General features: G+C 66.7%; 218 protein-coding genes, 2 tRNA genes and 4 pseudogenes (2 of these 224 only partly in view). 121 read left to right on the forward strand and 103 right to left on the reverse strand.

Annotated elements, in window-relative coordinates; genetic code table 11:
• The 7 genes from pdxH to ACZY0X_RS07885 all read left to right on the forward strand — a co-directional run.
• A protein-coding gene (gene pdxH, locus ACZY0X_RS07855; RefSeq protein WP_463769164.1) for a pyridoxamine 5'-phosphate oxidase crosses the window boundary here: on the forward strand, positions 1-141 show its 3' portion. The gene continues 522 nt to the left of window position 1, outside the view; 141 of the gene's 663 nt are visible here — the last part of the coding sequence; the start codon falls outside the window, past its left edge; the stop codon is at positions 139-141.
• Positions 142-192: 51 nt separating this feature from the next.
• Entirely contained in the window at positions 193-1,467 is a 1,275-nt protein-coding gene (locus ACZY0X_RS07860) for an MFS transporter (protein ID WP_463769166.1), read from the forward strand.
• Between the two features lie 34 nt (positions 1,468-1,501).
• Positions 1,502-2,173 carry a TetR/AcrR family transcriptional regulator gene (locus ACZY0X_RS07865; protein WP_463769168.1) on the forward strand — a complete coding sequence of 224 codons (672 nt, stop codon included), beginning with the start codon at positions 1,502-1,504 and terminating at the stop codon, positions 2,171-2,173.
• Complete coding sequence (locus ACZY0X_RS07870; protein ID WP_463769170.1) at positions 2,157-2,837, forward strand: TetR/AcrR family transcriptional regulator; 681 nt, start codon at positions 2,157-2,159, stop codon at positions 2,835-2,837. The genes ACZY0X_RS07865 and ACZY0X_RS07870 overlap by 17 nt, the downstream gene beginning before the upstream one ends.
• A gap of 62 nt (positions 2,838-2,899) precedes the next feature.
• Positions 2,900-4,201: a citrate synthase gene (locus tag ACZY0X_RS07875; protein ID WP_241403229.1), complete on the forward strand. Its 1,302-nt coding sequence runs from the start codon at positions 2,900-2,902 to the stop codon at positions 4,199-4,201.
• A gap of 154 nt (positions 4,202-4,355) precedes the next feature.
• On the forward strand, positions 4,356-5,792 hold the full coding sequence (locus ACZY0X_RS07880) for a DHA2 family efflux MFS transporter permease subunit (RefSeq protein WP_463770552.1): 1,437 nt from the start codon (positions 4,356-4,358) through the stop codon (positions 5,790-5,792).
• A complete protein-coding gene (locus ACZY0X_RS07885) occupies positions 5,782-6,201 on the forward strand; it encodes a MarR family winged helix-turn-helix transcriptional regulator (RefSeq protein ID WP_463769172.1) in 420 nt (139 codons plus the stop codon). The genes ACZY0X_RS07880 and ACZY0X_RS07885 overlap by 11 nt, the downstream gene beginning before the upstream one ends.
• On the opposite strand, the gene ACZY0X_RS07890 is transcribed toward ACZY0X_RS07885, so the two are convergent.
• On the reverse strand, positions 6,198-7,763 hold the full coding sequence (locus tag ACZY0X_RS07890; protein WP_463769174.1) for a phytoene desaturase family protein: 1,566 nt from the start codon (positions 7,761-7,763) through the stop codon (positions 6,198-6,200). The two genes, ACZY0X_RS07885 and ACZY0X_RS07890, sit on opposite strands and share 4 nt — an antisense overlap.
• 5 nt (positions 7,764-7,768) lie before the next feature.
• Positions 7,769-8,017, reverse strand: coding sequence for a DUF2630 family protein (locus ACZY0X_RS07895; protein WP_463769176.1), 249 nt, complete (start codon positions 8,015-8,017; stop codon positions 7,769-7,771).
• A 31-nt stretch (positions 8,018-8,048) separates the two neighbouring features.
• On the opposite strand from ACZY0X_RS07895, the gene ACZY0X_RS07900 reads away from it, so the two are divergent.
• From ACZY0X_RS07900 to arfC, 4 genes are read left to right on the forward strand one after another with little or no spacing between them, the layout of a single operon-like run.
• Positions 8,049-8,411 carry an FKBP-type peptidyl-prolyl cis-trans isomerase gene (locus ACZY0X_RS07900; RefSeq protein ID WP_463769178.1) on the forward strand — a complete coding sequence of 121 codons (363 nt, stop codon included), beginning with the start codon at positions 8,049-8,051 and terminating at the stop codon, positions 8,409-8,411.
• A gap of 35 nt (positions 8,412-8,446) precedes the next feature.
• Positions 8,447-9,490 (forward strand): channel-forming protein ArfA/OmpATb, encoded by a 1,044-nt coding sequence (gene arfA, locus ACZY0X_RS07905; protein WP_463769180.1) that lies wholly within the window; start codon positions 8,447-8,449, stop codon positions 9,488-9,490.
• 11 nt (positions 9,491-9,501) lie between these two features.
• A complete protein-coding gene (gene arfB, locus ACZY0X_RS07910) occupies positions 9,502-9,654 on the forward strand; it encodes a channel accessory protein ArfB (RefSeq protein ID WP_241403236.1) in 153 nt (50 codons plus the stop codon).
• Positions 9,654-10,034: a channel accessory protein ArfC, sunset domain variant gene (gene arfC / locus ACZY0X_RS07915; RefSeq protein ID WP_463769182.1), complete on the forward strand. Its 381-nt coding sequence runs from the start codon at positions 9,654-9,656 to the stop codon at positions 10,032-10,034. Before arfB ends, arfC begins: the two co-directional genes overlap by 1 nt.
• Here arfC and ACZY0X_RS07920 read toward each other — a convergent pair whose 3' ends face one another.
• Positions 10,035-11,387: a HAMP domain-containing sensor histidine kinase gene (locus ACZY0X_RS07920; protein ID WP_463769184.1), complete on the reverse strand. Its 1,353-nt coding sequence runs from the start codon at positions 11,385-11,387 to the stop codon at positions 10,035-10,037.
• Positions 11,388-11,426: 39 nt separating this feature from the next.
• Positions 11,427-12,128 (reverse strand): two-component system response regulator PrrA, encoded by a 702-nt coding sequence (gene prrA, locus ACZY0X_RS07925; protein WP_241403239.1) that lies wholly within the window; start codon positions 12,126-12,128, stop codon positions 11,427-11,429.
• A 122-nt stretch (positions 12,129-12,250) separates the two neighbouring features.
• On the opposite strand from prrA, the gene ACZY0X_RS07930 reads away from it, so the two are divergent.
• The 6 genes from ACZY0X_RS07930 (at position 12,251) to ACZY0X_RS07955 (ending at position 20,198) form a co-directional block, all read left to right on the forward strand.
• Positions 12,251-13,240, forward strand: coding sequence for a phospholipase D-like domain-containing protein (locus ACZY0X_RS07930; RefSeq protein ID WP_463769186.1), 990 nt, complete (start codon positions 12,251-12,253; stop codon positions 13,238-13,240).
• On the forward strand, positions 13,233-13,799 hold the full coding sequence (locus tag ACZY0X_RS07935) for a chromate transporter (RefSeq protein WP_463769188.1): 567 nt from the start codon (positions 13,233-13,235) through the stop codon (positions 13,797-13,799). The genes ACZY0X_RS07930 and ACZY0X_RS07935 overlap by 8 nt, the downstream gene beginning before the upstream one ends.
• On the forward strand, positions 13,796-14,341 hold the full coding sequence (locus tag ACZY0X_RS07940; RefSeq protein WP_463769190.1) for a chromate transporter: 546 nt from the start codon (positions 13,796-13,798) through the stop codon (positions 14,339-14,341). Before ACZY0X_RS07935 ends, ACZY0X_RS07940 begins: the two co-directional genes overlap by 4 nt.
• Before the next feature lie 116 nt (positions 14,342-14,457).
• A complete protein-coding gene (locus ACZY0X_RS07945; RefSeq protein ID WP_463769192.1) occupies positions 14,458-16,338 on the forward strand; it encodes an ABC transporter ATP-binding protein in 1,881 nt (626 codons plus the stop codon).
• Positions 16,339-16,455: 117 nt separating this feature from the next.
• A complete protein-coding gene (locus ACZY0X_RS07950) occupies positions 16,456-18,381 on the forward strand; it encodes an ABC transporter ATP-binding protein (protein ID WP_463769194.1) in 1,926 nt (641 codons plus the stop codon).
• Positions 18,378-20,198, forward strand: a complete 1,821-nt coding sequence (locus ACZY0X_RS07955; protein ID WP_463769196.1) for an ABC transporter ATP-binding protein — start codon at positions 18,378-18,380, stop codon at positions 20,196-20,198. Before ACZY0X_RS07950 ends, ACZY0X_RS07955 begins: the two co-directional genes overlap by 4 nt.
• A 7-nt stretch (positions 20,199-20,205) precedes the next feature.
• On the opposite strand, the gene ACZY0X_RS07960 is transcribed toward ACZY0X_RS07955, so the two are convergent.
• Complete coding sequence (locus tag ACZY0X_RS07960) at positions 20,206-21,063, reverse strand: LuxR C-terminal-related transcriptional regulator (RefSeq protein ID WP_463770554.1); 858 nt, start codon at positions 21,061-21,063, stop codon at positions 20,206-20,208.
• 68 nt (positions 21,064-21,131) lie between these two features.
• Between ACZY0X_RS07960 and ACZY0X_RS07965 the strand changes: the two genes are divergently transcribed.
• Together ACZY0X_RS07965 and ACZY0X_RS07970 are read left to right on the forward strand one after the other, a co-directional pair.
• Entirely contained in the window at positions 21,132-22,823 is a 1,692-nt protein-coding gene (locus ACZY0X_RS07965) for an AMP-binding protein (RefSeq protein WP_463769198.1), read from the forward strand.
• Positions 22,820-24,445, forward strand: coding sequence for an AMP-binding protein (locus ACZY0X_RS07970; protein ID WP_463769200.1), 1,626 nt, complete (start codon positions 22,820-22,822; stop codon positions 24,443-24,445). The genes ACZY0X_RS07965 and ACZY0X_RS07970 overlap by 4 nt, the downstream gene beginning before the upstream one ends.
• Before the next feature lie 5 nt (positions 24,446-24,450).
• On the opposite strand, the gene ACZY0X_RS07975 is transcribed toward ACZY0X_RS07970, so the two are convergent.
• The 3 genes from ACZY0X_RS07975 to ACZY0X_RS07985 are packed head-to-tail and all read right to left on the reverse strand — an operon-like array spanning position 24,451 to position 27,948.
• Positions 24,451-25,851: an NAD(P)-binding protein gene (locus ACZY0X_RS07975; RefSeq protein ID WP_463770556.1), complete on the reverse strand. Its 1,401-nt coding sequence runs from the start codon at positions 25,849-25,851 to the stop codon at positions 24,451-24,453.
• A 20-nt stretch (positions 25,852-25,871) separates the two neighbouring features.
• Positions 25,872-26,732, reverse strand: a complete 861-nt coding sequence (locus ACZY0X_RS07980) for a VOC family protein (protein ID WP_463769202.1) — start codon at positions 26,730-26,732, stop codon at positions 25,872-25,874.
• 55 nt (positions 26,733-26,787) lie between these two features.
• Positions 26,788-27,948 carry an FAD-dependent oxidoreductase gene (locus ACZY0X_RS07985; protein WP_463769204.1) on the reverse strand — a complete coding sequence of 387 codons (1,161 nt, stop codon included), beginning with the start codon at positions 27,946-27,948 and terminating at the stop codon, positions 26,788-26,790.
• 116 nt (positions 27,949-28,064) lie between these two features.
• Between ACZY0X_RS07985 and ACZY0X_RS07990 the strand changes: the two genes are divergently transcribed.
• The gene (locus ACZY0X_RS07990) at positions 28,065-28,604 is read left to right on the forward strand and encodes a TetR/AcrR family transcriptional regulator (protein WP_463769206.1); all 540 of its coding nucleotides are present in this window, start codon (positions 28,065-28,067) and stop codon (positions 28,602-28,604) included.
• 199 nt (positions 28,605-28,803) lie between these two features.
• Complete coding sequence (locus ACZY0X_RS07995; protein WP_463769208.1) at positions 28,804-30,666, forward strand: fatty acyl-AMP ligase; 1,863 nt, start codon at positions 28,804-28,806, stop codon at positions 30,664-30,666.
• Between the two features lie 117 nt (positions 30,667-30,783).
• On the opposite strand, the gene ACZY0X_RS08000 is transcribed toward ACZY0X_RS07995, so the two are convergent.
• The 3 genes from ACZY0X_RS08000 to ACZY0X_RS08010 all read right to left on the reverse strand — a co-directional run bounded on the left by ACZY0X_RS08000 (position 30,784) and on the right by ACZY0X_RS08010 (position 34,370).
• Complete coding sequence (locus ACZY0X_RS08000) at positions 30,784-31,833, reverse strand: alpha/beta fold hydrolase (RefSeq protein WP_463769210.1); 1,050 nt, start codon at positions 31,831-31,833, stop codon at positions 30,784-30,786.
• A 155-nt stretch (positions 31,834-31,988) separates the two neighbouring features.
• Positions 31,989-33,539 (reverse strand): HNH endonuclease signature motif containing protein, encoded by a 1,551-nt coding sequence (locus ACZY0X_RS08005; RefSeq protein ID WP_463769212.1) that lies wholly within the window; start codon positions 33,537-33,539, stop codon positions 31,989-31,991.
• Between the two features lie 144 nt (positions 33,540-33,683).
• Positions 33,684-34,370, reverse strand: coding sequence for a hypothetical protein (locus ACZY0X_RS08010; RefSeq protein ID WP_463769213.1), 687 nt, complete (start codon positions 34,368-34,370; stop codon positions 33,684-33,686).
• Positions 34,371-34,565: 195 nt separating this feature from the next.
• On the opposite strand from ACZY0X_RS08010, the gene ACZY0X_RS08015 reads away from it, so the two are divergent.
• Both ACZY0X_RS08015 and ACZY0X_RS08020 read left to right on the forward strand, forming a co-directional pair.
• The gene (locus ACZY0X_RS08015; RefSeq protein WP_463770558.1) at positions 34,566-35,219 is read left to right on the forward strand and encodes a P-loop NTPase family protein; all 654 of its coding nucleotides are present in this window, start codon (positions 34,566-34,568) and stop codon (positions 35,217-35,219) included.
• Between the two features lie 14 nt (positions 35,220-35,233).
• On the forward strand, positions 35,234-37,228 hold the full coding sequence (locus tag ACZY0X_RS08020) for a YhgE/Pip family protein (protein WP_463769215.1): 1,995 nt from the start codon (positions 35,234-35,236) through the stop codon (positions 37,226-37,228).
• An 11-nt stretch (positions 37,229-37,239) separates the two neighbouring features.
• Here the strand turns inward: ACZY0X_RS08020 and ACZY0X_RS08025 are convergent, their stop codons facing one another.
• A complete protein-coding gene (locus tag ACZY0X_RS08025; protein ID WP_463769217.1) occupies positions 37,240-38,712 on the reverse strand; it encodes a carboxyl transferase domain-containing protein in 1,473 nt (490 codons plus the stop codon).
• Between the two features lie 39 nt (positions 38,713-38,751).
• Here ACZY0X_RS08025 and ACZY0X_RS08030 point away from each other — a divergent pair, with 39 nt between their 5' ends.
• The 9 genes from ACZY0X_RS08030 (at position 38,752) to ACZY0X_RS08070 (ending at position 48,571) form a co-directional block, all read left to right on the forward strand.
• Entirely contained in the window at positions 38,752-39,486 is a 735-nt protein-coding gene (locus ACZY0X_RS08030) for an enoyl-CoA hydratase (protein ID WP_463769219.1), read from the forward strand.
• Positions 39,486-40,595 carry an MBL fold metallo-hydrolase gene (locus ACZY0X_RS08035; RefSeq protein ID WP_463769221.1) on the forward strand — a complete coding sequence of 370 codons (1,110 nt, stop codon included), beginning with the start codon at positions 39,486-39,488 and terminating at the stop codon, positions 40,593-40,595. Before ACZY0X_RS08030 ends, ACZY0X_RS08035 begins: the two co-directional genes overlap by 1 nt.
• A gap of 18 nt (positions 40,596-40,613) precedes the next feature.
• Positions 40,614-42,233: a serine hydrolase domain-containing protein gene (locus ACZY0X_RS08040; protein WP_463769223.1), complete on the forward strand. Its 1,620-nt coding sequence runs from the start codon at positions 40,614-40,616 to the stop codon at positions 42,231-42,233.
• Positions 42,230-44,656 carry a cation-translocating P-type ATPase gene (locus ACZY0X_RS08045; RefSeq protein WP_463769225.1) on the forward strand — a complete coding sequence of 809 codons (2,427 nt, stop codon included), beginning with the start codon at positions 42,230-42,232 and terminating at the stop codon, positions 44,654-44,656. The genes ACZY0X_RS08040 and ACZY0X_RS08045 overlap by 4 nt, the downstream gene beginning before the upstream one ends.
• A gap of 36 nt (positions 44,657-44,692) precedes the next feature.
• Entirely contained in the window at positions 44,693-44,908 is a 216-nt protein-coding gene (locus ACZY0X_RS08050; protein WP_463769227.1) for an antitoxin, read from the forward strand.
• Between the two features lie 4 nt (positions 44,909-44,912).
• The gene (locus tag ACZY0X_RS08055) at positions 44,913-45,341 is read left to right on the forward strand and encodes a type II toxin-antitoxin system Rv0910 family toxin (RefSeq protein ID WP_463769229.1); all 429 of its coding nucleotides are present in this window, start codon (positions 44,913-44,915) and stop codon (positions 45,339-45,341) included.
• Between the two features lie 55 nt (positions 45,342-45,396).
• Positions 45,397-46,794, forward strand: a complete 1,398-nt coding sequence (locus ACZY0X_RS08060) for an NAD-dependent succinate-semialdehyde dehydrogenase (RefSeq protein WP_463769231.1) — start codon at positions 45,397-45,399, stop codon at positions 46,792-46,794.
• A 15-nt stretch (positions 46,795-46,809) separates the two neighbouring features.
• The gene (locus ACZY0X_RS08065; protein WP_463769233.1) at positions 46,810-47,703 is read left to right on the forward strand and encodes an amidohydrolase family protein; all 894 of its coding nucleotides are present in this window, start codon (positions 46,810-46,812) and stop codon (positions 47,701-47,703) included.
• Between the two features lie 79 nt (positions 47,704-47,782).
• Positions 47,783-48,571 carry a VOC family protein gene (locus ACZY0X_RS08070; RefSeq protein ID WP_463769235.1) on the forward strand — a complete coding sequence of 263 codons (789 nt, stop codon included), beginning with the start codon at positions 47,783-47,785 and terminating at the stop codon, positions 48,569-48,571.
• Positions 48,572-48,574: 3 nt separating this feature from the next.
• Here the strand turns inward: ACZY0X_RS08070 and ACZY0X_RS08075 are convergent, their stop codons facing one another.
• A complete protein-coding gene (locus tag ACZY0X_RS08075; RefSeq protein ID WP_463769237.1) occupies positions 48,575-49,021 on the reverse strand; it encodes a cupin domain-containing protein in 447 nt (148 codons plus the stop codon).
• Between the two features lie 48 nt (positions 49,022-49,069).
• On the opposite strand from ACZY0X_RS08075, the gene ACZY0X_RS08080 reads away from it, so the two are divergent.
• Both ACZY0X_RS08080 and ACZY0X_RS08085 read left to right on the forward strand, forming a co-directional pair.
• On the forward strand, positions 49,070-49,504 hold the full coding sequence (locus ACZY0X_RS08080) for a hypothetical protein (protein ID WP_463769239.1): 435 nt from the start codon (positions 49,070-49,072) through the stop codon (positions 49,502-49,504).
• On the forward strand, positions 49,501-50,121 hold the full coding sequence (locus ACZY0X_RS08085; RefSeq protein ID WP_463769241.1) for a GNAT family N-acetyltransferase: 621 nt from the start codon (positions 49,501-49,503) through the stop codon (positions 50,119-50,121). Before ACZY0X_RS08080 ends, ACZY0X_RS08085 begins: the two co-directional genes overlap by 4 nt.
• Before the next feature lie 67 nt (positions 50,122-50,188).
• Here ACZY0X_RS08085 and ACZY0X_RS08090 read toward each other — a convergent pair whose 3' ends face one another.
• The 4 genes from ACZY0X_RS08090 to ACZY0X_RS08105 all read right to left on the reverse strand — a co-directional run bounded on the left by ACZY0X_RS08090 (position 50,189) and on the right by ACZY0X_RS08105 (position 54,350).
• Entirely contained in the window at positions 50,189-50,635 is a 447-nt protein-coding gene (locus tag ACZY0X_RS08090) for an Hsp20/alpha crystallin family protein (protein WP_463769243.1), read from the reverse strand.
• Between the two features lie 96 nt (positions 50,636-50,731).
• Positions 50,732-51,613: a winged helix-turn-helix transcriptional regulator gene (locus tag ACZY0X_RS08095; RefSeq protein ID WP_463770560.1), complete on the reverse strand. Its 882-nt coding sequence runs from the start codon at positions 51,611-51,613 to the stop codon at positions 50,732-50,734.
• Between the two features lie 44 nt (positions 51,614-51,657).
• Complete coding sequence (locus ACZY0X_RS08100; protein ID WP_463769245.1) at positions 51,658-53,136, reverse strand: carotenoid oxygenase family protein; 1,479 nt, start codon at positions 53,134-53,136, stop codon at positions 51,658-51,660.
• On the reverse strand, positions 53,133-54,350 hold the full coding sequence (locus ACZY0X_RS08105) for an acetyl-CoA acetyltransferase (protein ID WP_463769246.1): 1,218 nt from the start codon (positions 54,348-54,350) through the stop codon (positions 53,133-53,135). Before ACZY0X_RS08105 ends, ACZY0X_RS08100 begins: the two co-directional genes overlap by 4 nt.
• 75 nt (positions 54,351-54,425) lie before the next feature.
• On the opposite strand from ACZY0X_RS08105, the gene ACZY0X_RS08110 reads away from it, so the two are divergent.
• Positions 54,426-55,109: a GAF and ANTAR domain-containing protein gene (locus tag ACZY0X_RS08110; RefSeq protein WP_463769248.1), complete on the forward strand. Its 684-nt coding sequence runs from the start codon at positions 54,426-54,428 to the stop codon at positions 55,107-55,109.
• Between the two features lie 9 nt (positions 55,110-55,118).
• Here the strand turns inward: ACZY0X_RS08110 and ACZY0X_RS08115 are convergent, their stop codons facing one another.
• Positions 55,119-56,000 (reverse strand): dihydrodipicolinate synthase family protein, encoded by an 882-nt coding sequence (locus ACZY0X_RS08115; protein ID WP_463769250.1) that lies wholly within the window; start codon positions 55,998-56,000, stop codon positions 55,119-55,121.
• A gap of 14 nt (positions 56,001-56,014) precedes the next feature.
• Positions 56,015-56,800, reverse strand: a complete 786-nt coding sequence (locus ACZY0X_RS08120; RefSeq protein WP_463769252.1) for an aldolase — start codon at positions 56,798-56,800, stop codon at positions 56,015-56,017.
• Positions 56,801-56,967: 167 nt separating this feature from the next.
• Here ACZY0X_RS08120 and ACZY0X_RS08125 point away from each other — a divergent pair, with 167 nt between their 5' ends.
• A complete protein-coding gene (locus tag ACZY0X_RS08125) occupies positions 56,968-57,411 on the forward strand; it encodes a hypothetical protein (RefSeq protein ID WP_463769254.1) in 444 nt (147 codons plus the stop codon).
• 3 nt (positions 57,412-57,414) lie between these two features.
• Here the strand turns inward: ACZY0X_RS08125 and ACZY0X_RS08130 are convergent, their stop codons facing one another.
• The gene (locus tag ACZY0X_RS08130; protein WP_463769256.1) at positions 57,415-57,942 is read right to left on the reverse strand and encodes a helix-turn-helix domain-containing protein; all 528 of its coding nucleotides are present in this window, start codon (positions 57,940-57,942) and stop codon (positions 57,415-57,417) included.
• Positions 57,943-58,076: 134 nt separating this feature from the next.
• Here ACZY0X_RS08130 and ACZY0X_RS08135 point away from each other — a divergent pair, with 134 nt between their 5' ends.
• Both ACZY0X_RS08135 and ACZY0X_RS08140 read left to right on the forward strand, forming a co-directional pair.
• On the forward strand, positions 58,077-58,475 hold the full coding sequence (locus ACZY0X_RS08135; protein ID WP_463769258.1) for a hypothetical protein: 399 nt from the start codon (positions 58,077-58,079) through the stop codon (positions 58,473-58,475).
• 128 nt (positions 58,476-58,603) lie between these two features.
• On the forward strand, positions 58,604-60,151 hold the full coding sequence (locus ACZY0X_RS08140) for a hypothetical protein (protein ID WP_463769260.1): 1,548 nt from the start codon (positions 58,604-58,606) through the stop codon (positions 60,149-60,151).
• An 18-nt stretch (positions 60,152-60,169) separates the two neighbouring features.
• Here ACZY0X_RS08140 and ACZY0X_RS08145 read toward each other — a convergent pair whose 3' ends face one another.
• Complete coding sequence (locus ACZY0X_RS08145; protein WP_463769262.1) at positions 60,170-60,715, reverse strand: TetR/AcrR family transcriptional regulator; 546 nt, start codon at positions 60,713-60,715, stop codon at positions 60,170-60,172.
• A gap of 133 nt (positions 60,716-60,848) precedes the next feature.
• Between ACZY0X_RS08145 and ACZY0X_RS08150 the strand changes: the two genes are divergently transcribed.
• A complete protein-coding gene (locus ACZY0X_RS08150; protein ID WP_463769264.1) occupies positions 60,849-61,148 on the forward strand; it encodes a hypothetical protein in 300 nt (99 codons plus the stop codon).
• Between the two features lie 70 nt (positions 61,149-61,218).
• On the opposite strand, the gene ACZY0X_RS08155 is transcribed toward ACZY0X_RS08150, so the two are convergent.
• The 8 genes from ACZY0X_RS08155 to ACZY0X_RS08190 form a co-directional block, all read right to left on the reverse strand.
• A complete protein-coding gene (locus tag ACZY0X_RS08155; RefSeq protein ID WP_463769266.1) occupies positions 61,219-62,247 on the reverse strand; it encodes an NAD(P)H-dependent flavin oxidoreductase in 1,029 nt (342 codons plus the stop codon).
• Between the two features lie 105 nt (positions 62,248-62,352).
• Positions 62,353-63,177 (reverse strand): MBL fold metallo-hydrolase, encoded by an 825-nt coding sequence (locus tag ACZY0X_RS08160; RefSeq protein WP_463769268.1) that lies wholly within the window; start codon positions 63,175-63,177, stop codon positions 62,353-62,355.
• On the reverse strand, positions 63,177-64,100 hold the full coding sequence (locus tag ACZY0X_RS08165) for a 2-hydroxyacid dehydrogenase (protein WP_463769270.1): 924 nt from the start codon (positions 64,098-64,100) through the stop codon (positions 63,177-63,179). Before ACZY0X_RS08165 ends, ACZY0X_RS08160 begins: the two co-directional genes overlap by 1 nt.
• Complete coding sequence (locus ACZY0X_RS08170) at positions 64,097-64,393, reverse strand: nitroreductase family protein (protein ID WP_463769272.1); 297 nt, start codon at positions 64,391-64,393, stop codon at positions 64,097-64,099. Before ACZY0X_RS08170 ends, ACZY0X_RS08165 begins: the two co-directional genes overlap by 4 nt.
• 117 nt (positions 64,394-64,510) lie before the next feature.
• Entirely contained in the window at positions 64,511-65,191 is a 681-nt protein-coding gene (locus ACZY0X_RS08175; protein WP_463769274.1) for an SDR family oxidoreductase, read from the reverse strand.
• 106 nt (positions 65,192-65,297) lie between these two features.
• Positions 65,298-66,515 carry an SfnB family sulfur acquisition oxidoreductase gene (locus tag ACZY0X_RS08180; protein ID WP_463769276.1) on the reverse strand — a complete coding sequence of 406 codons (1,218 nt, stop codon included), beginning with the start codon at positions 66,513-66,515 and terminating at the stop codon, positions 65,298-65,300.
• Entirely contained in the window at positions 66,512-67,699 is a 1,188-nt protein-coding gene (locus ACZY0X_RS08185; protein ID WP_463769278.1) for an LLM class flavin-dependent oxidoreductase, read from the reverse strand. Before ACZY0X_RS08185 ends, ACZY0X_RS08180 begins: the two co-directional genes overlap by 4 nt.
• Before the next feature lie 9 nt (positions 67,700-67,708).
• Positions 67,709-69,160: an LLM class flavin-dependent oxidoreductase gene (locus tag ACZY0X_RS08190; RefSeq protein ID WP_463769280.1), complete on the reverse strand. Its 1,452-nt coding sequence runs from the start codon at positions 69,158-69,160 to the stop codon at positions 67,709-67,711.
• A 157-nt stretch (positions 69,161-69,317) separates the two neighbouring features.
• On the opposite strand from ACZY0X_RS08190, the gene ACZY0X_RS08195 reads away from it, so the two are divergent.
• A complete protein-coding gene (locus ACZY0X_RS08195; RefSeq protein WP_241403292.1) occupies positions 69,318-69,533 on the forward strand; it encodes a dodecin in 216 nt (71 codons plus the stop codon).
• Between the two features lie 3 nt (positions 69,534-69,536).
• Here the strand turns inward: ACZY0X_RS08195 and ACZY0X_RS08200 are convergent, their stop codons facing one another.
• From ACZY0X_RS08200 to ACZY0X_RS08215, 4 genes are all read right to left on the reverse strand, one after another.
• A complete protein-coding gene (locus tag ACZY0X_RS08200) occupies positions 69,537-70,607 on the reverse strand; it encodes an aldo/keto reductase (protein WP_463769282.1) in 1,071 nt (356 codons plus the stop codon).
• Positions 70,608-70,664: 57 nt separating this feature from the next.
• Entirely contained in the window at positions 70,665-71,471 is an 807-nt protein-coding gene (locus ACZY0X_RS08205) for a glycoside hydrolase family 16 protein (RefSeq protein ID WP_463769284.1), read from the reverse strand.
• Positions 71,472-71,536: 65 nt separating this feature from the next.
• On the reverse strand, positions 71,537-73,555 hold the full coding sequence (locus ACZY0X_RS08210) for an MFS transporter (RefSeq protein ID WP_463769286.1): 2,019 nt from the start codon (positions 73,553-73,555) through the stop codon (positions 71,537-71,539).
• Positions 73,556-74,033: 478 nt separating this feature from the next.
• Entirely contained in the window at positions 74,034-75,098 is a 1,065-nt protein-coding gene (locus tag ACZY0X_RS08215) for an aldo/keto reductase (protein WP_463769288.1), read from the reverse strand.
• A 140-nt stretch (positions 75,099-75,238) separates the two neighbouring features.
• On the opposite strand from ACZY0X_RS08215, the gene ACZY0X_RS08220 reads away from it, so the two are divergent.
• Positions 75,239-76,621 carry an MFS transporter gene (locus ACZY0X_RS08220; protein WP_463769290.1) on the forward strand — a complete coding sequence of 461 codons (1,383 nt, stop codon included), beginning with the start codon at positions 75,239-75,241 and terminating at the stop codon, positions 76,619-76,621.
• A 29-nt stretch (positions 76,622-76,650) separates the two neighbouring features.
• Here the strand turns inward: ACZY0X_RS08220 and ACZY0X_RS08225 are convergent, their stop codons facing one another.
• The 3 genes from ACZY0X_RS08225 to ACZY0X_RS08235 are packed head-to-tail and all read right to left on the reverse strand — an operon-like array spanning position 76,651 to position 79,916.
• The gene (locus ACZY0X_RS08225) at positions 76,651-77,946 is read right to left on the reverse strand and encodes an amidase family protein (RefSeq protein ID WP_463769292.1); all 1,296 of its coding nucleotides are present in this window, start codon (positions 77,944-77,946) and stop codon (positions 76,651-76,653) included.
• The gene (locus ACZY0X_RS08230; RefSeq protein ID WP_463769294.1) at positions 77,943-79,292 is read right to left on the reverse strand and encodes an MFS transporter; all 1,350 of its coding nucleotides are present in this window, start codon (positions 79,290-79,292) and stop codon (positions 77,943-77,945) included. Before ACZY0X_RS08230 ends, ACZY0X_RS08225 begins: the two co-directional genes overlap by 4 nt.
• A 24-nt stretch (positions 79,293-79,316) precedes the next feature.
• The gene (locus ACZY0X_RS08235) at positions 79,317-79,916 is read right to left on the reverse strand and encodes a flavin reductase family protein (protein ID WP_463769296.1); all 600 of its coding nucleotides are present in this window, start codon (positions 79,914-79,916) and stop codon (positions 79,317-79,319) included.
• 181 nt (positions 79,917-80,097) lie between these two features.
• Between ACZY0X_RS08235 and ACZY0X_RS08240 the strand changes: the two genes are divergently transcribed.
• The 3 genes from ACZY0X_RS08240 to ACZY0X_RS08250 are packed head-to-tail and all read left to right on the forward strand — an operon-like array spanning position 80,098 to position 82,719.
• Complete coding sequence (locus tag ACZY0X_RS08240) at positions 80,098-80,712, forward strand: DUF1989 domain-containing protein (RefSeq protein ID WP_463769298.1); 615 nt, start codon at positions 80,098-80,100, stop codon at positions 80,710-80,712.
• A gap of 4 nt (positions 80,713-80,716) precedes the next feature.
• A complete protein-coding gene (locus ACZY0X_RS08245; protein WP_463769300.1) occupies positions 80,717-81,853 on the forward strand; it encodes an oxidoreductase in 1,137 nt (378 codons plus the stop codon).
• On the forward strand, positions 81,850-82,719 hold the full coding sequence (locus ACZY0X_RS08250; protein ID WP_463769302.1) for a polysaccharide deacetylase family protein: 870 nt from the start codon (positions 81,850-81,852) through the stop codon (positions 82,717-82,719). Before ACZY0X_RS08245 ends, ACZY0X_RS08250 begins: the two co-directional genes overlap by 4 nt.
• A gap of 6 nt (positions 82,720-82,725) precedes the next feature.
• Here the strand turns inward: ACZY0X_RS08250 and ACZY0X_RS08255 are convergent, their stop codons facing one another.
• Positions 82,726-84,288, reverse strand: coding sequence for a helix-turn-helix domain-containing protein (locus ACZY0X_RS08255; RefSeq protein WP_463769304.1), 1,563 nt, complete (start codon positions 84,286-84,288; stop codon positions 82,726-82,728).
• Between the two features lie 107 nt (positions 84,289-84,395).
• Between ACZY0X_RS08255 and ACZY0X_RS08260 the strand changes: the two genes are divergently transcribed.
• Entirely contained in the window at positions 84,396-85,832 is a 1,437-nt protein-coding gene (locus tag ACZY0X_RS08260; protein ID WP_463769306.1) for a cytosine permease, read from the forward strand.
• 100 nt (positions 85,833-85,932) lie between these two features.
• Positions 85,933-86,286, forward strand: a complete 354-nt coding sequence (locus ACZY0X_RS08265; protein WP_463769308.1) for a nuclear transport factor 2 family protein — start codon at positions 85,933-85,935, stop codon at positions 86,284-86,286.
• Positions 86,287-86,301: 15 nt separating this feature from the next.
• Here ACZY0X_RS08265 and ACZY0X_RS08270 read toward each other — a convergent pair whose 3' ends face one another.
• The 4 genes from ACZY0X_RS08270 to ACZY0X_RS08285 are packed head-to-tail and all read right to left on the reverse strand — an operon-like array spanning position 86,302 to position 91,612.
• On the reverse strand, positions 86,302-87,162 hold the full coding sequence (locus tag ACZY0X_RS08270; protein ID WP_463769310.1) for a cyclopropane mycolic acid synthase family methyltransferase: 861 nt from the start codon (positions 87,160-87,162) through the stop codon (positions 86,302-86,304).
• A gap of 33 nt (positions 87,163-87,195) precedes the next feature.
• A complete protein-coding gene (locus ACZY0X_RS08275) occupies positions 87,196-89,766 on the reverse strand; it encodes a DEAD/DEAH box helicase (RefSeq protein WP_463769312.1) in 2,571 nt (856 codons plus the stop codon).
• A 53-nt stretch (positions 89,767-89,819) separates the two neighbouring features.
• Complete coding sequence (locus ACZY0X_RS08280) at positions 89,820-90,467, reverse strand: response regulator (protein WP_463769314.1); 648 nt, start codon at positions 90,465-90,467, stop codon at positions 89,820-89,822.
• On the reverse strand, positions 90,464-91,612 hold the full coding sequence (locus tag ACZY0X_RS08285) for a sensor histidine kinase (RefSeq protein WP_463770562.1): 1,149 nt from the start codon (positions 91,610-91,612) through the stop codon (positions 90,464-90,466). The genes ACZY0X_RS08280 and ACZY0X_RS08285 overlap by 4 nt, the downstream gene beginning before the upstream one ends.
• Positions 91,613-91,826: 214 nt before the next feature.
• Here ACZY0X_RS08285 and ACZY0X_RS08290 point away from each other — a divergent pair, with 214 nt between their 5' ends.
• Together ACZY0X_RS08290 and ACZY0X_RS08295 are read left to right on the forward strand one after the other, a co-directional pair.
• Entirely contained in the window at positions 91,827-93,278 is a 1,452-nt protein-coding gene (locus ACZY0X_RS08290) for a multicopper oxidase family protein (RefSeq protein ID WP_463770564.1), read from the forward strand.
• On the forward strand, positions 93,275-95,083 hold the full coding sequence (locus ACZY0X_RS08295; protein ID WP_463769316.1) for an LVIVD repeat-containing protein: 1,809 nt from the start codon (positions 93,275-93,277) through the stop codon (positions 95,081-95,083). The genes ACZY0X_RS08290 and ACZY0X_RS08295 overlap by 4 nt, the downstream gene beginning before the upstream one ends.
• A gap of 48 nt (positions 95,084-95,131) precedes the next feature.
• On the opposite strand, the gene ACZY0X_RS08300 is transcribed toward ACZY0X_RS08295, so the two are convergent.
• Together ACZY0X_RS08300 and ACZY0X_RS08305 are read right to left on the reverse strand one after the other, a co-directional pair.
• On the reverse strand, positions 95,132-95,560 hold the full coding sequence (locus tag ACZY0X_RS08300; RefSeq protein WP_463769318.1) for a hypothetical protein: 429 nt from the start codon (positions 95,558-95,560) through the stop codon (positions 95,132-95,134).
• Between the two features lie 13 nt (positions 95,561-95,573).
• Entirely contained in the window at positions 95,574-97,022 is a 1,449-nt protein-coding gene (locus tag ACZY0X_RS08305) for a DUF4185 domain-containing protein (protein ID WP_463769320.1), read from the reverse strand.
• 178 nt (positions 97,023-97,200) lie between these two features.
• Between ACZY0X_RS08305 and ACZY0X_RS08310 the strand changes: the two genes are divergently transcribed.
• Positions 97,201-97,917 carry an NUDIX hydrolase gene (locus ACZY0X_RS08310; RefSeq protein ID WP_463769322.1) on the forward strand — a complete coding sequence of 239 codons (717 nt, stop codon included), beginning with the start codon at positions 97,201-97,203 and terminating at the stop codon, positions 97,915-97,917.
• A gap of 113 nt (positions 97,918-98,030) precedes the next feature.
• On the opposite strand, the gene ACZY0X_RS08315 is transcribed toward ACZY0X_RS08310, so the two are convergent.
• Positions 98,031-98,106, reverse strand: a tRNA-Arg gene (locus ACZY0X_RS08315).
• Between the two features lie 56 nt (positions 98,107-98,162).
• Positions 98,163-98,984 carry a TIGR03621 family F420-dependent LLM class oxidoreductase gene (locus ACZY0X_RS08320; protein WP_463769324.1) on the reverse strand — a complete coding sequence of 274 codons (822 nt, stop codon included), beginning with the start codon at positions 98,982-98,984 and terminating at the stop codon, positions 98,163-98,165.
• A gap of 157 nt (positions 98,985-99,141) precedes the next feature.
• Here ACZY0X_RS08320 and ACZY0X_RS08325 point away from each other — a divergent pair, with 157 nt between their 5' ends.
• The gene (locus tag ACZY0X_RS08325) at positions 99,142-100,242 is read left to right on the forward strand and encodes a glutamate--cysteine ligase 2 (RefSeq protein WP_463769326.1); all 1,101 of its coding nucleotides are present in this window, start codon (positions 99,142-99,144) and stop codon (positions 100,240-100,242) included.
• A gap of 5 nt (positions 100,243-100,247) precedes the next feature.
• Here the strand turns inward: ACZY0X_RS08325 and ACZY0X_RS08330 are convergent, their stop codons facing one another.
• The 12 genes from ACZY0X_RS08330 to ACZY0X_RS08385 form a co-directional block, all read right to left on the reverse strand.
• Positions 100,248-100,967: an anti-sigma factor gene (locus ACZY0X_RS08330; protein ID WP_463769328.1), complete on the reverse strand. Its 720-nt coding sequence runs from the start codon at positions 100,965-100,967 to the stop codon at positions 100,248-100,250.
• Positions 100,964-101,545 (reverse strand): sigma-70 family RNA polymerase sigma factor, encoded by a 582-nt coding sequence (locus ACZY0X_RS08335; RefSeq protein WP_463769330.1) that lies wholly within the window; start codon positions 101,543-101,545, stop codon positions 100,964-100,966. The genes ACZY0X_RS08330 and ACZY0X_RS08335 overlap by 4 nt, the downstream gene beginning before the upstream one ends.
• A gap of 2 nt (positions 101,546-101,547) precedes the next feature.
• A complete protein-coding gene (locus tag ACZY0X_RS08340) occupies positions 101,548-102,330 on the reverse strand; it encodes a DUF1295 domain-containing protein (protein ID WP_463769332.1) in 783 nt (260 codons plus the stop codon).
• The gene (locus ACZY0X_RS08345; protein ID WP_463769334.1) at positions 102,327-103,610 is read right to left on the reverse strand and encodes a class I SAM-dependent methyltransferase; all 1,284 of its coding nucleotides are present in this window, start codon (positions 103,608-103,610) and stop codon (positions 102,327-102,329) included. The genes ACZY0X_RS08340 and ACZY0X_RS08345 overlap by 4 nt, the downstream gene beginning before the upstream one ends.
• On the reverse strand, positions 103,607-104,356 hold the full coding sequence (locus ACZY0X_RS08350) for a DUF1365 domain-containing protein (protein ID WP_463769336.1): 750 nt from the start codon (positions 104,354-104,356) through the stop codon (positions 103,607-103,609). Before ACZY0X_RS08350 ends, ACZY0X_RS08345 begins: the two co-directional genes overlap by 4 nt.
• The gene (locus ACZY0X_RS08355) at positions 104,350-105,654 is read right to left on the reverse strand and encodes an NAD(P)/FAD-dependent oxidoreductase (RefSeq protein ID WP_463769338.1); all 1,305 of its coding nucleotides are present in this window, start codon (positions 105,652-105,654) and stop codon (positions 104,350-104,352) included. The genes ACZY0X_RS08350 and ACZY0X_RS08355 overlap by 7 nt, the downstream gene beginning before the upstream one ends.
• A 36-nt stretch (positions 105,655-105,690) precedes the next feature.
• The gene (locus tag ACZY0X_RS08360; protein ID WP_463769340.1) at positions 105,691-106,746 is read right to left on the reverse strand and encodes a poly-gamma-glutamate hydrolase family protein; all 1,056 of its coding nucleotides are present in this window, start codon (positions 106,744-106,746) and stop codon (positions 105,691-105,693) included.
• Complete coding sequence (locus tag ACZY0X_RS08365; protein ID WP_463769342.1) at positions 106,747-107,973, reverse strand: Nramp family divalent metal transporter; 1,227 nt, start codon at positions 107,971-107,973, stop codon at positions 106,747-106,749.
• Between the two features lie 98 nt (positions 107,974-108,071).
• Positions 108,072-108,305, reverse strand: a complete 234-nt coding sequence (locus ACZY0X_RS08370; protein ID WP_463769344.1) for a hypothetical protein — start codon at positions 108,303-108,305, stop codon at positions 108,072-108,074.
• Positions 108,306-108,388: 83 nt separating this feature from the next.
• Positions 108,389-108,634, reverse strand: coding sequence for a hypothetical protein (locus ACZY0X_RS08375; RefSeq protein WP_463769346.1), 246 nt, complete (start codon positions 108,632-108,634; stop codon positions 108,389-108,391).
• 29 nt (positions 108,635-108,663) lie between these two features.
• Entirely contained in the window at positions 108,664-109,740 is a 1,077-nt protein-coding gene (locus ACZY0X_RS08380) for an NAD(P)H-dependent amine dehydrogenase family protein (protein WP_463769348.1), read from the reverse strand.
• Between the two features lie 11 nt (positions 109,741-109,751).
• Positions 109,752-110,543: an SDR family oxidoreductase gene (locus tag ACZY0X_RS08385; RefSeq protein WP_463769350.1), complete on the reverse strand. Its 792-nt coding sequence runs from the start codon at positions 110,541-110,543 to the stop codon at positions 109,752-109,754.
• 251 nt (positions 110,544-110,794) lie between these two features.
• On the opposite strand from ACZY0X_RS08385, the gene ACZY0X_RS08390 reads away from it, so the two are divergent.
• Complete coding sequence (locus ACZY0X_RS08390) at positions 110,795-111,667, forward strand: hypothetical protein (protein ID WP_463769352.1); 873 nt, start codon at positions 110,795-110,797, stop codon at positions 111,665-111,667.
• Between the two features lie 52 nt (positions 111,668-111,719).
• Here ACZY0X_RS08390 and ACZY0X_RS08395 read toward each other — a convergent pair whose 3' ends face one another.
• The 6 genes from ACZY0X_RS08395 to ACZY0X_RS08420 are packed head-to-tail and all read right to left on the reverse strand — an operon-like array spanning position 111,720 to position 116,922.
• Entirely contained in the window at positions 111,720-112,178 is a 459-nt protein-coding gene (locus tag ACZY0X_RS08395; protein ID WP_463769354.1) for an RDD family protein, read from the reverse strand.
• Entirely contained in the window at positions 112,175-112,642 is a 468-nt protein-coding gene (locus ACZY0X_RS08400; RefSeq protein ID WP_463769356.1) for a hypothetical protein, read from the reverse strand. The genes ACZY0X_RS08395 and ACZY0X_RS08400 overlap by 4 nt, the downstream gene beginning before the upstream one ends.
• On the reverse strand, positions 112,635-113,570 hold the full coding sequence (ku, locus tag ACZY0X_RS08405) for a non-homologous end joining protein Ku (protein ID WP_463769358.1): 936 nt from the start codon (positions 113,568-113,570) through the stop codon (positions 112,635-112,637). The genes ACZY0X_RS08400 and ku overlap by 8 nt, the downstream gene beginning before the upstream one ends.
• 9 nt (positions 113,571-113,579) lie before the next feature.
• Entirely contained in the window at positions 113,580-114,509 is a 930-nt protein-coding gene (locus tag ACZY0X_RS08410) for a carbohydrate kinase family protein (RefSeq protein ID WP_463769360.1), read from the reverse strand.
• On the reverse strand, positions 114,506-115,924 hold the full coding sequence (locus tag ACZY0X_RS08415; RefSeq protein ID WP_463769362.1) for a mannitol dehydrogenase family protein: 1,419 nt from the start codon (positions 115,922-115,924) through the stop codon (positions 114,506-114,508). Before ACZY0X_RS08415 ends, ACZY0X_RS08410 begins: the two co-directional genes overlap by 4 nt.
• Positions 115,921-116,922 (reverse strand): NAD(P)-dependent alcohol dehydrogenase, encoded by a 1,002-nt coding sequence (locus ACZY0X_RS08420; RefSeq protein WP_463770565.1) that lies wholly within the window; start codon positions 116,920-116,922, stop codon positions 115,921-115,923. Before ACZY0X_RS08420 ends, ACZY0X_RS08415 begins: the two co-directional genes overlap by 4 nt.
• Positions 116,923-117,032: 110 nt before the next feature.
• Between ACZY0X_RS08420 and ACZY0X_RS08425 the strand changes: the two genes are divergently transcribed.
• From ACZY0X_RS08425 to ACZY0X_RS08450, 6 genes are read left to right on the forward strand one after another with little or no spacing between them, the layout of a single operon-like run.
• The gene (locus tag ACZY0X_RS08425) at positions 117,033-117,980 is read left to right on the forward strand and encodes a sugar-binding transcriptional regulator (protein ID WP_241403330.1); all 948 of its coding nucleotides are present in this window, start codon (positions 117,033-117,035) and stop codon (positions 117,978-117,980) included.
• Between the two features lie 13 nt (positions 117,981-117,993).
• Complete coding sequence (locus ACZY0X_RS08430; RefSeq protein WP_463769364.1) at positions 117,994-119,349, forward strand: ABC transporter substrate-binding protein; 1,356 nt, start codon at positions 117,994-117,996, stop codon at positions 119,347-119,349.
• Positions 119,346-120,317 carry a carbohydrate ABC transporter permease gene (locus tag ACZY0X_RS08435; RefSeq protein WP_463769366.1) on the forward strand — a complete coding sequence of 324 codons (972 nt, stop codon included), beginning with the start codon at positions 119,346-119,348 and terminating at the stop codon, positions 120,315-120,317. Before ACZY0X_RS08430 ends, ACZY0X_RS08435 begins: the two co-directional genes overlap by 4 nt.
• Before the next feature lie 26 nt (positions 120,318-120,343).
• A complete protein-coding gene (locus ACZY0X_RS08440; protein WP_463769368.1) occupies positions 120,344-121,216 on the forward strand; it encodes a carbohydrate ABC transporter permease in 873 nt (290 codons plus the stop codon).
• Between the two features lie 45 nt (positions 121,217-121,261).
• On the forward strand, positions 121,262-122,344 hold the full coding sequence (locus ACZY0X_RS08445) for an ABC transporter ATP-binding protein (RefSeq protein ID WP_463769370.1): 1,083 nt from the start codon (positions 121,262-121,264) through the stop codon (positions 122,342-122,344).
• A gap of 46 nt (positions 122,345-122,390) precedes the next feature.
• A complete protein-coding gene (locus ACZY0X_RS08450) occupies positions 122,391-123,659 on the forward strand; it encodes a DUF4032 domain-containing protein (RefSeq protein WP_463769372.1) in 1,269 nt (422 codons plus the stop codon).
• Between the two features lie 88 nt (positions 123,660-123,747).
• On the opposite strand, the gene ACZY0X_RS08455 is transcribed toward ACZY0X_RS08450, so the two are convergent.
• On the reverse strand, positions 123,748-123,975 hold the full coding sequence (locus tag ACZY0X_RS08455) for a hypothetical protein (protein WP_463769374.1): 228 nt from the start codon (positions 123,973-123,975) through the stop codon (positions 123,748-123,750).
• A gap of 32 nt (positions 123,976-124,007) precedes the next feature.
• On the opposite strand from ACZY0X_RS08455, the gene ACZY0X_RS08460 reads away from it, so the two are divergent.
• Positions 124,008-126,284 carry an ATP-dependent DNA ligase gene (locus ACZY0X_RS08460; RefSeq protein ID WP_463769376.1) on the forward strand — a complete coding sequence of 759 codons (2,277 nt, stop codon included), beginning with the start codon at positions 124,008-124,010 and terminating at the stop codon, positions 126,282-126,284.
• A 3-nt stretch (positions 126,285-126,287) separates the two neighbouring features.
• Here the strand turns inward: ACZY0X_RS08460 and ACZY0X_RS08465 are convergent, their stop codons facing one another.
• Positions 126,288-126,917 (reverse strand): TetR/AcrR family transcriptional regulator, encoded by a 630-nt coding sequence (locus ACZY0X_RS08465; RefSeq protein ID WP_463769378.1) that lies wholly within the window; start codon positions 126,915-126,917, stop codon positions 126,288-126,290.
• A gap of 116 nt (positions 126,918-127,033) precedes the next feature.
• Here ACZY0X_RS08465 and ACZY0X_RS08470 point away from each other — a divergent pair, with 116 nt between their 5' ends.
• From ACZY0X_RS08470 to ACZY0X_RS08485, 4 genes are read left to right on the forward strand one after another with little or no spacing between them, the layout of a single operon-like run.
• Positions 127,034-127,864, forward strand: a complete 831-nt coding sequence (locus tag ACZY0X_RS08470) for a mycofactocin-coupled SDR family oxidoreductase (protein ID WP_463769380.1) — start codon at positions 127,034-127,036, stop codon at positions 127,862-127,864.
• Positions 127,861-128,673, forward strand: coding sequence for a mycofactocin-coupled SDR family oxidoreductase (locus ACZY0X_RS08475; RefSeq protein ID WP_463769382.1), 813 nt, complete (start codon positions 127,861-127,863; stop codon positions 128,671-128,673). Before ACZY0X_RS08470 ends, ACZY0X_RS08475 begins: the two co-directional genes overlap by 4 nt.
• 27 nt (positions 128,674-128,700) lie before the next feature.
• A complete protein-coding gene (locus ACZY0X_RS08480) occupies positions 128,701-129,513 on the forward strand; it encodes a carboxymuconolactone decarboxylase family protein (RefSeq protein ID WP_463769384.1) in 813 nt (270 codons plus the stop codon).
• Entirely contained in the window at positions 129,510-130,964 is a 1,455-nt protein-coding gene (locus ACZY0X_RS08485) for an aldehyde dehydrogenase family protein (RefSeq protein WP_463769386.1), read from the forward strand. The genes ACZY0X_RS08480 and ACZY0X_RS08485 overlap by 4 nt, the downstream gene beginning before the upstream one ends.
• 31 nt (positions 130,965-130,995) lie before the next feature.
• Here ACZY0X_RS08485 and ACZY0X_RS08490 read toward each other — a convergent pair whose 3' ends face one another.
• The gene (locus ACZY0X_RS08490; RefSeq protein ID WP_463769388.1) at positions 130,996-132,276 is read right to left on the reverse strand and encodes a cytochrome P450; all 1,281 of its coding nucleotides are present in this window, start codon (positions 132,274-132,276) and stop codon (positions 130,996-130,998) included.
• On the reverse strand, positions 132,273-132,509 hold the full coding sequence (locus tag ACZY0X_RS08495; RefSeq protein ID WP_463769390.1) for a ferredoxin: 237 nt from the start codon (positions 132,507-132,509) through the stop codon (positions 132,273-132,275). Before ACZY0X_RS08495 ends, ACZY0X_RS08490 begins: the two co-directional genes overlap by 4 nt.
• 120 nt (positions 132,510-132,629) lie before the next feature.
• On the opposite strand from ACZY0X_RS08495, the gene ACZY0X_RS08500 reads away from it, so the two are divergent.
• Both ACZY0X_RS08500 and ACZY0X_RS08505 read left to right on the forward strand, forming a co-directional pair.
• On the forward strand, positions 132,630-133,229 hold the full coding sequence (locus tag ACZY0X_RS08500; protein ID WP_463769392.1) for a TetR/AcrR family transcriptional regulator: 600 nt from the start codon (positions 132,630-132,632) through the stop codon (positions 133,227-133,229).
• 162 nt (positions 133,230-133,391) lie between these two features.
• The gene (locus ACZY0X_RS08505) at positions 133,392-134,231 is read left to right on the forward strand and encodes a mycofactocin-coupled SDR family oxidoreductase (protein ID WP_463769394.1); all 840 of its coding nucleotides are present in this window, start codon (positions 133,392-133,394) and stop codon (positions 134,229-134,231) included.
• Between the two features lie 3 nt (positions 134,232-134,234).
• Here the strand turns inward: ACZY0X_RS08505 and ACZY0X_RS08510 are convergent, their stop codons facing one another.
• Positions 134,235-135,110, reverse strand: a complete 876-nt coding sequence (locus tag ACZY0X_RS08510; RefSeq protein ID WP_463769396.1) for a DUF732 domain-containing protein — start codon at positions 135,108-135,110, stop codon at positions 134,235-134,237.
• 499 nt (positions 135,111-135,609) lie between these two features.
• Here ACZY0X_RS08510 and ACZY0X_RS08515 point away from each other — a divergent pair, with 499 nt between their 5' ends.
• Positions 135,610-136,395, forward strand: a complete 786-nt coding sequence (locus tag ACZY0X_RS08515; protein ID WP_463769398.1) for a TMEM165/GDT1 family protein — start codon at positions 135,610-135,612, stop codon at positions 136,393-136,395.
• Positions 136,396-136,402: 7 nt separating this feature from the next.
• Here the strand turns inward: ACZY0X_RS08515 and ACZY0X_RS08520 are convergent, their stop codons facing one another.
• A complete protein-coding gene (locus ACZY0X_RS08520; RefSeq protein ID WP_463769400.1) occupies positions 136,403-136,600 on the reverse strand; it encodes a hypothetical protein in 198 nt (65 codons plus the stop codon).
• A 57-nt stretch (positions 136,601-136,657) separates the two neighbouring features.
• Positions 136,658-136,767: pseudogene (locus ACZY0X_RS08525) on the reverse strand (class I SAM-dependent methyltransferase); the annotation flags it as partial.
• Between the two features lie 170 nt (positions 136,768-136,937).
• Between ACZY0X_RS08525 and ACZY0X_RS08530 the strand changes: the two are divergent.
• The 4 genes from ACZY0X_RS08530 to ACZY0X_RS08545 all read left to right on the forward strand — a co-directional run bounded on the left by ACZY0X_RS08530 (position 136,938) and on the right by ACZY0X_RS08545 (position 139,443).
• A complete protein-coding gene (locus tag ACZY0X_RS08530) occupies positions 136,938-137,627 on the forward strand; it encodes a TetR/AcrR family transcriptional regulator (RefSeq protein WP_463769402.1) in 690 nt (229 codons plus the stop codon).
• A 106-nt stretch (positions 137,628-137,733) separates the two neighbouring features.
• The gene (locus ACZY0X_RS08535; protein ID WP_463769404.1) at positions 137,734-138,795 is read left to right on the forward strand and encodes an NAD(P)H-dependent amine dehydrogenase family protein; all 1,062 of its coding nucleotides are present in this window, start codon (positions 137,734-137,736) and stop codon (positions 138,793-138,795) included.
• 58 nt (positions 138,796-138,853) lie between these two features.
• Positions 138,854-139,060 (forward strand): CopG family transcriptional regulator, encoded by a 207-nt coding sequence (locus ACZY0X_RS08540; protein WP_463769406.1) that lies wholly within the window; start codon positions 138,854-138,856, stop codon positions 139,058-139,060.
• The gene (locus tag ACZY0X_RS08545) at positions 139,057-139,443 is read left to right on the forward strand and encodes a type II toxin-antitoxin system death-on-curing family toxin (RefSeq protein ID WP_463769408.1); all 387 of its coding nucleotides are present in this window, start codon (positions 139,057-139,059) and stop codon (positions 139,441-139,443) included. The genes ACZY0X_RS08540 and ACZY0X_RS08545 overlap by 4 nt, the downstream gene beginning before the upstream one ends.
• A gap of 7 nt (positions 139,444-139,450) precedes the next feature.
• Here the strand turns inward: ACZY0X_RS08545 and ACZY0X_RS08550 are convergent, their stop codons facing one another.
• Positions 139,451-140,671 carry an MFS transporter gene (locus tag ACZY0X_RS08550; protein ID WP_463769410.1) on the reverse strand — a complete coding sequence of 407 codons (1,221 nt, stop codon included), beginning with the start codon at positions 140,669-140,671 and terminating at the stop codon, positions 139,451-139,453.
• 100 nt (positions 140,672-140,771) lie between these two features.
• Here ACZY0X_RS08550 and ACZY0X_RS08555 point away from each other — a divergent pair, with 100 nt between their 5' ends.
• On the forward strand, positions 140,772-141,926 hold the full coding sequence (locus ACZY0X_RS08555; RefSeq protein WP_463769412.1) for an ROK family protein: 1,155 nt from the start codon (positions 140,772-140,774) through the stop codon (positions 141,924-141,926).
• Here ACZY0X_RS08555 and ACZY0X_RS08560 read toward each other — a convergent pair.
• On the reverse strand, positions 141,916-142,581 hold the full coding sequence (locus ACZY0X_RS08560) for a TetR/AcrR family transcriptional regulator (RefSeq protein WP_463770567.1): 666 nt from the start codon (positions 142,579-142,581) through the stop codon (positions 141,916-141,918). The two genes, ACZY0X_RS08555 and ACZY0X_RS08560, sit on opposite strands and share 11 nt — an antisense overlap.
• Positions 142,582-142,695: 114 nt before the next feature.
• On the opposite strand from ACZY0X_RS08560, the gene ACZY0X_RS08565 reads away from it, so the two are divergent.
• Positions 142,696-143,631 carry an SDR family oxidoreductase gene (locus ACZY0X_RS08565; protein ID WP_463769414.1) on the forward strand — a complete coding sequence of 312 codons (936 nt, stop codon included), beginning with the start codon at positions 142,696-142,698 and terminating at the stop codon, positions 143,629-143,631.
• Here ACZY0X_RS08565 and ACZY0X_RS08570 read toward each other — a convergent pair.
• The gene (locus ACZY0X_RS08570; RefSeq protein WP_463769416.1) at positions 143,615-144,490 is read right to left on the reverse strand and encodes an LLM class flavin-dependent oxidoreductase; all 876 of its coding nucleotides are present in this window, start codon (positions 144,488-144,490) and stop codon (positions 143,615-143,617) included. The two genes, ACZY0X_RS08565 and ACZY0X_RS08570, sit on opposite strands and share 17 nt — an antisense overlap.
• 143 nt (positions 144,491-144,633) lie before the next feature.
• Between ACZY0X_RS08570 and ACZY0X_RS08575 the strand changes: the two genes are divergently transcribed.
• Positions 144,634-145,827 (forward strand): MFS transporter, encoded by a 1,194-nt coding sequence (locus tag ACZY0X_RS08575; RefSeq protein ID WP_463770569.1) that lies wholly within the window; start codon positions 144,634-144,636, stop codon positions 145,825-145,827.
• Here ACZY0X_RS08575 and ACZY0X_RS08580 read toward each other — a convergent pair.
• On the reverse strand, positions 145,788-147,011 hold the full coding sequence (locus tag ACZY0X_RS08580) for a diiron oxygenase (protein ID WP_463769418.1): 1,224 nt from the start codon (positions 147,009-147,011) through the stop codon (positions 145,788-145,790). The two genes, ACZY0X_RS08575 and ACZY0X_RS08580, sit on opposite strands and share 40 nt — an antisense overlap.
• A gap of 144 nt (positions 147,012-147,155) precedes the next feature.
• On the opposite strand from ACZY0X_RS08580, the gene cobF reads away from it, so the two are divergent.
• The 4 genes and pseudogenes from cobF (at position 147,156) to ACZY0X_RS08600 (ending at position 149,224) form a co-directional block, all read left to right on the forward strand.
• Positions 147,156-147,896 carry a precorrin-6A synthase (deacetylating) gene (cobF, locus tag ACZY0X_RS08585; RefSeq protein ID WP_463769420.1) on the forward strand — a complete coding sequence of 247 codons (741 nt, stop codon included), beginning with the start codon at positions 147,156-147,158 and terminating at the stop codon, positions 147,894-147,896.
• Between the two features lie 41 nt (positions 147,897-147,937).
• Positions 147,938-148,339, forward strand: coding sequence for a phage holin family protein (locus tag ACZY0X_RS08590; protein ID WP_241403360.1), 402 nt, complete (start codon positions 147,938-147,940; stop codon positions 148,337-148,339).
• A 21-nt stretch (positions 148,340-148,360) separates the two neighbouring features.
• Positions 148,361-148,603 (forward strand): annotated as a pseudogene (locus ACZY0X_RS08595) (DNA-formamidopyrimidine glycosylase family protein); the annotation flags it as partial.
• Positions 148,604-148,750: 147 nt separating this feature from the next.
• Positions 148,751-149,224 carry a zinc finger domain-containing protein gene (locus tag ACZY0X_RS08600; protein WP_463770571.1) on the forward strand — a complete coding sequence of 158 codons (474 nt, stop codon included), beginning with the start codon at positions 148,751-148,753 and terminating at the stop codon, positions 149,222-149,224.
• A gap of 28 nt (positions 149,225-149,252) precedes the next feature.
• Here ACZY0X_RS08600 and ACZY0X_RS08605 read toward each other — a convergent pair whose 3' ends face one another.
• A complete protein-coding gene (locus tag ACZY0X_RS08605; protein ID WP_463769421.1) occupies positions 149,253-149,810 on the reverse strand; it encodes a chorismate mutase in 558 nt (185 codons plus the stop codon).
• 37 nt (positions 149,811-149,847) lie between these two features.
• Between ACZY0X_RS08605 and ACZY0X_RS08610 the strand changes: the two genes are divergently transcribed.
• The 3 genes from ACZY0X_RS08610 (at position 149,848) to ACZY0X_RS08620 (ending at position 151,547) form a co-directional block, all read left to right on the forward strand.
• Positions 149,848-150,597, forward strand: coding sequence for an SDR family oxidoreductase (locus ACZY0X_RS08610; protein WP_463769423.1), 750 nt, complete (start codon positions 149,848-149,850; stop codon positions 150,595-150,597).
• Positions 150,598-150,703: 106 nt separating this feature from the next.
• Positions 150,704-151,024 carry a helix-turn-helix transcriptional regulator gene (locus ACZY0X_RS08615; protein ID WP_463769424.1) on the forward strand — a complete coding sequence of 107 codons (321 nt, stop codon included), beginning with the start codon at positions 150,704-150,706 and terminating at the stop codon, positions 151,022-151,024.
• Complete coding sequence (locus tag ACZY0X_RS08620) at positions 150,990-151,547, forward strand: hypothetical protein (RefSeq protein ID WP_463769425.1); 558 nt, start codon at positions 150,990-150,992, stop codon at positions 151,545-151,547. The genes ACZY0X_RS08615 and ACZY0X_RS08620 overlap by 35 nt, the downstream gene beginning before the upstream one ends.
• Before the next feature lie 65 nt (positions 151,548-151,612).
• Here ACZY0X_RS08620 and pgi read toward each other — a convergent pair whose 3' ends face one another.
• The gene (gene pgi, locus ACZY0X_RS08625; RefSeq protein ID WP_463769427.1) at positions 151,613-153,280 is read right to left on the reverse strand and encodes a glucose-6-phosphate isomerase; all 1,668 of its coding nucleotides are present in this window, start codon (positions 153,278-153,280) and stop codon (positions 151,613-151,615) included.
• A gap of 50 nt (positions 153,281-153,330) precedes the next feature.
• Here pgi and ACZY0X_RS08630 point away from each other — a divergent pair, with 50 nt between their 5' ends.
• The 3 genes from ACZY0X_RS08630 to modA all read left to right on the forward strand — a co-directional run bounded on the left by ACZY0X_RS08630 (position 153,331) and on the right by modA (position 156,029).
• The gene (locus ACZY0X_RS08630; RefSeq protein WP_463769429.1) at positions 153,331-154,779 is read left to right on the forward strand and encodes an NAD-dependent succinate-semialdehyde dehydrogenase; all 1,449 of its coding nucleotides are present in this window, start codon (positions 153,331-153,333) and stop codon (positions 154,777-154,779) included.
• A gap of 87 nt (positions 154,780-154,866) precedes the next feature.
• Complete coding sequence (locus tag ACZY0X_RS08635) at positions 154,867-155,274, forward strand: TOBE domain-containing protein (protein WP_241403367.1); 408 nt, start codon at positions 154,867-154,869, stop codon at positions 155,272-155,274.
• Positions 155,271-156,029 carry a molybdate ABC transporter substrate-binding protein gene (gene modA / locus ACZY0X_RS08640; protein WP_463769430.1) on the forward strand — a complete coding sequence of 253 codons (759 nt, stop codon included), beginning with the start codon at positions 155,271-155,273 and terminating at the stop codon, positions 156,027-156,029. Before ACZY0X_RS08635 ends, modA begins: the two co-directional genes overlap by 4 nt.
• A gap of 13 nt (positions 156,030-156,042) precedes the next feature.
• On the opposite strand, the gene ACZY0X_RS08645 is transcribed toward modA, so the two are convergent.
• A complete protein-coding gene (locus ACZY0X_RS08645) occupies positions 156,043-156,351 on the reverse strand; it encodes a chorismate mutase (protein WP_463769432.1) in 309 nt (102 codons plus the stop codon).
• Positions 156,352-156,639: 288 nt separating this feature from the next.
• Between ACZY0X_RS08645 and pcrA the strand changes: the two genes are divergently transcribed.
• Positions 156,640-158,964, forward strand: a complete 2,325-nt coding sequence (gene pcrA, locus ACZY0X_RS08650; protein WP_463769434.1) for a DNA helicase PcrA — start codon at positions 156,640-156,642, stop codon at positions 158,962-158,964.
• Here the strand turns inward: pcrA and ACZY0X_RS08655 are convergent.
• The 7 genes from ACZY0X_RS08655 to ACZY0X_RS08685 all read right to left on the reverse strand — a co-directional run bounded on the left by ACZY0X_RS08655 (position 158,961) and on the right by ACZY0X_RS08685 (position 165,246).
• Positions 158,961-159,365 (reverse strand): 4Fe-4S dicluster domain-containing protein, encoded by a 405-nt coding sequence (locus tag ACZY0X_RS08655; RefSeq protein ID WP_463769436.1) that lies wholly within the window; start codon positions 159,363-159,365, stop codon positions 158,961-158,963. The two genes, pcrA and ACZY0X_RS08655, sit on opposite strands and share 4 nt — an antisense overlap.
• Positions 159,362-160,966, reverse strand: coding sequence for an FAD-binding protein (locus tag ACZY0X_RS08660; protein ID WP_463769438.1), 1,605 nt, complete (start codon positions 160,964-160,966; stop codon positions 159,362-159,364). The genes ACZY0X_RS08655 and ACZY0X_RS08660 overlap by 4 nt, the downstream gene beginning before the upstream one ends.
• Complete coding sequence (locus tag ACZY0X_RS08665) at positions 160,950-161,684, reverse strand: ABC transporter ATP-binding protein (RefSeq protein WP_463769439.1); 735 nt, start codon at positions 161,682-161,684, stop codon at positions 160,950-160,952. Before ACZY0X_RS08665 ends, ACZY0X_RS08660 begins: the two co-directional genes overlap by 17 nt.
• Positions 161,681-162,544, reverse strand: a complete 864-nt coding sequence (locus ACZY0X_RS08670; RefSeq protein ID WP_463769441.1) for an ABC transporter permease — start codon at positions 162,542-162,544, stop codon at positions 161,681-161,683. The genes ACZY0X_RS08665 and ACZY0X_RS08670 overlap by 4 nt, the downstream gene beginning before the upstream one ends.
• The gene (locus tag ACZY0X_RS08675) at positions 162,541-163,500 is read right to left on the reverse strand and encodes an ABC transporter substrate-binding protein (RefSeq protein WP_463769443.1); all 960 of its coding nucleotides are present in this window, start codon (positions 163,498-163,500) and stop codon (positions 162,541-162,543) included. Before ACZY0X_RS08675 ends, ACZY0X_RS08670 begins: the two co-directional genes overlap by 4 nt.
• A gap of 77 nt (positions 163,501-163,577) precedes the next feature.
• On the reverse strand, positions 163,578-164,180 hold the full coding sequence (locus tag ACZY0X_RS08680) for a hypothetical protein (protein WP_463769444.1): 603 nt from the start codon (positions 164,178-164,180) through the stop codon (positions 163,578-163,580).
• 4 nt (positions 164,181-164,184) lie between these two features.
• Positions 164,185-165,246: a M23 family metallopeptidase gene (locus ACZY0X_RS08685; protein ID WP_463769446.1), complete on the reverse strand. Its 1,062-nt coding sequence runs from the start codon at positions 165,244-165,246 to the stop codon at positions 164,185-164,187.
• A 261-nt stretch (positions 165,247-165,507) separates the two neighbouring features.
• Here ACZY0X_RS08685 and sucC point away from each other — a divergent pair, with 261 nt between their 5' ends.
• Entirely contained in the window at positions 165,508-166,671 is a 1,164-nt protein-coding gene (gene sucC, locus ACZY0X_RS08690; protein ID WP_463769448.1) for an ADP-forming succinate--CoA ligase subunit beta, read from the forward strand.
• A 16-nt stretch (positions 166,672-166,687) separates the two neighbouring features.
• Positions 166,688-167,590 (forward strand): succinate--CoA ligase subunit alpha, encoded by a 903-nt coding sequence (gene sucD / locus ACZY0X_RS08695; RefSeq protein ID WP_463769450.1) that lies wholly within the window; start codon positions 166,688-166,690, stop codon positions 167,588-167,590.
• An 84-nt stretch (positions 167,591-167,674) separates the two neighbouring features.
• Here sucD and ACZY0X_RS08700 read toward each other — a convergent pair whose 3' ends face one another.
• Complete coding sequence (locus tag ACZY0X_RS08700) at positions 167,675-169,543, reverse strand: S9 family peptidase (RefSeq protein WP_463769451.1); 1,869 nt, start codon at positions 169,541-169,543, stop codon at positions 167,675-167,677.
• A gap of 94 nt (positions 169,544-169,637) precedes the next feature.
• Positions 169,638-170,273: a TetR/AcrR family transcriptional regulator gene (locus ACZY0X_RS08705; RefSeq protein ID WP_463769453.1), complete on the reverse strand. Its 636-nt coding sequence runs from the start codon at positions 170,271-170,273 to the stop codon at positions 169,638-169,640.
• A 176-nt stretch (positions 170,274-170,449) separates the two neighbouring features.
• Here ACZY0X_RS08705 and ACZY0X_RS08710 point away from each other — a divergent pair, with 176 nt between their 5' ends.
• Positions 170,450-171,979 carry an acetyl-CoA acetyltransferase gene (locus ACZY0X_RS08710; protein ID WP_463769455.1) on the forward strand — a complete coding sequence of 510 codons (1,530 nt, stop codon included), beginning with the start codon at positions 170,450-170,452 and terminating at the stop codon, positions 171,977-171,979.
• A gap of 131 nt (positions 171,980-172,110) precedes the next feature.
• Here the strand turns inward: ACZY0X_RS08710 and ACZY0X_RS08715 are convergent, their stop codons facing one another.
• Positions 172,111-172,959, reverse strand: coding sequence for an LLM class F420-dependent oxidoreductase (locus ACZY0X_RS08715; RefSeq protein WP_463769457.1), 849 nt, complete (start codon positions 172,957-172,959; stop codon positions 172,111-172,113).
• 175 nt (positions 172,960-173,134) lie between these two features.
• On the opposite strand from ACZY0X_RS08715, the gene sfnG reads away from it, so the two are divergent.
• The 5 genes from sfnG (at position 173,135) to purH (ending at position 179,114) form a co-directional block, all read left to right on the forward strand.
• Positions 173,135-174,265, forward strand: coding sequence for a dimethylsulfone monooxygenase SfnG (gene sfnG / locus ACZY0X_RS08720; RefSeq protein WP_241403389.1), 1,131 nt, complete (start codon positions 173,135-173,137; stop codon positions 174,263-174,265).
• A 111-nt stretch (positions 174,266-174,376) separates the two neighbouring features.
• On the forward strand, positions 174,377-175,303 hold the full coding sequence (locus ACZY0X_RS08725) for a DUF5336 domain-containing protein (RefSeq protein WP_463769459.1): 927 nt from the start codon (positions 174,377-174,379) through the stop codon (positions 175,301-175,303).
• Between the two features lie 61 nt (positions 175,304-175,364).
• On the forward strand, positions 175,365-176,897 hold the full coding sequence (locus ACZY0X_RS08730) for a cell division protein PerM (protein ID WP_463769461.1): 1,533 nt from the start codon (positions 175,365-175,367) through the stop codon (positions 176,895-176,897).
• Between the two features lie 10 nt (positions 176,898-176,907).
• Complete coding sequence (purN, locus tag ACZY0X_RS08735; RefSeq protein ID WP_463769463.1) at positions 176,908-177,537, forward strand: phosphoribosylglycinamide formyltransferase; 630 nt, start codon at positions 176,908-176,910, stop codon at positions 177,535-177,537.
• Complete coding sequence (gene purH / locus ACZY0X_RS08740) at positions 177,534-179,114, forward strand: bifunctional phosphoribosylaminoimidazolecarboxamide formyltransferase/IMP cyclohydrolase (protein ID WP_463769465.1); 1,581 nt, start codon at positions 177,534-177,536, stop codon at positions 179,112-179,114. Before purN ends, purH begins: the two co-directional genes overlap by 4 nt.
• 43 nt (positions 179,115-179,157) lie before the next feature.
• On the opposite strand, the gene ACZY0X_RS08745 is transcribed toward purH, so the two are convergent.
• On the reverse strand, positions 179,158-179,520 hold the full coding sequence (locus ACZY0X_RS08745; RefSeq protein ID WP_463769466.1) for a hypothetical protein: 363 nt from the start codon (positions 179,518-179,520) through the stop codon (positions 179,158-179,160).
• A 431-nt stretch (positions 179,521-179,951) separates the two neighbouring features.
• Between ACZY0X_RS08745 and ACZY0X_RS08750 the strand changes: the two genes are divergently transcribed.
• From ACZY0X_RS08750 to ACZY0X_RS08770, 5 genes and pseudogenes are all read left to right on the forward strand, one after another.
• Complete coding sequence (locus ACZY0X_RS08750) at positions 179,952-181,334, forward strand: sigma 54-interacting transcriptional regulator (protein WP_463769468.1); 1,383 nt, start codon at positions 179,952-179,954, stop codon at positions 181,332-181,334.
• Entirely contained in the window at positions 181,327-183,300 is a 1,974-nt protein-coding gene (locus ACZY0X_RS08755) for a vWA domain-containing protein (RefSeq protein ID WP_463769470.1), read from the forward strand. Before ACZY0X_RS08750 ends, ACZY0X_RS08755 begins: the two co-directional genes overlap by 8 nt.
• Before the next feature lie 323 nt (positions 183,301-183,623).
• Positions 183,624-185,210 carry a hypothetical protein gene (locus ACZY0X_RS08760; RefSeq protein WP_463769472.1) on the forward strand — a complete coding sequence of 529 codons (1,587 nt, stop codon included), beginning with the start codon at positions 183,624-183,626 and terminating at the stop codon, positions 185,208-185,210.
• A 41-nt stretch (positions 185,211-185,251) separates the two neighbouring features.
• Positions 185,252-185,434: pseudogene (locus ACZY0X_RS08765) on the forward strand (hypothetical protein); the annotation flags it as partial.
• Positions 185,435-185,803: 369 nt separating this feature from the next.
• Positions 185,804-187,513 carry a hypothetical protein gene (locus tag ACZY0X_RS08770; RefSeq protein WP_463769474.1) on the forward strand — a complete coding sequence of 570 codons (1,710 nt, stop codon included), beginning with the start codon at positions 185,804-185,806 and terminating at the stop codon, positions 187,511-187,513.
• Positions 187,514-187,647: 134 nt separating this feature from the next.
• Here the strand turns inward: ACZY0X_RS08770 and ACZY0X_RS08775 are convergent, their stop codons facing one another.
• The 7 genes from ACZY0X_RS08775 to ACZY0X_RS08805 all read right to left on the reverse strand — a co-directional run bounded on the left by ACZY0X_RS08775 (position 187,648) and on the right by ACZY0X_RS08805 (position 196,786).
• Entirely contained in the window at positions 187,648-188,229 is a 582-nt protein-coding gene (locus ACZY0X_RS08775) for a DUF1707 SHOCT-like domain-containing protein (protein WP_463769476.1), read from the reverse strand.
• Between the two features lie 132 nt (positions 188,230-188,361).
• Positions 188,362-189,132, reverse strand: a complete 771-nt coding sequence (locus ACZY0X_RS08780) for an enoyl-CoA hydratase family protein (RefSeq protein ID WP_463769477.1) — start codon at positions 189,130-189,132, stop codon at positions 188,362-188,364.
• Entirely contained in the window at positions 189,132-190,289 is a 1,158-nt protein-coding gene (locus ACZY0X_RS08785) for an acyl-CoA dehydrogenase family protein (RefSeq protein WP_463769479.1), read from the reverse strand. The genes ACZY0X_RS08780 and ACZY0X_RS08785 overlap by 1 nt, the downstream gene beginning before the upstream one ends.
• A gap of 24 nt (positions 190,290-190,313) precedes the next feature.
• On the reverse strand, positions 190,314-192,269 hold the full coding sequence (locus ACZY0X_RS08790; protein ID WP_463769481.1) for an acetyl/propionyl/methylcrotonyl-CoA carboxylase subunit alpha: 1,956 nt from the start codon (positions 192,267-192,269) through the stop codon (positions 190,314-190,316).
• A gap of 82 nt (positions 192,270-192,351) precedes the next feature.
• Complete coding sequence (locus ACZY0X_RS08795) at positions 192,352-193,947, reverse strand: acyl-CoA carboxylase subunit beta (RefSeq protein ID WP_463769483.1); 1,596 nt, start codon at positions 193,945-193,947, stop codon at positions 192,352-192,354.
• Positions 193,944-195,092 carry an acyl-CoA dehydrogenase family protein gene (locus ACZY0X_RS08800; RefSeq protein WP_463769485.1) on the reverse strand — a complete coding sequence of 383 codons (1,149 nt, stop codon included), beginning with the start codon at positions 195,090-195,092 and terminating at the stop codon, positions 193,944-193,946. The genes ACZY0X_RS08795 and ACZY0X_RS08800 overlap by 4 nt, the downstream gene beginning before the upstream one ends.
• A complete protein-coding gene (locus tag ACZY0X_RS08805) occupies positions 195,089-196,786 on the reverse strand; it encodes an acyclic terpene utilization AtuA family protein (RefSeq protein ID WP_463770573.1) in 1,698 nt (565 codons plus the stop codon). Before ACZY0X_RS08805 ends, ACZY0X_RS08800 begins: the two co-directional genes overlap by 4 nt.
• Positions 196,787-196,973: 187 nt before the next feature.
• Between ACZY0X_RS08805 and ACZY0X_RS08810 the strand changes: the two genes are divergently transcribed.
• The 9 genes from ACZY0X_RS08810 (at position 196,974) to ACZY0X_RS08850 (ending at position 203,961) form a co-directional block, all read left to right on the forward strand.
• Positions 196,974-197,288, forward strand: coding sequence for a hypothetical protein (locus ACZY0X_RS08810; protein ID WP_463769486.1), 315 nt, complete (start codon positions 196,974-196,976; stop codon positions 197,286-197,288).
• A 115-nt stretch (positions 197,289-197,403) separates the two neighbouring features.
• Complete coding sequence (gene rpmF / locus ACZY0X_RS08815; RefSeq protein WP_241403409.1) at positions 197,404-197,577, forward strand: 50S ribosomal protein L32; 174 nt, start codon at positions 197,404-197,406, stop codon at positions 197,575-197,577.
• 70 nt (positions 197,578-197,647) lie between these two features.
• On the forward strand, positions 197,648-198,334 hold the full coding sequence (locus ACZY0X_RS08820; RefSeq protein ID WP_241403410.1) for a response regulator transcription factor: 687 nt from the start codon (positions 197,648-197,650) through the stop codon (positions 198,332-198,334).
• 8 nt (positions 198,335-198,342) lie between these two features.
• Positions 198,343-199,806: a HAMP domain-containing sensor histidine kinase gene (locus ACZY0X_RS08825; RefSeq protein ID WP_463770575.1), complete on the forward strand. Its 1,464-nt coding sequence runs from the start codon at positions 198,343-198,345 to the stop codon at positions 199,804-199,806.
• A gap of 151 nt (positions 199,807-199,957) precedes the next feature.
• The gene (locus ACZY0X_RS08830) at positions 199,958-201,292 is read left to right on the forward strand and encodes a S1C family serine protease (protein WP_463769488.1); all 1,335 of its coding nucleotides are present in this window, start codon (positions 199,958-199,960) and stop codon (positions 201,290-201,292) included.
• Positions 201,293-201,321: 29 nt separating this feature from the next.
• On the forward strand, positions 201,322-201,861 hold the full coding sequence (locus ACZY0X_RS08835; protein WP_241405491.1) for a MogA/MoaB family molybdenum cofactor biosynthesis protein: 540 nt from the start codon (positions 201,322-201,324) through the stop codon (positions 201,859-201,861).
• Between the two features lie 166 nt (positions 201,862-202,027).
• Complete coding sequence (locus tag ACZY0X_RS08840; RefSeq protein WP_463769490.1) at positions 202,028-202,186, forward strand: hypothetical protein; 159 nt, start codon at positions 202,028-202,030, stop codon at positions 202,184-202,186.
• A 380-nt stretch (positions 202,187-202,566) separates the two neighbouring features.
• Positions 202,567-203,202: an MspA family porin gene (locus tag ACZY0X_RS08845; protein WP_241403414.1), complete on the forward strand. Its 636-nt coding sequence runs from the start codon at positions 202,567-202,569 to the stop codon at positions 203,200-203,202.
• A gap of 123 nt (positions 203,203-203,325) precedes the next feature.
• Positions 203,326-203,961 (forward strand): MspA family porin, encoded by a 636-nt coding sequence (locus tag ACZY0X_RS08850; protein ID WP_463769492.1) that lies wholly within the window; start codon positions 203,326-203,328, stop codon positions 203,959-203,961.
• Positions 203,962-204,093: 132 nt separating this feature from the next.
• Here ACZY0X_RS08850 and mscL read toward each other — a convergent pair whose 3' ends face one another.
• Complete coding sequence (gene mscL / locus ACZY0X_RS08855; RefSeq protein WP_463769494.1) at positions 204,094-204,546, reverse strand: large-conductance mechanosensitive channel protein MscL; 453 nt, start codon at positions 204,544-204,546, stop codon at positions 204,094-204,096.
• A 92-nt stretch (positions 204,547-204,638) separates the two neighbouring features.
• Here mscL and ACZY0X_RS08860 point away from each other — a divergent pair, with 92 nt between their 5' ends.
• Positions 204,639-204,863: a hypothetical protein gene (locus tag ACZY0X_RS08860; RefSeq protein ID WP_463769496.1), complete on the forward strand. Its 225-nt coding sequence runs from the start codon at positions 204,639-204,641 to the stop codon at positions 204,861-204,863.
• A gap of 2 nt (positions 204,864-204,865) precedes the next feature.
• On the opposite strand, the gene ACZY0X_RS08865 is transcribed toward ACZY0X_RS08860, so the two are convergent.
• Together ACZY0X_RS08865 and ACZY0X_RS08870 are read right to left on the reverse strand one after the other, a co-directional pair.
• Positions 204,866-205,531, reverse strand: coding sequence for an SAF domain-containing protein (locus ACZY0X_RS08865; protein WP_463769497.1), 666 nt, complete (start codon positions 205,529-205,531; stop codon positions 204,866-204,868).
• A gap of 75 nt (positions 205,532-205,606) precedes the next feature.
• Positions 205,607-205,990, reverse strand: coding sequence for an FmdB family zinc ribbon protein (locus tag ACZY0X_RS08870; protein ID WP_463769499.1), 384 nt, complete (start codon positions 205,988-205,990; stop codon positions 205,607-205,609).
• A 64-nt stretch (positions 205,991-206,054) separates the two neighbouring features.
• Between ACZY0X_RS08870 and ACZY0X_RS08875 the strand changes: the two genes are divergently transcribed.
• Positions 206,055-206,750: an HNH endonuclease family protein gene (locus ACZY0X_RS08875; RefSeq protein ID WP_463769501.1), complete on the forward strand. Its 696-nt coding sequence runs from the start codon at positions 206,055-206,057 to the stop codon at positions 206,748-206,750.
• 10 nt (positions 206,751-206,760) lie between these two features.
• Here ACZY0X_RS08875 and ACZY0X_RS08880 read toward each other — a convergent pair whose 3' ends face one another.
• On the reverse strand, positions 206,761-207,342 hold the full coding sequence (locus ACZY0X_RS08880) for a 5-formyltetrahydrofolate cyclo-ligase (RefSeq protein ID WP_463770576.1): 582 nt from the start codon (positions 207,340-207,342) through the stop codon (positions 206,761-206,763).
• A 106-nt stretch (positions 207,343-207,448) separates the two neighbouring features.
• On the opposite strand from ACZY0X_RS08880, the gene ACZY0X_RS08885 reads away from it, so the two are divergent.
• The 5 genes from ACZY0X_RS08885 (at position 207,449) to ACZY0X_RS08905 (ending at position 211,850) form a co-directional block, all read left to right on the forward strand.
• A complete protein-coding gene (locus tag ACZY0X_RS08885) occupies positions 207,449-208,363 on the forward strand; it encodes a UTP--glucose-1-phosphate uridylyltransferase (protein WP_241403421.1) in 915 nt (304 codons plus the stop codon).
• 64 nt (positions 208,364-208,427) lie between these two features.
• Complete coding sequence (glp, locus tag ACZY0X_RS08890; protein WP_463769503.1) at positions 208,428-209,699, forward strand: molybdotransferase-like divisome protein Glp; 1,272 nt, start codon at positions 208,428-208,430, stop codon at positions 209,697-209,699.
• A 17-nt stretch (positions 209,700-209,716) separates the two neighbouring features.
• Entirely contained in the window at positions 209,717-210,370 is a 654-nt protein-coding gene (locus ACZY0X_RS08895; RefSeq protein ID WP_463769505.1) for a GNAT family N-acetyltransferase, read from the forward strand.
• Positions 210,371-210,505: 135 nt separating this feature from the next.
• Positions 210,506-211,735, forward strand: a complete 1,230-nt coding sequence (gene sepX, locus ACZY0X_RS08900; protein WP_463769507.1) for a divisome protein SepX/GlpR — start codon at positions 210,506-210,508, stop codon at positions 211,733-211,735.
• A 42-nt stretch (positions 211,736-211,777) separates the two neighbouring features.
• Positions 211,778-211,850: transfer RNA gene (locus tag ACZY0X_RS08905), tRNA-Ala, on the forward strand.
• A gap of 44 nt (positions 211,851-211,894) precedes the next feature.
• Here the strand turns inward: ACZY0X_RS08905 and ACZY0X_RS08910 are convergent.
• Both ACZY0X_RS08910 and ACZY0X_RS08915 read right to left on the reverse strand, forming a co-directional pair.
• Positions 211,895-212,323, reverse strand: coding sequence for a PPOX class F420-dependent oxidoreductase (locus tag ACZY0X_RS08910; protein WP_463769508.1), 429 nt, complete (start codon positions 212,321-212,323; stop codon positions 211,895-211,897).
• A gap of 7 nt (positions 212,324-212,330) precedes the next feature.
• Positions 212,331-213,473: an amidohydrolase family protein gene (locus ACZY0X_RS08915; protein ID WP_463769510.1), complete on the reverse strand. Its 1,143-nt coding sequence runs from the start codon at positions 213,471-213,473 to the stop codon at positions 212,331-212,333.
• Between the two features lie 185 nt (positions 213,474-213,658).
• Between ACZY0X_RS08915 and ACZY0X_RS08920 the strand changes: the two are divergent.
• The 4 genes and pseudogenes from ACZY0X_RS08920 to ACZY0X_RS08935 all read left to right on the forward strand — a co-directional run bounded on the left by ACZY0X_RS08920 (position 213,659) and on the right by ACZY0X_RS08935 (position 217,427).
• Positions 213,659-214,260: pseudogene (locus ACZY0X_RS08920) on the forward strand (DUF1254 domain-containing protein).
• A gap of 185 nt (positions 214,261-214,445) precedes the next feature.
• A complete protein-coding gene (locus tag ACZY0X_RS08925) occupies positions 214,446-215,450 on the forward strand; it encodes a glycosyltransferase family 4 protein (RefSeq protein ID WP_463769512.1) in 1,005 nt (334 codons plus the stop codon).
• The gene (locus ACZY0X_RS08930; RefSeq protein ID WP_463769514.1) at positions 215,447-217,141 is read left to right on the forward strand and encodes a glycoside hydrolase family 13 protein; all 1,695 of its coding nucleotides are present in this window, start codon (positions 215,447-215,449) and stop codon (positions 217,139-217,141) included. The genes ACZY0X_RS08925 and ACZY0X_RS08930 overlap by 4 nt, the downstream gene beginning before the upstream one ends.
• Before the next feature lie 19 nt (positions 217,142-217,160).
• Positions 217,161-217,427, forward strand: coding sequence for a YdeI/OmpD-associated family protein (locus ACZY0X_RS08935; protein ID WP_463769516.1), 267 nt, complete (start codon positions 217,161-217,163; stop codon positions 217,425-217,427).
• A gap of 30 nt (positions 217,428-217,457) precedes the next feature.
• On the opposite strand, the gene ACZY0X_RS08940 is transcribed toward ACZY0X_RS08935, so the two are convergent.
• The gene (locus ACZY0X_RS08940) at positions 217,458-218,003 is read right to left on the reverse strand and encodes a nuclear transport factor 2 family protein (RefSeq protein WP_463769518.1); all 546 of its coding nucleotides are present in this window, start codon (positions 218,001-218,003) and stop codon (positions 217,458-217,460) included.
• A gap of 238 nt (positions 218,004-218,241) precedes the next feature.
• Between ACZY0X_RS08940 and ACZY0X_RS08945 the strand changes: the two genes are divergently transcribed.
• From ACZY0X_RS08945 to ACZY0X_RS08960, 4 genes are read left to right on the forward strand one after another with little or no spacing between them, the layout of a single operon-like run.
• Positions 218,242-218,457 (forward strand): ferredoxin, encoded by a 216-nt coding sequence (locus ACZY0X_RS08945; RefSeq protein WP_463769520.1) that lies wholly within the window; start codon positions 218,242-218,244, stop codon positions 218,455-218,457.
• A complete protein-coding gene (locus ACZY0X_RS08950; protein ID WP_463769522.1) occupies positions 218,454-219,860 on the forward strand; it encodes an NAD(P)/FAD-dependent oxidoreductase in 1,407 nt (468 codons plus the stop codon). The genes ACZY0X_RS08945 and ACZY0X_RS08950 overlap by 4 nt, the downstream gene beginning before the upstream one ends.
• 12 nt (positions 219,861-219,872) lie before the next feature.
• Positions 219,873-221,147: a cytochrome P450 gene (locus ACZY0X_RS08955; protein WP_463769524.1), complete on the forward strand. Its 1,275-nt coding sequence runs from the start codon at positions 219,873-219,875 to the stop codon at positions 221,145-221,147.
• Between the two features lies 1 nt (position 221,148).
• Entirely contained in the window at positions 221,149-222,189 is a 1,041-nt protein-coding gene (locus ACZY0X_RS08960) for an NAD(P)-dependent alcohol dehydrogenase (RefSeq protein ID WP_463769525.1), read from the forward strand.
• 33 nt (positions 222,190-222,222) lie between these two features.
• Here ACZY0X_RS08960 and ACZY0X_RS08965 read toward each other — a convergent pair whose 3' ends face one another.
• Positions 222,223-222,792 (reverse strand): TetR/AcrR family transcriptional regulator, encoded by a 570-nt coding sequence (locus ACZY0X_RS08965; protein ID WP_463769527.1) that lies wholly within the window; start codon positions 222,790-222,792, stop codon positions 222,223-222,225.
• Positions 222,793-222,899: 107 nt separating this feature from the next.
• Between ACZY0X_RS08965 and ACZY0X_RS08970 the strand changes: the two genes are divergently transcribed.
• Positions 222,900-225,119 carry the 5' portion of an acyl-CoA dehydrogenase gene (locus ACZY0X_RS08970; protein WP_463769529.1) on the forward strand. 9 nt of this gene lie beyond the right edge of the window, so the window shows 2,220 of its 2,229 coding nt (coding positions 1-2,220); it begins with the start codon at positions 222,900-222,902; its stop codon lies beyond the right edge, outside the window.

Raw genomic sequence — 225,119 nt, forward strand, 5'->3', positions numbered from 1 at the left:
CTCGATGTCATCCCGGTGCCGCCGAACTGGGGTGGGTACCTGATCGCGCCGGATGTCGTCGAGTTCTGGCAGGGGCGAGAGAATCGGGTGCACAACAGGATTCGGGTGACCGGCGAGCACATCGAGCGTCTGCAGCCGTGATTCTCCCCGTCGCTGCGCTCGCCCCCGTGACACCCTTGACCCTCCACAAGGGTGGCTAGCCTCTTCGCCGACACCACACCGCTGCGAACGCCGGATTTTCGGCGGCTGTGGCTGGCCGGCATCCCGACCGTCATCGGGGCGAATCTCACGATCTTCGCCGTGCCCGTTCAGCTGTACGTGCTCACGCAGAACTCGGCCTATGTCGGACTGGCAGGGATCTTCGCGCTGGTCCCGCTCGTGGTGTTCGGCCTGTGGGGTGGCGCATGGGCCGATGCAATGGATCGCAGGCTTCTGCTCATCATCTCGTCGTGCGGACTGGCGCTCGCGTCGGTGCTGTTGTGGCTGCAGGCAGCGCTGGCGCTGAACAATGTGTGGTTGGTGCTGTGCCTGCTGTCGGTGCAGCAAGGGTTCTACGCGGTGAACTCTCCGACGCGGTCGGCCGCCATCCCGCGGATGTTGCCCGGGGAGCAGTTACCCGCCGCCAACTCGCTGAACATGACGGTGATGCAGTTCGGGGCGATCGTGGGGCCCCTGCTCGCGGGGGTGCTGCTGAGCGTCGTCGACCTGTCGACGCTGTACCTGATCGACGCCGTGACGTGTACGGCCGCGATATGGGCGACTGTGCGACTGTCCCGGATGCCTGCCTCGCCCGCCGCCGATGGTGCGAGCAGGTGGGGCCTGGGCGCGGTGCTGGACGGCTTTCGGTACCTCGCGGGTAACCGCGTGGTCCTCATGTCGTTCGTCGTCGACCTCATCGCGATGATCTTCGGCATGCCGCGGGCGCTGTTCCCCGAGATGGCGCACCTGAGCTTCGGCGCACCGGTCGATGGTGGTCTCACCATGGCGCTGCTTGCCGCGGCGATGTCGGTGGGCGCGGTGGCAGGCGGCGTCTTCTCCGGGTGGCTGCCGCGAATCCGGCGTCAGGGCCTCGCCGTGGTGATCGCGATCGTGGTGTGGGGGCTTGCCATGGTCGGGTTCGGATTGGCCAGCGGGCTGGCGGGCGGTCAGGCGGGCACGCTGCTGTGGATCGCCCTGACGTTGCTTGCCATCGGGGGAGCCGCGGACATGGTGTCGGCGGCCTTCCGGTCGACGATCCTGCAGCAGGCGGCCTCCGACGAGCTGCGGGGGAGGTTGCAGGGGGTGTTCACCGTGGTGGTGGCTGGTGGTCCGAGACTGGCCGATGCGCTCCACGGCGCGGCGGCCGCTGCAGTAGGCACCACGGTGGCCGCGGCGGGTGGTGGCGCACTGGTCGTGGTGGGTGTGGTGATCGCCAGTCTCGTCGTGCCGGCGTTCGTGCACTATCGCGTGATTGGGCAAGTAACTTAAGGAATTCTCATGTCCGGGAGTTAATATTCCGCGCGTGGCTGAACTCGCTGACGGCGCCGCTCCTGGCTTGCGCGAGCGCAAGAAACAGCGGACTCGCTCGATGCTTATTGACGCTGCTATGGACTTATGTCTGCGTCAGGGCTATGAGAACACCACCGTCGATCAGATCGCCGCGGCCGCCGACGTCTCACCCCGCACGTTCAGCCGGTACTTCGCCACGAAGGACGCGGTGTTCCTCACGCTGATCGACGACTACTCGCATGAGGTCGCCATCGAACTGGAGACGGTTCAGGCCGACGTCGGTCCGTTGGAGGCGATGCGGCAGGCGCACGTGGCGGTGCTCACCCGCGTCGCCAAGCGCCAGGTCGGCAGGATGACGACCGAGCGCATCATCCTGATGCTGCGCGTCATCAACGCCTCGGACACACTGCGCCAGGCCGCCGTCGAGTTCAAGCACGATATGACCGAGGTGGTCGTGGCCAAGCGAATGGGCGTGAATGTGGAGGATCGGAGCCGCCGTCTGGTCGGCGCGGTCTTCTCGTCGACGATCGTGACCGCGTGCGGCGACCTGATCGGCGACACCGACACCTTCCGTCTCGGACCGCTGGTCATGGTGGATCGAATCAACGAGGCCTTCGCGCAGGTGGCCCAGATGTCGGCGGACCTGCTCTCAGGCGATGGGGCGGTGCATGGCGCAGGCCACTGATGGCGGCTTGCGGGAGCGCAAGAAACGCAGGACACGTGCATCGCTGATCGAGGCCGCCGCCGATCTCTGTCTGCGCCACGGCTACGACGTGACGACGGTCGAGCAGATCGCCGCTGCCGCTGACGTGTCGCCTCGGACGTTCAGCCGGTACTTCCCGACCAAGGTGTCGGTGGTCGCCGCCATCGCCGACGACCTGGACGCCCTGATGGCCGGGGCAATGGAGAAGCAGCCCGTCGGCATCACCGAGTACGAGGCCTTGCTCGGCGCGTCCATCGAGGTCTTCACAGGCAGGGACGGCTACGAGACGCCGGGGTTCCGACAGATGGCAACGCTGATTCGGATCATCAACGGCTCCACGTCGTACCGGGCCTCGGCGCTGTCGTTGCGGCATGACGTCTCCGACGGCGCCACGATGAGGGTCATGGCCCGGCGGATGGGCGTTCCGGTGGGCGACCGAGCCGTCACTCTGGTGGTCGACACGTGGGCGATCCTCTTCTCGGACTCCTTCGCTGGCCTCGGGCAACCGGGGAACGACCCGATCGAATCCCGCGTCATCTGTGATCGCCTGTCGGCGGCCGTCGAATTGTTCAAGCGGACCTGGCAGCCCTCGCTCGGTGAACCGGACCTCGACAGGCTCCCCCACTTAAGCGCGCTCGATGGATAGCGACTACCTTCATCTGGTGACGGACCGCCCAGTCCCGGTCGACAATCGCAGAAAGGGTTAAAGTGCCCGAAAAAGCCAGTCCCGACGAGGTCGCCACGCTCCGTTATCCGGGCGGCGAAATCGACTTGGACATCGTGCCCGCCACCGAAGGTTCGGACGGCATCGCGCTGGGTTCGCTGCTGGCCAAGACCGGTTACACGACGTTCGACGGCGGGTTCGTCAACACCTCTTCCACCAAGAGCGCGATCACCTATATCGACGGTGACGCGGGCATCCTGCGCTACCGCGGTTACCCGATCGAGCAGCTCGCGGAGAAGTCGACTTTCATCGAGGTCAGCTACCTGCTGATCTACGGTGAGCTGCCGACTGCCGACCAGTTGGAGTCGTTCACCAATCAGATCCAGCGGCACACCCTGCTGCACGAGGATCTGAAGAGGTTCTTCGACGGTTTCCCGCGCAACGCGCACCCGATGCCGGTGCTGTCGAGTGCGGTCAACGCGTTGAGCGCCTACTACCAGGACTCGCTGGATCCGTTGGACAACAAGCAGGTGGAGCTGTCGACCATCCGGCTGCTGGCCAAGCTGCCCACCATCGCCGCCTATGCCTACAAGAAGTCCGAGGGTCAGCCGTTCCTGTACCCGGACAACTCGCTGACGCTGGTCGAGAACTTCCTGCGGATGACGTTCGGTTTCCCGGCCGAGCCCTATGAGGTCGATCCCGAGATCGTCCGGGCGCTCGACATGCTGCTGATCCTGCACGCCGACCACGAGCAGAACTGCTCGACGTCGACGGTGCGTCTGGTCGGCTCGTCGCAGGCCAACCTGTTCACGTCCATCTCCGGCGGTATCAACGCCCTGTGGGGTCCGCTGCACGGCGGCGCGAACCAGGCCGTGCTGGAGATGCTGGAGAAGATCCGCCAGTCCGACGGTGACGTCAAGGAGTTTGTCCGCAAGGTCAAGGACCGCGAGGACGGCGTCAAGCTCATGGGCTTCGGTCACCGGGTGTACAAGAACTACGACCCGCGGGCCCGCATCGTCAAGGAGCAGGCCGACAAGATCCTGGGCAAGATCGGCGTCCAGGATCCGCTGCTCGACATCGCCAAGGAACTCGAGGAGATCGCGCTCACCGACGACTTCTTCGTCGAGCGCAAGCTTTACCCGAACGTCGACTACTACACCGGCGTGATCTACCGGGCGATGGGCTTCCCGACCCGCATGTTCACGGTGCTGTTCGCGCTCGGCCGGCTGCCCGGCTGGATCGCGCACTGGCGGGAGATGCACTCGGAGCCGGGCAAGATCGGCCGTCCGCGCCAGATCTACACGGGTTACACCGAGCGCGACTACGCCGGCATCGACGGCCGATGAGCGCTTGCGCGAAGAGCATCCAGCACCGCTAGTCTCGCGAGCAGTCGCAAAAGCCCCTCAATCCACCGGATTGAGGGGCTTTGTGTCTGTTCGGCCACATTGTTTGCATTGGTAATGGTTGTGGTTTCACAATAGTTGGATGAACATCGAGTCGATGACGCCACGGCGCAAGGTCATCATCCTGATGTCCTGCTGCCTGAGCCTGCTCATCGTGTCGATGGACGCCACCATCGTCAACGTCGCGATCCCCGCGATCCGCACCGATCTGCACGCCTCGCCGACCCAGCTGCAGTGGGTCATCGACGTCTACACGCTGGTGCTGGCGTCGCTGCTGATGCTCGCGGGTGCGACGGGGGATCGCTTCGGCCGGCGGCGCGTGTTCCAGATTGGCCTGACGGTGTTCGCGCTCGGATCCCTGCTGTGCAGCGTGGCGCCCAGCATCGAGATGCTGATCGCAGCGCGGTTCGTCCAGGCGATCGGTGGGTCGATGATGAATCCCGTTGCGCTATCCATTATCTCGCAGATCTTCACCGGACGTGTTGAGCGGGCGCGGGCGCTTGGCATGTGGGGCGCGGTGGTCGGCATAGCGATGGCGCTCGGCCCGACGGTCGGTGGTCTGCTGATCGAACTGGTGAGCTGGCGGGCCGTGTTCTGGATCAACCTCCCCATCTGCGCGGCGGCCATCGCGCTCACCGCGATCTTCGTGCCCGAATCCAAGTCGTCGACAATGCGCAATATCGACCCCGTCGGGCAGCTGCTGGCGGTGATCTTCCTGTTCGGCGTGGTGTTCGCGCTCATCGAGGGTCCCGGTATGGGCTGGACGGACCCCCGGGTGCTGATCATCGCGATCACGGCCGCTACGGCGTTCGTGGCCTTCCTGCGGTATGAGTCGCGGCGTCGCGATCCCTTCATCGACCTGCGCTTCTTCCGTAGCATTCCGTTCGCCTCGGCGACGCTGACGGCGGTCAGCGCCTTCGCGGCGTGGGGGGCGTTCCTGTTCATCATGTCGATCTATCTGCAGGCCGAACGCCATTACTCTGCGATGCAGACGGGCCTGATCTATCTGCCGATCGCCATTGGCGCGCTTGCATTCTCACCGCTGTCGGGCCGGCTGGTGGGACGCTACGGCGCGCGGCCGTCGCTCTTGACCGCCGGGCTTTTCATCACCGCGGCCGCCGCGATGCTGGTGTTCCTCACGGCGTCCACCCCCATCTGGGCGCTCATGTTGGTGTTCACCGTGTTCGGGATCGGCTTCTCGATGGTCAACGCGCCGATCACGAACGCCGCGGTCAGCGGTATGCCAACCGAGCGTGCCGGTGCTGCCTCGGCCGTGACGTCGACCAGCCGTCAGGTCGGAGTGAGCATCGGAGTTGCGCTGTGTGGGTCGGTGACGGGTTCGGCGTTGACGCAGATCGGCTCGGACTTCGCGTCAGCAGTTCGGCCGCTGTGGTTCGTGTGCGTCGGGCTCGGCGTCGTCATCTTCGCGCTGGGATGGTTCTCGACGTCGCCGCGGGCGCTGCGCTCGGCAGAGCGTCTGGCGCCGCTCATCGCGGGCGAGCCCGACAATAAGGAGGACGTCCGTGTCGCGTGATCCGCTGGCCGACGAGGTGTGGCGAGACCTTGCCGCCGTGGTGTTCGACAATCGCGACAACTGGCGGCGCGCGACCGTCGAGGCCTCCGGGCTGCCGTTCAGCCGAGTCCGTGTCCTTCGCCGCCTGGCGCGAGGCCCGATGTCGCCCAAGCAGATCGCCGAGGCCGCCACCATGGACGCTCCCGCCACGACGGTCGCCATCAACGACCTCGAGGACCGTGGGCTGGTGATTCGCACACCCGATCCGACGAACCGGCGGTCCAAGCTCGTCTCGCTCACCGATGCGGGTCGCGACGTGCAGGCCCTCATCACGAGCATCGACGACCCGGCGCCGCCGGTGTTCGACGCGCTGAGTGAGGACGAGCTGCGCGCGCTGCGCGACATCCTGGCCAAGCTGAGGGCGTACTAGCGGCCCAGGACCGCCATCGCCGCGTTGTGTCCACCGATGCCCGATACCGCGCCACCGCGGCGGGAACCCGACCCACACAACATGATTCGATCGTGATGTGTCGCGACGCCCCAGCGACGAGCCGCGGTGTCGAGCGGTTCGTCGTCCTCGGTGAACGGCCACGCCAGTGCGCCGTGGAAGATGTTGCCCGCCGTCATGCCCAGTGCGTCCTGCAGGTCGGCGGTGGTCTTGGTCTCGATACAGGGTCTGCCGTGCAGGTCGCGCATCACGACGTCGGCGATCGGTTCGGCCAGCACGGAGTTCAGTGATGCCAGCACCGCGTCGGTGAGAGCGTCCCGCACCTGGTCGCCGTCGCCCGCGGTCGTCAGCGCGTGCGGGGTGTGCAGCCCGAACACCGTCAGCGTCTGAGCGCCGGAACGCCGCAGCTCATCGGACAGGATGGTGGGGTCGGTCAGGGAGTGGCAGTAGATCTCGCACGGCAACGGTGCGGGCACTCGTCCCGCGGCGGCCATGGCGAACGCCGAGTCTAGTTGGCGCAGAGTCTCGTTGACGTGGAACGTGCCGCCGAACGCCTGCTCCGGTGAGACACTGTCATCGCGCAGGCGGGGGAGACGGCGCAGCATCAGGTTCACCTTGACCTGCGCGCCGGGTGCCGTCACGGGTGCGGTCTCGCCGAGCAGGCCGGCCAGCACCGTGGGGGTGACGCCGGCCAGCACCACCTCGCCGTGCACCCGCTGATCCCCGTCGGCGGTGCGGTAGCGCACCTCGCCGTCGGGATTGACGGCGAAGACCTCTGCACCGGTGACGATCTCGGCGCCGAAGCTCGATGCCGCCGCGGCCAATGCGTGTGTGACGGCTCCCATGCCACCGATCGGCACGTCCCAGTCGCCGGTTCCGCCGCCGATCAGGTGGTAGAGGAAGCACACGTTCTGCACCAGCGACGGATCGTCGGTGCGAGCGAACGTGCCGATGAGGGCGTCAGTGGCCATCACGCCGCGGATGAGGTCGTCATCGACGGCACTGGTGATCGCCGCGCCGATCGGGCGGTCGATCATCGCCTCCCACGCCGTGGCGGTGTCGGGGTCGCCGCCGTCGAGGGCATGGCGACGGGCCGCCGATCTGGTGCGCAGGGGCTCGGTGAGCGTCGGCCACAGTCTCCTTGTGACGGTCCCGCACCGGCGATAGAACTCGGCGAAACCCTGTGCGTCGCGCCCTGCGCCGATCGCGTCGAAGTTGCTGTCCGCCCCCACCAGCAGACCGGTCCGGCCGCCGTCGGCGGGGTTGGGGGTGTAGGACGAGACGCTGCGCCTACCCAGTCGGATCCGGGCGCCGAGGTCGTCGATGATGGTTCGCGGCAGCAGGCTGACGAGGTAGGAGTAGCGCGACAGGCGGGCGTCCACGCCGTCGAAGGCATAGCTCGACACGGCCGCGCCGCCGACATGGTCGAGGCGCTCCAGCAGGCGCACCCGCCGACCCGCGCGGGCCAGGTAGGCGGCCGCGACCAGGCCGTTGTGGCCGCCGCCCACCACGACAGCGTCGAAGCGGTCGTCCGGGCCCGGCACGCTGATCAGCTCAGATAGCCTTCGACCTGGTCACCCGGTCGCCGGTTTGCCTCGTTGGGGTTCTGACCCGTTTCACGCAGCGCGCGCCGCTGCCGCAGCAGGTCCCAGCACTGGTCCAGTTGGACCTCGAGTGACTGCAATCTGCGTTGTTCCTCGGACTCGCCGATATCGCGACGCTGAAGCTTGGCTCGCAGGTCCTTCTCCTCGGCGACAAGCTCGTTTACATGGGCGAGAATGTCACGGTCTGTGTCCACTGATTCAGTGTGCCCGACTACGGTGATCAACGTGGCTACCAAACCCGAAATCGAATTTCCCGACGGTCCCGCGCCCGCCGACCTCGTCATCGAGGACATCACTATCGGCGATGGTGCCGAAGCGGTCCCCGGCGGCAATGTCAAGGTGCACTACCTGGGCGTCGAGTACGACACGGGCGAGGAGTTCGACAGCTCCTGGAACCGTGGCGAGTCCATCGAGTTCCCCCTGCGCGGCCTGATCCAGGGCTGGCAGGACGGCATCCCGGGGATGCGCGTCGGCGGCAGGCGCAAGCTCGTCATCCCGCCCGCTCAGGCATACGGACCGGCTGGCTCCGGGCACCGGCTGTCCGGCAAGACACTGATCTTCATCATCGACCTGCTCGACGTCCGCTGATCGGTCGCACCGACCGTCACTGAGGGGAGTGCCCGATGCCGGGTTCTGACGACGACCGCACCGTGTCTGACTGGCGAACCGAGTCGAGGTTCTACCGGCGGCAACCCGGCATCGGCTGGTTACTCGCCCTGTTGGCGGTCCCGCTGCTGATCGCGCTGATCGGGTGGGGCGGCCTCAAGGCGACGCAGCAGGCCGACGACCCGGTCCTGACGGTGCCAAACGTCAACCCGTCCGCGACGCTGACGGCCACCCCGACTGCACCGGCCGCGAGCGAGCCTGCGGCGCCCTTCGGTCGATTCTCGATCGTCCGCAACGCCACGGGATTCACCCTCGGTGGCCAGCTGCCCGACGCGACCCAGAAGTCGTCTCTTTTGGAGGCGATGGACCTCGCAATGCCGGGTGCCACCATCGTCGACGAACTAGAGGTCGCACCCGGGGTCAGGTTTCCCGACGTCGCCGCACTGGGCGGGGTGTTCAGCGTGACGCCGAACATCCCCGACTTCAACCTCGCCGTCGACGGCGGCACGCTGACGCTCACGGGCACGGCGCCGTCCGAATCGGAGAAGGCCGCGGTGGAATCCGCGGCTGCGGCGGCGTGGCCGGATGTGCGGATCGTCAACAACATCACGGTGCGAGCGGCCGCCTCGACGCCTTCACCTGCCCCGGCCCCACCTGTTCAGGCGCCACCTGCTGCGCCGGGACAGGGTGCGGCAGGTGCGTGCGCCTCGCTGCAGGCCGACGTGACCGGACTCCTGCGGACGCCCATCACCTTCGCCACCGACGGCGCCTCGCTGGTGGGCGACTCCCAGTCGCTGCTGTCACAGGTGGCGGACCGGCTCAAGGCCTGCCCTGACGCCAGAATCGCGGTCGTGGGCTACACCGATAACACAGGCAACGACGGCATAAACGTCCCGCTCAGCGGTAACCGCGCCAAATCCGTTGCGGACGCCCTTGTTTCGGACGGGGTTGCCGCTGACCGCGTCACGTCTCGGGGAGCGGGCGCCGCCAACCCGGTGGCGGGCAATGACACGCCACAGGGCCGCGCGCAGAACCGTCGCGTCGAGATCACAGTCAGCTAAGGAGATTCGACATGGACTTCGTCATTGCGTGGTTGTGGTATCTGCTGGCATTCCTAGTCGGGTCACTGTTGGCGTGGTTGCTGGCGACGGTCACGATCAAACGCACCAGTGAGCAGGAGGCGCTCGACGACATGCCGGGCTCACGAGAGCTTGGAGCACGCTGATGGGCGCGGCGAACGGCTGGTTGATCGTCCTGGCCGCGGTGCTCGGGTTCGTGCTCACGGCGGCGTTCATGGTGGCCCGGGTCAAGCGCGAGGTGCCCGTGGGCGCCAAGTCCACGTTGGCCGGCGGGGCGGCCAAGACGCAGCCCAAGACCCAGCCCGAGCCTTACGGCGCCGGATCTGTCCGGCTCGTGGTGGCGTCGGCAGACGGACCGTCGGGCTACACGGTCAAGGGCAACGAGGACTCGATGCTCTACCACTCCTCGGAGAGCCCGAGCTACCGGCAGACCATCGCCGAGGTGTGGTTCCTCGACGTCGAGTCGGCAGAGGCGGCCGGGTTCAATCGGTGGGACAGCGGCAAGTCTCAGCGCGACAAGAAGTAGCTAGGACGGTCCGGGGAGGCGCAGCAGCAGACGCGCGCCACCCATCGGGCTTTGCTCCAACGTCGCGGTGCCACCGTGCAGATCGGCCTGCTGCGCGACGAGCGCCAATCCCAGTCCCGAGCCCGAGTGCGACGCTGTCGACCCCCTGCTGAAGCGGTCGAACACCACCGTGCGTTCCTCCTCGGGAACACCGCACCCGTCGTCGTCGATGGCGATCTCAACGCCGGCACGCGAACTCACCGCCGACAGCTGAACACGTGTTGCCCCACCGTGTTTCACCGCATTGGCGATGGCGTTGTCGACCGCGAGGCGCAGCCCAGCGGGCAGGCCGATGATGATGACGGTCGGCGCTGGCGCCAGCGACACGTCGAGATCACCGAACACCCGCATCGCGTCGTGTGCTGCGCGGTCGAGCAGCTCGGTGATGTCGACGGGTACCTGATCGTCGAACGTCGACAGCTCACCCTGGGCCAGCCGTTCGAGCGCCGACAGCGTGGCCTCGATGCGCGACTGGGTGCGGATGACGTCGTTGATGACCTCCTTGCGTTGATCATCGGGCATGTCCAACGTGGCGAGCACCTCGAGGTTTGTCCGCATCGCGGTCAGCGGGGTGCGCAACTCGTGCGATGACACCGCGGCGAAGTCCCTTGCCGAGGTCAGAGCGGCCTTCGTGCGGTCCTGTTCCTCCCAGATGCGCTGCACCAACCCGTTGACGGCGTCCGCGATCTCGACGGCCTCGGTGGCGCCGCGGACCTCGACGTCGGGCGCGTCACCGCCCAGGTCGATGGCGCGCGTCTGCTGGGCAAGCCGCTTGAGCGGGCGCACCGCGAACGCGGCCAGCAGCCACCCCGCGACGGCGGCGGCGCCGATCGCGAACGAACAGATCACGATCACCCGACGGTGCAGGTTGTTGGTGTCGGTGATGGTCGCGTCGTACGTGGCGCCGACGGCGACCGACATCGCAGGCGCGTCCGGGCCGGGTCCGCGGATCTGCACCGTCCGAACCCGGTAGCGCACGCCATTGACGTAGGTGTCGGCGTAACCGGGTTCCAAGTCGGGCAGCACCACGTTCGAGTTGGATGTCACATCACCGTCCTGGCGCACGGTGATGATCGCGTCCTCATCGTTCGGGGAACGCGGAATCTCGTCGAAGCCGCGTGGCAGGAACGGGATCGCGAACCCGGCGGCCTCGTCGAGGCGGCGGTCCAGGCGTTCCTTGCGGTCGTTCGTGATGCCGATCCACACGATGGTTCCGACGATGCCGACGACGATCGCGGCCGCGATGGCTGTGGCGAACGCGACGCGAGTCCGCAGTGACGGTGTACGCCGGAAGACCCGCGCGAAGGCGTTCACCGCCGCGCTACTTCTGTCTGTTCTTCGCGCAAGCGCTCATCACTGCTGCCGCAGGACGAATCCCACACCGCGGACGGTGTGCAGCAGGCGAGGTGCACCACCCGCCTCGAGCTTTCGGCGCAGGTATCCGATGAACACGTCGACGACGTTGGTGTCGGCGGCGAAGTCATACCCCCACACCAGTTCCAGGAGCTGCGCGCGCGACAGCACCGCGGTCTTGTGCTCGGCGAGGACGGCGAGCAGGTCGAACTCCCGCTTGGTCAGGTCCACGTCGGCACCGTTGACGCGTGCGCGTCGACCCGGGATGTCCACCTCGAGTGGGCCAACGGCGATGGTCTCCGAGGAGAACGTCGCCGTGGAACCACGACGACGCAGCAGCGCCTTGACCCGTGCCACCAGTTCGGCCAGCACGAACGGCTTCACCAGGTAGTCGTCGGCGCCGGCCTCCAGGCCGGCCACCCGGTCGTCGACAGAGCTGCGGGCCGAGAGCACACAGACCGGCACGTCGTTGTCCATGGCGCGCAGCGCGGTCACCACGCTGACACCGTCGAGCACCGGCATGTTGATGTCCAGGACGATCGCGTCGGGCCTGGACTCGGTGGCGCTGCGCAGCGCCTCGGCGCCGTCGACCGCGGTGAACACCTCAAAACCGGACAGGCGGAGTCCGCGTTCCAGCGACGCGAGCACGTCGGGATCGTCGTCGACCACCAGTACTCGCGGGGATGCGCCTCCGGTGTCCATACCGCTATCTTGCCCGATGGGGTTCGCAGGATGCGGGAGGCGCGTGACCAGGAGATGAACCGAAGCTGGGAATTCGGTGCTTGGCACGCGGGAAAGCGCTGCGCGCGCTAGCTTCGTCAGTCGTGCAGCCGAACGGACCCAGTCTCATTGTCGAACCAGATGACGGCCTCGACCCGGTCCGACTATTCATCTCCTCAGCGCAGCGCTCACTGCTCATCAAACAGTTCACGTTCACCGACGAGACGCTGATCGCGGCCGTTGTCGACCGGAAGCGCGCAGGTATCGACGTGCGGGTGATGCTGAACGCCAAGCGATCCGGCGGGGACCGCGCCAATGACGACACCTTCGAGCAGTTCCGCGCCGAGGGGATCGACGTCAAGTGGACGAACCCGAAGTTCTACGTCACGCACGAGAAGTCGATCGTCGTCGACGGACAGGCCGCGTTGGTCGCCACGTTCAACCTGTGCCTGAAGTACTTCACCAGCACTCGCGATTACGGCGTCATCACCCGCGACCCGGCGCACGTGGCCCAGATCGTCGAGGTGTTCGAGGCCGACTGGAATGAAGCGGACTGGGTGCCGTCGGCGTGCGAGGGGCTGCTGTGGAGCAATGCGAACTCGCGTCTGCACATGGCCCAGTTCATCGACACCGCGACGACGCGCCTGGACGTGCAACACCCCAAGTACGTCGATGCGGTGATTCTCGACCACATCGCCGCTGCGGCGGGCCGTGGCGTCAAGGTGCACGTGTTGTGCGGTGGGAGGCACGGCATCAGTGAGTGGGACGTACTCGACACGTTCGCATCGCTGCGGACGCTGCGGCGGTTCGGGGTCAAGGTGCACAAGCAGAAGAATCTGCGAGTGCACGCCAAGCTGTTGATCGCCGACGACGAGCGGGCTCTGGTTGGCTCGATGAACATTGACCGCAGCGCATTCGATCTGCGGCGCGAACTCGGTATCACCATCGCGGATCCTGCTGTCGTCGCGCGGCTGAAGTCCGTCTTCGAGGAGGACTGGGCGCTGTCGCATCACTACGCGCCGCCCGATCCGCTCGATCCCACGACGCACCACGAGGACGACTTCCCGCACGATCCCGAACTCGCCCATGAGTGAGGTGGGGCCACCGAAACCCTCGCTGCTAGAGATTGCCTGGACGTTCAACCACATCGCGCTGGCCTCGTTCGGCGGTGGCCTGTCGGCATGGTCGCGCGAGGTGCTGGTCGTCGAGAGGCGCTGGCTCGGCGAGGAGGAATTCCTCTCAGCGATGACGATGTGCCGCATCCTGCCTGGCGCCAACCAGGTGAACATGGCGGTGTTCGTCGGTACCAAGATGCGTGCTGCGCCGGGCGCGATCGCCGCCGTCGTCGGCCTGTGTTTGGTACCGCTGGCGATCGTGCTCTTCCTGTCGTGGCTGTACTTCCGCTTCAAGGAGGTGCCCGCGGTGAAGGGTGTCCTGCACGGGGCGTCGGCCGCGGCCGTGGCACTGACCGTGGCGATGGTCGTCAAGACGGGACAGAAGTGCCTGACCGGTCTGGTGCCGGTGGGCCTGTTCGCGCTGGCGTTCGTGCTCAACGGAGTGCTGCGGTGGCCACTGCTCGGCGTGCTGGCGATCGTCGCGCCGCTGGCGCTGGTGTGGGCCTGGCCCAGGGACCGAGGCGCGGCCAGAGCGTGAGCACTTACCTGCAGTTGGCGCTGTTGTTCGGTGGGCTGTCGCTGATGTCGATCGGTGGCGGCAATGCCGTGCTGCCCGAGATGCACCTGCGGTCGGTGAATCAGCACCACTGGATGACCAACGGTCAGTTCGCCGACCTGTTCTCGATATCTCAGACAGCGCCCGGACCGAGCATCCTCATCGTTGGCATGGTCGGCTACGCCGCGGGACTGCAGGCCGGGGGCGTGCCCGGCGCGATCCTCGGCGGGGTGATCGCCACGGCGGCCATGGTCATCCCGGCGGCGTCGCTGGTGTACGCGATCACACTGTTCTGGCAGAGGGCTGAGGAGTCGCGCTGGCGAATCGCCGTGGAGAAGGGCTTCGCCCCGCTGACGGTGGGCCTGATCCTGGCGTCGTCTCTGGTGATGAGCCGCGCCGCCGACCACGACTGGCGCGCCTACCTGCTGACCGCCGTCTGCACCGTCATCTTCGTGCGTACCAGCCTCAACCCATTGATCGTCGTGGCCGCGGCAGGAGTGATCGGCTACTTCGGCATCGTCTAGTCGCGATTTCGGCGCGCTTTCGTTCGCTGAGCGACGGTTTGCGCGCCGAAGCCACAGGGTGACGGGGCCCGGGAAGTCTTTGACCTCAATTATGGTTGAGGTTTTACGGTGATCGCATGAGCTTGGAGTCAGTCGCACGGCAGACGCTGTACAGCCAGACCCGCGCGAGCGGCGGCGACCTGCACGCGCTGGCGAACCACGCCCTGCTGAAGCGGATCTGGCGGTTCTCGGCGCGGCACCACCGCCGTCTCGGCGGATTCGTCGCGCTCAGTGTTGTGACAGCACTGCTGGCGGTGGCCACACCGGTGCTGGCCGGGCGAGTGGTCGACGAGATCGTGAGTTCCGGCGCGCCCGCGACGGTGGTCGCCATCGCCGTGATCATCGCGGTCGTCGCGGTGGCCGAGGCCGTCGTGGCGATGTTCACCCGGTGGCTGTCGTCGACAATCGGTGAGGGCCTCATCCTCGATCTGCGCACCGCCGTGTTTGACCACGTCCAGCGGATGCCGGTGGCCTTCTTCACCAGAACGCGTACCGGCGCGTTGGTCAGCAGGCTGGGCAACGACGTGATCGGCGCCCAGCGCGCGTTCTCCGACACGTTGTCAGGCGTCGTGTCCAACCTTGTCACGTTGACGCTGACGCTGGCCGTGATGCTCGGCATCTCCTGGCAGATCACCCTGCTGTCACTGCTGCTGACGCCGCTGTTCCTGCTGCCCGCACGGCGCATCGGCGGGACCATGGCGACGCTGAGCCGTGAGGGTGCCATCCATAACGCGACGATGAACACCCAGATGACCGAACGGTTCTCGGCCCCCGGCGCGACGCTGGTCAAGCTTTTCGGCAGCCCGGCGCGCGAGTCCGCGGAGTTCGCCCTACGGGCGGACCGGGTCCGAGACATCGGCGTGCGGACCTCGATGCTGCAGGCGACGTTCATGAACTCGCTCACGCTGATGTCGGCGCTGGCGCTGGCATTGGTGTACGGACTCGGTGGCGTGCTGGCGATCGGCGGGCAGTTGCAAGCCGGAGCGATCGTCTCGCTGGCTCTGCTGCTGACCCGGCTGTACGCGCCGCTGACCGCGCTCGCCAACGCGCGCGTCGAGATCGCCAGTGCACTGGTCAGTTTCGAGCGGGTCTTCGAGGTTCTCGACCTGGTGCCGCTGATCCGGGAACGGCCCGACGCCAGGCCGCTGCCCGACGGTCCGGTGAGCGTGGAGTTCGACGATGTCCGGTTCGGTTACCCGTCGGCGACCGAGGTGTCGCTGGCCTCGCTGGAGGAGGTCGCCGTCCTGGATGATCGCGGGGGAGACGAAGTGCTGCAAGGTATCTCGTTCACCGCGAAACCTGGCCAGATGGTGGCCCTGGTCGGATCGTCGGGCGCGGGTAAGTCGACCATCGCCTCCCTGGTGGCCAGGCTCTACGACGTGTCGTCGGGGGCGGTCCGGCTGGCCGGTGCCGACGTGCGCGACGTGACGTTCCCGTCGCTGCAGCAGACCGTCGGCGTGGTGACCCAGGACGGTCACCTGTTCCACGAGTCGATTCGATCGAACCTCACGCTGGCCGCCCCGGACGCAACAGACGACGACCTGTGGGCAGCACTGCGCCGCGCTCGGCTCGACGACGTGGTCGCCGACATGCCCGAGGGACTGGACACCGTCGTCGGCGAGCGCGGGTACCGACTCTCTGGTGGGCAGCGTCAACGGTTGACCATCGCCCGGCTGCTGCTGGGTTCGTCACGGGTCGTCATCCTCGACGAGGCGACGGCATCACTGGACTCGGAGTCGGAGGCGGCCGTGCAGCAGGCACTGGCCGAGGCGCTCGACGGCCGGACGTCCATCGTCATCGCGCACCGGCTGTCCACGATCCGCGCGGCCGACGTCATCCTGGTTGTCGAGGACGGCCGCATCGTCGAACGGGGCACGCACGCACAGCTGCTGGCCCGTCGCGGGCGCTACACCGAGCTGTATGAGACACAGTTCCGGGCCGGGGTGGACGCCGCATGATGCGACGCGTTAATCGGTTGTCCATCGTGGGAACCTTGAAGCAGGGGATTGATCGCGACGCGTTCGTGGCCGTCGTGTCACAGGCATGGGATAGACAAGAAACTGATGGGTGATGTGATGCGCACGCGAGAAGCCGGGCTTGTCTCCGAGCCGGCCATCGCACCGCCGCCGCGCCGGATCCGGTCGTCGTCGGACATCCTGCGTCTGCTGCCGTATCTGTTGCCCTACCGCGTGCGGTGGATCGCGATGCTCATCGCGGCCCTGCTCAGCCTCGGTGCCACCGTCAGCATCCCGCTGCTGACCAAGGCCGTGATCGACGGGCCGGTCCGCAATCAGGATCAGCAGCAGCTGTGGGTGCTCGGCACGGCGGCGTCCGCGCTGCTCATCTCCGAGGCGGTGCTGTGGTTCATCCGGCGCTGGCTGGTGGCACGGGCCACGATGGGCGTCGAGGCCGATATCCGCAAGGATCTCTACGCCCGTCTGCAGATCCTGCCGATGGCGTTCCACGGCAGGTGGCAGTCCGGGCAGTTGCTGTCGCGGGTGATGAACGACCTGAGCACCATCCGCCAGTTCCTGTCGTTCGGGCTGCTCTTCCTGCTGCTCAACATCATTCAGATCATCGTGGTGACGGGCATCCTGCTCGCGATGTACTGGCCGCTCGGCGTCGTCGTGGTGGTGTCGATCGCGCCGATCACCGCCACAATCCTGCACTTTGAGCGCCAGTTCACCACGCTGTCCCGCGCCGCGCAGGACCAGTCGGGCAATGTCGCGACCCACGTCGAGGAGCAGGCGCTCGGGCTGCGGGTCGTCAAGGCCTTCGGTCGTGAGGAGTACGCCTACCAACGCTTCGACCAGCGCGCCTCCGACCTGTTCGACACCGAGGTGCGCAAGGTCGGGGTGTCGGCGAAGTTCTGGACGCTGCTCGAGGTCATCCCGAACGTCACGCTGATCATCGTGCTCGGCATCGGCGCCTACGCGGCGGGCAACGGCCTGGTGACGATGGGAACGCTCGTCGCGTTCATCACGATGATGCTGTCGCTGGTCTGGCCCATCGCGTCGCTGGGCTTTCTGCTGTCGATGACCCAGGAGTCCATGACCGCGGCCAACCGGGTCGCCGAGATCTTCGACGCGCCGCGCGACATCACCGACGGTCCCGATGACAACACCCCGCGCGGTGGCCGGCTGCAACTCGTCGACGTCGGCTTCCGGTTCCCGGATAGCGATGAGTGGGCCCTGCGCCACGTCAATGTGACGGTCGAACCCGGCGAGACGCTGGCCCTGGTCGGGGCGACGGGGTCGGGCAAGTCAGTTCTGGTGGCCCTGCTGTCGCGGCTGTACGACGTCACCGAGGGCGCCATCCTCATCGACGGGCACGATATCCGCGAGTTGTCGCTGCCTGCGCTGCGGCAGGCGGTGGCCACGGCATTCGAGGACCCGACGCTGTTCTCGATGTCGGTGGCCGAGAATCTTCGGCTTGGCAACCCGCAGGCCTCCGACGAGGAACTCGCGCAGGCCGTCGACGTCGCGGCAGCGGGCTTCGTCTACGACCTGCCGTTCGGGCTTGACACCCGGATCGGCGAGCAGGGCATGAGCCTGTCCGGCGGTCAGCGTCAACGGCTCTCACTGGCCCGTGCGCTGCTGGCGGACCCCTCCATCCTGGTGCTCGACGACACCCTGTCCGCGCTCGACGTGCACACCGAGGCGGCGGTGACCGAGGCGTTGCACCGGGTACTGCGGACTGTCACCGGACTGATCGTGGCGAATCGGGCCTCGACGGTGTTGCTCGCCGATCGGGTCGCACTGTTGGAGAGGGGCACCATCACGCGCGTCGGCACGCACGCCGAACTGTTGGTCGACGCCCCCGAGTACCGCTACCAGCTGGCCGCCGACGATGACCTCGACGACGGGGCCGAGCGCAGCTGCGACTGGGAGCAGAACGAGGAGCGCGACCGACTCGATCGCATTCTCCAAGAGCGCGAACATGGTCTCCAAGATCACGATGGCGACCTGGACTTCGTCGCCTCGGAACGAGACAGACGATGAGCACCACGGACTGGAGGGGCCGCGCCGTCACCAACGATGACGACGACCTGCCCATCGACGAGTCGATATCTCGCCGCCGCGAGGCACGCTCGCTGCTCGGCTCGCTGCTGCGGCCCTACGTCACCACCATCTCGCTGTTGGCGATCGTCGTGGTGGTCGAGAACGCGGCGCGGTTATCGGTGCCGCTGCTCGTGCAGCGCGGTATCGACCACGGCATCCCGCCGATAGTCGACTCCGGCTCGACGCGCGAGCTGCTGATGATCGTCGCGTCGCTGTGCGGTGTGGTGCTGGTGCAGGCAACTGGCCGGATGTTCTTCCTGCGCCGGTCCGGGAGGATCGGTCAGGAGGTGCTCCTGGAGTTGCGCCGCAGGATCTTCCGGCACTTCCAGCGGCTCGACGTCGCCTTCCATGACCGGTACACGTCGGGGCGTGTGGTGGCCCGCTCGACCAATGACGTCGAGGCCATTCAGGACATGTTGCAGAACGGGTTCGACGGTCTCATCACCGCGGTCCTGACGTTGTTGGGCACGTCGGTGCTGCTCGTCGTGCTCGACGTGAAACTCGGCCTGATGTGTCTGTGTGCCTTCCCGGTGCTGGTCGTGCTGGTGTGGTGGTTCCGCACGCAGTCGTCGAAGACCTATCTGAAGGTGCGCGAGAGCGCGGCCCTGGTGATCGTGCAGTTCGTCGAGACAATGACCGGCATCAAGGCCGTGCAGGCCTACCGTCGCGAACCGCGCAACCAGGAGATCTTCACCGACGTCGCTGACCAGTACAAGAACATCAACGAGCGGGCCTTCAAGCTGCTGGCGGTGTTCATGCCCGGGGTTCGCCTGGTCGGCAACATCACCACCGCGGTGGTGTTGCTCTACGGGGGATACCGGGTGCTCAACGGGGAGATGACGCTCGGCACGCTCACCGCGTTCCTGCTGTACCTGCGGATCTTCTTCGAACCCATGCAGGAGATCTCGCAGTTCTTCAACACGTTCCAGTCCGCCGCTGCGGCGCTGGAGAAGATCGCGGGCGTGCTGGCCGAGCCTCCCGGCATCAAGGACCCCGACCGCCTTGTCGAGCTGCCAACGGTCAAGGGTGACATCGCGTTTCGGGACGTCGGCTTCTCCTACACCCCGAACCGGCCGGTGCTGCCCGATCTGGACCTGCGCATCCCGGCGGGTCAGACGGTCGCGCTGGTCGGCACGACGGGCGCGGGCAAGACCACCATCGCCAAGCTCATCGCCCGGTTCTACGACCCCAGCTCGGGTGCGGTCACTCTCGACGGCGTCGACCTGCGTGACCTCGCCCAGACAGATCTGCGCCGCCACGTCGTGATGGTCACGCAGGAGAACTTCATGTTCGAGGGCACCGTCGCCGACAACATCCGGTTCGGCCGACCGGATGCGACCGACGCCGAGGTGCGCGCGGCGGCCGAGGCCGTCGGGGCGGACAGGTTCATCGATGTGCTCGCCGACGGCTACGACACCGACGTCGCCAAGCGCGGTGGCCGGTTGTCCGCGGGGCAGCGGCAGTTGATCGCCTTCGCACGGGCGTTTCTCGCCGACCCTGCGGTGCTCATCCTCGACGAGGCGACGTCATCGCTCGACATCCCCAGTGAGCGGCTGGTGCAGCGGGCGCTGGCCACTGTGCTGGCAGATCGCACCGCCGTGGTGATCGCGCATCGGCTGTCGACAGTGCAGATCGCCGATCGGGTACTGGTGCTCGAACACGGCCGCATTGTGGAGGACGGTCCGCCCGACGAGCTGGTCCTCGGCGAGGGCCGCTACGCCGCGCTGCACGAGGCGTGGGTGGCCTCGCTGGCCTGACGCACGGTCAGGGGATGAGGCCGCGGCGCCGCGCCCGCGACACCGCCTCGTGTCTGGTGTGGGTGCCGAGTTTGACTGCGGCGCTGCGCAGATAGCTCTTCACCGTCTCGGGTTTCAACGAGAGGCGTTGCGCTGCCTCGGCATTGGTGCAGCCCATGGCGACCTGAGCAAGGACATCGAGTTCCCGCGACGTCAACGGCGGGCCGTCCTGGGGATCACCACCGGTCAGGCGGTTGGCCAGATTCTGCAACTCGTCGCGCATCTCGGGTCCGGCGTCGCGGGCCAGTCGGCGCAGTTCGGCGTGCACCTCCCGGAGCACCTCGGGTATGGCGGATGAGCGCTCGCGCGAAGACCCTGTTTCCGCGTTGGCCGTCTGGGCTTCCCGCAGCCGTAGCCGGCGGTCCACCTCGTCGCGTATGCGTAGCTCGTCGGCGAGGCGGCGGGCCGACGCGACGACGAGGTCCACCGTGCGCCCACCCACCGGCGCGCTCGAGCGGTAGGCGCCGTAGAGCATCGCGCGGGGGACTCCGTCGACGATCACGGGCACCGCGAGGACCGAGCGCATGCCCTCGGACAGCACCGGGGTGTCGTAATCGTGCGTGATGGTCGAGGCGTTGGCGTAGTCGGCCACCGACAGCGGCCTGCCCGTCGCCATGCTCGCCCCGCCCAGCCCGGATCTCGACCGCACCACCAGGCCGCGCAGCAGGCTGGTCCTCGTCCCGACGAACTCGCTGAGCAGGACCCCGTCGCCGTGCACCTCACCGCCGAACATCACCGGCACCCGGCCTTCGGCGGCCACGAGGCGTAGTTCGGCCCGCAGCGCGTCGGTGTCCCGAGGCCGGAGCAGCGGTGATGCTGTGGTCATAGGCAAGGGCACGGGGACCCTCTTTCGGGGGTAGCGGGCGGATGACTGTGACATAGATCCTATCTGTCATGAGCACCAACACCGATTTGTATCGCAATGCCCGCGATCAGCTCGTGGCCGTGATCAGCGACTATGACGAGGCAGTTGGCACATTCGCCTGGCCGCAACTGACCGGCGCCTTCAACTGGGCCACCGACTGGTTCGACGTCATCGCCAGCGACAACCACCGCACAGCGCTGTGGATCGTCGAGGAGGACGGCAGCGAGCATAAGGTCAGCTTCGCCGAGATGGCCGACAGCTCCGACCGGGTGGCGACGTGGTTGGAGAGCCTGGGGGTCGGCAAGGGTGACCGCGTCATCCTCATGCTCGGCAACCAGGTCGAGCTGTGGGAGGCGATGCTCGCGGTCGCCAAACTCGGCGCCGTCATCATGCCCACCACCGGAGCGCTGGGCCCCGCCGATCTGGCCGATCGGATAACCCGCGGTGGTGCCGCGTTCGTGATCGCGAACGACACCGACACCGCGAAGTTCGACGACGTCCCCGGGGACTACGTCCGGATCGTGGTCGGCCATGCGGTGCCCGGCTGGCACTCCTACGCCGCCGCATATGCCGTCGCGTCGGCGGGGCGGTTCACGTCGAGAACCACTGTCGACGACTCGATGCTGGTCTACTTCACCTCGGGTACCACCACCCGACCCAAGTTGGTCGAGCACTCGCAGGTGTCCTACCCCGTGGGGCACATGTCGACGATGGCGTGGATCGGCGTGCGGCCCGGCGACGTGCATCTGGCGATCAGCTCGCCGGGGTGGGCCAAGCACGCGTGGAGTTGCTTCTTCGCACCGTGGATCGCCGAGGCGACGATATTCGTCTACAACTACGGCCGGTTTGATGCCGCGGCGCTGCTGGCTCAGATCCGGCGGGCCGGGGTCGCCACGTTCTGCGCGCCGCCGACGGTGTGGCGCATGTTGATCCAGTCCGATCTGGGGAGCAGGCCCGAAGCGCTGCGCGAGGTTCTGGGGGCGGGCGAGCCGCTCAACCCCGACGTCATCGCGACTGTCGAGCGGGCCTGGGGACTGACGATCCGCGACGGCTTTGGGCAGACCGAGACGACGCTGCAGATCGGCAACACACCAGGGCAACCGGTGAAGGCGGGATCAATGGGCCGGCCTATGCCCGGCGTGCCGGTGGTGCTGGTCGACCCGCTCACCGGGGAGCGTGCCGAGGAGGGCGAGATCTGCCTCGACCTGCAGGCTGACCCGCTGAATCTGATGACGGGCTACCTCGGGGACCCCGAGCGCAACGAGGCCGTGATGGCTGGCGGCTACTACCACACCGGTGATGTCGCCAGCCGCGACGCGGACGGCTACATCACCTACATCGGTCGCACCGACGACGTGTTCAAGAGTTCGGACTACAAGGTGTCGCCGTTCGAGTTGGAGAGCGTGCTCATCGAGCACCCGGCGGTGGTCGAGGCCGCCGTCGTGCCGCAACCCGATGACACCCGGCTCTCGGTGCCCAAGGCGTATGTGGCGCTGGCCGACGGTTGGGCCGCTGACGCGGAAACCGCCAGGGCGATCATGGAGTACGCCCGAGATCACCTGGCGCCCTACCTCAAGGTCCGCCGCGTCGAGTTCTTCGAACTGCCCAAGACCATTTCGGGCAAGATTCGCCGCGTCGAACTGCGGACGCGAGAGGATGAGGCGCACCAGTCGGGTACGCCGATCGCCACCGAGCACCGATACGAGGACCTGCTGAAATGACCGCAACGACACAGTCTTACGACGCCGGCCCCACGGACATCCCCGTGCTCGAGGAGACCATCGGCGCCAACTTCGTGCGCACGGCCGCAACGCATCCCGATGTCGAGGCACTGGTCGACATCGCACAGGGGCTGCGCTACACCTACGCCGAACTCGACGCCGAGATCGACATCGTGGCGCGGGGATTGATGGGGCTGGGCGTCGAGAAGGGCGACCGCGTCGGCATCTGGGCGCCCAACTGCGCGGAGTGGGTCATCGTCCAGTACGCGACGGCCAAGATCGGCGCCATCCTGGTCAACATCAACCCCGCCTACCGCACGCACGAACTGGCCTACGTGCTCAACCAGTCCGGTGTGTCGACGCTGATCTCGGCACGGGAGTTCAAGACCTCCGACTACCGCGCCATGGTCGACGAGGTCGCATCCGGTGTCGACTCGCTGTCCAATGTCGTCTTCCTCGGCACCGCTGACTGGGACGCGCTGCGCGCCCGCGCGGATGAGGCGACGGCGGCGCAGCTGGCCGAACGCATGGCCGGGTTGGCCAACACCGATCCGATCAACATCCAGTACACCTCGGGGACAACGGGTTTCCCGAAGGGTGCGACGCTGTCGCACCGCAACATTCTCAACAACGGGTACTTCGTGACGGGCCTGATCGATCTGCGGCCCGGCGATCGGCTGTGCATCCCGGTGCCGTTCTACCACTGCTTCGGCATGGTGATGGGCAACCTCGGCTGCACCACTCACGGTGCGACGATTGTGATTCCGGCACCCGGCTTCGATCCGGGGTTGACGCTGTCGGCTGTCGAGTCCGAGCGCTGCACGGGCGTCTACGGCGTGCCGACGATGTTCATCGCGATGCAGAGCCATCCCGACTTCGCCGAGCACGACCTGTCGTCGCTGCGTACCGGCATCATGGCGGGCGCGGTGTGCCCGGTCGAGGTGATGAAGCGCTGCGTGGCCGATATGCACATGAGCGAGGTGGCGATCGCGTATGGCATGACCGAGACGTCGCCGGTTTCGTGCCAGACACGCCGCGACGACGACCTGGAACGGCGCACCTCCTCGATCGGGCGTGCTCATCCGCACGTGGAGGTCAAGATCGTTGACCCGGACACCGGCGCGGTGGTGCCGCGCGGTGAGCCCGGCGAGTTCTGCACCCGTGGTTACTCGGTGATGCTCGGCTACTGGAATGACGACGAGAAGACTGCCGAGGCAATCGATTCCGAGGGGTGGATGCACACGGGCGACCTGGCGGTGATGGGTCAGGACGGCTACTGCAACGTGGTCGGGCGGATCAAGGACATGGTCATCCGCGGCGGGGAGAACGTGTATCCCCGCGAGATCGAGGAGTTCCTCTACACCCACCCGGATATCGAGGACGCTCAGGTGATCGGCGTGCCCGACGCCAAGTACGGCGAGGAGATCTGCGCGTGGATCCGGATGCGGCCGGGGCGTGCGCCGTTGGACGCGGCCGCGGTGCGTGCATTCGCGTCGGGGAAGCTGGCGCACTACAAGATTCCGCGCTACGTCCACGTCGTCGCGGAGTTCCCCATGACTGTCACCGGCAAGGTCCGCAAGGTGGACATGCGTGACGAGAGTGTCCGGCTACTTGGTCTCTAGAGGTCTTAACCCTGCGAGAGCAGTTGCGCCAGTTTGTCGTTGGCGGCGCGTAGCCGGGGTATGACGGCGGCGGCGCCGGCGCGCGCATCCTCATCGTCGGACTGCATGTGGCTCACCGCGTTGAGCCGGGCCCGGTTGAGCCAGTGGGTGAGGTCGGGGTCGTCGAACCAGCGCAGCTGGTTGTGGTTGAACGCCAGCGACATGGTCAGCCAGTCGACGGGGTTGGTCGGGTGCGGTACCGGTCGGCAGTAGTCGTTGCGGGTGTCGTCATCGTTGTCCCCACCACCGAAGTCCATGGCCTCGACGCGGGCGGTCACCGCCGCGCTGAACGCCGGCTGGCACGTGCGCACGGACTGCAGTGTGATGGCGCCGGGGGAGAACACCGGGGTGGCCTCGCGCAGTCCGATGCCGTCGGCGGAGCAGTCGAGGTACAGCGCATTCGGATCGGTGTCGATGGTGCCGCCGTCGAGGACCACTTGGCCCGGCTGCACCGACTGGACGCGACCCATCCGGACGACGTTGCGGATCTGCCGCAGCTGGTCGAGCTCGCCGCGGCTGACGATGGCGCAGCGGTACATGGTGGGTTCGACCGTCTCGTCGATGCGCAGCAGGCAGCCCGCCGCCTCGAGGCGCACGTAGAGGTCGTCGATCGAGGTCGCCTGCTTGATCGCCCGGCACTGCGCCGCGAAGTCGGCCAGCACCCGGCGTGCGAACGACTTCCCGGGCTGGACGGCGGAGCGGTCGAGTAACCAGGAGTCGCGCGGTTTGATCCACGTCAACCGCTGCGCTGGGATGCCGTGGCGCAGCAGCCACAGGCAGGTGTCCATCGAGGTCTTACCCGCCCCGACGATGACGTACTGGTCGGCCAAGGCCTGGCGGGGCAGGCCGTTGGGCGGAATGCAGGTGACACCGTCAGCGACGTCGTAGGCCGGTGGTCGCATCGAGGGGACGACGATGCTCAGGTACGCGGCGTCGACGATGCGGCGCCGTACCTGCACCCGGTAGTCCTCGCCGGCCAGTGTGCGGAACTGACCGGCGCCGTCGGCCTCACCCAGGTACTCGCTCATCGGGAAGTAGGACACCTGGCCCGACGGCAGCAGATGCTGGCGCATGACGGCGTCGTAGTAGGCGCTGACCTCGCTGCCGCCCGCCAGTTCGTAGTAGCCCTCATTCCAGCCGGACGCGTCGATGGTGTCGTGGCCCAGTTTGCGCGAGTTCACCCCGTAGTACGCCGAGGGCTGGTGCAGTCGGACATATGGGTAGGCGCTGAGCCAGTGCCCGCCGGGGGCGTCGTTGCGGTCGACGATGACCACGGTGGCGTCGGTTTCGGTGATCAGGGTGTCGGCGAACGCCATGCCCATCGCGCCAGCACCGATCACGAGGTAGTCGGCCTCGATCGTCCGCATCGTCACAGCTTGCCCTCCAGCTACCCCGCTGGTGGGGTGAACTGGCTCATCACGAACTGTGCCCCCTGCGGGTCGCGAACTGTCACGTCCCGCGTCCACTCGGAGTCCTCGCTGTGCACCACGGTGCCGCCGAGGCCCTCGGCGGTGGCGGCTGAGGCGTCGCGGTCCTCGACGGTGAAAGACACCTGCCACGTCTCCTGCCTGCCCTCACCGATGATGCCCATCCATGCGACGGCGTCCTCGAATCCCGGCGGGGCCGAGACCTCGGACTGCACGTCGAGGATGTTGGGGTAGACGGTGGCGGCGAGGTGGGCGCCGTAGCCGGGCCTGCGCACCATCGTGCCGAAGCCGACGTCGTCGACCTCCCAACCGAACACCGCGGAGTAGAACTGCGCCGCGGCGTGCGGATCGGTGGTCTGCAGATCGCTGAAGTTCCACGTGCCCGGCACGTTGACGAGTTGTGCGCCGAGGCGGCGACGGGCCTGCCACAGCCGGAACTCGGCACCGCGTGGATCGACGCAGACCGCCAGCCGGCCACCGGGCCCGGCGTCGACGGGGGCCAGAGTGACGGTGCCGCCGGCATTCTCGACGGCTGTGGCCGTGGTGTCGGCGTCATCGACGGCGATGTAGGTGCGCCATGTCGCGGGCTCGTCGCCCTCTGGGGAGGCGATCGCGGCGACGTCCTGGCCGTCGATCGTGGCGATCAGGTAGTTGCCCGGTGCCTCGGCGGGTATGGCGTCGGTGAATGTCCAGCCGAATAGGCCTGAGTAGAAGCGTTTGGCCTCGTCGAGGTCCTTGGCGACGGTGTCGACCCAACTCGGGACGCCTTGTGGGTAGGTGCGAGGGGCTGCGGACGCGAGGAGCGATGGAGGTTCGGTCACGCAGCCAGCATTCCCGAAGGGGCTGACACTCCAAACGTCCTTCAGTCGGTGCAGGTCAGCGGTAGATCAGACCCGACAGTCGCATCGTGAGCATGCGCCGGGCCGCGGGGATGCGACCGGCGATGCCCAGGAACATGTTTCGCAGCGGACGGAGTGCGCGGGGCAGCGTGGCGAGGTGGGTGAGGCGGTCGGTCAACTCGACGACCTGCTGGGCGATGGGACGCCGGGCGGCGCTGTAGTCGTCGAGCGCCCGCTCCGATCCGCCGTCCGGGCCGCTGTCGAGTGCCACCGCCAAGGCCTCGGCTAGCGCTGTCGCATCCTGGATGCCGAGGTTCATGCCCTGACCGCCGGCCGGGCTGTGCACGTGGGCGGCATCGCCTGCGAGCAGGATCCGGCCCGCTCGGTAGGTGTCGGCGACGCGGTGATGGATCCGGAACCGTGACCCCCACACCACCTCGGTGACCGCGAGATCGCCAGGCCCCCTTGCATCGAGGATGTCCTGGACGAATCGCGCCGATGGCACATTCGGGGCGTCGTCGACGGGGGCCACGATGCGGAACGATCCGTCGGGCAGGGGAGCGATGACGGTGAGTCCCTCGGCTGCCCAGAACAGCTTCACCTCGTCGGTGGGAGTGTCCCCGGTCAGCCGGGCGTCGGCGAGGACGAACGAGTGCTCATACGAGCCGCCGGAGAAGCCGATGCCTGCCTGTTCGCGGACGGTGCTGTGCATACCGTCGGCGCCGACGACGTAGCGGGCGCGGATGGTGTCACCGTCGGCGAACGTCGCGGTGGCGCCGTCCGTGTCCTGCGCGATCATGGTCAGGACCTTGGCGCGGATCACGTCGCCACCGAGTTCGCGCACTCGGTCGAGCAGCAGGCGTTCGGTCGTGGACTGAGCGATCAACAGCGTGAAGGGGTACTTGGTCGACAGGCCGCTGAAGTCGATCGGCAGCAGGACCTTGGCGCCGTCGCGGATGGTGAATCGGGGGGCTTCGATGCCCTCCTTGATGAGTCGGCGGCTGACGTCGAGAGCCTCGAGAACCTCGAGGGTGCGGGCGTTGACGGCAGCGGCGCGCGAGGTGTTGGCGCCTTCGGCCTGCCGATCGACGAGCGCTATGGCCGCGCCCTTGAGCAGCAGGGATGCCGCCAGTGTCAGGCCGGTGGGGCCGGCTCCCACGATGAGGACGTCGACATCGTGCGTCGGGATGTCGTGCATGGGACTCTCCTTCGTCTTGGCGCCTGCTGTCGCCACTTTTGCCAACGCGTGTTGACTTTTTCAGGATGCGCCCGGCCTCGGTAAAAGTCAACATGTGTTGGCATACAGTTGTTGGCATGGGCGCCAAGGCTGACCAGACGAAGGCCGTGATCCTGACGGCGGCGAGGGAGCGGTTCGCCGAATCGGGCTACGAGGCGGCGACCATCAGGGCCATCGCCGCCGATGCGCACATCGACCCGTCGATGGTGATGCGCTACTTCGGCAACAAGGAGCAGCTGTTCGCCGCCGCGGCCGAGTTCGACCTGCGGTTCCCGGATCTGTCCGGCGTACCGCGTGCCGGGGTGGGGGCCGCGATGGTGTCGCACTTCCTGACGCGGTGGGAGGAGGGCGACGCCCTCGTTGTGCTGCTGAGGTCTGCGACCACGAACGCCGAAGCGGCGCAACGCATGAAGGACATCTTCACCGCGCAGTTGATGCCCTCGATCGCCAAGCTCGCGCCCGACGACGCGCCGCGCAGGACTGGCCTGATCGCCACTCAGATGCTCGGCATGGCGCTGAGTCGATACGTGCTCAAGCTGCCGCCCGTCGTCGCGATGAGCCGCGAGGAACTGATCGACTGGCTCGGCCCGACGCTGCAGCGCTACACCGTCGGCTAGCTCGCTTTTTGCGCGTCCGTTAATTATTTGTGTCCGGTGAGGAGATGCGGGCGCCCGCGGTTGGAAATCGTGACCACGATCACTCTGGGTCACTGTCTGTGACCTCCGCATACCCTGGCTGAGGGGCGTGTGTGGCGGACTCCTTACGTAGCCGCCACCTGCGAATCCAGACTATTAGCACATCTAGTAGAGTTCCCGTGTGGATCGGGAAGCCTTGTGCGACAGCGGCGATGCCTATGAAATCAAGATCGAGGATCATCTCGATGCGGCGGGTGGAATCGCGCTGCCCGACGGGGCCACTCTGACGTCATACCTCGATCGCAATATCGCAACGCTGGGGGATGCGCCGGCCTACCGATACCTGAATTTCAGTTCCGCGGACCGCGACGGACTGGCCGTCGAACTGACCTGGAATCGGCTGGGAACCAGACTGCGGGCTGTGGGCGCTCGGCTGCAGCAGGTCACCGAACGCGGTGATCGGGTGGCGATACTGGCTCCGCAGGGCATCGACTACGTCGTCGGCTTCTTTGCGGCTATCGCCAGCGGCACCATCGCCGTGCCCCTGTTCGCGCCGGAGTTGCCCGGTCATGCCGAGCGACTCGACGCAGTGATCGCCGACGCGGATCCCACTGTCCTACTCACCACAAGCGCTGCTGCCGAATCCGTCAGGGACTTCCTTCGGAGAATTCCGCGGCATCGGCGTCCGCGTGTCCTCGCAGTCGACGCGGTGCCCGATTCGGTGGGCTCGACGTTCAGCCCGATAGCGCTGGACTCCGACGACATCGCCTATCTGCAGTACACATCCGGTTCGACCCGCACGCCCGCCGGTGTGGTGATCACCCACCGCGCCGTATGCACCAATGTGTTGCAGATGATCCTCGCCGGTGGCCTGGATCGGAGTACTCGCAGCATCAGCTGGCTGCCGCTGTATCACGACATGGGGCTGATGATGATCATGTTCCCCGCGTTGTGCGGTGGCCACATCACCTTGATGGATCCGCTGGCATTCGTCCGACGACCCCACCGCTGGATCAAGCAGCTGGCCGAGGAATCCGCCCACGGTCGGACCTTCGCGGCGGCGCCGAACTTCGCCTTCGAACTCGCCGCCAAGCGGGGCCTCCCGGCCGACGGCGAAAGCCTCGACCTGCGCAACGTGGCCGGTCTGCTCAACGGATCCGAACCCGTCACGATGGCGGCCATCGACAGCTTCACCATGGCCTTTGCGCCCTACGGACTGCCGGCCACGGCGATCAAGCCGTCCTACGGGATGGCCGAGGCCACCCTGTCGGTCGCGACCATCGCCCCTGACGCCCAACCGAGCGAGATCTACCTGCACCGCGAGTACCTCGGTCACAATCGAGCGGTACCGGTGGCACCCGAGGACCCGAACGCGGTGGCTCACGTCTCGTGCGGTCAGGTGATACGTAGCCAGTGGGGTGTCATAGTCGACCCCGAGAGCGGCACCGAGCTACCCGACGGCGAGATCGGCGAGATCTGGTTGCACGGCGACAATATCGGCCTCGGCTATTGGGGCCGCGAGCATGAGACCGAGGTGGTCTTCCGCAACAAGCTGCAGTCGCGGCTGGAGGAGCACAGCCACGCCGAGGGCTCCGATATCGGCGGCGTGTGGCTGCGAACGGGCGATCTTGGTGTGTACCTCGATGGAGAGTTGTACATCACCGGCCGGATCAAAGACCTCGTCATCATCGACGGCCGCAACCACTACCCGAACGACATCGAGACCACCGTCTCCGAGGCATCGGCTTCGGTGCGGGCCGGTTTCGTCGCGGCATTCTCGTTGCCCGCCAGCGAGTTGCCCGGCGCGATCACCACCGACAGCACCGGCGAGAAGTTGGTCGTGATCGCAGAGCGTGCGGTCGGCGCAGGCCGGGCCGCGCAAGAGCCTGTCGCACAGGCCATCCGGGCGGCCGTCGCGAGACGCCACGCCATCGCGGTGGCCGACGTACTGCTCGTTGCCGCCGGTGCGATACCGCGCACCACCAGCGGCAAACTCGCCCGCCGCGCCTGCCGGGCCCAGTACGTCGCCGGAGGCTTTGAGTAATCGCGAGATAGCTGAGTCGCGCGCAGGGAGTCGAAGGGTTCGCGGGGGAACCTCGACAAGGGAAACCTCCGCCCCAGGCAGGACGCGCACCGCGCGTGCGCGTCCTGCCGGGGAGTCTCAGTTCTGCGGGGAGTAACCCGGTTTGGCGAGCAGGTCCCGGATGCCGGCGTCGATGAATGCTGTGTCGACGGCGTTCACCCCACCTCCGGCGAAATGACCCCAGATGCCGGGAATGACTCGCACTTCACCCTGTGCGATGAACTGAGACGCCCAATGCTCGTCCTCCGGCGGGAAGTAGAGGTCCTTCTCTGCCGGCATCGCCAGTAGCGGGCACTGGATTGAGGCAAGTGCCTTCTCGACGTCACCACCGAATCCCGGTGTGTTGCCGACATTTCCGCTGTGCCAGGTGCGGAGCATGGTGATCAGGTTGTTGGGATCGCGCCCGTCGCGGAAGAAGTTCTCCCAGAACCCATACAGGAAATCGTCGAAAGAGGTGAACCCCAGTTCGCGCCACGCCTCCTCCCAGTAGAACGCCTGTGAGTAACCCCAGCCCGAATACACTCGGGCAAATGCGCGTAATCCCTTGATGGGTAGTGCATCCGGGGAGTAGTCACCGTCGGCCCACACGGCGTCCGCGGTCAGCGCGTAGATCAACGACTCAAGGAACACCTTGTTGTGCGGCGAGGTCTTGCTCGAGCCGCAGAACGGTGCGGCGCGTTGCACCATCTCAGGGTGACTCACAGCCCACTGATAGGTCTGGCCAGCGCCCATCGACCATCCGGTCACGAGCGCGATGGTCGAGATGCCGAACTTCTCGGTGACCAGTTTGTGCTGCGCCTCCACCTGGTCGTAGAACGTCACGGCGGGAAAGCGCGCCCGGTCATAGGGCGCCGGGGTGTTCGACGGTGACGACGACAGCCCGTTACCGATCATGTTCGGAATGATGATGAACCACTCATCGGGGTTGAGCGCCTTGTCGGTGCCGATCAGCCATTCGTTGTCCGTGTGCCACCCCGAGTACCAGGTGGGATAGACGATGGCATTGGTCTTCTCGGCGTTGAGCGTGCCGTATGTCTTGTACGCGAGTGTCGCGTCTCGCAGGGTGAAACCACTCTGGAGTGTGAAGTCGCCGAGGTCGAAGTACTCGGCGTTTGTGGGCGAAGGCATGATGGGTCCTTTCGGTACGTCCCTGGCAGGATAGAGCGGTTTGAGAGTCAGGTGTTGGGGCATGAACCCCGAGTACCGCGATTCGACGTTGCCAGGCATGAAGATTGGGTGCTGACGCCGTAGATATCCATTCCGCCATCGCACAAGTTCGGTAGCTAGAACGGCGGGATCGAGCCGGCCATCGCCAGCTGTGCCGTCTGCTTGTTCTCTCGGCGTTCCTTGTCGATGCGTTGCCTGCGGTCTTGCGCTCGGGTGGTGTCGCGCCGCGGCATGGTCAGCCCGGTGTTCGCGGCGGCGGATCCGGCGCCTGGCACGGTGGACGTGACCACGGGTGCGGTGGGTTCGCACAGCGACGGGAACAGCAGGCGGCTGCCGGGTTGGGTGCGGTAGCTCTGCCCGCCAGGCGCAATCCAGATGACCGTGCCGTCGGGTAGTTGTCGGTCACGCCAGCCGTCGGGACCGTTCCAGAAGGTCTTGAGCAGGTGGTGTTTTCGGCACAGGCATTTGAGGTTGGACGCACATGTGGGCCCGGTCGGGTACGGGATGGTGTGGTCGATATCGCTGCGATCGGCGGGGTGATCGCAGCCGGGGAAGCGGCACGTCAGGTCGCGGCAGCGCACGAAGTTCGCCAGCGCTGTTGACGGGACGTAGCGCGGTTCGGGTGGCGCGGCCCAGGGATGGATGATGCGTTTGATCACGGCGGTCAGGGCGAGGCGGCGGATGATCGGGCCGGCCAGGACCGGGCCGCCGATCATCACCCCGGGTGTGGTGGTGGCGGGTTCGCCGGGGTCGGTGTCGGTCAGGGCCTCGGTCAGGGTGAGTTCACGCATCGGTTTGTCGAACAGTCGGGGCTGTGCGCCGTCGAGTGCGGTGTCCTGGCGTGCGATGGCCTCGGATTGCTGGGTGAGGGTGTCGTCGTGGGTGATCACGTAGACCACCGCCGAACTGCGGCCCGGTGCGGTGGTGTCGCAGTCGGGTTGCCCGCACAGGCAGGTCAGCCGATCGGCACCGGCGGCCAGGGCGCCCAGGGCGTCGGCGCGGCGCTGATCGCGGGTGCGTGGATCTTGGGCGCACACCGTGCCCGCTAGCGCAGCGAGGCGTTGATCGAGGGCCTTGGCGTCGTGGGCGAACAGGGTGGCCCACAGGCAGGCCAGGCCCGAGGCGTCGTCGATGGTGACGTCCACCGATCGGCCGCGCGCCTTGTTCTGGGTGCGACGCAGCGCGTGGGGGTCGTGGCGGTCGACGAACACGTCGATCGCGTCGACCGTTTTCTGCTGTGACATCGGCGGCCAGTCAGTCAATGCCTCTGACAGTTCGGTGTCGACGGCGCGTAGTGCGTCAGCGTCCTTGATCAGGGCGGTGCGCCACACGATGGCCGACGCCAGTTGGTAGGTCAGCTGGCCCTGGGCGAACAGTGCGGCCACTTTGGGGAGCCGGTCGCGTAGTGAGGTCGCGACCAGCAGTTGGCTGGAGGCGGCTGCGGGTGTGATTTGTTGGGCGGCGCCGATCTCGGCGCAGACCGCGCCCCAGTTGTCCAGGTACCACTGTTCGCGGGAGGCGGAGTCGTCCGCGGACTGGCGCGCATCGAGGATGGCGACCATCGCGGTCAGGCGGCGTGCGCACGCGGCGGCCTCCACCCGCGCCCACGCCCCGATCGCAGCACCCCCACGAGCGGCGGAGGCTTCGGCCACCAATTCGTCGAACATGTGTACGAATTTACCCGCTCGCTGGGCTTGTGGCAGAAGGAAAGTCGCTGGTCGCGGCGATCTGTGGATGAATTCGCGACTGTGGATAACTCGGCACTCGCATACCGAATTTGTCAGAGTCCAGGTGTAGAGCGCCTCGAGAACTCAGGCCTCGATCTCGCCCGCGATGCCCCGTTCGATGGCAAGGCGCGTCACGGCGGGCAGGACGATCAGACCGTCGAGTTCGACGCGTGCCCGCGCGTAGGCGTTCTGGCGTTCCTGCGGGGTGGCGGCCCCGTCCTCGGCCACCCGCAACAGGCGTTGAGCGCGCTGCAGGCGCTCCTGCGCCTCCTCGGAGAAGTCGCTGCGCCGACGGCGGATGGCCTCGGCCTCGGCAACGTCGAACGATGCCGCGTACTCGAGCACTGCATCGCGGTAGTCCAGCGCGCCATCGCGGTCGACACTGTCGACGTCCACGGGGCGGACCAGGTCAGCGCGGCTGCGGGCCTTGTGAAACGCCACGGTCAGCGGCTCACGCATATCGGTCATCATCGGGAAGTCGAGCAGCTTGGCCACATCCATCTCGTAGTCCAGCCACCGCGCGTTCGTGGCGTCGTGTTGCGCGACGATCCGTCCCAGCTCCCGTCGCGCACCCGCCTCGTCACCGCGGGCCCGCCGAGCCGCCTCGGCGACGGCCACCTTGGTCTGCTGCTTGATCCGGTACCGCTCCAGCCGTCGTTCGGCGCGTCGTTCGTTGGCCGCGGCGACGGCCTTGACCCCGCCGCCGATCACCCCGCCGAGCGGGAATATCAGCCACCAGAAGTTACCGGCGAAGTGCAGGAGAGCCTCCATCACTCCCAGAATGCCATGACCGTGACGTGCATCCCAAAGGTTCTGCCACGGTGATCAATTCACCGACAGCCCGCCCGTGAGCTGCGGTTGTGCTGAGATTGACGGGTGGAACCTCAGGACGGCCCCGACGAGACAGCACCAGAGGCGCCAGAGACGCCAGAGGCGCCCCCCGCGGTGTCCGCACGCGGTATCAGGATGCGCGGCCCGTGGGGCCCGGTGTACGGCCCGGTGGACCTCGATATCGCCGAGGGCGGGGTGACGGTGCTGATCTGTCCGCCCGGCACGGGGCGCACCGCGCTGCTGATGACCCTGGCGAGCCGGATGCGTCCCGTGGAGGGGGCCTTGACGGTGTTCGGGATGACGCGCGCCCGGGAGTCCTTCGCGGTGTCGGCGCTGGCGGGCGTCGAGGACATCGACAGCGTCCCGGAATCGGTGACCGTTCGTGACCTGCTCACCGAGAAGCTGCGATGGAATGCCAGCTGGTACAAGCTGATCTGGCGCGCCGATGACGCCGATCTGAAACGGGTGTGTGAGCCCGTGTTCGGCGATATCCCGCTCCCGCACCTCGACGCATTCGTCGACCAGCTCACCGAACTCGACGAGACCCTGCTCCGAGTGGCCCTGGCCAACACCACCGACCCGCGACTGCTGGTGGTCGGCAGCCTCGACGCTGTCGCCGTCGACGGTGACCGCGCGCTGCTGCTGGACCGCCTGATCGAATTGGGTGCCAGCCAGACCGTGATCACCAGCGCCGCCAACCCCCAGGGCGAGGCACCCGGGTGTACGCAGATCCCCGTCGAAATCACCGAACCCGCCGAACTCGCGGGCCAGCAGAAGGGGGCTCGGTAGCCATGCTCGCAGGAATGTCACTCGGCACCGACGTCAAGCGGTACTCCCGCGGCGTGCTGCCCCGTATCGCCCTGATCACCATCATTCTCATGCCACTGCTGTACGGAGCGATGTACCTGTGGGCGTTCTGGAATCCGTTCGCGGAGGTGAGCAAGGTCCCGGTCGCGCTCGTCAACGAAGACCGTGGGGCCCAAGTGCAGGGGCAGCAGACGAACGCGGGCGACGAGGTGGCATCGGCTCTCATCGACTCGGGACAGCTGCAGCTGCACCAGGTGTCAGCGGCCGACGCCGCGGCCGGTGTGGCATCGGGGAAGTACTACTTCTCGATCACGCTGCCGGAGGAATTCAGTGCCGACATAGCCTCGCCGTCGGGGTCGCATCCCGAGCAGGCGAAGATCCGGTTCACCTTCAACGACGCCAACAACTATCTGGCGTCGATCATCGGCCAGAACGCGGCGCGCGAGGTGCTCAACGAGGTCAACGCCAAGATCGGCGAGCAGACGGTCGGCACCGTGCTGACCGGCCTGACCGATGCCGGGGCGGGACTGATCAAGGCATCCGACGGCGCGCAACAACTCGCGGGCGGACTGACCGCCGCCAACGACGGGGCTCAACAGCTCGCCGACGGATCACGAACGCTGGCAGCCGGTTTGGTGACGGCGCGGGACGGCTCCGCCCAGCTCGCGGCGGGCACACAGAAGCTGGACACCTCCGTCAACACCGCGATCAACCCGCTGATTCACGTCCTCGACCGAGTGGGTGAGCTGCAACTCGATCCGAACGAGGTGGGCATGGCCGCGCAGCGGCTCAGCGGAGCGGTGCGCTCGACCACCGACCGCCTCGCGGCGCTGAATATCGACTACACGCAGGCCGCGGCGATCGTGGACCAGACCGTCGGTTTCCTGCAGTCCAACCCCGACCCGGCGGTGCGAGATATGGGCGGCGTCCTCGCCGGCGCGCAACGGCTGCTGAAAGCCAAGGGTATCGATCCCGCCACTGACGACGGTCTGATTCGCCTGCGCGACAGCGCCACCCACCTCGAGAACGAACTCGGCGATCCCAACAGCACGTTGCGCACCTTCATGACCAGGGCGCTCAACGGTGGCCTGCGCGCGGATGTGGTCAAGCTCCGCGATGGTGTGGACCAGCTGAACTCCGGGGCGAAGCAGTTGAACTCCGGTCTGGTGCAGCTCGCCGCCGGTGGCGGTCGGCTGGCCTCGGGTGCAACCGAACTCGCAGGAGGCACCGAGCAATTGCAGGCCGGCTCGCAGGAACTGGCCACCAAGCTGCGGGAGGGTTCTGCCCAGGTGCCGTCGTGGACGCCCGCGCAGCGCACGGACGTCGCCCGCACCCTGTCGGCCCCTGTCGCGCTGGACGAGGTGAACACCAATCCGGCGTCGACGTTCGGCACGGGCTTCGCGCCCTTCTTCCTGCCGCTCGCGCTGTTCATCGGTGCGCTCATCATCTGGATGCTGTTGACGCCGTTGCAGTCCCGTCCCATCGTCAATGGGCTCGGGGCGTTGCGTGTGGTGTTGGCGTCCTATTGGCCCGGCTTGGTGCTGGCACTGTGCCAGGTGGTCGTGATGTATGCGGTCGTGCACTTCGGTGTCGGGTTGCAGGCCAAGTACCCGCTGGCCACCGTCGCCTTCCTGGTGTTGGTCGCCGCGGCATTCCTGGCGCTGATCCAGGCGTTCAACGCGGTCTTCGGTGTCGCGGTCGGCCGAGTGCTCACCCTGGCGTTTCTCATGCTGCAACTGGTGTCGGCGGGCGGAATCTACCCCGTGGAGACCACCGCCGCACCGTTTAGGGTGATCCACCCGTTCGATCCGATGACATACGCGGTCAACGGTTTACGCCAACTGACAGTGGGTGGCATCGACTCGCGACTGTGGATCGCGATCACCGTTCTGGTCGGTGTCCTTGCGGCGTCGCTCGCGGCCAGCGCCTGGGCGGCCAGACGCAACCGCCTGTACACGATGGAGCGACTACACCCGCCCATCGAGGTGTGAGCGCCAAACCGTCAGGGCAGGCCGATCCGCCGGTAGCGACGCAGCCGGCGGGCCAGCCGCTCATCGCCGGGCACCGAACGCAGCCGGTGTAGCTCGCCGGCAATGGTCGCCGACAGCCGCGCGGTGAAATCCTCCGGAGTGTCGGCGGCGTCGGGATGTTCGGGCACGATGGCGTCGACGATCCCGTTGCGCATCAGGTCGACGGACCGAATGCCCTGTGCGGCAGCGAGTTCCGGCGCGTGGTCCACATCGCGGTAGACGATGGCACTGGCACCCTCGGGTGGCAGCGGCGCCAGCCAGCCGTGCAGGGCGGCCAACACCCGGTCGGCGGGCACCATCGCCAGCGCGGGACCGCCGCTGCCCTGCCCCAGCAGCACCGACACCGTCGGGGTATCCAGCGTGACGAGGTCGGCAAGACAGCGCGCGATCTCCCCGGCCAGGCCGTCCTGCTCGGCGTCGGCGGACAACGCGGGTCCCGCGGTGTCGATGAGGAGCACCAGCGGCAGGCGCAGCCCGGCCGCCAGCGCCATACCGCGTCGCGCCTCGCGCAACGCCCGCGGGCCGACAAGCCCGCCGACACGTTCCTGCCCCAGCACCACGGCGGGTTGCCCGCCGAACCTCGCCAGCGCGAGTTGCGTCGTGGCCGCCCCGCCCTGCTCGCCGGTACCCGACAGGAGCACGCGCTCCGTCGTTCCGTGCTGCAGCAGGTAGCCGACACCGGGCCGCTCGGGCCGCCGCGACGCCTCGACCGAATCCCAGGCGGGAACGTCGGCCAACGGCTCGTCCTCGGGTGCGGGAGGCGGCGGTCCGGGCTCGTCGGCGACCACCTTCAGCGCGCGGTCGAGTGTCCACCTCAGCAGATGGAGGGGGACAACACCGTCGATCACGCCGTGACGTTGCAGGTTCTCGGCGGTCTGAACGCCAGCGGGGAAGGGCTCGCCGTAGAGGTGCTCGTAAACCCGCGGACCGAGGAAGCCGATCAGGGCGCCCGGTTCCGCGGCGGTGACATGCCCCAGCGAACCCCACGACGCGAAAACGCCGCCGGTGGTGGGATGGCGCAGATACACCAGGTAGGGCAGGTGCGCGCGTTTGTGCAGCTCGACTGCGGCGGCGATCTTGACCATCTGCAGGAACGCGACCGTCCCCTCCTGCATGCGGGTACCGCCCGAACTGGGCGACGCCACCAGCGGCAGGCCCTCGGCGGTGGCCCGCTCGACGGCGACCGTGATGCGCTCGGCCGCGGCAACCCCGATCGACCCGGCGAGAAAGTCGAACTCGCAGGCCACGACGGCGATGCGGCGGCCGAACACCGTGCCCTCGCCGGTCAGGACGGATTCATCGAGCCCCGTCGCAGCCGACGCGTCGGCGAGTTCGCGTCGGTACGCGTCATTGGCGGGCACCTCCACGGGTGGGGCGTCCCAGCTGCGGAACGAACCCTCATCGAGGACGGCATCGCGTAATTCGACGGCTCCAATCCGGCTCACAGGAAGAGGCTATCGGGCAGGCTCGTTAGTCTGGTCGCCATGATTGGTGTGACCCGCGACGGAGCCGTGTTAACCCTCGAGATGCAGCGTCCCGAGCGACGTAACGCACTCAACAGCGAACTGGTCGACGGATTGCGCGAGGAGATCGAGAAGGCCGCTGCTCAAGATGTTCGGGCGATCGTCATCACCGGCGGCGGCCACGTGTTCAGCTCGGGTGCGGACCTCTCCGGCGGACAGGGCGTCGCCGACGAGCTACCCGATAAGGCCAAGGCGTTGAACCTCGCGATCGACGCGGCACCGGTTCCCGTCATCGGCGCGGTCAACGGGCCGGCCATCGGCGCCGGTGTCATCCTCTCGATGATCTGCGATCTGCGCGTCGTCGCTCCCGAGGCGTACTTCCAGTTCCCCGTGGCTAAGTACGGCATCGCGCTGGACAACTGGAGCATCCGCCGGCTGACGTCGCTCGTCGGGGCGGGTCGGGCCCGCGGCATGCTGCTGGCCGCCGAGCGCCTCAGCGCTGACGACGCCCTGCAGACCGGGATGGCCAACCGCATCGGCACACTGGCCGACGCGCAGGCATGGGCTGCTGAGATCGCCGGCTTCGCGCCGCTTGCGCTGCAGCACGCCAAACGGGTGCTCAACGACGACGGTGCCTACGAGGATCCACACCCCCTTCACCAGGAACTCTTCGATAAGGCGTGGACCAGCCACGACATCATCGAGGCGCAGGTAGCCCGGATCGAGAAGCGGCCGCCGAACTTCAAGGGCGCCTAATGCTGCGCGAGGCGGTGCGGCTGGTCGGCGGCACGGCCGCGCTCGTCGGTGGCGGCTGGGTGCTGCGCGCGCTGCAGGGTGCGCCGTCGGCGCTGGGCGCGTCGCCGGTGGAGATCGGCGCGGTGGCCCAGGGGTCCCCGAACTACCGCGACGGGGTCTTCGTCAACCTCGAACCCGCATCCACCTTCGAGCTCACGCGTCACGAGCAGTGGATGCTCGCCCGCGAGGTGATCGGCAATGGCGCGGCCCAGCGTCCGCCCTCACCCGTACCGCTGGTCACCCCCGAAGCGGGTCTGCCCGCCGCCGATCTGGCCGTCACCTGGTACGGGCACTCGTCGGCGGTCATCGAGGTGGACGGTTACCGCGTTCTGGCCGACCCGGTGTGGAGCGATCGGTGCTCGCCGTCGCGCGTCGTCGGACCGCAGCGCCTGCACCCGGTGCCCGCGCCGCTGGAGCAGCTGCCCGCGATCGACGCGGTGATCATCAGCCACGACCACTACGACCACCTCGACGTTGACACCATCAAGGTGCTGGCCCGCACCCAGCGGTCGAAGTTCTTTGTGCCGCTGGGTATCGGCGCGCACCTGCGCGCCTGGCACATCCCGGACGACCGCATCGTCGAGCTCGACTGGAATGAGAGCGCTCAGCTCGGCGAGCTGACGCTGGTGTGCACACCTGCCCGCCACTTCTCCGGCCGCTTCGTGAACCGCAACGTCACCCTGTGGGCGTCGTGGGCGTTGCTCGGACCGCGGCACCGGGCCTTCTTTGGCGGGGACACCGGCTACGGCAAGTGCTTCGCCGACATCGGCGCCGACCACGGCCCGTTCGACGTCACGCTGATGCCCATCGGGGCCTACCACCCCGGCTGGCTCGACATCCACATGGATCCCGAGGGTGCCGTCCGCGCGCATCGTGATGTCAGCGACGCCGGGCTGCTTGTGCCGATTCACTGGGCGACCTTCCGGCTCGCCCCACACCCGTGGTCCGAGCCGGTCGAGCGCCTGATCAACGCCGCTGCCGACGAGGGTGTCGCCCTCGCCATACCCAGACCCGGTGAGCGTGTCGAACGAGAGACGTCGGTCGCGTTAGACCCGTGGTGGCGCAGCTGACCGGCTAGCGTTCTTGGGGTGCGTCAATCGAGCTTGATCACCCCACTCATCGCGTCAGCCACTGCGCTGGCCCTGCTGGTGGGCTGCACCCCGTCGCAGAAGTCCGCCGAACCCGCGAGCCCACCGCCGCCGCCGAGCGCTGCGCCGTCCGCCGTTCCGCCGCCGCTGGTGCCCGCGATGCCGCTGCCGGAGAACGCCGTCGACAATGCGGTGGCCAAGCTCGACGGCATCGCCGAGGAGCTGATGAAGAGCTCGGGTATCCCCGGTATGTCGGTCGCTGTGGTGCACGGGGGAAAAACCGTGTACGCGAAGGGCTTCGGCGTCAAGGATGTCCGCAATGGTGACGATCCCGCCAACAAGGTGGACGCCGACACGGTGTTTCAGCTGGCCTCGTTGTCCAAGCCGCTCGGCGCCACGGTGATCGCGCATCAGGTCGGAGTCGGCGCGATCAGCTGGGACACCCCGATCGCCGAGAAGCTTCCCTGGTTCACGCTGGCCGATCCGGCCGCCACGTTGATGGTGACGATTGGCGATATGTACTCCCACCGCTCCGGGCTGCCCGATCACGCGGGCGATCTGCTCGAGGACCTGGGCTATGACCGCCGATACGTGCTCGAGCATCTGCGCCAGCTTCCACTGGATCCGTTTCGGATCTCATACGCCTACACCAACTTCGGTGTGACCGCCGGTGCCGAGGCGGCCGCCGTCGCCGCGGGCAAGTCGTGGGAGGACCTCAGCCAGGACGTGCTGTACGGACCGTTGGGCATGACGTCGACGACGTCGCGCTTCTCCGCGTATGAGGCCAGGACCGACAAGGCCGTCGGCCACATTCGCACCGACGGCTCCTATCAGCCGCTGTTCGTCCGCGATGCGCAGGCCGAGTCGCCCGCAGGCGGAGTCAGCAGTTCGGCCAACGATATGACCAAGTGGCTGACCATGATGCTGGCCGACGGTGACTACAACGGTCAGCAGATCGTCGACCCCAAGGCGCTGTTGCCAGCCGTCACCCCGCAGATCGTGTCCGCCCCGGCGTCGGAGCCCGCGGCGCGCTCGGGCTTCTACGGCTACGGCTTCAACGTCGGGACCACGTCCGCCGCGCGCGTTCAGCTCAGCCATTCCGGGGCCTTCGAACTCGGCGCAGGCACCAACTTCCTCATCCTGCCCTCGGCGGATGTCGCCATCGTCGCGCTGACCAATGGCACGCCCGCAGGCATTCCCGAGACACTGACCGCGGAGTTCGCCGATCTGGTCCAGTTCGGTGAGGTCCGGGAGGATTGGCGTGGGCTGTACAGCGAGGCATTCAAGGACATGGCGGATCCGTCGGGCGTGCTGGCGGGCAAGACGCGGCCCGAGAAGCCCGCTCCGGCACCCCCAACGCCGACGCTGGTGGGCACCTATGGCAATTCGTACTGGGGTCCGGCCACCATCGCCGACGCGAACGGGAAGCTCACCTTGGCGCTGGGCCCGCGCGACAAACTCGACTTGACACACTGGGACGGAAACGTGTTCACCTTCGTCCCCACCGGCGAGAACGCGCCACCCGGGACCATCTCGAAGGCCACATTCGACGGTGACCGCCTGATCCTGGAGTTCTACGACGGCGACAAGCTGGGCACCTTCACCAAGGGGGCCCGGTGACCAGCGTCCTAGCACTGGGCCTGTCCGATGCCGAGGTCACCCAGCGGGTGGCTGAGGGCAAGACCAACGACGTCCCAGCGCGTGCGGCGCGCAGTGTGTCGGAGATCGTGCGCGCCAACGTGTTCACGCGCATCAACGCGATCCTTGGCGTGCTGTTCCTCATCGTGCTGGCCACCGGCTCGCTGATCAACGGGCTGTTCGGTCTGCTGATCATCGCCAACAGCGCGATTGGCATCATTCAGGAGCTGCGCGCCAAGCAGACACTGGACAAGCTCGCCATCGTCGGTCAGGCAAAACCGGTGGTGCGCAGGCAGTCTGGTACCGCACCGCGGCTGCCCAGCGAGGTGGTGCTCGACGACGTCATCGAACTCGGGCCCGGCGATCAGATCGTGGTCGACGGCGTGATCCTCGAGGAGAACAACCTCGAGGTCGACGAGTCCCTGCTCACCGGCGAGGCCGATCCCATCGCCAAGGACGCCGGCGACATGGTGATGTCGGGCAGTTTCGTGGTTGCCGGCGGCGGCGCCTACCGCGCCACCAAGGTCGGGCGTGAGGCGTACGCCGCCAAGCTCGCCGAGGAGGCCAGCAAGTTCACCCTGGTGAAGTCCGAACTGCGTAGCGGCATCAACAAGATCCTGCAGTTCATCACCTACCTGTTGGTCCCGGCCGGCCTGCTGATCATCTACACCCAGCTGTTCACCACCGACGCGGGATGGCGGGAGTCGGTGCTGCGCATGGTCGGAGCGCTGGTGCCGATGGTGCCCGAGGGGCTGGTGCTGATGACGTCGATCGCCTTCGCGGTCGGGGTGGTGCGGCTCGGCCGACGGCAGTGTCTGGTGCAGGAACTCCCCGCGATCGAGGGTCTGGCTCGCGTCGACGTGGTGTGCGCCGACAAGACCGGCACACTGACCGAGAACGGTATGCGGGTCAGTGATCTGGTGGCCCTGGAAACTGCGGGCAACGTCGTCGGCGGGCAGGAGCGAAGCGACCGCGGAATTGTCACAGATGTGCTGGCGCAGTTGGCCGCCGACGACAACCGGCCCAACGCCAGTATGGCCGCCATCGGCGAGGCTTACGACACGCCGCCGGGCTGGGTGCAGACCGCGGCGGCACCGTTCAAGTCGGCCACCAAGTGGAGTGGCGCCTCCTACGGTGAGCACGGCAACTGGGTGATCGGTGCCCCCGATGTCCTGCTGGATCCCGCCTCACCGCAGGCCGAGGAGGCCGAGCGGATCGGCGCCAAGGGCCTGCGAGTGCTCCTGCTGGGGTCCTGCGACCGCCCGGTTGACGCGCCCGACGCACCCGGTGAGGTGACGCCCGTCGCGTTGGTGGTGCTCGAGCAGCGGGTTCGCCCCGATGCCCGTGACACGCTGGATTACTTTGCGTCGCAGAAGGTCACGGTCAAGGTGATCAGCGGCGACAACGCCGTCTCGGTGGGTGCGGTGGCCGGCACGCTCGGGTTGCACGGCGAGACGATCGACGCGCGCAAACTGCCGGCCGAGGCTGACAAACTCGCCGACACGGTGGAGGAGTACACCACGTTCGGTCGGGTGCGCCCCGATCAGAAGCGGTCGATGGTGCACGCGCTGCAGTCCCGCGGCCACACGGTGGCGATGACGGGCGACGGTGTCAACGACGTGCTGGCACTCAAGGACGCCGATATCGGCGTCGCAATGGGTTCGGGTAGTTCGGCGTCGCGTGCGGTGGCCCAGATCGTGTTGCTGGACAACAAGTTCGCGACGCTGCCGTACGTCGTTGGCGAGGGCCGCCGCGTGATCGGCAATATCGAGCGGGTATCGAATCTCTTCCTGACCAAGACGGTCTACTCGGTGATACTGGCCATGCTGGTTGGTCTCGGCGGGTTGGCGTCGAAGATCTTCGGCACCGATCCGCTGCCGTTCCCCTTCCAGCCGATTCACGTGACAATCGCGGCCTGGTTCACCATCGGGATCCCGGCTTTCATCCTGTCGCTGGCCCCCAACAGTGAACGTGCTCGATCCGGTTTTGTCCGCCGGGTGATGACGGCGGCGCTGCCGTCGGGTCTGGTGGTCGGTATCGCGACGTTCGTCTCCTACCTGCTGGCCTACCAGGGCCGGGCGGCGACGCTGACCGAGCAGACGCAGGCCTCCACGGCGGCGCTGATGACGCTGCTGGTCAGCGCCATCTGGGTGCTGGCCGTGGTCGCCCGGCCCTATGAGTGGTGGCGGGTGGCGCTGGTCGCGGTCGCGGCGCTGTCCTACGTCGTCATCTTCTCCATCCCGCTGGCCCGCGAACAGTTCATGCTGGATCCATCCAACCTCGTGGTGACGACGACGGCGCTGGTCATCGGTGCCGTCGGTGCGGTTCTCATCGAGGTGACCTGGTGGGTTCAGGGCAGACTGCTCGGCGAGCAGCGACGGTTGTGGAAGGCCCCGGAGCAATAGAGGTGCGGCGTGGGCGTGCGGGATTAAGGTGAAGCCATGGGATTTCTGGACAAGGTGAAGAACCTGGTATCGCAGAACGCGGACAAGGTGGATTCCGCCATCGACAAGGTCGGCGACGTCGTCGACCAGAAGACGCAGGGTAAGTACTCCCAGCACGTGGACAAGGTGCAGGAAGCCGCGAAGAAGGCCGTCGATAACACCCAGCAGCCGGGGCAGCCGCCAGCCTCGCCACCCGCACCGCCGCAGTCGTAGCGGGATGGCGAAGCTTTCCGTATCGGTCGACGTCCCCATGGCGCCGGAGCAGGCGTGGGAGGCGGCTTCTGACCTGTCGCGATACAAGGAGTGGCTGACCGTTCATCGGGTGTGGCGCAACGCGCTGCCCGAGATCATCGGGAAGGGCACCGAACTGGTGTCCATCATCGAGGTGAAGGGTATGGCGAACCGTGTCACATGGAAGATCGTCAACTACCGGCCACCCGAGACGATGACCCTCAACGGCGACGGCAAGGGCGGGGTCAAGATCAAGCTGATCGCGAAGATCACCCCGACGGGAACCGGGTCGACCGTGAGGTTCGACGTGCATCTCGGCGGCGTACTGTTCGGTCCCATCGGGATGGCAGTCGCTGGCGCGCTCAAGGGCGATATCCAGCAGTCTCTGGAGAACTTCAAGACCGTCTTCGCGTGACCGCGGCCGAGACAGCGCGGCTAGCGTGGACGCACCAAGCAGAGGGAGCAGTTTGATGACCGCAGTAGTTTCCACTCAACCCACCTACCGGGTCGTGAACCCGGCCACCGGTGTCGTTGGCGAGGAGTTCGACTTCGCCACCGACGCGGAGATCGAGGCCACGCTCGCCAAGTCGGCCGAGGCCTACCGGTCCTGGCAGGCCGTCCCGATCGCGCAGCGGGCGAAGATCGTCAGCCGCGTGGCCGACCTGTTCAGGGAGCAGGCCGATCGGCTCGGCGCCATCGCCACCGAGGAGATGGGCAAACCGCTGCCCGAGGCGGTCGGCGAGGCCGACTTCTGTGGCGACATATTCGAGTACTTCGCGACCGAGGGCCCCGGGTTTGCGTCCGAGCAGGAGATCCGGACCCTCGCGCACGGCAGGGCCTACGTTCAGAAGCTTCCCATCGGGCCGTTGTTGGGCATCATGCCCTGGAACTACCCCTACTACCAGATCGCGCGGTTCGCGGCGCCAAACCTGGTGCTGGGCAACACCATAATCCTCAAGCACGCCGAGTCGGTGCCGAAGTCCGCACTGGCGGTGCAGGAGATCATGGACGAGGCGGGCGTCCCGGACGGTGTCTACGTCAACCTGTTCGCGTCCTATGGTCAGATCGAGAAGATCATCGCCGACCGCCGCATCGTCGGGGTGTCGCTGACCGGATCGGAGCGCGCCGGGTCGGTGGTAGCGGCGCTGGCAGGCAAGAACCTCAAGAAGTGCGTACTGGAACTCGGCGGGTCAGACGCGTACGTGGTGCTGGACTCCGATGACGTGGCGGCCTCGGCTGATCTGGCGTGGGAGACCAGGATTGGGAACACCGGGCAGGCCTGTAACTCGAACAAGCGGATGATCGTCACGAACGATATCTACGACGCCTTCGTCGGCCGTCTGGTCGAGCGCGCCAAGGACCTCAAGCCGGGCGACCCGGCGCAGTCCGCGGAGGGCACGTTCGCGCCGCTGTCATCGCGCAAGGCCGCCGAGATCCTGCACGAGCAGGTACAGGACGCCGTCGCCAAGGGTGCGACGCTGCACGCCGGCGGTGTGCTGAGCGACGGCCCCGACGCCTACTACTCGCCTGCGGTCCTGACCGGTATCACCCCGGAGATGCGGGCTTACCGCGAGGAACTGTTCGGGCCCGTCGCGGTGGTGTACTCGGTGAACAGCGACGAGGAGGCGCTGGCGCTGGCCAACGACTCCGACTACGGGCTGGGCGGCGCGGTGTTCAGCACCGACCGGGCGCGTGCGGAGAAGATCGCGCAGCGTCTCGAGTCGGGTATGTCCAACGTCAACGCACCCGCCAACGAAGGCCAGGAGGTGCCGTTCGGTGGGGTCAAGCGCAGCGGGTTCGGCCGCGAACTCGGTCCGCTGGGCATGGACGAGTTCGTGAACAAGCGACTGTATTACGTGGCGGACTGACTGGGGCTGCGGCCGGTGTTGACCGAGAAGTACGAGTACGGAATCGATTTCGACGCCATCGAGGCCATCGACTTCCACACTCACGTCGAGGTCGACTGCAACGGGCGCAACGCGTATGACGACGAGTTGGTCGATGCAACCCGGTCCTACTTCAAGATGGGCGACACCGCCGCGGCCACGGTCGATGAACTGGCCAGGCACTACCGCGCGCGCAACACGGCCGCGGTGGTCTTCACCATCGACGCCGAGACGGGTATGGGCCATAAGCCCAACTCCGTTGAGGACCTGATCGCGGGGGCCACGTCCAACAACGACGTTCTCATCCCTTTCGGGACCGTCGACCCCCGTACGTCCGACCACGCGGTGGCTCTTGTGCACGAGCAGATCGCTATGGGCGTACGGGGTTTCAAGTTCCATCCGAGCATGCAGGCGTTCGAGCCCAACGACCGCCGGTTCTACCCGATCTATGACGCCATCGCCGGTGCCGGTCTGCCCGCGCTGTTTCACACCGGGCAGACGGGCATGGGCTCGGGTCTGCCCGGCGGGCACGGTATCAAGCTTCGCTACAGCGACCCCATGCTGCTCGACGACGTCGCGGCCGACTTCCCCGACCTGACGGTGGTGATGGCGCACCCGGCGGTGCCGTGGGTGGATGCGCAGATCGCGATCGCCACGCACAAGGCGAACGTCTACATCGATCTCTCGGGATACTCGCCCAAGTACTTTCCGCCGCAGCTGGTCCGCGCCCTCGCCCGGCCGCTACGCCACAAGGCGCTGTTCGGTACCGACTTCCCCTACATCCAGCTGGACCGTTGGAGCAGTGACTTCGCAGCGCTCGATCTCGATCCCGAGATCGCGCCGCTGATCTACAAGGAGAACGCGCTGCGGGTTCTCGGCATCTCGCGATGAGTTTCTCGTGGGCGATGAGTTTTGACGGGCACAGCAGTCGGTACTGGTGACCGACCCCAACTTCTCAAGGAGAACCCACGTGAGCACAAGCTCCGCCAAGACAAAGTACACAGCCCCGCTGGGCGCACCCACCTGGATCGACCTCGGCACCTCGAACCTGGCGCGGGCGCGGGAGTTCTACGGCACCGTGTTCGGCTGGACCTTCGAGGAAGCCGGCGAGGAGTACGGCGGTTACGTGACCGCTCTGCTCGACGGCAAGCCGGTCGCCGGTCTGATGACCAACGACCCGCAGTGGAACATGCCGGACGGATGGACCACCTACCTGCACACCGCGGACGCCGACGCCACCATCGAGGCCGTGGTCGCGGCGGGCGGTACGTCGTGCGGCGGCGCCATGGATGTTCCCGCCAAGGGTCGGATGGCGATTGTCACCGACAAGGCGGGTGGCATGCTCGGCCTCTGGCAGCCCGGTGGGCACACCGGCTTCGAGGTGGTCGGCGCGGCGGGTACACCGGTCTGGCACCAGCTGACCACACGCGACTACACCACGGCCATCGACTTCTACCGCACCGTGTTCGGCTGGGAGATGAACGTCGAGTCCGACATCCCGGAGTTCCGCTACAGCAACGCGATGTTCGGCGGCGAGCCTCTGCTGGGTGTCATGGACGGGGAGAACTTCCTGCCCGAGGGTGTGCCGTCGACCTGGACCGTCTTTCTGGGCGCCGAGGACGTCGACAAGACCGTCGAGGTCATCGTGGCCAACGGTGGCGCCGTGGTCCGCGCCGCCGAGGACACCCCGTACGGCCGGCTCGCGGCCGTCACCGATCCGACCGGCGCGGCGTTCAACCTGTCGTCGTTGCAGGACTGAGGCTCAGTCGGTAGGGGCGGCCAGGGCGAAGTCGGCGAAGTCGAAGCCGGGCACCACGACACAGCTCACCAGCGTGGCCTCGTCCCCACTGGGACGGGCCCGCTGCCAGTGCCCCGGGGGGACGAGAAGCTGGGGTTGCTCGCCGGCCATGACATCGCCGCCGAGAAGATGTGTTGTCGCCTCGTCCTGTTCCCGCCCCACCTCGAGCAGAAGCGGACTGCCGCGGTGATACATCCACAGCTCGGCACTGCGCACCGTGTGCCACGCCGACTGCTGGCCGGGCATGAGTAGGAACAGTATTGCCGTACCTGCGCTGCGCGGCCCGGTGTAGTCGGGCGGGAGCGCGGACTGCGCGACGGTCAACTCACTGCGCCACGTCTCCCGGAACCAGCCGCCCTCCGGGTGCGGGGACAGGTCGAGCCGCAGGGCCCAATCGGGGAGTTCGGTCATGGGTGCAGCCTACGTCTGGGACGGCCCGCGACCCGATACTCTCGACGCATGGCTCGCCTGCGTCCGGGATGGTTCGTCGTGCTGTGCGCGACGGTGCTGCTGGTGAGTGCGTGGCTGCCATGGCTCACCACCGGTGCCGACGGTGGTGGTCGCGCCAACGCCATCGGCGGACGGAACGGCACCATCGGGGTGCCACCGGACGGTTTCGGTGTCGGCCAGCTCATCGTGATCCTGTCGTCGACGTTGATCGTGGCCGCGGCGATGGCCGCGCGGGGACTGTCGGCGCGCCTCTCTTCCTCAGTGGCGCTGGCGATCTCGGTTCTGATCGCCGTCATGGTGGCGTTCTACTACCGGCTCTACGTGGCCTCCCCGGTGGCCGCGGGGTACGGCCTCTACCTGGGTGCGGCCGTCACGGTGGCGGCGGTGGTGCTGTCGGTGCTGGCGATGGTGATGGCCTGGTCGGAATCGAGTAGGCGGATATGACGGGCTTCATCGAACCGGTCGTGCTGACCGGTCAGCGGTGGGTGACACTCGAACCGCTGACACCCGACCACGAACCGGAGATCGCGACGGCGTGCGCCGACGGTGACCTGGGATCGTTGTGGTTCACCAGTGCACCGTCACCGCAGACGGCGGGTGACTGGATCAGGCTGCGGCTGTCGGTGCAGCATCCCGACACCGGGCTCACGTTTGTGGCGCGCAGGCCGGGCGGCGAGGTGGTCGGGTCGTCGAGCTACCTCAACGTCGATCCACCCAACCGGCGGCTTGAGATCGGGAACACGTGGTTCGCGGCCTCGGCGCGTAGATCCGGGGTAAATACCGAGGCGAAGCTGCTGATGTTGGGCCATGCCTTCGACGAGTTGAACTGCGTGGCAGTCGAATTCCGCACGCACTTCATGAACCGGGCAAGCCGCGGGGCCATCGAGCGCCTCGGCGCCAAGCTCGACGGGGTGCTTCGCAGCCAACAACTGCTGCCCGATGGATCACGACGCGACACCGTCGTCTACTCGATCCTGGATGTGGAATGGCCAGCGGTGCGCAACAACCTGGCGTTCCAGTTGGACCGCCCGCGCGGACCGGGGCCGCTACGCCGGGTGTGAACTCGGGTCCGGTGTGTCGGCGCGGGTGACGGCGTCACGCGATGCCGTCACCCGCGCCTGCACGCGGTTATGCGTCGACAGTCGTTGTCGGAATTGACTTCTGGCCACCGCCGTGGGCGATCGCGACCTTGCGGGCCTTAGCCTTCTCGGCGACCGGGATCGTCACGGTCAGCACGCCGTTCTCGTAGGAGGCTGCGATACCGGCCGGGTCGACTCCCTCGCCGAGCGACAGCTGTCGGCGGTAGGTGCCGAAGAAGCGCTCGTTGGTCAACCACTGCACGGCGTCCTCGGAACGGGCGGTGCGGTGCGCCGAGATGGTCAGCGTCCCGTTGTCGACGTCGACGTCGACCGATCCGGGATCGACACCGGGTAGGTCGGCGGTCAGCACGTAGTGGTCCTCGATCTTGCACAGGTCCATCGGCATGAACCGAGGAGTGCGAGTCGACCCGGTCTGGCTGCTCAGCAGGGTCCGGGCCACCGAATCAATGTCACTGAAGGGATCGAAACGAAGCACAGCAATTCACCTCCTCATGTCTTCGAAGGCCCGCCCCGATGACGGGCCGACAAATCACTGTGCACTGACAAAATTAGCACTCGGCATCGGAGAGTGCTAGTCCAATTTCACGGTCGATCCGTGCAGTTCTTCGGTGCATTGATCACAGGTCAACACGGCTTCGAACGGTGCCCCGCATCCGGTGTGCGTCAGGGTCACCGCCGGGCCCTCCGGCGAGACGTACCATCGCTGCGCCCACTGCAGCGCGGTGATGAGCACCGGTAGCACCGCCCGCCCCTTCTCGGTCAGGCGGTAGTGCCCCTTCTCGAGGCTCAGCACCCCGCAGGCGGTGAAGATCTGGAGGCGGTCGGTCAGTGATCCCGGTGAGGCACCGAGCTGGTTCTGGAAGTCACTGAAGCGCGTGGTGCCGACGAACGCGGCGACCAGGAGTGCGAACGCCCACCTGTTGCCCAGGATGTTCATCGTCTCGGGGAACAGCCCGGCCGCGCCCTTGGCGCCGGACCCACGGACGTGGGGAGCAGAGAGACCAGAGGACCTGCGCCGCGTGGACTCGACGGGCATGGAGCGTGGCCAGGAACCGCTCGGCCCCCACATCGCGTGAAGCTCCTTCTCGGAGCACAACTCTCCACAGGCTCGGCACGTCATCAGTGGTACGAAGTGCGCCCCGCAGGTGAGGTGCAGCATCGCGGGTAGCCGCTCGGCGTGATCGGGCACCCAGTGCCGCTCCCACTCCCAGATCGTGGTGAGCATCGGCCACAGTGCGCGTCCGCGGGCCGTTAACAGATACTCCGACCGTGGCGGATTGTCCTGGTACGCACGCTGTGTCAGCAGGTCGTCGGCCGTCATCACCTTGAGTCGTCGGGACAGCACGGCATGCGATATCGGCAGCCGGGCGGCGAAGTCGCCGTATCGGGTCGTGCCGAGCGCGGCCTGCCGGACGAGCAGCAGGGTCCACTCGTCGCCCAACGCACCGAGCATGCGTCCGACCGCGTTGACCCCGCCCGCAGGCAGTTCGGTGGGCACTACAGGCCGATGGCTGCCGCGGCCTCGTCGGTCCGGTTCCAGCGGCGCAGCTCCGCACCCGGCGCCCAGGCTGAGTGGGTGCCGCTGGAGACCCGTTCCGGCAGAGCGAGTTTGCACACCGGTCCGTCGCTCACCCGCGCGGCGTCGAACACCAGGCAGTAGGACGCGTCGGCAACCATGTCGGTGGTGATTGTAATCAGGTAGCCGTCGTCCTCGGCTGCGCTCCCGATTCTGGGCGCCATGGCGGTCTCGCTGCCGTACACGCCGTCGGAGAACGCGAACCGCTCCTCGGCACCGGTGACGAGGTCGTGCTTGACCAGGCCGTCGAACAGGAACCATCCGGGCTTACCGGTGGCGGCGTAGACGTAGCGGTAGTCGCGTCCCGCATGGCCGGAGTTGATCATGCCGAACTCGGTGATGCTGTCGGTCAGGCGTTCCTCGCGGACACCACCGGTCTTGAGGTTGAATCGCCAACGGTGCAGCCGGGTCTGCATGTGGTCGAGCGCGAGCGCCGGGACCGGCTGGCCCTGGAAGAACCCGTCGAGCACGATCTCGTCGCCGTCCTCGTGGGCATTGGTGAAGTGCAGCACGTAGGTCGGGTCGGCCTCGAACCGCATGATGTCCTCGGTGCGGCCGCGGCGGGGGATCACCGCGAATCGTGACGGTACGTCCCGGTGGAAGCGCGGCAGATGCACGTTGTGCTTGAGCATCTTCGGAGACCAGAACAGTGGAAAGTCGTTCAGGATCGCGTAGTTCTCCGTGAACGCCATATCGTGGGGGAGTCGCGGCCCGGGCAGCGGCACGTCGACGTAGTGCACCAGGGCGTCGTTCTCGTCGACGACGCCGTAGTGCATGTATGGCGCGTCCTTGCTGTAGTTGAAGAACAGCAGTTCGCCTGTCGCGTCGTCGACCTTGGGATGCGCCGACACGCCCCACTCGGTCGGGAAAGCCCCGCCCCAGGTCGTCTTGCCAATGGTGTCGCCCGTGAGCGGATTGAGCTGATAGAGCTCACCGCACTGGTAGTGGCTGCTCAGCGCGACGCCACGATGCACCGTCACATCGGTGCTGGACGCGTCCTTCATCAATGTCCTTGCGCCCCAGCCATAGTCCCGCTTGGACAGCTCGATGGGCTCGGCGATGCCCGGCCACAGCGGGCCGCCCGCCTCGAGTTCTTCGGCGAATCCGTCGGTACGGACGAAACGGTTGCGGTAGAAGGCCTTTCCGTCCCGGAAGCCGACGACCTGCATCATCCCGTCGCCGTCGAATGGGTGGTAGTGCTTCAGCGCGGGGTGTAGGGGGTTCTCGGTGTTGCGCAGGTAGACCCCATCGAGATCGGTCGGGATCTCACCGGCGACCACCGTCAGGTCGTCGTCATCCCACTCGGTGGTCTGCGGGCGCCACGGCCCGGTGCGGTAGGGGTCGTCGTCGTTCTCTGGCAGCGTCGAGAGGAACTTCGCGACGATCTCCGGATTACTCACGGTGCTACCTCCCTGACGATGAAGCTGACAGTGGTGGCCGTACTGCCCCCGATGTTGAGCGTGCCGAACGTCCGGGCACCGTCGACCTGGTAGTCGCCCGCGGTGCCGCTGACCTGTCGGGCGGCGTCGACCAGCATGCGCACACCCGTGGCGCCGACGGGGTGGCCGCCGCCGATGAGCCCACCGCTGGGGTTGATCGGCAGGCACCCGCCGATCTCGATATCGCCGTTCTCGACGGCCTTCCACGACTCGCCGGGTCCGGTCAGACCGATGTGGTCGATCGCCATGTACTCGCTGGTGGTGAAGCAGTCGTGCACCTCGATGCCGTCGAGATCGTCGAGGGTGACCCGGGCTCGGTCGAAGGCGTCGAGCACCGCGCGGCGCACGTGCGGCATCACATAGGGCTCGGCACTGGAGCGGTCGAGCTTCTGCCGCAGGCCGAGGCCGACGGTGCGATGTCCCCAGCCCTCGATGCGGCCGATGGGGCGGGCCGCGGGATGGGCGCGCAGGTAGCGGTCGGAGACCAGCACGAGCCCCGCGCCGCCGTCGGTCATCTGGCTGCAGTCGAACCGGCGGATGCGGCCCTCGACGGGAGGGTTCGCGATGTCGTCATCGGTGATCGGTTCGGGCACCGACCAGTCCCGGGTCTGCGCGTTGGGGTTGGCTCGCGCATTGGCGAGATTCAGGCTCGCGATGGCCCGCAGGTGCGTCTCGTCAATGCCGAAGCGGCGGTCGTACGCCGCGGTGACCTGGTCGAACATGTACGGCCACATGAACGTGGCGTCGGCACCCTCGTGGCCGGTCCACGCGGCCGCGCCCAGGTGTTGTGCGGCGGTGTCGCCGGGAACGGTCTTCTCCAGCTCGACGCCGACGACCAACGCGGTGTCGTAGGCGCCGGAGCGCAGGTCGGCGATGGCAGCAAGGGTCGCGACGCTACCTGACGCGCACGCCGCCTCGTGGCGCGACGCGGGCGTGCCCCAGAGACCATCGACGACGGTGGCCGGCATCGCCCCGAGGTGGCCCTGAGCGGCGAACATCTCACCGAAGGCATTGCCGACGTGGACCACACCGATATCGGCGGCGTCGACTTGCGCGTCGGCGAGTGTGGACTGCACCACCTCGGCCGTCAGGCCTGCGAAGTCGACGCCCTCGCGCGTCAGATTGCGGGCGAAGTCGCTCTGGTAGCCGCCGAGGATCCACACACCCGTGTCCATGCCTCGCACCGTACTACAACTAGCAGAGTGACTCGATGAATTCGTTCTTCGGGATCGACAGGGGATGATCGAGGAATGACGGCACAGAACCACGATCTCGCCCGCCGGATGGCGGAGTTGGCCAGGTCTACCGCGATGCCGAGGTCCGTCGAAGAGGTGCTCAAGGACGTGACCGTGGCGGCCAAGGAATTGATCGACGGCGTCGATGTCGCCGGTGTGCTGCTGGTCGGCAAGAACGGCAGCTTCGAAACCCTGGCGCCCACGTCGGACCTGATGTTCAAGCTCGACGAGTTGCAGATGCGATATCTGGAGGGGCCGTGTGTTCGGGCAGCCCTTTCCGAGATCGTGGTCCGCACCGACGACTTCCGCAAAGAGTCGAAATGGCCCAACTACTCGCCCAAGGTCGTCGAGCTCGGCGTCCTGAGCGGTCTGTCGTTCAAGCTCTACACCGCTGACCGCACGGCAGGCGCGCTCAACCTCTTCGCGTATGAGCCGAGACTGTGGGATGTCGAGGCGGAGACCATCGGCATGGTTCTCGCCGCGCACGCCGCCGCCGCCATCATGGCGAGCCGCGAGGGCGATCAGCTGCAGTCGGCGTTGTCGACGCGTGACCGCATCGGTCAAGCCAAGGGCATCATCATGGAGCGGTACGGCATCGACGACGTGGCGGCGTTCGCGATGCTGCGTCGGTTGTCGCAGGACACCAACACCAAGCTGATCGACATCGCACAGAAGGTCATCGACACGCGGGGAAGCTGACCCGCCGGGCTAACCCGTGGCGAGCAGGCGGCGAAGCTCGTCGCGTCCTGCGTCGTCGAGCGGCAGCAGCGGTGGCCGCGGCACTCCGACACCCCGGCCCAGCACCTCGAGGCCGCCCTTGACGGTGGTGGGCAGCCCACCCGCCACGATGAACTCCAAAAGCGGCGCGAGGTCGGCGTAGATCGCCTCGGCACGGGCCTGGTCGCCGGCACGAATGGCGTCGTAGAGATCCACACACGGTTGCGGGCGCAGGTTCGGCGCCGCCGTGCACCAGCCCTTCGCGCCGGCGTTGAAGGCCGCCAGCGCCATCGGGTTGCTGCCGTTGTAGAACGGCAGTTGCCGGTCGCTGAGCTCGGCGATCCGCAGCATGCGCGAGAGATCTCCGGTCGACTCCTTGACCATGGTGACGTTGTCGATCTCGGTGAACATGCGCACCAGAAGCTCGGGGCTCATGTCGATCCCGCTTGTGGCGGGATTGTTGTAGACCATGATCGGGATGCCGATGGCCGCGCCGATCGTCGCGTAGTGCGTGCTGATCTCGCGCTCGGAGAGCTTCCAGTAGGAGATCGGCAGGACCATCACGGCGTCGGCCCCGGCCCGTTCGGCGTAGCGCGCCCGCCGGACGGTGTTGGCCGTGGTGAGGTCGGAGGCGCCGATGATGACCGGGACACGACCGTTGACCACGCTGATCGTGGCGTCGACCACGGCGTCGAACTCGTCCTCGGTGAGATATGCGCTCTCGCCGGTGCTGCCGAGGGGGACGATCCCGTGGGCCCCGCCGACCACCAACCGGTCGACGAGCGTGGCGAGCTGATCGGTGTCGACGGATTGCTCCGCGCTGAAGGGCGTGACGGGGTAGGCGAGAATGCCGTGAATGTCCTTGTTGGTCATGTCGTTTCCTCTGGTTAGGTGGTGATGGCGTCGGGATGGTTGCGCAGCGCGCGCCGCGCGTAGTAGGCGAAGTTGGCCTGGCTGCGCTTCGGTCGAAGAGTCCAGTCATGGGCCTCGCGCGCCAGCCGCTCGGGAAGCTCGGCGATGGTGCCCGCTGACATCGCGGCGAGCTGGAGTTTGGCGCCCCGTTCGATCAGCATCGCCAGCGAGCAGGCCTCCTCGATGCTGGCACCGGCGACCACGTGGCCGTGGTGGGCCAGCAGGATGGCCTTCTTGTCACCCAGTGCGGCGCTGATGATCTCGCCCTCCTCGTTGCCGACGGGAACGCCGGGCCAGTCGGCAAGGAAGGCGCAGTCGTCATACAACGGTGCGATGTCCATCTGCGATACCGCCAACGGCACCTCCAGCATCGACAGCGCGGCCACATGGAAGGGATGGGTGTGCACGATGCAGGTCACGTCGGGCCGGGCTCGGTAGATCCAGGAGTGAAATCGGTTGGCGGGATTGGCCATTCCCTGGCCTTCGAGGACGTTGAGATCCTCGTCCACCAGCAGCAGGTTCTGGTCGGTGATCTCGTCGAACCCCAGGCCGAGTCGCTGGGTGTAGTAGGTCCCGGGCTTCTCTGCGCGTGAGGTGATCTGGCCGGCCAGCCCGGAGTCGTGACCGGCGTCGAACAGGGCCCGACAGGTCAGGGCCAGTTTCTGTCGGTCGGTCAGCGGCGAATCCTCGACGTGAGTGGCCATCCCGTCGAGCGCGCGTTGCATGAGGCTCTGCTTCGAATCACCAAGTGTGCTCGTCATCTAGGGGTACTCCCTCCGAATCGTGGACATCTGCATGACATGGCGATGACGATAGGACACCTTGTGTCCTATCGTCAAGTGCGTTGCATATGTGTTTCGGGGGTGCTTTGCTGACGGGGCAAAGTGCACTGGGAGAGAAAAGTGCGCTGGAAGAGAATGGAGAGCGCATGTTCGGCGACACCGGTCAGGCGTTGGGAACCGCCACCTTCGTGACGTTGCTTGCGGCTGGACTGATCTTCCTGCTTGCCCTCGGGTTGGGGGTGTGGAAGTACCAGCAGATGGCCACGTCGGCGGACCACCTCGCCCATCCGTATGTCGACATCGCCCATCGAGCCGCCCTGCTCTACTCGTTCGCGACGCTCCTGATCGCGGTGTTCGTCGAGTTGAGTGCCTGGCCGGACTGGCTGAACCTCACGGCGGCGATGGTCGTGGTCTTCTTCTTCGTCTTTGCCATCGCGAGCTACATCGTCCACGGCGCACGGCGGGACACCACGAATCAACTCGAGCACGCAGGCGCCGGGTTGCACGTCGCGATGGTGTCGCTCATCGTCGGCGAGATGGGTGGGTTCGCGGTCCTGCTCGCGGGTTTCGTCGCCGCCCAGGTGGGCTGACGGTCAGCGGCTGCGGCCGAAGTCGCTGTGGGTGACGACGACGACCTCGCTGGGGGAACTGCCGACCTGTCGTATCTGGTGGGGCAGTGAGGAATCGAAATACGCGAAGTCGCCGGTGTCCAGTGTCACGACGTCGTCGCCGTAGCGAACCTCCACCGTTCCCGCATGGACGAAGACGAGTTCCTGGCCCGCGTGGGTCGGGTGGGCGTGCGCGGTGAACGCGCGAGTGGGGCGAACGATGAAGGGTGACATGGACTTCCCGAGCATGGCGGCGGCCACCGGGTGATAGCGGTCCGCGGTTCGGTCACCTGCGCGGTCGACGGCCAACGTCGTGTCGGCCGGGTCGTCGGAGAACAGCTGCGCCACGTCCACATCGAGCGCGCGCGCCACCTTCATCGCGACCGCGATCGACGGAGTGGAGCGCTGGCGTTCGATCTTGGACAAATAGCTCTTGGTCAGTCCGGTCGCGTCGGCGAGTTCCTCCAGTGTGAGCCCGCGCTGCATTCGCACCGCGCGCAGTAGTGCACTCATCGAATTCCCCGCCTGACCGTTGGTGGGCAGCCAGTCTATCGCCGATAGGACACCAGTTGTCCTATCGTTGACCCGCCGACCGGCGGGTCTCCGCAGTGGACGGTGGCGGAACCGGCTGGCTAGGGTGGGCACCCATGACGTTCACCGGCAGGACCCTGGCAGCAGCCGCCTTCGTGGCCGTCTGTGCTGCGGGTCAAGCGGGGATCGCGCCCGCATCCGCGGTCTTCGACGAGCCCGCCTACTCGGCCTGCACCACAACGACGGTTCGTGCACCCGACCAGAGTCTCGACAGCATCGCCACGGCCTGCTGCGTGGAGAACGCCGGGGTGCCCACCCCGACCAAGTACGGCATCGGCTGCGTCGCGCCCGTCGAGAATCCGGCCGAGGACTACCGGCCCACGATTGTGATGCCCACGTGGCCCTCGTTGCCGGATGAGGGCGGTGACGTCGCATTCGATGAACTGATGAAACTGCCGCCCGGTCCGGCCTTTCCCGGCGACGGACTGATGCCGGGTGACGCACCGCTGCCCTGAGAGTCGCTGAGCAGCGCCAGATTCAGTCGAGACTCGGCTATTGACGCCCCTGTTGGTGAACCGTAAGGTCCGCGGCGAGCCCGGTTGATCTTGAACCCGGACAACGGAGTTGGGTGAGAGGGACACACATGAGGCGGCGTGCATTCCTTGCTGGTGGCGCTGGTACCGCGGTGGCCCTCACCGCGCTGACGGGCTGCGCGGAGCCCTCGTCGGAGCAGGACCAGCCGGTGGGGGCGGGGGAGTTGCAGGATGAGGCGGCGAAGCTGCGCGAGCGGTTCAAGGACAAGTTCGACTCCGCCTATGTGGAGAACGCCATCATTCCGTTCTTCCTGAACAGCATCTTCGACGGCCAGCGCCCGGTGCTGCCGATGATCGATGTTGCGCTGACGAAGGAGAACGCGCTGCCGTATGACCTGTGGGGGCTGCTGAGCGAGAGTTGGCAGCCGGCGCCGCAGGACGGTGTCACAGTGTTCCTTCAGGGCCTGGAGAAGCGCGGCCCCGACAACCGGCGCAAGCGCATTTACATGTCGGCGGTCACGCCCGACCTCTATGCGGGGATGTACCAAGCCAAGATTGTCGGCTTCTGGGACGAGCTGTTGGCCTCCGGAAACGCCGGAAAACCGTTGATGCGGCGCTATCTGGACACGTTCTGGGATCTCTACTGGGATCTGCACCTGGGGGTCAAGGGCGCCCAGCTTCCCGACCAGGTCAGGCAGATCGGTGCCGCGTTCAACGCCGTCCTGGCGTACCGCGATCCCACACAGCAGATCGTCTACGACAACTACATGACAGTCCGCAAGCACCTCGCGTTCCTCAAGTCGTGGATCGACGACAGGCTCGCCGACATCAGCTCCGGCAAGACACCGGAACCCGAGAAGACCTTCGCCTGGTACTGGCTCAAGAACGGTGAGGACAGCGAGTACTTCAACCACAAGGACGTCGTCTTCGAGTGCTTCCACAACTTCGTGGCGTTCAGCCAGTGGGGCAACAGCCTCTACAACGTCATGGCGAAGCTGGGCCGGGAGACGGGTGATCGCCAGACCAAGGACTGGTTCGGCAAGACGATGGGAGGCGACTTCGACAATCCGGCAGGCGCGGCGTTCCCACCGCTGGAGCGGTTCGTGATGGAGCTGTTCCGCACCATCTCGCCCAATGGCGGCAGCATCTCGGCGCTCGAGGAGACCAGGACGCCGCCGTTCCAGCGGCACGGTTACATCGTCAGCCCGCACACCTCGACGAGTCATGATCCCGTCCAGTGGGCCAACCCGGATGACTTCGACCCGGCCCGCTATGAGCACGCACCCACCAGCCAGGACATCAACGAGGCCAAGATCCGACAGATGGGCCTCGCGAACTGCCCGTTCGACCCGACCAGCTTCGAGGTAAAGGACGGGCGCAAGGCGGCGCTGCACAACAGCGCGTTCGGCACCGTGTTCGGGGTGGTGGACGATCGCCCGCTGCCGGTCTGCGACTACGCCGGTTTCGCGCCCTTCGGCTTCGGTTATCGGCGCTGCCCCGGTGAGCAGCTCACCTTGATGGCCTTCGAGGACCTGATGCGCAAGGTGTGGAAGGACAAGCTCGAGTTCGTGAAGGTCGCAGATGCCGAACCCGAGACGCTGCCCGTTGGACCCAGCACCGTGATCAGCGACGACATCGGGTTCGTCCGGCCGTCCTAGGTCCCGACGTGGCGCGCGTCAGGCGTGCACGGCGGGCCAGAACATCGCGAACAGGCGTTCCGCCCAGTCGGTTTCGACCCCTCCTGTGCGCGCGCGCTCGGCGATGTGGGCACCCACGATCGCGTCGATAAGGGCTTCCGCGTCGATGTCGGCGCGCATGGTGCCGTCGGCCCTGCACTCATCGATCACGCGCACCAGCTGGGCCCGCTGGTCGACGAGGATGCGTCGGAACACCGAGCTGAACTCGGGATCGTCCTCGGTGAGAAGGGACGCGAAGCCGCCGAACCCTATGCCGTCATCGATCGCTGCGATCGCGTTCTTGATGAGCCACCGCAACCGCTCCGCCGTGTCTGCCTGCGGGCTGAGCGGCTCGGGGGAGACCAGCCGCGACAACGCGGCTGACAACATGTCGCGCCGGTCGCTGTGGCGCCGATAGATCGTCGTCTTCGCAATGCCAGAGTCGGCCGTCACGGCTTCGACCGTCACCGACTGCGGTCCGCGGGTGCGCAGCAGGCGCAGCGCAGACTCGGCGATGCCGTCCTCGACGCTTCGTCGTCCTGGCATTCGCAGTCTCCCCTGATCAACGCACTGAAGGAATATCGTCGGCGACTCTAGCGCTACACTAACCGTAGCGAAACTACGCTACGCGTATCGTATCGTTCGATCCGCTCGGAGCGGTGATCGTGGTGGTCGCCGCGTGAGTACTCATGAGGTGAGGACATTGTTGAAGGTGTTCCGGCGAATATCCCATTCGTACGTCGCATACCTGTTTCTGCTGTCGGCCTTCGCATCGCTCGGCCTGTTCGTCGTCGCGCTGGCAGTGCAGAGCCCGTGGGCCGTCGTTGCGGGTATCGCTCTGGTCGGCTCGCTCATCGCGGCTGCCGTGGGCTTCCGCATCGCCGCCTCCGCCGGCACTGCGAGCAGATCTCTTCGGCGGGACGCTGTCGATCAGTACTACCTGAACTACCGCGGCGGACGGGGCCGTCTGTCGGCGTGAGTCCGGCGCCCTGTGCCTGCTGCTCGGGCCACCGGATCGCAGCCCCGGCAGCACCCGCACCCGTGTTGGATCAGGCCCCGCTTGCGAGGTGAGTCAGGATCGCAGCCGTCGACTCCTGGCGGGTGTGGCGGTAGCCGGTGCCGGCCCACAGGTGGACCAGGTCGGACTCACCGGCAGCGGCCGCGGCCTTGCGCAGCGGGCTCGTCAGATGATGAATCGCGGGATACCCCAGCGGAGCCAACGCCTCGAACTCATCGATGAAGGCATTGCGAAGACCGCGTGCGGGACGGCCGGTGAAGGCGCGGGTGATGACGGTCTGAGTGCGGGCCGGATCGGTCAGCGCGGCCCGATGGGTGGCCGAGGCGCCACTCTCGTCGGCACGCAGCAGTGCCGTGCCCACCGCCACGGCCTCGGCGCCTGCGCTCAGTACCGCGGCGACGTCCTCGGGTGTGGCCAGCCCACCGGCGGCGATGACGGGAAGGCTCACGCGGCTGGTCACCTGGGTGATCAGGTCGGTGATCCGAATCGGGTCGGGCATACGGCCGGGAGTCAGCGTGCCCGAGTGGCCACCGGCGACGCTGGCCTGCACCGCGAGCATGTCAACGCCTGCCGCAGCGGCCAATTCGGCCTCTTGCGCCGAGGTCACCGTCTGCACAATTGCCGTCCCGGCTCTCTGCAACGCTCGGATGACGTCGTCTGACGGGATGCCGAAGGTGAAGCTCACGAGGGGCACCGGGTTGGACAGCAGCACATCGATCTTGGCGCCGAACGTGTCGTCGTCGTCGATCGGCTCTGTCGGCAGGCTGATCTCGAACCTGTCCGCCTCGCGCTGCACCGCGGCCGCGTAGGCGCGGTAGGACGCCACGGTAATCGGGACCGGATTGGGAGCGAAGACGTTGACCCCAAAGGGGATTGACTCGCTCTGGACGTCCGAGATCTGGGTCTGCAGGCTCTCGGCCGTCTTGTACCCTGCCGCGAGCAATCCCAGGCCACCGGTGCGGGCGGCGGCGATCACCATGGCGGGGGTGGTGGCGCCACCGGCCATGGGTGCGGCGATCACCGGGATGCTCAGGCCCAGATTGGTCAGTGATGATGTCATTGCCTCGTCCTCCCGCGCAGATCTCGTCCTAGTTGAAACGATTCTCTGCCGCCGACCATCCGGCCGGACAGGACCGGTTTCCTCGCTACTGGAAGGCGCAGGCTTTCACGCGTCGTCGAGCAGGGCCCAGGACCCGGCGTCAGCGGCGACGAGGCGCTCGGCGATGCCGGCCTCGTCGAACGCCGTCCGGACGTCGTCGATGCTCTCGCTGTAGATCGACCAGCCCGCGATGTGGGCTATCACCACTCGTGGCACGCGCAGCACCGCGGTGACGTCGGCTGCCCGCGGTCCCGTCAGCGTCAGTGGGCGGCCCTGGTTCTTGGTCGGTAGCCGCGACGCTCCGGCGAACAGCACCGCGACGTCGATGGCCGGGAATCGGCCGGCGATCTGGCTGACCGGGACCATCGACGCGTTATCGCCGCTGACGTACACCGTGGGAAGGCCCGCGGATTGCAGAATGAACCCGGTGACCTCGGCGTTGACGTGTCCCGACGCGTCACGCATTCCGTCCAGGGGGCCGTGCACGGCCGGCACCGCGGTGACGGTGATGACACCGGTGCCGTCGGCGCGGGCGAGTTCCGTGCTGTGCCACGTCGGCAGTCCGACCGCAGGCGCACCGAGGCGCTCGGCGGCACCGGGTCCGGTGACGATGGTGGGAACCGCGGTGGTGGCCCATCGGCGGCCGGCGATGTCGAGATTGTCGTTGTGGTCGTCATGGCTGAGCAAGACGGCATCGACGTCACCGAGGTCCGCGACGGCAACGGCCGGTGATGTCAGCTTGGCCATGGTGCTGTAGTCGCGCGGGTCGTCGAACGTCGGATCGGTCACGAAACGCGTTCCGGCGTAATCGATGACGACGGTGGGACCACCGACGACTCCGACGGCGAACGGGTGGCGGGCGGCGCTGATCGCGCTGGAGGTGGTGACCATCAATGCTCCTCAGGTGCTCCGGGGCCGGACACCAGGTTCGGTGGTTGCCCGCCGTCGGCGTGGACGATGATCTGGTCGCGAGCGATCGCCCATGCCCGTTCCGAGGCGCCCGCGGTGCTCCCCGCCACGTGTGGAGTCAACAGCAGGCCGGGCGCGGACCACAACGGATGGCCTGTGGGCAATGGCTCGGGATCCGTGACGTCGAGTGCGGCGCGGAGCCGGCCGGACGTCAACTCCTGCACGAGTGCGTCGGTGTCCACGGCCCCGCCTCGACCGGCGTTGACGACCACCGCGCCGTCACGCATCTTGGCGAGGAAGGCGGCGTCGATGACGTGATGGGTCGCTCGGTTCCCAGGCAACATCGCCACCACGACGTCGGCGTCCGGCAGAAGGCCGCCGACGTCATCGAGCGCGTGGACACCTGGTCTGGCACGTCGGCCGACCAGGGTGACCTCGGTCTCGAACGGGGCGAGCCTCGACGCGAGATTGACCGCCAGATCCCCGGCCCCGAGGATGACGACCCGTTTGCCGATCAGTGTCTCGGTGTCCCTGGGGTCCCAAACACCCTCTGACTGTCGTTCGTTGAACAGCCGCAGATCCCGGTAGATGGCAAGGAGTACGGCCACAACCCACTCCGCCGTCGACCCGCCGTGTGCCCCGCGTCCGTTCGACAACATGACTCCGTCGGGCAGGAGTGGGAGCCACTGCTCGTAACCGGCGTTGAGGGTCTGGACGAGACGCAAGCCCGGCAACTCGGCGAACCTGGCACCGACGGCCGGGGCGTTCTCGTAGCCGACCACGACAACGGACGCGTCCCGGTGGCCGTCTGGCCATGGATCGCCTGGCTCGTAGCGGACCGCGGACAGCTTGGGTGATCCGCCCAACACCTCCAGGCCGGTGTCGTCGGGTACGAGGACCTTCACCAGCGACCCCGATGCACGACCTCTGAGAGGGGGCGACGATTCGGCTTGGAGATCGGTTGGATCGGACGGTCCGCGGGTGCCGAGGCGATGTGACCTGCACCCCGCCACACCGTCGAGAGTTCCTCCAGCTGATGCCGGTCGGTGACGATCACGAAGTCCCAGTGCTGGCGGTTCGACGCAGACGGTGCCCGCCATCCTGCCTCGGCTATGCGATCCAGCTCGGCGTCCGGAATGGGCTCAGGCAGGTAGCTTCGTACGTTCCTTCGGGAACGAATGGCATCCCAGGCTTCCATCTCGACCTCCGTTTCGCGCGGCAGACTCCAACTCGGCCCGTAACCACCAACCAAGTTCTGGCGTCAACTATTTCGTCGTACTCTGTGGGTTACCTGTGTGGGCTGATACCCGAGGTGTCACCGAGGTGATGCGGACAACTGCGCCTTGACGTTTCGCGACAGGTCGTCAGCGAGGATCTCAGGTTGACCGGCGAACAATCCGTCGAGCGCCTGCTTGGCGACCACAGCGGGGTCGATCTTCTGGTCCGCCGGAATGTAGCTGACCATATCGGTGTCCATGTAGCCGACGTGCAAAGCGGCGACGTGGATTCCCCTGGGCGCCAACTCCTCACGCGTTGCATCTGTTAGCGCCCACCCGGCGGCCTTCGCGGCCGAGTAGGCGCCGCTGGAAGCTGGGTGCAGCCAGGACAGGACCGACAGCACGTTGAGAAGTGATCCACCACCGTTGCGTTCAATGACCGGTGCGAAGGCCCGAATGACGTTGAGCGTGCCGAAGTAGTGGGTCTCCATCTCGAGACGGATGTCGTCCAGCGATCCGTCGAGCAGCGTGGCCCGTGTCGAGACGCCGGCATTGTTCACCACGACGTTGACGTCGCTGGCCTGTTCGGCGGCGCGGCGCACCGACTCGGGATCGGTGATGTCCAGCTGGATGGGTACGACGCCCGGGAGGTCGATCGTCTCGGGTCGGCGCGCACCCGCGTACACCTTGGCGCCGCGCTCGAGCAGGTCGGCGGCGAACTTCCGACCCAGGCCGCGGTTGGCTCCGGTTACTAGAGCGGTGACATTCTCGGTGGTCATTGTGGGGCTCCTTCGACTGCACTGGTTAGGTCCTGCCGATGAGAACGCAGTTGACTGCGGTTTGAGTCCCGACGCAGTCGGTTATTGCAGCTAGCGGGAAGTCGCGCTACACCTGACCGTGGCGTGGTGGCCGCGTACCGGACAACGTATGGCGACCGATGTGCTGCAGCTTCCAGCGGGTCGCGTCGTGCAGCGTGTGGGTCCGCGCGTCCCGCCAGTAGCGGGACAGGTTGTCACCAGCCGTCGCGCTACGGGTGCCGCCGAGCTCGAACAGCAGGCTCGAGGCGTCCAGCGCGGCGCGCGCGGCAGCGACCTTGGCCACCGCAACCGCGACTGACGTCTCGGCGGCCGAGTCCTCGGTGAGGTCCGCCCGCGCCGCGTCGAGCTGGCGGGCCGCTTGAACTAGAAGTGCTTGCGCGCCACGTACAGTCACCGTCAGTTCCCCCGCGACCTGAATCAAGGTCGGGTCGTTGACCGCGGAGTCGACGTGCGCCTCGAAGTGGGGCCGGGCCTTGGCAGCCTGCCGAACACCCTCGGCCAGAGCTCCCGTCGCGATGCCGACATCGATTGCAGCGTGCAGTAATTGAGCGTGCGCTCCGTACACGGTTGGCTGATCGAAGATGGGGGAGAACGGCACGACATGATCAGCAGGGACCTGGACGTCCTCGAGCACGACAGTGCCCGAGGCGGTGGTCCGCTGCCCCATACCGTCCCAGTCGTCGACGATCTCGAGGCCCGGCGCATCGCGGGGAACGAAGGCGATGGCCTTCGGTGTGGTGCACGTGGGCACATCCTCGGAGCCGTCGGCCAACGACGCACGGACTATCAACCAGTCGGCGAAGAGCGCTCCGGTGCAATAGAACTTGCGGCCGGTCAGCGCGTAGCCGCCGCCGGTGCCGGTGAGTGTCGTGACGTCGACGTTGACGGCGTGCGGACCACGCTCGGTCTGGGCGTTGGCGAACAGCGCCCCGTCACGCACCAGATGAAAGAAGAACTCCCGCTGCGCATGCGTGCCCTGCAGTCGCAGTGCCTCCAGAAAGGTGTAGTGCGAATGCGGAATCTGAGCGAGCGACGGATCGGCGTGGGCCAACAGACGAAACACCTCGGCCACGGTCGTCGCGGGTGCCTCGATACCACCGTGTTCGGCGGGTATCGACAGTGCCAGCAGCCCAGAGGACTTCAGCGCCTGCACCTGATCGTGTGGCAGCGTGCGCCCGGCGTCGCGGGCGCACGCCTGCTGGGCGAAGTCGATCGCCAGGCGCTCGGCGACGAAAGTGGCGTCACCAGCCGACGACACCCGGTCCGCGACGGCGGGCGTACTCACCTCCCCGCACTCACAATCGGGCTAGCGCCGACGAACGGGATCGAAGCCGGTGTCGCATCGACGCGACCACCGTCGAAGAGACCGCGCTGACGCAGAATCGGCACCACGCCCTCGCCGAACCAGAACAGCTCCTCCAGGTGTGGGTAGCCCGAGAAGATGAACTCGTCGATCCCGATCTCGGCGTACTCGGCGATCCTGTCGGCGACATCGGTGTGGCTGCCGACCAGCGCGGTGCCCGCGCCGCCGCGGACCAGCCCGACGCCCGACCACAGGTTGGGCGCGATCTCGAGGCTGCGGGCGTCGTGCCACGAACCGTCGGCGCGGTTGGCCTCGTGCAGTGCGAGCATCCGGCGCTGCCCCTCGGACTGGCTGCGGCTCAGCCCCGCCTGCGCGTTGCGGACGGTCTCCTCGTCGAGCGCTGCGATGAGTTTGTCTGCCTGCGCCCAGGCCTCATCCGCGGTGTCGCGCGAGATGGTGTGAAGGCGGATGCCGAAACGGATGCTGCGGCCCTGCGCGTCGGCCTCCCTGCGGATCCACTCGATCTTCTCCCGCACCGCCGCCGGTGGTTCGCCCCACGTCAGGTAGACGTCGGCATGGCGCGCCGCGACGGGGCCGGCGGCAGCCGAGCTGCCGCCGAAGTACAACGGCGGCAAGGGGTTCGGCGGGGTGGCCAGCGATGCCTCCTCGACCTGGATGTGCTTTCCGTTCGCCGTGACCGTCTCACCGGCCCACAACCGCCGGACCACGTCGAGGAACTCGTCGGCTCGCTCGTAGCGCGCGTCCTTGTCGAGGTGATCGCCGAACGCCCGCTGCTCGTGCGCCTCGCCGCCGACGACGACATTGAGCAGGATGCGGCCGGGGGCATGACGGGCGAACGTGGCGGCCATCTGTGCGGACAACGTGGGGCTCACCAGGCCGGGCCGGAAGGCCACCAGGAATGCCAGCGACTGGGTCTCGCGCGCAAGCAGGGCGGCGGTGACGAAAGCGTCCTCACACCACGCACCGGTCGGGATGAGCGCACCGGTGAAACCGAACGTCTCGGCCGCCCGCACGATGGAGGCCAGGTAGTCGACCGAGGCGTCGCGGTCGCTGTGCGCGACTCCCGCGGGTGTGCCGTGGCCACCACCGACGATCAGTCGGCTGTCGCCGTAGGTGGGAAGGAACCAATGCAGCTTCACAGACATGGCAGGCACCTATCGGCCGCTCGCCGGCTGGGAAGCCAGCGACGATGAGGAGGAGGGGACGGTGGACGGGCGCTCGATGATCGTGGAGGCGGGGCCCCCGACACGGTAGCCGGCGCCGCGGTGCTCGCCGGGTAGTCGATCACCTCGGCCGAAGAGCTTGTTGCGCAACGTACCTGGCGTGTACTCCGGTTGATATGCGCCTCGCTCCGTCAGTACTGGTACGACATGGTCGATGAAGTCGACGAACGAACCCGGCGTAATGGCGTAGGCCAGATTGAAGCCATCGACGTCGGTCTCCTCAACCCACTCCTGCAGCACGTCAGCGACACGATGACCCGAGCCGACGATCAGCGGTCCGATCCCGCCGATCTTGCCCCACGTGGCGATGTCCTCGACAGCCCATTCGCCACCGTCGGGGTCCGCGGACTGGAACGCCTTGACCGCCGACAGGATGGCGTTGGAGTCGACGTTGCCGATCGACTCGTCGAGGCCGTAGCGCGCCAGATCGACGCCCATCCAACCGGACATGAACACCAGCGCACCCTCGGGATCCCCCCACGACAGGTACTCGGCGTGCTTGGCGTGCGCCTCTTCGTCGGTTTCGGCGGTGATGACCGTCGTCAGGTTGAAGATCTTGGCCGCGTAGGGATCTCGGCCGGCGATCTCGAGCTCACGCCGAATGGTGCCGACGGTCTCGCGGAGGATGGCCTTCGTTGGCGCGGCGGTGAAGATGGCCTCGGCGTTCTCGGCGGCGAACCGCACACCGCGCGGTGACGCCCCGGCCTGGAAGATCACCGGGGTGCGCTGGGGTGACGGTTCGGACAGATGGATGCCCGGAACGCTGAAATGCCGTCCCTCGTGGCCGATGTGATGGACCTTGTCCGGGTCGGTGAACACGCCGCGTTCGCGATCCCGGATCACCGCACCGTCCTCCCAGGAACCCTCCCAGAGCTTGTAGAGCACCTCGAGGTATTCGTCGGCGTGGTCGTAGCGGGCGTCGTGGCCGGGTTGATCGGACTGACCCATATTGCGCGCCGCGGCGGGCAGGTAGCCGGTGACCACGTTCCAGCCGACACGCCCCTTCGTCAGGTGGTCGAGTGTGGAGACCCGCCGCGCGAACGGATAGGGATGTTCGAACCCGGTTCCGGTGGTGATGCCGAAGCCCAGATGCTCAGTCACCAGGGCCATCGCCGATACCAGCAGAACCGGATCGTTGACCGGAATCTGCGCGGCCTGCCGGATGGCGGCCTCGTCGCTGGCACCGTAGATGTCGTAGGTGCCCAGCACGTCGGCGATGAACAGCGCATCGAATCTGCCCCGTTCGAGGAGCTTCGCGAGATCGGCCCAGTAGGACAGGTCCTTGTACTCAGCGGACCGATCCTGCGGGTGTCGCCACAGGCCAGGGGACTGGTGGGCGACGCAGTTCATGTCGAAGGCGTTTATGCGGATGGTGCGGCTCACTGGCCACATCTTCGGGGCTTCGCCCCCCAAGGGCACGGGTTACATTCCGGACGATTTCAATCCGACCCTCGTGCGTCTATCCGGTGTGGGGCCGAGCGCCCGGTGAGAGGCTGAGATCGCGGCAAGATCTCAGCCGTCCCGACAGAGAGGCGTCCCCATGAGCGAGCACATCTATCGCGTGGTCGAGATCGTCGGCAGCTCACCAGATGGCGTCGACGCAGCGATCACCAACGCGATCTCCCGCGCGTCGCAGACCCTGCGCAGTATCGAGTGGTTCGAGGTGGTCTCCACCCGCGGGCACGTCGAGAACGGCTCGGTCGGGCACTTTCAGGTGACGCTCAAGGTTGGGTTCCGTCTCGAGGAGACCGCCTAGCAGTTACACGTCGGAGCTCTCGCGCCACAGATCGATGCCGGAATCCGATGCGTATCGGTCGATTTCGCGGAGTTCATCCGGGGTGAAGTCGAGGTGGGCCAGGGCGCCAAGGTTCTCGTCGAGCTGAGCGACGCTGGACGCGCCGACGAGTGTGGAGGCCACCGTGGGGTCGCGCAGCACCCAGGCCAGTGCGAGCTGTGCGAGCGACTGACCACGGCGCTCGGCAATCGCGGCAAGGCCGCGAAGGCGGTCGCGGACCTCTTCGGTCACCACGTCGTCGTCGAAGGTCGGACGTGTCGTCGCGCGTTCGACGTCGGCCGCGGGCTGCTGCAGGTAGCGGTCCGTCAGCAGGCCTTGGCCAAGCGCGGTGAATGCGATCGCTCCCATCCCAGCCTTGGCGAGTTCGGTGGTGAGACCGCCCTCGATCCACCGGTTGAGCAGCGAGTACGACGGCTGGTGAATCACCAGGGGAGTGCCCAGCCGCCGGGCGATGGCCGCCGCCTCCGCGGTCTTGGTGGGCGAGTACGAGGAGATGCCGACGTAGCGTGTCTTTCCAGCGCGGACGGCGGTGTCCAGCGCCCCGATCGTCTCGTCGAGCGGGGTCGTCGGGTCGATGCGGTGCGAGTAGAAGATGTCGACGTAGTCGAGCCCGAGCCGCTGCAGTGACTCGTCGAGGCTGGCGAGCAGATAGGCGCGGCCGCCGAGCTGACCGTAGGGCCCCGGCCACATGTCCCATCCCGCCTTGCTCGAGATGATGAGTTCATTGCGATAGGGCTTGAAGTCGCCACGCAGCATCCGGCCGAAGTTCTCCTCGGCCGAACCGTATGGCGGTCCGTAGTTGTTGGCCAGGTCGAAGTGGGTGATACCGCGATCGAAGGCGTGCCGCAGTACCTGCCGTTGCACGTCGAAGGGCCGGTTGTCGCCGAAGTTGTACCAGAGTCCGAGGGAGATGGCTGGCAGGAGAAGCCCGGACGAGCCCACCCGTCGGTACGGCATGGTGGCATAGCGCTCCCGGGCGGCGACCCAGGGATCGTGGGTGAACGGAACGTCGGAGATCACCAGGTCGTCGGCCATGGGGCTATCGTAGTCAGCCGGAGGCGATGCGTCGAAAGTCTTGTCCGAGAAGGGGTCTCACCAGACGCGAACCCAGTCGACCAGCATTTCCGCGGGATAGGTACCGCCCCTGGGATCGCCACCACCGGAACCGGCCACCGCGAGATTCAGTATCGGAAAGAGCGTGTAACCGGGGGCGTTGAACGGCCAATCCGGCAGAGCGCTGGCTGGTACGTCGAAGTACGGCTGCGCGCCATCGACGTAGTCCTTCCAGAAGCGGATACCGGCGGTATCCCACTGGGCACGCCACGTGTGCCACCCGCTGTCCACCGCCATCGTGTGGCTCTCGTGTTCGCCACCGTTCAGTTTCGCGTGGACGGTGGTGCCGGGCGCCCAGCTGCCGTTGCCGTACCACTCCATGATGTCGACTTCGCCGCCGTTGACGGGGTCGTTGTTGGCCAGATACCAGGCGGGCCAGGCCCCGGGGGTGAGGCAGTTCAGCTTGATTCTGGCTTCCCAGGTGGTGCCGATGGGGCCCCTGTAGCGGCCGAAGAGCTTGCCGCTGTAATACGTGTCGCCGTCCTTTGCGGCGCGGAAGACGAGGTTCGAATTGCCGTCGAGGAAGACGTTCCGCCGATCGTCGCGGTACTGCCCGACATTGCCGGGCAGCTCCCAGTAGGTCGGGTCCTCCATATCCTCTCGGGCCAGCGCCACCTCCCATTTCGAGGCGTCGGGGGCCGAACCGGCCTTGCCATCGAACTCGTCGCGGAAGAGGTAGGTGGTGCCACTGGGCGGCGCGGCTCCCGCGGTCGGCAGCGGTACTGCGGCGGTCAGCGCGGCGAGACCGGCCAGTGACATCGCGTTGCGACGATTCATGTCAGGCATCCAACCAGGTAAGCGGGTATGTGGGCCGAGCGCAAACGGGTGCGATGACCGTACGCATCGGCGATCTATGAATTCGACCGGGCGCCGGCGTAGATAACCTCCGGGAGCTGGCCATCTGCGATATCGGGGCGCTCGGGAATGACGAGCACCGGAGTGTTGGTGTGTGCGATGACAGCTGCGGCGACGCTGCCCTGCAGGTGTCCCAGGAGCCCGCTGCGGCGGTGCGGCCCCAGCACGATCAGGCTGGCGTTGTGTTCGTCGGCGGTCTCGACGATGCCCTTCCAGGTCGGCGCCGCCTCAACCGCCTTGCTGCACGTCGCAAATCCGGCCTCAGCGGCCAGCGACGCTCCGTGGGCAGCGGTCTGCTCGGCGGCGCGCCGTACCTCGCTGGCGCGGTCGGCGTCGAAGTGTCTCCCATCGGTCGGAGTGAATCCGACGTCGACGGGCTGCCAGACGCACACGACCAGTGCGTCTCGCTGCTGCGCCAGCTGGGCGGCGGCCTGCGTTATCGCGAACGCCGCGAGTTCGGAACCGTCGTAGGCGAAGAGCACCGGTCGGGTTGAGTCCGCGGTCGCGTGCGCAGTGGCTAGCACGGGTCGCGGGGTGTGCTCGGCAGCAGTTTCGGCGACGGGCGAATTGCGCCGGAGCCGGGCCAGCAGTGGTGGTGAGTACCAGGCAGGGGAGTCGCCGTCCAGGAACTCATCGAGGTCGGGGCGCTGCGGTCGCGCGCCGCTCAGCACGTAGATCGCCACCCCGAAGACGGCGCCGCCGACCGCGAGCCCGAAACCGATCCACAGCGCGTAACCGGTCCCGGTGTTCAGGTCGGCCGCGGCTGTCACCGCGAAGTGCGCGAGTATCGGCGCCACCATGAACGCGGCCACGGCCCGCAGGAGTTCGATGATCGCGAAGACGCGCTGCAGGCTCGCTGACTGCAGCGAGAATCCGGCGACGAACAGCGCGGGTGCCACGGTGGCGCCCAACGCAAGTCCGGTCAGCGCCGCGGCGATCAGGACGAGGGGCTGGTTGGCGGGAAGGGCGATCCGGAACACCAGGATCCCGGCCGCGAGCAACGCCATCCCGACCAGTGGCAGGTAGTGCATCGCACGTTTGTTGATGACGAACCCGAACACGAAAGCCATCACGATGGCGCCCCCGAGTTCGGGCAGATACAGCAGTCCCACCCGGACAGGGCTGTAGGTCTGCAGCAACACGTTGGCCGTCAGCGCGGTCGCGGCGACCGATGCCGCTGCGGCGAAAAGTGCGACGCCGACGCCGGCGACCGGGATTGAACTGGTCAGCATCGTGCGAACGGTCAGCAGGGGACGCCGAGCCCTGAACTGATAGACGACGAGCACCACGATCAAGGCCAGACCGCCGAACAGCGGCACGGTCACTGCCGCGTCGGTGAACCCGTGGGTGGTGAGCTGCGCGGCGCCGATGAAGCCGGCAGCGCAGCCAACCGCGGCGAGCCCGATCGCCCACAGGTCACGCGGGGCGTCGCGGTCTGCCGGAGGCGCGTCGTCGAATGTCAGCAGGGCCATGACGAGGGCCAGCAGTGCGACCGCGGCGACGATCCAGAACAGGGGCCGCCATGCGTGCGCCTCGGCCTGCGCGCCCCCGACGAACGGGCCGAGGGCGACCGCCCCGAACACGCACATGTTCATGATCACGGCCGTGTGGCGCAGTTTGTCCTTCGGAAAGCCGATGGTCAGTGACGGCGCTGCGGCGATCAACAACATGCTGGTCGCCAGGCCCTGCAGCACGTGTCCGGTGACGAACACGCCCGCGTTCGGTGCCGCCGCTGCCAGCACCGACCCGACGACGAGCACAACGGCGTAGACCAGCAGCATTCTGCGCTGCGGCAGGTGCTGGGCGAACTGAACCGCGAGCACCGTCCCCACGGCGTAAGCCGCATTGCCGAGACCCGAACTCAGGCTCAGCTCCTGGGCGCTCATGTGCAGTTGCTCGGAGATTATGGGTACCAGCGGCTCGAAAGCCGCGGACAGTGCCAGGTAGGGAATCAGTGCGAGTGTGACCATGGCGGCCACCGCCGGGTAGCGCCCGGCCAGCGGTCCTTGCCGCATCAGCGGCGCCCGAAGCTGTGAATTAGCTGGCAACGTTGCGTCAAAGTCAGATGGTGCGGTCGCGAGATCAGTTCAGGCACGTGGTCCTCCAACCCCATTGAGGCGAACTTCATTCCCGCAGGGCCGATCGAGTCGTCCGTCGGGTCCGAACTGGGTCGCGAATAGTGAACGCAAAAGGCATATTTCGCGCAATTGTGATCGCAGTAACAGCGCCGTCACCGATGCGACGGCTTCATCGTATCGGTGAACCCGAGTCGAGGCGCGGCCGACCTCCAGTCACGTGCTGATGGGCGTTGACTGAAGTGTCGTTACGGACGCTAAATAGCTGCGTGGGTGTGTTCTGGGGTCGGCCGTGACTGCAATGTCAGTACGGGGAACGGCGCCCACCGCTCGGTGAACACCGCTCCCGCTGGGTCGACGTCCAAAACCTTTACACAACAAGGCATTCGAGAGTAAGGAAGCGACTCACCGTGCCGAGTTATGCGGTCCGGCGGCGCCTCGAGAACGGATCGGTCAACGACGGGGCCTGATAGCCCTGATCGGCTCGAGAGATCGTTGAACCCGGTGGCACGATCTCGTCGATCTTGTCGAGGATGTCCACCGACAGCGTGACGTCGGCTGCGCCGAGCTGGGATTTCAGATGGTCAAGGGTGCGCGGACCGATAATCGGCGCGGTGACCGCCGGATGCTGCATCACGAAGGCGAGCGCGAGGTGAATCAGCGAGATGCCGGCGTCGTCCGCGAGCTGACCGAGTGCATCGGCCGCGTCCAGTTTGAGCTTGTTCTCGGGGCTGGACATGTCGTACCGGCCGGGAATTCGGTTGCGGCGCCGTGATTCGGGCAGCTCCTTGTCCTTGCGGTAACCCCCGGACAGCCACCCGCCGGCCAGCGGACTCCATGGCAGCACCCCCATGCCGTACTCCTGCGCCACCGGCAGGACGTCGGCCTCGATCCCGCGTACCAGCAGCGAATAGGGCGGCTGTTCGGTGACGAACCGGCCGAGATTTCGCCGTTCGCTGACCCATTGCGCCTGGACCATCTGGTGGGCGGGAAACGTCGACGAGCCGAAGGCGCGGATCTTGCCCTGCCGCTGCAGATCAGTGAGCGCCCCCAGCGTCTCATCGATATCGGTGTCGGGGTCAGGGCGATGTATCTGGTAGAGGTCGATCCAGTCGGTGTTCAGTCGACGCAGGCTGTTCTCGACCTCGTGGATGATCCAGCGCCGCGAGTTTCCGCGCTTGTTCGGGTCACCCACCGTGCCTGCCGGCGCATCGAGGGGAACACCCATCTGGATGTTGACCTTCGTGGCGAGAACCACATCGTCACGCCTGCCGCCGGCGAGTGCCTTGCCGACGATGATCTCCGATTCGCCCTGCGAGTAGACGTCGGCGGTGTCGATGAAGTTGATGCCAGCATCCAGGGCAGCGTGGATCGTAGCGATCGATATCTCGTGATCGGGTTCGCCCCAACCCCCGAACATCATTGCGCCCAGACATAGCGGGCTGACCTGGATTCCGGTGCGTCCGAGGCTGCGGTACTCCATGGGAGCGACTGTACGCCTGCGTCGGGCGAGTTCATGATCACTGATCATGAGTCCGAAAGTCCTCTGCGACCGTTCGATTCGGGCACTCTGAACGCTCTAAGTGCCTCGAACACAGGAGTCGATCAGCTACCGTTCGGCGAATGAGTGATGGTCCGCCGACATCCAGCAAGCTGTCCACCCAGACTGGCCCGACTCGCGCTCCGACGAGCACCCGGCGGGCGGTGCTCAACACCGTCAAGGGGTCCGCGGGAAACCTCGTCGAGTGGTATGACGTCTACGTCTACACGGTGTTCGCCTCCTACTTCGAGGCGCAGTTCTTCGATGAGAACGACGAGAACGCAACGGTGTACATCTTGGCGATCTTCGCCGTAACCTTCCTCATGCGACCGGTCGGATCCTGGTTCTTCGGCCGCTACGCCGACCGGCGCGGCCGCAAGGCCGCCCTGATGCTCAGCATCACCATCATGTCGACCTGCTCCTTCGTCGTGGCAGTCATGCCCACCCGCGAGATCATCGGATGGTGGGCGGCAGTCATATTGCTGATCGCGCGGCTGGTTCAGGGATTCGCCACTGGCGGGGAGTACGGCACCTCAGCGACGTATATGTCGGAGGCGGCCACCGCGAATCGGCGCGGTTTCCTGTCGTCCTTCCAGTACGTCACCCTTATCGGCGGTCACGTTCTCGCGCAGTTCACCCTCCTCATCGCGCTGCAGTTCCTGGATACCGAGGACCTCAAAGCCTGGGGATGGCGGATAGGCTTCTTCATCGGTGGCATCGCCGCCCTCGTGGTGCTCTGGATTCGCCGCTCGATGGACGAGTCGCTCAGCGAGTCGCACCTGGAGGCGATCCGCGAGGGCAAGGACCAGGACGCGGGATCCCTGAAGTCATTGTTCACCGTGCACTGGCGCCCCCTGCTGCTCGTCTTCCTCATCACTGCGGGTGGCACGATTGCGTTCTACACCTACAGCGTCAATGCGCCCGCAATTGTCAAGTCCACCTTCGGATCCGACCGGGCGATGACTGCGACATGGGTCAACCTGCTGGGCCTGATCGTCCTGATGCTGCTTCAGCCCGTTGGCGGCATGATCAGCGACCGGGTTGGCCGCAAGCCGCTGCTGATCTTCTTCGGCGTCGGTGGCGTCCTCTACACCTACTTCCTTCTCACCTTCCTGCCCAAGACCACCTCAGCGATCACGGCGTTCGCGCTACTGATCGTCGGCTACGTCATCATCACCGGTTACACGTCGGTCAACGCGATCGTGAAGGCCGAGCTGTTCCCGGCCGAAATCCGCGCTCTGGGAGTGGGATTGGGCTACGCGCTGGCGAACTCCGTATTCGGGGGTACCGCACCGATGCTCTACCAGGCATCAAAGCCCGACCACATCACCCTGTTCATCATCTACGTCACGGTGGTGATCGGCGTGAGCCTGCTTGTCTACATCTTCGGTCTGAGGAACAAGGGGGAGACAGTGCTCGATCGCGAGCAGGGCAGCGCCTGGGCGGTGCCTGCTCCTTCTCGATGATCGGCACCGTCGGCTTCCGCACGGCCCTGCTATCCGACAGCCTCGGTGAACCGTGATGCGCAGGCCAGCAGCGCGCTGTCCCGTCCGCCGGGCGCCGATACCAAGAGTCCGTGCGGCAGCGGCCCGCTGGGACCGCGCAGCGGCAGGGTCACGCCACAGGCGCCCAGATAGCTCAGCATCATCGTGGTTCGTAGTGTGCTGGCATTAGCCGCGTCGTACAGCTCATCAGAGGCGAGCAGATCGTCGATCTGTGGCGGCTCGTGGCGGACCGTCGGGCAGAGCAGCACCGCGCCGGCGAGTTCGGCGGAGAACTGCCGGCGCAGTGCGGGCATCGCCGCCCTCAGTGAGTCCGCCGCCGCCCGACTGCCCGCATTGCGGCTGAGTCGTCGGAGGGTGGCGGGTTCGATACCGGCCGGTGCGGACAGGAGATGGCCGTACGCGGCGTAGGCATCGGCGCCGACGATCGTGCCGTGCGTGTCGATGAGCAACTGGGCGTGCGCCAGTGACGGCAGCTCAGCTGTCTCGATGGGCACGCCGTCGGCCCGCAGTCGCTCGACCGCTGCGGCGAACGAGGTCCGCACACCGGGGGTGCAGTCGTCGACCCACTCACCGACCGGAACCACGGCGCGAACCGTCGCGGGCCGTGCCGGGTCGCCGTCGCGCGCCATCAGACGGTCGAACACGCGAATGTCCTCGACTGTTCGCGCGATCACTCCCACACTGTCTAGCGTGGGAGACAGTGCCCGGAAATCGTTGCGTCCGTAGCGGTTATGACTCGCCCGGAATCCGACGCATCCACAGAACGCTGCCGGAACACGCACCGAACCCGAGGTGTCGGTCCCAACGGCCAATGGCGCTATGCCGACGGCGACGGCGACCGCGGCGCCGGAGGAGGACCCGCCTGGTACCCGTGCGGGATCCAGTGGGTTGACTGGCGTGCCGAAATGCTGGTTGATCCCCAGTCCGGAGAACGCGAACTCACTGAGATTGGTTTTGCCGACAGTTACCAGGCCCAGCTCGTGCGCGCGGCGGACCAGGGTGCCGTCGGCCACCGCTGGCGGTCGGTTGCCCAGGGATGACGACCCGCATGTGGTGACGGTGCCCTCGACGTCGAACAGGTCCTTCCACACGATCGGGATGCCATCCAGCGGGCTGCGCAGCCCGCTGGTGCGGCGGCGATCGTCGCTGGCGGTGGCGTCCCGGCGCGCACGCTCTTCGGTGACGGTGATCATCGTCGACCGGCCTGCCGCGGTCTGGGAGCTGACGAGAGCCTCTTCGCAGCGATCTCGTGCGCTGAGTCGGCAGATGGACGGACCCGTCGTCATGGTCGCAACGCCTGTGATGTGGCGGCGTCCTGCGCCGGCGCCGAGGTCTCCGACAGTGCACGGCCACGAGTTTCCTCACCGAGCAGCAGCGTGACGATGAGTCCCACGACGTTCACCGCCGCCAGCAGCCACATCACCCCGGCGAGCCCAGTGCCCGTGAGTATTAACGGCAGAACAAACGTGCTGATGGCCGAGCCGATACGGCTGATAGCAACCACGGTTCCGGTCGCGGTGGCGCGCACAGCCGTCGGAAACAGTTCGTTCGGATAGATGATCTCGATGAAGTTGCACGAGCCGGAAACGATCGCGTACACCGCGAGGCCTGCGAACAACAGCATCGCGGGCGCGGTCGGGTTGGCAGCCATCAAGACGAACGTCGCACTCATCGCTGCGAACGTCCAGATGAGCAAGGGCTTGCGCCCGATTCTGTCTACCAGGAGCAGCCCGGGTATCCCGCCGACGAGAAACAGTGTGCTGATCAACAGTTCGACAACGTATACGTTGTGCCCGCTGATGCCGATTTCGCTGATGATGTCGGGTCCGAACGTATAGACGGCGAAGAGCGGTATGACATGGGCGGTGAAGAAGACGCCGACGAAGATCACCCGGCGCAGGTATATGCCCTTGAAGATCGCCGAGAACTGGGTCGTAGCCACCTCGTTCTCGATGAGCGAGATGTCGGCGTCCGGTCCCCATACCTGTTGGCAGACCTGTTGAGCCTCTGCAATTCGGCCCTTGCTGATCAGCCATCGCGGAGACTCCGGAGTGCCCGCTCGCAGCAGCAGCGTGATGACTCCGAAAACCGCGGGACTGGCCAGCATGTACCGCCACGCATCAGGACCGGTGGACGACAGTATCCAGCCGACAGCGGCGGCCGCGGCGGCGCCACCAGCCCACACCACGAAGAGAGAGCCCAGTAGACGTCCGCGGTAGCGACTCGGGATGAACTCTGCCAGAAGCGAACTGGCGATGGGGTAGTCCGCTCCGATCGCCACTCCGAGCAAGAAACGCAGGACGACGAGTTGCCACACGTCGGTGGCGAAGGCGGAGATGACCGAGACGACGACAAGAACGGTCAGGTCCGCGACATACATCACTTTGCGGCCCACCCGGTCGGTGACGTAGCCGAAGATGAGTCCGCCGAAGAAGATGCCGAGCAGTGCGGCGGCGCCGATCAGCCCGACGTCGACAGAATCAAGTCCCAATTGCGGTTTCATGCTCACCAGTGCGATGCCGATGATCGTGAGCGCGAAGCCGTCCAGGAATGGTCCGCCGGCCGAGAACAGGGTGAGGCGTTTGTGGAAGGTGGTCAACGGGCCGTCGTCGATCAACGAGGGGTGGGACATGACAACTCCTATCGTGGGGTCGGGTCAGGGGTGGATGAGCGGGACAATGCGGGCGAAATGCGCGGCGGTGCGTGCCAGGGGGTTGACCCGCTGGACGTCTATGCGGCCGTCGGCGCCGAGGACTCCTGAGGCGATGTGAAACGCCACGACTTCACCGATGATCAGCTGGTCACTTCCGGGCGTGAGGGAGCTGTGCAGGTGGCATTCGAGGCTGATGGATGCCTCGGCAATGCGCGGGGCACGAACGTGACGGCAGGGCACGGGGGTAAGCCCGGCGAGGGCGAATTCATCCACTTCTGAGGCGAAGGGCGTGCTGGTCGCCTCCACCTCGGCGGCCAGCTCCGCAGAGGCAATGTTGATGACGAATTCACCTGTGGCGGAGATGTTCTCGGCCGTGTCTTTCTGTCGACCGTCTTCATGAGGCTCCAGGCTCAGCAGCACCATCGGTGGTGCGGAGGAAACCACGGTGAAGAAGCTGAACGGCGCCAGGTTGTTCACGCCCATCGGGCTGATGGTCGACGTCCATGCGATGGGCCTCGGCACCACACTCGCCTTGAGCAGGCCGAAGGCCTTCGCGGGCGAGATGTCGCTGCTGTCGACGACGACCATGTCGGAGGTTTCCATGGTGGCTCCTGAGGTGGCGTCACTGCGTTGTTCGCGCGACTGTGACCACGGACACTATGGAGCCGCGCGGCACCCTGGGCATGGATGAACATCCATCAGATCCATCGATCCGCTGGATCAACCACCATGGCAGGGTAGGTGGTCCGGCACTTGAATGGGTGTCATGGAGCTGATAAACGCAATGTCCCGACTAGCGGTCCCCGCAGGCGCGGGGCGAGCCGTGCGGGTGCGGCGCGGCGAACACGTGCGGGTGATCGACGTCGAAGGCGGGCAGGTCGGAGACGTGTTCGCCTTCTCGGCCGCCGATTCCGGCGAGTACCTGTCCGCCTCGCATACGAGGACCTCGACGGGGAGGCTGTTCCCGCGGGTCGGTGAGCAGTTCATGACCAACCGGCGGCGGCCGATCCTGACGCTCGTCAGCGACACCTCGCCGGGTGTCCACGACATGCTGATCGCAGCGTGCGACCCGGCGCGTTACCGCGCACTGGGCGCCGAGCAACATGACTCATGCGCCGAGAATCTGCGGAATGCGTTGGCGCAGATCGGGGTTACCACAGATGTCGTTCCCCAGCCGGTGAACGTCTTCATGAACATCCCGGTCGACGCCGCAGGTGATCTCAGCTGGTTGGCATCCGTCAGTAGGCCGGGGGATGCGATGACGTTCGAGGCGGCGATGGATTGCACGATAGTCGTGTCGGCCTGCCCCATGGATCTCAACGCGATCAACGGCGTGCGCCCGACCGAGCTTGCCATCGCGATCACCGCCACGAATCCGATTACTCCCGAGGAGGTTTGATCCCATGCATTCCACTCATCCCGCGCTGGCGCCGCTACGAATCGGTGCGGTCGATTTGAAGAACCGACTGGCCGTCGCGCCCATGACACGCGTTTCCGCTACGCCCGACGGTATGCCGACAGATGAAATGGCGCGCTACTATCGCGAATTCGCGCGCGGTGGATTCGGCGTCGTGATCACCGAAGGCACCTACACCGACACCACCCACAGCCAGGGCTACCGCAACCAACCCGGGTTGGCGACCGATGCTCAAGTCGAGGGCTGGCGGGGAGTCACGGACGGCGTGCACGCCGAGGGGGTGCCGATCGTGGCACAACTCATGCATGCCGGTGCGCTGTCGCAGGGCAACTCTCGCGGCGTGGGGACGATCGGCCCGTCGGCGATCGCACCGCGCGGACAGATGCTCGACGAGTACGGTGGGTCGGGCGCCTGGCCGCTCCCACGGGCGATGCAGGGCGACGATATCGACTCCACTGTAAAGGGATTCGTCGATGCAGCCGCTCGCGCGCAGTCCGCCGGTTTCGACGGGGTCGAGGTCCATGCCGCGAACGGCTACCTGCTCGACCAGTTCCTCACCGTGTACACCAACACCCGTGACGACGAGTTCGGCGGAAGCGTCGCCAACCGAATCCGGTTGACCGGCCGTGTCGTCGCTGCCATCCGCGGGAAGCTTGGGGACGGCTTTCTGCTCGGCGTCCGGCTGTCGCAGACCAAGGTTAACGACTTCACCTACCGCTGGCCCGGTGGCGCCGCTGACGCCGAGACCATATTCGTCGCGCTGGCTGAGGCGGGCGCGGATTACCTCCACATCGCCAGCGAGGGACGCGATTTCATCGATACCGCCCGTCTTTCCGACGGCCGGACAGTGACTGGGTTGGCGCGCGAGGTCAGCGGGCTACCCGTGATGGCCAACGGCGGAATGCACGATCTGAATCAGGCGGCCGCGGTTCTCGACGGGAACCATGCCGATCTGCTGTCGATCGGACGTGGCGCACTGGCCAATCCCGACCTGCCGTCACGGCTGGCCGCCGGCGGCGAACAGGACCCATTTGACCACGCGATGCTCTCACCCATGGCGACGATCTCCAACGCGCGTGCGTGGCGCACGCGCACCACGGATCCGGCAGGAGCCCAGCGATGACGTCCCCTTGGCACGGCGAAGCCGCGGCAGTGGCGGCGCTGACCTTCGACGTCGACGCGGAAACCCCAATCCTCGCGCAGGGACGTCGCTATGCGGACCACATGATGACCATGTCGCATCAGTCCTACGGTCCCGACGTGGGCGTCCCACGGATCCTCGACATGCTCGATGAACTCGACGTACCCGCCACGTTCTTCGTCCCCGGATGGGTCGCCGAGCACCGGCCACGGTTGACGGCCTCGATCGTGGAGCGCGGACACGAGGTCGCCCACCACTCGTACAGCCACCGCTCACCGGTGACGCTCACCGCTGACGAAGAACGGGCCGACTTTGAACGGGCATTGGAGGTGTTCGCGGCACAGGACATCGAGATCCATGGCCACCGCGCGGCGCTGTGGGGTGCAAGCCGGCAGACCCCGAATCTCGTCGCTGAGCACGGTCTGAGCTATGACTCGTCGCTGATGGGTGATGACCGTCCGTACCGGATCGCCACCGAAAGACAGCCGATCGTGGAGTTGCCCGTGCATTGGTCGCTCGACGACTGGGAGCAGTACGCGTACCTACCTGATCCGCATATCGGATCGGTGATCGAGTCGCCGGTCAAGGTCGCCGAGATGTGGCGGGCGGAACTCGACGGCATGCGTCGTTATCAATGTCTGTTCAATCTCTGTGTGCACCCGTTTCTTTCGGGCCGACCAGGTCGAATCACCGCCCTGCGTGGGCTAATCGAGCACGCGCTGGGGCTCGGTGATGTGCGGTTCGCGCGGTGCCGCGATATCGCGGCGGCCGCGCATGCTGATCCGGATCTCGAGCCCCGCACGATAACGCCCCCGCCGGTCGCGCCCGACGTGTATCCCGACTACTAGGTATCGCTAGCTCAGACCGTCGGCTTCCAGCGCGAGGAACAAGTCCACTCGATCCTCCAGTCGGGTGACGTCGCGACCGGTGAGCTCGCCGATCCGTGCAACGCGGTTCCGCAGGGTGTTGACGTGGACGAAGAGATCGCCCGCGGTTGTTGACCAGTGCCCGTCGTTCCCGAGGAAGCTGCGAAGGGTGCGCTCCAGTTCGGTACCGTTCTGCGTGTCATGCGCGCGAAGCGGCCCAAGGATGCCATCGGCGAAGCGGCGCAACAGGTCCCGGTCGTGCAGACCAAGCAGCATCCGATGCGTTCCAACGTCGGCGAAGGTACCGACGGGGGAGCCGGTCGAACGGCGGCGAAGAACCTGGCACACCTCCCTCGAGCGGATCAGCGGCTCTCGCAGCTCCGTCGAGGCAGCAGCGAGGCCGCCGATCCCGACCACCGCGCGGTCGTGAGGGAAGCGGTTCGTCACCGCGTCGATCAGATGATGGGCCAGCTCGACGAGGTCGGCGGTCGTGCCGCTCCACGGAAGCACGACCACGGTGTCCTGACTTCCCACCACCACCACGGCCGGAATGCCCCGCCGGGTGAAGAAACCTTCGATCTCGTCGGTCGAGCCGTTGGGACGGACGCGGGACTCGCCGACGACCAGCGTGATAACCGCCAGCTGCGCCGTCGGATCAATACCGAAGGCCCGCAACCGCTCCGGTACCTCGGCGGCCCGATTGGCTCCAGACAGGATCATCTCCAGCAACTCGCTGGAGAACCGTGACTCGATCGCTTGCAGGGCTTGCTGTTTGGTGACCTCCAGGCTAAGGAACCTAGCTGCCTGCTCGATGGCTCCACGTTCCTCGGCGATGAGGTCGCGCAGTGGCCGCAGACAGAACACACCGGCATCGACGTCACCCATTGCGCCCTCGATGAGGAACAGCGACGCAATGCCAATGCCAGGGAGGTCAACCTCCAGCGGGGGCGGCCTACGCGCCAGCGCATCGGCCGCGGCGCGATTGACGCCGTCGTCGTCGCTGTCACCTGCAGCGCCGGCCAGCCGTCTGCCTAGGCGGTCCACCACCAGCAGTGGTAGATCGTGGTCGCGGCGCAATACCTCGAGCACCCCCTCGGCACCGCCGCCCCGGGAGATCGACATCGCCAGGGCGTTTCCACGGCGGACCAGGCCGGTGAGCGCGTCTTGGCGCCCCTCTCCCTGAATCCGCGCAGCCGCCTCGGTGATCGCGGTGAACGGCACGGCGATCGACACCGCCGCAAGCGGCAGGGCAGCCGCCGCGCACGCTTCGACGAGATCGCCCGGTGCCTCGGGGGTTTGCTCGGTGAGGCCGAAGATCAGACCCGAGGCTTGCGCGCGTTGCAGCGCTGCGACGAACTGGTCGGCCGTGACGGTGTCCCGCCACAAGCCATTGGTGAGCACTAGTTCGGTCGCCCGGATGTAAGGCGCAGGATTCGGCATTTCGGTGTTGTGCAACCACAACGCCTCACGCCGGACCTCGTCGCCGGCACCGGGAACCAGCAACGTCAACTCCAGCGCGGAGTCCCGCAGCAGCGCGTCCAAGCTCAGCACCGTGTGCTTACGTCCAATCAGATCATTTGTTAATGGATGTTTATACACTCGCTGACCTGGATTGGCGGTGTTTGGCTGAAGAAACCCCGCAGTGAGGAGCTACCGCGATGTCCACCGGTCCGATCGAAGCACCACCGACAACCGCTACCGCACCCGATGAAGGAGGCGTGCCGTTCGACGCGCACGGAATCGAGCCGATTCCGGACAGCAGTCGCGATTGTTCACCGTCCGAGCTGTTCTGGATCTGGGCAGGCGCGAACATCGCCCCGATCAACTGGGTGTTGGGCGCATTGGGCATCACATTGGGTCTCAGCCTCATCGAGACACTGTTGGTCGTGGTGCTTGGCAATGCCGTGGGATGTGCTGTCTTCGGAGCCTTCAATGTGATCGGTCACCGGACCGCGGTGAACCAGATGGTCCTCGGGCGGGCTCCGTTCGGCCGCTTCGGATCGGTCGTGCCGGGGGTGGTGCAGCTCCTGCTGACGATGGGCTGGGTCGGTGTCAATACGTGGGTGGTGCTCGACCTGGTCCTAGCGATCCTCGCGGAGTTCGGCGTGGCTGGCACGCTGTGGCTCGACTTCGCCGTGGCGGCAGGCATCATGGCGATCCAACTAGGTTTGGCCCTGTACGGGTTCTACGCGATCCGGAGTTTCGAGAAGTACACCGTGCCGCTGACCGTCCTGGTGATGGCGGCCATGACGGTGCTCGCGATGGCGACTACCGACGTCGACTGGACGCTGGCTGGCACCGCGGCGGAACCGGGCGAGAAGTTGACGGCTGTCACTCAGCTGCTCACCGCGATCGGCATCGGATGGGGGTTGACGTGGATTCCGTATGCCTCCGACTACAGCCGGTTCGTGCGGGTCGACGCCAAGCCGCGGGCCGTCTTCTGGTCGTCGACGCTCGGCATGTACATCCCGACGGTGTGGCTGGCCGCATTGGGCGCCTGCCTGGCCAGCGCCGGTGGCAGTAGTGACCCATCGAAGTTGGTGGTCAGCACATTCGGGGTGATGGCGATCCCCGTGCTGCTTCTCCTGATTCACGGGCCGATTGCCACCAACATCCTCAATCTGTACTCGTGCTCGTTGGCGGCACTGTCGATCGGGGTACGGGCCGCGCGGTGGAAGGTCACGCTCGTAGCCGGGTTGGTGGCGTCGGCGGTCCTGACGGTATTCGTCCAAGCCGATAGCTTCGCGCACGCCTTCGACAACTGGATGGTGTCGATTCTGGTCTGGATCAGCCCATGGGCGACGATCACGCTGGTCGACTACTGGGTGATCCGCCGCGGCGCCTTGGACGTCGAGTCGCTGTACACGCCGATCGAAGCATCGGATCATCCGAAGTACAACGCAGGCGGGCTGATCAGTCTCGCGGCGGGAATTCTCGCGGGATGGGCATGGCAGTACGGGCTGGTTCCGGCGATGCAGGGGCCGTTGGCCACCGCACTGGGTAACACCGACTTCTCCTGGCTGTCGGGCAGTGTCGTCGCCGGGGGACTGTATTACTGCCTTGCCCGTCGGCGGGACCCACACCGTCTCGGCTAACAGCGACGCATTACCTCTGAGGGAATCGACACGGTGACCTCGCTGCGACAAGACTCGTCCTCGTCAAGCTGAAAAGCCAACGCACGAGAGGAATTCCGTCATGAGCGACCTGGTCACCAACTATCTAGCCTGCTGGAATGAGGACGACACCGACGCGCGCCGCGCCCTGATCGACCAGCACTGGACTGAGACCGCGACCTACGTCGACCCAATGGCCGAGGTCACCGGACGCGAGGCACTGAACGCCACCATCGGAGCGGTCCGCCAGCAGTTCCCTGGCTTCGTCTTCACACCAATCGGCGAGGTCGACGCCCATCACAGTCAGGCGCGCTTCCAGTGGGGACTCGGCCCGGCCGACGCCGAACCGGTTGTCATCGGTTTCGACGTCGTCGTCACCGACGCAGACGGGCGATTCGAGCGGGTCCTCGGCTTCCTCGACCGCGTTCCCGGGTAGTGGTCGAACAGGTCCCTACTTCTCGAGGGTGAACTGGCAGACATCGAGGTACCCGCCGCGGAACAGGTCCGCGCAGCCGGTCAGGTACTTCATGTAGCGGTCGTAGACCTCCTGGGACTGGGCCGCGATGGCGGCGTCTCGATGTGCCTCCAACGCGGCCGCCCAGTGGTCGAGCGTCTTCGCGTAGTGCGGTTGAAGCGACTGCACCAGGCTCACCCGGAACCCGGCATGGCCGGCGCGGTCCTCGACCATCGTGACCGTGGGCAGCCGCCCGCCGGGGAAGATCTCGGTCAGGATGAACTTGACGAAGCGGGCCACCCTGAGCGTGATGGGTATGCCTAAGCGCGCGGCATCGGCCTGGGTTATCCCGCAAATCGTGTGCAGCAGCATCGATCCGTCGGCGGGTAACGCGTGGTAGGCCATGTCGAAGAACGCGTCATACCGCTCGTGGCCGAAGTGTTCGAGCGCGCCGATGCAGACGATCCGATCGACGTGACCCTCGAACTCCTCCCAACCCTGTAACCGCACCTCGACGGTGCGGTTCGTCGGGACCTTGGCGAGCTTGGCCGCGGCGTATTCGCGCTGTGAACGGCTCAGGGTCAGGCCGATCACGTCGATGTCGTGCGTCTCGATCGCGCGTTGCATTCCGCCGCCCCAGCCGCACCCGACGTCGAGCAGTGTCATGCCCGACTGGAGGTTCAGCTTGCCCAGTGCCAGATCGAACTTCGCGTTCTGGGCCTCGTCGAGGGTCATGTCATCGCGTTCGAAATACGCGCAGGTGTAAGCCATGGTGGGGCCCAGGAACAGCTCGAAGAACTCGTCCGAGATGTCGTAGATCGACTGCAGAGTCTCGTAGTGCGGACGCAGCACACCCATCCATCCGATGGTAGGCCGCGTTGCGGTGTCGCTCTAGTCCTGGCGACCGGCGTCGACCAGGCGGATCACGGCGGTGCCCTCCTCGTCGCTGGCCTCCAGATCCACCTCGACGTCGAAGCCCCAGTCGTGATCACCTGCCGGGTCGTCGAGGATCTGGCGGACCCGCCACACACCGGGCTGACGGTCGATGATCAGCAGCGCGGGCCCGCGGGCGTCGGCACCCGTGCCCACGTCGTCGTGCTCGGCGAAGTACGCGCGCACGACCTCCTCCCAGCGCTCGGCTGTCCAGCCGGAGGCGGCGTCGAGTTCGCCGAGGTCATACCAGCGCCGCCGGGCGAACAGGTCGACCCGACGGAACAGCGCATTTCGGACCATCGCGGTGAACGCCCGCTCGTTGCCGGTCAGCGGGCGCGGGCGGGCCGGCACCGCCACAGGCGCGTCGTGCGGCTGGTCGGGGCTGGTCAGCTGCTCCCACTCGTCGAGCAGGCTCGAGTCAACTTGGCGCACAAGCTCACCGAGCCACTCGACGATATCGGTGACGTCCTCGGTGCGCGCCGCGGCGGGCACACCCGACCGCAACGCCTTGAAGGCGTCTGACAGGTAGCGCAGCACCGCGCCCTCCGAGCGGGTCAGCCCGTAGGTGCTGATGTACTCGCGGAAGGTGAACACCCGCTCCCACATCTCGCGCACGACGGACTTCGGTGACAGCCGGGCGTCCGCCGCCCAGGGATTGCTGCGCAGGTACACCTCAAAGGTGTGGCCCAGCAGCTCCTCGAGCGGTTTGGGATAGGTGATGTCGTCGAGCAGTTCGATTCGCTCGTCGTACTCGATGCCCTCGGCCTTCATCTGAGCGACGGCCTCGCCCCTGGCCTTGTTCAGCTGCGCGGACAGGATCTGGCGGGGGTCCTCGAGCGTCGCCTCGATGACCGAGACCACGTCCAGCGCATGGGTTTCCGACGTGGCATCCAGCACGTCGACCGCGGCGAGGGCGAACGTCGACAGGGGCTGGTTGAGCGCGAAGTCGGGTGGCAGATCGATGGTCAGCCGGTAGCGGACGGGGCGAGCGGAGCGACGGGAAATGAACGTGCCGTCGGGCGTATGGGAATCCTCGAGCCGCTCGAGGACGCCGGCCTGCAGTAGTGAGCGGGCGATGCCGACGGCCTCGCGGATCAGGCGCAGCTGACGCTTGCGCGGTTCGTGGTTCTCGGTGAGGAGGCGGCGCATCGCGATGAACGGGTCGCCGGGACGGTCGACGACATCGAGAATCATGGCGGTGCTGACCCGCATGTTGCTGGTCAGAGGTTCGGGCGAGGCCTCGATCAGGCGGGTCATGGTCGACTCGCTCCACGGCACCATACCCTCGGGTACCTTGCGGCGCACCAGCTTTCGCCGCTTCTTCGGGTCATCGGCGACCTTCGCGAACTGCTTGAGGTTCTCCACCTCGTGGTCGGGCGCCTGCACGACCACGGTGCCCGCGGTGTCGTAGCCGGCCCGGCCGGCCCGCCCGGCGATCTGGTGGAACTCGCGGGCGTTGAGCAGCCGGGTGCGGGTGCCGTCGTACTTCGACAGCGCAGAGAACACGACGGTCCGGATCGGCACGTTGATGCCGACGCCGAGGGTGTCGGTGCCGCAGATGACCTTGAGTAGCCCGGCTTGGGCCAGCTGTTCCACCAGCCGCCGGTACTTGGGCAGCATGCCGGCGTGGTGAACGCCGATGCCGTGGCGGACCAGCCGCGACAGCGTTGAGCCGAACGCCGTGGAGAAGCGGAAGGCGCCGATGTGCTCGGCGATCGCGGCCTTCTCGTCCTTGGTGCTGACGTTGACGCTCATCAGCGCCTGCGCCCGCTCCAGCGCCGAGGCCTGGGTGAAGTGCACGACGTAGATCGGTGCCTGCTTCGTCTCGAGCAGGTCGGCGATCGTCTCGTGCATCGCCGTGGTCGCGTAGTAGTGGTGCAGCGGAACCGGGCGCTGCGCGTTGGCGACGAGCGCAGTCGTCCGGCCGGTGCGCCGGGTGAGGTCCTCGCGCAGGAAGGTGACGTCGCCCAGCGTCGCCGACATCAGCAGGAACTGGGCGTTGGGCAGCTCCAGCAGCGGCACCTGCCAGGCCCAGCCGCGGTCGGGATCACCGTAGAAGTGGAACTCGTCCATGACAACGAGGCCGATATCGGCATCGGCACCCTCACGCAGGGCGATATTGGCCAGCACCTCGGCCGTGCACGCGATGATCGGCGCCTCCGCGTTGACCGAGGCGTCGCCGGTGAGCATGCCGACATTCGCCGCACCGAACACGTCGCACAGCGCGAAGAACTTCTCGCTGACCAGGGCCTTGATCGGCGCGGTGTAGTAGCTGCGCCGTTCTGCGGCCAGCGCCGCGTACAGCGCGCCGGTGGCCACCAGTGACTTGCCCGAACCGGTCGGTGTCGCCAGAACGACGTTGCTGCCGCTGACCAGTTCGATCAGCGCCTCCTCCTGCGCCGGGTACAGCACGGTGCCGCTCGCCTCAGCCCATGCGGCGAAGGTGGCGAACAGCTCATCGGGGTCCGCGCCGGTGGTGCGCAGGGCGGACAGGTCGGCCGGGTCGTCGAGCAGGGGTGGAGTGGACATCGTGGGGACCAGCGTGCCTGATGGGCAGCGTCCTGCGGTAATGGGGAGCCTGGCTAGGGATGCGGCGGTAGCGTGCGCACGGCATGGACCGCCAACCGCACTCGGTTGTCGCTACCGGTCTTGTCCATCAGATTGGCGATGTGTTTCTTGACCGTGGTCACGCCGAGATGGAGGCGGTCGGCGATCTCCTGATTGCTGTAGCCCTCACCGACCAGAGTCAGGACGTCGCGCTCCCGCGCTGTGAGTGGGGTCGTCATCGCGGTGTCAGCCGGTCCGGGAGCGGCGCTGAGGGCGCGGTCGACGAGGCGGCGCAACAGTGCGGGGGAGAAAAGCAGATCGCCGTCGTTGGTGCGACGGATGGCGGTCAGCAGGTCGTCGGGGTCGGTGTCCTTGACGAGGTAGCCCGACGCACCCGCGGCGAGTGCGGGGTAGAGGTGCTCGTCGTCGTCAAAGGTTGTGAGCACCAGGACTTTCGTAGTGGGGTGACTGGCCAGGATGTGCGCGGTCGCTGTCGCCCCGTCCATACCGGGCATGCGCAGGTCCATGAGGATCAGGTCAGGGGTGTGCTCGGCGGCCAACCGCACCGCCTCGACGCCGTCGGCGGCCTCTCCGACGACGGTCAGGTCGGGGGTGGACTCCAGCAGCATCCGCAGGCCCGCACGTACCAGCCGCTGATCGTCGACCAGAAGCACAGTGGTCACGAGGTGCTCGCCGAAAGAGTGGCCACGGCGGGGAGTTCCGCGTCGACTTGCCAGCCACCGGCGACGGGGTCGACCACTCCGACGGTGAGAGTGCCGCCCGCCAACTGCGCGCGTTCGCGCATCCCGATGACGCCGTGGCCGCCTGCGGTGGGCCGACTCCGTCCGCCACTGCTGATTCGCAGTCGCACAACCGAATCCGCCTTCTGGACGGCGACTCGTACGGGTAGCTCGCGATCGGCGTGTTTCATGACGTTGGTCAGCGATTCCTGAACCAGGCGCAGCAGGGTCAACCGGCCTATTGCGTCGAGCCCATCGAAATCGTCGTCGACGTGGTCCTCCACCTCGAATCCGGCGGAGCGCACTCGTGCCACGGCCGCACGGATCTCCTTGGCCACCGCCGCAGGCTCGACCAGCGCGACCTCTCCGAGGTCGGGGTCGCGCAGGACCGACAGAAGTCGCCTGATGTCGGCGAGTGCGCTTGCCGCCGTGTCGTGCACGTCATCGAACACCGCGCGCACCCGTGGATCGTCAGTGATCTGCGCGCGCTGGGCGACCTTGACCCGCAACACGATCGACGCGATGTGGTGGGCCACGAGATCGTGTAGCTCTCGCGCCAGGGCGGCTCGCTCGTCGGCTCGTGTCCGGGTCTCGGCCTCTTCGGCCCGCAGAGCCAGGCTGGCGGTCAGGTCGCGTTGCCCACGCAGGAACAGGCCGAGTAGAAGCGGAAGCCCCACGTAGGCACTGGCCTCCACCAGCGCGGCCGGCTGCCAGAAGGTCGGCGAGTGTCCGCCCCAGTGGCCGGCGACCACGGCGATCGTCCAGCATCCCGTTGCCACCACCGTCGCCAACCGACCGCAGCGCACGATGACCTCGACGACGGCGATCGCCCCCAGGAAGGGCACGAGGTCCGAGGGGCCCCACGCGTCGGTGAGAAACATGGGTAGGGCCAGCGCGGAGATGGCCAACGACACCGGCAGCGGCCAGCGATCTCCGACCACGAACAGTGCGCAGGCCGTCATTGCCAGCATCCAGTAGCTGCCGGGCACCTTGTACTCGCCCGGAAAGGTGCTGGCCAGCAGCAGTGCCGGTGTCAGCAGCAGGGGCAGGAACCGCGCGAATTTCCACAGGTCACGCGGCGAGCGCATGTCGATCACCGTACCCACGGTAGAGACCAACCGGTCGAACATATCCGATTAGCACACCACTTGTTGCCGCACAAGACGCTAGGGGTCTGTGTTGGGCGCGCAGGTGCGGCCTCTGGAATGAGTTTCCCGGTGCGGCCACTGATGAGACTGGAGCCACCTATCGCAAGGAGCCTCCGTGATCTCGAGACGAAGACTGCTCGTCGCAGCCGCCGCCATGCCGTTGGCGCTATCGGGTGCGGCGTGCGTGCGCGGCCAGGCCAGTTCCACGCCGGTGACGACCCGTCCGCTGCCGATCCCGCCGTTGGCCGCAGGCCGGGTCGGCGTGGATGGCGTGCGCCGGTTCGAGCTCGCAGCACAACCGGGAGTTACTGAGATGCTGCCCGGACGATCCACCGAGACCTGGGGATACAACGGCTCCATCCTGGGGCCGACGCTGCGGGCGCGCCGGGGCGAACGGGTGGCATTCACGCTCACCAACAACCTGCCCGAGACCACCAGCGTGCACTGGCACGGGATGCGGGTGCCGGCGCGGTACGACGGTGGCCCCCATCAGAGCATCGAACCTGGCGCCACGTGGGCACCGGAGTGGACGGTCGAGCAGCACGCCGCGACCCTCTGGTATCACCCGCACCCACACGGCTCCACCGAAAAGCATGTCTACCGAGGACTTTCCGGTCTCTTTCTGATCGACGACGATATCGCCGACGGTCTCGATCTGCCCCGGCGCTACGGCGTCGATGACATTCCGCTCGTCATCGCCGACCGCCGATTCACCTCCGGCGGCGGCCTCGACGAGGCCGACAACAGCAAATACGGGCTGCTCGGTGACACCGTCATCACCAACGGCATCGCTGGGGCGCACCTGTCTGTGAGCACCGAGCGCGTGCGGCTGCGTGTCCTCAACGGTTCCTCGAGTCGGCTGTTCAACCTCGCCCGCTCCGATGACGCGTCGTTCGACCTCATCGCCACCGACGGTGGACTTCTCGAGAAACCCGTGTCGCTGAGGAGGATTCAACTCAGCCCCGGGGAGCGCGCCGAGATCGTCCTCGAGTTGCGCGCCGGACAGAATGTCACGCTGCGTTCCCTGCCCATCGAAGCGCGCGAGGGCCTGTCCGACCCCGCGACGTTCGGCTTCGATGACACCTTCGACGTCCTCACTCTGCGCCCTGAATCGACACTGAGCGCGTCACCCGAAATGCCCGAAACCCTCACCACCATCACACCGCTGGTCGACGCCGCCACCCCGGCCAACCGATCCTTCGAACTGCAGTGGTACATGATCAACGGCCAACGCATGGACATGAACCGCATCGATCTCGTCGTTCCGGTCGACACCACCGAAGTCTGGTCGATCCGCAATGTGGACAACTGGCCGCACAACTTTCACGTCCATGACGTGCAATTCCAGGTGATCGGCATCGACGGCCGCACTCCGCCGCCGGCGCTGTCCGGCTGGAAGGACACCATCTACACCGAACCCGGGCGCACCTACAACGTGGGCATGCGCTTCTCTGGGCACGCCGATCCGGTCAATCCGTACATGTACCACTGCCATCTGCTGCACCACGAGGACCAGGGGATGATGGGTCAATTCCTGGTTCTGGCCCCCGGCCAACAACCCGCACCGATGCCGATGGGCGGCAACCACTCCGGCGGTGGACATTGAAACTGCTTGCGGGGCTGCTGGTCGTGGTCGTAGCCCTCGGATCCGGGACGGCCGGGGCACTGATGACACGCGCCGCAACCGACCGTGACAGGGTCGGCGCCGCGTCTGAGGATCCCAACATCCCCGTCGTGTGCGAAGACCGGCGCCCCTCAAAGGCCGACCCCGGTAGCTACGGAATGCAGAACGACGGGTCATTTCTTCATCCGTCGCTCACCTATGTCAATGAAGAGGAGCAGCACCCGTTCCCTCGCGGCGGAGAGGACCTATTCCCCGAAACCGATGGTTACGACCCGAACTCGTACAAGAGCGACAACGTGACCGTTGAGGCGCACTATCCGGGCCAGCAGTTCACCCCGGATCCGTTCCACTCCTGGCAGAACATCGTGGACTTCGACGGTCGGCGCTACATGTTCCAGTACGACCGCAGCGAAGCCCGCGTCTACGACATCACGGATGTCAAGAACGTGAAGGTCGTCGAGTCGCTGACACGGGATGACGTGGCGGAGGTCGAGGGGAACAACGAGGCTGTCAAGAGCAAGGATTGGGACGTCCATGACTTCTGGGGCGCCTCCACGATCCAGTGGAGCGAGAAGCACGACGGTTACATCATGGTCCAGAGCTTCGAGATGAGGCGTCAGGTGCCCTTCTGGATGGGCGACACGCCGGAGCAGAGCAAGTACGCCTCACCCGAGGGCGTTGCCGCTGCTCGCGCGGACACACAGCTCAAGGGCTTCAAGGTCTATAGGCTGAACGGCCCGCAGAAGAAGGACTGGGAGCTGCTGGCGACCGTGAGTACCGATGCGACCCAGCAGGATCCGCTCAAGCCAGACCTCAGCGCGCCGCAGCAGGGTTCGGGATCCCTCGACGTCCCACACTGGGACGGCGGCCGGTACATGTTCATCTCAGTCGCACCCAGCGATGACTGGTCAATGCAGGAGTACCCGACCTACCTCTACGCGAATGGGTTTCAGGTGTGGGACATGGCCGACCCAGCTGCGCCGAAGCTGCTGGACACGTGGCATCGCGAGGGCATGGTCCGTGGCGAGGAAGACGCTTACCGGTCCAATCCGCGCTGCGGCAACCGGACGTCGTGGATGGGATCACGCAACCCGCTGTACATCCCCACCCCGATCGAGGAGGGCGGAAAGTACGGCTTCGCTGCCATGGGGGGCTTCGGCATGTCGATCATCGACATCTCCGATCCCACCAACCTGCGCGAGGTCAGCCATCTGGATGTCCCGATGTCGGTGGCGGGCACCGAGGCCGACAATGTCGACGTCTCCCAGTTCGAGAAGACTGGCATGGTCTACCTGAGCGGATATCCCCTGTCCGAGGACTGCTACGAGCCCTACAAGGACATCTTCGGAGTGGATGCATCAGATCCCGAGTATCCGCGAATCGTCGGCCGCCTGCCTCGACCCACGCCTCCGGACGGGTCGGCAGTCACGGACTTCTGCCAGCGCGGCGGCAGCTTCGGTCCCAAGCGGAGCGGTTACTACACGTCTCCCGGCGACCCAAAGGAGGGGCTCTTGATCTATGACTTCTACAACGCGGGAGCGCAGTTCTTCGACGTCTCGGACCCCAGGAATCCGAAGGTTGCGGGCTACTTCGCACCCCCGACATTCGGTGCGGAGACGCCGGATTGGGCGCGTAGCAACCCGACTCACGGGGTGTACGTCGAATACGATCGCAAGATCGTCTGGTTGCTCACCAACGACGGGATGTACGCGCTTTCGTCGGAATCGCTGCTGGGCACGCCAAACCTCGGCGCCCCGACCGAGCCGTTCCGCACCAGCGCACGATGAACCGCTGAGGAGCGAGGGGCTCAGCCAGTCGATGGTGGTGTCGGATGGTCATCCCGAAAGGAGCGCGGCGCCAAGGGCGGCCAGGGTGACCACCTTGAGCACCTCGCACACGATGTAGGCGTGGTGCGCGCGTGAGCGGGGTGCGTCCTCGCCGGCAAGCACGCGGGTCGAGCGCTCATTGAGCCGGGGCCGCACCAGTAGGAGCTGGACCACGAGCACCACGGCTGCTGCCGCCGCGAGTGCCAGAACGAGGTTGGATGGCCTTGCGATGATCAGACACACTGCGATCACCACAGCCCACACGACCTCGACGAGGTTGAGGGCGCGGAACACGATGCGTCCGATCGCCAGGCCCACCCGCAAGTCGAGGCCCTCGGCCCGAAACTTCAGCGGGGCCTCCAGGAAGGAGATGGCCAACACCATGCCCAGCCACACCAGTGTCGCCGCGGCAGCTACCCGAATGACGATGTCGGTCATGATGTTTCCCGATCTATGGGAGCACGGTCTTCATCAACATGACGTTGTAGGCCGACCACAGTGACAGGTTGTAGTACAGCTCCTTGCCGGTCGACCAGGGGTGCAGCAGCGGCGCGTAGATGCCGCCCGGGATCTCCGCCGATGAGGCCAGTCGTTGTTCGGGACCCCAGGGGCCCTGCGGAGCCGGTGCCGTCCTCATCACGACGTCATTGCTGGCACCGTTGCAGTACAGCACCAGGTACTGCTTGAGATAAGTGTTGTACTGGGCCGACATCTCGCCCACGGGGCCCGGGATCACAGGGGTCGCGGCCGCGGGGTTACCCGGGACCCAGGCTCCGTTGTCGGCGTTCCAATACTCGTACTTGGTGAGGTCCGGGATGACGTTGGGAGCAACTCGCGCCACGAACGCCGAACCGCCGCGTCCGTTCGGGGTACCGAATGTGTAGATATAGGGATCGCCCGGCCCGGGCTTGAGGAACGCACTCATCTGGAACTTCTCATTCCCTCCTGAAGGAGGGCGGACGGTGCCGGGGTACACGCCCCAGTTCTCGCCGTTGTCCTGGGATACCGCGGTCGCCGAGAAGTTCGTCGACCACGAGCCCGGACTATCCCAGTTCCTGATGGACATGAAGTTGAGGTACTGGTTTCGCCCGACGGCGATGCCGGCGGTCGGGATGATGCCTGTCTCCTGCGGCGCCTGCCCGATGCTGTTGATGATCTGCTTGGAGATGCCGGGGCGCCAGATCGGTGAGCCCGAATACTTGTTGGCGACAACGCCGTCCGGCACCGCAACCGTCTTCGACAGGGAACCGTCCTGGCTGCGGAACAGCGCGTTATACCGCCACTGCTTGCCGGGGATGCCGCAGTAGCCGTTCGTGTCGCCGAATGCCATGAGGACCTGGCGGTTGGCGGGATCGCCGTTGTCCCACATGATCCCGAGGTCGGTCCCGGTGACCGCGAAGCGCTTGATGGTCTCGTTCGGGCTGTCAGGTCCGGTCACCCAGCCGACGATCGCTGTGCCGGGCGGTCCTGACGGCACAGGTTGCGCTGCCGGCGCCGGCTCAGCCTGGACTGGGGCAGGAGCGGGTTGGGCCTGTTGGTTGGCCGCACCGCCGGGATTGGCGGGGACGACGGCCGCCTGCTGCTGCACCTGCTCGGCCTGCGTGGCCTGCGTGGACTTCGGTATGAGCGCCTTGAGGATGGCCAATGGCAGCTGGCCCAGCTTGGGTGTGGGCGCTTCATCGTTCGCGCCGACAGGCTTGTGCCCGATCGGTCGCTGAAAGGGGGCGAGCGCCGATGGGCTCGGAATCTGCACGGCCTGATTGGGGAGCGGCTGAGCTGCAGCCGAAGCGCCCTGACAGGGCTCCGCCGCCGCTGGCGCGGCGACGCCGATCGCAACGCACAGGCCAGTGACCAGCGTGGTTGCCATCGACATCGAGGTGATTCGCTGACGCGACGACATGTCACAACCTTTCGAACAGGACGCGGCGATGACGTCGGCAGTAGGCTGAAGTGACGCTAGTGGCCAATGGGGCTTTTGTGGCCCGTGATGCGCGATGGGTACCCAGCCGTGACCGTGTCGAGACCCCTAGATCGCACCGCGATCAGTACCGGGCAGGCCCAGTGCCTATGGTCGAGCGGTGACGATCACCTATGACGAAACGCTGCGGGAACGGATCAAGGAGCGCCTGGCGGGCCATGACCGCCGCGCCGTGACCGATCCGTCGAAGCGGCACGCGGCCGTCGCCGTGGTCCTGGTCGACTCCGAGGTCGGTGAGGACAGGGTGGATCCGGCGCCGGTGGACGACTGGATCGACGGGCGTCCGATGGGGTCGGGCCTCGACGGGCGGATGGTCGACGTGTCGGGTGGTGCTTCCTTCTTCCTGTGCCGCAGGGCATCCCGCCTGACATCCCACGCCGCGCAGTGGGCGCTGCCCGGCGGTCGCGTGGACCCGGGCGAGACCGTGGTCGAGGCCGGCCTGCGGGAACTCGACGAGGAACTCGGCATCAGGCTGCCCGAGTCGACCGTGCTTGGCCTGCTGGACGACTACCCGACGCGGTCGGGGTACGTCATCACCCCGGTGGTGATCTGGGGCGGCGGACGGCTCGATCCCCGCCCGGCGCCCGACGAGGTGGTGGCGGCGTACCGGGTGGGCCTGCACCAGCTCCAACGCGAGGATTCGCCGCGGTTTATCAGCATTCCGGAGAGCCCGCGTCCCGTCGTGCAGATCCCATTGGGAAACGACCTCATCCACGCACCGACGGGCGCCGTGCTGCTGCAGGTGCGCTGGCTGTGCCTGGAGGGGCGCCATGATCCGGTCGACGAACTCGAGCAACCGGTGTTCGCCTGGAGGTAGGCGCGCACGCCCGTCGAGACTGCAGTCAGATCGCCAATCCGTCCAGATTCACGATCTGGCAGCAGTCTCGTTCGCATGCGGCCGGCCATCACGCCGACGCAAAAGTTCAAGCTTGGTGCCCCCGGCATGATTCGAACATGCGACACCGGCTTTAGGAGAGCCGTGCTCTATCCCCTGAGCTACGGGGGCGGACCGGATGGCAGCTTACCGAAGTCCGGCCACCTCCGTGTTTCCGGTGCCCGACCTCAGCGCAGCTCGGCGATCACCTTCGCGAACGCCTCGGCGTGCGGCTGCTGCACGATGATGTAGGTGACCCCGTAGGTGTCCCGGTAGCCGCGGATGGTGTCGGCGATGTCCTTCAACGACCCCGACAGCACTCCTGGCGTGCGCAGCAGCTGCTCGTCGGTCAGCTCCGGCAGGAACCGGCGCGTGATGGACAGATCGGGAACGCCCGAGTCGTCGATCGGCATCGCCGTGATCGCGATGTTCAACTCGAGCGAGTCGAACCGGTCACCGGCCGCGTTCCGCACGAAGGAGACGCGCTCGGCGAGCGGGTCGCCGCCATCGCCGGCCGGGTCACCACCGGTCAGCCCGATGATCTGCGCGCGCTGCGCGGCGATGGTCAGCAGCTTGTCGCCATTGCCTGCGATGAGGATCGGCACATCGGGAGTGTGCTGGCCCAGGTAGTCGACGATGCGGCCGAGGTGGGCGACGCGTTGGCCAGCCGTCGGATACGGGATCTCGGCGGCCTCGAACTCCTCGCGGACGTATCCGGCGCCCAGCCCGAGTTCGAGCCGTCCCGCGCTGAGGTCGGTCAGGGCGGTGACGTCGCGTGCCAACAGTGCCGGCTTGTAGAAGCCGGCGTTCAGCACGAACGTCCCAACGTGCAGCGTCTCGGTGGCGGCCGCCGCGGCCATCATTGTCGGAAACGGTGCCGGGGCGCCGAGGTGATCGGGCACGTGCAGAACGTCGTATCCCATGTCCTCTGCGCGTCTGGCCCAGTCCTGAACCGCGGACAGTCGACTGGCGGCGTGCAATCCGAACCCGAACCGGAACTCCTTGGCCATCACACGAGGCTAGATGCCAGCCCGCCCGGGATGTTTGAACTCGAGTACACCGGGGCATAAATGCTGCCGAGCTGAGAGCAAGTGATCTCCAGCAAGGAGCCAACACCATGATCCGACCCGCTGTGAGTACCCGGCGGGTCGGATCGATTTTCCGGCCATGACGGACATTCCGACATTCGGCGTCGAGGAGGAGTTCCTGCTCGTCGAACCCGACACTGGGGACCCCGTCGCACTCAACCGCGCGGCTGCCGAGCGTGCTGCCAAGCGCGGGGTCGAGCTGCAACTCGAGCTGACCAGCTGTCAGGTCGAGACGACGTCGTCCGTGGCGACGACGCGCACCGAGCTGCGTGAGGAGCTGAGCCGGTTGCGCCGGATCGCGGCGGAGTCGGCACAGGACGCGGGTGCTCGAATGCTGGCCGTGGGCCTGCCGCCGACGCTGCCACGCACCTTCCCCATCACCGACACCCCGCGCTACCGGGAGATCGGCGAGAAGTTCGGGATGATTGCCCATGAGCAGGGCATCTGCGGCTGCCACGTGCATGTCGCCGTGCCGTCGCGTGAGGTCGCGATCCAGGTGAGCAACCGGCTGCGGCCCTGGTTGCCATCGCTGCTGGCGCTGACGGCGAACTCGGCGATCTATCGCAATGCCGACACCGGGTACGCGAGTTGGCGCAGCGTGCTGTGGGCCCGCTGGCCCAGCGCGGGTCCGCCGCCCTACTTCGAATCGGTGGATGACTACGACGCGACGGTTGCGATGATGCAGGACGCCGGCGCGATGCTCGATGACGGCATGGTCTATTGGGACGCTCGGCCGTCGGCCAACTTCCCGACCATCGAGGTGCGTGTTGCCGATGTACCCGCCACGGTCGCCGAGACGGTGTTGCTGGCGGCCCTGGTCCGGGCGGCCGTCATGACCGCGCTAGATGATGAGCGGCTCGGCCAGCCCACACCGCCGGTGACCGCGCACGCGCTGCGCGCCGCGTACTGGAAGGCGGCGCGGGATGGTCTGGACGGCGATGGTGTGGACCTCGCCGACACGCACGCGGCGATACCCGCCGCACGCCTACTCGATGCGTTGATCGAGCGGGTGAGCCCGGCGCTGGAGACCGTCGGCGACCTCGAGTTCGTCCAACGCGAGGTGGCGCGCATCGTGGCCACCGGCAACGGCGCCACGCGCCAGCGTCGGGCCTACCAGAGGCGTCGGGACGTCGCCGATGTCGTCGAGGCGGCCGCCGCCGCGACGCTGGAAGGCGTGTGAACCGCTCAGGCCAGCGGCAATTGGGCGAAAGCCGGGCTGGTGGGCTGCGTCGACCCGGTTCCGGGTTCGACCGTGAACGCGAGCGCGGTGGAGTCGCCGAGATCGGGCAGCACCGCGGTGGTCGACGGTGCGACCGCCGCCTGATCCATGGTGCCCGCCGAGCGTGCGCCGTCGGCGCCGACGAGCCACATCTGATAGACGGAGCCCGTCGCTGGCGGTTCGACATTGTTCATCACCAGCACGCCGGCATTGCGGTCACGCGAGAACACGACCGTCGCCGTGCCACCGGTGGGGATGGCGCCCGACACGGTCCGCACGTCGGGCGCCGCGAAGATCTGCTCGGCAGCCGACACCGGGGGCTCGGGCCGCAGGGCGATGCCCACGCCTACCGCACCCAAACCGACGACCACGGCCGCCGCCGCAGCGAGCGCGACGGTGCGCCACCTCGAAGGCCGTGCGGCCGTGGCGGGTGTCACCGCGGGGGTGCTCTCGATCGCGGCGAGCAGCTGGCTGCGCAGCCGCGGGGGCGGCTCGACCGCGGTGGACGCCGACACCACCGCCATCGTCTCGCGGACCGCTCGCACCTCCTCGGCGAAGGCGCGCGCGATGAGCGGCGGCGAATCGGACAGCAGCTGTTCGATCTCGGCCTGCTCGGCGGCCGATACGGCGTGCAGCGCGTAGGGGGTGGCCAGCGTCACGAGGTCTTGATGTGTCGGCTCCGTCATGGCACCCCCAAACAAGTGCGCAGTCCCCGGATCGCATCGCGCATCCGTGACTTGATTGTCGCGAGGTTTGCCGCCAAGCGGGTGGAGACCTGGGAGTAGGTCAGGCCCTCGTAATACGCGAGCTGGATGCACTCCCGCTGCACATCGGTCAGCGAGTCCAGGCACGCGGTGACCTGCCGGCGCTCGTCGAGGTGGATCACGGCCTCGGCCACTTGATCGGCAGGCACATCCACGGTGGCGGCACCGTAGCGGGACTCACGTTGGCTGGCCGCCTGCTCGGAGCGCACGCGGTCAACGGCACGTCGGTGCGCGAGTGTCATCAACCACGCGAGCGGCGAGCCGGCGGTGGGGTCGTATCCCGAGGCGTTATTCCATACCTGCAGGTAGACGTCCTGGGTGGTCTCCTCGCTATAGCCGGGGTCCCGCAGCACGCGGGTAACCAGGCCGAACACCCGGGCGCGGGTGTTGTCGTAGAAGGCGGCGAATGCCTCGACGTCGCGTTGTGCCACCCGGCGCAGCAGCGCGTCGAGGTCAGCCGTCACAATCGGTAGCTTAGCGGCGAAGCCGAGCAAAGTCACAGTTATCGAGATCTAGGTGGGCGGGGTACGAAAAACGATGTGCGGGACTGGTATTGACGAAATCCCGGTCGATCGACCATGAAACTCTCGGTGCGGCGGGCTCCGGTCGCGTAGACCAGGAAGTAGGTCATCGCGACGGGGGAGAGCACCGTAGTCAGCGACACCGCACCGGCGATGCTGATCAGCCAGAGCCCCCACCACACCGTGGCATCCCCGAAGTAGTTGGGATGCCGCGTCCACGCCCACAGACCGCGGTCCATGATCTTGCCCTTGTTCGCGGGGTCGGCCTTGAATGCCTTGAGCTGGTGATCGCCGACGGCCTCGAACAGCACGCCGATCAACCACACGAGGACGCCACAGATCAGCACGGGGACTAGCGCGGGCGGGGTGGGTCCAAGCGTCGCCGACAACTGCAGTGGCAGCGAGACGAACCACGTCGCGGCCGCCTGTATCAGGAAGATCTTGCGCAGCACGGTGGGCGCCGAGAAGTCGCCCTTGAGTAGCGCGGTGTAGCGGGGGTCCTCGCCCTTGCCCCTTGACTTGCTCACCATGTGCCAGGTCAGGCGCAGGCCCCACACCCCGACCAAGCCGAGTAGCAGCAGCCGCCGCAACAGGTCACCTGTGCCGATGGCCGCGGCAACGGCGGCCACGACGACGAAGCTCGCACCCCACGTCACGTCGACGACGTTGTAGCGCCCGATTCGGCGGCCGATGAGGAAGGCGAGCCCGTAGGCCACGAGCACGACCGCGAGCGATACCGCGCTGACTACGAAGAAGTTCGTCATAGGCCCGATCCGCCCGAACCCGTTGGCGCGAAGGTCCATTGGTAGACATCGAGATAGCCCGACCGGAAGCCCGCCTCGGAGTACGCCAGATACAGCTCCCACATGCGCTGAAAGATGTCGTCGAAGCCCAGCGCGGTCACCGCCTCGTGACGCTCCTGGAACCGTTCGCGCCACAACCGCAACGTCTCGGCGTAGTGGGGTCGCAGCGAGCGCATGCCGACGGTGCGCAGACGTGTCTGACGCTCGGTGATGCCGAGGATCGCCTCCGTGGACGGGATCAGGCCGCCTGGGAAGATGTACTTCTGGATCCAGGTGTAGGTGTTGCGGGAGGCCAACATTCGGTCGTGCGGCATCGTGATGGCCTGGACCGCGACCCGACCTCCCGGCGCGACGAGCCGGTCGAGAGTCTGGAAGTAGGTCGGCCAGAACCGGTAGCCGACCGCCTCGATCATCTCGACCGAGACCACGGCGTCATACCGGCCCTCGACCTCGCGGTAGTCCTGGAGTTCGATGGTGACCAGGTCGGACAGGCCGGCTTCGGCGACGCGCTGTCGCGCGAGACGTTGCTGCTCGGCCGACAGCGTTATCGAGTGCACGTGGGCGCCGCGAGATGCGGCCCGGATGCACAGCTCGCCCCAGCCTGTGCCGATCTCCAGGACCCGACTGCCTGTGCCCACGCACGCCGCGTCGAGCAGGCGGTCGATCTTGCGCCGCTGAGCCTCGGGCAGTTGCTCCCAGACGGGCGTCCCGGTGTCGAACAGGGCGCTCGAGTACGTCATGGTCTCGTCGAGGAAGTGCCCGAACAGGTCATTGGACAGGTCGTAGTGCTCGGCGATGTTGCTGCGGGCCTGCTTGAGACTGTTGTACATCGATCGGGGATGACGAACCACAGCGAGCGGTCTAAGGCTTTGCAGGGCAGGAGGAATGAGGTCGGCGACCGAGTTGGCGAACACGGTCATCAGCTCGGCGAGGTCGGTGGAGTCCCACTCGCCGGCCATGTAGGCCTCGCCGAACCCGATCAGGCCGAACCGGCCCACCCTGCGGGCCAGGCTCTGCGGATCGTGGATCACCATGGTCGGCAATGTCGGATCGGCGGCGCCGATTGTCGTGCCGTCTGGATATTCCAGCCGTAGCGCCAGCCGGGCGGCGGCCCGTCGCAGCAGCCCATCCGCGATGCGACCGTACACAAGGCTGCGTACGCCCCGCGGACTTCGCGCGACGGCCGGCCAGCGGTCTGAAACCGCAGCGGCACCGATACTTCCGGTGATGTCGGTGGTCACAGTTGCTTGACCCTTTCCTTCTCGACGACGGGTGTCCGGGGAACGACGGGAACCCGTCGCGCCCACAATGTGATGCCCTGAATCCGGATCCACACCGCGCCCATCAGCGGGGCGACGGGGGCTATCAGCTGCATGCGCAGTACCTGCGTGACGCCCGCCCTGCGTCGGGTGCCGCGCAGCGTGGCGACGAACGCCGGGATGTGCTCGCGGTGAAGTGAGATGGCGACATCGAGGGACTCGTCCGGCTCGGGAGCCCGCACCAGGTAGTACCCGTCGACCTCGTTGAACGGTGAGACGTACAGCGACTTCTTGACGGCCGCTGGCGCATCGCCCGTCGGCGGGAGCAGATATGCGTGCCTGCCGCCGTATGTGTTGTGCACCTCGGCGATCACGTGCCGCAGCACGCCGTCGGAGTCGTGGCACCAGTACACGCTGATCGGATTGAACACGTAGCCGAGTACCCGTGCCTGCAGCAGCGCGGTCACGGTGCCGTCGCGCATGTCGATACCACGTGCGGCGAGGAACGCGTCGACACGGTTGCGCAGTGTGTCATCGACACCCGCGGGCGGTGGTGTCGAGAAGTGGTCGCGGGCTTCGAACTTCGCGAACGGGCGTAGACCCCACGGCAGCCGCGGCAGGTTGTCCAGATCGACGAACCAGCTGTAGCCGCGCTGCTCGAAGTAGTGGTGCACCGGAGCCCGACGCACGTGCGTGATGCGGGTGCGGTACAGGCTCGGGGTCAGCACGCGGCCACCTCGTGCTTCGAGGCGGCACGCCAGTCAGCGCCGAGCCGTTGGGCGGCGCGAAGACCGGATGCCGCACCGTCCTCGTGGAAGCCCCAGCCGTGGTATGCCCCGGCGAACACCACCCGATCGTCGTCGAGTTCAGGGAGTCGGCCTTGCGCGGCAACGGATTCGGGTGTGTAGAGCGGATGCGCGTAGGTCATCTCGGCAATCACGGTGCTCGGGTCAACCCGGTGCCCGCCGCCCAGGGTGACGAGGTAGCGCGTCGTGCCGCCCAGGCGCATCAAGCGCGTGACGTCGTAGGTGACCAGCACGGCGTCGGAGTCGCGGGTGACCAGGTAGTTCCACGATGCGCGGGCACGCGGCCTGCGCGGCAGCACCGAGGCATCGGTGTGCAGCTGGGCGAGATTGATCGAGTAGGGCATGGCGCCCAGTACCGCCCGCTCGGCGCTGGTCGGCTCGGCGAGCATGTCCAGCGCCTGCTCGGGATGTGTGGCCACGACAGCGGCGTCGAAGCGGCGCGGAGCGCTGTCACCCGCGCTCACCAGAACGCCCGCGGGTATCCGTCGCACCGCGGTCACCGGCGTGCCCATCGACACCTCGTGCAGCGTCTCGGCGATCGCGTTGACGTAGGTCGCCGATCCGCCGGCCACCGTGCGCCAGGTCGGCGAGCCGAACACCGAGAGCATGCCGTGATGGTCGAGGAAGACGAAGAGGTAGCGCGCCGGGTACCGCATCGCCGCACCGGGCGCGCAGGACCAGACGGCGGCCACCAGCGGCCGCGCGAAGTGCTCGACGAAGTAGTCGGAGAATCCGTGCCGCCGCACGAAGTCACCCAGCGGCTCGCCGTCGCCCGCTGACTCGTCGGCGAGCAGCGCGCTCGCGACCCGGTGAAACCTTCGCACCTCGGCGAGCATCAGCAGGTAGCGGGGCTTGGCCAGCGACCCGATCGAGGGGAACAGGCCGCCAATCCCGCGGGCCCCCGCGTACTCCAGTCCGGCGGCATCGTCACGCACTGACATCGACATGTCGGTGTCGTTGGTGGTGATACCCAGCTCGCCGAACAGCCGGCACAGTGTCGGATAGGTCCGGTCGTTGTGCACCAGGAACGCCGAGTCGATGCCGATGACCCTGCCGTCTCCGTCGTCGACGAAATGGGTGTGCGCGTGCCCGCCGAGGCGGGTGTCGGCCTCGTACAGCGTCACCTGGTCGCGCGCGGAGAGCACGTGGGCCGCCGTGAGGCCGGCGACTCCGCTCCCGATGACGGCGATCGAGCGTCCGAGCTGGTCTTGTCGTTCCACACTCGCTATTCGGAGCCGGGTGCGGAGTGGATGGGTCTAGACGGGCCGCCAGGTGCGGGCCGCCGTCACGAGGCCGTCGACCAGCAGTGAGGTGGCGCGGGTCAGTCCGTCCTCGCCCACCGGACCGCTGCGCGGGCTGGTGCCGCGCACTCGGGGGGTGAGCTCGAGTTGGGCGCCACCACCCCGTGGCTTGTTCACGGGGTTGTCGGGGTGCATCCCGCGTAGCTCGCGCGGGATGGAGTCCAGTTCGGTGATCACCTGATAGCCGGGCAGCGCAACGGTGTCGGCGAGGTGCGCGGCCAATGCGCGGTTGCGGCCACCGGCGAGTAGGTGGGTGCTGCGGCCGATGCGTCCGTAACCGTGCAGCGAGACCGCGAACTCGACGTGGTCGAGGAACTCCGCGAGACGGTCGGACTCTGCGGCGGCATAGGACGCCGACGGCAGGTGGTACGGGTAGTTGTCGGGGTGGCGCAGGGCGTAAACCGACGCGCCGGCGGCCTCGGCGGCGCGTTCGGCGATCACGTCGGTCATCTGCTCCAGGCCGCCGCCGTGGATCGCGAGGAACCCGAATCCCGATCGCAGCGTGCTGGACTCCTCGACATGGGGATCGGCCAACAGTTCTGAGAGTGATTGCGGCCCAGGCGTTTCAGTCGGCGCGAGGGCCCGCGGCCAGTGCTTCGGATCCCACCGGTGCAGAAAGTCCACCCAACGCTGCGGCAGCCCGTGGTGGCGCGCGCCGTCGATGACCCGCTCCAGGTATCCGGGCCGGGGGGCGCCGGGTTCGACGCGGTGGTCGATGTAGACCCAGGCGCGGCGCGGGCCGTGCTCGGTGTGCACGACGAGGATGTCGCGGCGGTACCGGACGGGCACACCCTCGGCGCTGTCGAGGACATCCAGATCGTTGTCGCTGACCTGCCAGAGCACGCCGTGCACCTCGGCTCCGTCGACGGGTTCCACGGTCGCGACGCCGCGCTCGTTGATCAGCCAGTCATGGTCGGCGAGGGTTGCCGGCAGCGGGTTGAGCGCATCGGGGCAGCGCTGCGCCATCTGCGCAACGTTCAGGTTCGATCCGTACGCGAAGTACGGCTGCATTCAGCCCGTGACGGTCAAGTAGATCAACACCACGTTCAACACCGTAATCACTCCGGCGACCAACCATCCGAGCGCGGTGGTCACGCGGTGGTTGACGTCGGCGCCCATCAGCACGCGATCGCTGGTCAGGCGTACCAGCGGGATCAGGGCGAACGGGATGCCGAACGACAGCACGACCTGCGAGAGCACCAGCGCCCGGCTGGGGTCCACGCCGATGGCCAGGACCACGAGTGCGGGGATCAGCGTCACCAGTCGCCGCAGCAGCAGCGGGTAGCTGCGCCGCAACAGGCCCTGCATGATCATCGCTCCGGCGTAGGCGCCCACCGACGTCGAGGCGAGACCTGAGGCGAGCAGTCCGATGGCGAAGAACAGGGCGACCGTGTGGCCCAACGTGTTCTGCACCGCGGCGTGGGCGCCCTCGATGGAGTCGGTGTTCTCCATACCCTGCAGGTTGGTCGCGGCGACCAGCAGCATCGCGAGGTTCACCGCCCCCGCGACGAGCATGGCGAGGCCGACGTCGTAGCGGGTGATCCGCAGTAGGCGGCGTCGCGGGGCGCCCGCCTCGGGATGGCCGTGCCGGTCGCGGGCAAGCCCCGAGTGCAGGTAGACGGCGTGCGGCATGACGGTCGCCCCGAGCATGGCGGTGGCCAGCAGGATGCTCTCCGGGCCGTCGAACCGGGGGAGCAGGCCGCCCGCCACGTCTGCGGGTGACGGCGGCGCGACGAAAAGGCTGGTGAGGAAGCCGATCGCGATGACGAGCAGCAGCCCGGTGATCACGCGCTCGAACATCCGTTGGCCGCGTCGGTCCTGGACGGCCAGCAACAGCAGTGAGACGGCGCCTGTGATCACGCCGCCGATGAGTAACGGCAGGTCGAACAGCAGATAGAGCGCTATCGCACCACCGACGACCTCGGCGAGATCAGTTGCCATGGCCACGAATTCGGCCTGCAGCCAGTACGCGATACGGGTGCGGGTGCGGGAGTGGTCGGCCACCGCCTCGGGCAGGCTGCGCCCGGTGACCAGGCCGAGCTTGGCCGACAGGTACTGCACCAGGCCGGCCATCACGTTGGCGACCAGGATCACCCACACCAGTAGGAACCCGAACTGGGCGCCGGCGCTGACGTTGGCGGCGACGTTGCCGGGGTCGACGTAGGCGATCGCGGCGACGAATGCCGGTCCGAGCAGCAGCATGCCCGGGCGTACCCGCGCCTTGGTTTCGGTTGCCAACGAACTCACTCTCTATCCGGGATGGCGAATAGAAAAGTTAGGTTAGCCGAAACCCTCAGGTCATGGCAATCGTGCCCCTGTTTTCAGGGCCGGGGGCGCTACCAGACGCCCAGCACGAAGCCGCCGCCGTACGGCCAGCCATAGAAGGGACCGCTATTCATTGCGGGCGGCGATGTGGTGATCGAGTTGCTGCCCTTTGTGGCGCACTGCGTGGTGTTCGGGGCGGTGTTCACACACGTGGGTTGGGCCGCGGCCACTGGCGCTGCCAGGACCGCGAGGCACACACCGATGGCCGCCAGAAGCGGCACCGAATAGCGAGACGTGATGGTCATGACCTGCTCCGATCGCTGCAGCAATGATACGCCGCAGAGCGCAGGTCAGGACCGTCAGCGCCGCGTCAGAGAACGAAGAACCGTTATAGAACGAAGAAGTCGTCGTCCCACGGGAACATGCCGTAGCCGGGCTCGGGCGGGGTGGCGTCGATCTGGACGTTGCCGGGGCTGGCGCAGTCGGTGGTCTGGCCGCCCTCGACGGATGACCCGCCGGTGACCTCGCACTGGGGCAGAAGCGGGTTGGGGGGCTCCGCGGCGGCAGTGGGCGCGGCCGCGACGGCGACGCCGGCGGCGAAAATCATTGGAACGACGAAGCGAAGTGCACTCATTTGACTCTCCTCAGTCTCGGGCAAACGCGTCAATTGGGAGCGTACAGCCCTCGTCCCGTCACGAGTGGAAGGTCCAGGGTGGTGCGGATTCCGGGCGGTGCGGCAACCACTTCCGGGATGGCATTGACGACTCTGGCTGCTGTCGCCACCAGCCCCGCGTGGTTGTGATCGCCGTTGCGACTACTGAGACACAGGTCGAGTGCATACGACGGTTCGCCGGTGATCTCGATGCGGTAGGAGCCGCCCTCTTGCGCGGGTTGCGGCCACTCCGGATGCAGGTCATCACGGAGGCGGGTGACGTGTTCGAGAACGACGGCCGCCTTGCCGTCCTTCATTCCGCGAACCTCGAACCGCAGCGCGGCGGCGGTGCCCTTCGCGATGTGTCCGGAGGCGATGTCGAAGTCCTCCGGTGCCGGTGTCCGCGTGTGGGTCTCGGTCACCTCGTCGAGTTCGATGCCCAGCCCGGCGGCCAACTGCCGAACCACCGAACCCCACGCCAGGCTCAGTACCCCCGGCTGCAGCAGCATCGGGGTCTCATCGAGCGGCCTGCCGAAGCCCATCACGTCGAACATCACCGTGGCGCTGTCGTAGGTGTCGTAGTTGATGATCTCCATGCACCGGATCTGCTCGATGCTCTGGCAGGTTCCGGCCAGCGCCATCGGCAGCAGGTCGTTGGCGAAACCCGGATCGATACCGCCGACGAACAGGCTGGCCTGGCCGGACGCCGCCGCGTCTGCGATCGGGGCAATCATGTTCTCGGGCAGCGTCTGCCACGGGTACTGCAGGAACACCGCGCTGCTGCCGACGAGGTTGACGCCCGCCGCCAGGATGCGCCGGTAGTCCTCGAGCGCCTCGACCAGGCGGTTGTCCGCCATCGCGGTGTACACCGCGCAGTCGGGTCCGGTGGCGAGCACGTCGTCGAGATCGGTGGTGGCGATGATGCCCGTCTCTATGTCGAGCCCGGCAAGTTCACCCGCGTCCTTGCCCTTCTTGGAGTCTGACGACACCCATACGGCGGTCAGCTCGAAGCGGGGGTCGTTGATCAGCTGGGTCAGCGCGTGCTGGCCAACGTTTCCGGTGCCGATCGCGGCGACTTTGATGGGCAACTCGGTGCTCCTCACAGATCGGGGATGGGAAGGTCGAGGTTGGGGAACGTGAGGCCGCCGTCGACCTCAAGGGTCTTGCCTGTCAGATAGCTACCGGCCGGCGACGCGAGATAGACAGCGGCAGCGGCGATGTCGACCGGATCGCCGAGACGGCGCATCGGGGTGGCCTTCTCCATCGGCTCACGGAGGCTGTCGTTGGAGGCCACCACCTCCAGCGCGGAGGTCAGGATCGAACCTGGTGCGATGGCGTTGACTCGGATGCGCGGCGCGAGGTCCAGCGCGGACAGTCGGGTGTAGTGCGCGAGTGCGGCCTTGGCGGTGCCGTAGGCGGCGAATCCGCGACCGGCGGTCCGGCCCATCGTCGAGGTGATGTTGATGATGCTTCCGCCGCCGGAGTGCTCGAGCATCAGCGGGACGGCCGCCGTCGTCAGCGCGTGGGCGGTCGCGACGTTGAACGTGAACGCGTCGCGCAGGTCCTTCGTCGAGGTGTTCAGTAGCGCGTTGGGCATCGTGCCGCCGACATTGTTGACGACGATGTCTAGTTTGCCGAACGCCTCGACTGCCGCGTCCGCGAGCTTGGCGGTGTCCTCGGGGTGGGCGAGGTCGGCGACGACGACATGGGCTTTGCGGCCGACGCCCCTGATCTGCTCGGCCACTTCGTCGAGCTGGGACTGTGTGCGCGCCGCGATCACCACGTCCGCACCGGCTTCGGCGAACGCCAGCGCCATCGCGGCACCGAGTCCGCGGCCCGCCCCGGTGACCACTGCCACCTGGCCGTCGAGCTTGAACCTGTCGAGAATCATGTGTTCCTCACTTCCCTCGCCGGGCGTCACGGTAACAAGGGTTACGGCTCGGCGTGGTCGGTTTCTGGAACACGTTCTAGTTCTCGTCGAGATCTGCACACGCGTCGTGATTCCTCATGAGGCACGACGCTTGTGCAGAAGTCGGCGTGAAATGCGCGAGTTCTGCACAGGCGTCGTTCCATCCACAGGGTGGTGGCGCCCGATCGCTGTTGTGAACGCGACTCGTCTGCTGCCTCGGCCAGCGTTCAGGCATGTGGATACCGTTCGTTGGCAGTGAAGCGATCAGCGCCGGCAGCCTGACGCCCGGTGGTCTGCGGTGGAATCACCAAGCGGTGCATCCAGGCGTCTACGTACCGAAGAACACCGAGCAGACCTTGTTCACGCGCACGGTCGCCGCGTGGCTTTGGACTGGGCGCCGAGGCGTTATCGCCGGGCGGGCTGCGGCCGCGCTGCACGGTGCGCGGTGGGTTGATGACGCCACACCCATCGAGATGATCGCCGAGCACACCCGGCCGCGCCCCGGCGTGATCATTCGTGAGGAGCGGATCGCGGCCGACGAGATCACCTGGATTGGCGAGCTTCCCGTGACCTCGTTGGCGCGCACGGCACTCGACCTCGGCCGACATCTCCCGCGCGATCGAGCCGTGGCCCACCTCGACGCACTGGCCGCCGCGATCGGTGTGTCAGCCATCGAGGTGGCCGACCCACTTGAGCGGTACCGCGGCGCGAGGGGAGTGCGGCGTGCGCGAGAGGCACTGGTGCTGATGGACGGCGGCGCACAGTCACCGAAGGAGACGTGGTTGCGACTGCTGCTCATCGATGCGGGTCTACCCGTTCCGCGAACACAGATCCGCGTCGCCGACGGCAGGCGCGTGGCGTTCATCGATATGGGATACGACGAGCCGATGGTGGGCCTGGACTACGAGGGCGCACACCACAGCACCACGCGGACCCAGTACGTGCACGACATCTGGCGCGCCGAACTCATCGACCGCCAGGGCTGGATCGATCTCCGGGTCGTCGCCGAGCACAGCCGCCAGTTCATCCTGCACCGAGTCCGCGAGGCGTTCGCACGCCGCGGATTCACGCCGCCACCTCCGCCGAGATCTGCAGGGCGGTCGTGAATTCGCGACGTGAGCGACGCTGGTGCAGAAGTCGCGCGGCCGCAGGACGCGGCTACTCGGCGGCGCGGGTGACGTACACGACCCGGGTGCCGAAGGCCAGGTCCTGAATCGAGCGACGTCTGCTGTCGACGGCCACCCAGGCCAGTCCGATGGGGAACACGACGCACGCGATGGCTCGCAGTAGCGCCGACAGAACCGACATCCGCTCGGCGCGTCTGCCCACCACCCGCAGGCCCATGATCACCGCCCCTGCGGTGCAGCCCGAGACAGCCCAGCAGCCCGCCAGGTAGAGCACCGCGACACCGAACGTCACCGTGCTGGAGAACAGCACGCCGACCGCGGGGAAGCGAAAGCCCGAGGGGTTCAGCGCAAGCGACGTGAGTACCAGCCCGACGTAGAGCATGCCGATGACCACCAACACCACGGCGAGGTCCACGACAGCTGCCACGCCACGGCTCACGATGCCGGCGCCGCGCGGTTCGACATCGGGCAAGTGCGCGAACTCGGTCAACGGGAGCCCCTGTCGCGCCTCAGGATTCGATCGACAATGCCAGCCACGGCGTCGTCGGCCCGCTCGCCCCCGCTGCGTACGTCGGACATGACATCCGCGGTCACGGTGCTGGTGGACTCCCGGATGATTGCCGGGAGGTCGATGCCCGCGACGACCTCGTCGGCCAACCCGATGAGATCAACGCGCTCGCGCACGAGTGCATTGATGTCGAGCTCGTCGAGCACGAGTTCAACCAATTCGACGGCCACGGCGGCAATGGTGGCCTTCAGTGGTTCCAAGCCGTTCGCCACGACTTCCTCGCCGCGTCGCTCCAGAACAGAGCGGGCGCCGGCCAGCCGCGCTCCCACGATCGGCAGCCGTTCACACGCGCGATAGGTCTCGGCTGCGACGCCCAGTGCCGTTACCGCGGTGCCGATGGCGACATTCGTCAGTGGGTGCTTGGCGATGCCCGACAGGTCAGTCACGGGACTGCTTGGCTGGTGCCTTCTTGGCAGCGGCCTTCTTCGCGGGCGCCTTCTTGGCGGCGGCCTTCTTCGCCGGTGCCTTCTTGGCTGGTGCCTTCTTGGCCTCGCCATCGCCATCGGACTTCGATGCACCCTTGCGAGCCTTGACGCTGGCCTCCAACTTGGCGAGCAGGTCCGAGACGTCGTCGGTGGTCTCGTCGAGATTGGCGGGCTCCTGCTCCTCGGTCGCGAACGCCTCTCCGCCTTCGAGTTTGGCCTGCACCAGTTCGTGGAGCTGTTCCTGGTAGTCGTCGCGGAACTGGTCGGGGTGGAAGTCGTCGGTCATCGACTCGACCACCTGGCCGGCCATCTTCAACTCGGAGGGCTTGACCTCGACCTTCTGATCGAGGATCGGGAAGTCGGGGTCGCGGATCTCATCGGGCCACAGCAGCGTGTGGATCACCATGACATCGCGCTTGCTGAAGTCCTTGACCCGCAACGCCGCCAGCCGCGTCTTGTTGCGCAACGCGAAGTGCACGATCGCGACCCGGTCGGTCTCGGCGAGCGTCTTGGCCAGCAGTACGTAGGCCTTCGACGACTTCGAGTCGGGCTCCAGGAAATAGCTCTTGTCATACATCAGCGGGTCGAGCTGATCGGCGGGAATGAACTCGACGACCTCGATCTCGCGGCTGCGCTCCTCGGGCAGCGTCGCGATGTCGTCATCGGTGATGATGACGGTCTGGCCGTCATCGGAGTCATAGGCCCGGGCGATGTCGCGGTACTCCACGACCTCGCCGCAGACCTCGCACACGCGCTTGTACCGGATGCGCCCGTTGTCCTTCTCATGCACCTGGTGGAACTTGATGTCGTGGTCCTCGGTCGCGCTATAGACCTTGACCGGGACGTTCACCAGCCCAAAGGCGACCGAACCCTTCCAGATGGAACGCATAGTTCAGTATTACCCACTTTGCTGGCCGCGTTGCAGCGCCGCGCGATCCGGCAAGTCGGCGCCGGCGCGCGCCACGGTCAGCGCTGACGCCAGCGCGGCCTCTCCCAGCACGTACTCCAATTGAGCGAGGTCGATGCGGGCCAGGGCTCTGCGCCGTTCGGCACCCAGCAGGCCCAGCGACCACAGCGCGTCGATGAGCCCCGTCATGAATGCGTCGCCCGCTCCAACGGTGTCGACCACCTGCACCGGAGGCGCACCGACGCGGACCACGCCCGCGGCGCTCACGGCGAACGCCCCGCGCTCGCCCATCGTCACCGCGACGATCGACGGCCCCAGCGCCTGCCATGCGGTCGCGATCTGCTCCGGTGAGCGGGCCGGGTCGATCCAACGCAGATCCTCGTCGCTGGCCTTGACCACGTCGGCCTTCTCGACCAGCCGGTCAATTCTGGCGATCGCCTGCCCGCGTTCGGTGATGAGCGCGGGCCGCACGTTGGGGTCATACGTGATGGTCGCCGCGGTTCGGTAGGCGTCCAACAGGGCCGCGGTGGCCAGACATCCGGGGTCGAGGAACGCGGCGATCGATCCGGTGTGTGCCACCAGCGGTGGCGCCACCTCTGCGGTGCCCGACAGCCGCCAGTCGATGTCGAACTCGTAGTCGGCCGCGCCCGCCTCATTGAGGTGCGCCATCGCGGTAGGCGTCCTGGCTGCAGTCGTGCTACCCGAAACGAGCTGCACACCAGATGATTCGACGTACTCGGTGATGCGGCGCCCGCGGTCGTCGTCGGCGATGTGAGTGAGGAAGTCGACACCTCGACCCAGCCTGCCCAGCCCGATCGCCACGTTGAGCGGGCTGCCGCCGACGTGCTCGCCCATTACTCGCCCGTCGCGCTCGACGATGTCGATGAGTGCCTCTCCGATGACCAGAGCGCGTTCGGTCATGACGACACCTGCCCGACCAGGGCCTGCAGTGTCGCGCGGGCGCCGTGACGGTGCAGCGAGTCCAGGGCCCACAGGTATGCCTCGACGAAGCGTGGCTGCTGCGCGAGATCGCCGAACACGTCAGTGTCGGAGATGAACGCCGTCGGCTCCTGGAGTTGCGACTTTGCCAGTGGCACCAGCGTTTCCGCGAGCTGGTCCTGCACGTCGATCGGCTCACCCTGTTCGTCGACGCCCTCGGCGTAGCGGGCCCAACTGGCGACGGTCGCCGCCGACATCTTGATGGGCGCTCCGCTGCGCAGGTTCTCCCGGATCACGGGCAGTAGCCACTTCGGGATGCGATCCGAGGAGCCGAAGCACAGCCGGACGATGGTGTCGCGCACGCCGGGGTTGGCGAACCGCTCGATCAGCGTCTGCTTGTACTCGGGCAGGTCGACGCCGGGGACGGGTTTCAGTGTCGGCGTGCCCTCGGCATCCATGTACTGGCGGAGGAACTCGGCGAACAGAGGGTCACGCGCCGCGTCGTGCACCAGGCGGTACCCGGCCAGATAGGCGAAGTAGCACAGGCACTGGTGGCTGGCGTTGAGCAGACGCAGCTTCATCAGCTCATACGGTGTGACGTCGTCGACGATCAGCACGTCGACGTCCTCCAACGGCGGCCGCCCGCTTGAGAACGAGTCCTCGAGCACCCAGGAGGTGAACGGCTCCGCGGCGACCGGCCACTGATCCTCCACGCCGAAGTCCGCTGCGAGGGAGTCGATCACCTCCGGCGACGTGACGGGGGTGATGCGGTCGACCATCGAGTTGGGAAAACCGGTGTGTTCGTCCATCCACTCGGCGAGACCGGGATGATGCTGCCGTGCGTATGCGGTGAAGGCGTCGCGCGCGACGTCGCCGTTGCCCTCGATGTTGTCGCACGACACGATGGTCGGTGAGGGCACACCGCGCTCCCGCCGTCGCGCGAGAGCCCGGGTAACCAGTCCGAACACGCCGTCGGGCGGTGCGGAGTCGATGGAATAGCCGCCCTCGGTGATGGTCAGCGAGATGATGCGGGTGGCGGGTGAGGCCAGCATCTCGATGACGGACTCCGGGTCGTCGGGGGCGTATCGGTAGTCGATGATCGACCCGATCACGCGTGCGTCGCGGGTGCCGTCGGGGTTCTCGGTGACCAGTGTGTACAGGCAGTCCTGGGCGGCCATCACGTCGGCCATCCTGCGATCGGCGGGCATGACGCCGACGCCGCAGATGCCCCAGTCCTTGGCCTGGCCCCGCTGGAGCAACCGGTCGACGTACACCGCCTGATGTGCGCGATGGAAGCCACCCACCCCGAAATGGACTATGCCGACGGTGATTTCACTGCGGTCATACGTCGGCTTGTCGATCGGGATATCGGCCAATGTCGCGTTGCTGAGCTTCATGACACCCTCACCACCGTCTTCACGCTACCCGGCACGAGATCGGTGTCGAGGGCATCGGCGACGTTCTCGAGCGGGAAACGTGCCGTCACCATCGCATCGAGGTCGACGCGTCCCGACGCGACCAGCGCGATCGCCGTCGGCCAGGTGTCGGCGTACCGGAACACGCCCGTCAGCGTCAGCTCCCGGTTCTGGATCACCTGAGTCGGCAGCGTCATCTCCTCGGCGCCCGACCCGACCAGGACGATGGTGCCCGCGGGCCGGACCGCACGGATTCCCGCGTTGACGGCGCTGGGTGCGCCGGATGCGTCGATGAATGCATCCACCTCGAGATCGCCGACATCGCGAGTGGTCGGGTCGATCGCCGAGGTGGCGCCGAAGCTCAGCGCCCGGTCGCGGCGCGGGGCGTCGGGATCGCTCACGATGATCTCGGTCGCACCGTAGGCACGAGCCAGTTGTGCGATGACGATGCCGATCGGCCCGGCGCCGGCGATCAGTACTCGCGCGCCCGCGCCGAAGGCGGCCTTGCGCACTGCGGCGATGCCGACCGACAGCGGTTCGCACAGGGCGGCGGCCTCATCGCTGACGGTGTCGGGCACGGGATGCGCGAAGCCCGCACCGATGGTCACGTAGTCGCAGAAGGCGCCGTCGATGGGGGGCGTGGCGAAGAACTCCATGTGTGGGCACAGGTTGTAGTGGCCACGGCGGGTCTCGGCGCTATCGGGATCGGGCCGCTGCGGTTCGATGGACACGCGTTGTCCGATGCGCGCCGGATCCACTGACTCGCCGACGGCGACGATGGTGCCCGCCGCCTCGTGGCCGAGGACTAACGGCCCGTCGACGACGAAGCTGCCGACCCTGCCGTGCCGGAAGTAGTGGGTGTCGGACCCGCAGATCCCCACTGTCGAGACCTTGACCAGTACATCCCCTGGCCCCGGGGCTGGCACTGGGCGTTCCTCCATCTCGATGCGGCCCGGCTCGGACAGCACGGCGGTCCGCATCCGGTTAGGAATCGAGGGTGTTGTGTACGTCACACTAGGATGTTAGCGTGATGAGCATCTACACGCATCCATGAGCAAATGCTCACTATCGAAAAGGTAGAGCGCACACAGTGGCCCTGTCATCCGAAACGGCGAGCAAATCGACACCCGATGATTTGCGCCTGGCCCTGCGCGCCGCGACGTTGTACTACCTCGACGGTCTGACCCAGGCCGAGATCGCCGCCAAGCTCGGTGTCTCGCGACCGACGGCCGGACGACTGGTCGCCCGGGCCAAGGCGAAGGGTCTGGTGCGCATCGAGGTCGTCGTCCCGCCGACGATGAAGGACGACCTGCACGCCGAGGAGGAACGACTTCTCGAGGAGCGCTACGGGCTGACCGAGGCCGTCGTGTCCGGGCACCTCGGTCGCGCGTCGGCGGCGCTTCTGATGCGACGCCTCTCGGAGGACGACGTGCTCGGTTTCACCTGGGGGCCCGAACAGGTCGCCGCGGTCACCGCACTGACCCCTGGTGTGGCGAGCTGCCGTGTCGTGGTGCAGCTCGACGGCGCCATGTCCACCGCGCAGTACCAGACCGGCATGGAGTTCATCATCAGTCGCAGCGCAGACATGTTGCGGGCCAGTCCCATGCGCTTGCCGGCCCCGCTGTACGCGGACGCCTCGACGGTGGTGTCGCTGCACAGCGACTCGGGAATCTCGCGCACGTTGGAGACCGGGCGCCGCGCCGACACGATGCTTTTCGGCGTGGGATCCGCGTCCACCTCGACCACGCTGTTCGAGGGGAGCTTCCTGGACGTGCGGATGCTCGACGAGCTCGTCGCCCTCGGTGCGGTCGGCGAGATCGGCGGGCGGTTCTTCGACGCCGACGGTGCCGCGGTCGACACCGAGCTGGCCAGCCGGGCGGTATCCGTTCCGTTGGAGGACATCCGCGGGTGTGAGAAGACGATCCTGGTGTGCAGCGGACCGCCGAAGTACGAGGCGACGCGTGCCGCACTTCGGGGCGGACTGGCCAAGCTCATCGTCTGCGATATCGATTGTGCACGCTGGCTATTGGATCAATGAGAGGCGGCAGTAAGTGAAAGCGAATCGAAGGGTGCTGCATCGACTCGCGGCGTGCGTCGCCGCTGTCGGTCTCACGTTCACCGCGGGATGCGCCGGCGCAGGCAGCATGGGCTCCTCGGGGAACACCGTGACCATCGCACTGGTGTCCAACTCTCAGATGACCGACGCTCAGGCACTCTCGAGCAGGTTCGAGGCCGAGAACCCCGATATCAAGCTGCGTTTCGTGACGCTGTCGGAGAACCAGGCGCGCGCCAAGATCACCGCATCCACCGCAATGGGCGGCGGCGAGTTCGACGTCGTGATGATCAGCAACTACGAGACCCCGCAGTGGGCCGAGAACGGCTGGCTGGTCAACCTCTCCGAACTCGCGGCGAAGACGCCCGGCTATGACGAGGATGACTTCATTCCGTCGCTGCGCCAGTCGCTGTCCTATGACGGCTCGATGTATGCGGTGCCGTTCTACGGCGAGTCGTCGTTCCTGATGTACCGCAAGGACCTCATGGAGGAAGCCGGCATCACCATGCCGCGCGAACCCACGTGGCAGGAGGTCGCCGACGCGGCCAAGAAGCTCGACACCCCCGACAGGGCCGGTATCTGCCTGCGCGGCAAGCCCGGCTGGGGTGAGGTGCTGGCGCCGCTGGACACCGTGATCAACACCTTCGGTGGGCGCTGGTTCGATGAGGAGTGGAACGCCCAGCTCACCAGCCCTGAGGTCGAGCGGGCCGTGCAGTTCTACGTCGACACCGTCCGCTCGGTCGGTGAACCCGGCCCCGCGACAAGCGGTTTCAACGAGTGCGCGACGCAGCTTGCGCAGGGCCAGGTCGCGATGTGGTACGACGCCACCTCCGCGGTGTCGGTGCTGGAGAACCCGGATTCCAGCACTGTGGTGGGCAAGATCGGCTATGCCTTCGCCCCCAAGGTCGAGAAGGCCAAGCCGGGTTGGCTGTACAGCTGGGCGTTGGGCATCCCCAAGAGCAGTGAAAACCAGGAGGCCGCATGGAAGTTCATCTCCTGGATGACCAGCAAGGAGTACCTGAAGATGGTCGGGGAGACCCTCGGCTGGGAGCGGGTGCCCCCGGGTAGCCGGCTCTCGACCTACGAGATTCCCGAGTACAAGGAGGCCGCCGCCGCATACGGCCCGCTGACGCTGGAGTCGATCGAGGCCGCCGACCCGGACAAGCCGACCGTCCAACCGGTGCCCTACACCGGAGTTCAGTTCCTGGCCATCCCCGAGTTCCAGGATCTCGGCACCAGGGTCAGTCAGCAGATCAGCGCTGCCATCGCAGGTCAGAAGACGGTGCCCGAGGCGTTGGCGCAGGCGCAGAAGTACGCACAGGTCGTCGGCGATACGTACAAGGAGAAGTCATGACCACTCTGAACGCATCGGAGCAGCGCGCCGCCGAACAGGATTCCGAGCACGTCGCGCGGATCAAACAGAAACAGGACCCTGGCGTCTCCCGGGCGGAGGGGTGGCGACTACGGGGGCCGCTGCTGCCGGCGCTGATCTTCATGATCGTCGTCACCCAGATCCCGTTCCTGTTCACGCTGTACTACTCGACGCTGTCGTGGAACCTGGTACGGCCGGGTAGCAGTCAGTTCGTCGGGCTCAAGAACTACCTCGACGTGGTCCAGGACAGCACGTTCTGGCAGGTCGCCCTCACCACGGTCATCCTCATCGTCGGCACCGTCCTGATCTCGGTGATCCTGGGGCTGCTGCTGGCGCTGCTGCTGGACCGGGCGTTCCTCGGCCGCGGTATCGTCCGGACGCTGCTCATCACGCCGTTCCTCATCACACCCGTTGCGGGAGCGCTGATGTGGAAGACCGCGATGCTCGATCCGGTGTACGGCATCGTCAACTGGGTGCTCAAACCGTTCGGCCTCGGGGGAATCGACTGGGTGAGTCAGTTCCCGTTGACCTCGGTGATGATCAACCTGGTCTGGCAGTGGACGCCGTTCATGATGCTGCTGATTCTGGCCGGTCTGACCTCGATGCCCCGGGACCAGTTGGAGGCGGGCAGGGTCGACGGAGCCACCGGCTTCCAGTTGTTCCGGGAGCTGACGTTGCCGCATCTGCGCCGGTTCATCGAGCTCGGCACGGTGCTGGGGGCGATCTATCTGGTCAACACGTTCGACGCGATCTACATGATGACGCAGGGCGGTCCGGGTACGGCGAGTGCGAACCTGCCGTTCTACATCTACCAGCGTGCGTTCCTCGGATTCGACATCGGCCAGGCCGCGGCCATGGGCGTCATCGTCGTGATCTTCACCATGATCATCGCCAGCTTCGCGCTTCGGTTGATCTTCAAATCATTCACCGGCAAGGAAGAGGCCGCCTGATGGCCGCGGACGCGAGGAGCACCAGAATGACATCAGCCACTGAAGCAGCTGCACCCGTGGCAGACGCGCCGGTCATGAAGCGAAAGGTCAAGCGCCGCAGGTTCGATGCCTGGGGTGTGGTCGCCTGGATCGTCGGCCTGGGCTTCTTCTTCCCGGTGTTCTGGATGGTGCTCACGTCGTTCAAGCAGGAGGTCGACGCCTACACCCCATCGCCGAAGTTCTTCTTCGCACCCACCCTGGATCAGTTCCGGGCGGTGTTCGATCAGGGCGTCGCCACCGGCCTGCTGAACTCGTTGTTCGCCACGACGGCGTCGACCATCCTGGTGCTGCTCCTCGGCGTTCCCGCGGCGTTCGCGCTGTCGCTGCGGCCGGTCCGTAAGACCCAGGACGCGCTGTTCTTCTTCATGAGCACCAAGATGCTGCCGATCGTCGCAGCGATTGTCCCTCTGTACGTGATCGTGTCCAATATTGGTCTGCTGGACAATATCTGGGCACTCGTCATCCTGTACACCTCGATGAACCTGCCCATAGCGGTGTGGATGATGCGGTCGTTCTTCCTCGAGGTGCCCGGTGAACTGCTCGAGGCTGCCAGCCTGGACGGTGCCAGTCTGTGGCGTGCGGTGCGTGAGGTGATCCTGCCGCTGGTGTCGCCCGGAATCGCCGCGACCGCACTGATCTGCGTGATATTCGCCTGGAACGAGTTCTTCTTCGCGGTCAGTCTCACCGCGGTGCAGGCCCAGACGATGCCCGTGTTCATGGTCGGCTTCATCGCCGGCGAGGGCCTTTACTGGGCCAAGTTGTGCGCAGCGGCCACCATGGCCGCTCTGCCGGTGATCCTGGCGGGCTGGGTGGCGCAGAACAAGCTGGTCCGCGGCCTGTCCTTCGGCGCCATCAAGTAACCCCGACCAGAACCCTCGAGCCAAAAGTACTGAAAGGTAACCACAATGGCCGCAATCACCTACCGCAACGCCTCGTGCATCTACGAGAGTTCGGACAAGCTCGCCGTCGACTCGCTCAATCTCGACATCAAGGACGGTGAGTTCGTCGTCCTGGTCGGCCCGTCCGGCTCGGGCAAGAGCACCGCGCTGAGGATGCTGGCTGGCCTCGAGGACATCGACGAGGGCAGCATCGAGATCGGCGGCAAGGACATGACCGGCGTGCCGTCCAAGGACCGCGATATCGCGATGGTGTTCCAGAACTACGCGCTGTACCCGAACAAGACCGTCGCCGAGAACATGGGCTTCGCGCTCAAGCTTCGCGGCGTCTCCTCGGGTGAGCGGCGGCGCAAGGTCGAGGAGGCCGCCAAGATGCTCGACCTCACCGAGTTCCTGGACCGCAAGCCCGCCAAGCTCTCCGGTGGTCAGCGCCAGCGCGTGGCGATGGGACGGGCCATCGTGCGTGAGCCGCAGGTGTTCTGCATGGATGAGCCGCTGTCGAACCTCGACGCCAAGCTGCGAGTGCAGACCCGCACCGAGATCGCCGCCCTGCAGCGTCGGCTGGGCACCACCACCGTCTATGTCACCCACGACCAGGTCGAGGCCATGACGATGGGCGACCGGGTGGCGGTGCTCAAGAACGGAAAGCTGCAGCAGTTCGCCTCGCCCGCAGACCTTTACGACAAGCCCGCCAACGCCTTCGTGGCGGGCTTCATCGGCTCGCCCGCGATGAACCTGGTGACGGGGCAGATCGTCAGCACCGGCGTGAAGATCGGCGACGACTCCACCCTGCAGCTCGAGCGCGACCAACTGTCGCTGCTGCAGGACGCCGGCCTGTCCGAGGTCACCGTCGGCGTCCGGCCCGAACACCTTGAGGTGTCCGACGGCGGTGGTATCGACGTCGTCATCGACCTCGTCGAGGATCTCGGCAGCGAAACCTACCTGTACACGCACGCCAGCCCCGGCGTGCACCTGGTGGCGCGATCGTTCTCCCGCACACCGGCCCGTCTCGCCGAGACCGTCGAACTGCGCAGGAAGCCCGAGGGCGTCGTGCACATGTTCAATCCGGACACCGGTGAACGCATCGGCTGACAGGCGCACGTCGCCACCGGCGGGCAGGAGCGAAGCGACCCGGGAAATGCCCGAGTTGCGGCTCCGCGCACCGACTCCCGGCCTGCTCGCGCTGCCATGGGACCGTCCGCTGGAACGGTGGTTGGTGCCTGACGTCGCGCTGCGTGATATCGCGGTGGGTCCGAGTCGCCACCTGGTGAAGTTCGTCGAGGCCGACGGTCATCTCTGGGCGGTCAAGGACATGCCGCCGCGGGTCGCGGTCAAGGAGTACGACGTGCTGCGTCGGCTCGAGGAGATGGGGCTACCGGCCGTGCGTGCCGCCGGTCTGGTGCTGCAGCCCGAGTTCGAGACGGCCATCCTGCTGACTCGTTATCTGGAGGGTTCGTGGCAGTACCGCCGGCTGTTCATGCGGCTGCCACCCGATCAGCCCAAGCACAGGGCGCGGCTGCTGGACGCGATGGCCGGGTTACTGGTGGAGCTGCATCGCCACGGAGTGTTCTGGGGTGACTGCTCATTGGCGAACACGCTGTTCTCGCGGGACGGTCAGCTGCTGCAGGCATGGCTCGTCGATGCCGAGACGTCCGAGGTGCATCCGTCCCTGAGTCGCGGTCAACGTCGGCACGACCTCGAGATCCTCGTGGAGAACGTGGCGATGGGCATGCTCGACATGGCCGAGCGGCTCGAGCAGCCGGAGTCGTTGCACCACACGCTGATTGCCGAGGCCAAGCAGGTGCAGGTCCGGTATGACACGCTATGGGATCTGCTACACGCCGCACCCGTGCTGGACTTCACCGACCGCTACCGCGTCGAGGGCACCATCCGGGCACTCAACGACCTCGGCTTCGTGGTCGATGAACTCTCACTGCAACCCGACAGCGCCGACCCGAGCCGGCTCCGCGTGCACGTCGCCGTGGGCGACCGTCGGTACCACGCGCGGCATCTGCGGGATCTCACCGGTTTGGACGTGGGGGAGGGACAGGCTCGCATCCTGCTAGGCGATCTGCATGCGTACCAGGCGCAGCTGTGCCTCGAGGCCGGACACGACGTCGACGAGTCGACCGCCGCGCGGCTGTGGGTCATCGAGGTGGTGACCCCGACCGAGCAGTTGGCTCACGCCGCATTGGGCCACGCCGGTACACCGATCCAGGCCTACTGCGATCTGCTGGAGGTGCGTTGGCTGTTGAGCGAGAGGGCCGGCCACGACGTCGGTACCTCCAGAGCTCTTGCCGCGCTGGCACGCGACGGCATACCCGCGGACTCCGCGGCGAAGTTGGCGATCGCCGAGATTCCGACGCAACCGTTCGCGGTGCTGTCGGAAGACGACGACGCGGATTAGCTGGCCGAAGCCCTCGACTGTGGGGTTTGTCGTCGGAAAACTGGCTGATCGTCGACAGCAAGGCTCACACTCGGCATCAGATCGACGATCAGGTGACGGGTTGCTCGGCCGGGTTGAGGCCGAACGGGAGGTCGGGACTGACACCGGACGGTGCGTGGGTGAAGATCTGCGACGAACTGGTCCGGCAGTTGCTGTCCACAGGGTTCTGATCGCCCGAGCAGTAGGGCACCAGATCTTGCGGGTCGGCACCGGCCACCGGCGCTGCCAGCAGCGCTGCCCCACTCAGGAGCAGTGCCGCCAACGCGCGCTTTCCCACCTGGTGAATCCTACTCCCGACATACTGGATGGGTGGAGCGTTGCGGGCGGGTGAGACTGACCAACCCCGACAAGGTGCTGTATCCCGCCACTGGCACCACGAAGGCCGAGATCTTCGAGTACTACGTCACCATCGCCGAGGTGATGCTGCCGCATATCGCTGGGCGCCCGGTCACCCGCAAGCGCTGGCCCAACGGTGTCGGACAGCCGGACTTCTTCGAGAAGCAGCTCGCCTCGTCGGCACCCGAGTGGCTAGACCGTGGTTCGGTCACACACAAGTCAGGAACGACCACTTACCCGATCATTGACAGCCAGGAGGGGCTGGCCTGGATTGCGCAACAGGCGGCGCTCGAGGTGCACGTGCCACAGTGGCGGTTCGTCACACCGGACACACCAGGCGACGCGACGCGCATCGTGTTCGACCTGGACCCCGGCGAGGGCGTGACGTTCCGTCAACTGTGCGAGGTCGCCCATGAGGTGCGGGGTTTCATCACCGACATCGGTCTGACCACCTACCCGCTGACCAGTGGGAGCAAGGGCCTGCACCTCTATGTGCCGCTCGCAGACCCGGTGAGTTCGCGGGGCGCATCGGTGTTGGCGAAGCGCATCGCCGTGCAGCTCGAGCAGGCGATGCCCAAACAGGTCACGGCGACGATGACCAAGAGCCTGCGCACGGGCAAGGTGTTTCTCGACTGGAGCCAGAACAGTGCCGCCAAGACCACCATCGCGCCGTACTCGATGCGCGGTCGCGACCAACCGACCGTCGCGGCGCCGCGGACCTGGGAGGAGATCGAAGGCCCAGATCTGAGGCACCTGAGCTTCCAGGAGGTGCTGGCGCGCGTCGAGCGTGATGGTGACCTACTGGAGGGGCTGGACGAAAGTGCGCCGCGACCAGACAAACTCACCACCTATCGGGGCATGCGAGACGCGGGTAAGACGCCCGAGCCGGTGCCGCGCGAATCGCCCGTCACCGGCAATGACAACACGTTCGTCATCCAGGAGCACCATGCCCGCCGGCTGCACTACGACTTCCGGCTGGAGCGCAACGGCGTGCTGGTGTCGTGGGCGGTGCCGAAGAATCTGCCCGAGACCACGTCGGTCAATCACCTCGCCGTGCACACCGAGGACCACCCGCTGGAGTACGCCACCTTCGAGGGATCGATTCCCAAGGGGGAGTACGGCGGCGGTGAGGTCATCGTCTGGGACTCGGGGACGTATGAGACCGAGAAGTTCCGGGACCCTGGGGTCGACGGCGAGAGCGTGGACGGTAAGAAGGGCGAGGTCATCGTCACGCTGCACGGGTCGAAGATCGAGGGTCGCTACGCGCTGATCCAGACGGGCGGCAAGAACTGGCTGGCCCACCGGATGAAGGAGCAACCGGCCGCCACCGCGGAGGATCTGGCGCCGATGCTCGCGACCCACGGCTCGGTGGAGAGGCTGACGCCGATCGTGTGGGCGTTCGAGGGCAAGTGGGACGGTTACCGGCTGCTGGTCGACGCCAATCACGGTGAGCTGCAGCTACGCTCGCGCAGCGGCCGAGACGTCACGCACGAGTATCCGCAGCTGCGGGCGTTGGCCGCCGATCTGGCCGACCATCACGTCATTCTCGACGGCGAGGTGGTGGCCCTCGATGAGGCGGGGGTGCCGAGCTTCGGCTTGATGCAGAACCGCGGCCGCTCCGACAGCAACATTGAGTTCTGGGCCTTCGACATCCTCCAGCTCGACGGCCGATCGTTGTTGCGGGCCAAGTACTCCGACCGTCGCAAGTTGCTCGAGACGCTGGCGCAGGGCGGCGGGCTGATCGTCCCCGAGCAGCTGCCCGGTGACGGACCTGCGGCGCTGGAGTACGCCCGCGAGCATCGGTGGGAGGGCGTGATCGCCAAGAAACGTGACTCCACCTATCAACCGGGCCGACGCTCGCAGTCGTGGATCAAGGACAAGCTCTGGCAGACCCAGGAAGTCGTGATCGGCGGATGGCGGGCCGGCGAGGGCGGCCGGACCAGCGGCATCGGTGCGCTGTTGATCGGCGTTCCCGAGGACGACGGGCTGCACTTCGCGGGACGTGTCGGCACGGGCTTCACCGACAAGGACCTCGCCAAGCTCAAGAAGACGCTGGCGCCGTTGCACACCGACGAGTCGCCGTTCAGCAAGCGGCTCACCGGACCCGATGCCAAGGGCGTGACGTTCGTGCGGCCAGAACTGGTGGGGGAGGTGCGCTACAGCGAGCGGACGACCGACGGGCGGCTGCGGCAGCCCAGTTGGCGCGGTATGCGACCGGATAAGAGCCCCGGCGAGGTGGTGTGGGAGTAGGCGTCAGTGGCCGAGGCGTACTTGAACGCCGCGGGACGCGTCATAGCCGACCGTGAGCCAATACACCGTGCGGTCGAGAATGGGGACGATCTCTGTGATCTCGAGTTCGCCCGCCGCGAATCGGCCCAGGAGGCCGTAGATCACCGTGGACAGAATGGCCTCGAGGTCGCGAACGAATTCTTCGTCGACGTCGGCGAGGACCTCCATGAAGGATGGAACGGTGATGTCGAGGCCCCGACGGAAGAGTTCCTGACCGCCTGAGGCGGCCCTCGCGCGGAAGAACGCCGTGAGCATCGCGGGATGCTCCTCCCACGGTTCGAAGATCGAGCGCAACAGGCGCATCATCCCGTCGTAGACCGACTCCTCCGGCGGAGGGGATTGGTGTACCAAACCGGCGTAGCGGTGCTCGTCCATCCAGCTGTGCAGCGCGGCAAGGATCAGCTCGTCGCGGGTTGAGTAGCGCTTGTAGATGGTGGCCAGTGAGGTCCGTGCGCGGCGCGCCACCTCACGGAGCTGAACCGCGTCGTATCCCTCGGTTTCGAGTAGTACCGCGACGATGTCGAGAATCCGGTCGCGTGGCGCACCTGTGGCGGCACGGTTTGTTTCGGCACGGTTTGTTTCGGCACTGACCATCGTCGAGAGACCCCCTTGCCGATCTTGAGTAACCAGGTTACCGTACCGGGGGTGTAACACGGTTACTCAGGTCACATCGCCGTTTGCGTGTGACGACTGCAACGGAGCGAGGATCGATGGGTTCACTAGACGGCAAGGTCGCCTTCATAACGGGAGTGGCGCGTGGTCAGGGGCGCAGCCACGCCGTTCGCCTGGCCTCGGACGGCGCCGACATCATCGGCGTCGACATCTGCGCCGACATCCCGTCCAACGGCTATCCGATGGCCAACCGCGACGAACTCGACGAGACGATCGCGATGGTCGAGCAGGCAGGCGGCAAGATGCTCGGTTCGGTGGCCGACGTCCGCGATTTCGCCGCGGTGAACAACGCGCTCAGCGCGGGCGTCGGGCACTTCGGGCGCCTCGACATCGTCTGTGCCAATGCGGGTATCGCGACGATGGCATTCCGCGAGTTGACCATCGAGGAAGAACTCGAGCAGTGGACCGACGTGCTCGACGTCAACTTGGTGGGGGCGTTCCACACCGCGAAGGCGGCCATTCCTCACCTGCTCGCCGGCGGGCGCGGGGGATCGATCGTCTTCACCAGTTCGACCGCGGGGCTACGGGGCTTCGGCGGCCTGCAGGGTGGGGGACTTGCGTACGCCGCGTCGAAGCACGGCATCGTCGGACTGATGCGGACGCTATCCAATGCGCTTGCCCCCGAGAGCATCCGGGTGAACACCGTGCATCCGACAGCGGTCAACACCATGATGGCGACGAATCCGGCGATGACGTCGTTTCTGGAGAACTATCCTGACGGCGGGCCGCACCTGCAGAACCCCATGCCGGTCGGGCTCCTCGAACCGGAGGACATCAGCGCGGCGATCGCCTACCTCGTCTCCGATGCCGCCAAGTACGTCACCGGAGTGACGTTTCCGGTCGACGCCGGATTCTGCAACAAGCTGTGACCGCGGCGAGCGGCCGGGTCGCCGGCAAGCGGGTTCTGGTCACCGGTGCGGCGCGCGGGATGGGGCGCAGCCACGCCGTGAGGTTGGCGCAGGAGGGTGCGGATCTCATCCTCGTCGACATCTGCGCGTCGCTGCCCGACGTCGAGTACCCGCTGGCCACGCGGGACGACCTCGACGAGACGGCTCGCCTAGTGGAGAAGCATGGCAGGCGTGCGAGCGTCCACGTCGTGGATGTGCGCAGTGCGGCGGCGTTGGCCTCCGCCGTAGACGCCGGTGTCGCCGAGTTGGGCGGACTCGATGCGTCGGTGGCCAACGCCGGCGTGCTGACCGTCGGAACGTGGGACACCACCACTCCAGAACAGTGGCGGACCGTGGTCGACGTGAACCTGATCGGCACGTGGAACACCTGCGCCGCCGCCCTGCCGCACCTGGTGGAGCGCGGCGGCAGCCTGGTGAACATCAGCTCGGCTGCCGGACTGAAGGGCACGCCATTGCACACCCCCTACACGGCATCCAAACACGGCGTCGTTGGGCTGAGCAGAGCTCTTGCCAATGAGCTTGCGGCTCAAAATGTCCGGGTCAACACGGTGCACCCCACCGGGGTTGAGACCGGGATGCAGCCTGCGTCGTTGCATGGGCTACTCGCCGAACAGCGGCCGGACCTGGTGCCGATCTTCCTCAACGCCATGCCGATCGTCATGGCCGAGGCCATCGACATCAGCAACGCGGTGTTGTTCCTCATCTCCGATGAATCCCGATACGTCACCGGGCTGGAGTTCAAAGTCGATGCCGGCGTCACCCTGCGGTGAGCTGGATTTCACGAGAAAGCGCGAACGATGACAACGATTGACACCGACCGGGCCGAGCGCGGCAGGCGTGCGTTCTCCGACGTAATGACGTTCCCGGCGCCCGACGCCTCCACGCCCGCAACGGCGAACATGATCGACTTCGTCTTCGCCGAGGTCTGGGACCGGCCGGGGCTCAGCCGCCGGAATCGGCGCTTCGTGACGCTACCCTGCGTCGCGGCCGCCGATGCCGAGGGACCGTTGCGCGATCACGTATACGCGTCGCTCAACAGCGGCGACGTCACGATCACCGAAATACGGGAAGTGGTACTGCATTTCGCCGTGTACAGCGGATGGCCGAAGGCGTCCCGATTCAACATGGTGGTCGACGAGCAGTGGGAGCGCATCCACCGCGATCGCGGGCAAACGGTACCGTCAGCCGACACGCTTCTGCCGCTGACCACACCGAGTGATCCGGAGGCGCGACTGGCCACCGGTGAGCAGGCATTCCGCGATGTCAACTGCGTGCCGTACGTACCCACTCGCGACAACCCGTACTCAGGTGCCGGCATCCTCAACTTCGTGTTCGGCGAGATGTGGCTTCGGCCGGGGCTGGGGATGAAGGAACGAAGGCTCGTGACGGTGGCGTGCGTGGCGTTCCAGGATGCGCCGTACCCGATCTTGAGCCACGTGTATGCGGCGCTGAAGAGTCGTGACATCTCGTTCGACGAAATGGATGAACTCGCCTTGCATTTCGCGGCGTACTACGGATGGGCCAAGGGATCACACCTCAACGACGAGATCGTACGACAGAGGGAACGCGTGCTCGAGGAATGGCGGACTGAAGCGAGCGCGCCGCAGTGACAACCGCGTCGTCATTGACGGTCGGCGTACTGATCGATGGTGAGCTGATCAGTCAGTCCTCCGGCGGCAGCTACGAGCACATTTACGCGGCCACCGGTCGGACCAACGTCACGGTCCCGCTGGCCGGGGCTGCCGAGATCGATCGAGCCGTCGCATCGGCCTGGGACGCCCAACGGGCGTGGATGTCGTTGACGGTGGATCGTCGTCGGGACATGCTGATCGACCTCGCCGACGTCGTGCACGAGCATCTCGACGAACTGGCGCTGCTCAACGTGCACGACTACGCGGTGCCGGTCGCCTTCGCAGGTACCGCCCACATGCTCGAGTGGTTCCTCCGTCACTTCGCCGGCTACGTCGACAAGCCGCATGGCACGAGTTCCCCGGTCAACGGGTCGTTCGACGTCAACCTCATCGAGCGCGAACCGTATGGCGTGGTCGGCGTCATCACTCCGTGGAACGGCGCGCTGGCGGTGGCGGCATCGTGTGTGGCACCCGCCTTGGCAGCGGGAAACGCGGTGGTGTTGAAGCCCTCGGAACTGGCACCCCTGGCCGCGGTGCGGTTCGGCGAACTGTGCGTCGAGGCTGGCTTGCCACCCGGACTGGTCAACGTCGTACCCGCCGATGCCGTCGGGGGCGAGGCCCTCGTTCGACATCCAGGAGTCCGCAAGATCCATTTCACAGGTGGTGATGTGACCGCACGTCATGTGCTCGTGGCGGCGGCGGCCAACCTGACCCCGGTGGTGGCCGAGCTGGGTGGAAAGTCCGCCAACGTCATCTTCGAAGACGCCGATCTCGATGCGGCGGCGGCGATGTCGGCCCATCAGGGTCCACTGATGCAGTCCGGTCAGAGCTGCGCCTGCGCGAGTCGTGTGCTGGTGCAGGAGTCGGTGTACGACGCGTTTCTCGAGAAGTTCCTCGGCACGGTCGGTTCGGCAAAAGTGGGTGACCCCCTCGATCCAACCGTCTTCTTCGGACCGGTCATCACCGAGTCGTCGGCACACCGGATCCTCGGCGTCATCGATGAAGCCGTCGCGCAACACTCAGGTGAACTGCTCCTGGGAGGTACGCGGATCGGCGGAGCACTCGCCCAGGGTTACTACATCGAGCCGACCGTGTTCGGCAACGTCGACAACGCATCCGCACTCGCGCAACACGAGACCTTCGGTCCGGTCGTCTCGGTCATCAGATTCCGCGACGAAGCCGATGCCCTGCGCATCGCCAATGACACCCCGTATGGGCTCAACGCCTTCGTGCAGACCCGCGACCTCACCCGCGCCCACCGCTTCGCACGCAAACTGGAGTCAGGGTCGGTGTGGGTCAACCAGATGAGCCTCATATCCCCGCAGGGACCCTACGGCGGCTATAAGCGAAGCGGATTCGGACGCACGGGCGGCCTCGACGGGCTCCATGAGTTCCTACAGACCAAGAACATTCGCATCGGTATGGGCTGAGGCTGGCATTGCTGCTGCCGCGAAGGTCGTGTCACCTTTGCGCGGTGAACTCGATGTGCAGCTCGGTGAGTCCGCGCAACAGGAACGTCGGCTCGTAGGCGTATCGCCGCTCACTGGGGCCGCCGTGCCTGGATTCGCTGATGGTGATGTCGCGCAGGCGGTCCAGCAGGCGGTGCACAGTGACGACTCCTTCAGCGCGTGCCAGCGGTGCGCCCGCGCAGGTGTGAATTCCCCTGCCGAACGCGATGTGCTCCCGTACGTTCTTGCGATCCAGACGGAAGACGTGTGGATCGTCGAACTTGACCGGATCGCGATTAGCCGCCCCTAGACACAGCATCACCACAGTCCCGGCTTTGATGGGCACTCCGCCGAGAGTGGTTGTCTTACGGGCCAACCGGAAGTCGACCTTGGTGGGACTCTGGAAACGCAGCGCCTCCTCCATGAAGGCGGGAATCAAGTCGCGATTCGCGCGCAGCTGATCCTGAAGCTCCGGTCGATCACCCAGGGTCTGCACGGCCGCGCTCAGCAGCTTCGTGACGGTCTCCTGCCCAGCGGCGAAGAGGAATGTGGCCGGCCGGGCCACCTCCAGAATCTCCGGCGTCGAGCCATCGGGGTAGGTCGCGGCGGCCATGCCGCCCAGCACGTCGTCGCGCGGCTCGCTGCGCCGGTCAGCGATGTATCCGCTGAATCTGTCGTCGAGGTACTCAAGGGGGTTGAGTCCAACCGCCTCACCGTCGAGCGCCCCGACACGGTTGCCCTGCGGCTTCTCGGCGCCGAGGGCGCGGCGGAACTCGGCCCGGTCCTCCTCGGGCACTCCGAGCAGGTCAGTGATGGCCAGGGTCGCGAAGGGCCTTGCGTACTCGGAGAGGAACTCGCAACGACCGTTGTCGATGAACTCCTCGAGCTGCGTGTCGACGAGTCGCCACATGAAGTCCTCGTTCTCCTTCAGCCGGCGTGGCGTCAGGAGCCTGCTCAGCAGTGATCGCGCCCTCTCGTGGGACGGCGGATCCATGACCACCATGTGCTCGAAGATCGGGAATTCGTGGCGGTGCGCTTCGATTTGGGCTGTGATGTCGTCGCCCTCCGGCTCGAAGGGCAGCGGCGGGAACGGCCCACCGATCGCGTTGACCGCAGAGAAGGAGTCGACGTCCTTGAATGCCGCCATTACCTCGGCGTAGCCCGTGACCGCGACGACGCCGTGGTGCGGCTCCTGGAACACCGGACCTTGGCTGCGCAGGTATTCGTAGTAGGCGTAGGGATCCTGAGCGATCTCAGCGTTGCTGAAGTAGTCGACGTCAGCCAGTTCAGTCATTGGATGGGCCTTCCGAGATTGTTGGTCAGTGGGGCGTCAACCCAACTGATGGCTTGGCGGGGACAGGCGGCGATGGCGGCGTTTACGTCGTCGTGCCGGGTGGCGTCCGGGGACTCCTCGCCGACGGCGATGTCATCCCCGAGCTCGAAGACTTCCGGTGCGATGTCGATGCACAGCGCGTGCGCTTCACAGAGTCGCGGATCAACGCGGACGCTTCTTCCGGCGGGCATCATTTCTCCTCGCTCTCGCGGGGTCATGGTGTCAAAACTGATCGATCGACCAAAATGGTAAGGTGCTGCATGCTTATCACGGGCCGCGGAAGTCGGTCAAGCCAACGTCGGCTGGGCCGTTGAGTGGCGACATCCCGAAAAGCGAAGTCGGATGACGGCGGGGCGCGCCTGCGTCTGATCGAGGCGACCGCGCAGATCATGCACGACGAGGGGTATGCCGCTGCGACGTCGCGGAGGGTGGCCGCGAAGGCCGGTGTGAAGCAGGCGCTGGTCTACTACTACTTCCCGACCATGGACGATCTGTTCCTCGAGGTGCTGAAAGTCGGCGCCGACGTGGCGCTGGCTCAGATGCGCACGGCGTTGACTGACGACGATCCGATCCGCGCGCTCTGGCATATCAACAGCGATGCCCGCGGGACCGTGCTCAACACGGAGTTCATGGCCCTGGCCAACCACCGCAAGGTGATCGGCGCCGAACTCAAGGCGTACGCCGAACGGGTTCGCGATATCGAAACGGCGGCCGTCACGATGGTGATGCGTGCCAATGGTGTCGATCTGGACGCCTACCCGCCGGTCGCCATCGCGATGCTCGTCGCGCAGACGGCCCGCAGCCTCGGCAACGAGATGGCAGTCGGAGTGACCGCGGGACATGACGAGTTGCGTGCACTCGTCGAGCGCCACATCGACTTACTCACCAAACCCGTCTCGGTGGTTCGCGGCTAAATTCGTTCGCCTCGCACCGTCCTCGAATCTTCGGGGGCGGCGTCGATTCACGTCTTCTGGTGGGTGGTGCGCGCGGCGACTCGGCTGTTGACATCCCCAGTTCGCCCGTGCGATGGTTCCTGATCGATCGATCAATTTCAAACGAGTGATTGCGAGGGGCACATGTCCGGTCGGTTAGAGGGCAAGGTTGCGTTCATCACCGGGGCGGCTCGCGGCCAGGGCCGCAGCCATGCGGTCCGACTCGCCGAGGAGGGCGCCGACATCATCGCGGTCGACATCTGCGGTCCGGTGAGCAACAACACGCAGATCGAACCGGCGACCCCCGAAGACCTCGTCGAGACGGCCGATCTGGTCAAGCAGTTGAATCGGCGCATCGTCACCGCCGAGGTGGACGTGCGCGACTATGACGCGGTCAAGGCCGCGGTCGACGGCGGCGTCGAGCAGCTGGGGCGGCTCGACATCATCTGCGCGAACGCGGGCATCGGCAACGGCGGGCAGACGCTGGACCGCACCAGCGAGGAGGACTGGACCGACATGATCGACGTCAACCTGTCCGGTGTGTGGAAGACCGTGAAAGCGGCTGTCCCGCACCTGATCTCTCAGGGTGAGGGCGGTTCGATCATCCTCACGAGTTCCGTTGGCGGGCTAAAGGCCTACCCGCACACCGGTCACTACATCGCCGCAAAGCACGGCGTGGTCGGCTTGATGCGCACGTTCGCAGTCGAACTCGGACAGCACTCGATCCGCGTCAACTCGGTTCACCCGACGAACGTCAACACTCCGTTGTTCATGAACGAGGGGACGATGCGGCTTTTCCGGCCGGACCTCGAGAACCCGGGCCCAGACGATCTCGCCGTCGCTGCGCAGTTCATGCACGTGCTTCCGATCGGCTGGGTGGAGCCCGTCGACATCAGCAACGCGGTGCTCTTCCTCGCCTCAGACGAGGCGCGCTTCATCACTGGCCTGACTATGACGGTGGACGCCGGAAGCATGCTCAAATAGGCGTCAGTGGCCGAGGCGGACTTGAACGCCGCGGGCTCGAAGCTGTTCGAAGGTATAGCTGAACTCGCCACGCCGTCCGACGGAGACGACGTAGCGGTCCTGGCCTTCGGTGACCGGGAAGCTGAAGGAGAACGTGCATTCGGCGGTGTTCCCCTTCCCCTGCCCGAGTGAAGTGGTGGCAAGGAACTCGCCCTTGCCGTTCTTGACGGTCACGGCGGTGCCCTCGCTGACGTCGGAGTATCCGTCTGCTCCCTCGCACGATGTCCCGTCCGACGCGACACCGTTCAAGCCCGCACTGTCCGCGAGGATGAATACCCCTGAGACTGACGCTGTTTCGAGAACATGAAAACCGTGGGTGAACTGCGGGCAGAACGCGTCGACGGCTATCTTGTCGGCGGGCAGCCCCTGTTGCGGCTCGCCATCTTCGAGCCGGCGACATACCTGCCGTCCATGCGCGACGGCATTCGCATCGGAGTTGAACTGGCTGGTCAGCCCGGCATCGTTCAGCGCTGCAAGGTACGTGGTTTCGGGCGGCGGTGGCGCCCAACGGTCCGGCAGCAGCAGCACCCATGTCACCACTGCCGCGACGGCGAGAATCGCAGTGGCTATGCCCGTTGCGAACCACGTCGAGCGAATGCTCGACCGGGGGTTCGGCACCTCGTGATAGGCCGGCAGCATCTTCCCGCCGACCGGGTCGCTCGATTCGGCCTTGCCGTTGCGCACACGGTTCGTCGGATGGTCGGCGAGGAAGTAACGGCCCTCATATCGCCCGGTGGGGTCCGAGCGCCACCCCGTCAAGGAGGTCGACGTCTGTGCAGGTCCACAGCGACCACAGATGCCGCTTGCGTCCACGTCGGAACCGCAGTACGGGCAGGTCATCGGTGTCGATCCCGGAACAGTGGCCCCCGTGCCGTCGGTCCGAAACGGTCAACCGACGACCCCGAGTCCGCACGCATGCCCCCGACATCCGTCATCACTAACCGTTATATGCCCGATGACCAGGTCCGCAGAGGCAATTCGGCAGCATTGCACGCGACAGGTGGCGAGCCTGCAACGAGATGCCGGGCGCTCTGCCAATAGTTTCAGGGTGCCCGAAAACAATCTTTGGTGCTCCAAAAGTGTTGCAACCAACGAGGTTTCACTCACAACAAGTTGCATGTGTGGGCTTTGTCTGCGTAGGCTCGGGTCAGCGAAGGGGAGTAGCCCCCAATCGGGTAGTCGACATACTGGCCCACCGGCAACAGCCGGTCGTGGCCCGGTTGCCCGGACCGGCGCAGTAGCCGGTGGGCGAGACCTTCGGCCGTACAACCGTTCCGGTTGCCGGCCGGAGGCGTCTCTTGAGCCCCCGGAACGGCAGCCACCGACCTAGGAGTCGAGGGTGTTAGCAGCCTTACTGCTGAGCTTCGCTGTCATCTTCGTAGCCGAGATGGGCGATAAGACCCAGCTGGTGGCGATGATGTTCGCGTTGCGTTATCGCTGGTGGGTCGTCCTGGCTGCCATCGCCGCCGCCACCACTGCAGTACACGTCCTCTCGGTTGCCATCGGCCACTACCTCGGGGCCGCACTGCCCACGCATCTGCTCGGCCTGATCGCCGGTGCGGCGTTCATCTTCTTCGGGTTGTGGACCCTGCGGGGCGACTCGCTCTCCGATGAGGAGGCCTCACGTGCCGAGCGGGCCGCCGCGCCCGCATTCTTCGTAGTCACCTCGGCGTTCGTCCTGGCCGAACTCGGCGACAAGACGATGCTGGCGACCATCACCCTCGCCGCGGACAACGACTGGTTGGGGGTCTGGATCGGCTCCACTCTGGGCATGGTGGTCGCCGACGGGCTGGCCATCATCGTCGGCGCGGTCGCGGGCAAGCACCTGCCCGAGCGACTCATTCAGATCACCGCGGCCGCGCTGTTCCTCCTCTTCGGCGCCTACATGCTTCTCGAGAACATCTTCCCGACGGTATCGGCGGTGATCGTCGCAGGTAGTGCGATTGCGATCGTCCTCGCCTTCGCGGCGGTCCTGTGGATGCTGCCGGATCGGTTGCGTCCGGCCGTGTTGAAATCCGAGCGCCCCGCCCCCGACGAGACCGATGAGGCCGAGACCGATGAGCCGGCTTCCGATGCGCTGTCGCAAGGTGGCGATGACGAGCGGACGGCACACAGAGGCGGGTGAGTCGGCGTCAGTTGCGCGTGGCGATGATGTGTCCGCTGTCGGCATCGACCTCGACCGAACGCGGATAGCTGGCCGCGAGTTCGGCGAAACTCTTGAATGACGTCGTCCAGCCCAGGGTTTCGATCCAATGGCGGGGGTCCTGGCCGAGGCCACGCTCGGTGATCGCGGAGACGCCGTCGCGCGCAGTCGCGGTCGGCAACGTCATCAACGCGTGATCGACCCAGTGCGTGGGCGCATCCGGTTGAAATCCGTTCGCCACGAGCATGTCTGGCCAGTCGTCACTCTCGAGATTGGCAGGTCGACTTCGAAGAGGCGGACCGGCTGAGGCCAGTTCAGCCGGAATGCGTGGGTATCAAGGCCGGCGCTGCCCAGGTCTGGGCGGCGACGTCGGGAGCCTGTTGATCCAGGTGGGCGCGTTCGGCCGCGTCAACGAATGATGACGCGTAGGGATCGCTGTAGAGGCGGTCAGGGCGCTGGCTCTCCCTCGCCACGAGTTCACTGCCGACGGTACAACGAGCTCAGAAGCCCTAGGCTCAAGCACCGTGAGCAACGAGGGGGATCTCGATCGGCCGCGTACGCGTGGCCGCCCAGCCCGGATCAGTCGTGAGCGGATTCTATCTGCCGCCCGCGGCATCCCCCGCGAAGCGTTGACGATGCAGAGGGTGGCCGAGGAGCTTGGGGTGGATCCCAAGGCGCTCAACTACCACGTGGGCGACCGGGAGGGGCTGCGCCAACTGGTGGCCCTGGACGTCTTCGAGGCCGAGCTGCGCAGGATCGAGATTCCCGCTGGCGGCGACTGGCGCGAGGCGGTGCGGTCCTACGTGTACGCGTTTCGCGATGCGGTCATCAAGGTCGGTGTCCTGGCCGAGTCCATCCGCCTACCCGGGCAGCAGGGCCTGGGCACCCTCGATCCCGTCGAGCGGGTCCTGCAGGCACTGGTCGACGCCGGGCTGGACGTCGACGCGGCGGGGCGCGCACTGACGTTGTTCACCGACATGGGCTACGCCGCCGGACGTGACGCGCTGCGGTTGGCCGACGATCCGGTGCACCCCGACGTCCCGGGTGTCGCGACGGCGTTGAAGGCGGCTTCCGACAACGACTTTCCGGTTTTGCGCCAGGTCGTCGCCGCCCGTGCGCACGCCGTGCCCGATGTCGGACAACTGGAGTTCAACCTGGCGTTGGTCATCGCTGGCCTGGAACAGATCGCGTCGGAGGGGGGTCACGCCAGCTGATTTTCCCTGTTCGGGAAAAATATGGCGAAAAGCGCCTCGGGAGCGGGGTGGCAGCGGTAGACATGAGTCACCTGTTGACCGACTGCTGCACTGAGAGCGAGGCGAGATGACACCGCGGGATCCCTACCGGGTCGTCCAATGGACCACTGGAAACGTCGGAAAGAGTTCAGTCGCGGCGATCGCCAAGAATCCGATCCTGGACCTCGTCGGCTGCTACGCGTGGTCACCGGACAAGGTGGGCGCCGACGTCGGTGAACTGTGCGGTATCGAGCCGCTCGGTGTCGCCGCCACCAATGACATCGATGCGCTGCTGGCGCTCAAGCCCGACGTCGTCGTCTACAACCCGATGTGGATCGACGTCGACGAGCTGGTGCGCATCCTCGAGGCAGGCATCAACGTGGTGGCGACGGCGTCGTTCATCACCGGGCACAACCAGGGCGACGGCCGCGACAAGATCGCCGACGCGTGCGCCCGCGGCGGCTCGACCATGTTCGGGTCCGGCATCAGCCCCGGCTACGTCAACCAGCTGTCGGTCGTCGCGGCGGGCATCTGCGACCGCGTCGACAGGATCACCGTCAACGAGGCCGCCGACACCACGTTCTACGACTCGCCGGCCACCGAGAAGCCGGTCGGATTCGGGCAGCCGATCGATCACCCCGACCTGCAGGCGATGACTGCGCACGGCACCGGCGTGTTCGGCGAGGCGGTTCGGATGGTCGCCGACGCGCTCGGCATCGAACTCGACGAGGTGCGCTGCGACGCCGAGTATGCCGAGACCACCGAGGATCTCGACCTGGGCTCGTGGACCATCCCGGCGGGCTGTGTCGCCGGCGTGCACGCCACCTGGAAGGGCATCGTGGGTGGGGAGACCCGCGTCGAGATCTCCGTGCTGTGGAAGAAGGGGCAGACGCTCGAACCGAATTGGCCGATCGAGCAGGACGGCTGGGTCATCGAGATCGCGGGCCGTCCGACCGTGACGATGAAGGTCGGGTTCCTGCCGCCGCCCGACTTCGAGGCCACCACGTTGGAGGAGTTCATGGTGCTCGGTCACATCATGACCGCCACCCCGCCGCTGAACGCCATCCCCGCCGTCGTGGCCGCCGCGCCGGGCATCGTCACCTACAACGACCTGCCGCTGATTCTGCCGCGCGGAGTTGTTCCTGCCTGAGCGGTCAGGGGAGCCTGCGACAGTAGTCGCCGTGGTATCAAATAGGTATCATCGGTTCGTGGGTATGACTCTGCGAACCAGTGACGAACAGGCGGAGGCGTTGCGCCGCCAGGCGACTGCCGAGGGGCGGTCGATGCAGGCCGTTGCGCTGTCGGCCATCGATGAGTACATCGCCCGACGGGCGCACAAGGCCGACGTTGACGCGGCGCTGCGGCGCGTGGTGGCCGAGGAGGCCGGAGTTCTGGAGCGGCTCAAGGACGCATGATCGAGTACTTGGATCTCGATGACCTTCTGGAAGTTGCTCGTCATGCAGTCGGGGACGATGTTGCGGTTCGCGACTACGGACTGCTTGAGTCGGCCCAAGCGCGTCCGCGCGCTTCGGTCTTCGGCCAGGATGCCTACCCAGATCTGCACCTGAAGGCCGCCGCGCTGTTCCAGTCTCTTTTTGGGCGTAACCATGCACTCGTGGACGGGAACAAGCGGCTGGCGTGGACGGCTTGTCGGACGTTCCTGGCCATCAATGGAGAGTGGATCAGCGCGCCGGAGGATCAGCGTTTTGACTTCGTCATCAGAGTGGCCACGGGTGCGGATTCTGGCCTCGACGAGATAGCCCAGCAATTACGTGCGTGGAGCTACCGGGAAGGTTGAGCGCGACTCAGCGGGCGCGTTCGGTGAAGCGCTGCAGCAGAACCGACACCGTCAGCACCACGAGGCCCGCGACGGCGAGTATCGCGCCCGCGGCGGCCGGGGCGGTGTAGCCGTACCCCGCAGCGATCACCACACCGCCGATCCACGCACCCGTCGCGTTGGCGAAGTTGAACGCCGAGTGCATCAGAGCGGCGGCCAGCGACTGCGCATCGTGGGCCACATCCATCAACCGGGTCTGCAGCGCGGGTGCGATGGAGGAGCCGACGGCGCCGATGCAGAACAACCCGATCAGCGCGGTCCACGGGTTGTGGGCGGCGGCGACGAAGACCGCGAGCACCACGGCCAGCGCGGTGATCGCGCCATAGAGCCAGCCGATCACCGAGATGTCGGCCATCTTGCCGCCGACCAGGTTGCCGACCACCATGCCCGCACCGAAGATCATGAGCGCCAACGGAATCATGCCGCGTGACAGGCCCGCGACATCGGTCAGCGTGGTCGCGATGTAGGTGTACACCGCGAACATTCCGCCGAACCCGACCATGCCGACCAGCAGGGCCAGCAACACCTGCGGTCGCTTGAGCGCGCCGAGTTCGGTGAGCGGGCTGGTGACGTGCATCGAGTGCATGCTCGGCAGCCAGAACCAGAGCGCGGCCAGGGTCAGCAGGCCGATCACCACGACGAGCCCGAACGCGCTGCGCCAGCCGAAGTGCTGGCCGAGCCACGACGCCACGGGCACGCCAAGGACGGTGGCAACCGTGAGGCCGGCCAACACGTGCGAGACGGCCTTGGCCCGGTTCTGTGGGCCCATCAGGTGCGCGGCCACCAGCGCGGCGATGCCGAAGTACGCGCCGTGCGGCAGCCCGGCGACGAATCGCGCCGCTATCAACGAGCCGTAGGTGGGGGCGAACACGCTGGCCAGGTTGGCGAGGGTGAACATCACCATCAGGCCGAGCAGAAGCGTCCTGCGCTGCATACGGGCGGTCAGCGCGGCGATCAGCGGCGCTCCGACGACGACACCCAGTGCGTAGGCCGAGATGACGTGACCCGCCGTCGGCTCGGTGATCCCCAGGCTCCCGGCGATATCGGGTAGTAGGCCCATCGCGACGAACTCGGTGGTTCCGATGCCGAAACCGCCCACGGCGAGCGCGAACACCGCCAGCCACCGGACGGTGGTGTCGGGGGCGACGACCGACTGCGGGCGGGTCGGTCGGTTCAGAGCTCGGGTCACGTGACAACGGTAAAGGTACTTATGCCGTTCTTCAAACTGACTTATGTATTCCAGAGGCGAAAGTGGCGTTCCTTACGTTTTTCATGCTTCAATCGACCGCATGGTCGGCGTCGGCGAGGTGTTCGCCCACATCAGGGAGCTGCGCGATACGACGCGCGCAGAACTCGGCCAGCTGACCGGCCTGTCGCGCACCGCGATCGCGGTCCGCGTGGCGGCCCTGATGGATCTGGGTCTGGTCGCTGAGAGTGAGGCCGCCGCGTCGACAGGGGGTCGCCCCGCCGCCATGCTCACGTTCGACGCCGACGCGGGGGTGGTGCTCTGCGTGGCGGTCGGGATCAGCCGCACACGCCTGGCGGTGTGCAACCTCGCCGGTGAGATCGTCGCGACCTCGGACATCGACCAGGAGGTTGCGCTCGGGCCCGACGACCTCATGCCTGACGTGGTCAAGCGCCTCGACGTACTGCTGCAGAACCGTCGCGACGTTCCCGTCTACGGGGTGGGGCTCAGCATGCCCGGGCCCGTCGATCGGGAACGCGGGTGCAGTCGTGACTCGCCGATTCTGCGCGGATGGGACGGCGTGGAACTACGCCCGTACTTCGCGGAGCTGCAGGCTCTTTCGGGCGTTCCGGTGCTGTTCGACAACGACGCGAACGCGATCGCCCTCGGTGAACGCGGCGGTGAGCTGGCCGGGCTCGACGATCTTCTGGTGCTCAAGGCGTCGACCGGTCTGGGTGCGGGCATCATCGCCGGCGGGGTGCTGCAGCGCGGCGCGGCGCAGGCCGCGGGGGAGTTCGGGCACAACAAGATCGCTGCGGCCCAGGGCATTCCGTGCAGATGTGGTGACACGGGCTGCCTCGAGGCGATCGCCGGTGGGTGGGCGCTGGTGCATCAACTGCAGCAGCAGGGCCGCTCCGTGCGGCACATGCGCGACGTCATCGAACTCGTTCACGCCGGCGACCCGGACGCGCGGCGCATGATCCGCGACAGCGGCAGGCACATCGGTGAGGTCGTCGCCGCGGCGGTCAACCTGCTCAACCCCGCGGTGCTCGTCATCGCCGGTGACCTGGCGGCCGCCTACGAGGTCTTCGTCGCGGGATTCCGAGAGTCGCTGTACCGCAACGCCACCGCGATGGCCACTCGGGAACTCGAGGTGGTCCCTGCCGCGCACGGCGGACACTCGGCGGTGGTGGGCACCGCGGCGATGGTGCTCGACGAGGTGCTCAGCGCGCGGTCGGTCGACGCACTCACCGGCTGAGCAGGCCAGCCAGGATCAACTCGAGCGACTCCCGCAGTGTGGCGTCGAAATCGAGCTTGTGGAACTGCAGCGCGGGGTCCGATTCGTATGCCGCCACGACCGCCGGTGCGGTGTGGCAGTGCGTCCATGCCGCGGTGGCCATCAGCGCTGCCATCGCTGTGAACTTGCGGGCATCCTCGCCGCTGAGTTCGGGAAGCTGCGTCGACACCATCCCGGCGAGGCGCTCGATATTGGCGAGGCCGGCCCGCTTGTACGTCAGGACCGTATCGGTCGAGATGTTGTGCTCGAGCACCGAGGCCTGTGCGCTCATCAGGTCACACAGGACGGGCCTCGCGGCCAACGAGTCCGCTATGACAGTGGCCACCCGGACTGCGCGCGCGGAGACCGGATCCGACCGGTCGAATCCGACCGCGAGGTCCGCCTCCAGGGCGTCCACCCACTCGCCGAGGGCCTCGGCGGACAACTCCAGCAGAACGGCCTCGCGCGACTCGAAGTAGCGCAGCACGTTTGACTTCGCCATACACGCCCGGCGGCTCAGTCCGTTGAGCGTGACATCCGAGACGGGCATCTCGTCGAGCATCGTTCGGGCGGTGTCGAGGATGGCGTTGCGACGTACTTCCCGCTGTTCAGGGCTATGCGCACGGACGAAGGACATCACGGGGCCAGCATAAGCTACCGCCGGTCTCTTGCCTAGCGACCGGCGGTCTGTTAGCGTCGGCGACACTAGAGACCAGCGGTCGCTAAACGGCCGAGACGAGGGGAAATACGCATGTACGAGGTCACCGACCAGTCCACTCGACGCTTCGTGATCACCGGTTCCAACAGCGGCACCGGCAAGGAGGCGACACGCCGCATCGCCGCCGCGGGTGGGCACGTCGTCATGGCGGTACGCACCGAGGAGAAGGGGCACGCCGCCGCCGAGGAGATCCGCCGGGAGGTGCCCGGAGCGTCACTGGAGGTGCGGCGTCTCGACCTCGCCGATCTGGCCAGTGTGCGCGCTTTCGCCGACGGGATCCTGGCCGACGGTCAGCCGCTGGACACGTTGATCAACAATGCGGGCGTGATGGCGGTGCCGCAGCGCACGACCACTGTGGACGGCTTTGAGCTGCAGTTCGGCAGCAACTTCCTCGGCCCGTTCGCCCTGACGAATCTGCTTCTGCCGCTTCTGCTCTCATCCGAGACGCCGCGTGTGACGACGATGTCCAGCGGGGCTGCCAACATGGGCCGCATCAACTTCCGTGACCTTCAGTTCGCGCAGTCCTACAGCCCGGTCAAGGCATACGCGCAATCCAAGCTCGCCGACCTGCTGCTCGGCCTGCACCTGGCGAGAGTGGCCAGGCAGCGCGACTGGAACCTGTTGAGCACCATTGCTCATCCGGGCTACACGCGCACCAACCTGCAGGCCACCGGGCCCAACCTCGGGCGCGCGAAGAAGCGGTTCAACCCGATGTTCGACCTGCCCATCCTGCCGTCGCAGGATGTCGTGCCGGGCACCGAGCCGCTGCTGTTCGCGGCGACCGACCCGTCGGCGCGCCAGGGTGCGTACTACGGCCCGAGCCGCATGGGTGGCCTCGTCGGGCCCACCAAGACACTCGACCTGCCGCGCAGTTCACGCGGTGTGGACCTGCCCGCCTCGCTGTGGGCGGTCGCCGAGCAGCTGACCGGCACGATGCTGCCCGCTGGGGTGCCTACGCCTTCGCGATGACGTTCTCCGCGAACCACTCCAGGTTGCGGATCTTGGCGTCGAGCGGCTCGGTGTCCTCGCCCATGATGTAGGGAATCCGGAAGCCGACGATGACGTCGGTGACGCCCTTGTCCTCGAGGCGCTTGACGCCGTCGAGCGTGAAGCCGTCGATCGAGATCACGTGGATCTCGAACTCCTCGGCCAGCCCGATCCGCTCCTCCTCCTGACGGAATTGCTGCAGCTTGGCGAGCAGCGGGTCGAGATCCGCGGGGTCGCCGCCGCCGTGCATCCAGCCGTCGTTGCGGGCGGCGCGACGCAGCGCGGCATCGGCGTGACCACCGACCAGGATCGGCACCGGCTTGGTGGGCGCAGGGGTCATCTTGGTCTTGGGGATCTCGTAGAACTCGCCCTTGTACTCGAAGTACTCACCGGAGGTGAGGCCCCGGATGACATCGATGCACTCGTCCATTCGCTTGCCGCGCTTGGCGAACGGCACACCCATGATCTCGTAGTCCTCGGGCCACGGGCTGGTGCCGACACCGAGGCCGAGCCGGTTGTCGAACATCGCCGCCAGCGAACCGGCCTGCTTGGCGACCAGCGCCGGCGGGCGGATCGGCAGCTTCAGGACGAAGATGTTGAAGTGCAGCCGCGTGGTCACCGCCGATAGTGCACCGATGAGCGAGAACGACTCGATGAACGACTTGCCCTCCAGGAACTCCCGATTGCCGTCCTCGGTGTACGGGTACTTGGAGTCGGACTCGAACGGGTAGGCGATGCTGTCCGGGATGGTCATGGCGTGATAGCCAGCCTCGTCGGCCGCCTTCGCCAGCGGGATGTAGTACTTCGGGTCGGTCATGGCTTCCGCATAGGTGAACCGCATGACGCCGATACTAGAACACGTTCTAATTTTGCAGGTTCAAATGGTGCGGCATGATGAGCCGCGTGCGCAGGCCCCAGCAGGATGGTCCGCGCCGCAGACCCCAGCAGGATGGTCCGCGCCGCAGACCGTGGCTCACCCGGAACGTGCGCGTGCTCTCTGCGGTGTCGTTCCTGCAGGACACCGCCAGTGAGCTGCTCTATCCGCTGCTGCCCATCTATCTCACGACCGTGCTCGGCGCGCCCGTCGCCGTCGTCGGCGCCATCGAGGGTGCGGCCGAGGGCGCGGCATCGCTGACGAAACTCGCGGCCGGCCCGCTGGGGGATCGCTACGCGCGACGCCCGTTGATCGCGACCGGGTACGGCATGGCTGCCCTCGGCAAGGTCATGGTCGCGGCGTTCGCGGCGTGGCCCGGAGTGCTCGCCGGCCGTGTCGTCGACCGGCTCGGCAAGGGAATTCGCGGTGCGCCGCGCGATGCAATGCTGGTCGTCGACATCGACGCTTCCGCGCGTGGCAGGGTGTTCGGCTTCCACCGCGCGATGGACACCGCCGGTGCGGTGGTCGGTCCGCTTCTGGGCCTGGCGGCCTACGAACTTCTCGACCACCAGATCGCGCCGCTGCTGTGGATCGCCGTCGTCCCCGCGGTGCTGAGTGTTGCGCTGGTGTTCCTGTCCAAGGAGAAGCGGCGGGTCGCGGACGTGAGGAGCAAATTGGCATCCGTCACGGCTGTGCGGGTGGGGATCTTCTCGCGGGTTCGCGACCTGCCCGGCGGATACTGGCGGGTGACGGCACTGCTCGTGGCGTTCGGCGTCGTCAACTTTCCTGACGCGCTACTTCTGCTGAGGCTCAACGAGATCGGCTTCTCGGTGCCCCAGGTGATCCTCGCGTACGTCACGTATAACGCGGTATACGCGCTCGTCAGCTATCCGGCCGGGGTGCTCGCTGATCGCTTTCCGCGGCCCGTGGTGCTGGGTATCGGAATGGTGTTCTTCGCGATCGGGTACGGCGGTCTGGGCCTCACCGATGATCCGCTGATCGCATGGCTGTTGATCGGTGCATACGGGGTTTTCACCGGCTGCACCGACGGCGTCAGCAAGGCGTGGATCTCATCTCTGGTCGGTGCGGATCTGCAGTCCAGCGCCCAGGGCGTGTTCCAGGGCGCGACGGGTTTCGCGATCCTGGCCGCCGGGTTGTGGGCGGGCTTCGCGTGGGGCGCCGACGGCACGCTGCCGCTGCTCGTCTCGGGCGCAGTCGGCGCGGTGTTCGCGGTGGTGCTGCTCGGAATGGGCGTGCGCAGCGCTCAGTTGAAGGGTGGCGCACCAATACCGGTCACGGAGTAGCCGCCCTGCGATGAGCGCTCGGTCAGCCGGGATGCCGCCGTGCGACCGTTGGCGGTCAGCAGCGCCTCGGGCCGCTTGAGCACGTCGTCGGGAAGCGTTCCGAAAACGGTGCCTCGCCAGTGGTACTGGCCATCGATCGGATCGAGGCGACCGGTCAGGCGGACACGCACCGCGTGGTCCTCCTCGGCGACTCGCAGGGTGGCCGCGCCGTCGTAGACCTCATCGCCCTCGTCCCCGAGGGCCTCGGGAGTTCCCGGCGTGACCGGGCCAGGGAGGAAGCGTGCACGTCGCCACATCCGCCGCGCGATCGGACCCATCAGCCCGACCTCGGTGAGGAACGCGGCCAGCGGCGCGAACCCCATGACCTGCACGTCGTGACGGTTGCTGCTGCGCCGCGCCATGCGTCGTGCCCTGCGGGCCGGCAGTCCGACGCGGCGGTACTGCACGGGGTTGGTGAACAGGTACCGGAAGAAGTAGCCGCCGATACCGTTGATGTTGGCCACCCACCACCGGCTCAACCGGGGCATATCGCGGACGCGCCTGCGCGCACCGTCGCGGGCGAACTGGATGTGGCGGGCCTCCTCGGTGACGTGAATTCGCATGAGCCGCTGCACCATCGGCTGCAGCTCGGGGTCATCCATCATCTGGCGCTGCAGCGAGTCGAAGATCTCCTCGCCGACGAGCGCGGCGACCCACAGCATCGATCCCTTGAACGCCAGCGGCAGCATGTTGATGGCGATCCGCTGATAGCGCCGGGGCTGCACGGGCTTGGCCCCGAGCTTCTCGATGGCCTTGCCGAACATCACCATGTGACGGGTCTCGTCGCCCAGCTCGGTCAGCGCGTAGTGCGATGTGCTCGCCGTCGGGTCCTGATGGATGAGGTTGCGCAGCAGTGCCTGGTTGAGGATGTTCTCGAACCAGATGCCGGCCGACAGCGTGTTGACGAGCTCCTGGCGGGACAGCTCGATCTGCTCGTCGCGGGTCATGGCGTCCCACATCGGCGTGCCGTAGAGGGACACCACCTTCGGTGGCAGGAAGAACTTGTCGGGCTCCAGCTCCGCGTCCCAGTCGATGTCGACGATCGGCTCGTAGTACTTCTTGACCGATCCCCGCAGCAGCCTTTCGGAGAACTCCTCGCGGGTGGGCGCGCCCGATCGTCTACTCGCCTCAGAGGAAAGTGTCATCGTGGCCCTCTGCTCTTCGCGCAAGCGCTCATCGCCGACGTCCCTTCGGTCGACGTGTCCGTCGACATGCCCAGATATGCTCCAAAACCTAATGACGCCCGAACCAAGTTGTCAATACCCCGGGTACTGGATACCGATGGTCCCATGACGAGACGCATTCATGTCATCGGCATCGGCGCAGGTGACCCGGACTACGTCACCGCCCAGGCCATTTCGGCGCTCAACGACACTGCGGTGTTCTTCGCGATGGACAAGGGCGAATCGAAAGGTGACCTGGTCGCCCTGCGGCGCGAGGTCTGCGAACGGTTCATCGAGAAGCCCGGGTATCGCTTCGTCGAACTCGCCGATCCGTCTCGGGCCAAGTCCGGCGACTACCGCCAGGCCGTCAACGACTGGCACGCCGCCCGCGCCGACGTGTGGGCGCGAGCCATGCAAGAGGAGTTGCCCGACGGTGGTGTCGGTGCGTTCCTCGCATGGGGTGACCCGTCGCTGTACGACAGCACGCTGCGCATCCTCGACCTCGTCGCGCAGCGCGTGGACCTCGACTACGACGTCATCCCCGGCATCACCGCGATACAGGCGCTCACGGCGCGACATCGCATACCGCTCAACGATATTGGTGAGCCCGTGCTCATCACGACGGGCCGCCGGCTCCGCGACGAGGGGCTGTCGGGGGCATCGGTGATCATGCTCGACGGGGACTGCGCGTTCCTGACATGCGCGCCGGACACCAGGATCTGGTGGGGCGCCTACCTCGGTACGCCCAACGAACTGCTCGTCGCGGGCACCGTGGGCGGCGACGGGGACCGCATCGCCGCGCTGCGTGCGCAGGCCCGCGAGCGGCACGGCTGGATTATGGACACCTACCTGCTGCGTCCAGCCTGAGTCACCTCCGAATCGACGTGGGCAGTGGCAAGATCAGCGCCATGGCACAGTTTCTGCTGCGGGCATCGTTGACCGGTCTCGCCCTCTGGATCGTCACCCTGGTCGTCAACGGGATTTACTTCGTCGGCGGTGACAGCACGTGGCAGCGGGTGGGCATCATCTTCGTCGTCGCCGTGGTGTTCGGCCTCGTCAACGCCGTCATCAAGCCGATCGTGCAGTTGATCTCGATCCCGCTCTACATCCTCACGCTCGGCCTGATTCACGTCGTCATCAACGCTTTGATGCTGTGGATCACCTCCTGGATCACCGAGAACACGACGCACTGGGGTCTGGCCATCGACGACTTCTGGTGGACTGCGATCTGGGCGGCGATCGTGCTGTCGATCGTGAGCTGGCTACTGTCGCTGTTCACCCGGAGCGCAGAACGCAGCGTCGGCGTGTAACCGTGCGGCACACTGGATGACATGCCTGAACTACCCGAGGTAGAGGCGCTGGCGGATCACCTCCGGCGTCATGCGGTCGGCCGGACCGTCGGAAGGGTCGATGTCTCGGCATTGTCGGTGCTCAAGACGTTCGATCCACCCACGACGGCACTGCACGGTCAGGAGGTGACCGGCGCCAACCGCTGGGCCAAGTACCTCGGACTGCAAGTCGGCGACCTGCACCTCATCACACACCTGTCGCGGGCAGGCTGGCTGCGGTGGTCGGACAAGCTCGCCGCGGCACCCCTGAAACCGGGTAAGGGGCCTATCGCCCTGCGCGTTCACCTCGGAACACCCGGCGAGGCCCCGGGATTCGACCTCACCGAGGCAGGGACCCAGAAGCGGCTAGCGGTCTGGCTGGTCGACGACCCGATGAAGATCCCGCAGATCGCCGCGCTGGGCCCCGACGCGCTGAGCCTGGATCCCGAGGGCCTGGCCGCGGCACTGAAGGGCAACACCGGTCGCATCAAGACCGTCATCACCGACCAGAAGGTCATCGCGGGTATAGGCAACGCCTACAGCGACGAGATCCTGCACGTCGCCAAGCTGTCGCCGTTCGCGACGGCCGGCAAGCTCACCGACGCCCAGCTCGGATCGCTGCACGACGCGATGATCTCGGTGCTCAGCGATGCGGTCTCGAGGTCGGTCGGTCAGCAGGCGGCCACGCTGAAGGGGGAGAAGCGCTCGGGGATGCGCGTGCACGCTCGCACCGGCCTGCCCTGCCCAGTGTGTGGTGACACGGTGCGCGAGGTCTCGTTCGCCGACAAGTCCTTCCAGTACTGCGCGACGTGTCAGACCGGCGGTAAAGTGCTCGCCGATCGCAGGATGTCCAAGCTGCTCAAGTAGTGGTGATGAGCGCTTGCGCGAAGAGCGTTCAGCCGCAGTAGGTGTGCGTCGCGAAGTCCAGCGCCTGCTGGTACAGCGGATCCAGACCGCGGGCCGCGATTACGCTGTGCCGGGCGTCATCGAGCGCCGCGTGGCAGCCGGGGCTGCGGAGAACAGGCCACTGATCGGTCATCTCCGAGACCATGGTGCGATTGAAACCATCTATCGCCGAGCGTGACTCGGACAGATTCGGTGCGCTCGTGGGCGCGGTGGCGGGGTCGAGCTTCCACTGCCCGAATCGGACGTACTGGATGCCCTCGGTGGCGTGGATTTGATTCTCGAATGCCCGCCGCACGAACGCCTCGTCGGCGCCGCGGTCGTGCGCGTCGGCTGCGACGTTGTCGAGCACCTGCCGGACGCGGGCGGCGTCCTCGATGGATCCGCCGTCGATCCACTTGACCGCCGCCACCGGGTCGGCGGTCAGGAGGCGTTGTGACGCGGTGTCGACCAGGCGATACAGGGGACCGGTGGCGTCGGCGTGTGCGGAAGGCGCGGCGGTCAGGGCGCAGAGGGCGGCAGCGGCGGGGAGGAGTGCGATGAGTCTCACGGGGATCTATCATCGCTCACTTGGTTATCCTTCACGGGTGACTCGCCAGAAGATCCTCATCACCGGTGCCAGCTCCGGCCTGGGCGCCGGGATGGCCCGCCAGTTCGCCGCCAAGGGCCGTGACCTCGCACTGTGCGCGCGTCGCACCGAGAACCTCGAGGAGTTGAAGGCCGAACTCCTGGCCAGGTATCCCCGGATCACGGTCGCCGTCGCCGCGCTCGACGTCAACGACCACGAGGCCGTGCCCAGGGTGTTCGCCGAGCTTGCAACGGAACTCGGTGGTCTCGACTGCGTCATCGTGAACGCGGGAATCGGCAAGGGCTACAAGCTCGGCGGCGGCAAGTTGTGGGCGAACAAGGCCACCATCGAGACCAACCTGGTGTCGGCGCTGGTCCAGATCGAGACGGCGCTCGAGATGTTCACGAAGGCCGGCGTCGGACACCTGGTTCTGGTGTCCTCGGTGCTGGGCAACAAGGGCGTGCCCGGGGTCAAGGCCGCCTATGCCGCGAGCAAGGCCGGCGTGACGTCGCTCGGCGAATCGCTGCGCGCCGAGTACCCGTCCGGCCCGATCAAGATCACGGTGCTGGAGCCGGGCTACATCGAGTCCGAGATGACTGCGAAGGCCAACTCGACGGCGCTGATGGTCGACAACGAGACCGGCGTCAAGGCCATGGTCGACGCCATCGAGAAGGAGAAGGGGCGCGCCGTCGTCCCGGGTTGGCCGTGGTGGCCGCTCGTGGAGGTGTTGAAGGTGCTGCCGCCCCGCTTCACCAAGCGCTTCGCCTAACCCCCTCCGCGATTTCGGCGCGTTTTCGTTCGCTCAGCGATCGTTTTCGCGCCGAAATCCCGAGAGGGGTTGACATGAGCGTTGGGTTTTCCCAGCAATTAGTTGCATGAGTCCGGTGAGGCGTGGGGAAACACTCCCCATTCACAACCGCATCGGCGTCCTGCGCGCCGAGCGGCGGATGACGCGGGCGCAGCTCGCGGCGCTGATCAACGTCAACCCGCAGACCGTCGGGGCGCTGGAGCGGGGCGATCACTATCCGAGCCTCGATCTGGCCTTCCGGATCTGCGACGTCTTCGGCCTGCCGGTCGAGGCCGTCTTCTCGCGCGCCGCGTTCACGCCGCTGTCGGCCGAGCTCTACGGAAGCAGGCAACGAGCGGAAGGAAGCGATGGACATGAACCAGCCGACCCCACCGGCCACGCAGTCTGAGCCGAGCATCATCGACCGCTACCAGGACTACCGAACCCGGCGGTTCCTCAAGCACGAACGCACCTACGCCAACGCTCTGCCGGGTTGGCGGAGCCGTCATCGACCGCGAATGCTGGTGGTCGGGCTCGCCGTGACGTTCGCGTTCATGGCCGTCGTCGGTGTGATGTGCGCGTTCGGCATCTGGTGGGCGCCGCTGCTGTGGCTACCGGCCTGCGCGGTGTTCTTCCCGTTGTGGATTGTGCTGCAGATGGTCTCGGGCAGAAGGAGTGACGCCCCGGAGGCCGCACTCGATGAGTTCGAGATCGCGCAACGCAACAGCGCCCGATCCATCGGGCTGACCGTGACGCAGAACCTCATGCTGCTTCCGATCGGCTACCTGATCTTCGGCGCGGTGATCACCGAGGGCACCGACACGAACATGGCCTACGCCGGCGGACTGATGGCGTTGACGGTGCTGCTCATCGGCGGCTGCACCCCAGCGATGATCCTCGGCTGGACCCGCGCCGACCCAGACCCCGAGTAGCGATTTCGGCGCGTTTTCGTTCGCTCAGCGACGGAAAGCGCGCCGAAATCGCCCCGGGGACGCGGCTAACTGGCCCGGCCGCGCTCGCTGCGGTAGTGCCGCACCAGGGCGTCGGTCGAGCTGTCGGACTGCTCGGCCGGCGCGGCGTCGGCGGTGATCACCGGCAGCAGCGCCTTGGCCTGGGTCTTGCCCAGTTCGACGCCCCACTGGTCGAACGAGTCGATTCCCCAGATGACACCCTCGGTGAAGACCTGGTGTTCGTAGAGCGCGATCAGCTGGCCCACCACCGACGGCGTCAACTTCGTCGCGAGAATCGAAGTGGTGGGCCGGTTTCCGGGCATCACCTTATGTGCGACGACGTCCGCCGGTGTGCCCTCGGCCGCGATCTCGGCGGCGGTCTTGCCGAACGCCAGCACCTGGGTCTGGGCGAAGAAGTTGCTCATCAGGAGGTCGTGCATGCTGCCGGTGCCGTCGGCCGTCGGGAGGTCATCGGTCGGCTGGCTGAACCCGATGAAGTCGGCGGGAATCAGCCGGGTGCCCTGGTGCAGCAGTTGGTAGAAGGCATGCTGGCCGTTGGTTCCCGGCTCGCCCCAATAGATCTCGCCGGTATTGGTCGTCACCGGTGAACCGTCGGCGCGTACCGACTTGCCGTTGGACTCCATCGTCAGCTGCTGCAGATAGGCCGCGAACCGCGACAGGTCATTCGAGTAGGGCAGCACCGCGCGGGACTGGGCGTCGAAGAACTCGTTGTACCAGAGGCCGATGAGCCCAAGCAGCGCAGGCGCATTCGCCTCGAGCGGGGTGGTCCGGAAGTGTTCATCGACGAGGTGGAAGCCGGCGAGGAACTCGGCGAAGCGCTCCTTGCCGATCACCGCCATCACCGACAGCCCGATCGCGGAGTCCACCGAGTAGCGTCCGCCAACCCAGTCCCAGAAGCCGAACATGTTGTCGGTGTTGATGCCGAAGTCGTCGACCAGGCGCTTGTTCGTGGACACCGCGACGAAGTGCTTGGACACCGCCGCGTCGCCGAGCGTCTCGGTGAGCCAGCGGCGCGCGGCCGTCGCGTTCGTCAACGTCTCCAGCGTGGAGAACGTCTTAGAGGCGATGACGAACAGCGTCGACGCGGGGTCGAGCCCGTCGAGCTTGGCCACCAGGTCCGCCGGGTCGACGTTGGAGACGAACCGCGCCGAGATGCCGGCGTCGGCGTAGTGCCGCAGGGCCTCATAGACCATCACCGGGCCGAGATCCGAGCCGCCGATGCCGATGTTCACCACCGTGGTGATGCGCTCACCCGTGGCACCGGTCCACTGCCCGCTGCGCAGCCGGTCGGTGAAGTCGCCCATCGCGTCGAGCACATCGTGCACGTCGGTGACGATGTCCTGGCCGTCCACCGTCAGCGACGCGTCGCGCGGCAGGCGCAACGCGGTGTGCAGGACCGCGCGGTCCTCGGAGGTGTTGATGTGCTCGCCGGCGAACATGGCGTCGCGGCGGCCCTCCAGATCGGCGGCCCTGGCCAGGTCCACGAGCAGCTTCAGCGTCTCGCGGGTGACCCGGTGCTTGCTGTAGTCGATGTAGAGGTCACCGACCGACAGCGTGAGGTCGCGGCCACGCGACGGATCCTCGTCGAAGAACTCCCGCAGGTGCTTGGCGCCGATCTGATCGTGATGCCGAACCAACGCGTTCCAGGCGGGAGTTGTGGTGATGTCTGGAATTTGAGAAGGAGGGGCGCTCATTCCACCGACCCTAGTGCGGAGCGCCTTTCGGAGGAGTAAATGATTGACGTATGGACACCGCCAAGCTCCTGTCATCTGTCCCCACTGGGCTCTGGATCGGTGGTGAGGAACGCGCCGGGTCGTCGACCTTGGACGTGTTGAACCCCGCCACCGACGAGGTGCTGATCTCGATCGCCAGTGCCACCGCCGAGGACGGCATCGCCGCACTCGACGCCGCCGCCGGCGTGCAGAAGGAGTGGGCCGCGACGCCGCCGCGTGAACGTGGCGAGATCCTGCGTTCGGTGTTCGAGGCGATCACCGCGCGCGCCGAGGAATTCGCGACGCTGATGACTCTCGAGATGGGCAAGGTGCTCGCCGAGAGTATGGGCGAGGTGAAGTACGGCGCCGAGTTCTTCCGCTGGTTCGCCGAAGAGGCCGTCCGCATCGACGGTCGCTACACCCGCAGCCCCGCGGGCACGGGACGCATCATCGTGACCAAGCAGGCCGTCGGCCCGTGTCTGGCGATCACGCCGTGGAACTTCCCGCTGGCGATGGGCACCCGCAAGATCGGTCCCGCGATGGCCGCGGGTTGCACGATGATCATCAAACCCGCGCAGGAAACCCCGTTGACGATGCTGCTGCTCGCCAAGCTCATGGACGAGGCGGGTCTGCCCAAGGGTGTGCTGTCGGTCCTGCCGACGGCCAAGCCGGGTGACCTGACCACCGCGCTGATCGACGACGGCCGGTTGCGCAAGTTGACGTTCACCGGCTCGACCGGCGTGGGCAAGGCCCTTGCCAAGCAGAGCAGCGACAAGCTGCTGCGGCTGTCGATGGAGTTGGGTGGCAACGCACCGTTCATCGTGTTCGACGACGCCGACCTCGACGCCGCGGTCGACGGCGCGGTCCTGGCCAAGATGCGCAACGGCGGTGAGGCGTGCACGGCGTCGAACCGGTTCCACGTCGCCAACGCCGTCCGCGAGGAGTTCACCGAGAAGCTGGTTAAACGGATGCGCGAGTTCACCCTCGGCAACGGGCTCGACACCTCGTCGACGCTGGGGCCGCTGATCAACGCCAAGCAGGTCGCGACAGTCGCGGATCTGGTGTCGGACGCGGTGTCGCGCGGTGCGACCGTCGCGGTCGGTGGTGTCGCGCCGGACGGGCCCGGTCACTTCTACCCGGCGACCGTGCTCGCCAACCTGTCGGCGGACTCCCGCATCCTCAAGGAGGAGGTGTTCGGCCCGGTGGCCCCGATCATCGGCTTCGACACCGAGGAGGAGGGCATCGCCGCGGCCAACGACACCGAGTACGGGCTCGCCGCCTACATCTACACCCAGTCGCTGGACCGTGCGCTGCGCGTCGCCGAGGCGATCGAGGCCGGCATGGTCGGCGTCAACCGTGGTGTGATCTCCGATCCGGCGGCTCCGTTCGGCGGGGTCAAGGAGTCCGGCTTCGGGCGCGAGGGCGGCTCGGAGGGTATCGAGGAGTACCTCGACACCAAGTACATCGCGCTGACGAGCTAGGCCTCAGGGCCACCGCCAACACCGGCGGTGTCCGCATCTGCGGCAAGGAACGGGCATCTTGTCCGCATTTGCGGATAGGGTGTGCCGGTGCCGACGATTCGGATCCGCGAGGCCGCCGACCTGCTGGGCGTTAGTGACGACACCGTCCGGCGATGGATCGACGACGGAGGCCTCACGGTCACCAACGACGACGCCGGCCGCAAGGTGCTCGACGGCGCGCAGCTCTCGGAGTTCATCCGCGGCAGGGCGGGCCCGGCGCCGCAGGACCCCTTGAGCGTCGGCAGTTCGGCACGCAACCGCTTCGCCGGCCTGGTCACCAAGGTCACCACCGACAAGGTGATGGCACAGGTGGAGATGCAGTGTGGGCCGTTCACCGTCGTCTCGCTGATGAGCACCGAGGCCGTCCGTGAACTCGGCCTCGAGCCGGGCAGCGTTGCCGTCGCCGTCGTCAAGGCGACAACCGTCATCGTCGAAACGTCGGGAGAGAAGTCATGAGAAGGATCGTTGGACTGGCCGCGGCGTGCACGCTGGCAGCGGCTCTGGTGAGCGGCTGCGGGTCGGACGCCGAGGCGCCACCCGGAACGCTCAAGGTCTTCGCGGCCGCATCGCTGAAGAAGTCGTTCTCCGAGATCGGTGAGCAGTTCAAGGCCGACAATCCCGGTGCGTCCGTTGAGTTCTCGTTCGCGGGCTCCTCGGATCTCGTCACGCAGCTCACACAGGGGGCAAGCGCCGACGTCTTCGCGTCGGCCGACACCAAGAACATGGACAAGGCGGCGCAGGCCGGTCTGCTCGCGGGTGATCCGGCGAACTTCGCCTCGAACACCCTCACCATCGCCGTGGCGCCGGGCAACCCGGAGAACGTCACGTCATTCCGGGACCTCACCCGCGAGGGCCTCAACGTCGTCGTCTGCGCGCCGCAGGTGCCGTGCGGGACGGCGACTGACAAGGTCGAGGAGGCCACCGGAGTGCACCTCAACCCGGTCAGCGAGGAGTCGTCGGTCACCGACGTGCTCAACAAGGTCTCGTCAGGGCAGGCCGATGCGGGGCTGGTCTACGTCACCGACGTCGCCGGTTCGGACGGCAAGGTCACGGCGATCGACTTCCCGGAGGCGGTCGACGCCGTCAACACCTATCCGATCGCAACGCTCAAGGGCGCGAAGGACGCTGACCTGGCACGAGAGTTCGTCTCCTACGTGACCGGCGAGGTCGGGCAGAGGGTTCTCGGGGAGGCCGGGTTCGGCAAACCCTGACCAGGGGAGAGGGTCAGTGGCCGAGTCGACCGCGACCCAGCCGAAGAAGCAGCATCGCGAGGTCCTTGCCCTCGGGGCCGAGTTCGCTGTAGCGCTCGATGACCTTCATCTCCCTGCTGTGCACCAGACGGGTGCCGCCGGAGGCCATCCTGGCCTTGCCGATCAGCTTTGACACCTCGGTGCGACGGGCAACGGCAGCCAGGATCTCGGCGTCAAGGCGATCGATCTCATGACGAAGATCGTCGATGTCGGGAGTGGGCTCAGTTTCAACGCTCATGTCTTGTGACTCCGAATTCTCTTCGCGCATGGATTGTGGTCTCATCCGGTTTCGGGTCTCACATGAGAGTCGAGCCCCGGATCCGGAAGCGGACCGCGGGGCTCTGGGAAGTAGCTAGACCACGGACACCGGTTGCCGGTGTCCATAAAAAAACCGTCCCTGCAGATCGAGCACAGATCGAGTGTGCCACCAACAGCGGCGTCGGCGCAAAGACATCGCAGCGCCCGCCCGGGTGACATCGCAGGGCCCGCCCTGGTGACCGGCATGGCTCGGCGTGATGACCGGCACGGCTCGGCGCAAACTGTCCCTGTACAGCGGTAAGTTCAAGGGGATATGTCGATCGCCACCGAAACCGACCAGTTGCTCGACGGGCTGAACCCGCAACAGCGCCAGGCGGTGCTCCACGAGGGAACACCGCTGCTCATTGTCGCCGGAGCAGGGTCGGGTAAAACCGCCGTGCTGACCCGCCGCATTGCCTACCTGCTCGCGGCGCGCGACGTCGGTGTCGGGCAGGTGCTGGCCATCACGTTCACCAACAAGGCCGCCGCCGAGATGCGTGAGCGTGTCGTCGACCTGATCGGCCCCCGCGCGCGGTCCATGTGGGTGTCGACGTTTCACTCCACCTGCGTGCGAATCCTGCGGAACCAGGCGTCGTTGCTGCCGGGTCTGAACTCCAACTTCTCGATCTATGACGCGGACGACTCACGGCGCCTGCTGATGATGATCGCCAAGGACATGGGCCTGGACACCAAGCGGTACTCACCGCGGCTGCTGTCCAACTCGATCTCCAACCTCAAGAACGAGCTGATCGACCCCGACCGCGCGGCCGCCGAGCTCACCGAGACCAGTGACGACCTGACCCGCGTCGTCGCCGAGGTGTTCTCCGAGTACCAGCGTCGGCTGCGCGCCGCCAACGCGCTGGACTTCGATGATCTGATCGGGGAGACGGTCGCCGTCCTGCAGGCATTCCCGCAGATCGCGCAGTACTACCGCAGGCGCTTCCGGCACATCCTGGTCGACGAGTACCAGGACACCAACCACGCGCAGTACATGCTGGTGCGCGAACTGGTCGGCCACCCCGACCCCGGCTCGGCCGAGGCCGGTGACGTGCCACCAGGGGAACTGTGCGTGGTGGGTGACGCCGACCAGTCGATCTACGCGTTCCGCGGCGCCACCATCCGCAATATCGAGGACTTCGAGCGCGACTACCCGAACGCGACAACCATTCTGCTGGAACAGAATTACCGTTCCACGCAGAATATCCTGTCGGCCGCCAACTCCGTCATCTCGCGCAATGCGGGTCGTCGTGAGAAGCGCCTGTGGACTGATGCCGGTGAGGGCGAACTCATCGTCGGCTATGTCGCCGACAACGAGCACGACGAGGCCAGGTTCGTCGCCGAGGAGATCGACGCGCTCGCCGACCGCGGCGAGATCACCTACAACGACGTCGCGGTGTTCTACCGCACCAACAACAGCTCGCGCGCGCTGGAGGACGTCTTCATCCGTGCCGGCATTCCCTACAAGGTTGTTGGCGGCGTTCGCTTCTACGAGCGCAAGGAGATCCGCGACGTCGTGGCGTATCTGCGCGTGCTCGACAACCCCGGTGACGCGGTGAGCATGCGCCGCATCCTCAACACCCCGCGCCGCGGCATCGGTGACCGTGCCGAGGCGTGCGTCGCGGTGCACGCCGAGAACACCGGCGCCAACTTCAACGATGCCCTGCAGGAGGCCGCCGCGGGCCGAGTCCCGTTGCTGAACACGCGCTCGGAGAAGGCCATTGCCAGCTTCGTGAAGATGCTGGACGAGCTGCGCGGCCTACTCGACGGCGAGCTGGGGGATCTGGTCGAGGCCGTGCTGGACCGCACCGGCTATCGACGCGAACTCGAAACATCCAATGACCCACAGGATCTGGCGCGACTGGACAACCTCAACGAGCTGGTCAGCGTCGCGCACGAGTTCAGCATCGACATGACCAACGCCGCCGCCCTGCGCGAGGAGGAGGGCGAACCCGCCGACGAGGACGTCCCCGACACCGGCATGCTGGCGCAGTTCCTGGAGCGGGTGTCGTTGGTGGCCGACGCCGACGGGATTCCCGAACACGGCTCGGGTGTGGTGACGATGATGACCCTGCACACCGCCAAGGGCCTGGAGTTCCCCGTCGTGTTCGTGATCGGCTGGGAGGACGGCATGTTCCCGCACATGCGGGCGCTCGGCGATCCGACCGAACTGTCCGAGGAGCGGCGGCTGGCCTACGTCGGGATCACCCGCGCGCGCCAACGGCTGCATCTGAGCCGGGCCAAGGTGCGCTCGTCGTGGGGGCAGCCGATGCTCAACCCGGAATCGCGGTTCCTGCGCGAGATCCCGCAGGAACTCATCGACTGGCGCCGCGTCGACACCCCGCAATCGTTCAGCGCTCCGGTCAGTGGCGCAGGCAGGTTCGGCGGCTCCGCCCGCCCGGCGCCCGGACGCCCCGGCGGTGCTCGCAACAAGCCACTGATATCGCTGGAGCCCGGTGACCGGGTCACCCATGACAAGTACGGGCTGGGCCGGGTCGAAGAGGTTGCCGGTGTCGGCGAGTCCGCGATGTCGCTCATCGACTTCGGCAGTGCGGGCCGCGTCAAGCTCATGCACAATCACGCGCCCATCCAGAAGCTCTAATCCGGGTGGTTCCAGGGCCGATCGGCCAGCACAGCGGGAACTGGAAGTTGCGACTCTGCTAGCGGCGGCACCGCGGTCAGGGCCGGGTTCTGGTCGCGGCGGGCACCCGCGGTGCGGCCCTGGCCCCAGCCGATCATCTCGCGGTAGCCGCCAAGTAGTCGGGTCTGCGTGACGGCCCGCTCGTCGGCGTGCGGGCTGTCCGCCCCGACCGGCACTGAGATGGGGGAGACGTACAACGCGTCGGCGGGGCAGTAGGCCTCACACATGAAACACGTCTGACAGTCCGACTGTCGAGCGATCACCGGCACCCCGTCCGCCCCCCGATCGAAAACGTCGGTGGGGCAAACCTTCACGCAGATGTCGCACGCGATGCACGCGGTTGCGCTGACGATCTCGATCATGCCGCGGATCCCGAGGAGATGAGTTGTGGTGCCACGGGATCCGGCCGTGTCCAGACCTCGTCCAGGCCGCCCACCAGGATTCGGTGGTCGTAGCGGTGGTCGCGTTCGGGCAGGTCCTCGCGGCGGTGCAGGCCGCGGCTCTCGGCCCGGGCCAGTGACGACGCCGTGATCCACCTGGCCGCGGCGACCAACGCGATGGCCTGGCGCGGTTTGTATGAATCCCGATCCGCCACCGGCGCAAGCCCATCGGCGACGTCGCGCCACAACGCTTCCAGTGCGACCGCGGACTCGGCCAGCCGCGCCTCCGATTTCAGATAGCTGCGCAACGGCGGCAGCACGTGCGCCTGCGCCGCGCTGACCACCTCCTCGACGGTCGGTGCGCCGTCGGGTCCGGGGCGGGCGCCCAATCGCGGCGTCGTGGTGGCGGCCCCGGTGGGGTGGGCCCGGCCGCGGCTGAACTGTGCTGCCCCCCGGCCGGCGAACGTGCCGGAGGCTATGGCCCACGAACCGTTGCGGCTGCCGCCGCCGCTGAGGGAGCCGGTGATCAGTTCGCGGGTCGCCGCGTCGCCAGCAGCGAACAGTCCGGGAACCGTTGTCGCACAGTCTGGTCCGGTCAGTCGTAGGCCGCCGGTGCCGCGGACGGATCCCTCGTGGACCATCCGAATCGGGTAGGCGGTGACGAACGGGTCGATACCGGCCTTGTCGAGTGGCAGGAAGTAGTTGGGCTGGGCGTCACGCATGGTCTGCCGGATATGGGCGGGCGCGCGGTCCAGTCGGGCGAACACCCGCTCGCCGTGGGCCAGCGCGCGTTGGGCGTCGAGGCGCCCGCCCAGCCCGCGCTCGGTGGGAAACGGCTGCCCGTGTTCGTCATAGAAGCTGCCCCACTGCAGCATCCGGCCCTTGGTGTGCACACCCCACTCCGGGGCCAGCGCGTATGCGCCGGAGAACTCCATGCCGGACAGGTCGGCGCCCAGTTCGGCGGCCATGAGCAGCCCGTCGCCGGTGTCCACGTTGGTGCCGAAGGTGCCGGACAGGAAGGCGGTGCCGCCGGTGGCCAGCACCACGGCCCCCGCCGCGATCCGCCACGGGCGCCCGCCATCCTGGCGGGCAATACCCCTGGCGCCGTTGACGATCCCGTCGGCGTCGGTGGTGAGCTCGAGGGCCGGGTGGTGGTCGAGGATGCGAACTCCGCTGCGGTGCGCCTTGCGCCGCATGCGCCGCATGTACTCGGGACCCTGCAGGCTGCTGCGCATGGGTTCCCCGTTGGCCCCGACGGGGAACGGATAACCCCACTGTGCCAGCTGCTCGATCCGGTCCCAGGAGGCGGTCAGCACCCGAAACATCCAGTCGGAGTCGGTGAGTCCTCCCGCGGCCACCTCGCGCTCGCGTATCGATTCCTCGCGGCGCGGGCCCGGAGCGATCAACCACAGGTTGTTGCCGCCCGCGGCGGTCGCTCCGCTGGTACCGCAATAGCCCTTGTCCACCAGGGTGACCCGGCTCCCGCTCTCCGCCGCGGAAATGGCCGCCCATGCCGCGGCCGGGCCGCCGCCGACGACCAGCACATCGGTTGACTGCTCATCGAGATCATTGGGATCGGTCATGGCCGACCTCCTCCGCTACCCCCAGTTCGGCAAGCAGGGTGCGGCGCAACGGGTCGAATCCGCTGTCACCGCGGCTGCGGGGAAATGGCAGATTCACCCGCCGATCGAGGGACACACGCCCACCGGAGAGCACCACCACCCGGTCCGCGAGCAGGATGGCCTCGTCGACGTCGTGGGTGACGTGCAGGACCGCCATGTGCCGCCGCGACCACAGCTCGTGAAGTAGGCGATACATCTTGAGCCGAGTCAGTGCGTCAAGCGCGCCGAACGGTTCATCGAGCAGCAGCAGATCGGGCTCGCGCACCAGGGCCCTGGCCAGGGAGACGCGTTGTGCCTCACCGCCAGAGAGGGACAGCGGCCAGGCCTGCTCCTTGTCGGCCAGGCCCACCTCGGCCAGCGCCGCGCGCCCGCGGGCTGCGCGGCTGGGCGCATCGGGCCCGGCGTCGGGCAGTGCGAAGGTGACGTTGGCCAGCGCGCGACGCCAGGGCAGCAGCCGCGGGTTCTGGAAGACGACGGCCCGCGAGCGGGGGACCACCACCGATCCGCTCACCTGATCGTCGAGCCCGGCCAGCGCGCGCAGCAGCGTGCTCTTGCCGGATCCCGAGCGGCCCAGCATCGCCACGAACTCACCGTCGGCGATGTCGAGTTCGAGGTCGTCGAGAACCTGTTGGGGCCCGAACGCGCGCCGGAGCCCGCGGACCGTGACGACAGAACTCATGCCACGCCGTCGAAGCCGTTGCGCCAGGAGAGCAGCAGCCGCTCAAGGACCCGCACCAGCGCGTAGGACAACAGGCCCGCGACTGCGTAGATGACGATGACCAGCAGGGAGATGTCGAACTGCAGGTTGGTCTGTGCGCGGGACATCAGGTAGCCGATGCCCTGGGTGGTGTTGATCATCTCCGCGAATATCAGACTGAGCCACGCGCTGGAGAGGCCCAGGCGCAGACCGACGAGGAAGTTCGGCATCGCGCCGGGCAGGATCACGTGGGTGATCAGGGTCCAGTGACCGGCCTTCAGCGTCTGTGCCATCTCGACCAGTTGGCGGTCAACGCCGCGGATCCCGGAGTAGGTGTTGATGTAGATCGCGATCGCGACCCCGGTGGTGATGAGCACGACCTTGGGTCCCTCGCCGATACCCATCCAGATGATGAGCAGCGGTGTGAGCGCGAAATTCGGTACCGCCTTGAGGATTTGCATCGTCCAGTCGAGGAGATCCTCTCCCGTGCGGGTCAGCCCGGCGGCGATCGCGAGCAGCACGCCGATCAGGATGCCCAGGACGGTACCGGTCACCACGCGGGTGGCCGATGCCCCGACGTGGGTGGCGAGCTGGCCGTCGCCGAGCAGTCGCCATGCGGTGGCGGCGACCTGCGTGGGTGGTGGGAACAGATCGGGGTTGAGCAGATCAGTGGCCGAGCCGACGGCCCACGCCGTCAGGATCAGAGCGGGACCCACCATTCGGCGCACCGGACGCGGAATGCGCTCCCACACCCCCTTCCGGACACGCTGCCCGGCGACGACCTCAATCAGGTCGGGGCCGGGTGGCGCCGTGCCCGCCGTGACGATGGCCGCGGTGGTCACGGCTTGGCGCCGATCCACTCGGTAATCGAGTACTCGTTGTCGAACGAGCCGTCGGCGTTGAGGAAGTCGTAGGCGTCCTGCAGTTGGTCAACGCCGACCTGGGGGAACGGCTCTGTATTGAATTCCGCTGCCTGAGTTGACCTCTGCACGTACTCGAACTTGGTGCCGTCGGTTTCGGCGACCCACCGCAGATAGGCGTCGAAGTTCTCGTTGATATCACGGTTGACGGCGGTGACCGCTCGCTGCCAGGCATCGCGGAGGTCGGGGTGCGCCTCGGTGAATGACGTCAGGGTGATGTTGGTCCCGGTGCTCCCCATGCCGTGCCGCGAGAGACTGTCGATGATCGGGTAGCCCTTCTCCTGCAGTTCCACCGAACTCGCGCCGCTCACGATCGTCGCGTCGATCTGCCCCGAACTCAGTCCGGCTATGGACTCCGGTGTCGGCACATCCCTGACCTCGATCTGGCCGGTGAGCCCCGCCGCTTCGATGAGCTGGCGCGCGGTACGGTCGCGGATCGTCCCCTGCGGGGCGGTGACGCTCTTGCCGACGAGTTCCCTGATGTCAGTGGGGCCACCCCTCGCGCCGATCAACTGGAGGTCGCTGTTCACCGAATCAAGCGCCAGGAGAACGACGTCGGGATTGCGGCTGCGTGCCCGCAAAGCTGGATTGTCGCCGACTGCGGCAACGTCGACGGCGCCGGCGAACAAGGCCGAGACGGCGTCGCCGCCTGACTGGAAGAAGGAGTACTCGATCTTGTCGACACCCGCGGCCTTCAGCTGATCGGCGAGGATGCCCTGTCGGTCACCCCAGCCCAGCGAGCCGGCCGGCGTCCCAGTCACCGACGTCGCACCGATGCGCAGGGTGTAGCCGCCCGAACTGTTGTCATCGCTGCTGCAGGCGACGGCCGATGCGGCGATTACCGATACCAGGGCGACGCGAACTAGACGGCTGAGCATGAGGCTCAGTACAAGCGATTCACAGTGTCAGGTCGATCGTTATTCTCACGTTGACCGGAACGGCACTGGCTCGGGTGCTACCGGCACCAACGCCCGGTCGCGGGTAGGGCGGCCATCACGATGCTGGCCAGCGGCAGGACCGGGATGGCGTACACCACCGGGGGCAGGCTGGCGCCCGCCACGAACAGGCCCGCGAAGATCATCAGCGCGACAACCGCCCCGACACCGATAAGCAGCCTGCCGATGCGCCGGCGCAGCAGCAGAGAGATCAGGCCGCCGATGGTGGCCGCTGCCGACACTGCGGTGAGGAAACCGATTGCCACGCAGAATAACTCGTCGCTCCGCCACCAGTTGGTGATGAGCGACGTGGCGATGACGGCCGTGGCCCAGCCGCTGATGATCGAGACCGTCGCCGTCGCTGACGCCGCTACCGGGCTCGGCCGCGGACGGTGCACGCGTCCGACGGCGGCGGGGGTGGGGCGGGGGATGTAGCTGGTCTCGGTTTCCTCGGGAGCCGGGGCGATGATGGTCACGTCGGCGAGCGCGGGGAATCCGCCGGTGGGGTGGCGGCGAATGATGCTGGTTTGAGGTTCCGGCATGCGGGGCGTCGGCTCCCCGAGGACGCCCGGTTGCCGCCGGATGATGCGGGTTCGGTCAGATGAGGGTCCGTCTGAGGACACCCGATCAGCCTACGTAACCACCGGTGCTCAGGCCACGTTGCGCCAGCCACGGCACCGGGTCGATGCGGTTGGTGCCGCCGGCGAGAACCTCGAAGTGCAGGTGCGGGCCCGTGGAGTTGCCGCGGTTGCCCATGGTGGCGATCTGGTCGCCTGCCATGACCCGTTCGCCCTTGCTGACGAGCCAGGTGTTCAGGTGGCCGTACAGCGTGACCGTGCCATCGGAGTGGCGCAGCTTCACCCAGGCGCCGTAGCCGGCCGTGGGGCCGGAGTCGATGACGATGCCGTCGGAGGCGGCCAGGACCGGGGTGCCGATCGAGTTCGCGATGTCGATGCCGCCGTGCAGCACACCCCAGCGGTAGCCGAAGCCCGACGTCCACACGCCCTTGGTCGGCATCACGAACATCGGCCGGACCAGACGCGCCTCACGCTCGGCGCGCTCCTGCGCGAACGCGGCGCCGTTGGCGAGTTCCTCGCTGTGCAGGGCGGCGCTCGCGGCCGGGGCGACCGTGACGATCTGCATGCCGTCGACGGAACCGGTGATGGTGCCGCCGTCGACGAACGCCGCCTGGCCGGCAGCGAGCATGTTCTCCGACGGATCGGGGTCGGTGGCGTTGACCATCGAGTACGCGGCTGCCGCGGTGGCGCCTGCGGCCATCGCGGCGGCTACCAGACGGCCCTTGACGGCGCCGCCGTCGAGCTTGCGGTGCTGGCCGCGGCGCGACGACATGTCGATGATGTCGGTCGGTGCGCTGCCATCGCTGGTGTCGGTGTTGCTCTCGCGGTAGGCGCGTGATGCGCGGCGCTCACTACCGGGTGCGGGGCGGAACTCGTTCGGCACGACGAGCCGCAGTGGGACGAGATCGTCGGTGTCGTGCATGTCGTCGAGCTCGGGTGCGTGGATGACGCGGGACTCGCGATCGAACGCTGAGCTGTTGGAGAAGGTGAGGTCATCGCCCAGATCGGCGAGATCGCCGAACTCGTTGAACGGGATGATGTCGGTAATGGCGGCGTCGAAGGCACTCGTCTTGCCCCCTTGCGGAGATCTGGACGAACTGTGCTCAGCCAACCTAAAAGTCCTTTGTGCCGTAACCATACCGTTATCTAGACCCCAGGCACGTTAACCAAAATCCAATGTTGGTGGCAACCCATGCATTGATTCCGGCTCGGATTGTGAGTTGTATCACTTCAGAGCCTCGGTGAGATCGGCCACATGAATGGTGCGGGATGCCGGAGCCGCCGGTGCGTGTGGATAAAGTTCCCTCCGAGCCAAATCGGGCCAGACCTTCCTATTCAACACAATCGTCAACGCAGACAAGGCAGTGAGCCAATGGATCTCTTCGAATATCAGGCGAAGGAACTGTTCGCCAAGCACAACGTACCGACCACGCCCGGCCGGGTGACCACCACCGCCGAGGACGCCAAGGCCATCGCCGAGGAAATCGGCAAGCCTGTCATGGTCAAGGCGCAGGTCAAGGTTGGTGGACGCGGCAAGGCCGGCGGTGTGAAGTACGCGGCCACCCCCGATGACGCATTCACCCACGCGCAGAACATTCTCGGCCTCGACATCAAGGGCCACGTCGTCAAGAAGCTTCTCGTCGCCGAGGCCAGTGACATCGCCGAGGAGTACTACATCTCCTTCCTGCTCGACCGCTCCAACCGCACCTACCTGGCCATGTGCTCGGTCGAGGGCGGCATGGAGATCGAAGAGGTCGCAGCGACCAAGCCTGAGCGGCTCGCCAAGGTCCCCGTCGACGCCGTCAAGGGTGTCGACCTGGCCACCGCACGTTCGATCGCCGAGCAGGGCCACCTGCCCGCCGAGGTGCTCGACGCCGCAGCGGTGACCATCCAGAAGCTGTGGGAGGTCTTCGTCGGCGAGGACGCCACGCTGGTTGAGGTCAACCCGTTGGTGCGCACGCCCGACGATCAGATCCTGGCGCTGGACGGCAAGGTCACCCTCGACGCCAACGCGGACTTCCGTCAGCCCGGCCACGCGGAGTTCGAGGACAAGGACGCCACAGATCCCCTCGAACTCAAGGCCAAGGAGAACGACCTCAACTACGTCAAGCTCGACGGCGAGGTCGGCATCATCGGCAACGGTGCGGGTCTGGTCATGTCGACCCTCGACGTCGTCGCCTACGCCGGCGAGCGCCACGGTGGGGTCAAGCCCGCCAACTTCCTCGACATCGGTGGCGGCGCCTCGGCCGAGGTGATGGCCGCGGGTCTCGACGTCATCCTGAATGACAGCCAGGTCAAGAGCGTGTTCGTCAACGTGTTCGGCGGCATCACCGCGTGTGACGCGGTCGCCAACGGCATCGTCGGCGCGCTGAAGACGCTGGGCGACGAGGCGAACAAGCCGCTGGTCGTGCGTCTCGACGGCAACAACGTCGAAGAGGGCCGCCGCATCCTGGCCGAGGCCAACCACCCCCTGGTCATCCAGGCCGAGACCATGGACGCCGGCGCCGACAAGGCCGCCGAGCTGGCCAACAAGTAAAGGGAGCCAACAACACATGTCTATCTTCCTGAACAAGGACAGCAAGGTCATCGTCCAGGGCATCACCGGCGGCGAGGGCACCAAGCACACCGCGCTGATGCTCAAGGCCGGCACCCAGGTCGTCGGCGGCGTGAACGCCCGCAAGGCCGGCACCAAGGTGTCCCACAAGGACAAGGACGGCAACGACATCGAGCTGCCGGTGTTCGGCAGCGTCGCCGAGGCGATGAAGGAGACCGGCGCCGACGTGTCGATCGCCTTCGTGCCGCCGGCGTTCTCCAAGGACGCGATCATCGAGGCCATCGACGCCGAGATCCCGCTGCTGGTCGTCATCACCGAGGGAATTCCGGTGCAGGACAGCGCCTATGCGTGGGCCTACAACGTCGACAAGGGCGAGAAGACCCGCATCATCGGGCCCAACTGCCCCGGCATCATCACGCCCGGTGAGTCGCTGGTCGGCATCACGCCCAACAACATCACCGGCAAGGGCCCGATCGGTCTGGTGTCGAAGTCGGGCACGCTGACCTACCAGATGATGTACGAGCTGCGCGATCTCGGCTTCTCCACCGCCATCGGCATCGGCGGCGACCCGGTCATCGGCACCACCCACATCGACGCCATCGCGGCGTTCGAGAAGGATCCCGAGACCAAGCTCATCGTGATGATCGGCGAGATCGGCGGCGACGCCGAGGAGAAGGCCGCCGACTACATCAAGGCCAACGTGACCAAGCCGGTCGTCGGCTACGTCGCGGGCTTCACCGCTCCGGAGGGCAAGACCATGGGCCACGCCGGCGCCATCGTGTCCGACGGCGCGGGCACCGCCGCGGGCAAGCAGGAGGCCCTGGAGGCCGCGGGCGTCAAGGTCGGCAAGACGCCGTCCGAGACCGCCGCCAAGGCGCGCGAGATCCTCGAGAGCCTGTAAGCAGCACCCGCGAGTTCTCCCGCGAGCAGACACAAAACTGCCCCTTTCCGCTCGGAAAGGGGCAGTTTTGTGTCTGCTCGGCAGTTAGATGCGTCCGCCCAGGTGCTGGGCGAGGAATCGCTCGACGGCGTGGTACATGTCAATCTGGTTGTCCGGGTTGAGGAATCCGTGCCCCTCGTCCTCCTTGACCATGTACTCGACCTCGACCCCGCGGGCGCGCAGTGCCGCCACCAGGTTGTCCGACTCGGCCTGCACGACGCGGGAGTCGTTGGCTCCCTGGACCACCAGGAGCGGCGTGCGGATCTGATCCACGCGGGTAATCGGTGAGCGGGCCAGCATGTCGGCCTCCTGCGCGGGGTCGTTGGGATTGCCCACGTAGAGGTGCCAGTTGTTGGCCAGGAACGGGCGGGCCACATTCGGCAGTGTGCGCATGAAGTTGGCCAGACTGGAGATGCCGACGTAGTCGATGGCAGCGGCGAACACATCGGGTGTGAAGGTCACGCCGACCAGCGACGCGTAACCGCCGTAGGAGCCGCCGAAGATCGCCACCTTGTCGCGGTCGGCGTAGCCCTGCTTGACGGCCCAGTCGACGGCGTCGATCAGGTCGTCGTGCATCTTGCCGGCGAACTCACCGATGGCCGCCTTGACGAAGGCCTTGCCGTAGCCGGTCGATCCGCGGAAGTTGACCTGTAGCACCGCGTAACCGCGATTGGCGAGCATCTGCACATCGGGTTGGAAGCCCCAGCAGTCACGTGCCCATGGGCCGCCATGCACCAGAAGAACCAGCGGCAGATTGACCGGGTCGACCCCGATCGGCAGCGTCAGATAGGCGTGCAGGTCAAGCCCGTCGCGTGAGGTGATGGTGGCGGGCGTCATCGGGGCCAGGGCCTCTGGGTCCAGATGCGGATACGGCCGGAACAGTAGTCGGCTCTCGCCTGTCGAGTGGTCGTAGAGATAGGTGGCATACGGATCACGGTCGTGGGTGAAGTTGACCACCCAGCGTCGCTCGGCCTCGTCGGAGGACAGCGCGGCGAGGTCGCCGTCCGAAAGCCCCGTCAGCTTGTCCAGTACGGCAGCGAAATTCGGGTCCAGTGCATGGATCACCTGACGTTCCCCGTAGTAACGGGCGCCTATCAGTTCGCCGGTCCTCTCGCTGAGGATGAACGGGTTGGGGAGGACCATCTGCGCCGCGAGATCGAACGTCGGGTGGCTGTCCACCTCGGTCTCTGCGCCGGTGGCCACATCCACCCGGACCAGCCGGGTCCGATCAGTGCCCTCATTCGATCCGAGCCAGATGCCTGTGCCGTCCGGGGTTATGACGACCGGGAAGATACCCAGCGGGTAGTCGGCGCCCTGATAGACCTTGACCGGGCGCAATGTCGCTGTGGCCGAGTCCCACTGGGATATCTCGACATCGCCTTCGGCAGTCAGCGTATTGGTGAAGAGATCACCATTGGGGGCGGTGAGCCAGCCGACGACGGTGCCGGGGTTCTGTGCGATCAGCGTGAGTTCGCCTGTGGCGATGTCGAGTTCGTAGGCGTCGAGCAGTTCGGGGTTGCGGTTGTTGATCTGCACGATCGCCTTTCCGGGCAGACCCCTGGGCAGGTCGAAACTCGCCCTGGCACCCGGAAACGGAGTCAGGTCCACCGCAGCGGCATCCGGATCGTCCAGATCGACGCGGTACACGTGCCAGTTCTCGTCACCGCCGCTGTCCTGCATGTAGAGCATCCATCGCGGGTCGTCGGTCCAGTGATAGATGTAGACGCTGCGGGTCTCATCGGCGGTCACGCACCGTGGGGCCTCATCGGTGTCGAGGTTCTGTACCCAGATGTTGAGGCGGTTCTTCCACGGTGCCAGGTAGGCGATCCTGGTGCCATCCGGTGAGATCGTCGCGCCCGTCTGCACAGGTGGGCTGAAGAGCTCCTCGACACTGATGATCTCGGGTAGCGGCATGACAGTCCTCTCGGGTTGAAGGCGAACACGTCCGACGGGCCGACTGTTGCGGGCTCGTGAGTTGTATTCAGTTGGCGGTGGTTGGTGTGTCTGGTCAGCGATTCACCGGCCCGCCGAGGCGGCCGTTGGTCGCCTCGCGAATGGCACGGTCGATGAGCGCCAACGCCTCGGCCTGGCTCACGACCGTCCCGTCGACGATGACCGCTCGACTGACGTCCTCGTCGATGACACGGAACGCCCCGGTGACCGCGGCGGCGCAGAGGCGGACCGTGAGGTGGTCCTCGGGCAGGTGCAAGCGTTCGGCGATCACGGGGATGAAGCCGCGCTCCATTCGGTCATGGACCATCAGGTAGGCGGTGCGCAGCGCGGGCTCCTCTGCCGTCATGGTGGCGAGTCGCAACCCCCGGACCTCGTCCTTGATGTCGCCCGGTGAGAGCGGGTGGGCAATGCTGTCCGCGGCGAGGTGATCCGCCAGTGACAGGTCGTGCGGCCACCGATGCAATGTCGCGATGAACCGATCGGCCGACTGCGCGAGCACCGGCTCCACACAGCTCTCCTTGGTCCTGAAGTAGCGCCAGATCGTTCGTGTCGAGAGCCCCGCGGCCGCCGCGATGTCGTCCCCGCTGGTCGCGGACACGCCGTGCTCCCAGAACAAATCGGCAGCGTGCCTGGAAACGGCGAGCCGCGCCTCGGCCTGCTTCTCGTTGTGCGCTTCGTCGATGAACACCACCTCCAGATCGTGTCACTTAGTGACAGGATCCACTGTGTCACTAAGTGACATGGCCGTCAAGGGAGCGGTCTCGGCGAATGGCCGCAGGCGGTGGTGTTGAAACGGCCTGACCTCCATTTGGAGCGGCAGGTGCCGTCGATTAGCGTGACGAACTAACAGTTGCCAGGAGGTCTGTAATGCCGGTCGACCCTCGTACCCCCGTCCTCGTCGGCGTCGGGCAGTTCACCGAGCGCATCGACGCCCCGGACTACCGGGGAATGTCGGCGGTGGAGCTGGCGACGGCCGCGGCCAGGGCTGCCATCGAGGACACCGGCGTCGAGGCGGCCAAGGTGGCCAACGCCGTCGAACTCGTCTTCGCGCTGCGCCAGTTCGAGATCTCCGGCCCGATGCCCGCGACCCTGGGCAAGTCGAACAACTACCCGCGGTCGGTGATGAACCGCCTGGGTGCTGACCCGGCCCGTGTGGTGCTCGAGCCGGTCGGCGGGCAGAGCCCGCAGAAGCTCGTCACCGAGGCCGGCAACGCGATCTTCTCCGGTGCCGCCGACGTCGCGATGATCATCGGGTCCGAGCCGGGGTCCACGGCGCGCTACTTCGCCAATCGGGACGACAAGCCGGACTTCACCGAGCACGTCGAGGGTCAACTCGAAGACCGTGGCCACCAGATCTACAGCTACATCGACGATTACACGGTGCAGCACGGCCTGACAGGGGCGGCGGTGCAGTACGGCCTGCTCGACAACGCCCGCCGCGCCCGCCTCGGGCTCGGCGTGGACGCCTACCGCAAGCAGATGGCCGAGCTGTTCGCGCCGATGTCGAAAGTTGCTGCCAATAACCCATTCTCGTCATCGCCAGTGGAACGCTCGGTGGATGAGATTGTCACCGTCACCGACGACAACCGGATGATCTGCGATCCGTACCCGCGACTGCTGGTGGCGCGTGACACGGTGAACCAGGGTGCGGCGGCGGTCATGATGTCTGTCGAAGCGGCCCGCAGAATCGGTGTGCCCGAGGATAAGTGGGTGTACCTGCACGGGCACTCCGACCTGATTGAGCAGCCGCTGCTGGACCGCGTCGATCTCGGCGCAGGCCCCGCCACAGTGCTGGCGGCGCAGGAGGCGTTGCGGGTGGCCGGGATTGGCGTCGACGATATCGCGACGTTCGACCTGTACAGCTGCTTCCCGTTCCCGGTCTTCGTCATCTGCGAGGCGCTCGGGCTCGACGCCGATGATCCGCGGGGGTTGACCCTCACCGGGGGACTGCCCTACTTCGGCGGCCCGGGCAACAGCTACTCGCTGCACGGTATCGCCGAGACGGTCAACCAGATGCGAGGCAACCCAGGCGCATTCGGACTCGTCGGCGCCAACGGCGGCATCATGAGCAAGTACTCGATCGGCATCTACTCCACCGATCCCGTCGAATGGCGCACCGACCGCAGCGAGGAGCTCAAGGAGGAGATCGCCGCGCTGCCCAAGGTCGAGGTGACCAAGGAGCCCGACGGGTCCGCGACGATCGAGACCTACTCGGTGCGCTATGACTGGCCGATCCGGACCGGCATCATCGTCGGCAGGCTGGATGCCGACGGCACGCGGTTCATGGCCACCACCGACGATGAGGACCTGGTCGCGCTGATGTCGGACGGCGAACCGCTCGGTGCGGCGATCAGCGTGTGGCACACCGAGCACGGCAACCGCGCGACACTGGCCTAGCGCGATAGGCGGTCACATGCGCCGAGACTGAGTCGATCACACCGCGAGATCGACGCCATGGTCGTTCCCGGCAAGCAGTCACGACCCTAGCGTCGATTTCGGCGCGAGCGCCGAACCCCACCGCCAACGCGTCAGGCGAACGCCGCGAGCTTGCCTGCGAGCCTCTCGACATATGCCGCGACCTCGGCGTCGGGCTTGTCAGGCAGGCCGAACAGCACCTCGGTGACGCCGAGATCGGCCCAGCGCGCCAGCTTGTCGGGGTCGGGCTTGAAGTCCAGTGCCACGATCTGCGGGGCGCCGTCGCGGCCGGCGGCGGCCCAGGTGTCCTGCAGCAGCTTGACCGGCGCGTCGATGTCGAAGTCGCGCGGCGTCGTGATCCAGCCGTCGGCAGACTTCGCGATCCACTTGAAGTTCTTCTCGGTGCCCGCGGCGCCGACGAGGACCGGGATGTGCGACTGAACCGGCTTTGGCCACGCCCAGCTCGGACCGAACTTCACGAATTCGCCGTCGAACTCGGCCTCCTCCTGAGTCCACAGCGCCCGCATCGCCTCGATGTACTCGCGAAGCATGGTGCGACGCCGGCCCGGGGGCACGTTGTGATCGGCGAGTTCATCGGTGTTCCAACCGAATCCGACGCCGAGGCTGACCCGGCCGCCGGACAGGTGGTCGAGTGTGGCGATCGACTTGGCCAGCGTGATCGGGTCGTGCTCCACCGGCAGCGCCACCGCCGTCGACAGCCGCACCTTCGAGGTGACCGCCGCGGCCCCGCCGAGGCTGACCCACGGGTCCAGGGTGCGCATATAGCGGTCGTCGGGCAGCGTCTCGTCACCCGTCGTCGGGTGCGCGGCCTGGCGCTTGATCGGGATGTGGGTGTGCTCGGGCACGTAGAACGTCGTGAAGTTGTGATCGTCGGCGAGCTTGGCGGCAGCCGCCGGAGTGATGCCGCGATCGCTGGTGAAGAGAACGAGCCCGTAGTCCATGACCAGAATTAGAACGTGTTTCAGTCGCTGAGCGCAAGGCCGGGCCCAGGTGAGGCCGCACGGTGGCACTCCGAACCTGGACACAATGTGGCTCGCGTGCCGGGGGTCGAGGCGTTCGGTTCACGTCGATCGATACCCGTGACCGGGCTGCGCACCCTCGCTGGGATGAGGAGGTATGACGACCGAACGCATCGCCGACCACGTCAAGTTCGCCTACTGGGTGCCCAACGTCAGCGGCGGACTGGTGACCAGCGATATCGAACAGCGCACCGACTGGAATTACGACTACAACAAGAAGCTGGCGCAGACCGCGGAGGACAACGGCTTCGAGTACGCGCTGAGCCAAGTCCGCTACGAGGCCAGCTACGGCGCCGAGTACCAGCACGAGTCGACCAGCTTCTCCCTGGCGCTGCTGCTGGCCACGCAACGGCTCAAGGTCATCGCAGCAGTGCACCCCGGCCTGTGGCAGCCGGCCGTGCTGGCCAAGCTGGGCGCCACCGCCGACCACCTGAGCAATGGGCGGTTCGCCGTGAACGTCGTGTCCGGCTGGTTCAAGGACGAGTTCACCCACCTCGGCGAGCCTTGGCTCGAGCATGACGAGCGCTACCGCCGCAGCGCGGAATTCCTCCAGGTGCTGCGCAAGATCTGGACCGAGGACGACGTGGACTTCCGTGGCGACTTCTACCGAATCCACGACTTCACGCTGAAGCCCAAGCCGCTCAACACACCGCAACGGCCCAACCCGGAGATCTTCCAGGGCGGCAATTCAACGGCGGCCCGCCGCAACGGTGGCCGCTACTCCGACTGGTACTTCTCCAACGGCAAGGACTTTGCGGGTATTACCGAGCAGGTGGTCGAGGTCCGTGACCACGCCCGTGACGCCGGGCGTGAGGTCAAATTCGGGCTCAACGGCTTCATCATCGCCCGCGACACAGAACGAGAAGCCAAGGACGTCCTGCGCGAGATCATCGACAAGGCCAACCGGCCCGCGGTGGAGGGGTTCCGCGGCGCCGTGCAACAGGCAGGCAACTCGACCGGCGACAAGAAGGGCATGTGGGCCGACTCCACGTTCGAGGACCTCGTTCAGTACAACGACGGGTTCCGTACCCAGCTGATCGGCACGCCAGAACAGGTGGCCGAGCGCATTGCGGCGTACCGCAAGCGGGGCGTCGATCTGATCCTCGGCGGCTTCCTGCACTTTCAGGAGGAGATCGAGTACTTCGGCGCCAATGTGTTGCCGCTGGTCCGTGAAATCGAGACATCCGAGGCGAATTCGCGAGACGAGCCGGTGCTGGTGACCGCCTGATCGGCGGTGTTTGCTCTGCGTTGCGGACGAGGTAGGTGACGCGCTGGACGTCGGGTCATCGACAGGGGCGTGCGCTAGCGTGGTCAAAGAATCGCAAGTACAGGAGAGGTCATGACCTACCCGCCCAATAGCCCCGGATATCAGTCCGCACAGCCGACGACTCAGTTCGCGGCGCCAACCCAGCAGCTCGGCAGGGCCCCGGAACCCGCAGCCTCGGAGCCCAGCTCGCTGCCGATGTACCTGAATATCGCCGTAGCCGTCTTCGGCATCGCCGTCTATCTGGCGAACTTCGGCCCGCTTTTCACGATCAGCAACTCCGACTTCCCGCAGCTCGGTACCGCGAGCGGCAGCACCACCGAGCTGGGTCTGGCCGTCGTGGCCGCTCTGCTGGCTGGACTGGTCGCCGGTGTGGCACTGCTCCCCAAGCAGAAGGCCCTGGACGCCTGGGTGGCCATCATCTCGGTGCTGGCGTTCCTGGTGATCGTGGCTGAAGTCCTGAGTGCGCCGGCCGAGGTCACCATCGGATGGGGCCTCTACGTGGTCGCCGCCTTCTCATTCCTGCAGGCCGGTGCCGCCATCGCGAACCTTCTCCTGAACGCGGGCGTGATCACCGCACCCGAGCCCAAGCCGCGGTATGAGCAGCCTCAGGGCTACGGCCAGTACCAGCCGCAGTACTACGGGCAGCAGGGTGGCCAGCAGCAGGGTGGCCAGCACGGTGCCCCGCAGCACGGTGGCCAGCATCAGGCCCCGCAGCAGCGGCCGGGTTACCCGCAGCAGTACGGCGGCTACGCCGGTGGCTCGTCGACCGGTGGCTTCCCGGCTCCCGGCCAGCAGAGTGGGCAGCAGCCCGGTGGGCATCAGTCGGGGCCTCCGACGCCTCCGACCGGTTTCCCCGCGTACGGCCAGCCGCAGCCTCCTGGCAGCTCGGCCGACACCGGACCGCAGGGCACGGTGCAGGCTCCGCAGCACCAGGCACAGCAGCCGACACAACAGTCGCAGCCACCGGCTTCGCAGCAAGCCAGTCCTCCGACGTCGTAGTCTCTAGCGGCGCGCATCCGATCCGCGCGCGCACCTGCCTGCGCGAGGAGAGACCCGTCTAGTGGACAACCGGCCAGTCGGCACCCGTCAGGCCCGCGACCTTCTCAGGGTCGCGTTCGGGCCGTCGGTCACCGCGCTGGTGATCATCGCGGCTGTGGTGTTGTTACAGCTGTTGATCGCGAACAGCGATATGACCGGCGCGTTCGGTGCCATCGCGAGCATGTGGTTAGGCGTGCACCAGGTGCCGGTCTCGATCGGTGGTCGGGTCCTCGGCGTCATGCCGCTGCTCCCGCTGCTCGCGATGGTGTGGGGGACCGCCCGTACGACGGCTGCCGCGGTGTCTCGGGGCTCCTCCTGGTTCGTCATCCGGTGGGTGGTTGCGTCGGCGATCGGCGGCCCGCTACTCATGACCGCTATCGCCCTTGCGGTCATTCACGATGCGTCGTCGGTGCTCGTCGAGCTTCAGACCCCGAGCGCGTTGCGCGCCTTCGGCGGTGTGCTGGCCGTTCACTTCGCGGGCGCCCTGATCGGCGTCGGGTTGCGGGTCGGGCGGCGCATCACGGTTCTGCCGTGGGTGCCCGACTGGTTGCCTGATGCCGGCCGCGCAGCCGCTGCGGGCGTACTGGCGCTGTGCGGTCTGTCCGGCGTCATCGCGGCCGGGTCGCTCGTCGTGCACTGGGGGACCATGCACGAGCTGTTCGCAATCACCGACTCGGTGTTCGGACAACTGAGCCTCATGCTCCTGTCGGTGCTCTACATCCCGAACGTCATCGTCGGCACCGCTGCCGTCGTCGTCGGATCCAGCGCGCACATCGGGCTGGCCACGTTCAGTTCGTTCACGGTGCTCGGCGGCGACATCCCCGCGGTGCCGGTGCTGGCTGCCGCGCCGACACCCCCGTTGGGACCGATCTGGGTCGCTTTGCTGATCGTCGCGGCGGCATCGGCGGTCGCGGTCGGCCAGCAGTGCGCGCGGCGCCCGGTGCCGCTGCCCACGGCGGCCGCGAAGCTCGTGGTGGCGTCGCTGTTGGCGGCCGCGGTGATGGTGGTTCTGGCGTACGCGGGCAGTGGCCGGCTGGGCAACTTCGGCGACGTCGGTGTGGACCAGGCGACGTTCGGGCCCGCGATCGTGTTGTGGTTCGTCGCCATCGGCGGCCTGACCGTCGCGATGACCGGCGGCATCTCGCAGCTGCGCCGGCCGAGGCCGGTCGCCGCTGCGATGGCCCCGCCTGTGCCGACGGCGCCCACTGCCGATGTCGACCCGGAGCCCGAGCCCGAGTTCGACCCCGAGCTGGAGCCGGAGTTAGAACCCGTCTTCGACGTCGACCTCGAGCCGGACTCCGAGGTATTCCCGCAGGTCGAGGCTGAGCCGGAGTTCGAGGTGTTCCCACCGGTCGAGGCCGAGCCGATCTCAGAACCCCGCCGCCACCCGCCGATCCCGCTGCCCGACTACCCGCGCGCCGAGCCGCGTGCAGTCCGGGCGCCGCGGCCCGATGACTTCGACGACGACCCCGAGGCGCACTTCTTCACCGACGACGATGCGGCCATCGACTGGCCGGGGACCTCCAGCGACGAGAACCGGCGAGGGGCCGATTAGGCTGCATCGCGTGCAGCCACCGCTTCATGTGCCCCCCAGCGCGCCCGCGCGCCTGGTCGTGCTGGCATCGGGAACCGGATCGCTGCTCGAGTCGCTGCTGGCCGCCACCGTGGGTGACTACCCAGGGCGCGTGGTCGCGGTGGGTACCGACCGGGACTGTCGCGCGTTGGAGATCGCCGCCGCAGCGTCAATACCCGGCTACACCGTCCGGCTCGGCGATCACCCCGACCGTGCCAGCTGGGACGCGGCGATCACGGCGGCCACCGCGGAGCACCAGCCGGACCTGGTGGTGTCAGCGGGATTCATGAAGATTCTTGGGCCGGAGTTTCTTTCGAGGTTCAGCGGCCGCGTCGTCAACACGCATCCCGCGTTGCTACCAGCCTTTCCCGGCGCGCACGCGGTGCCCGACGCCCTGGCCTACGGTGTCAGGGTGACTGGCTGCAGCGTGCACCTGGTCGACGCGGGTGTGGACACCGGCCCGATCCTGGCGCAGGAGGCGGTGCCGGTTCTTGACGGTGACGACGAGGCCAGTCTGCACGAGCGGATCAAGGTCGTCGAACGACGGTTGTTGGTGGATGTACTCGCGGCGATGGCAACACGCGGCGTGATCTGGACGGGACGAAAGGCGGCCTTGGGATGACTGACGCGAACGAGGGCCGGCGCCCGATCCGGCGGGCACTGATCAGTGTCTACGACAAGACGGGTCTGGCCGAGCTGGCACGCGGTCTGCACGACGCCGGTGTGGCGATCGTGTCCACCGGATCGACCGCGAAAACGATTGCGGCCAGCGGTGTCCCGGTGACACCGGTCGAGGAGGTAACCGGTTTCCCCGAGGTGCTCGACGGCCGGGTCAAGACGCTGCATCCCCGCGTGCACGCCGGACTGCTCGCCGACACCCGCAAGCCCGAGCATCTCGCGGCGCTGGCCGAGCTCGGGGTTGAGGCCTTTGAACTCGTCGTGGTGAACCTGTACCCATTCAGCGAGACCGTCGCCTCCGGTGCCGCCGAGGACGAGTGCGTCGAGCAGATCGACATCGGTGGACCGTCGATGGTGCGCGCCGCGGCCAAGAATCACCCGAGCGTCGCCGTGGTCGTGGAACCCATCGGCTATGACGGTGTTCTCGCGGCCGTGCGCTCCGGTGGATTCACACTCAGTGAGCGGAAGCGCCTGGCGTCGTTGGCTTTCCGGCACACCGCTGAGTACGACGTGGCGGTCGCGAGCTGGATGGGGTCGACGCTGGCGCCGGAGAACGTCGAGGTGCCCGGCACGTTGCCGCAGTGGTACGCCGGCACCTGGCGCCGCACCGCGGTGCTGCGCTACGGCGAGAATCCCCACCAGCAGGCCGCGCTGTACGTCGACGACGCCGGCTGGCCGGGACTGGCGCAGGCCGAGCAGTTGCACGGCAAGGAGATGTCCTACAACAACTACACCGACGCTGACGCAGCGTGGCGGGCCGCGTTCGACCACGAGGACATCTGCGTGGCGATCATCAAGCACGCCAATCCGTGTGGCATCGCGGTGTCCTCGGTGTCGGTCGCCGATGCGCACCGCAAGGCCCACGAATGCGATCCGCTTAGCGCCTTCGGCGGCGTGATCGCCTCTAACACCGCGGTCAGTGTCGAGATGGCAGAGACGGTGGCCGATATCTTCACCGAGGTGATCATCGCGCCGGCCTACGAGGACGGAGCGGTCGAGATTCTGGCCCGCAAGAAGAACATTCGCGTTCTTGTCGCCTCTGAGCCGCAGGCGGCCGGGACTGAGTTCCGCCAGGTCAGCGGTGGCCTGCTGGTGCAGCAGCGGGATGCGCTCGACGCGGCGGGCGACGATTCGGCCAACTGGACGTTGGCCACTGGCGAGCCCGCCGACCCGGCGACGCTGGCGGACCTGGTCTTCGCCTGGCGTGCCTGCCGCGCGGTGAAGTCCAACGCGATCGTCGTCGCATCGAACGGTGCGACGGTCGGCGTCGGCATGGGTCAGGTCAACCGGGTCGACGCGGCCCGACTGGCCGTCGAGCGGGGCGGCGACCGGGTGGCGGGCGGCGTCGCGGCCTCAGACGCCTTCTTCCCGTTCCCCGACGGTCTGGAGACCCTCACCGCCGCGGGTGTGAAGGCGATCGTGCACCCGGGTGGGTCAATGCGCGATGACGTCGTCACCGAGGCCGCGGCCGCGGCGGGTATCTCGCTGTATTTGACCGGCGCGCGCCACTTCGCGCACTGATCTCCTCAGAGCTCGCGACTAGGCGAGCGCGGCTGAGCTGGCGCTAGCCCATGTGACTCCAGGCACCGCCGGCCATGCCCCGCAAGAAGGCGCCGCCGCCCTCACCCCGCGAGAACGCGCCGCCGGCCTTTCCTGTCGCGTAGCCGCCGCCCGCCTCGCCTCTCGAGAAGGCGCCGCCTGCGGTGCCGTTCGCGTAGCCGCCGCCGCCCCTGCCGTTCGGCTCGATGAATCCGAACCCGGGGATGGTGCACTCCGGAATGCCGAAGCAGCTCGGATTTGGCTCGTTGTCGCCTGGCGCCGCGCTCGCCAACCCCGTCGGTGCTCCGAACACGAGCGCGCCGCTTGCCGCCAGTCCACCGAGTGCCAATAGCAGCCGCCGCGAGGTTCTCCTGAACTTGCCCGTCATGTCGTCCCCTTCGTGCGTGCCCCAGCGCCTCGGCTGGATGGTCTATGGAATTGCCCCTTGACTGTTCCTGATACCCAAAGTACGCCGCCAGCACACCTGTAGCGAAGATCACTGGCTCGCGGTGGCTCGCGCTGATAGCTGGCTACTTGCGTGCTCAAAAATATGATGTTCGGCAAGTATTCGCGATTGCAAGCTTCGTCGGAGTCGATGATTTGAGTGGCGCAGATGCGCGAAGGCTTGAAGTTCAGCAAACTATGGAGAATCGGCGGTCTTCATCGCTTCGAGATTTGCCGAGTGCTTCCGCGCCGTGCCGTGACGCGTTGGCGGTGTCGGCAGATCGGGGCCGCCGAGGCGATCCCACGACGTGGCGGCGGTGTTCGCTCTCAGGGGGAAGCGGTGCCGCTGTCGCCGAGCAGTCGTAGCGTGGAGTGGTGACATCACCTAACGATCTGCCCCGTACTGTCGGTGAACTGCGTGCCTCGGGCCACGTCGAACGGGGAGTCAAGGAGGAGATCCGGGAGAATCTGCTCGCCGCGCTGGCCGAGGGTCGCGACGTGTGGCCGGGCATCCTGGGCTTCGAGGACACTGTTCTGCCGCAGCTGGAGCGGGCGCTGATCGCCGAGCACGACATCGTTCTGCTGGGCGAGCGCGGGCAGGGAAAGACCCGCTTGCTGCGGGCGCTGACCGGACTGCTCGACGAATGGACGCCCGTGATCGAGGGTTCCGAACTCGGCGAGCACCCCTTCACGCCGATCACCCCGGAGTCGATCCGGCGCGCGGCCACCTCCGGTGACGATCTGCCCATCACGTGGCGCCACCGCAGCGAGCGGTACACCGAGAAGCTCGCCACGCCCGACACCAGCGTTGCCGATCTGGTGGGCGATATCGACCCCATCAAGGTCGCCGAGGGCCGCAGCCTCGGCGATCCGGAGACCATTGCGTTCGGCCTGATTCCAAGGGCGCACCGCGGCATCGTCGCCATCAATGAACTGCCCGACCTCGCCGAGCGCATCCAGGTGTCGATGCTCAACGTGATGGAGGAGCGCGATATCCAGGTCCGCGGCTACACGCTGCGGCTCCCGCTTGACGTGCTCGTCGTCGCCAGCGCCAACCCCGAGGACTACACCAACCGTGGGCGCATCATCACCCCGCTCAAGGACCGGTTCGGCGCGGAGATCCGCACGCACTACCCACTTGAGCTCGAGGCCGAGGTCGGCGTCATCAACCAGGAGGCCAAGCTCGCCGCCGCGGTGCCGGCCTACCTGCTGGCGGTGCTGGCGCGGTTCGCCCGCGGGCTGCGCGAGTCGCAGTCGATCGACCAGCGCTCGGGTGTGTCGGCGCGCTTCGCGATCGCGGCCGCGGAGACCGTGGCCGCCGCGGCCCGGCACCGCTCGACGATCCTCGGTGAGCAGGATCCGGTTGCGCGCGTGGTGGATCTGGGCACCGTGATCGACGTGCTGCGCGGCAAGCTGGAGTTCGAGTCCGGTGAGGAGGGGCGCGAGCAGGCGGTGCTGGAACATCTGCTGCGCCGCGCCACCGCCGACACCGCGCAGCGCCTGCTCGGTGGGCTGGACGTCGGACCGCTGGTGGCCGCGGTGGAGGACGGCGCACCGGTCACCACCGGCGAGCGTGTGTCGGCCAAGGACGTTCTCGCCGCGGTGCCGGACCTGCCGGTGGTCGACGAGATCGCCACCCGACTGGGCGCCCAGAACGACGGTGAACGGGCCTCTGCGCTGGAACTCGCACTCGAGGCGCTGTACCTGGCCAAGCGAATCGACAAGGTGTCCGGTGAGGGCGAAACCGTCTATGGCTAAACACACCTCGCGGTACACGCGGTACACCGGCGGGCCGGATCCGCTGGCGCCTCCGGTCGATCTTCGCGAGGCGCTGGAACAGATCGGCCAGGACGTCATGGAGGGCAGCTCGCCGCGGCGGGCACTGCAGGAATTGATGCGCCGCGGCACTCAGAACATGCGGGGTGCGGATCGGCTGGCCGCCGAGGCCAATCGCAAGCGCCGGGAGTTGTTGCGGGAGAACAACCTCGACGGCACTCTGCAGGAGATCAAGAAGCTGCTGGATGAGGCCGTGCTGGCCGAGCGCAAGGAATTGGCGCGCGCCCTGGACGACGACGCCCGTTTCGGCGAACTGCAGATGGAGTCGCTGTCGCCGTCACCGGCCAAGGCGGTTCAGGAACTCTCCGAGTACGAGTGGCGCAGCGAGGAGGCGCGCGCGAAGTACGAGCAGATCAAGGACCTGATGGGCCGCGAGATGCTCGACCAGCGCTTCGCCGGTATGAAGGACGCCTTGGAGAATGCCACCGACGAGGACCGGCAGCGCGTCAACGATATGCTCGATGACCTGAATGATCTGCTGGACAAGCATTCTCGAGGCGAGGATTCACCCGAGGACTTCCAGGACTTCATGAACAAGCACGGCGAGTTCTTTCCGGAGAACCCGAAGGACATCGACGAGCTCCTCGACACGCTGGCCAAGCGGTCGGCCGCCGCGCAGCGGTTCCGCAACAGCCTGTCGGCGCAGCAACGCGCTGAGTTGGATGCGTTGGCGCAGCAGGCATTCGGATCGCCGTCGTTGATGAACGCGCTCAACCGCCTGGACTCGCACCTGCAGGCCGCCAGGCCAGGGGAGGACTGGGACGGTTCGCAGCGCTTCTCCGGGGACGATCCGATGGGCATGGGTGAGGGGGCGCAGGCGATGGCCGACATCGCCGAACTGGAGCAGCTGTCCGAGCAGTTGTCGCAGAGCTACGCGGGCGCCCAGATGGACGATATCGACCTCGACATGCTGGCCCGCCAACTCGGCGACGATGCGGCCGTCGACGCGCGCGCATTGGCCGAACTCGAACGCGCCCTGATGAACCAGGGGCTCATGGACCGTGGCTCCGACGGTCAGTGGCGGCTGTCGCCCAAGGCCATGCGTCAGCTCGGGCAGGCCGCGCTGCGCGATGTGGCGCAACGTCTTTCGGGAAGGCACGGTGAGCGTGACACCCGACGTGCGGGTGCGGCCGGCGAGTTGACCGGCTCGACGCGGCCCTGGCAGTTCGGCGACACAGAGCCGTGGAACGTGACGCGAACGCTGACGAACGCGGTGCTTAGGCAGGCCGGCACTGGGGTCGCGGAGCGCCCGCTGAAGATCACGGTCGAGGACGTCGAGGTCTCCGAGACCGAGACCCGCACACAAGCCGCGGTTGCGCTGCTGGTGGACACCTCGTTCTCCATGGTGATGGAGAACCGCTGGCTGCCCATGAAGCGCACGGCGCTGGCGCTCAACCACCTCATCAGCACCCGGTTCCGGTCGGACGAGCTGCAGATCATCGCGTTCGGCCGCTACGCACGCACGGTCACCGCCGCCGAACTCACGGGGCTGGAGGGCGTCTACGAGCAGGGCACCAATCTGCATCACGCGCTGGCCCTGGCGGCCCGGCATCTTCGTCGGCACCCGAACGCGCAGCCGACCATCCTGGTGGTCACCGACGGTGAGCCCACCGCGCACCTTGAGGACTTCGGTGACGGCGAGGGCGCGTCGGTGTACTTCGACTACCCGCCGCACCCCCGGACCATTGCGCACACCGTGCGCGGATTCGATGAGGTGGCCCGGCTGGGCGCGCAGGTGACCATCTTCCGGCTGGGCAGTGATCCCGGGCTGGCCCGGTTCATCGACCAGGTGGCGCGCCGTGTCGAGGGCCGAGTCGTGGTGCCCGAACTCGACGGCCTTGGCGCCGCCGTCGTCAGCGACTATCTGCGGTCCCGCAAACGCCGCTAAACCCGGAAGTATTTGAAATCAGTACTTGATTTTTCTTTATCTTGAGCAAACGATTTCGAAATCGGACCGAGACTCCGCTGACGAGCGGCCCAAGTTGCTGTCGATTTCAACTAACGCCACCCCTTCGCGGCCTCCGGAAACCCCTCCTGTACTGCAGTTAACCGGCCGCTGGCGAACATGGACGGGATTCGCTCGGAGGGTACAAACGTGGTACAAAAGTCGGTCCTTCGGCGAGTGATCTGAAGTTCTTCGACTTTCGCGTGGCAAAAACACTCGAAAGCGCTTATGTTCTTCTCAGGTTCAGGATCCTTGGGGGGATTTACATGGCACTTCGCCCTTTTCTCACAGCAGGGGTGGCCTTTGCCACCGCCGGCGTCGTGGCCGCGACAGTGGCCATCGCACCGCCGATGTCTCCCGGCGACATAAAAGTCGCCAAGAACACTGAGGTCGCGCTCAACGCCGACCTCCGAGATCTGATCAACACCTACTTCGGCCAATTCCCCGGTGACCCCGGCAATCCCGGCACTATTCACGCCTTCGGTGTGCTCCAGCAGCTGCTGCAGAACGCCACTGTCAACGACCCCCGTGCCACCGAGGTGATCGACTCCTACTTCGAGGAGGGTCTGTCCGACGTCATCCGGCTGCTCCTGACGCGGGACAACCCCAGTCCGGAATCGGTCGAGCTGATCGACGCCTACTTCAACGACGGCCTCGCCGAGGCGACCCGGGTGTACCTCGACCAGTTCGCCGGCCCAGAGCAACAAGAGTGGATCGACACCTACTTCGGCGACCCTGACCACGTCAATGACGACGGCTCAACGAACGTCTCGCAGAACGGCGCGTCGGGTATCGCATGGAAGGTCCTCTCCGGACTCGGTATTGGCGGCGAGCTGCGCGCGAACCTCGACACCTTCTTCAATGCGCAGACCGCGGAGAACCCGCAGGCAATTCCGGTCTACGCGCAAGAGGTGGATGCGGAAGGCGAGCCCGTCGTGGACGCGGACGGCAACCCGGTCTACACCGACGTGATCATCGGTTACTTAGGTAACTCCAATCCCGCCCGGCGCGGCACCTTTGGCGTGATCTACAACGTGATCGCCGGCACCGGGATCAGCGGTGACGCGAAGGACGTCTTGGACGCGTTCTGGGATGGCGGTATCAGCGAGGTCGTCAAGGTGGTGCTGATAGCGCTCTCGCCCGATCCCGCCGCGGATCGGCTCATTGCGGACTACTTCGACGGCGGCGTCGACCAGGTCGCGCAGACCATATTGGTTGGCCTCTCGCCTGATCAGCGGTCGAAGGATCTATGGAACGAGTTCTTCGACAACGGCATCACCGGCGTCGTCCGGTATCTGCTCACCGGTCCGCTGCCGGAGGAGGAGGGTCCGCCCGTGCCGCCGGAGACCACGATGCTTCGCGTCGCGAGCACCGAGGAGGTCTCCGAGGAGGAGGGCACCGTCGGCGATGTGACCACGCTGACCAAGAAGGTGGAGACCGCCTTCGGGAGGAAGCCGGTCATCGCAGAGGTATCCGCGGCTCCTGTGGTGGACCCTGAGCCGGCCACCCTTCCCGTGGTGGACCCTGAGCCGGCCACCCTTCCCGTGGTGGACCCCGAGCCTGCGCCCGTCACAGCGCCGGCACCCGCACCTGAGGCCACCCCCGCGGTGGTGGAGGAGAAGCCGGAGGAAGAGCCCGCCACGAACGTCAAGACCGGCAACAAGGTCGAGCCCGTCATCATTCTCCCGGGGGGTGCTGCCGCTCAGAACGGAAAGCGCGGCGGCGGCGCCTGGGGCTGGAATGGTCTGGCCGACAGGGTCAACGGCTTCGTGAAGGGCGTCCAGAGCGCGACCGGTGGTGCCCCGGCCGCCGCTGACCCCGGTGCCGGTGGCGGCACTGAGGGCGGCAAGTAGCCAATCGTCGTCCCGCTGACGCAAGAGCGTTTGTTTGCCGATTCGACGAGATTGCCAGGCTGGGCGCGCAGGTGACCACCTTTCGGCTCGGCGGCGACCCGGGTCTGGCGCGGGTCATCGATCGGGTGGCGCATCGCGTCGAGGGCCGCGTGGTGGTGCCCCAGCTCGGGGGTTCGGGCACCGCGGTGGTCAGTTACCAGCGGCGGTCCCGCAAACGTCCTTGAGGCCAACTCGTGATGTGCCGTTGGTTAACTTCATTTAGCTGCCGGTGGAGCATTTGGAGAGCACGTCCGCGCGGCCGCCCCTGGTCGATCTTGATCGTGGCCGGTCGGGGTGAATTTCGCCAGGTTGTCGTCATCGAAAATAGCTGCTGTACAGGCGTTCATGAGGATGAGTCCGAATTAGCCGAGGGGGTCGGCCGAAAGGCGTGACCGGCGGCCTGAAAGCCCGCCATCGGTGATCCGGCTGCAAACTTGGGGTATTTGTCGTGGCAAAAACTTTCAAAACCGTTTATTGTCTTCTCAGGTTTCTCTCAGTGGCTCGCCACTGCGGAGCCAGGACTTCGAGCCGTCATCAGATCTGAGGGAACGCATATGGCACTCCGCCCGTTCGTCACTGCAAGCGTGGCGTTTGCTGCCACCGGTGCCGTTGCCGCCACCGTGGCCATCGCACCGCCGATGTCGCCGGGCGATATCAAGGTGGCCAAGGACACCGATGTCGCGCTCAACGCGCTGATCACGGATCCGAATCTGGTGCCCTTCATCAACACCTACTTCGGTGAGTCCCCTGACGGGATCCGCACGGGTGCGACCGGTGTGGTTCAGCAGCTTCTGCTGGCCGCCACCGAGAACGACCTCATCGGTCAGGCACTGATCAACACCTACTTCCTTGGTGGTGCCACCAGCATGGCCCAGGTGTTCCTGACCGCGTTCAACCCAGCGTTCGCAGACGAGATCAACACCTTCTTCGGAGGTGGGGTCAGCGAGCTGGCGCGGGAGCGTCTGCTCGCGGCCACCAATGACCCGCTGCAGCGTGAGTACATCAACACGTACTTCGGTGGTGCCCGCAACGACGACTACTCGGAGAACATCGCCCAGGTCGGCGCGCAGGGCCTGGCCTTCAAGTTCCTCGCCGACCGGGGTCTGAGCGTCGATCAGCGTCGCATCCTTGACACCTTCTGGAACGCGCCGACCGAGTACAACTCGCAGGCAGTTCCGGTGTACACGAAGGTCTACAAGAAGGTCGTGAACTCGGCCGGCGAAGTGACCTATGTGCGGGTCACGGAGCCGGTCGTGGACGAGAACGGCAATCCGGTCCTGAACCCGGACGGCACCCCGAAGCTTCAGTACGTCAACTCACAGCGAGTGCCGGTCTTGGACGCAGACGGCAATCTGACCTACGACGCAAACGGCAACCAGATCTTCAGCGACGAACTCAACTTCGTGGGCAATGGCAACCCGGCCCGTCGTGGCAGCTTCGGCGTGGTCTACAACACGATCAAGGGCACCGGGTTGAACTCGGACCAGGAAGCCGTCCTCGACGATTACTGGGATGGCGGCGCGACCCAGGTCGTGCGGAATCGGCTCGTCAACGCGGCCGGCGACCCCGTGCAGAAGGCCTTGGTCGAGACGTACTTCGACGGCGGTATCGACGAGGTCATCAGGGCGGGCCTGCTCGCGTTCGGTGATACGAACTCGCGGAATCTCACCAACGAATTCTTCGACAACGGCATCACGGGCGTGATCCGCTACCTGCTCGTCGGTCCAGTGACCCCGCCTGCGCCGGCTGCGAAGACTGCAGTCGTCACCGTGGCGGACGTCGAGGAGACCCCCGACGCGAAGACGCTTGAGAGCGACACCACCGACGCTGGCGCCACCCCCGGCTCAGATCTGGCCAAGCTGGCAGAGAAGTTCGCTCCAAAGCCGAAAGCCGATCTCGAAGCGACGCCCGTGGCGGCGCCCGTCGAGGCGGCACCGGAGGCTGCCCCGGCACCCGCTCCCGAGTCCACCTCCGTGGTCAAGGAGAAGGAGGAGGCGTCCTCGGAAGACGACACCGCCACGAACGTCAAGACCGGCAACAAGGTCGAGCCCGTGATCATCCTCCCGGGTGGTGCCAATTCAGGTAAGAAGGGCGGCGGCGCCTGGGGTTGGAACGGACTGGCCGACAGGGTCAACGGCTTCGTGAAGGGCGTAAAGGGCGCGACCGGTGGTGCGCCTGCTGCCTCTGACCCAGGCAAGACCGGTGGCAACGCCGGTGGTAATGCCGGTGGCGGCAGCGATAGCGGCAGTGACGGCGGCGAGTAGCCACCGCACCTCGTCACGCAGACACGAGACGTCGGCCCCTTCCGGATTCCGGAGGGGGCCGACGCTTTTCGTGGGTCAATGCTTTTCGTGGGTCGAGAGCAACGATGCGGAGCCGGCGCGGGACAGCTGTCGCGTCAGGAGTTCTTGCGCTTCTTGCGCTTGATGCCGACGCTGCCCCACAGCGAGAAGCCGCGGATGGTCACTTGGGGCGCACCCGGCGACCCCAACTCGCCGACGTGGTCGAAGGCGCCCATCACGCCCACGCCGTGGACGTCAACGTTGATCTCCGGCGGCAGCAGGATGGTCTGCCCGCCAAAGATTGAGTAGGAGTGGATCTCCACCTCCGGCGAGGTGAAGTCGGCGTAGCGCAGATCGATGACGCCGCCGCCGAACAGTGCGAAGGAGGTCAGTCTCCTGGGGACGTTCCAGCGGCCCCGTCGCTCGAATCCGCTCATGATCGCCAACAGCAGCGTTGAGGGAGCGGGACGGCAGGGACCACAGTCACGTGACGATGACGTGGCGACGTCGGGGAGGTCGGCGCTGAGCCGCTCCAGCTCACCGAAGGTCTGGGCGGCGTAGGCCCGGTTCAGCCTGTCCTCGTACTCGGACATCTGCAGGCGGCCTTGAGCGGCGGCCTCCGTGAGCAGCTGAGCGACCTGCATGCGGTCGGTGTCGGCAGCGCGCGTTGATCCGTTGCGCGGCGCTGGAGTAGTCATCACGACGAGCCTACGGCGAACGCACAGACAAGCAATAGCGTTGCCCAAACTGGCACCGTATCGGCTGCTGAGGCCATGATTCTGGTGAAACCTCCTACTACCCGGTAACCCGATTTCGCAATCGGACCGGGCTCAGGACGGTGCCCAGTTCGGCGGCCGCTTCTCCAGGAACGCCAGGATGCCCTCGCGTGCCTCCTCGGACACGAAGAGCCGCGCCGACTGCTCGGTCAACGCGTCCGCGTGCCGGTCGAAGCCCTCGAGGATGGCCGCGGTCGTCAACGCCTTGGACGCCGCCAAGCCCTGCGGCGATCCCTTGGCCACCTCGGCCGCCAGCGCCGCCACCCGCGCCTCGACATCGTCGGCGGCGATGGTGATCAGCCCGATGTCGGCAGCCTCGGCAGCGCCGAACCTCTCCCCAGTGACGAAGTAGCGGCCCGCGGCACGCGCCGACATCTTGGGCAGCAGCGTCAGCGAGATGATCGACGGTGCGACTCCGATGCGGGCCTCGGTGAGGGCGAACGTGCTCGACGGTCCTGCGACGACGACGTCGCACGCGCCCACCAGACCGAGACCGCCCGCGCGCACATGGCCGTCGATGGCACCGATGACCGGCACTGGCAGTTCCAGGATGGCACGCAACAACAGGGTCATCTCCCTGGCCCGGTCGACGGCCACGTCGCCCGGTTCGCGCCCGGCAGCCTCACCGAGGTCCGCGCCCGCGCAGAACGTGCCGCCCTCGTGCCCGAGGATGACGCAGCGCACCGTCGTATCGGCAGCGGCGCTGCGTAACCCGTCGTGCAACTGCGTCACGAGAGCTGTGGACAGGGCGTTGCGGTTGTGCGGTGAGTCCAGCGTCAGACGCGCGATCCCCGCCGAGGCGCCGTATCGGACAAGGGTGCTCATCAGTAGGACCGGGGGAGCCCCAGTGACGTCTGGGCGATGAAGTTGAGGATCATCTCGCGGCTCACCGGGGCGATACGGGCAAGGCGTGACGCCGTCAGCACCGAGGCGATGCCGTACTCCTTCGTCAGGCCGTTGCCGCCGAGGGATTGCACCGCCTGGTCGACGGCGCGCACCGATGCTTCGCCGGCCGCGTACTTGGCCATGTTGGCGGCCTCAGCCGCGCCGCTGTCGTCACCCAGGTCGTAGAGCGTGGCCGCCTTCTGCATCATGAGTTTGGCCAGTTCGATCTCGATGTGGTTCTGCGCCAGCGGATGTGAGATGCCCTGGTGCGCGCCGATCGGCGTCTTCCAGACCTGCCGGGTCTTGACGTAGTCGGTGGCCCTGTTGATCGCGAAGCGGCCCATGCCGACCGCGCTCGCAGCGCCCATGATGCGTTCGGGGTTGAGCCCCGCGAACAGCTGGGCGATCGCCGCGTCCTCGGATCCGACCAGCGCGTCGGCGGGCAACCGCACGTCGTCGAGGAACAGCTGGAACTGGTTCTCGGGGCTGACTATCTCCATGTCGATCTTGGTCCACGACATGCCGGGTGTGTCGATCGGGACGACGAACAGCGCGGGCTTGAGGTTGCCGGTCTTGGCCTCCTCGGTGCGGCCGACGACGAGCACGGCCTGGGCTTGGTCGACACCCGAGATGAAGACCTTCTGCCCGGACAGGACCCAGTCGCTGCCGTCGCGACGCGCGGTGGTGGTGATGCGGTGCGAGTTCGAACCGGCGTCGGGTTCGGTGATGGCGAAGGCCATCGTGATGGTGCCGTCGGCGATACCGGGGACCCAGCGCCGCTTCTGCTCCTCGGTGCCGAACTTGCTGATGATTGTCCCGTTGATAGCCGGTGACACCACCATCATCAGCAGCGCGCAGCCGCCTGCCGACATCTCCTCCATGACCAGGCTCAGCTCGTACATGCCTGCCCCGCCGCCGCCGTACTCCTCGGGCAGGTTCACGCCGATGAAGCCGAGTTTCCCTGCCTCGCTCCACAACTCGTCGGTGTGCTCACCCGCGCGCGCCTTCTCGAGGTAGTAGTCGGGGCCGTAGTTGGCGGACATCGCCGCCACGGCCTTGCGCAGGGCCTGCTGTTCCTCTGTCTCCACAAAGCTCATGAGTGTTCTCCTCCTGTGATGGGCTCAGGCGTCTTCGACGCGAGCGAGTACGGCGCCGACATCGACCTGTTGGCCCGCGTCGACGTTGAGTTCGGTGATGATGCCCCCGCTTGGGGCGGTGATGGTGTGCTCCATCTTCATGGCCTCCAGCCAGATCAGGGCCTGGCCGGCCTTGACCTTGTCGCCCACGGCCGCGTCGACCCGGATCACCGAACCGGGCATGGGCGCCAGCAGCGACCCATGCGCGACCGCGGCGTCGGGGTCTCCAAAGCGGGGTTGGGCGGTGAGGCGCACCGGACCCAGTGGCCCGTCGACGAACACCTGATCGCCGTAGCGTGCGACGTCGAACGGGCGCTCCACGCCGCCGCCAGACAGCACCACGCGGTCGGTGGTGGCCGACACCAGTGTGGTGTCCTGCCCGTCGGGCAGGTCGAGGTGGCCGCGCGCGAACCTGTAGGCGACCTCGTGCTCTTCGCCCGCGGCGTCGCGATATGTCTTGCTCTGGTAACCCGACGCCACGTTGCGCCATCCGCCCGGCAGCGCGCCCAGAACTGTTGCGGTGCTGCGGTTGTGTACCGCATCGGCCAGCGCTGCGGCCAAGGCCGAGAGCTGTACGGCCTGCTCGTCGGCCAGGGGAGCGGACAACTCGGCCAGCCCGTGGGTGTCGAAGAACCCGGTGTCGGTGTTCCCGTCGAGGAACGCCGGGTGGCGCAAGACATTCACCAGCAGCTCGCGGTTGGTGGTGATGCCGTGCAGTCGGGTGCGGGCCAGCGCGTCGGCCAGCACGCCTGCGGCCTGCCTGCGGGTGGGCGCCCACGAGATGACCTTGGCCAGCATCGGGTCGTAGAAGATCGACACCTCCGAGCCGTCCACGACGCCGGTGTCGACGCGCACGCCGACTCCGCCGAGCGTGCTGAACGCGGCGCGAGCGGTGGGCACGTCGAACCGATGTACGGGCCCGGCCTGCGGCTGCCAGTTCTTCGCCGGGTCCTCGGCGTAGAGCCGAACCTCGATCGAATGTCCCTGCGCAACAGGCGGTTGCGCGGCCAGGCGGCCACCGTCGGCGACGTGCAACTGTAGCGCGACCAGGTCCAGGCCTGTGGTCTCCTCGGTGACCGGATGCTCGACCTGAAGGCGCGTGTTCATCTCGAGGAAGAAGAAGTCGCCCTGATGGTCGGCCATGAACTCGACGGTGCCTGCCCCGGTGTAGCCGATCGCCGCAGCCGCCAGGCGGGCCGCGTCGAACAGCTTGTCACGCATGCCGTCGACGCGTTCGACGAGCGGTGAGGGAGCCTCCTCGATGATCTTCTGGTGGCGTCGCTGGATCGAGCACTCGCGCTCGCCGATTGCCCAGATGGTGCCGTGTGCGTCGGCCATCACCTGAACCTCGATGTGGTGACCGGTGGCCAGGTACCGCTCGCAGAACACGGTGGGATCGCCAAACGCCGACTTCGCCTCGCGCTGGGCGGCTTCCACCTGCTCGGGTAACTCATCGAGGTTGCGGACCACCCGCATACCGCGCCCACCGCCACCGGCCGACGCCTTGATCAGCACGGGGAGCTCGGCTGCGGTCACAGTCTCGGGGTCGAGTTCGGCCAGCACCGGGACCCCGGCCGCGGCCATGATCTTCTTGGCCTCGATCTTGGACCCCATGGCCGCCACCGCGGGCACGGGCGGGCCGACCCAGGTCAACCCCGCCTTCTGCACGGCCTCGGCGAATTCGGCGTTCTCCGAGAGGAATCCGTAGCCGGGATGGATCGCGTCGGCTCCGGCAGCCCGCGCGGCGGCGATCAACTGTGTGCCGTCGAGGTAACCGTGCCGTCCCTCGAGACGCACCCGGGCGTCGGCCTCGGCGACGTGCGGGCTGTGCGCGTCGGGGTCGGTGTACACGGCGACGGTGTTGATGCCGAGGCGACGGCAGGTGGCAAAGACACGGCGAGCGATCTCACCGCGATTGGCGACCAGCACTGTGGTGATCATGCCTCGACCTCCTTGGCGATTTCGGCGCGATTTCGTTCGCGCACCGACGGAAATCGCGCCGAAATCGCAATCATGTGCGCGCTCACATCCGGAAGACGCCGAAGTTCGACGTCCCCTCGATCGGGCCACTGGCTATGGCGGACAGACACATTCCCAACACCGTACGGGTGTCGCGCGGATCGATGACGCCATCGTCGTAGATGCGGCCGGACAGGAACATCGGCAGCGACTCGGCCTCGATCTGTGCCTCGACGGCGGCGCGCAGCGCGGCGTCGGCGGCCTCGTCGACCTCCTGCCCGCGAGCCTCGGCGGCCGCGCGGCTGACGATCGACAGCACGCCGGCCAGCTGAGTGCCGCCCATCACCGCCGACTTCGCGCTTGGCCAGGCGAACAGGAACCGGGGGTCATACGCGCGGCCACACATGCCGTAGTGGCCCGCGCCGTAGGAGGCGCCGATCAGCAGCGAGATGTGCGGCACGGTCGAGTTGGAGACCGCGTTGATCATCATCGAGCCGTGCTTGATCATCCCGCCCTCCTCGTACTTGCGGCCGACCATGTAGCCGGTGGTGTTGTGCAGGAACAACAACGGGGTGTCGGAGCGGTTGGCCAGCTGGATGAACTGGGTGGCCTTCTGCGACTCCTCGGAGAACAGCACACCGCGGGCGTTGGCGAGGATGCCGATCGGGTAGCCGTGCAGGGTGGCCCACCCGGTGACCAGCGACCCGCCGTATAGCGGCTTGAACTCGTCGAAGTCCGAGCCGTCGACGACGCGGGCGATGACCTCGCGCGGGTCGAACGGGATGCGCAGATCGGCGGGCACGATCCCGATCAGCTGCTCGGGGTCGAACAGTGGTTCGGTGACAGGCGCTGGTGCCGGACCCTGTTTGCGCCAGTTCAACCGCGCCACGATGCGGCGTCCGATCCGGATCGCGTCGAGTTCGTCGATGGCGAGGTAGTCGCCGAGTCCCGATGTCCGCGAGTGCATCTCGGCCCCACCGAGGGACTCGTCGTCGGACTCCTCGCCGGTGGCCATCTTGACCAGCGGCGGGCCGGCCAGGAATACCTTCGAGCGTTCCTTGATCATCACGACGTGATCGGACATGCCGGGGACATAGGCCCCGCCCGCGGTCGAGTTGCCGAACACCAGCGCGACGGTCGGGATACCGGCCGCCGACAACCGGGTCAGGTCCCGGAACATCCGTCCGCCGGGGATGAAGATCTCCTTCTGCGTCGGCAGGTCGGCGCCGCCCGACTCCACCAGCGAGATCACCGGCAACCGGTTCTCGAGGGCGATCTGGTTGGCGCGCAGGATCTTCTTCAGTGTCCACGGATTGCTGGTGCCGCCCTTGACCGTCGGGTCATTGGAGACGATCACGCACTCGACGCCCTCGATCACGCCGATACCCGTCGCGACGCTGGCGCCGACGGTGAAGTCGGTGCCCCACGCGGCCAGGGTGCTCAGTTCCAGGAACGGGGAGTCGGGGTCCAGCAGCAGTTCGAGGCGTTCGCGGGCGGTCAGCTTGCCGCGAGCATGGTGACGGTCGACGTACTTGGCGCCGCCGCCGGCCAGCGCCTTGGCGTGCTCGGTGTCGAGTTCGGCGAGCTTGGTGGTCATGGTCTCGGCCGCGTCGGCGAAGACCTTCGACCGCACGTCGAGCGTCGACTTGAGGGCGGTCACGACTGATACCCGAGGGTCTTGGCGGCCAGGCCGGTCAGGATCTCCGTGGTGCCGCCACCGATGCCGATGATGCGCATGTCGCGGAACTGTCGCTCGACCTCGGACTCGGCCATGTAACCCATGCCGCCGAACAGCTGCACGGCCTGGTGCGCCACCCACTCGCCGGACTCGACCGCGGTGTTCTTGGCGAAGCAGACCTCGGTGATGAGGTTCGTGTCACCGGCTAGCTGTCGGTCCACCAGATGGTGGGTGTACACGCGAGCGACGTCGACGCGGCGGGCCATCTCGGCCAGCGTGTTCTGCACGGACTGGCGTGAGATCAGTGGCCGGCCAAAGGTTTCCCTGTCGCGACACCACTTCACGGTGAGGTCGAGGCAGCGCTGCGCGCTGGCATACGCCTGTGCGGCGAGGCCGACCCGCTCGGACACGAACGCCGCGGCGATCTGCAGGAAGCCGGTGTTCTCCGGACCGATCAGGTTGGCGACCGGAACGCGCACGTCGGTGTAGGACAACTCCGCGGTGTCCGAGGAGCGCCAGCCCATCTTCTCGAGCTTGCGGGTGACCTCGAAACCCGGTGTGGCCTTGTCGACCACGATCAACGAGACACCGCCGGCGCCCGGTCCTCCGGTACGTGCCGCGGTCACGACGAAGTCGGCGCGCACTCCGGAGGTGATGTAGGTCTTGGCGCCGTTGATGATGTAGTGATCGCCGTCCTTGATGGCCCTGGTGGTCAGGTGCCCGACGTCCGAACCTCCACCGGGCTCGGTGATGGCCAGTGCGCCGATCTTCTCGCCTGCCAACGTCGGCCGCACGTAGGTGTCGATCAGCCGCTGGTCACCCGAGGCGATCATGTGTGGCACGGCGATACCGCAGGTGAACAGCGAGGCGAACACGCCGCCGGGGGCGCCCGCCTGGTGCATCTCCTCGCAGATGATCACCGCGTCGATGCCATCGCCGCCCCCGCCGCCGACCTCCTCGGGATACGCCGCGCCGAGCAGCCCCGCGTCGCCGGCCTTGCGGTGCAGTTCGCGTGGCAGATCGCCGGTGCGCTCCCACTCGTCGGCGTTCGGCAGGATTTCGCGTTCAACGAAGTCGCGCACCGTCTTTCGCAGCGCCTCGCGTTCCGGCGTGGTCCAGGTGTTCACAGTAGGAGGCCTTTCGGTATCTCGATGTGACGACTGCGCAGCCATTCGCCGAGGCCCTTGGCCTGAGGGTCGAAGCGGGCCTGGTGGGCGACGCCCTTGCCGAGAATGCCCTCGATGACGAAGTTCATCGCGCGCAGGTTGGGCAGCAGGTGCCGGGTGACGGACAGGCCGGCCGCCTCGGGCAGCAGTTCGCGCAGCTTCTCGACCGTCAGCGCGTTGGCCAGCCATTGCCACTGCGCGTCTGTTCGAACCCAGACACCGACGTTGGCGTCACCGCCCTTGTCTCCGCTGCGGGCGCCCGCGATGGTGCCGAGTGGGACGCGGCGGGTCTCGCCGAGCGCCGGCGGTGCGGGCGGCGCCGGTGCGGGCACCGGTTCCAGCGCCAGAGTTGGGGTGGCGACGGCGATATCGGTCCGGGTGCCGTCGTCGTGCACGGCGACGTGGGGTACCAGCGTCGCGTCGACGTAGCCGGGCGTGAACACGCCGTAGACCTGTCCATCGCCCGGCGGGGCGGTGGTGGTGAAGCCGGGATAGCTGGCCAGCGCGAGTTCGACTGCGGCCGAGGAGAAGTGGCGGCCCACATTCGCCGGGTCCGGGTCGCGGACGACGCACCGCAGCAGTGCGCTGGCGGACTCCTCGGTGTCGGCGTCGAGGTGATCGGTGCGGGCCAGCGTCCACTCCAGTTCAGCGGGTTTGACCCTCAGGCTCGACTCCAGCTGCCGGCGCACCAGATCGGCCTTGGCCTCGATGTCGAGGCCCGTCAGCACGAATGTCATGGCGTTGCGGAAGCCGCCCACGCTGTTGAGCGACACCTTGAGCGTCGGCGGGGGAGGCTCGCCCTTCACCCCGCTGATCTGGACGCGGTCGGGTCCGTCGGCGGTGAGCGTGACGCTGTCGACTCGCAGTGTCACGTCGGGGTTCGCGTAGCGCGCGCCACCGATCTCGTAGAGGAGTTGTGCGGTCACCGTGTCGGTGCTGACCCGTCCGCCCGTGCCGCGATGCTTGGTGATGACCGATGCCCCGTCGGCGCTGATCTCGGCCAGCGGGAAGCCGGGATGTAGGAGGTCGACACCGTCGCGCATTAATTCTGCGAAGAAGGCGAAGTTGCCGCCGGTGGCCTGGGTGCCGCATTCGATGACGTGGCCGGCCGCCACGGCGCCGGCGAGAGCGTCGTAGTCGGTTCGAGTCCAGCCGAAGTGCGCTGCGGCAGGCCCGACAATGACCGAGGCGTCGGTGACCCGGCCCGTGACGACGACATCGGCGCCCGCGTTGAGACAGTCGACGATGCCCCACGCGCCGAGATAGGCGTTGGCTGAGAGCGGGTTGTCGAAGCCGAACTCATCGGCGCGGGCGATCAGGTCGTCACCCTCGACGTGCCCGACGTTCACGCTGAGCCCGAGTCGCTGCGCCAGTGCGCGGACGGCCGCGGCCAGGCCGGCCGGATTGAGCCCGCCCGCGTTGGCGACGATCTTGACGCCGCGTTCGAGTGCCAAGCCGAGGGACTCCTCGAGCTGTGTCAGAAATGTCTTGGCGTAACCGCGGTCGGGGGCCTTGGCGCGGTCGCGGGCCAGGATCAGCATCGTCAGTTCCGCGAGATAGTCACCGGTGACGTAGTCGAGATCGCCGCCGGTGATCATCTCGCGCATCGCGGCGTGCCGGTCGCCGTAGAAGCCCGAACAGTTGCCGATCCGCACAGGCTCCCGGGTTCTGCCCTCAGCACCGCTCAACCCAAACTCCCATCAACGAGACGCCTCGACCAACCGGTAGGTTAGTCGGTACCACCGGTCCCAAGTCAAGGATCGACCTCGCCGGTCGCAGCCGGATCGCGCCAATGCCTTGCAATGGGCTACCCACTGCGGTCCACGGTCCTATAGTCCCTGCATGCTCCGCATTTGCGCCGCGGCCGCGGCCATCGTCGCCGCGCTGTTGACCGCCGGCATCCCCGCCAACGCGTACCCCGCCCCCCGCTCGTCGGGGATGGCCGCCGACTTTCCGGTCGGGATGTGCATCGACGTCGGGGACGACCTCACCATCGACTACATGAACCTCATCAACGTCGCGCCAGTGCCGTGCTCGGACCCGGACCGCAACTACCGGGTCACGCAGCACGTCGCCAACGAGCCGTTGTGTGGGCCGGACACCAACCGCGTGTTCCACACCCGCGACTCCGTCGTGCTGTGCACCGTGGACGCCTAGCCGCGGGACCCGGGCTCTGCGCCGTTTTGGAGGCAAAGCAGCCCACGGGCTATCCTTGGAGCCAATTGCCGCTGCCCTCGTGTGCGCGGCGACCCTGAGCGAGGAGATGTACGTCATGGCTGTGCCCAAGCGGAGGATGTCGCGTTCGAACACCCGTAGCCGGCGCGCGCAGTGGAAGGCCGAAAAGCCCGAACTCGTGGGCGTCACTGTTGCTGGTCAGCAGCACAAGGTGCCGCGCCGCCTGCTCAAGGCCGCTCGACTCGGCCTCATCAATCTCGACCGCCGGTAGTTTCACGTTCCTCGCCGCCGCGTGGCGCGCCTCTCAGTCCACTCTCAGATAGTGGGTTGAAACTGTGCCTGTGCGGATTCTTGTCGTAGACGACGATCGCGCTGTGCGCGAATCCCTGCGCCGTTCCCTGTCCTTCAACGGATACTCAGTGGAACTGGCACAGGATGGCCTCGAAGCCCTTCAGCGCATCGCCAGCGATCGTCCCGATGCCCTTGTGCTGGACGTGATGATGCCGCGTCTGGACGGCCTCGAGGTGTGCCGCCAGTTGCGCAGCACCGGGGATGACATGCCGATCCTGGTGTTGACAGCCCGCGACTCGGTCTCCGAGCGTGTCGCTGGTCTCGACGCCGGTGCCGACGACTACCTGCCGAAGCCATTCGCGCTCGAGGAGCTGCTCGCCCGTATGCGGGCGCTGCTTCGCCGCACCACGATCGACGACCGGGCCGAGTCGGTCCCGATGACGTTCTCCGACCTGAGCCTCGACCCGGTGACCCGTGACGTCACCCGCGGGGACCGTCACATCAGCCTCACCCGAACAGAGTTCTCCCTGCTGGAGATGCTGATCGCCAACCCGCGCCGGGTGCTGACACGCAGCCGGATTCTCGAGGAGGTGTGGGGCTTCGACTTCCCCACGTCGGGCAACGCCCTTGAGGTGTACGTCGGATATCTGCGTCGCAAGACAGAAGCCGAGGGGGAGTCGCGCCTAATCCACACCGTGCGAGGGGTGGGTTACGTGCTGCGTGAGACGCCACCCTGATGGCCACGATGAAGTTCCCGCGACTCCGGACCGTGGCCCAGGACCCCCTGCACACCGCCAGTTCGGTGTCCCTGCGCTGGCGGGTGATGCTGCTGGCGATGTCGATGGTGGCGATGGTCGTCGTGCTGATGGCCGTCGCCGTCTACGTCGTCGTCTCTCGGGCGCTGTACCAGGACGTCGACAACCAACTGCAGAGCCGCGCCCGACTCCTGATCGAGAGCGGATCGTTGGCGGCCGACCCCGGTAAGGCAATCGAGGGCACCGCGTACTCCGACGTCAACGCCATGTTGGTGAACCCAGGCCGATCGATCTACACCGCGAACCAGGCTGGTGAGACGCTGCCGCTCGGTCAGCCGGAGAAGGACGTCATCCTCGGCAAGCTGCACATGTCGCTGCGCACGGTGGACCACCAGCGGGTCCTGGCGTATCGACTGTCCAACGGCAGCTCGCTGCTGATCTCCAAGAGCATCGAGCCCACTGGCGTGGTGCTCAGTCGACTCGGCACCATCCTGTTGATCGTCGGCGGCCTGGGCATGGCCATCGCGGCGATCGCGGGAGGAACGGTGGCCCGAACGGGGCTCAGACCCGTGGCCCGTCTGACCCAGGCTGCCGAACGGGTGGCGCGCACCGATGACCTGCGGCCGATCCCGGTACACGGCAACGACGAGTTGGCCAGGCTGACCGAGGCGTTCAACATGATGCTCAACGCGCTTGCCGAGTCGCGGGAGCGCCAGGCTCGCCTGGTGTCCGACGCCGGTCACGAACTGCGCACACCGCTGACGTCGTTGCGCACCAACGTCGAGTTGCTCATGGCGTCGATGGAACCGGGCGCTCCGCGGCTTCCCGACGAGGAGATGGCCGGGCTGCGGACCGATGTCATAGCGCAGATCGAGGAGCTGTCCACCTTGGTGGGCGATCTCGTCGACCTGACACGCGACGACGAGGGCGTGGCCGTGTACGAGGCGGTAGACCTGGCGGAGGTCGTCGAGCGCAGCCTCGAACGAGTTCGGCGGCGCCGCAACGATATCGAGTTCGACGTCCACGTTGTGGGCTGGGAGGTGCACGGTGACGATGCGGGCTTGTCGCGGGCCGTCCTGAACCTCCTCGACAATGCGGCCAAGTGGAGCCCCCCGAACGGGCGCGTCGCCGTGCGGCTGACGCAACTGGACCCGTTCAATGCCGAACTCGTCGTATCCGACCATGGCCCGGGCATTCCTGCCGAGGAGCGGGGCCTGGTCTTCGAACGCTTCTACCGGTCCACCGCCGCGCGTGCGATGCCCGGATCGGGCCTCGGCCTGGCGATCGTCAAGCAGGTGGTGCTCAAACACGGTGGGGCGCTTCGGATCGAGGAGACAGTGCCCGGCGGCATGCCGCCCGGCACCTCGATTCACCTGGTGCTGCCCGGCCGACCCGTCGCGACACGCGCGGGCGGAGCGGTGGACGGCGCCAGCCTGACCGCTGACAATGGTTAACAAGCTGGTTCTCGGGGAAGTCTTCGGCCGTGCCGAGTGTTCTCTAAGTGGATTCTCAGCCCAATGGGGCATTGTCAGGCTCAGCCTTTCGTTGTAGTGGTGACCCGTGTAGGACCGAGCAGCAACTCGAAGGAAGAGCGCCGACCGCAAAATGACCAACCACCCGAGGTACACGCCGCCGCCACCGCCGGGAAACCGGCCAGGGCCGTATGACTCCGTGGCGCCGGGTTATCCCGGGGGTCCCCCGCGACCGGGGCCTGGCCAGCCGAACTACGACTGGCGCTACGTGACGCAGCAGCAGGCGTACCGCGGACCGCACGATCCTTATCCGGGTGCACCCCAGCCGCGCAACGTGCCCGGTGGGCCTGGGTCGATGCCGCCGCGGAAGCGTTCCCGCGCAGGCGCTTTGACCATCGGAGCACTGGCGATCGCCGTGGTGTCCGCGGGCATCGGTGGCGGTGTGGCCACGCTGGCCCAGCCGGACCGCGGCTCGATCACCTCCGTGTTCTCGAATGCAACACCGGGTGAGCCTGCCGCGAGCCTGCCCGCCGGGTCTGTCGAGCAGGTCGCGGCCAAGGTGGTGCCCAGCGTGGTGAAGCTGGAGACCGACATGGGTAAGCAGTCCGAGGAGGGGTCGGGCATCATCCTCTCCTCCGACGGTCTCATCATGACGAACAACCACGTCGTGTCCGCGGCCAAGGACGGCGCCCCGAACGCGGGCTCCGTGCAGACCAAGGTCACCTTCGCTGACGGCAGCACGACGTCGTTCTCCGTGGTGGGCACCGATCCCAGTAGCGACATCGCGGTGGTCCGCGCCGAAGGTGCGAGTGGACTCACTCCCATAGCGCTCGGCTCGTCGGCGAATCTGCGCGTGGGCCAGGACGTGGTGGCCATCGGTTCGCCTCTCGGCCTCGAGGGCACCGTCACCACCGGCATCGTCAGCGCGCTGAACCGTCCGGTCGCCGCAGGCGGCGATGCGAGAAACCAGAACACCGTGCTCGATGCCATCCAGACCGATGCGGCCATCAACCCGGGTAACTCGGGTGGTGCGCTGGTCAATATGAACGGCGAGCTGGTCGGCGTGAACTCGGCCATCGCGACCCTGGGTGGCGACTCGGCGCAGGCACAGAGCGGTTCGATCGGGCTGGGCTTCGCGATTCCGGTCGATCAGGCCAAGCGCATCGCCGACGAACTGATCCAGAGCGGTACGGCCTCGCATGCCTCGTTGGGCGTGCAGGTGGGTAATGACGCGACGGTCGACGGCGCCAAGATCGTCGAGGTCACCGGCGACGGTGCCGCGGCGGCAGCGGGTCTGCCCAGCGGTGTCATCGTGACCAAGGTCGACGACCGTCCGATCGGCAGCGCCGACGCCCTCGTGGCGGCCGTCAGGTCGAAGGCACCGGGTACCAAGGTGACGTTGACCTACCTTGATCAGTCCGGCCAGCCGCGTTCGGTCGACGTCACCCTCGGAAAGGCGGCACAGTGACCACGGCACCCGAGCGGCCACGGCTGAAAATGGTCACGCTCCCGTCGGTGCAGGCATATACGGTTGGACATATGGAACAGCCGGCAGAGTTGGTGGGGCGCGCGCTTGTCGTCGTCGTGGACGATCGCACCGCGCACGGTGACGAGGAGGACCACAGCGGGCCGGTGGTCACCGAGCTGCTCGGTGAGGCGGGTTTCGTCGTTGACGGTGTCGTCGTGGTGTCCGCTGATGAGGTAGAGATCCGCAATGCACTGAACACTGCCGTCATCGGGGGCGTCGATCTGGTCATCTCGGTGGGCGGTACCGGTGTCACTCCCAGGGATGTCACGCCAGAGGCCACCCGGACCATCTTGGACCGCGAGCTGCTCGGCATCGCCGAGGCACTGCGCGCCTCGGGGCTGTCCGCTGGGATCGTGGATGCGGGCGTGTCCCGCGGTTTGGCCGGCATCTCGGGTAGCACGCTGGTGGTGAACATCTCCGGTTCACGCGGAGCGGTACGCGACGGCATGGCCACCCTTGGCCCACTCGCCAGTCAGGTGATCGGGCAGCTCTCCAGCCTAGAGATATAGGCCCGCACGCCCCGGTCCGCCGCGATATGCCCGCGCTCGCATATATGCATATCGACGTCAATATTCACAATGACGTGAACTGTCGCTGTGTGGACCCCATTGTGTTAACGCGGGGTGAACAGGCATGATCATTAAAATGTGACCTTCATCACACTGAGGACTGGCAATGAGCAACTCCGAACGCCACTCGCATCGTTCAGTTAACAAAATTTTCGGCGACGCGATTCCCGATACCACTAGCGACGAACGTGATGACGGCCACCCCGGCGACGATATGGACCGCGAACGTTGGCTGCGTGACAACGTGCCGCCGCACCACTCCTGACCTGCTGTTTCGTATTGAGCGAAGACTGTCGCTCCTGGTCGAAGTGTCTGGCGCTGCCGTCTTGACCGTCAGATCGCGCTGGCTGCCGAGTAATCCGTAGTGCCGCGCGCTCAATGTGCGGAACCCTGCTGGAGTACCCCAGCAAATCGGAACACGTTCTATTTCGGCGGTAACTCAACTTCTACGCTTGCGTTGCCGGGTGGATGCCCCCCCGTTATGTTTCTGCTGTCAACGATGAGCATTTCGTAAGAGCCACATGTGAGGTTTCTAATTCCATTCACACGTAGCTCTTGCACGGTGTGTGGTTAGTCAGTAACACCGCACATCTGACAGACAGCGGTGAGCCGTGCCGGATCACCTTCGACGTAGCTAGGGAGAACATGAAGGCAATCAGTCGGGTGTTGGTCGCGCTGGTCGCGTCCATCGCGGCGTTGTTCGCGACCACGGGCACCTCTCACGCAGGTCTGGACAATGAGCTGAGCCTGGTCGATGGCAAGGACCGCACGTTGACGGTCCAGCAGTGGGACACCTTCCTCAACGGTGTGTTCCCGCTCGACCGCAACCGCCTGACTCGTGAGTGGTTCCACTCCGGCAAGGCCAAGTACATCGTGGCCGGCCCCGGTGCGGATGAGTTCGAGGGCACCCTGGAGCTGGGCTACCAGATCGGCTTCCCCTGGTCGCTGGGCGTTGGGATCAACTTCTCCTACACGACCCCCAACATCCTGATCGACGATGGCGACATCACCGGTCCTCCTTTCGGCCTCGAGTCGGTCATCACCCCGAACCTGTTCCCGGGTGTGTCGATCAGCGCTGACCTGGGCAACGGCCCGGGCATCCAGGAAGTCGCGACCTTCTCCGTCGACGTCGCCGGCCCTGAGGGTGCCGTCGCGGTGTCCAATGCTCACGGCACCGTCACCGGTGCTGCCGGTGGTGTGCTGCTGCGTCCGTTCGCTCGTCTGATCTCGAGCACCGGCGACAGCGTCACCACCTACGGCGAGCCCTGGAACATGAACTAACGTTTCACGCCTCTTCGGCGATTAACAGAATCAAGCGCCACGTGCCGACCGGACCTGGTCCGGTCGGCACGTGCAGCTTGGTGGGGGTGGGGGTCTCGCACTAATCAACCAACAAAGGATGAAATGAAGGCAATCACTCGGGTGTTGGTCGCGCTGGTCGCGTCCATCGCGGCGTTGTTCGCGACCACGGGCACCTCACACGCAGGTCTGGACAATGAGCTGAGCCTGGTCGATGGCAAGGACCGGACGCTGACGGTTCAGCAGTGGGACACCTTCCTCAACGGTGTGTTCCCGCTCGATCGCAACCGCCTGACTCGTGAGTGGTTCCACTCAGGCTCCGCCAAGTACATCGTGGCCGGCCCCGGTGCGGATGAGTTCGAGGGCACCCTGGAGCTGGGCTACCAGATCGGCTTCCCCTGGTCGCTGGGCGTTGGGATCAACTTCTCCTACACGACCCCCAACATCTTGATCGACGATGGTGACATCACCGGTCCTCCTTTCGGCCTGAACTCGGTCATCACCCCGAACCTGTTCCCGGGTGTGTCGATCAGCGCTGACCTGGGCAACGGCCCGGGCATCCAGGAAGTCGCGACCTTCTCCGTCGACGTCGCCGGCCCCGAGGGCAAGGTCGCGGTCTCCAACGCCCACGGCACCGTCACCGGTGCTGCCGGTGGTGTGCTGCTGCGTCCGTTCGCTCGTCTGATCTCGAGCACCGGCGACAGCGTCACCACCTACGGCGAGCCCTGGAACATGAACTGAGCTAAGCCCCGCAAGAACGAGAACAGCCCCCGGCCGTTGGTCGGGGGCTGTTCTCGTTCTTCGTCCAACGTGAAGAAGATTGCGAGAAGTCGCTCGAGACTCGCCATCGCCTTCACGTTCGGCGGGAGTTGGTTAGTCCTTGTCGGCGCTCGTCATCTTCGCGGTGTCGGGGCTGGGGCCGGTTCCTGGGCCGGTGACGTGCTTGCCGTCGGTCTCGCCAGCCAGCAGATCGCGGATCTCGGTCAGCAGGCTCAGCTCGGTGTCCTGGGCCTGCTCGACTTCGCCCCTCTTGCGGAGTCGCTCGTAGGGCATCATGACCAGGAAGTAGACCACCGCCGCCACCAGGACGAAGTTGATGGCCGCGGACAACAGGATGTTCAGGTCGATGGTCTGGCCGCCGCCGATGCCGATCTTCAAGATGCCGTACTCGCTATCGCCGCCGGCACCGATGCGATCGATGAGTGGCTGGATGATGCTCTCGGTGAACTTGGTGACGAGCGCGGTGAACGCGGTACCGATGACGACCGCGACCGCGAGATCGACGATGTTGCCGCGTGAGAGAAATTCCTTGAAGCCCTTCAACACGAGCGTGCTCCGTCCTGTGGTGTGCTTTTCAGACAGCTAACGGTAGCCCCGCTGCGACTGCGACGACGGCAGTACGGTGCTAGCTTCAGCAGGTGTCGATGCGGTTGAAGTCGTTCGTTGCAGTGGCCGTCCTGGCCGGGTTCTGGATTCTGTCCGCGGGGGCCGCCGGGGCGGAACCGACCGCCCCGACGCCGCCGCCAAGCATCGCCCCCGCCCCGACGTCATCGACGGATGAACTCACCGACATGGTGATGGACGCGCTCGAGGGAGGCCCGTCCGGCCCGTCCACGGCTCCACTTCCCCTGCCGCCGAGCTGATCTCAGCGCAGCGTCAGCGTCACGGCCTGGGTGAGCGAGGCGCCCGCGACGTCGGCGGCCGCATGTGATGGCAAAGCCACCAGAACCACGCGGTGGTCCCCGCTCGTCGGAGAGGACGAGCGCTCCGACACCAGGACGACGACGGCGTTGGTCGCGACCACCCGTGGTGGCGCGTCGGTACTGCCGCCGGGGGCAACCGAACTCGCGGCCAGGATGTCCACCACATCCCCGGGGCGCAACAGGTCCAGCAGCGCGAGATCGGCCAGCGCAAGCGGCACCACGCGGGCGTCGGGTCCCGCCGTGGCCTCGGCGAGCCGCGGGCTCAGCACGCGCACGTCGGTGAGTACCTCGCCGCGTCGTGTCGGGCCGGCGAGCGTCAGACCGACAAGCTCAACTGGATTGGATTGAGCTCCGTCGGGAATCGTCGTCGCCGAATGGGATTCGAGGCGCAGATCGGTGGCGCGCAGGGCGACGCCCGGGGTCAGATCGCGCGTGGCCACCACAACGTCGGCGCGGCCATCGGCCGGGTCGGGGCGCAGCGCGGCAACGGCAGCCAGCAACACCAGGAGCCCGGCGAGGGTGCGGCGTGCGGCGATGGTTCGCGTCCAGTCGGGCCGCAGCGCGACGAGGAGCCGACTCAGCGGCGACGCATCGATGGAATTCCCCACGTGGCCACGGTAGGCAGCCGGGGGAGTGCGGGCCAGGCCGCGAGGGCAGGCCTGTGGATAACTAGCTCGACGCGCCTAGCTGGATGCCGCGGCGGGAGCTGAGCTGCTGGAACTCGACGAGCTGGAGCTGCCGGAGCCGGAGCTGCCCGAGTTGCTGGAACTCGAACCCGAACTCGAGCCGGTCGAGCTGGAACTCGAGGAGTCCGACGAGGACGACGTCGATGACGAGGAGTCGCCGCTCTTCGAACCGTTCGACGAGCTCGAGGCCGTCGTCTTGGACGAGTCGCGGCTGTCATTGCGGTAGAAGCCGCTGCCCTTGAACACCACGCCGACCGACCCGTAGAGCTTGCGGAGCCGTCCCGCGCACTTCTCGCATGAGGTCAACGCATCATCGGTGAACGCCTGAACCGCATCGAAGCGGTTGTCGCACTCTGTGCAGGCGTAGGAATAGGTAGGCACTTTAACCCTCCGGGAATGGTCAAACTTGTTAGCACTCTACCGGTGCAAGTGCTAGAACCGCTAAATGGGTCGGCGCATTCCCGTACTGCTGGTGCTCGTGGTGCTCGGAATCGCCGTCCTGGCGTGGGTCGCGCTGCGTTCCGACTCCAGGCCCGGCGCGGAAGAGACGGCGTCACAGTCGGCGGGCACGATCGCATTCGACCAGGCCAGGGCCGATCTCGGTCGGCTGCCGGTCAAGGCCTGGGACCGCCGCAGCGACTACTCGCGAGACCGGTTCGGCAAGGCCTGGAGTGACGAAGTCAACGTCGAGTTCGGCCACAACGGCTGCAATACCCGCGACGACGTGCTGCGCCGCGACCTCGTGAATCTGGTGCTGCGGTCGGGCACGTGCTTCGCGCAGCATGGCACCCTGCGGGACCCCTACAGCGGCCAGGTCATCGACTTCGTCCGGGGCCCGTCGACGTCCGACGCTGTTCAGATCGATCACGTCGTGTCGCTGTCGGACGCTTGGTACAAGGGCGCGCGGAACTGGGACGATCAACGTCGTCGTGACTTCGCCAACGATCCGCGCAACCTGCTCGCCGTTGCGGGGAACGCCAACTTCGACAAGGCTTTTCGCGATGCAGCCAGCTGGCTGCCGCCCAACGTGACCTTCCGTTGCGAGTTCGTTGCCCGGCAGGTCGAGGTGAAGTCGGCGTACGGCCTGTGGGTGTCGGGCAAGGAGAAGGACGCCATGGCCGATGTGTTGCGCGACTGCTAGGCCGTTCCCCTCAGGAGGCGACGCCGAGTCGGACGAGACCCAGGTTCGGCGTCAGCGCGTGCGTCATCGGGACGTCATGGGCCTCACCGGGCAGGTGCTCGATCAACTCCTCGTCTCGGACGATGGCGGCCAGTGTCGCAGTGGGCGAGGCCAGGTGCAGTGAGCGGTCATAGAAACCCGCTCCGCGTCCGAGTCGCACGCCTGATCGGTCCACGGCCAACGCGGGCACGCACACCACGGCCGCTTCGCCGATAGCCTCGGGTGGCAGCCACGGCGGCGTGGGCTCGCGCAGCCCGAACGGGGCTTCGACGAGTTCGTCGGGGTGGTACTCGCCCCACGCGAGGGGCTGCGGAGTGCCGTCGACCTCACGGGCGACAGGCAGCAGAACACGCACGCCCATCGCGACCAACGCGTCGAGCGCCTCGCGCGAGCCGGGCTCAGACCCGACTGGCACGTAGAGGCAGACCGTTGTGCCCGCGGGCACGAGTGCGAGCAGGTGCCGGCGCAGCGCCTCGGCCTCGATTCGATGTTGCTCGGAGGACATCCAGCGACGCTCGCGCAGGATCGACCTGCGCAGTCCGGCTTTGGTCATCGCGTCCGCATCCACGGCTACACCTTGTCATCCGATACCGCATCGGGGCGTTGACCTCCCGGACTAGCGGGCGCTGCGAGCAGCGGAGGGCGTTATGGTGTGAACGATGACGACACAGGCTCAGGTGCGGATACCGCGTACCGCGGTGGTTCCGGCTGCCGGTTTGGGAACGCGATTCCTTCCGGCCACCAAAACGGTGCCCAAGGAGTTGCTGCCCGTTGTCGACACGCCGGGAATCGAACTCGTCGCCGCCGAGGCGGCGCAGGCCGGCGGTGAACGCCTCATCATTGTCACGTCGGAGGGCAAGGACGGCGTCGTCGCCCACTTCGTCCAGGACCTGATTCTGGAGGGCACGCTCGAGGCCCGCGGTAAGCACGTGATGCTGGAGAAGGTGCGCCGGGCGCCCGGCCTGATCAAGGTCGAGTCCGTCGTGCAGGCCGAACCGCTGGGACTGGGCCACGCCGTCGGGTGCGTCGAGGAGAAGCTGCTGCCCGACGAGGACGCCATCGCGGTGCTGCTGCCCGACGACCTGGTGTTGCCGACGGGCGTGCTGGAGACGATGTCGAAGGTGCGCGCCAAGCGCGGCGGCTCGGTGCTATGCGCCATCGAGGTGCCCCGCGAGGAGATCAGCGCCTACGGCGTTTTCGACGTCGAGGTGCTGCCGGACGCCGACAACCCGAATGTCCTGAAGGTCCTCGGCATGGTCGAGAAGCCGAAGGCCGAGGATGCGCCGTCGCTGTACGCGGCAGCAGGCCGTTACGTGCTCGACCGGGCCATCTTCGACGCCTTGCGGCGGGTGAAGCGCGGTGTCGGTGGCGAGATCCAGCTGACCGACGCGATCGCGCTGCTGATTGACGAGGGGCACCCGGTTCACGTCGTTGTTCATCGGGGCCGCCGACACGACTTGGGAAATCCCGGCGGCTACCTCAAGGCTGCGGTTGACTTTGCGTTGGAGCGCGACGACTACGGACCGGAGCTGAGGCGCTGGTTGGTCGAGCGATTGAATCTGGTCGAACGCTGAACGCGGCGCCGAGAAGGACGCGGGATGGCGCGCGGCGGGTGACGAGACTGTAGAAAGGCGCACATTGCGTTCGGTGGAGGAGCAGCAGGCTCGGGTAGCCGCCGCCGCGGTGGCACCTCGCCCGGTGCGCGTGGCCATTGCCGAGGCGCAGGGGTTGATGTGCGCTGAGGAGGTCGTCACCGAGCGGCCCCTACCGGGTTTCGACCAGGCCGCTATCGATGGATACGCGGTGCGCAGCGTCGACGTCCTGGGTGCAGAACCCATCGGCGAGGTCGATGACGGTTCCAATGTGGGTCGCGTCGAGGAGATCAGCCTGCCCGTGATGGGCGTCATCGAGGCCGGCGCCCGCACGCCGAGCCGACTGCAGCCCCGTCAGGCGGCGCGTGTGCAGACGGGTGCTCCGATGCCGACACTGGCCGACGCGGTCCTGCCGTTGCGCTGGACGGACGGCGGCGAGTCCCGTGTGCGAGTGCTGCGCAGCGTGCGGTCCGGAGCCTACGTGCGACGCACCGGTGACGACGTCCAGCCCGGAGACGTTGCGGTGCGGGCCGGAACGATCATCGGTGCCGCACAGGTCGGGTTGCTTGCGGCCGTGGGTCGCGAACGCGTGCTGGTGCATCCGCGGCCGCGACTGTCGGTCATGTGCGTCGGCGGTGAACTCGTCGACATCTCCCGCACGCCGGGCAACGGGCAGGTCTACGACGTCAACTCCTATGCCCTCGCCGCGGCCGGCCGCGATGCGGGCGCCGAGGTGAATCGGGTGGGCATCGTCGACACCCAGGCCAAGGAACTACGTGACGTCGTCGAGGGGCAGATCAACCGTGCCGAGGTGGTGGTGATCGCGGGCGGTGTCGGTGGTGAGGCCGCCGAGAGCGTGCGCGCGGTGCTCGCCGAGATGGGCGAGGTCGAGGTGGCCCGCATCGCGATGCATCCCGGCTCGGTACAGGGTTTCGGGCAACTGGGACGCGACGGCGTGCCGGTGTTTCTGCTTCCCGCCAACCCGGTCAGCGCGCTGGTGGTGTTCGAGGTGATGGTCCGGCCACTGATCCGGATGTCGTTGGGCAAGCGGCAACCGCTGCGCCGGGTGGTGCAGGCGCGGACGTTGTCGCCGATCACATCGGTCGCGGGACGCAAGGGTTATCTGCGCGGCCAACTGATGCGTGACCAGGACACCGGCGAATACCTGGTGCAGGCGCTGGGTGGCGCCCCCGGCGCGTCGTCGCACCTGCTTGCCACTCTGGCCGAGGCGAACTGCCTGGTGATGGTTCCCGGTGAGGCCGAAGAGGTCCGCACCGGTGAGATCGTCGACGTCGCCTTCCTCGCTCAGCGCGGCTGAACGAACAGGTCGGGCACGTGAACCTGTGGCGCTCGCCGTCGTTACATCCGGGCTGGCCGAAGCCGATCGGCCCGATCCGGGTTCCGGCGGGGCTGGTTCGGCTGCGGCCGGTGCGTCTGCGCGATGGCGCGGTGTGGAGCCGGATCCGGCTGGCCGATCAAGAGCACCTCGAGCCGTGGGAGCCGGTCGCCGAGGTGAGCTGGGAACTGCGCCATGCGGTCTCGTCATGGCCGGCCATCTGCTCGGGACTCCGGGGGGAGGCCCGACGGGGACGGATGCTGCCCTACGTGATCGAGCTGGACGGCCAGTTCTGCGGCCAGCTCACCCTGGGCAATGTGACGCACGGCGCGCTGCGATCGGCATGGATCGGCTACTGGGTGGCCAGCGAGGTCACCGGTGGGGGAGTCGCGACCGCCGCCCTGGCGATGGGGGTCGACCACGGCTTCGGCGCGGTGCGGTTGCACCGCATCGAGGCGACGGTGCGGCCCGAGAACACCGCGAGTCGCCGCGTGCTGGCCAAGGCCGGGTTCCGGCAGGAGGGCCTGCTCGAGCGCTACCTCGAAGTCGACGGCGCGTGGCGGGATCACCTCTTGGTCGCGATTACAGTCGAGGAGCTCGCGGTGTCTGCTACATCGGCGCTGGTGCGGTCCGGCCGAGCGAACTGGGCCTGAATCTTGTTACAGATGTGACATCTGTGACGAATGTGCTTGTAAGCGGAGAATTACAGGTGTGTAATTGTCCTCGGCGTGTAACCCCGGACGCGCTGGTCAATCGACCTAGTCTTATGGGGAAAGGAGCCCGGCGCCATGCCAAGCATCCCCCAATCCCTCCTGTGGATCTCCCTCGTCGTGCTCTGGCTCTTCGTGCTCGTTCCGATGTTGATCAGCAAGCGCGACACCGTGCGCCGAACCAGTGACGTCGCTCTGGCGACGCGGGTGCTCAACACCGGCCGCAGCGCCCGCTTGATCAAGCGGCGCGGCCCCGCGGCCGGACACCGAAGCGATCCCGACTGGCGCCCGATGCACGACGACCGCGATGAGCACGAGGACGACAGCGACTTCAGTGGGGACGAAGCGAAAACCGCCCCGCGCAAGGTCATCGTGCTGGCCGCCGCCAAGCCTGTGGAGGTCGAGTCCGAGTCGGAGTACCTCGATGTCGATGTGGTGGAGGAGGACTCCGGTGCTCTGCCGCTGGGCGCCACTGCCCGGCAGCGCCTCGAGGATCCCGTTCTGCCGCTGGACTTCACCACCACCGAGGACGGCGACGCTGCGCCCGCCGAAGCGGAGGGGCCCGCTGAACCGGTCTACGAGGCCGGCCCGCCGACCGCTGCCATCCGCACGGCCGCCGATGCGGAGTTCGAGATCGACGAGCGCGTTGAGGAACCTGTCGACGAGGTGGTCGAGGACGACGTTCTCGAGGAGCAGCCCGTTGACGAGGTGGTCGAGGACGAGGTTCTCGAGGACGACACCGTCGAGGACGAGCCCGCCGACGAGATCGACGAGGAACTCGAGTATCGGGCCGAGGGCACCGACCACGACTACGAGACAGTGGACGACTCGTCGGGGCTTGAGGCCGTCTCGGAGAGTGATCTGGACGACTCGATGTCGCAGCCGCGACGTGACCGCTACCAGACCAAGACCGCCGCGGCCGTGAGCGCGCGCAAGTTCGCGTTCCGCAAGCGGATGCTGATGTCGATGTCGGCGCTGCTGCTCGTTTCCGGAGTTGCGGCCGTCTTCCTGGGCTCGGCGCTGTGGTGGGTGTGCGGCACGGTCGGCGCGGTGACAGTGCTCTACCTGGGCTATCTGCGTCGGCAGACGCGCATCGAGGAGCAGCTGCGACGCCGTCGCGCGCAACGTATGGCGCGGTCCAGGCTGGGCGTGGAGAACACCAATGACCAGGAGTTTGATGTCGTGCCGTCACGGCTGCGGCGTCCCGGTGCGGTGGTGTTGGAGATCGATGACGAGGATCCGGTCTTCGAGCACCTCGAGTACGCGACCTTCGGCGAGTACCACCTACAGCGCGCGGCCGGGGAGTAATTTCGGCCGACGCGTGGCGGCTGGTAACCTTGCTCTCCGCAAGGGGCTATAGCGCAGTTGGTAGCGCGTCTCGTTCGCATCGAGAAGGTCGGGAGTTCGATTCTCCCTAGCTCCACTCCCAAATGGCAGGTCAGGCAACTGATCTGCCATTTCTGCTATCTAGCTGGCCACATCGAACGCCGCGATCACCTTCGTCGGCGTGATGCGGACGACCAGTTCGCCGGGAACCCCGTTGCGACGGCCGAACTCCTCGGCACGGTCCTGCCCCATGTACCGCGCGGCGATCCGGGTGGCGGTTCCTAGAAGGTCGGGGTCCTCCGCACTGATCGCGGCGATGCCCTGAACCTGCACGAACGAGAACGGTGGTTTGTCGTCGTCGACAACCAACACGACGCGGGGGTCGCGCTGCAACGCACGCCCCTTCGCGGTTGCGCTCCCGGTGTTGAATACCAGCTGACCGTCCTCGACCAGGAACCAGACGGGGGCGACCAGCGGCCGACCGTCCGCGGCGAGATAGCCGAGCTTGCCGGTGCGGGTGCCCTCGGACAGGAAGGCGATGGCGTCGGCGTTCAGAGACGTGGTTGCCATATGCGTCCTAGAAGACTCGGGTCTGGCCCTCGAGTACCGGTACGGTCTCGGGCAGCTTGTAGGTCTCGATGCCGTTGCGGAACATGATGGCCTCGCGGGCGTGTTCGGGCAGGTGTTTGACCAGCCAGCGTGGGTCGTCGAACGTCCAGTGCGGGTAATCGCTGCTGTAGAGCAGGATCCTCTCGCACTCCATCCACTCGAAGGCGCGCGAGAGTTCGGTCTTGTCCTGCGGATAGTCCAACGGCTGGGTGGTGAACTTGATGTGGTCCTTGACGTAGTCAGACGGCTTGCGCTTGATGTCCATCCAGGACTTGCGCTTGGCGTAGATGGCGTCCATCCGCCACATCAGCGGCAGGATCCAGGTGAACGCGTGCTCGACGAACACGATGCGCAGCGTCGGGAAGCGGTCGAAGACGCCGTCGAAGATCAAGCTCATCACCTGATTGGCCGCCAGCAGCGAGTAGGTGGTCATGAAGTCGTGGTTGTAACTCGGGAATCCCACTGGCGGGGTGGGTAATTCCTCGAAGTGGCTACGTGACAGGTGGCAGCTCACCGTGATGTCGTGTTTCGTCGCGGCGCTCCAGACCGGATCGTAGATCGGGTCACCCCATGACGGGCGCCGCTCGGCCTTGATCAGGATCTGTGCCATGTACGGGTGGCCTGCCCACTTCTCGATCTCGGCGGCGGCCTCATCGGGAGCCTCTATCGAGACGCAGATCGAACCACGCCACCGTTCGTGCCAGTTGTTGTGGCTGTCCAGCCAGTGGTTGGCCTGCCACTCGTTCAACGCGCAACTCATGGCGTGGTCCGCCCCGGCCAGGCGGGCGGGATAGGCGCCGGGTTCGAGAATCGCGATATCGGAGCCCGCCTCCATGATCAGTTGCCGGAACGCCAGGTCGGGGTCGCTGCCGGCGAACTCGCCGTCGGCAGGAAAGGTGTCGGCGCGCATCGCGTAGGAGTGCGCGTAGTCAGGCGCGTCGTAGTAGATCAGGTCCCCGAACGGATGGGTGCCGTAGTACTTGCTTCGCCAGGGCTCCGGGATGTACTGCGCCAGCTCGCCGCTTCGTGGCATGGGATGGACATCGGAGTCGACGCATCGCACGGCGATGCGCTCGGTGGCCACGATGCGTCGATCGGCTGTCGTCGACATGGTGCCTCCTCGCTCACCTACCACTGTGCGACCGCGGGGCACTCGATGTCCAGGTAAGAGGGGAAGATGTGATCAGGAGGCGCCGTCCTATGACCTTTACACCGGAACAGCTGAACGAACGCACATTCCACCGCCGTGCCGTCGAGGCCGCCGTCTGGGGAATACCCACGGTGAACTTCGACGCCATGTTTCAGGCCCTGGTGCGCGATGCCAAGGGGGCACCGAACCAGATCGTGTACTGGTCTCGGCTGCTGGACTGGAGGAACCAGACGCTGACGCCCAACCCCGATGCGATCTACCTCATGCCGTTCTTCGACACCACCGCCGGGCCCGTTGTCCTGGAGACCCGCCCGCCGGCGGCGGTTCGATCACCGGTTCCATCGATGACGCCTGGCAATGCGCGATCGGCGACGTCGGACCGGCGGGAACAGACGAGGGCAGGGGCGGCAAGTACCTCATCCTGCCGCCTGGCTTCACCGGAGAAGTGCCTGACGGTTACCTCCAGATGCCGTCGCCGACCCTGTGCGGGTATGCGCTACTTCGCTCAAACCTCAAGGGGAGCAGTGAATCCGACGTCTCCGAGGCTGTCGACTACGGCAAGCGGGTGAGGTTCTATCCACTCGCTGACGGTGACAGTGAGCCGCAGACCGTGTTCGTCGACGCCGCCGACGTGTTGTTCAACGCAACCATTCCCTACGATGCGGGATTCTTCACGATGCGGGATTCTTCGAGGCACTCGACCGCCGGGTTCAGGCCGAAGCCTGGTTGCCTCGGGACAGGGTCATGATCGATCACCTGAAGTCGATCGGCATCGAGAGGGGTCGTCAGGACAGTTGACTGTCTTGTGGCTCCGAGTCAAGGGCCCGTAAACAACGGGGGAGCGTCGATCGCCTCGGGCGTCAGCGTCGGGCGGGGTAGCTTGAGGACATTCCCATCCAAGGCACGGCCGCCAGCGACCCGATCCGGGTCGCCGTGCTGGCGCCGATCGCGTGGCGGACGCCTCCTCGTCATTACGGGCCGTGGGAGCAGTTCGCCTCGTTGCTCACCGAGGGTCTGGTGGCGGCCGGCCATGACGTCACTCTGTTCGCCACCGCGGATTCGATCACCACGGCCCACTTGCACGCAACAGCGCCCGTTGGCTGGTCAGAGGACGCGACGATCGATGCCAAGGTCGCAGAGTGCCTGCACATTTCGTCCGTGTTCGAGCGCGCCGACGAGTTCGACGTCATCCACAACGGTTTCGACTTCCTGCCACTGACCTACAGCGACCTGGTCGCGACACCGGTGGTCACCACGATCCACGGCTTCTCGTCGGAGAGGATCATCCCCGTCTACGAGCGCTACGACGGCGGAGGCGCGTACGTGTCGATCAGCGACGCCGATCGACACCCCAATCTGCACTACGCCGCGACGATCCACCACGGCATCGACGTAGCCGCGTTCCCGGTCAATCCGAACCCCGGCGAGCACCTGCTGTTCTTCGGACGGATCCACCCCGACAAGGGCACCGCCCACGCGATCGAGGTCGCCCGCCGATGTGGCCGCCGACTCGATATCGCCGGGATCATCCAGGACGACGAGTACTTCCGCGATGAGGTCGCGCCACATGTCGATGGCAAGCATGTCCGCTACCTGGGCGCCGTCGACTCCTCAACGCGCGCCGAGGTACTCGGAGGTGCGCGTGCCCTGCTCCACCTGATCGACTTCGACGAGCCGTTCGGCTACAGCGTCGTTGAGGCGATGGCCTGCGGAACGCCTGTCATCGCGAACTCGAGAGGCTCGATGGGCGAGCTGATCACGCACGGGGTCAACGGTTTTCTGGTAGACGACGTCGAGTCGGCGATGGCTGCGGTCGATGCAGCCGGCGAGCTGGATCGGCGCGCGATCGCCGACATCGCGGCTGACCGCTTCACGGTCGACACCATGGTCGACAAGTACGTGACCGTGTACCGCGGCGTCATCGGCCAGCGGCGATGACGCCGCCGTCAGAGATCGACTGGTGGAAGTCCGCCGTGATCTACCAGATCTATCCGAGGAGCTTCGCCGACTCGAACGGCGACGGGTTGGGCGACCTGGGTGGCATCGCCGAGCGTCTCGACTACCTGCGGGCGCTCGGGATCGACGTGATCTGGCTGTCGCCCATTTACCCTTCGCCGCAAGCGGATAACGGCTACGACATCAGTGGATACCGCGACATCGACCCGATGTTCGGCACCCTGGCCGAGTTCGACGCGCTGCTGGCCAAGGTGCACGCGCACGGGATGAAGATGGTGATGGACCTGGTGGTCAACCACACCTCCGATGAGCACCCGTGGTTCGTCGAATCGCGGTCGTCGCGGGCCAACCCGAAGCGGGACTGGTACATCTGGCGCGGCGCCCGAGACGGCGCCGAGCCGAACAACTGGGGCTCGTTCTTCTCCGGCTCGGCGTGGACGCGAGACGAAACCACCGATCAGTACTACCTGCATCTTTTCGACCGTAAGCAACCAGACCTGAACTGGGAGCACCCGCAGGTGCGAAAGGCCGTGCAGGACAACATGCGGTGGTGGCTCGACCGCGGTGTCGATGGCTTCCGCATGGATGTCATCAACTTCATCTCCAAGGCCGAGGGCCTTCCCGACGCGACGGCGGTCCCGGGGCAGCGGTTCGTCATAGCCTTCGACGAGTTCGCCGACGGGCCACACGTGCACGACTACCTCGCCGAGCTGACCCGTGAGGTCTTCGCCGGCCGCGACGGCGAGTACGTCACGATCGGCGAGATGCCTGCGGTGACAACCGAACAGGCACGGCTCTACACCGATCCGGCCCGCGGCGAGCTGAACATGGTCTTCCAGTTCGAGCACGTGTCCGTCGATCAGAGCCCCACGAACAAGTTCGACTACCTCGGTCTGGACCTGGTGGCACTGAAGAGATCGCTGCATCGGTGGCAGGCGGCGTTGGCTGAAACGGGTTGGAACAGCCTTTACTGGAACAACCACGACCAGCCTCGCGCCGTGTCCCGCTTCGGCGACGATCACCCCGCTTACTGGGCCGCCTCGGCGAAGGCGCTCGCGACCGTTCTGCACGGCATGCGTGGCACACCGTTCGTCTATCAGGGCGAGGAGATCGGAATGACCAACTACCCGTTCCGAATTCCGCAGGATCACAGGGACCTCGAGGCCGTCAACTACTACAACAAGGTGCTCGAGGCTGGCGGCGACGAAGCTGCGGCGCTGGCCGGGATGGCCAGGATCGGACGCGACAACGCTCGCACCCCGATGCAGTGGGAAGCGGGGTCGAACGCTGGATTCACCACTGGTGAGCCGTGGTTGCCGGTGAACCCGAACCACACCTGGCTGAACGCTGCAGCGCAGGTCGACGCGCCGGATTCGGTCTTCGCGCACTACCAAGCCCTCATCCACCTCCGCCACGAACGGCGCATCCTTGCTGACGGTGGTTTCACGCCGCTGCTGGAGGACGATCCGCAGATCTGGGCGTACACCAGAACCACTCCCGACGAGCGACTCCTCGTGATCGCCAACTGCGGACGCGAACCCCGAACCGTCGACATCGGCCTGGATTGGATGTCGGCGGATCTTGTGCTGGGCAATCTGCCCGACACCCCTGCCACGTTGATGTCGACATCCATCGATCTGGCCGGCTGGGATGCGCGCGTCTACTCTGCCTGACGGGGTTATCGTGGCCCTCATGAGCAAAACGCAAGTGCCCGGTGGAGTGGTGCACGAGCTGCCCGCGGATCTGCGCGACGCGTTGAAGGGCAATGACACGGCACTGGCTGCCTGGAACGACATCACGCCGCTGGCGCGCAACGAGTTCATCTGTTGGGTCGAGGACGCCAAGCAGTCGGCGACCCGAGAGCGGCGCATTCGGCGGACCCAGGAGGAGCTGGAGGAGGGCATGCGACGGCCCTGCTGCTGGCCGGGGTGCAAGCACCGCGAGCGCACCGGCAGCTAGCGCGCCGCCGGCTCGACCGCGGGCCGGTGCCTACTTGACCACCCGGCGAGCCACCTTCTTCAACACCCTGTGGATCCGGGGCGAGAGGTACACGGCGACAAGCCCGTTGAACACATCCTCGCGGAGCCGGGTGAGTTTGGAACTCGCGAACAGCCACTCGGTGCCGACCTTCTCGTAGGTCTCGGTGTAGTGGCCGTAGCCGCGAAGGTTCACGCCAGGGCCGAACCGGACGACGTCCTCGAGCGCCCACACGCCATGAGCGGTCGTCGGGGAGGTCAGCTCGATCTCGGGCGCGTGCACCTGGTGCACGGTGGCCTGGGAGCGCAGGGCGTTGCGCGTGAACGCCACGAACTCATCGGCACCCGCGATGATCTTGCCGCCGGACTCGGAGGTGTCGCTGACGAAGTCATCGGCGAAGAGCTGCCGCCAGGCGGTCCAATCCTTGGTGTCCAGGTACCGGCAATAGCGGGCCTTCAGTTGCTTGATCGCCTCAAGCTCGAGCAGCACAGCGGCGCTATCGGTCGAGACATCAGTGCTCACTGCAAACCCCTTGTCGTGGTCCGTCGATTGACCCATTGTGGACCAACCATGGACCGGCGTGAGGGGAGCCGTCCAGACGCCCGGCCGATGGCAGCGATTGACGGCGATGTCACAGCTGGCTCATAGCCGGTGAACTGCGGGTTTTTCGTTCGAGTACGTATGTCGATCTCCATCCTCGGCAGGCAGATCTCCCGTACCGTCAAAACCGTTCACTCCCAATTCGGAGCCGCGCTGACCAGCCCTCAGCGACGGTTGAGACAGGAGCCGAATCAGCATGCGCATCGTGATCGACCTGAATCGCTGCCTTGGCTACGCGCAGTGCGTCCCACTGGCGCCAGAAGTGCTCCGGTTGCAGGGGGAGGAGGCGCTCGCGTACGACCCGAATCCCGATGACTCGCAACGGCAGCAGGTGGCGCGAGCCGTCGCGTCCTGCCCGGTGCAGGCGATCATCGCCGAGATGGATCCGCCGTCAGACAGGACGACGAAATGAGGCCGCACCCGCTGATCGACGATATCGTCCGGACCTTCAAGGCCGAGGGACGGATCGTCATCGTCGGTGCGTCGCTGGCCGGGTTACGTGCGGCAGAAGCGCTGCGGGACGAGGGTTTCACCGGTTCGCTGACCATCATCGGCGACGAGGTGCACGAGCCGTATGACCGTCCACCGCTGTCCAAGCAGGTGCTCAAGGGCTGGGTACCGGCAGGCAACACCAAGCTGCCACGACTGCGGGCGGTCGACGCGGACTGGCGTCTGGGCGTAGCCGCCACCGGACTGGACCGCGACAACCGAGAGGTGTTGCTGGCCAACGGTGACAAGGTGCCCTACGACCGACTGCTGATCGCCACCGGCGTCCGGTCCCGGGCGTGGTTCAACCCCGAGGAGGCCAAGCTCAAGGGCCTGTACACGCTGCGGACCTGCGATGACGCCGCGAAGCTGCAGGCAGCCCTCGCGGCCCGGCCCAAACGGGTGCTCATCGTCGGAGCGGGCTTCATCGGATCCGAAATGGCCTCGGTCTGTCGTGATCTCGGGCTGGACGTGACGGTCGCCGAACGCTCCAGTGCGCCACTTGTCGGACCGCTCGGCGGCGTGATCGGCGACATCGCCGCCAAGATGCAGCGTGACGCCGGCGTCGACCTGCGCACCGGTGTGGCGGTGGAGGCGCTGAAGGGCGACGCCGACGGGCACGTCCGGCAGGCTGAGTTGTCCGACGGCACCACGCTCGACGTCGACGTGGTGGTGGCATCACTCGGGTCCATCCGCAACATCGAGTGGCTTGAGGGCGCTGAACTCGCTGCCGGGTTCTGGGGCGTGGCCTGCGATGCCGGGTGCCGCGCCTTCGACATCAACGGCGTGGTCACCGACAACATCTTCGTCGCGGGCGATATCGCGCGCGCACCGCACGTGCTCTACGAGTACCAGTTCATGGCGATCGAGCACGTGGATGCAGCTGTGCTGGGCGCCCAGACCGCGGCGCACAACATGGTCCACCTCGAAAGGGGACGCCGCCCACACCTGCCGCTGCCGCAGTTCTGGTCCGCCCAGTTCGGAGTCAACATCAAGGGCGTCGGTGTGTGCTCGTTCGGTGACGAGATCGTGTTCACCCAGGGTTCGGTCGAGGATTTGCGGTTCGCTGCGGCATTCGGCAAGAGGGGCCGCATCGTCGGGGCCGTCACCTTCAACCACGGCAAGTGGCTGGAGTACTACGGCAGGCTCATCGAACAGTCGGCGCCCTTTCCGCCACCGCCGCCGGGGTATGACGAACCGGCGAACAACGAGCCGATGTCGGCCCGCTTCCCGGACCCGCGCGAGCCGACCGGGATACCCGACGTCGTACTCACCGGCCACGATCCCACGTCGCGGAGTGCTGAGTTCCGCCCCAGGGTCCGTCGGTAGAAGGGAGCAACCGTGACGACCGCAGAGACCGCCTGGACCGAGGCGATGAGGTATGAGAACCGGCATGATCCGTACCGGTTCTTCGACGAGCTTCGCAAGACGCCTGTGGTGCAGGTGGCCGACCAGGTCTACGTCGTCACCGGCTACCGCGAGCTGCTCCAGCTCGCGCACGATCCGCATGTCAGCTCGGACATGAGTCGGAGTCCCATCTCCGCGAGACCCGCCGCCGACGCACCCGATGTTGGTGCCGAGCACATGGAGTCCTACGGCCGCGAGCCCAGTCTGATCGTGTCCGATCCGGCCAAGCACGACAGGCAGCGCAGGCAGGTGATGCGGCACTTCGCGCCGCCGCACTCCCCGGACGTCATCCCCAACATGGCCGTCGACATCCAGGCGCTATGCAACGACCTGCTCGACAAGGCGAAGGCCAAGGGCGGCAACACCATCGACGTCGTCGACGAGTACGCCTACCCGGTCCCGGTGGCCGTGATCTGCCAGATCCTGGGCGTTCCGCTGAAGGACGAACCCACCTTTCACGGCTGGATCTTCGACTTCATGGCGGGCGCAGACATGGGCCCGGACGCCGCGACGGAAGAGGGCCGGGCCCGTGCGCAAAAGGGTAAGGAAAGCGTGGCCGCCCTGACCGCATACATGGCCGACCTGATCCAGGGGTTCCTCAAAGAACCGGGCGACAACGTGCTGTCCAAGCTGGTGAACGACGCGGATGGCCCGGACGGGCCGATGACGCCCAAGGAGGCTGCGGCCAACGCGATGCTGCTGCTGATCGCCGGCCACGACTCGACGGTGAACACCATCGCGCACTGCGTGTTGACACTGCTGCGCAACCCCGAGTCGATCGACCTGCTGCGCGAGAAGCCTGAACTGATCCCCAAGGCCATTGAAGAGGTTCTGCGTCTGCAGTCGGCGGTCCAGTTCTTCCCCAGTCGAAGCGTGACCGCAGACGTCGAGGTTGGGGGCACCGTCATTCCCGCGGGTTCGGCAGTGCACCTCCTCTACGGCGCGGCCAACCGGGACCCCAAGCGGTTCCCCAACCCGGAGAAGTTCGACATTCAGCGCCCCGACAACCAACACGTCGGATGGGGCCGCGGGGTACACAGTTGCGTCGGCGGCCCGCTGGCACGCCTTGAGGTCAACATCGCGTTGGAGACGTTCCTGCGGCGCGTGGTGAACCCCCGCCTGTTGGTGGATCCACCGCCCTATCGCGTCAACCAGGTGTTCCGCGGTCCGCTGCACCTCGAGATTGAGTTCGACCGGATCGCGGACTGACATGAAGGCCTTTCAGTTCGTGGATTGGCAACAGCCGGGCCAGCTGCGGGACGTGCCGGTGCCGGAACCGGGGCCGGGGGAGGTGCTGATCAAGGTTGGCGGGGCCGGCGCCTGTCACTCGGATCTGCATCTCTTGGAGGCCCCCGCCGGGTCGATGCCGTTGACGCTGCCGTTCACCCTCGGCCACGAGAACGCCGGCTGGGTGGAAACCATGGGTCCGGGCGCGACCGGTTTCTCGCTGGGCGATCCCGTCATCGTCTACGGCCCGTGGGGCTGCGGCCTCTGTATGAACTGCCGACAGGGGATGGAGAACTACTGCCAGACGCCTGGGGAGGCCAGGCCGGGCGGCCTTGGCCGCGCCGACGGTGGCATGGCTGAGTACCTGCTGGTCCCGGCGACGCGCTACCTGATTCCCTTGGGGGACTTGGACCCCCGTGACGCGGCGCCGCTCTCCGATGCCGGATTGACCAGCTATCACGCCGTCAAGCGGTCAGCGCACTTGCTCGGGCCGGGGGCGACCGCGGTGGTGATCGGCGCGGGTGGACTGGGGCAGATGGCCATCCAGATGCTCAAGGCATTGTGCTCGGCGACCACGGTCGTCGCGGTGGACACGTCGGCCGACAAACTCGACATCGCGAGGAAAATGGGCGCCGACGAGACGCTGATCTCCGGCGAGGATGCCGTCGGACGCATCACGGACATCACCAGGGGTCATGGTGCCGAACTCGTCCTCGATTTGGTCGGGGTCGCGCCAACGCTGAGCATGGCCGCGCGGGTGGCGCGAGTCCTCGGACACCTCACCATCGTCGGTGTTGGCAGCGCGACCTTGCCAGTCAACTTCTTCAGCCCCCCACATGAGTGTGCTGTTTCATCTCCGTTCTGGGGCACCATCCCCGAACTGATCGAGGTGATCAGCCTCGCCCAGACGGGGAAGATCAAGATGCTCGTCGAGCACTTCCCCCTGGACAGGGCCGGCCTGGCCTACAACCTGTTGCACGACGGCAAGATCCAAGGGCGCGCCGTCATCACACCGCACGGCTGACTGGCTTGCCGGGGCCTACCCGGTGTCGAGTTCTCAGGCGAGCGAGTCCATGACCAAGCGGGTAGTCAGTTCGGCACGACTGCGCGAATAGGCGCGTCCCTCGCTCAGGATCGGATAGACGATGCCGCCGACGATGGCGTCGGCCACGGCCTGTGCGGTTGGCTCGTCGATGTGCGCGGCGAGAAGTCGTGACTTCACCGAATCCTGAAGCGGCGTGCTGAACCCGGTGCGCAGCCGTGCCGCGACGTCCTCGTGTTCCAGCGAGGCGGCCGTCAGAATGCGCAGCATCGCCGCGCCGCGCTCGGTGGTCAGGGTCGCCGCGAGGTTTCGGGCCCACGCGGTGAGGTCGGCACTGAGGTCTTCGGTGTGCCTGACGGGTCGCAGGATCTTGTCGGCGTCCGCGAGCAGGACGTCGGCCACCAGTGCCGGGCGGCTGGGCCACCAGCGGTAGATCGTCTGCTTGCCGACCCCGGCACGCGCGGCGACGGCCTCGATGGTCAGGCCGTCGAAGCCGCGCTCAACGAGGAGTTCGCGGGTGGCCGTGACGATCGCCAGCCGAGACCTCTCGTTGCGTCGCCGCGGTGTGGTCGACTCGCTCGACATCTCCCGGCTCCTCTGAGGTCTGTGCGCTTTACAGGGGTGGGACCCTGCCCGTAGTCTGCCATAAGACGAGACGTTTCGTCTCGTATGAATCAGGAAGGCGAAGCCCGTTGGCGATAGCCATCACCGAAGAGCAGGCGCAGCTCGCCGACGCCGTCGGTCGATTCGCGGCGCGCCACGTGCCGGTCGACAAGACCCGCAGCGGGTTCGAATCCCTTGCCGTGGGCGAGGTTCCGGCCTGGTGGGACGATCTGGTCGCCCAGAGTTTCCATGCTGTGCACATCCCGGAGCGTTTCGGCGGGCAGGGTGGCGGACTCACCGACGTCGCGTGCGTCATCGAGACCGCGGGCAGGACACTGCTGCCCGGACCCCTGCTGCCGACGGTCACGGCCAGCGCCGTTGCCCTGCTCGCCGACGACACCGGTACGGCCCCAACGCTTCTCGGCGAATTGGCAGGTGGCCTCACCGCGGCGGTGGTACTGCCCGACCGTGCCACCTTCCGCGCCACCGCGACCAAGGGGGGCTGGCGGGTCACCGGCTCCTCGGGCGTGGCGCTCGGCGTCTGCTCGGCCGCGCGGGTTCTGGTGGCCGCGCGGACCGACGATGACGCGTCGGTGTGGTTCGTGGTCGACACATCGACTGGCACCGCCACCGTGGACTCCGCACGGGGAACCGACCTCACCACTGACGTCGGCGTCCTGCACCTCCACGACCATCCCGTCCCGGAGTCGACGGCACTACGCGGTCTCGACAGTGAGCGCGCACGATGCGTTGTCGTCGGTCTGACCGCCTGCGCAACCGCCGGCATGGTCCAGTGGGCAGTCGACGCGGTGTCAGACCACCTGAGGAACCGCGAGCAGTTCGGCAAGCTCATCGGCACATTCCAGGCGCTGCAGCACAGGGCGGCCACCCTGTTGGTCAACAGCGAGCTGGCGACGTCGGCTGCCTGGGATGCGGTGCGCGCCGTCGATGAGCCGCTGAGCCAACATCAGCTCGCTGCCGCGGCCGCCGCGGTCATGGCCGTGTCGCCCGCACCAGAGTTGGTCCTCGATGCGCTCACGATGTTCGGTGCGATCGGCTTCACCTGGGAGCACGACCTGCACCTCTACTGGCGCGGCGCCACTAGCCTGGCCGCGTCGATCGGCCCCGTCGCCCGGTGGGCGCGGCAGGTGGGTGAACTCACGGGTGTCCACGCGCGGGACACCTCCCTGAACCTCGACGATGTCGAGAAGGAGTTCCGCGACGGGGTGGCCGCCACACTGGATGAGGCCCTGGCCCTGCGCAATGACGGGCCGGGCCGGCAGGGCGACTACGAGCACTTCGAAACCGGACCCCAGCGCAATCTGATCGCGGATGCGGGTCTCATCGCGCCGCACTGGCCGTCGCCGTGGGGTATCGACGCGAGTCCGTTGCAGCAGATCATCATCAACGAGGAGTTCGACAAGCGGACCGCCCTGGTGCGGCCCTCGTTGGGCATCGCCGAGTGGATCCTCCCCACGATCGTCAGTGCAGGCCCGCCCGATGTGCAGGAGCGGTTCATCCCACCGACACAACGTGGCGAGTTGGCGTGGTGTCAGCTGTTCAGTGAACCCGGTGCAGGCTCGGACCTCGCGGCACTTACGACCCGGGCGACCAAGGTCGACGGTGGCTGGCGCATCAACGGGCACAAGATCTGGACGTCCTGCGCGCAGGTCGCCGACTTCGGGGCACTGCTGGCCCGCACGGACCCCGCGGCCGCCAAGCACCGTGGTATCGGCTACTTCATCCTCGACATGCGGGCCGACGGCATCGAGATTCAGCCCATCAGGCAGGCCAGCGGAGAATCGGACTTCAACGAGGTGTTCCTGACCGACGTCTTCATCCCCGACGACATGTTGTTGGGTGAGGCCACCGACGGCTGGAATCTGGCGATCGCCACCATGGCGCAGGAACGGGTCGCCATCGGGGGCTACGTGAGCTGGGACCGCTTGGGCGCCCTGCGCGCACTCGCGGCCTCCGCCGACGAGGTGGACCGCCAGGACCTCCTGCGCGCGATCGGGGAGATCGAGGCCAACACCAACGCGATCAAGGCGTTGGGGGTGCGCGAGACCATCCGGCTGCTCGATGGCCAGGCCGCTGGGACAGCCTCCAGCATCGCCAAGGTGGCAATGAACATCCTGCTGCGCAAGACCTACAAGGCGATTCTGGAGTTGACTGGCCCGCTGGCCATGATCGAGGACTCCGATCCCGCCGTGGTGCAGCCCTACCTGCGCCTGCCTGCCGAGCTTCTCGGCGGTGGCACCAACGAGATTCAGCTCAACATCATCGCCCAGATGATCATGGGGCTGCCC

It is taken from the genome of Mycobacterium sp. IDUB_39 (assembly GCF_055419205.1).

Coding starts and splice junctions, on each gene's coding strand:
- ACZY0X_RS08480 (WP_463769384.1), top strand. CDS start 128,701: ATGACAACGATTGACACCGACCGGGCCGAGCGCGGCAGGCGTGCGTTC.
- ACZY0X_RS08020 (WP_463769215.1), top strand. CDS start 35,234: ATGTCACTCGGCACCGACGTCAAGCGGTACTCCCGCGGCGTGCTGCCC.
- ACZY0X_RS08560 (WP_463770567.1), bottom strand. CDS start 142,581: ATGTCCTTCGTCCGTGCGCATAGCCCTGAACAGCGGGAAGTACGTCGC.
- ACZY0X_RS07945 (WP_463769192.1), top strand. CDS start 14,458: ATGAGCTTGGAGTCAGTCGCACGGCAGACGCTGTACAGCCAGACCCGC.
- ACZY0X_RS08265 (WP_463769308.1), top strand. CDS start 85,933: ATGAGCGACCTGGTCACCAACTATCTAGCCTGCTGGAATGAGGACGAC.
- ACZY0X_RS08010 (WP_463769213.1), bottom strand. CDS start 34,370: ATGGAGGCTCTCCTGCACTTCGCCGGTAACTTCTGGTGGCTGATATTC.
- ACZY0X_RS08915 (WP_463769510.1), bottom strand. CDS start 213,473: ATGTCGACGACAGCCGATCGACGCATCGTGGCCACCGAGCGCATCGCC.
- ACZY0X_RS08325 (WP_463769326.1), top strand. CDS start 99,142: ATGACGGACATTCCGACATTCGGCGTCGAGGAGGAGTTCCTGCTCGTC.
- ACZY0X_RS07975 (WP_463770556.1), bottom strand. CDS start 25,851: ATGCGGACGATCGAGGCCGACTACCTCGTGATCGGTGCTGGCGCGATG.
- ACZY0X_RS08205 (WP_463769284.1), bottom strand. CDS start 71,471: ATGCCTGACATGAATCGTCGCAACGCGATGTCACTGGCCGGTCTCGCC.
- ACZY0X_RS08850 (WP_463769492.1), top strand. CDS start 203,326: ATGAAGGCAATCACTCGGGTGTTGGTCGCGCTGGTCGCGTCCATCGCG.
- ACZY0X_RS08055 (WP_463769229.1), top strand. CDS start 44,913: ATGGCGAAGCTTTCCGTATCGGTCGACGTCCCCATGGCGCCGGAGCAG.
- ACZY0X_RS07965 (WP_463769198.1), top strand. CDS start 21,132: ATGAGCACCAACACCGATTTGTATCGCAATGCCCGCGATCAGCTCGTG.
- ACZY0X_RS08235 (WP_463769296.1), bottom strand. CDS start 79,916: ATGGAAACCTCCGACATGGTCGTCGTCGACAGCAGCGACATCTCGCCC.
- ACZY0X_RS07970 (WP_463769200.1), top strand. CDS start 22,820: ATGACCGCAACGACACAGTCTTACGACGCCGGCCCCACGGACATCCCC.
- ACZY0X_RS08320 (WP_463769324.1), bottom strand. CDS start 98,984: ATGGCCAAGGAGTTCCGGTTCGGGTTCGGATTGCACGCCGCCAGTCGA.
- ACZY0X_RS08490 (WP_463769388.1), bottom strand. CDS start 132,276: ATGACTGAACTGGCTGACGTCGACTACTTCAGCAACGCTGAGATCGCT.
- ACZY0X_RS08630 (WP_463769429.1), top strand. CDS start 153,331: ATGGACACCGCCAAGCTCCTGTCATCTGTCCCCACTGGGCTCTGGATC.
- ACZY0X_RS08175 (WP_463769274.1), bottom strand. CDS start 65,191: ATGACCACCGAGAATGTCACCGCTCTAGTAACCGGAGCCAACCGCGGC.
- sucD (WP_463769450.1), top strand. CDS start 166,688: ATGTCTATCTTCCTGAACAAGGACAGCAAGGTCATCGTCCAGGGCATC.
- ACZY0X_RS07950 (WP_463769194.1), top strand. CDS start 16,456: ATGCGCACGCGAGAAGCCGGGCTTGTCTCCGAGCCGGCCATCGCACCG.
- ACZY0X_RS08710 (WP_463769455.1), top strand. CDS start 170,450: ATGCCGGTCGACCCTCGTACCCCCGTCCTCGTCGGCGTCGGGCAGTTC.
- ACZY0X_RS08715 (WP_463769457.1), bottom strand. CDS start 172,959: ATGGACTACGGGCTCGTTCTCTTCACCAGCGATCGCGGCATCACTCCG.
- ACZY0X_RS08230 (WP_463769294.1), bottom strand. CDS start 79,292: ATGTCCCACCCCTCGTTGATCGACGACGGCCCGTTGACCACCTTCCAC.
- ACZY0X_RS07960 (WP_463770554.1), bottom strand. CDS start 21,063: ATGACCACAGCATCACCGCTGCTCCGGCCTCGGGACACCGACGCGCTG.
- purH (WP_463769465.1), top strand. CDS start 177,534: ATGACTGACGCGAACGAGGGCCGGCGCCCGATCCGGCGGGCACTGATC.
- ACZY0X_RS08885 (WP_241403421.1), top strand. CDS start 207,449: ATGACGACACAGGCTCAGGTGCGGATACCGCGTACCGCGGTGGTTCCG.
- ACZY0X_RS08645 (WP_463769432.1), bottom strand. CDS start 156,351: ATGAGACCACAATCCATGCGCGAAGAGAATTCGGAGTCACAAGACATG.
- ACZY0X_RS08465 (WP_463769378.1), bottom strand. CDS start 126,917: ATGGTCAGTGCCGAAACAAACCGTGCCGAAACAAACCGTGCCGCCACA.
- ACZY0X_RS08910 (WP_463769508.1), bottom strand. CDS start 212,323: ATGGCAACCACGTCTCTGAACGCCGACGCCATCGCCTTCCTGTCCGAG.
- ACZY0X_RS08110 (WP_463769248.1), top strand. CDS start 54,426: ATGACGGCACAGAACCACGATCTCGCCCGCCGGATGGCGGAGTTGGCC.
- prrA (WP_241403239.1), bottom strand. CDS start 12,128: ATGGACACCGGAGGCGCATCCCCGCGAGTACTGGTGGTCGACGACGAT.
- ACZY0X_RS08105 (WP_463769246.1), bottom strand. CDS start 54,350: ATGGACACGGGTGTGTGGATCCTCGGCGGCTACCAGAGCGACTTCGCC.
- ACZY0X_RS08555 (WP_463769412.1), top strand. CDS start 140,772: ATGGTCGGCGTCGGCGAGGTGTTCGCCCACATCAGGGAGCTGCGCGAT.
- ACZY0X_RS08375 (WP_463769346.1), bottom strand. CDS start 108,634: ATGAGTGCACTTCGCTTCGTCGTTCCAATGATTTTCGCCGCCGGCGTC.
- ACZY0X_RS08410 (WP_463769360.1), bottom strand. CDS start 114,509: ATGACCGAACGCGCTCTGGTCATCGGAGAGGCACTCATCGACATCGTC.
- ACZY0X_RS08385 (WP_463769350.1), bottom strand. CDS start 110,543: ATGATTCTCGACAGGTTCAAGCTCGACGGCCAGGTGGCAGTGGTCACC.
- sucC (WP_463769448.1), top strand. CDS start 165,508: ATGGATCTCTTCGAATATCAGGCGAAGGAACTGTTCGCCAAGCACAAC.
- ACZY0X_RS08195 (WP_241403292.1), top strand. CDS start 69,318: ATGAGCGAGCACATCTATCGCGTGGTCGAGATCGTCGGCAGCTCACCA.
- ACZY0X_RS08930 (WP_463769514.1), top strand. CDS start 215,447: ATGACGCCGCCGTCAGAGATCGACTGGTGGAAGTCCGCCGTGATCTAC.
- ACZY0X_RS07985 (WP_463769204.1), bottom strand. CDS start 27,948: ATGCACGACATCCCGACGCACGATGTCGACGTCCTCATCGTGGGAGCC.
- ACZY0X_RS08035 (WP_463769221.1), top strand. CDS start 39,486: ATGCTGCGCGAGGCGGTGCGGCTGGTCGGCGGCACGGCCGCGCTCGTC.
- ACZY0X_RS08830 (WP_463769488.1), top strand. CDS start 199,958: ATGACCAACCACCCGAGGTACACGCCGCCGCCACCGCCGGGAAACCGG.
- ACZY0X_RS08755 (WP_463769470.1), top strand. CDS start 181,327: ATGGCTAAACACACCTCGCGGTACACGCGGTACACCGGCGGGCCGGAT.
- ACZY0X_RS08155 (WP_463769266.1), bottom strand. CDS start 62,247: ATGACATCATCACTGACCAATCTGGGCCTGAGCATCCCGGTGATCGCC.
- ACZY0X_RS08660 (WP_463769438.1), bottom strand. CDS start 160,966: ATGACCGATCCCAATGATCTCGATGAGCAGTCAACCGATGTGCTGGTC.
- ACZY0X_RS08745 (WP_463769466.1), bottom strand. CDS start 179,520: ATGACGGGCAAGTTCAGGAGAACCTCGCGGCGGCTGCTATTGGCACTC.
- ACZY0X_RS08825 (WP_463770575.1), top strand. CDS start 198,343: ATGAAGTTCCCGCGACTCCGGACCGTGGCCCAGGACCCCCTGCACACC.
- ACZY0X_RS08945 (WP_463769520.1), top strand. CDS start 218,242: ATGCGCATCGTGATCGACCTGAATCGCTGCCTTGGCTACGCGCAGTGC.
- arfC (WP_463769182.1), top strand. CDS start 9,654: ATGGGCGCGGCGAACGGCTGGTTGATCGTCCTGGCCGCGGTGCTCGGG.
- ACZY0X_RS08840 (WP_463769490.1), top strand. CDS start 202,028: ATGAGCAACTCCGAACGCCACTCGCATCGTTCAGTTAACAAAATTTTC.
- ACZY0X_RS08225 (WP_463769292.1), bottom strand. CDS start 77,946: ATGACGACGGGTCCGTCCATCTGCCGACTCAGCGCACGAGATCGCTGC.
- pcrA (WP_463769434.1), top strand. CDS start 156,640: ATGTCGATCGCCACCGAAACCGACCAGTTGCTCGACGGGCTGAACCCG.
- ACZY0X_RS08810 (WP_463769486.1), top strand. CDS start 196,974: ATGCTCCGCATTTGCGCCGCGGCCGCGGCCATCGTCGCCGCGCTGTTG.
- ACZY0X_RS08160 (WP_463769268.1), bottom strand. CDS start 63,177: ATGGTCACCACCTCCAGCGCGATCAGCGCCGCCCGCCACCCGTTCGCC.
- ACZY0X_RS08620 (WP_463769425.1), top strand. CDS start 150,990: ATGAACCAGCCGACCCCACCGGCCACGCAGTCTGAGCCGAGCATCATC.
- ACZY0X_RS08060 (WP_463769231.1), top strand. CDS start 45,397: ATGACCGCAGTAGTTTCCACTCAACCCACCTACCGGGTCGTGAACCCG.
- ACZY0X_RS08775 (WP_463769476.1), bottom strand. CDS start 188,229: ATGACTACTCCAGCGCCGCGCAACGGATCAACGCGCGCTGCCGACACC.
- ACZY0X_RS08260 (WP_463769306.1), top strand. CDS start 84,396: ATGTCCACCGGTCCGATCGAAGCACCACCGACAACCGCTACCGCACCC.
- ACZY0X_RS07870 (WP_463769170.1), top strand. CDS start 2,157: ATGGCGCAGGCCACTGATGGCGGCTTGCGGGAGCGCAAGAAACGCAGG.
- ACZY0X_RS08340 (WP_463769332.1), bottom strand. CDS start 102,330: ATGACGAACTTCTTCGTAGTCAGCGCGGTATCGCTCGCGGTCGTGCTC.
- ACZY0X_RS08285 (WP_463770562.1), bottom strand. CDS start 91,612: ATGCGCTCGCCGCGTGACCTGTGGAAATTCGCGCGGTTCCTGCCCCTG.
- arfB (WP_241403236.1), top strand. CDS start 9,502: ATGGACTTCGTCATTGCGTGGTTGTGGTATCTGCTGGCATTCCTAGTC.
- ACZY0X_RS08250 (WP_463769302.1), top strand. CDS start 81,850: ATGACGTCCCCTTGGCACGGCGAAGCCGCGGCAGTGGCGGCGCTGACC.
- ACZY0X_RS08580 (WP_463769418.1), bottom strand. CDS start 147,011: ATGACACTTTCCTCTGAGGCGAGTAGACGATCGGGCGCGCCCACCCGC.
- ACZY0X_RS08420 (WP_463770565.1), bottom strand. CDS start 116,922: ATGCGGACCGCCGTGCTGTCCGAGCCGGGCCGCATCGAGATGGAGGAA.
- ACZY0X_RS08120 (WP_463769252.1), bottom strand. CDS start 56,800: ATGACGAGCACACTTGGTGATTCGAAGCAGAGCCTCATGCAACGCGCG.
- ACZY0X_RS08655 (WP_463769436.1), bottom strand. CDS start 159,365: ATGATCGAGATCGTCAGCGCAACCGCGTGCATCGCGTGCGACATCTGC.
- ACZY0X_RS08360 (WP_463769340.1), bottom strand. CDS start 106,746: ATGCAGCCGTACTTCGCGTACGGATCGAACCTGAACGTTGCGCAGATG.
- rpmF (WP_241403409.1), top strand. CDS start 197,404: ATGGCTGTGCCCAAGCGGAGGATGTCGCGTTCGAACACCCGTAGCCGG.
- ACZY0X_RS07955 (WP_463769196.1), top strand. CDS start 18,378: ATGAGCACCACGGACTGGAGGGGCCGCGCCGTCACCAACGATGACGAC.
- ACZY0X_RS08275 (WP_463769312.1), bottom strand. CDS start 89,766: ATGTCCACTCCACCCCTGCTCGACGACCCGGCCGACCTGTCCGCCCTG.
- ACZY0X_RS08130 (WP_463769256.1), bottom strand. CDS start 57,942: ATGAGTGCACTACTGCGCGCGGTGCGAATGCAGCGCGGGCTCACACTG.
- ACZY0X_RS08125 (WP_463769254.1), top strand. CDS start 56,968: ATGTTCGGCGACACCGGTCAGGCGTTGGGAACCGCCACCTTCGTGACG.
- ACZY0X_RS08000 (WP_463769210.1), bottom strand. CDS start 31,833: ATGCCTTCGCCCACAAACGCCGAGTACTTCGACCTCGGCGACTTCACA.
- ACZY0X_RS08080 (WP_463769239.1), top strand. CDS start 49,070: ATGGCTCGCCTGCGTCCGGGATGGTTCGTCGTGCTGTGCGCGACGGTG.
- sfnG (WP_241403389.1), top strand. CDS start 173,135: ATGACGACCGAACGCATCGCCGACCACGTCAAGTTCGCCTACTGGGTG.
- ACZY0X_RS08875 (WP_463769501.1), top strand. CDS start 206,055: ATGGGTCGGCGCATTCCCGTACTGCTGGTGCTCGTGGTGCTCGGAATC.
- ACZY0X_RS08005 (WP_463769212.1), bottom strand. CDS start 33,539: ATGTTCGACGAATTGGTGGCCGAAGCCTCCGCCGCTCGTGGGGGTGCT.
- ACZY0X_RS08790 (WP_463769481.1), bottom strand. CDS start 192,269: ATGATCACCACAGTGCTGGTCGCCAATCGCGGTGAGATCGCTCGCCGT.
- ACZY0X_RS08145 (WP_463769262.1), bottom strand. CDS start 60,715: ATGCCAGGACGACGAAGCGTCGAGGACGGCATCGCCGAGTCTGCGCTG.
- ACZY0X_RS08370 (WP_463769344.1), bottom strand. CDS start 108,305: ATGACCATCACGTCTCGCTATTCGGTGCCGCTTCTGGCGGCCATCGGT.
- ACZY0X_RS08570 (WP_463769416.1), bottom strand. CDS start 144,490: ATGCGGTTCACCTATGCGGAAGCCATGACCGACCCGAAGTACTACATC.
- ACZY0X_RS08545 (WP_463769408.1), top strand. CDS start 139,057: ATGATCGAGTACTTGGATCTCGATGACCTTCTGGAAGTTGCTCGTCAT.
- ACZY0X_RS08615 (WP_463769424.1), top strand. CDS start 150,704: ATGAGTCCGGTGAGGCGTGGGGAAACACTCCCCATTCACAACCGCATC.
- ACZY0X_RS08880 (WP_463770576.1), bottom strand. CDS start 207,342: ATGACCAAAGCCGGACTGCGCAGGTCGATCCTGCGCGAGCGTCGCTGG.
- ACZY0X_RS08520 (WP_463769400.1), bottom strand. CDS start 136,600: ATGACGTTGCCGACCGCGACTGCGCGCGACGGCGTCTCCGCGATCACC.
- ACZY0X_RS08330 (WP_463769328.1), bottom strand. CDS start 100,967: ATGACGGAGCCGACACATCAAGACCTCGTGACGCTGGCCACCCCCTAC.
- ACZY0X_RS08665 (WP_463769439.1), bottom strand. CDS start 161,684: ATGAGTTCTGTCGTCACGGTCCGCGGGCTCCGGCGCGCGTTCGGGCCC.
- ACZY0X_RS08240 (WP_463769298.1), top strand. CDS start 80,098: ATGTCCCGACTAGCGGTCCCCGCAGGCGCGGGGCGAGCCGTGCGGGTG.
- arfA (WP_463769180.1), top strand. CDS start 8,447: ATGCCGGGTTCTGACGACGACCGCACCGTGTCTGACTGGCGAACCGAG.
- ACZY0X_RS08835 (WP_241405491.1), top strand. CDS start 201,322: ATGGTCACGCTCCCGTCGGTGCAGGCATATACGGTTGGACATATGGAA.
- ACZY0X_RS08115 (WP_463769250.1), bottom strand. CDS start 56,000: ATGACCAACAAGGACATTCACGGCATTCTCGCCTACCCCGTCACGCCC.
- ACZY0X_RS08780 (WP_463769477.1), bottom strand. CDS start 189,132: ATGAGCACCCTTGTCCGATACGGCGCCTCGGCGGGGATCGCGCGTCTG.
- ACZY0X_RS08770 (WP_463769474.1), top strand. CDS start 185,804: ATGGCACTCCGCCCGTTCGTCACTGCAAGCGTGGCGTTTGCTGCCACC.
- ACZY0X_RS08470 (WP_463769380.1), top strand. CDS start 127,034: ATGGGTTCACTAGACGGCAAGGTCGCCTTCATAACGGGAGTGGCGCGT.
- ACZY0X_RS08565 (WP_463769414.1), top strand. CDS start 142,696: ATGTACGAGGTCACCGACCAGTCCACTCGACGCTTCGTGATCACCGGT.
- ACZY0X_RS08210 (WP_463769286.1), bottom strand. CDS start 73,555: ATGCGGCAAGGACCGCTGGCCGGGCGCTACCCGGCGGTGGCCGCCATG.
- ACZY0X_RS08050 (WP_463769227.1), top strand. CDS start 44,693: ATGGGATTTCTGGACAAGGTGAAGAACCTGGTATCGCAGAACGCGGAC.
- ACZY0X_RS08170 (WP_463769272.1), bottom strand. CDS start 64,393: ATGGAAGCCTGGGATGCCATTCGTTCCCGAAGGAACGTACGAAGCTAC.
- ACZY0X_RS08435 (WP_463769366.1), top strand. CDS start 119,346: ATGACCACTCTGAACGCATCGGAGCAGCGCGCCGCCGAACAGGATTCC.
- ACZY0X_RS08590 (WP_241403360.1), top strand. CDS start 147,938: ATGGCACAGTTTCTGCTGCGGGCATCGTTGACCGGTCTCGCCCTCTGG.
- ACZY0X_RS08940 (WP_463769518.1), bottom strand. CDS start 218,003: ATGGGTCAATCGACGGACCACGACAAGGGGTTTGCAGTGAGCACTGAT.
- ACZY0X_RS08510 (WP_463769396.1), bottom strand. CDS start 135,110: ATGACCTGCCCGTACTGCGGTTCCGACGTGGACGCAAGCGGCATCTGT.
- ACZY0X_RS08030 (WP_463769219.1), top strand. CDS start 38,752: ATGATTGGTGTGACCCGCGACGGAGCCGTGTTAACCCTCGAGATGCAG.
- ACZY0X_RS08185 (WP_463769278.1), bottom strand. CDS start 67,699: ATGTCTGTGAAGCTGCATTGGTTCCTTCCCACCTACGGCGACAGCCGA.
- ACZY0X_RS08495 (WP_463769390.1), bottom strand. CDS start 132,509: ATGATGCCCGCCGGAAGAAGCGTCCGCGTTGATCCGCGACTCTGTGAA.
- ACZY0X_RS08440 (WP_463769368.1), top strand. CDS start 120,344: ATGACATCAGCCACTGAAGCAGCTGCACCCGTGGCAGACGCGCCGGTC.
- cobF (WP_463769420.1), top strand. CDS start 147,156: ATGACGAGACGCATTCATGTCATCGGCATCGGCGCAGGTGACCCGGAC.
- ACZY0X_RS08785 (WP_463769479.1), bottom strand. CDS start 190,289: ATGAGCTTTGTGGAGACAGAGGAACAGCAGGCCCTGCGCAAGGCCGTG.
- ACZY0X_RS07990 (WP_463769206.1), top strand. CDS start 28,065: ATGGGCGCCAAGGCTGACCAGACGAAGGCCGTGATCCTGACGGCGGCG.
- sepX (WP_463769507.1), top strand. CDS start 210,506: ATGCCAAGCATCCCCCAATCCCTCCTGTGGATCTCCCTCGTCGTGCTC.
- ACZY0X_RS08085 (WP_463769241.1), top strand. CDS start 49,501: ATGACGGGCTTCATCGAACCGGTCGTGCTGACCGGTCAGCGGTGGGTG.
- ACZY0X_RS08965 (WP_463769527.1), bottom strand. CDS start 222,792: ATGTCGAGCGAGTCGACCACACCGCGGCGACGCAACGAGAGGTCTCGG.
- ACZY0X_RS08450 (WP_463769372.1), top strand. CDS start 122,391: ATGCCCGAGTTGCGGCTCCGCGCACCGACTCCCGGCCTGCTCGCGCTG.
- ACZY0X_RS08415 (WP_463769362.1), bottom strand. CDS start 115,924: ATGAAGCTCAGCAACGCGACATTGGCCGATATCCCGATCGACAAGCCG.
- ACZY0X_RS08095 (WP_463770560.1), bottom strand. CDS start 51,613: ATGCTCGGTGCGTTGGGCGACGAGTGGACCCTGCTGCTCGTCCGGCAG.
- ACZY0X_RS08960 (WP_463769525.1), top strand. CDS start 221,149: ATGAAGGCCTTTCAGTTCGTGGATTGGCAACAGCCGGGCCAGCTGCGG.
- ACZY0X_RS08700 (WP_463769451.1), bottom strand. CDS start 169,543: ATGCCGCTACCCGAGATCATCAGTGTCGAGGAGCTCTTCAGCCCACCT.
- ACZY0X_RS08015 (WP_463770558.1), top strand. CDS start 34,566: ATGCGCGGCCCGTGGGGCCCGGTGTACGGCCCGGTGGACCTCGATATC.
- ACZY0X_RS08445 (WP_463769370.1), top strand. CDS start 121,262: ATGGCCGCAATCACCTACCGCAACGCCTCGTGCATCTACGAGAGTTCG.
- ACZY0X_RS08950 (WP_463769522.1), top strand. CDS start 218,454: ATGAGGCCGCACCCGCTGATCGACGATATCGTCCGGACCTTCAAGGCC.
- ACZY0X_RS08600 (WP_463770571.1), top strand. CDS start 148,751: ATGAAGATCCCGCAGATCGCCGCGCTGGGCCCCGACGCGCTGAGCCTG.
- ACZY0X_RS07935 (WP_463769188.1), top strand. CDS start 13,233: ATGAGTGAGGTGGGGCCACCGAAACCCTCGCTGCTAGAGATTGCCTGG.
- ACZY0X_RS07880 (WP_463770552.1), top strand. CDS start 4,356: ATGACGCCACGGCGCAAGGTCATCATCCTGATGTCCTGCTGCCTGAGC.
- ACZY0X_RS08725 (WP_463769459.1), top strand. CDS start 174,377: ATGACCTACCCGCCCAATAGCCCCGGATATCAGTCCGCACAGCCGACG.
- ACZY0X_RS08135 (WP_463769258.1), top strand. CDS start 58,077: ATGACGTTCACCGGCAGGACCCTGGCAGCAGCCGCCTTCGTGGCCGTC.
- ACZY0X_RS08200 (WP_463769282.1), bottom strand. CDS start 70,607: ATGGCCGACGACCTGGTGATCTCCGACGTTCCGTTCACCCACGATCCC.
- ku (WP_463769358.1), bottom strand. CDS start 113,570: ATGCGTTCCATCTGGAAGGGTTCGGTCGCCTTTGGGCTGGTGAACGTC.
- ACZY0X_RS08535 (WP_463769404.1), top strand. CDS start 137,734: ATGACACCGCGGGATCCCTACCGGGTCGTCCAATGGACCACTGGAAAC.
- ACZY0X_RS08760 (WP_463769472.1), top strand. CDS start 183,624: ATGGCACTTCGCCCTTTTCTCACAGCAGGGGTGGCCTTTGCCACCGCC.
- ACZY0X_RS08290 (WP_463770564.1), top strand. CDS start 91,827: ATGCCGTTGGCGCTATCGGGTGCGGCGTGCGTGCGCGGCCAGGCCAGT.
- ACZY0X_RS08305 (WP_463769320.1), bottom strand. CDS start 97,022: ATGTCGTCGCGTCAGCGAATCACCTCGATGTCGATGGCAACCACGCTG.
- ACZY0X_RS08845 (WP_241403414.1), top strand. CDS start 202,567: ATGAAGGCAATCAGTCGGGTGTTGGTCGCGCTGGTCGCGTCCATCGCG.
- ACZY0X_RS08935 (WP_463769516.1), top strand. CDS start 217,161: ATGAGCAAAACGCAAGTGCCCGGTGGAGTGGTGCACGAGCTGCCCGCG.
- ACZY0X_RS08140 (WP_463769260.1), top strand. CDS start 58,604: ATGAGGCGGCGTGCATTCCTTGCTGGTGGCGCTGGTACCGCGGTGGCC.
- ACZY0X_RS08300 (WP_463769318.1), bottom strand. CDS start 95,560: ATGACCGACATCGTCATTCGGGTAGCTGCCGCGGCGACACTGGTGTGG.
- ACZY0X_RS08390 (WP_463769352.1), top strand. CDS start 110,795: ATGTGGATACCGTTCGTTGGCAGTGAAGCGATCAGCGCCGGCAGCCTG.
- ACZY0X_RS08270 (WP_463769310.1), bottom strand. CDS start 87,162: ATGGGTGTGCTGCGTCCGCACTACGAGACTCTGCAGTCGATCTACGAC.
- ACZY0X_RS08075 (WP_463769237.1), bottom strand. CDS start 49,021: ATGACCGAACTCCCCGATTGGGCCCTGCGGCTCGACCTGTCCCCGCAC.
- ACZY0X_RS08220 (WP_463769290.1), top strand. CDS start 75,239: ATGAGTGATGGTCCGCCGACATCCAGCAAGCTGTCCACCCAGACTGGC.
- ACZY0X_RS08675 (WP_463769443.1), bottom strand. CDS start 163,500: ATGCTCAGCCGTCTAGTTCGCGTCGCCCTGGTATCGGTAATCGCCGCA.
- ACZY0X_RS08245 (WP_463769300.1), top strand. CDS start 80,717: ATGCATTCCACTCATCCCGCGCTGGCGCCGCTACGAATCGGTGCGGTC.
- ACZY0X_RS08505 (WP_463769394.1), top strand. CDS start 133,392: ATGTCCGGTCGGTTAGAGGGCAAGGTTGCGTTCATCACCGGGGCGGCT.
- modA (WP_463769430.1), top strand. CDS start 155,271: ATGAGAAGGATCGTTGGACTGGCCGCGGCGTGCACGCTGGCAGCGGCT.
- pgi (WP_463769427.1), bottom strand. CDS start 153,280: ATGAGCGCCCCTCCTTCTCAAATTCCAGACATCACCACAACTCCCGCC.
- ACZY0X_RS08215 (WP_463769288.1), bottom strand. CDS start 75,098: ATGGAGTACCGCAGCCTCGGACGCACCGGAATCCAGGTCAGCCCGCTA.